This is a genomic window from Planctomonas psychrotolerans (assembly GCF_008642235.1).
GTDB classification, from domain to species: Bacteria; Actinomycetota; Actinomycetes; order Actinomycetales; family Microbacteriaceae; genus Planctomonas; species Planctomonas psychrotolerans.
In genome coordinates this window covers 288,358-519,043 of sequence record NZ_SJEV01000001.1, presented here as the reverse complement: position 1 = coordinate 519,043, position 230,686 = coordinate 288,358, and the positions used below count along the sequence as shown (strand labels likewise).

The following is a 230,686-nucleotide window of genomic DNA, read 5'->3' as shown; positions in this document are numbered from 1 at the left end:
CGCCGGTACCACCGCGATGATCGTGAACGTGGCGCCCATCCTCATCGCCTTCGGTGCGGGCCTGGTGCTGGGGGAGGGCCTGCCGAAGTGGCTTCTCATCGGCGCCGTCGTGGCGTTCGCCGGCGTACTGCTCATCGGCATCGCCACCGGCGGAGCGACGCTCGGGAACATCTCCGGCGTGCTGTGGTGCCTCGCCGCCGCGCTCAGCTACGCGGTCGGTGTGCTCGCGCAGAAGCCCACGCTGCGTCGGATGTCATCCGTGCAGGTGACCTGGCTCGGGTGCGTGATCGGGCTCGTCGCCTGCCTGCCCTTCGCGGGTGACCTCCTGCGCGACGTGCAGAGCTCGACGCCGCTCAGCATCCTCGGAGTCGTCTACCTCGGTGCGGTGCCCACCGCGCTGGCCTTCACCACGTGGGGATACGCGCTGTCCCGGATGCCCGCGGGGCGGCTCGGCGTGTCCACCTACATCGTTCCCCCGCTCGCGATCGGCATGGGCTTCCTGGCGTTCGGCGAGGTGCCGACGCTCGTCGCGGTGCTCGGCGGCGCGATCTGTCTCGTCGGCGTCGCCCTCTCGCGCCGCCGCGTCCGCGCCGGCGTCTGACACTCCGCGGAGAACGCCCTTTCCGGCCGATCGCGGAGGCGCGCGCCGCCCGACGGGAGGAGCTCGGCGGTCCGGGCGAGTCGGCGGTGCGTGTGCCGTACGGTGCGATTACCCGAACCCTGCGGAAATCTGTCACAATGGTCTGTCGAGTCTGACGGTGCCGACCCTCTACATCGTTCCGCAGATTCCCCTTCGAGCTCGTGCCGAGTGTGCCCCCACGCTCACGGCCATCAGTTCAACCACACACGAAAAAATTCAGGAGAATTGTGGCTGTAAAGATCCGTCTCAAGCGCATGGGCAAGATTCGCGCGCCCTACTACCGCATCGTCGTCGCCGACTCGCGCACCAAGCGCGATGGTCGCGTCATCGAGGAGATCGGCAAGTACCACCCCACCGAGGAGCCGTCGCTCATCACGGTCGACTCCGCTCGCGCGCAGTACTGGCTCGGCGTCGGCGCTCAGCCGACCGAGCAGGTCGCCGCGCTGCTCAAGCTCACCGGTGACTGGGGACAGTTCAAGGGTGACAAGGACGCCGTCAGCACCGTCAAGACGAAGGAGCCCAAGGAGGCGTTCGTCGCCGACGAGAAGAAGAAGCCGGTCCTGAAGCCCAAGACCGAGAAGCCCGCCGAGGCTCCCGCCGCCAAGACCGAGGCTCCCGCCGAGGACGAGGCTGCAGCTTCCGACAGCGAGCAGGCGTAACCCATGCTCGCTCCCGCGCTCGAACACCTCGTCAAGGGCATCGTCGAACAGCCGGATGAGGTCCGCGTCGTGTCGAAGTCGTCCCCTCGCGGGAACGTGCTCGAAGTGCGGGTGCACCCCGACGATCTCGGTCGGGTGATCGGTCGCGCCGGCCGCACCGCGAAGGCGCTCCGCACGCTCATCACCGCGCTGGCCGACGGCAAGCGCGTTCGCGTGGACGTGGTGGACACCGATTCCTAGCAAGCAGACCGAGCTCCGGGTCGGTCGCCTCACGAAGGCCCACGGCCTGAAGGGCGCCCTCAAGCTGGAGTTGTACACCGACGACCCGGCACGACGATTCGTGCCGGGCGCGGTGTTCACCCTGCAGGTTCCCACCGGATCCAGATGGCGGGGCAAGACTCTCGAGGTCGTCGAGCTGCGCTGGTACAACAGCCAGCCCGTCGTCTTCTTCAAGGGGATCACCGATCGCACCGAGGCGGAAACGCTCGTGAAGGCGATCCTCTGGATCAGCCAGGACGAGACCGAGCAGTCGGACGAGGAAGACGCCTGGTACGACCACCAGCTCGTGGGGCTCTCCGTCGTGCGCGACGGGATCGAGGTCGGAACGGTGACGCGGGTCGAACACTTCCCCGCTCAGGACATCCTTCTGGTCGCCACTCCGTCGGGCGAGGTCATGGTCCCGTTCGTGAAGGCGATCGTGCCCTCCGTCGACATGGCGCGCCGCACCGTGACGGTCACGCCGCCCGCCGGACTCTTCGAGGAGATCCCCGAGACCGAGGACGCCGCTCCCGAGGACGTTGATGCTTCGACTCCGGATGCCGACGTCTCGACGACGACGGACGCTGCTCCGGACGTCGAAGCCGATGACGCAGTTCTCGAGGCCGACGGGGATGAGGCAGCTCCCGACGCCGCTCCGGATTCGGCTCCGCGCACGCCCGGCGACTGACCACCCGTGCGCGTCGACATCGTTTCGATCTTCCCCGAGTACTTCGACGTGCTCGACATCTCCCTGCTCGGCAAGGCCCGCGCATCCGGTCTCCTCGAACTCGTCACGCACGACCTCCGCGACTTCACGCACGACCGCCATCGGACCGTGGACGACACGCCTTACGGTGGCGGCGCGGGCATGGTCATGAAGCCGGAGCCGTGGGGTGAGGCGCTCGACAGCATCATTCCCGCGATGGACGGGGACGCCGCTCCGGTGGTGATCTTCCCGTCACCGGCGGGCGAGCTGTTCACGCAGTCGATGGCCGAGGAGCTCGCTCGCGAGCCGCATCTCGTGTTCGGCTGCGGTCGCTACGAGGGCATCGACTCCCGCGTTTTCGACTCCACGGCCGAGCGCGCCCGCGTGCGGCTCGTGAGCCTCGGCGACTACGTGCTCAACGGTGGCGAGGTCGCGGTGCTCGCCATGATGGAGGCCATTGGCCGCCTGCTGCCCGGCGTGGTCGGCAACCCGCAGAGCCTCATCGAGGAGAGCCACTCGGATGGGTTGCTCGAGTACCCGAGCTACACCAAGCCGGCCAGTTGGCGCGGCCTCGATGTGCCGCCGGTGCTGCTGAGCGGCAATCACGGTGCCATCGCCGCGTGGCGTCGCGAGCAGCAGCTGGAGCGTACCCGGCGCGTACGCCCCGACCTCCTCCCGCCCCTCGACGCCTGACCCCGCGGCCTACTACGGTCCCTGCCGGTCATTACGGTCCCCGAGCTTGTCGAAGGGACGTCGCGTAGCGTCCCTTCGACGGGCTCAGGGACCGCCCTTCGACGAGCTCAGGGACCGCCCTTCGACGGGCTCAGGGACCGCCCTTCGACGGGCTCAGGACCGCCCTTCGACAGGCTCAGTCGCGGGCGGTGAGCACGACCGGACCGTCGGCCGTGATAGCGATGGTGTGCTCCATGTGCGCGCCGCGCGAGCCATCCTCGCTGCGGAGGGTCCATCCGTCGGGATCGGTGAAGATGCGATTCGTCGTCTGCAGGAACCACGGCTCGATCGCGATCACCAGGCCCGGGCGCAGGGGCACCCCGCGCCCGGCCCGCCCGCTGTTCGCGATGTGCGGGTCGCCGTGCATCGTGCGTCCCACCCCGTGTCCGCCGAAGTCGGTGTTGACGGTGTAGCCGGCATCCGCGGCCACCGCGCCGATCGCGGCGGAGATGTCGCCCACCCGGCCGCCCGGTTGCGCCGCGGCGATACCGGCCTCGAGCGCGGCGGTGGTCACCTGCACCAGGCGCGTGTCTTCGGGTCGGGGAGTGCCCACGATCACCGTGAGGGCCGAATCCGCCACCCAGCCGTCCACCGCCACGGCGAAGTCGAGGCTCACCACGTCGCCGTCGCGCAGCACGTAGTCGAAGGGGAGACCGTGCAGCACCGCGTCGTTCACCGAGGTGCAGAGCACCTTGCCGAAGGGGCTCGCGCCGAACGACGGGTGGTAGTCGATGTAGCAGGATTCCGCGCCGCGCTTGCGGATGAGGTCGTGCGCCATCGCATCCAGCTGCAGCAGGTTCACTCCCACGTCGGCCGCGTCGGCCAGACGGGTGAGTGTATCGGCGACGAACCGTCCAGCGGGTCGCATGGCGTCGAGTTCGGCCGGTGTCCTCAGTTCAATCACGGGAACACTTTAGTTGGCGCACCGGAACTCCGGTTGATCGGCGGTTCCGTACGCGGGCGGCCCGGTCACACGCGGACCGATGGAACGGTCAGTTCGGATGGACCTGCACGCCGTATCCTGAATGCCATGATCGCCCGTCGCGCCTTCTTCTACTGGCAGTTCGTCGCGGCACTCCTGCTTCCGCTGTGGGTGCTCGTGGGCCGGGGACTGTTCGGCGCGACCGTGGGCTGGCAGTTCGTGCTGCTGGTCATCCTGGCCCCGATCCTCGCCATCTCGATGCTCATGGTGGCCGGCATGATCTCGGCTCGCAAGGACGTGCGCAGTACCCGCGCGGTGAGTTGGCTCGACGTGGCCGCCGTGGGTGTGTGGCACCTCTGCATTCTCGCGCTGGGCTTCTTCGTGGTCGATGTCGGCGCATCCGGGGAGGGCGGCACGTCGGCGTTCACCCAGGTCGCGGGCAGCGACTCGGAGGGTCTTTCCACCGTGCTGGCGAACCTGTTCGGCGCACTCACGGTGATCGTGGGCGTGGCGGCGTTCTGGATCGCGGTGTGGCAATTCCTGCGGGAAACCCGCAAGCGCGTGCGCACGGTCATGGAGACGTTGGAGCGTGACGCCAGCGGGGCGGCACCCGGAAGCGGTCCCGCCCTGTGGAAGGGGCCGGACGGACGCGGCACCGCACGCGTCATCCGCCTCGACCCGACCGACTCGCCGAAGCGCGACGAACGCTGAGGCGCGACGAGCGCTGAACACCCGGGCCGCCACGCCCGGATCGAGCCGCACGCCTTTTGTCTTATCCTGCCGCACGTGTCAGAATGAATCTTTGTGCTCGCGGCTGACCCTGCCACAGGGGAGTCGGCGTATCGGCGGGCCGATTCCCATTCTTGTATTTCCTGATTCGCAGTCGACCTGTGGCGGTTGCAGAGAGCGAACACCATGCACATTCTTGACTCCGTCGACAAGGCATCGCTGCGGTCGGACATCCCCGAGTTCCGCGCCGGTGACACCGTCAAGGTCCACGTCAACATCGTCGAGGGCACGCGTTCGCGCATCCAGGTGTTCCAGGGCGTCGTCATCGGCCGTCAGGGCGAGGGCGTTCGCGAGACCTTCTGCGTTCGCAAGGTCTCCTTCCAGGTGGGCGTCGAGCGCACCTTCCCGGTGCACTCCCCGGTGATCGATCACATCGAGGTCGTCACCCGCGGTGACGTGCGTCGCGCCAAGCTCTACTTCCTCCGCGAACTCCGCGGCAAGAAGGCCAAGATCAAGGAGAAGCGCTTCAACTAGGCTTCCCGCGTGAAACCGCCGAGCTCCCCAGCGACTACTATTGCTGGGGAGCTCAGGCGGTTAAATGACGGATAGTACGGTGCCCACGGATATGAAGACAGTGGGCAAGAACGGCAAACCCCGACTGACGGGCTGGAAATTGTTCGTCCGCGACATCCTCGTGATTTTCGTGGTCGCCCTGCTCGTGTCGGTACTCATCAAGACGTTCCTCATCCGGTCGTTCTACATCCCCTCGGAGTCGATGTCCGACACGCTCGTCGAGAACGACCGCATCATCGTCAACCAGCTCGCGCCCGATCTGATGGCGCTCGAGCACGGCGACATCGTGGTCTTCCGCGATCCGGGCAACTGGCTCGCACCGGTCGCCGCGCCGCAGCAGAACCCGCTCGCCGCCGGTGTGGACTGGGTGCTGGCGCTCGTGGGCCTCTCGGCGCCGGACAGCAACGACCACCTCATCAAGCGCGTGATCGGCATGCCCGGCGACCACGTGGTGTGCTGCAACGAGTTCGGACAGCTCTCGGTGAACGACGTGCCGCTCAAGGAGCCGTACGTGGTGCTGCCGCCCGGGGAGACCGCGGTGTCGCAGGACAGCTTCGATGTCACCGTGCCCGCGGACTCGCTCTGGGTGATGGGTGACAACCGCTACAACTCCAAGGACTCGCGCTACCAGCGGGAGACGCCGAGCGAGGGGTTCGTGCCGCTCGACGATGTCGTCGGCCGGGCGCTGCTGATCAGCTGGCCGATCGCGCGCTGGGAGTGGCTCGACAACTACGAGATCACCTTCCGCGGCGTGGAGACCGAGGGACGCTAGATGACGCCGGTGGCCGACCCCACGATGCGGGTGGAGCGGAAGATGTTCGCATCCGGCGCCCGTTACGTGATCGGGCTCGACGAGGTCGGCAGGGGCGCCATCGCCGGACCCGTCGCCGTAGGTGCGGCACTCATCGCCCCCACCCGCCGTCGCATCCCCGCGGGGCTCCGCGACTCCAAGATGCTGAGCGAGAAACGACGCGAGGAACTCGCGCCCCTCGCCGCTTCCTGGTCGCTGCATTCCGCCGTGGGCCTCGCCACCTGCGACGAGGTGGATGCCATCGGCCTCACCGCGTGCCTCGGGCTCGCGGCTCGGCGCGCCCTCGAGGCGCTGGCCGAACTGGGTGCGCCGGTGAGCGAGGCCGTGGTGCTGCTCGACGGCAACTGGGACTACGTGAACCGGGCGCTGCCCGCGCCGGTGCCCGTGCAGACCCGCATCAAGGCCGACCGGGACTGCGCCTCCGTCGCCGCCGCCTCGGTGATCGCCAAGGTGCACCGCGACCGCCTCATGATCGACCGGCACGCGGTCGAACCGCGCTACGGCTGGGCCGGCAACAAGGGGTACGGGAGCACCGAGCACATGGCCGCGATCGCGGAGCACGGACCGTCGGACTTCCACCGTCGCACCTGGCTGCGCACCGCCGAGGGCGAACCGCTGCTGGCGAGGTCGTAGGATTGGCTCACCATGGATGACGACGAATTCGAGGACTACGACCGCGAAGTCGAACTGGCGCTGTACCGGGAATACCGTGACGTGGTGGGCCAATTCAAGTTCGTGGTCGAGACGGAGCGCAGGTTCTACCTGGCCAACGAGGTCGAACTCGTGCGTCGCGATACCGAGCACGACTTCTATTTCGAACTGACGATGACCGACGTCTGGGTGTGGGACGTCTACCGCTCCGACCGCTTCGTCAAGAGCGTGCGCGTGCTCACGTTCAAGGACGTGAACGTGGAGGAGCTGTCCTCCAAGGAGTTCGAGCTGCCCAAGGAACTCGCGCTCGACGAGTAGTTCGCCCGCTCGCCCTTTCCTCGGACTGAGACCCGCAACGTACCGACACTGCCTATTCGGACGTGCTCTCCTCGTCGACCGGGTCCGTTTCGCGCTGTCGCATCTGCTCATGCGCGATGCGGCTTGCACGGACGAGCACATCGAGCTGCGCGGGGTTGTAGAGGGCAGCGACCGACTGTGCAACCGTCTCCTGCGTCGCCTCGGGGCTCTTGGAGACGTGGCCGGTCTGATCACTCAGCCAGGGGTAGTCCGTCAAGGTTCTCGCGATGACGGGCGCGTACTGCTCGGCCACCTGCTGACGCGTGCGCTCATCCGCGTCGGGGGCCAGGGAGGCGAACGCCCCGCCGACATCGTCCGGCTCGGACTCGATCATCTCGCGGACATCAGCCATCGCCTCCTCGTCGTACAGCTGGGAGTAGATGAGAACGAGCGAGCGCTCGGGCGTAGACAGCTTCGACGCGACACCCTCGAAACCCGGGGGCAGGTCCGTTACGGACGAGCCGAGGAGGATCGCCTTGATCTCGGCGCGAGCACGCTGCAGCCGCTCAATGCTCTTCGCGAGATCCGCATCGATCGCCGTCAGCGCCGCCATGGGGGTTTGGCCGCTGAACCCCACCTGTTCGATCCGGTCGACGGGCACCCCCAGGTCGCGCAGTCGGCGGATCTGCAGAAGGCGGACCAGATGCCGAACCTCGTACTGCTTGTACCCGTTGGACATGCGATCGGGTTCCTCGAGCACGCCCACGCGGTGGTAGTGGCGCACGGCGTTCACGGTCGTCCCCGCGAGATCCGCGATCTCCCGTGTGCTCCACGCCATGTCTGTGGTCCCTCTCTCGTGCCCTTCATCTAAGACCCTGTTCCGAGCACATGGTCAAGCGGCTTCCCGCGGTCGTTTCGTCGTCGACGGCAGATGCGCCTGAGGCGCCCAGCAGCACCGTGCAGAACGGCTCGCGCGGAGCCTCCCGACCCCGAGCGGACGACGAGGTCGGGAACTACTTGACCCTGTTCCGAGAACACGGTTTCTACTGAGGTCGGAAGCGAAAACCCGCTCCCTTTTCGCCCGCACAATGAAGGATCTTCTAGAATCGTGAATCCTGTTCAGGACCTCATCCGCAACTTCCAAGACCTCGTGGACCATGTGCCCGAGATCCTCCAGCCCGTCATCGTGATGCTCGCTGGAACCGTCCCGTTCATCGAGGGCGAGCTCGCCTCGATGATCGGCATCGTCGGTGGCCTCAACCCCATCGCCGCCGCCCTCGCCGCCGCTGTCGGCAACTTCGCCTCCGTGATGCTGGTGGTATCCCTCACGTCCCGGGCTCGCACGGCTGCGGTGAACCGTCGCACGACCCGCGTCAGCGCTACGGCGGGCGCCGGAGGAACCCCGGAGTCCTGGGGGGACGAGCGGATCGCTGCGGACCAGGATGCGGTGCCGGCCGAGCCGGAGTCGAAGGGTCGGCGGCGCGTCAAGGGGTGGCTCGTTCGTTTCGGCGTCCCCGGCGCGAGCATCCTCGGTCCCCTTGCGATCCCGACGCAGATCACGTCGTCCATCCTGATCGCCAGCGGAACTCCCCGGGGATGGGTGCTGCTCTGGCAGGCCGTGGCGATCGTCCTCTGGACTACCGTGACCGCGGTCTCCGTCTGGGCCGCTCTCACCTACGTCGTCGGAGTCTGAGCGAGCGGGAGGAGTGCCCGAAGGCTCAGCAGCGCGAAAAAGGCACGAGTGGTGCGCAATGAGACCGTGAAGCCCGGTCGCCGACCGCCCCCGGGGACGCGCGTCGCCCCGGGGGCGGTGCTTCTCCCCACACCGTCCCGACGGGGCGGTGTGCACAGATCACACATCGCCGGTTCATTCGATCTCCCAGGCTTGCCACTCTGGTGCCGGAGGTCGACATGGCGGCGAAGGACGAACTCGGTAGGTGGGGTGAGCAGCTCGTCGCCGAGCGACTGACCGAGCAGGGCTATGCGGTGCTCGACCGCAATTGGCGGTGCGAGCAGGGCGAGATCGACCTCGTCGTGCAACGCGGTGATGACACGGTCTTCGTGGAGGTGAAGACCCGGTCGGGAACCGCGTTCGGGCACCCCTTCGAGGCGATCACGGTGGCGAAGCTGGCTCGCCTGCGCCGACTGGCGGGCGAGTGGTGCGAGCAGCACGGCGCCACCCGTCGCCGCATTCGCATCGACGCGGTCGCCGTTCTCGCCCCACCCGGGGCCGCTCCGACGATCGAGCACCTCGAGGGCGTGTTCTGATGGGCGTGGGGCGCACCCTGTCCGTGGCGCTCCTCGGACTGACGGGCGCAGTGGTGGAGGTGGAGAGCGACATCTCCGCCGGCCTGCCGGGCTTCGTGCTCATCGGGCTCCCCGACACCGCTCTGGGAGAGGCGAAAGACCGCGTGCGGTCGGCGGCATCGAACTCCGGTTGCGCCCTGCCGAGCCACAAGCTCACGGTGAATCTCTCGCCGGCGGCGCTGCCGAAGCACGGGTCGGGTTTCGACCTCGCGATCGCGGTCTCCATCCTCGCGGCGGCGGGCAGTGTGCATGCGGAATCGGTGGAGCGGGTCGTGCACGTGGGCGAGCTCGGACTGGATGGGCGACTCCGCCCGGTCAACGGGGTACTGCCCGCTGTGCTCGCGGCATCCCGCGCCGGCCACCGCGTGGTGATGGTGCCCACCGGCAATGCCGATGAGGCCTCCCTCGTGCCGGACGTGCGCGTGGTCCCGGTGGCGTCGCTGCGGGATGCCGCGATCTGGCACGGTGGCGAGTACCAACCGGTCCCGGTGGAGCCCATCGAACGGGTGGGCACACCGGAGGGGCATGAGGCAGCGGCCGAGCACCTCGACCTCACCGACATCGTCGGCAATGAGGAGGCGATCGGAGCACTGCTCGCCGCCGCTGCTGGCGCTCATCACGTGTTCCTCCTGGGGCCACCGGGCGCGGGGAAGACCATGCTCGCGAGCCGGTTGCCCGGGCTTCTTCCGGATCTGGAGCCCGCCGAGGCGTTAGAGGTGAGCTCCATCCGGTCCCTCGCGGGATTGGCCGTGGGCAGCAGCCTCGTGACCCGACCGCCGCTCGAGAGTCCGCACCACACCGCCACTGCGGCCGCGATGGTGGGTGGGGGAAGCGGGCAGATCAGGCCGGGCGCGGCGGTGCGTGCGACGCACGGCGTGCTCTTCCTCGACGAGGCGCCCGAGTTCTCGATGGCGGTGCTCGACTGCCTGCGGCAGCCCCTCGAGTCCGGCCGCATCAGCATCCATCGTGCGAGTGCGGTGGCGCACTTCCCTGGGCGGTTCCAACTCGTCATGGCCGCGAATCCCTGCCCCTGCGGGCAGTACGGAGCGCAGGATGCGTCGTGCATGTGCCCTCCGAACGCGAGGCGGCGGTACCTGGCGCGCATCTCCGGTCCGTTGCTCGATCGCATCGACATCCAGCTCGGGGTGCGCCAGGTCACCGCCGCACAACTCGCGCTGTCCACCGATGGACCGCGCATGTCGACGGCCGACGGGCGTGCCCGTGTCACCGCGGCCCGGGCGGCTGCGCGCGAGCGCCTTCGTGCGACACCGTGGACGCTCAACTCCCAGGTACCGGGCTCGTGGCTCCGCAATGGCACGGCGGCGCTCGGCGGGCGAGCGACAGCGGCGCTCGATCGCGCTCTCGAACGCGGCGGCATCACCATGCGGGGCTACGACCGGGTGCTCCGCCTCAGCTGGACCCTCGCCGACCTCGACGGCGAGGGTCGACCGTCGCCCGACCATGTGGGCAGGGCACTGTTCCTTCGACGGGCGATGTCGTGACCGGCGTCCTCTTCGGTCTCGACGCGTCGATGGTCGACGCACTGGTGGCGGCAGTGGCGCCCGGGGCGGCGGAGGCTCCCGGGCGTGGGGAGGCTGCCGGGCGTGGGGAGGCTGCCGGGCGTGGGGAGTCTTCTGGGCGTGGGGAGTCGGAGTCGAGCCGGCCGAGCGCGGCCGAGATCTTCGCCCGGTCCGCTCTCACGGGCATCGCCGAGCCGGGTGACCGTGCCGCCGGTGCACTGACCGCCGCGCTCGGCGCGCCCCTCCTGCTCGACGCGCTTCTGGAGCAGTGGCCGGTGGGACGCATCCTGTCCAGCGCGCGGACCGCCGGTGAAACGGCCGAGGCGATGCTCGGAGCCGGGGATGTCGGACAGGCCCTCGATCGGTGGCGGCCCCGCGTCGACATCGACACCGCCGTTCGAGCCCTCCGGCAGGCAGCTCGCATCGGCACGCGCATTCTGGTGCCGGGCGGGCCGCACTGGCCGGACGGCGTGGACGACCTCGGCGAGCACGCGCCGCTGGCGCTGTGGCTGCGCGGCCGGGAGGCGGTGCTGCCGGCACTCGGCCGTTCCGTCGCGTTGGTGGGCGCCCGCGCCGCCACCGGGTACGGCGAGCATGTGGCGATGGAGGCGTCGGCGGGACTCGTCGACCGCGGACTCGCCATCGTGTCGGGTGCCGCGTACGGGATCGACGGCATGGCCCATCGGGCGGCTCTCGCGAGCGGGGGAGTCACGGTGGCGTTCCTGGCCGGCGGGGTGGACCGCTTCTACCCCAGCGGCCACGATGCCCTACTCGGCCGGATGGTGGAGGAAGGAGCGGTGATCTCGGAGTTGCCCTGCGGATCAGCACCGACCAAATGGCGCTTCCTGCAGCGCAACCGACTCATCGCGGCGACCAGTCAGGCGACCGTGGTGCTCGAGGCGGGCTGGCGATCGGGATCGCTGAACACCGCCGGGCATGCCGCAGCGCTGGGGCGTCCGCTCGGCGCCGTGCCCGGACCGGTGACGTCTCCCGCATCCGCTGGGTGCCACCGCCTCATCCGGGACTACGACGCCGTGTGCGTCACCAATGCCGAGGAGATGGCGGAGCTGATGCCCGAGGCAGCATTCGTTCCGCCGTCACCGCATCCGTCATCGGAATGGGAGGGAGCAGGGGTTGGCCGCACCCGTGACGATGTGCGGGTGCTGGACGCGATGAGTGCCCGCTCTGCTCGTATCGTGCTCGACATCGCGCGGCGCTCCGGACTCTCGGTCGCCGCCGTGCAGGGCTGCCTCGGGCGGCTGGAACTGGAGGATGCGGTCGTGGAGAAGTCGACGGGATGGGTGAGGCGGCGTTGACCCGGTCGGTGATGGGGACGAGAACGTTCGCGTACTGGGTGCTCGTCACCTCGGCACGAGTCAGGCCGGAGCTGGGTGCTCGAGCGTGCTGAGGTAGTGCGGGCTGTACATCACGCCGAGGATGTTGCCGAATGGGTCGACCACCGACGCGGTGACGAAGCCCTCGCCCCGTTCCGTCGCGGGCTCGTGGACGGTCGCGCCCAGGCCGATCAAACCCTCCATCGTCGCTGCCACATCGTCGACGTGCCAGCGGACGATGGCACCGGTTGGTTCCGCGGTGCTCGCCGGTGGCAGGTATCTGCGGTCGATGATCCCCAACTCGTGCTGGTAGTCGCCCAGTCGGAACTCGACGTACGCGGGACTCTCGGCATCCGGCTGCTGGAAGTACGGCTGTACGCCGAGGAAGCGCGAGTACCAGTCGCGCGCTTCGGCCACGTTCTCCGCCGAGAGGTTGACCTGCGCGAGGCCGCGAAGCGGTGAGGTGTCGGACATGTCTTTCTCCTTTCGCATGCTGCTCGTCCCCGTTCGACGCGCCGATCACCCGAGCGGTCCCGCGAGCGCCGAACGGACGACTATCAGCGTGGCGGCGCTGCTCGACGGGAGTCAAGGCCTCCGCGGGCCATCCGTGCCGGGCCGACACGACGGAGGCGGGTTCGTCGAGCGTGGCCTCGGCTGCACTGGCGAAGAGACGTGGGATGACAGACGGCGCGGCCGTTCCTTACCGGACGTTCCCGCCGCGCGCCGTTCCGTCCCCGGCCCCGTATGCGGGACGCTAGAGACATGGAACTCGAGCGAGCGGTGGAGCGGTACGCGCAGTTCCTGTCGGCCGAGCGCGGGTACTCGGCCCACACCGTGCGGTCCTATCGATCGGATCTCGCCGACCTGCTGAAGTTCGCCGGCGAGCAGTCGGTGACCGACGCGGCCGAGCTCGATCTGGAGGTGCTGCGCGACTGGTTGTGGAACGGCTCGCAGGCGGGGCTCGCCAAGGCGACCCTCGCGCGCCGGGCGGCGGCGGCCAAGGGGCTCTCGGCCTGGTTGAAGCGGGAGGGCGCGACGACCGCCGACACGGCGACGCGCCTGCGCGCCCCGAAACCGGGCCGCACGTTGCCGCGAGTGCTCGGCACGGAGCAACTCGATTCCCTGCTGAGCGGCCTGCAGGCGAGAGCGGCCGACGGTGATCCGGTGGCGGTGCGGGATGTGGCGATCATCGAGGTGCTGTACGCGTCGGCGCTCCGCGTCTCCGAGCTCACCGGACTCGACCTCGCCGATCTCGACCACGAGCGGTTGACGCTCCGGGTGACGGGTAAGGGGTCGAAGGAACGCGTCGTGCCGTTCGGCGTCCCGGCGCAGCGAGCGGTGGTCGACTACCTGCACCGCGGAAGGCCCGAGCTGGCGGCGCCCACGTCGGGTGCTGCGCTCTTCCTGGGCAGCCGGGGCGGGCGACTCGGGCCCCGCACGGTGTACCGCCTCGTGGCGGAGCTGCTCGCCGACGTGCAGGGGAGCGGCCCGTCGGGTCCGCACGCCCTCCGTCACACGGCGGCAACCCACCTCCTCGACGGTGGCGCGGACCTGCGTGCGGTGCAGGAAATGCTCGGGCACGCGAGCCTCGGCACGACGCAGATCTACACGCACGTCTCCACCGACCGCTTGCGGCAGAGTTACCTCAACGCGCATCCCCGGGCGTAGCGTCCATACGGGCGCTGAGCTTGTCGAAGCGTCGTGGGTTGCGGGCATCCCGCTGACGGAACCATACGGACGCTGAGCTTGTCGAAGCGTCGTGGGTTGCCGTGCGTCCCTTCGACAGGCTCCGTGGGGTCGTCCCTTCGACAGGCTCAGGGACCGTGGAGGTGGGGACCATATGGACGCTGAGCTTGTCGAAGCGTCGTGGGTTGCCGTGCGTCCCTTCGACGGGCTCAGGGACCGTGGGGTCGTCCCTTCGACGGGCTCAGGGACCGTGGGGCGGGAGCATGCGGACGCTGTGCTTGTCGAAGCGTCGTGGGTTGCGTGATGTCCCTTCGACAGGCTCAGGGACCGTGGGCGACAGGCTCATGGACCGTGGAGGTGGGCGGGTCAGGCGACAGCCGGGGCCGGGGTCGAAACGGCCGCGAGGCGCTCGGCGGCGAGGTGCCGGGCCGCATCGGCGGGGGTGATGCCGCGCGCATCCGCCGCTTCGTACAGCGCGCGGAGGGTATCCCCGATGCGTTCGACGCGCTCCATCACCTCGCTGAGTCCCGCACCCGGCTCGTTCATGAAGTGCAGGTAGATCACTCCGCCCGCATTCACGACGAAGTCCGGCGCCCAGAGGATGCCGCGACCGGCAAGCCGGTCGGCGCCCGATTCTTCGGCCAGCTGGTTGTTGGCCGGGCCCACCACGGCGCGGCAGCGGAGCGAGTCGATGACCTCGGCGGTGAGGATGCCGCCCACGCCGGCGGGCACGAAGACGTCCGTCTCCACGAGGTGGGCGCTCTGCGGCTCCACCCAGTCCGCATGGAGCTCGTCGGCGAGCGCCCGCTTGCCCGGGTACACGTCGGTGACCGTCAGGCGCGCACCCTCGGAGGTCAGACGCCGGGCCAGCCGGGATCCCACCTGACCGAGACCCACGATCGTGAACCGCAGACCCGCCACGTTCCGGGACCCGGTGAGTCGCTCGACCGTGGCCGAGATGGCGGCGTAGACGCCGATCGCCGTGGGCTCCGACGGTTCGCCGACGCCGCCGGTCGCGGGCGGAAGGCCCACGACGTGGGCGGTGCGCTCACGCACGACGGCCATGTCTTCGGACGTGGTGCCCACGTCCTCGGCGGTGTTGTAACTTCCACCGAGGGACTCGATGGCATCGCCGAGGTCGAGGAGAGCGTCGCGTCGCTGCACCGCGTCGAGCGGCCGGTTGGCGGGAACGCGGATGACCGACTTGCCGCCGCCCGCGGGGAGTCCGGCCGTGGCGTTCTTCAGCGTCATCGCGGCGGACAGGCGGAGCGCATCCGCCAACGCCTCGTCACCCGACTCGTAGTGCCACATGCGGCACCCGCCGAGCGCCGGGCCGAGCCGGGTGGAGTGGACGGCGACGGTGATGTGAAGTCCGGAACGCGGTCCGCGGATCAGCAGGACCCGCTCGTGCTCGAGTTCGTCGAGGATGGTGAGAACGGGCATGATCGAGTCCTTCTGCGCATCGTGTGCGGGCCGGGCGCCGCGTGAGGATGGCGCAATGCCCGGGTTCTGCTACTCATCAAACACCGAATCCGTGCCGAGTGGCAGGAGCACGGAGTGCGGTATCTCGCCGAGGAAGAGCAGCGGGGACACGTACTCCCCGCTTACGCGGACGCCGAGGTGCAGGCACGGTCCGGCGCGGCAGTGCGCCCCTTCGTCGGTCAGCGTGCCGATCACCGCCCCCTCGGCCACGTCCTCCCCGCGGGCCACGAGCGCGGCGACGGGCTCGACGCTCGAGATCACGCCGTCCGGGTGAGTGATCGAGATCACCGGTCGATCCACGACCCGTCCGGCGAAGGAGACGACTCCCGCAGCGGGGGCCCGCACCTCCGAGCCGACGGACGCGCCCACATCAATGCCCCGATGCCCGGCGGCGTACCGGGTGGGAGGCGCCTCGTAGGGACGCAGGATCCCATGCGGCGGACCGACCGGCCACGACCACCGGGGCGGATCGAGCGCCGCGACCACCGACCCGCCCCCGAGCGGTACCGCACCGAGCGGCACGGCACCGAGCGGCGCGGCACCGAAAAGGACGCCGAAGAGCACGACGAGAACCGCGGACAGCGATCGCCAGCGGTGCCGAGGCACGCCCGACTCTCGACTGCGCCCCGGCCGGCCTGCCGCCCGCCGGCCACCCCGGCCACCCCGGCCGCCCTCTGGCCCTCGCCGACCGCCCGTCCGATCGCGCGGCTCCTCACCCTCCCCGCCGACCTCCCCGTGCTCCCGCATGGGGAGAGGATGCCGCATCGACGGGGACCGCCGGTCGACGCGGCCCGCATCGGGGGAAGGTTCGTGCCAGAGTTCCCTGTTGGGGATCGGAGACAGCTGCGTCCCCCCGGGGACAGGAGCTCGACATGGCCACAGCACGATCCGCACGCGACGCCGCAGACGCAGACGCAGACGCAGACGCACGCCCGGGCACCCACGACGACGCGCGCACCAGCGCCGCCGACCGCAAGCTGAACCGCAAGGTGATCGGCCTCGCCGTCTCGGCCGCCGTGGGCGGCTTCCTGTTCGGCTTCGACTCCTCGGTCGTCAACGGAGCGGTCGACGCCATCCAGGGCGACTTCGGGCTCTCGGCGTTCCTCACCGGCTTCGCCGTCGCCTCCGCCTTGCTGGGCTGCGCGGCGGGCGCCTACCTCGCCGGTCGCATCGCCGACCGGTACGGGCGCATCCCCACCATGCTCGTCGGCGCGGTGCTGTTCTTCGTCTCCGCCGTCGGCGCGGGCGCCGCCTTCGGCGTTGTGGACCTCATCATCTGGCGGGTGATCGGCGGACTCGGCATCGGCATCGCCTCGGTCGTCGCCCCGGCCTACATCGCCGAGATCTCGCCCAAGATGATCCGCGGCCGTCTCGCGTCCCTGCAGCAGCTCGCCATCACGCTCGGCATCTTCGCGGCGCTGCTCTCCGACGCCGTGCTCGCGAACTCCGCCGGTGGCGCATCCGAGCCCCTGTGGTTCGGGGTTGACGCGTGGCGCTGGATGTTCATCGCCTGCGCCGTTCCGGCCGTGGTCTACGGCGTACTCGCCCTCCGCCTCCCGGAGTCGCCCCGTTTCCTCGCCCAGAGGGGCGAGACCGACAAGGCACGGAGCATCCTCGCCACCGTCTGGAAGAGCGAGGACGTGGACAAGGCGATGCGGGACATCGCGTCGCAGATCCGCGAGGAGGACAAGGCCAAGAACGCCACCGTGCGGGGCAACCGCTTCGGCCTCATGCCGATCGTCTGGATCGGCATCCTGCTCTCGATGTTCCAGCAGTTCGTGGGCATCAACGTGATCTTCTACTACTCCACCACGTTGTGGCAGGCCGTCGGGTTCGAGGAATCGGACTCTCTCACCATCTCGGTCATCACCGCCGTCACCAACGTGGCCGTCACCTTCATCGCCATCGCCTTCGTCGACCGGATCGGGCGTCGACCGATCCTGCTCACCGGGTCCATCGGCATGGCCGCGTCGCTCGGCACCATGGCGCTCGCGTTCAGCCAGGCCGTCATGGTCGACGGCGAGCCGCAGCTGCAAGGAGCGTGGGGCCCTATCGCGCTCGTCGCCGCCAACGTGTTCGTCGTCGCGTTCGGCGCGTCCTGGGGGCCGCTCGTCTGGGTGCTGCTCGGCGAGATCTTCCCGAACCGCATCCGCGCGAAGGCCCTCGGCGTCGCCGCCATGGCGCAGTGGATCGCCAACTTCCTCATCACGGTGTCGTTCCCGTGGATGTCGGACCTCTCGCTACCCATCACCTACGGGATGTACGCGCTCTTCGCGGCGCTCTCCTTCGTCTTCGTGCTGGTGAAGATCCCCGAGACGAACGGGATCTCGCTCGAGGAGGCCGAGACGCTGTTCGTGACGAAGCCGAAGACGGCGAAGGGGAGCGCACGGCGCTGACCAGCGGCGAGGAGGTCCGCACGGCGCAGGCCCGGGGCATGGCTGGCGGTGACCCGCTCCCGGTGGGCGCCGAGACGCCTCCTCCGGGCCGGATGCCCGCTCGATGCTACAATTCTTGACAGCAGCGCGAATAGCGCTGACTACGCGTGCCCATTCGGCCACCGCATCCACTCGGTCTCCCTCACACTGCCGCCTCCTCGGAATCGGCACGGGAGCGGATGCGCGCCGGGCACCAGGATGAGCCGCCGCCCGGCGGCCCAGAACAACCGACATGCGCACACACCCCGCCGAGCGCGGACGTGCGCGAGAAAAGGAGCACGGCCATGGCCGTCGTCACCATTCGCCAGCTGCTCGACAGCGGCGTTCACTTCGGGCACCAGACCCGTCGCTGGAACCCCAAGATGAAGCGCTTCATCTTCACCGAGCGTTCCGGCATCTACATCATCGACCTGCAGCAGTCGCTCGGGTACATCGACAAGGCCTACGACTTCGTCAAGGAGACGGTCGCCCACGGCGGCACCATTCTCTTCGTCGGTACGAAGAAGCAGGCGCAGGAGGCCATCGCCGAGCAGGCGCAGCGCGTGGGCCAGCCCTACGTCAACCAGCGCTGGCTCGGTGGACTGCTCACCAACTTCCAGACCGTGCACAAGCGTCTGAACCGTCTCAAGGAGCTCGACCTCGTCGACTTCGACGACACCACGCGCGGCTACACCAAGAAGGAGCTCCTCATCCAGCGTCGCGAGCGCGACAAGCTGGAGAAGACCCTGGGTGGTATCCGCAACCTGTCGAAGACGCCGTCGGCTCTCTGGGTCGTCGACACCAAGAAGGAGCACCTCGCGATCGACGAGGCCAAGAAGCTGGGCATCCCGGTCATCGGCATCCTCGACACGAACTGCGACCCCGACGAGGTGCAGTACCCCATCCCGGGTAACGACGACGCGATCCGCTCCGTTGCACTGCTGACGCGCATCGTCGCCGACGCTGCAGCCGAGGGCCTCATCCAGCGCCACCAGAAGCCCGAGGAGGGCACCGACGCGCCCGAGCCCATGGCCGACTGGGAGCGCGAGCTCCTCGAGGCCGGCAACACGGCCGCTCCCGCAGCGGATGCCGCACCGGCCGCCAACGCCGCCCCCGCGACCGAGGCAGCGCCGCTGCCCGTCGAGGAGAACGACGTTGACGCCGACGTGTCCGCCAAGAACGAGGCGAAGTCGGACGACGAGCTCGTCCCCGCGCCCGTGGTCGAGGCTCCGGCCGAGGCCGAGGCGCGCATCGAGTCCGAGGCGACCGAGGCCGAGAAGTCGCCCGTCGCATCGACGACCGAAGACAACTAGCAACGACTACCGAAGACAAGGAGTTCGACGAATATGGCAAACTTCACTGCCGCTGATGTCAAGGTGCTCCGCGACCGATTGGGCGCGGGCATGATGGACAGCAAGAACGCCCTGGTCGAAGCAGACGGCGACCTCGAGAAGGCCGTCGAGATCCTGCGCCTCAAGGGAGCCAAGGGCAACGCGAAGCGCGCCGACCGCTCCACGAGCGAGGGCCTCGTCGCCGCAAAGGTGAACGAGGGCAACGCCACGCTCATCGAGCTGGCCTGCGAGACCGACTTCGTGGCCAAGGGCGACCGTTTCGTGTCGCTCTCCGAGCGCGTGCTCGACGCTGTCGCCGCCGCGGGCGTCGACTCGGCCGAGGCCGGCAACGCCGTCCCGGTCGGAGACTCCACGGTGGAGCAGATCATCGGCGACGAGGCTGCGGTCATCGGCGAGAAGATCGAGTTGCGCCGTGTCGCTCTCATCCCCGGGGACGAGTTCGCCGTGTACCTGCACAAGACGAGCAAGGACCTGCCTCCGCAGGTCGGTGTCGTCGTGGGCTACTCCGGAAACGACGCGGAGACGGCGCGCAGCATCGCGCAGCACATCGCCTTCGCCAACCCGGAGTACCTCACGCGTGAGGACGTTCCCGCCGACAAGGTCGACGCGGAGCGCAAGATCGTCGAAGAGATCTCGCGCGGCGAGGGCAAGCCCGAAGCCGCCCTGCCGAAGATCATCGAGGGTCGCCTCACCGCGTTCTTCAAGCAGGTCGCGCTCCTCGAGCAGGACTACGCGAAGGACAACAAGCTCACGGTGGCGAAGGTTGTCGCCGACGCGGGCCTGACCGTCTCGGGCTTCGCCCGGTACAAGGTCGGCGCGTAACACGATTGAACGAAAGGCCCGGATCGCATTCCCGCGATCCGGGCCTTTTCTCCGCCGGGCCGCCCCGGCGGAAACACAGCAAGTACATTGAAGCAGTCGCACAGTGAGGGACGGGGCACGCATGACAGAGCACGCAGGCAGACGACGGGTTCTTCTCAAGCTTTCCGGTGAGTCGTTCGGCGGCGGGTCGATGGGCGTCGATCCCGACGTCGTGGGCCAGCTCGCCCGGGAGATCGCGGAGGCGGCCCAGGAGGTCGAGGTCGCGATCGTCACCGGTGGAGGTAACTTCTTCCGGGGCGCGCAGCTGTCGCAGCGGGGAATGGACCGCGGCCGGGCCGACTACATGGGCATGCTCGGCACCGTGATGAACTCCCTCGCGTTGCAGGACTTCCTCGAGCAGGCGGGCGCGGAGACGCGCGTGCAGTCGGCTATCGCCATGACCCAGGTCGCCGAGCCGTACATCCCGCGCCGTGCCGAGCGTCACCTGGAAAAGGGACGCGTCGTCATCTTCGGCGCCGGTGCAGGCCTGCCCTACTTCTCCACCGACACGGTGGCGGCGCAGCGCGCGCTCGAGATCAAGGCGGATGTGGTGCTCGTCGCGAAGAACGGCGTGGACGGCGTGTACACGGCCGATCCCCGCACCGACCCGACGGCCACGAAGATCGACGAGCTCACCTACTCGGAGGCCCTCCGCACCGGACTGAAAGTGGTGGACTCCACCGCCTTCAGCCTGTGCATGGACAACGGGATGCCGATGGTCGTCTTCGGCATGAGCCCGGCCGGCAGCGTTGCCGCGGCCATCCGGGGAGACCGCATCGGTACCCGCGTCTCCAACTAGCGTCTACCGCTGCAACTAAGCTGGGTCGGGGGAAAGCCCGTCCCGACCAACCGAAGGAGTTCTCCGTGATCGCCGATGTTCTGTCCGAAACCAAAGACAAGATGAACAAGGCGGTCGACGCGGTCAAGGACGACTTCGGCACCGTTCGCACGGGGCGTGCCAACCCCGCGCTGTTCCAGAAGGTGCTGGTGGAGTACTACGGCAGCCCCACCCCTCTCGCCCAGCTCGCGTCGATGCAGAACCCCGAGGCGCGCACGCTGCTCGTCACGCCGTACGACAAGACGGCGCTCAAGGAGATCGAGCGCGCTCTGGTCAACATGCCGAACCTCGGCGCCAACGTGGGCAACGACGGTGAGATCGTGCGGGTCACCCTGCCGGAGCTCACCGAGGACCGTCGGCGCGAGTTCGTGAAGATCGTGCGCGGCAAGGCCGAGGAGGCACGCGTCTCGGTGCGCAACATCCGCCGCCGCGCGAAGGACGACCTCGACGCTCTGAAGAGCGAGGTCGGCGACGACGAGGTGGCCCGCGCCGAGAAGGAACTCGAACTGGTCACCAAGAGCCACGTCGAAGCGATCGACGACGCGCTGAAGCGCAAAGAGACCGAACTCCTCGAGGTCTAGGGCTTCCCCGTCATGGCGGACGATCGGTCGCGAGAGGCGACGAACGGAGCGCGGGAGCGCAACCGCATCGGTCGTCGGCACTCCGGGCGAGTCACCCGCGCCGACATCGAAGCGCAGATGCAGTCGGCGCGGGCCGACCTCACCGCACAGGTGCGTGCGACCCGCGCGACGATCGATGCGACCAACGAGCGCATCAACGCCCGCACCGGGCGCAACCTCGCTTTCGCGGTACTGATCGGGCTGATCCTCGGCGTCACGATGATCGTGAGCCTGGTGCTCGTGAAGGAACTCTTCCTGATCGTCGCCGGGCTCCTGATCGCCTTCACCTCGCTCGAGCTGGCCACGGCGATGCGCGCCGCCGGCCGCGACGTACCGCGCATCCCCACCGTGGCGGTAGCCGTCGCCGTCGTGCCCATCACCTACGTCTACGGGCCGCAGGGTCAGTGGTTCGCGATCCTCGGCGCCATCGCGGTGGTGACGCTGTGGCGGCTCGCCGAACTCCTCTCCTCTCGGCACCGCGCCCCGGCCGCGAGTGTTGCAGCCGACCTCGGGGCCGGCGCCTTCATCCAGGTCTACGTGTCACTTCTCGGCAGCTTCGCCGTGCTGCTCACGCAGCAGGAGAACGGCCAGTTCTGGACCATGGCCTTCCTTCTGCTCGTCGTGGTCTGCGACATCGGGGCGTACGCGAGCGGTCTCTCCTTCGGCAAGCATCCGATGGCGCCCACCATCAGCCCGAAGAAGACCTGGGAGGGCTTCGCGGGCGCGGTCGTCGCCGCGCTCGTCTCCGGAGTGCTGCTCGCCGTGCTGCTGCTCGACCAGTCCTGGTACTTCGGTCTCCTCTTCGGTGCGGTCATCGTCGTCACGGCCACGCTCGGCGATCTCGCCGAGTCGCTCCTGAAGCGCGACCTCGGGATCAAGGACATCAGTTCCTGGCTGCCCGGGCACGGCGGTCTCCTCGACCGGCTCGACTCGATCCTGCCGTCCGCCGTGGCCGCGTACGTGCTGTTCCTGATCTTCGCGTGACGCACATCCCTAGGATGGACGCCGTGACGAGACCGTTCCCCCTGAGCGAGGGGAGGGAACCCGGGTACGACCCGCGCGAGGTGGACGCCTACCTCGCCGAGGCGCGACGTCAGTACGCCGGGAACGGCGCGGCCGCACTACTCCTCTCCTCCACCGCGATCCGCCACGCGTCGTTCGCCATGCAGCGGCACGGCTACGCCCCGGGCCCGGTCGACGCCGCCCTGGAGCGCCTCGAGGATGCGTTCGCGCTCCGGGAACGTGAACGCGCCGTGGAGCAGCGGGGCGAGGATGCCTGGCGGGCGGAGGCTCTCGCGACGTCGGAGGTCATCCAGAACAGGCTGGGCCGGCCCGACGGTGAACGGTTCGAGCGCACCGGGCTGCTGACCCGCGGTTACTCGACGGATGAGGTCGACCGGTACGCCCGACGCCTCACCCGGTACCTCCGCGACGAGCGGTGCGGCGAGGTGAACGAGGTGCGATCGATCGCCTTCCGCACCCGTCGCAACGGCTATTCCGAGGCCCAGGTGGACATGCTTCTCGACGCCTCGATCGACGTCCTTCTCGCCCTTCGCTGACACATTTCTCCGGCGCACCGACGCCGGGGAATACGCGCAAGTACTCCGGGGTCGCGGTTTCATAACTTTTTGGTAAACTCGACGAGCTTATGAGAGAACACACGATCGACATCGCGCACACATCTCCCTCGCCGTCTACCCCGGGGGAGGCCCGCGAACCCGCGATGCGGAAGGGCGTGGCACGCCCGGTCCTCGCGTTCGCGGCCGCAGCCCTCTTCGTCGCCGTCTCGGTGGTCGACCCCATCTCGAACTCCGTGGCTCTGCCGCTCGATGACGCAAGCCTCGGTCAATTGACCCAGAGTCACGCGCAGACCCTGACGCTCGACGGACCGTCGGTGGCCACGACGGCCGTCGCCCACGCCACCTTCAGCGTGATCGCGCCTCCGCCTCCGCCCCCGCCGCCGCCCGCACCGGTGGCGGTGCCCGCCGCACCCGTGGCGAAGGCTGCCGCTGCTTCTCCCGCAGCATCCGCTCCCGCCGCCCCCGCTCCTCAAGCGGCTGCTCCCGCTCCTGCACCCGCCGCGCCCGCTGCCGCCGTACCCAATCCCGGATCCGCTCAGGCCATCGCTCACGACATGGTGCTGGCGCGCGGGTGGGGCGAGGACCAGTTCAACTGCCTCGTCTCCCTCTGGAAGAAGGAGTCGGGCTGGCGCGTCAACGCCATGAACCCGTCGAGCGGCGCATACGGCATCCCGCAGTCGCTCCCCGGAAGCAAGATGGCCTCGGCCGGCGCGGACTGGGCGACCAACCCCGCCACGCAGATCTCCTGGGGTCTCGGTTACATCACCTCGCGCTACGGCACGCCGTGCGGAGCCTGGTCGACGAGCCAGGCCAAGGGCTGGTACTGACCCTCGCCGCCCGGCTCCCGAGTCGCATCCTCATCCGCCGCTTCCGTCGACCCGAAAGGTCGGCGGGGGCGGCGGATTAGTATTGTCCCCATGCCCCGCAGCAACCGACCCCGCAGTCGCCGCGCGGCAGCGGAGGATCCGGGCGAGCAGGGCGACTTGTCCGCGCTCCTCGCGGGGTGGAAGCGCACGGAGAGCCGCAGGGGCGGCACGTGGAACGTGCAACCCGTCGCGGCCGCCCGGTCCGGCAAGGCCTACGTATGCCCGGGGTGCGGGGGCAGCATCGAGCCGCGCACGGCGCATCTCGTCACCTGGCGGGCCGACGGACTGATGGGTGACGCGAGCGACCTCGCCGCGCGGCGCCACTGGCACACGCACTGTTGGAGGGTGTCATGACCGCCGAGCCGATCCAGATCCGATCGAGCACCGAGCTGCCCGCCGTGCGGGAGCCGATCGAGCTCGTCACGTCCGACGGCCTGGCGCTCGTCGGGGAACTCGCCGTACCGGTGGATCGGGAGCCCGTCGCCACGCTGGTGACGCTGCACCCGCTGCCCACCGCCGGCGGATTCATGGACTCGCACGTGCTGCGCAAGGCCGCCGCCCGGCTCCCCGCTCAGGCCGATCTCGCCGTGCTGCGCTTCAATACCCGCGGCACCGAGTCACCCCACGGACGCAGCGAGGGAGAGTTCGACGGCGGGAATGACGAGCGCGCGGACCTCGCCGCGGCGATGCGCTTCGTCACCGAGCGCGGACTGCCGTCGCCGTGGCTGGTGGGCTGGTCGTTCGGCACCGAGCTGGCTTTGAAGTACGGCCGAGAGCATCCGATCGTCGGTGCGATCCTGCTGTCCCCGCCTCTGCACCGCACCTCGGCGGACGAGGTGGCGGCCTGGTCGGGGGATCCTCGGCGACTGGTCGCCCTGATCCCGGAGCTCGACGACTACCTGCGGCCCGCCGAGGCGGCGGACCGGTTCGCGGCCGTTCCCGACATCGAGCTCGTGACGGTGGAGGACGGCAAGCACCTGTGGGTGGGCGAGAAGCAGGTGCACCGGGTGCTGAGCGAGATCGTCGCGCGCGCCAATCCGGCCGCCCTGCCCCTCGAGGGCACGTTCACGCCCGCGGGCTGAGGATCCGCCCGCTCGACGCCCGGTGGCCCGCCCGGTCGACGGAAGGAATCCGGTCGACGCGGCAGTACCGGTCGATCGCCGTCCGGTATCCCGGTCAGAGCTCGTTCTGGCGGGGGATGACGACCTGCTTGATGATCAGCAGGATCGACGCGGCCACCGGAATCGCGATCAGTGCGCCGAGCACGCCGAGCAGGGTGCCGCCCACGAGAGCGGCGATGACGACCACGGCGCCCGGGATCTTCACCGCGCGGTTCATGATGTTGGGGCTCAGCAGGTAGGCCTCCACCTGCATGTAGATCAGGTAGTAGATCCCGGCGGCGAACCAGGTGGCCTGGGAGTCGGGCAGCAGCAGCACCTGAGCGAGCACGATGATGACCGACCCCGAGATCGTTCCGACCAGCGGCACGAGCGAGAACAGGAAGGCGATGAACGCGAAGACGGCCGGCAGTTCTGCGCCGATGATCGAGAGGTAGATGAAGCTCAGGATGCCGTTGCACAGGGCGAGGGTGACCTGACCCACCACGAAGCGACCGACCGACTGGCTGATCTGCTCGGTGAGGTCGGCGAACTTCGCGCGCTTCGACGCGGGAACGAGCTGGTACAGCCCGCGCTTCAGACTGTTCAGCGACGAGGTGAAGTACAGCGTGAGGATGAGCACGATGATCGCGCCGAAGATGCCGTTGCCGATCGCCACCGCCGCCTGCAGCACGCCACCCGTGATGGCCGTGATGTTGCCGGGATCGGTGATGAACGCGATGCCGTCATCCACCGCGACCTGCACGTCGAAGACGTCGACGGGAACCAGCGTCTGCACGTTGGCCACGAACTGTCCGAAACTCACGCTCTGCAGGTAGTCGGTGATCTGCGCGATCAACCGCGACGCTTGGGCCACGATGGTGGGTACCACGGCGAAGACGACCCCCACGAATGCGCCGATCACCACCACGAGCGTGGTGAGCAGTGCCGCCCAGCGGGGGAGCCCGCGCTTCTCCAGGTAGGTGACGAGCGGGTCGAGGCCGAGCGAGAGGAACAGCGCCGCGCCCACGTAGGTGATGATGGACGTGAGCGACGCCACCGCACCGCCCAGCAGCAGCGCGACGAGCACGCCGAGACCGGCCAGCAGGCCCAGTCGGAACGGGTTCTGGATCTTCATACTGCGTTCCTCTGCGGGCGGGCGGCGCGGTCACGAGGACGCGCTAGCCGGGAGCGTTCACCTTCTCGGCCTGCAGAAGCATTCCCCGGAGGTTCTCGAAGTAGTCGGCGACCTCTTCTCGCTCGATCCTAATCCTCGCCAGCCGGTCCTCCGCGTCGGATATCAGTGCGCGCGTGCGCTCCTCCGCCGTCGCGACGATGCCATCCGCCCGTTCGTGTGCGTCACGGACGATGTCCGCCGCACTGTCATTCGCCGCGTCGCGGAGCGACCGGGCTTCGGCGCGCACGGACAGTTCGATCGCGTCGAGTTCGGCTCGGCGCTCGACCACCCGTGCCGTCACCGCAGCCAGTTCGGTCCGTGCCTCCTCGATCGCGGCGGCCGTCGATGCGGTCGCTGTGCGATGTGCCGCCAGGTGCTCGCGCTCGGCGTCGTTCCGACGGCCCGCCAGTTCGACGGTGAGCTCGTTGCGAGCGCGCTCCGCTTCGGCCGTCACCTCGGCTCGCGTTGTGGCAGCTTCGGCGGCGAGTGCGGCACGCGCGAGTTCGGTGTCGCGGGCGAGCGCGTCGGCGTCCCGCTGTGCCCGGCTCACCGCGTCCTCGGCGGCACGCCGCCGCTCGGCGATGTCACGATCCGCTTCGGCGCGGGCGGCGGCGACTTCACGCTCGGCGGTGCTGCGCAGCTCGGTGATCTCCGCGGCGAGTGCTCCTCGGGCGGCGTCGGCGTCCCGGGTTGCGTCGGCGGAGATCGCCGCAGCCTCGGTGGAGGCGAGAGCGAGGAGATCCTCAGCGTCGGTCTTCGCGGCGGCGACGATCGAGCCGGCGCGCTCCCGAGCATCCGACAGCAGGCGCTTGGCATCGGCGATCGCGGAACTCCGCAGGGCGTCGACCTCGGTCTGAGCTCCGGTACGGAGCCGCTCGGCATCGATGTCGGCCTGCGCGATGAGACGATTCGACTGTTCCTCGGCCAGTACAAGGGTGGCTTCGAGCTTCGGTCCGAGACCCGCGAAGGTGGGGCGGGGGGTTCCGCTGGTATGGACGGCGGGGTGATCGAGCCGGGCGCTCAGGCGCGAGATCTCCTCCGTCTGCTCGGCGTTCCGCGCCTGCGAGGCCGCGAGGTCGTGGCGCAGGTCCTGCAGCGCTCGATCCACCTCGTCACGGTTGTAGCCCCGCATCGCGGGCGTGAATTGCGCTTCCTCTACTGCCACGATCAACCCCCCGGTCATTCCCTCGATCAGCTTCCGGTCGAGGTATTCCTGAACTGTACCGCGCCCCCGTCGAGGTGCCCCATCGTTCCATCCCCCCAGTCCGGGCGGCATTTCGGTTACTCCCTGAGAGAACGGGTTATGCGCCGCTCAGGCCATTCCGCTATCTTCTAATGTCTTTGTTTGTTGTCATCCGGGCCGAAACCGCGGCCTCGAATCGGTGCACCCGACACCGGAACGGGTGCCAGCCGTCGCTCGGCATTCGGCGTTCCGTTCCACGCCGCCCGAGGACAGCACGAGAGGAGAATGCCCGTGCGATTCGTTTTCGCGATCGTTGCCTTTGTGGTCGCGGCCCTCATGATCGGTCTGGGCATCGCTCAGAACACGATCTGGGCGCCACCCGACCGTCTCGAGGCCAACACCACCATCGAGGGCGAACCTCGATTCGCGATGATCGACGGGAAGGTCCTCAACAGCAACCCGGGCCTCCAGAGCCTGGAGGTGAGCGGTCCGGGCACCGTCTTCGTGGCGTACGGACGCACCGGAGACGTCACCGCGTGGCTCGGCGACGAGGAGTACGCCCGCGTGACGTTCTCCCGGGAGACCGGCGAACTCGAAAGCACGCTCGTCAGCGGTTCCGGCGACCAGCCGGCGGCAACCCCCACGCCTGCTCCCGCCGAGGGCGACGGCGGGGAAGAGCCGCAGCGTGCCCCCGACCCGTCGGGATCCGACCTGTGGCTGTCCGAGACCGCGGCGCAGGAGACGCTCAGCATGAATACGCGTCTCCCGGAGAACGTGTCCGTGCTCGTGGCATCCGACGGCACCGAGGCCGCGCCGAACGAGATCTCGATCACGTGGCCGGTGCAGGCGACGACGCCATGGGTGGGACCGCTCATCGTGGGCGGCAGCATCCTCGCCGCCGTGGGCGTGGCCCTCTACCTCGCAGCGCTCTCCCACATGCGGAAGACCCGCGGTCCGCGCCGCACGTCCGGCACGGCGTCCCCGGTCGGCGCCCGCCGCACCAGGGGCCGTGGAATCGAGTCCGGCGGACGACGGTCTGGCGGACGACGTAACCGCATGGCGGTCACGGTGCCCGTGCTGCTGGTCCCGGGCCTGATGCTCACCGGCTGTACGGCCGAGGCGTGGCCCGAGTTCCTCGGCGGTGCCAGCGCCCCCTCGCCCTCGGCGACTCCGGAGTCGACCCTCGAGGCGGCCATCGAGAACGAGGATGCCGCTCCTCCCGCTGTAGCGGAGACCCAGCTCGAGGCCATCGTCGCCGACATCGCCGAGACTGCGGCGCAGGCCGATTCGGCGATGGACGAGGAGCTGCTGCGCACCCGGTTCTCCGGTCCCGCCCTCGAGCAGCGCCTGGCGAACTATCAGATCCGCGCCAAGAAGACCGATGAGCCCGTCCCCGCCGCCATCCCGGGCGACAACATCATCCTCGCCCTGCCGCAGGCCACCGACACCTGGCCGCGCACGATCTACACGATCGTGCAGAACCCCGACGACGAGGCGGCGCCCACGCTCGCCCTGTTCCTGGTGCAGCAGACGCCCAGGGAGAACTACACCGCGCAGTACACCATGCGCATCGTGACGACGGAGCCGTTGCCCGAGGTCGCACCGGCCGGCATCGGAGCCACCCGCCTCGAGAACGACGTCAAGCTGCTCGCCATGCGCCCGGATGCCGTGGCCACGGCCTACGCCGACATCCTCAGCACGGGGGAGGCGAGCGAGTACTACGACCAGTTCCGCGTCGAGGGCGACACCGTACGCGAACTGTTCGGTCCGGCGGCGCAGGAGAAGGCGAAGGCGGACCTCGGTCCGACCGGGAGCATCGAGTTCCTGAAGGAGCCCGGGGGCACCGACCCCATCGCGCTCGCCACGATCGACTCGGGCGCGATCGTCGCCACGTCGATCCGCGAGGTGGAGACCACGAAGCCCGCCGATCCGCGTGCCACTCTCAAGGTCAATGGCGGCGCGACCGAGGCTCTGCTCGGTCTCAACGAAACGTCGAAGGGCGTGGAACTCGTCTACACCGACCAGCTGCTCTTCTACGTGCCTCCCGTGAACTCCGGCGAGGAAATCACCCTCCTCGGCTTCGATCAGCAACTCGTCTCGGCAAAGGAACTTCCATGAGCTCGATTCCCCCGTCCATCGCCAACCTCCGCGGCGCGGTGGACCTCTCCTCCCTCGTGAACCGCCCGGCGCCGTCCGCCGGTGCGCCCGCCGCCGGGGGAGCGCCCGGCCCGGGTAGTGCCGGTGGCGGCGTCGGAGGTGCCGGTGCGGCGATCGAGGTGCCGAGCCTCGTCCTCGACGGATCCGACGCCAACTTCAGCCAGGTTCTCGATCTCTCCTCCACGCTGCCGCTCATCGTGGTGCTGTGGTCCGACCGTGCTCCCGCGAGCACGCAGCTCTCCGCCGAGCTCGCGATGATCGTGATCGCCTATGCGGGACGACTCCTGCTCGTGCGGGTGAACGTCGACGACAGCCCGCAGCTGGCGGCGGCATTCCAGGCTCAGGCGGTGCCGACCGTCGCCGCGATCGTGGGTGGTCGTCCCGTGCCGCTGTTCACCGGAACCCTGCCGGAGGTCGAGGTGCGCGACGTGCTCGACCAGGTGCTCGAGCTCTCTGCGCAGAACGGCATCTCGGGGACCGCAGTCGTGACCGGTGCGCCGGAAGGTGCGGACGCCGAGCCCGTCGAGGAGCCGATGCCCCCGCTGCACGCCGAGGCCTACGACGCCATCGAGCGCGGCGACTTCGAGGCGGCCGCTCGGGCGTACCGCACGGCGATCGCGCAGGATCCTCGCGACAGCATGGCGGTCGCCGGGCTCGCGCAGGTCAGCCTGCTCTCGCGGCTCGACGGCGCGAGTGCCGACGACATCCGTGCCGCTGCCGCCGCGGATCCCACCGACGTGGACGCGCAGCTGCTCGTCGCCGATCTGGACGTCTCCGGCGGACACGTGGACGACGCGTTCGACCGTCTCCTCAGCCTGTTCGCCACGCTCGATGCGGCGGGCAAGAACACGGTGCGCACGCGCATCGTGGAGCTGTTCGAGGTGGTCGGGTCGACGGATGAGCGCGTGGTTGCCGCTCGCCGTCGCCTCGCCGCCCTCCTCTACTAGCCCGTACGGTTCCTGACCCCGTCGAGGGGACGTGGGGCGGCCTGCGTCGCCGACGCCGCGGAGAATGCGGTGGGTGACGCTGCTGATTCGGTCAGGCGCGATCCTCCCGAGCCGACGCGCCCGCGCTTTCGTCAATCGCCAGTGATGATACGCGGGCGATCGAGGGAAACGGCGGCGCGACCGTACCGCACCGGCCCGCCCGCCCTGCGCCCCACGGTCCCTGAGCTTGTCGAAGGGACGTGAGGCGACGTTCTGTCGCTTCGACAGGCTCAGCGACCGTACTCACGCGAGCGGAGTTCCGTGCGGTCCCTGAGCCCGTCACAGGGACGCGACGCGCCGGGCAGCCGGGACGGCGCGGGTGCTGTGGCTTCGCGCGGTCGGTGTTCCGTGCGCGCGTGTCCGTATCGCCCGCGCGTCCGGACAGGGACGGCGCGTCGAGCCGGGTTGCGCTGCCGTTTCGGTCGGGCGCTGCCGTTCCGGCACTCGGCGCCCACCTTTCCGTCAATCGCCGCTGCTGATTCGTGGGCGATGGACCGAAACGATGGCGCCAGGATGCGCACCGGCGTGAACTACGGTCCCTGAGCCTGTCGAAGGAACGTGAGGCGACGTTGCGTCGCTTCGACAGGCTCGGCGACCGTATTGGTGAAGGCGACCCGCCGTTGCGTCGCTTCGACAGGCTCAGCGACCGTGGCGAGGGACGCCAGGCGGCGGGCATCGCTCTTCGACAGGCTCAGCGACCGTGTGCGTCGCGGCGTCGCGACCGCAGCTCGGCGGACGCGAACGGCGCGCCCCCGAGGGACGCGCCGTTCCGTGAGAGCCGCGGCTCAGTCGCGCAGGCGCAGCCACAGCCCGGCGAGGGGCGGCAGCGTCAGCTCGGCGGATGCGGGGCGACCCCCGTACTCGCCGGCGACGGCCTCCACCGAACCGAGGTTGCCCACTCCGGAACCGCCGTAGGCACTGGCGTCGGTGTTCACGATCTCGTCCCACGTGCCGGCAGCCGGGAGACCCACGCGGTAGTTGTCGATCGGTCGGCCGCTGAAGTTCTGCAGCACGGCGACCGTCCCGCCGTTCTTGTCCTTGCGGAGGAACGACACGACGTTGTTGGTCGCGTCACCGCCGTCGATCCACTCGAAGCCCGCGCCGTCGTTGTCGAGCTCCCACAGTGCCGGAGTGTCGACGTACGTGCGGTTGAGGTGCGCGACGAGGTCGAACAGGCCGCGGTGCACGGGCTGGTCGAGGATCCACCAGTCGAGTCCGCGCTCCTCGCTCCACTCAGACGGCTGGGCGAACTCCTGACCCATGAAGAGCAGGTTCTTGCCCGGGTGCGCCCAGAGGAACGACAGGTACGCGCGCACATTGGCGAGCTTCTGCCAGTGGTCGCCCGGCATCTTGCCGAACAGCGATCCCTTACCGTGAACGACCTCGTCGTGGCTGATCGGCAGCAGGAAGTTCTCGCTGTTCGCGTATACGAAGCTGAACGTGATCTCGCCGTGGTGATGCGTGCGGTACATCGGGTCGGTCTGCATGTAGATGAGGCTGTCGTGCATCCAGCCCATGTTCCACTTCAGGCCGAAGCCGAGACCGCCCGCACTGGTGGGCCTGGTCACGCCGGGCCAGCTGGTGGATTCCTCGGCGATCATGACCACACCGGGATGCGTCTTGTAGACGGTGGCGTTGACCTCCTGCAGCAGGCCGATCGCTTCGAGGTTCTCGCGACCACCCAGGTGGTTCGGGAGCCACTGGCCCTCTTCGCGCGAGTAGTCGAGGTAGAGCATCGAGGCCACGGCGTCGACGCGGAGACCGTCGACGTGGAACTCCTCCAGCCAGAAGAGCGCATTCGCCACCAGGAAGTTGCGCACCTGCGAGTGACCGAAGTCGAAGACCAGGGTTCCCCAGTCCATTTGCTCGCCGCGGCGCGGATCGGTGTGCTCGTACAGCGGCTGGCCGTCGAACTTGGCCAACGCCCACTCGTCCTTGGGGAAGTGGGCGGGAACCCAGTCCACCAGCACGCCGATGCCGGCTCGGTGCAGCTGGTCGATCAGGTACTTGAGGTCGTCCGGATGTCCGAAGCGCGAGGTCGGGGCGAAGTACGAGGTGACCTGGTAGCCCCACGATCCGCCGAAGGGGTGCTCGGCGAGCGGGAGGAACTCCACGTGCGTGTAGTTCAGCTCCTGAAGGTACGGGACGAGCTGATCGGCGATCTCCCGGTAGCTCAGGCCCGGGCGCCAGGAACCGGCGTGCATCTCGTAGACGCTCATCGGGGAGTTGTGCGGGTCGCGCTCGGCGCGGGCGGTCATCCAGTCGCCGTCGGTCCACTCGTAGCCGGACTCGCCGATCACCGACGCGGTACGCGGCGGAATCTCGGTGAAGCGGGCCATCGGGTCGGCCTTGCGGATCCAGTCGCCGTTCTGGGTGAGGATGTCGAACTTGTACGCGCCGGAGTCGAGCCCGGGCAGGAACAACTCCCAGACGCCGTTGCCGTCGAGGCGACGCATGGCGTGCTGCGTTCCATCCCAGCCGTTGAAGTCACCGACCACCCGCACGGCGCGGGCGTGCGGTGCCCAGACGCCGAAGGCGGTGCCGCGGGTGGGGGAGTTGACGCCCCAGTGCTCGCGCACGTGGGCTCCGAGCACATCCCAGAGTCGCTCGTGGCGACCCTCGCCGAAGAGGTACAGGTCTAGCTCGCCGATGCTCGGGAGGTAGCGGTAGGGGTCGTCGGCGTTCCACGACGGTCCGTCGACGTACGACGCCTCGATCGTGTAATCCTGCAGACCGGCGAGGTGGGTGCCCTGCCAGACTCCGTGACCGATGTGCTCGAGGTCGACGCGCGCTCCGGTCTCGAGGACGGCCGCGACGCCGCTGGCGAGCGGGCGCAGGGCGCGCACGACCGTGGCTCCCTGCTCTCCGTCGAGTTCCAGCGGGTGCTGACCGAGTACGGAGTGCGGGCCGGTGTGAACGCCCGCGCCGATGGCCTGCAGCACGTCGTCGGAGATGTGCGGGAGGGCGTGGGCGATGTCCGTCGGTGCCCCGTTCGTCGGTGCACCGTCCGCCGGCACCGTGGAGGCCGGCACCGTGGAGGTCGGCGCGTCTGAGGTCGGCGCGTCTGACGTCGGCGCGTCGGGCGCGACTGCATCCGAGGCGGATGCTGGGGCGGCGGTCTTCGCCTTGGGCGCTGCCTTCGGTGCCCGGCGGGCACGTGGCGCCTTCGGCGCTGCGGGCGGGGTCGTTTCTGCGGCGGCAGCGGCCGACGCTTCGGCGGGAGCAGCGTCGACGACGGATTCCGGCGTCGATTCGGGTGCTGCTTTGGGCTTGCGGGTGCGAGGCGTCTTGGGCGCGGCTGACGCGCCCGTCGGGGTCTTGTCCGTCATATTCTCGGTCACTCCTTCGTCTCGTGCGTGGGGGGAAGCACCTTCAGGATGTGAACCGGCTCGGTGAAGGCGTCGAGCCTCACGAAGTTGGCCGTAGACCAGTTCCACACGTTGCCGGTGATCAGGTCTTCTACATCGAAAGTAGCACCGGCGTCCCGACCGAACCGGGTCGGGTCGAGGTACACCGTGGTCTGGCGCGTGGAATGCGGGTCCAAGTTCGCGATCACCAGGATCGCGTCGTCCGCGCCGTTCGGCGAGAACGCCGCCGGCAGGTACTTGCTGAAGACGAGGATCTCCTCGTCGTCGCTCCAGTGCACGTCGAGGTTGCGCAGCTGGCGCAGTGCGGGGTGTGCTGCACGGATCTCGTTGAGCCGCGTGATGTACGGGGCGAGAGACACCGACTCCTGAGCGTCCCAGTCCCGCGGACGGTACTCGTACTTCTCGTTGTCGATGTTCTCTTCGGCACCCGGCCGCGCCACGTTCTCGACCAGTTCGTAACCGGAGTAGATGCCCCAGCTCGGTGATCCGGTCGCCGCGATCGCCGCACGCACCTTGTAGGCGGCACGCCCGCCGAACTGCAGGTAGGGCGTGAGGATGTCGTGCGTGTTCGCGAAGAAGTTCGGGTGCAGGTAGTCGCTCGTCTCGTGCGACACCTCGGTGAGGTAGTCCTCCAGCTCCTGCTTCGTGTTGCGCCAGGTGTAGTAGGTGTACGACTGCTGGAATCCCACCTTGGCGAGCGTGCGCATCATCGCCGGGCGGGTGAACGCCTCGCTCAGGAAGATCACGTCGGGGTCGTCGGCGAGAATCTGGTGGATCAGACGCTCCCAGAACGACAGCGGCTTGGTGTGCGGGTTGTCCACCCGGAAGATCTTCACGCCGAGGCCGATCCAGTGCCGCATCACACGCAGCATCTCCCGGTAGCTGCCCTCCGGGTCGTTGTCGAAGTTCAGCGGGTAGATGTCCTGGTACTTCTTGGGCGGGTTCTCGGCGTAGGCGATCGACCCGTCGGGGAGCCGGGTGAAGAACTCCGGATGAGTGGTCACCCAGGGGTGGTCGGGCGACGCCTGTAAAGCGATGTCGAGCGCGAGCTCCATCCCGTGGTCCCGTACCGCGGCCACGAAATCGCGGAAGTCATCCTCGGTGCCGAGTTCCGGGTGGATCGCATCGTGGCCGCCGTCGGCGGATCCGATGCCGTAGGGCGATCCCGGGTCGTGCGGGCCGGCGGTGAGGGAGTTGTTGGGGCCCTTGCGGTTCGTGCTGCCGATGGGGTGGATCGGCGGGATGTACACGACGTCGAAGCCCATGTCTCTGATGGCGGGCAACCGGGATGCGGCGGTGCGGAAGGTGCCGCTGGTCCATGATCCGTCGGTGTTCTGCACGGCGCCCTCGGAACGCGGGAAGAACTCGTACCAGCTGCCCACGGCGCTGCGTTCCCGTTCGACCACGATGGTGCGTTCGGGGGACCGGGTGGTGAGGCTGCGGACCGGGTTCTTCAGCATCTCGTCGTGTACGCGGGAGTCGGTGGCGGCGGCGAGGCGCTCGTGGGCGTCCAGTGCCGTGTCGGTGATGCGCTGGCGTGCAGCAGTGAACAGCGTGATGGACGATTCGGAGCGATCGACCTCGCCGCTCGCGCGCTCGAGGAGCTCTGCGCCGAGGGCGAGCATGACCTCCACGTCGAGTCCTGCGGGAACCTTGATCTCCGCGTTGTGCAGCCAGGTCGCGTAGTCGTCCGACCAGGCCTCGACGCGGTAGGTCCACCGGCCCTGCAGGTTCAGCTGCACCCGGGCGGTGTAGCGGTCCTCGCCGGGCCGCGTCTCATCGACCCGCATCCGGTGCCGGGTGACGGCCCCGCTCGGGTCGGTGAGCGCAAGGTCGACCCCGATGAGGTCGTGTCCCTCACGGAACACGGTCGCACCGAACGGCACGACGTCGGAGACGAAGGAGGTGACCGGCCAGAGGTTGTCTTCGATCTGCGGGGAGAGCGAGAGGATCGGTATGCGACCGATCACGGGCTCGTATTCCTCGAACGAGGGGGTCTTCGGGGTTCCCGCCCGGGTCTTCTTTCGCGGTGCGACCGTGCGCTCGGGTGCCTGGTTCTTCGGTGTTTGTGCCACGGTTTGACCGTAGCGAGAAAAGCAGGGCTTGTCGCGTTGCTGCCGAGTCACCCGGGTCGTCTAGGCTGACCGAACCGTGCCCCCATGCCGATCGGGGCACCTGGCGAAGGAGACATCCGGTGAAGGCCATTCGCAGATTCACGGTTCGCTCGGTACTACCCGAGTCCCTGTCCGCGCTGGAAGAGCTCGCGGCGAATCTGCGGTGGTCGTGGCACGAGCCGACCCGCCAGTTGTTCTCCTCGGTGTCGCCCGAGATCTGGGCGGAGTCGGGGCAGGACCCGATCGCGCTGCTCGGCGCCGTCGACCCGGAACGCCTCGCCCAGTTGGCCACCGACGAGGACTTCGTGCGCCGTGCCAACGAGCAGCGCCAGGAACTGCGCCGGTACGTCAGCGAGCCGCGGTGGTACCAGGGGCTCTCCGCCGACGCGCCGGAGTCGATCGCCTACTTCTCGCCGGAGTTCGGCATCGCCGACGCCCTGCCGCAGTACTCGGGCGGACTCGGCATCCTCGCCGGTGATCACCTGAAGAGCGCCTCGGACCTCGGGGTGCCCCTCGTGGGCGTCGGCCTCTTCTACCGGTCGGGATACTTCACCCAGTCGATCTCGCCCGACGGCTGGCAGCAGGAGTCCTACCCCGTGTTCGATCCGGACGGACTGCCCCTCGCCGTGCTGCGCAACGAGAACGAGACGCCGGTGCTCATCCGCCTCGCCATCACCGGCGAGCGCGTTCTCAGCGCCCGGATCTGGCAGGCGCGGGTGGGTCGGATCCGTCTGCTGCTGCTCGACACCGACATCCCGGAGAACGACGAGACGCTCCGTTCGGTCACCGACCGGCTCTACGGCGGAGGCGGCGAGCACCGGCTGCTGCAGGAACTCCTTCTCGGAATCGGCGGTGTGCGCGCGATCAAGGAGTGGTCGCGGCTCACCGGCACGCCCCTGCCGCTCATCTATCACACCAACGAGGGCCACGCCGGGTTCCTCGGCCTCGAGCGCATCTCCGATCTGATCGCCACGGGACTCACGTTCGATGAGGCGCTGCAGGTGGTGCGGGCGGGAACGGTCTTCACCACGCACACGCCGGTGCCCGCGGGCATCGACCGCTTCGAACGCTCACTCGTGCGGCACTACCTGTACACCGACCTCCTCCCGGGCGTTCGCCCCGACGACGTGCTGGCCCTCGGTGCGGAGACCTACCCCGACGGGTCACCGGACGTGTTCAACATGGCCCTCATGGGCCTGCGTCTCAGCCAGCACGCGAACGGCGTCTCGAAGCTTCACGGCGAGGTGAGCCGCTCCATGTTCTCCGGCCTCTGGCCCGGATTCGACGCGGGGGACGTTCCGATCAGCTCGGTGACGAACGGCGTGCACGCTCCCACCTGGACCGACCCGATGCTCCTCGCGCTCGCCGAGGAGAAGCTCGGCACGTCGGATCCGGCCACCGCCGACTGGTCGTCGGAGCGGGTGACCGACGAGGACATCTGGGCGGTGCGGAATGCCATGCGCGAGCAGCTCGTGGGCGACGCCCGGCGTCGGGTGCGCGCCGCGTACAGCGCGCAGAACCCGGGCCTGTTGCCGCCCGCCTGGTTCGACTCCCTGCTCGACCCCGACGTGCTCACCATCGGCTTCGCGCGTCGCGTGCCCACCTACAAGCGGCTCACGCTCATGCTGCACGATCAGGACCGGCTGCGGGAGATTCTCACCAACCCGAAGCGACCGGTGCAGATCGTGATCGCCGGCAAGTCGCATCCCGCCGACGACGGCGGCAAGCGGCTCATCCAGCAGCTGGTGCAGTTCGCCCAGGAGCACGACGTGCGGGAGCGCATCGTGTTCCTGCCCGACTACGACATCGGGATGGCGCAGCTGCTCTACCCGGGCACGGACGTGTGGCTCAACAATCCGCTGCGTCCGCTCGAGGCGTGCGGCACGTCGGGCATGAAGGCGGCGCTGAACGGAGCCCTCAACCTGTCGATCCTCGACGGCTGGTGGAACGAGTACTACGACGGCGAGAACGGGTGGGCGATTCCGTCCGCGGACGCGGCGGGCGACGGCGCCGAGCGCGATGCCCTCGAGGCGGAGGCGCTGTACGACCTCATCGAGTACCAGGTCGCCCCGCGGTTCTACGAGCGGTCGAAGAGCGGGGTGCCCGCGCGATGGGTGCAGTCGATCCGGCACACCCTCGGGCTGTCACCGGAGCTGAGCGCCGACCGCATGGTCAAGGACTACGTGGAGCGCCGGTACATGCGGGCCGCCGCGTCGGAACGCGTGATGGTGGCGGACGACTTCGCCGCGGCGCGGGAGCTCGCGAGCTGGAAGAACACCGTGGCCGAGGCGTGGCCGAGCGTGGCGGTCACGCACGTGGAGACGGGCGGGCTGGACGACACCCCGGAGGTCGGCGACCGACTGAGCGTGCGGGCGTTCGTGCAGCTCGGTTCCCTCACACCCGAGGACGTGTCCGTCGAGGTCGTCTACGGGCGCAGCCACGAGGGCGACGAACTCAGCGACACCCGCGTGACCACCCTCGATTTCGAGGCGGATGCCTCGACCGCGGACGGTTCGTCCGAGCCGTTCTCCGGCACGGTTCACCTGGAGCGCGCCGGATCATTCGGGTACAACGTGCGGGTGGTTCCGCGGAACGCACTTCTCGCGAGTCCCGCCGAGCTCGGTCTGATCGCGGTCGCCTCGTAGGGCTGCGTTCCGCCGGCCCTGGTCGTACGCTCCCTGAGTTCGTCGAAGGGACGCGACGTCGGCTGTGCATCGCTTCGACAGGCTCAGCCATGCGGTCCCTGAGCTTGTCGAAGGGGCGTGACATCGGGTCGCTTCGACAGGCCCAGCGACCGTGGTCCGGCCGGCCATACGGTCCCTGAGCTTGTCGAAGGGGCGTGACATCGGCTGTGCGTCGCTTCGACGGGCTCAGCGACCGTGGTCCGGCCGGCCATGCGGTCCCTGAGCTTGTCGAAGGGACGTGACGAACGCAGCGGCCGCGACGATCAGTCGGCGCGGTAGAGGCGGAGCGACGGTCCCGTGATGGTCACGGTGTCGCCCGGAGCGACATCCTCGGGCCCCTGCAACGACATGCGCACTCCGCTGTCCCAGAGCAGCGTGTACGACACCACACCGGGATGCACCGGGAGGCGCACGTCCACGGTCGACTCAAGTCCGTGCACCATGAGCAGGATGCGATTGTAGGGCTCCCGTTCCGGCGTGGATGCGGCGAGGTACTGCAGCGTGCGGTGGTCGGGGGAGTTCCAGTACTCGGCGTGCATCTCGTCGCCCTGGGCGCTGAACCAGAGCATCTCGCTCGCGCCCGGCGTGCTGGCATCGGGGACGCCGAAACGGGTGGGACGGAGTGCGGGATTCTCCCGCCGCAGCTCGAGCAGTCGGCGCGTGGTGGCGAGAAGGTCCTTCTGCCAGCCCGCGAGGTCCCACGACATCCACGTCAGTTCGCTGTCGTGGCAGTACGGATTGTTGTTGCCGTGCTGGCTGCGGCCGAACTCGTCGCCCGCGGTGATCATCGGAACACCGGCTGAGAACAGCAGCGTGCCGAGCATGTTGCGCATGGATCGCAGCCGGTTGCGCAGCACGTCGCGGTCGGTCGACCAGCCCTCCACGCCGTGATTGAACGAGTGGTTGTTGTCCGTTCCGTCACGGTTCGATTCGCCGTTGCCCACATTGTGCTTGTGGTTGTGCACGGTGAGGTCGGCGAGGGTGAATCCGTCGTGCGCCGTCACGAAGTTCAGCGACGCGAGCGGGCCGTCCCGGTCACGGCCGAAGGTCTCGGCCGATCCCGCGAGACGCCCGGCGAACGAGCCGATGCCGTTCTGCGCCGACCCGTTCTCGCGCTTGCTGCGGATGTCGGAGAGCCAGAAGTCGCGCACGCGGTCGCGGTATCCGTCGTTCCACTCCAGGAAGCCGGGCGGGAAGTTGCCCGTCTGCCAGCCTCCGTAACCGATGTCCCACGGCTCCGCGATCATCTTCGCTCCCGACAGTGCGGGATCGGAGACGATGGCGGTGAGGAGAGGATGCCGCGGGTCGTACTCGCCGTTCCCGTTGCGTCCCAACGTGGCGGCGAGGTCGAAGCGGAACCCGTCGACCTGCATGTCGTTGGTCCAGTACGAGAGCGAGTCGAGAACGAGTTGCACAGCCTCGGGGGAGGAGAAGTCGATCGAGTTGCCGCACCCCGTCACGTCGATGTATCTGCCGTCGTCGTCGCTGCGGTAGTAGGTGGCGTTGTCGAGCCCGCGCAGGCTGAAGCGTGGTCCGTCCCTGCCCTCCTCCGCGGTGTGGTTGTACACCACGTCGAGGAGGACCTCGAGGCCGGCAGCGTGCAGGTTCTTGACCATGGTCTTGAACTCGCGGGCGATGGCATCCGGCCCTTCGGCGCGCGCCTCGGGCGAGGCGTACGCCGCGTGGGGGGCGAAGAAGTTCAGGGTGTTGTAGCCCCAGTAGTTGCGGAGTCCCTGACGGATGAGCCGCTGTTCGCTGACGAACTGCTGCACGGGCAGCAGCTCGACGGCCGTCACCCCGAGTTCGTTGAGGTAGTCGGTGGTGCTCTCCGCGCCGAGCCCGGCATAGGTGCCGCGGATGTTCTCCGGCAGGTTCGGGTTGAGGCGCGAGATGCCCTTGACGTGCGCCTCGTACACCACGGTCCGGTCGAGCGGGGTGGCGGGCTTCCGCACCGCTCCCCAGTCGAACCGGTCGGGTGTCGGGACGACCGCCCGCCACGAGTCGGCGCTCACCCGGCGCACGCCCCTGGCGTAAGGGTCGAGCAGATGCGCGGCAGGGTCGAACGCGTGCCGGGGACCGCGGGGGCCGTCAGCGCGCACCGTGTACGAGGTCCCCGGTCGAAGCGCAGGGCTGTGCACGGTCCACACGCCGGCGTCGTCCCGATCCATGGGCAGAGTGTCGACCACCCAGTGCGGGTCGGTGTCGTCGAAGATGCAGACCTGCATCGAACTGGCGTGCGCGGAGAAGACGCGGAGGGTGCCACCGGTGGGATCGGAGCGCACGCCCAAATCGGGCAGGCGGGCACTCGGTTCCATGAGACTTAGAGTAATGAGTATGGCGGTCTACCTTGACCACGCGGCGACCACGCCGATGCTCCCCGAAGCGATCTCGGCCTTCACGGAGGCGATGAGCGTGGTGGGAAATCCGTCGTCGATCCATTCGCAGGGCCAGCAGGCCCGCCGGATGCTGGAGGACGCGCGCGACGCGGTCGCCGAGGCGCTGGACTGCGAGCCCATCGAGGTCGTTTTCACGTCGGGGGGCACCGAGGCGGTGAACCTCGGCATCAAAGGGCTCTACTGGGAGCGCGGGCGGTCGAGCGAGCAGCGCCGGCGCATCCTGCTGCCCGGTGGCGAACACCATGCCACGGTGGATACGGCGGCCTGGCTCGAGGACCAGGGCGCCGAGCTCGACGTACTGCCCCTGGATTCGGACGGCGCGGTCATCGAGGATGCGGCGCGCGAGGCGCTCGCGCGGGACCCCGGGAACATCGCCCTCCTCACCATGCTGACCGCGAACAACGAGGTCGGCACCGTTCTCCCGGTGTCGCGGGTCGCGACGCTCGCCGCGGCGCGAGGCGTGCCCGTCCATGTTGACGCGATCGCCTCGTTCGGGCACCACCGACTCTCCTTCCGATCGCTTCGCGCCGACGGGGTGTCCGCCCTCAGCGTGTCGGCGCACAAGATCGGCGGGCCGGTGGGCATCGGCGCGCTCGTGCTGTCCCGGGCCACCAGCGTCACCCCGCTGCTGCACGGCGGTGGGCAGCAGCGGCAGGTGCGGTCGGGAACGCAGGACGTGGCGGCGGCCGTGGCGTTCGCCACGGCGGCGCGTGCCGTCACCGCGGACCTCGATCGGTCGCTCGAGCGGACCGCCGCCCTTCGCGACCGGCTCATCGCCGGCGTGCTCGACCGCGTTCCGCAGGCCCGCCTACGGGGGGCCGCCCCCGGACCCGGTCGGCTGCCGAACAACGCCCACTTCACCTTCCCGGGGTGCCAGGGCGACTCCCTCCTCTTCCTGCTCGATGTGGCCGGGGTGTCGGTATCCACCGGCTCCGCCTGCCAGGCCGGCATCCCCGAGGTGTCCCACGTGCTCCGCGCGATGGGCGTGCCCGATGACGAGGCGCGCGGCGCGCTGCGCTTCACGCTGGGACACGACTCGACGGTTGCCGACGTCGACGCCCTCCTCACCGCACTTCCCGAGGCGGTGGCGCGTGCCAGTCGCGCCGGTCTCTCCGCCCGCTCCGTCCTCGGCGCCTGAGCCCGTACCGGTCGCGGGCCGTGGCGCCCATACGGTCCCTGAGCCCATACGGTCCCTGAGCCCATACGGCCCCTGAGCCCATACGGCCCCTGAGCCTGTCGAAGGGTCGGAACGTTCCTGCTGGTTCGTGTCCCTTCGACGGGCTCAGGAACCGGGGAGCTGGGTGGTGTCCCTTCGACAGGCTCAGGGACCGTGGGGCTGGGTGGTGTCCCTTCGACGGGCTCAGGGACCGTGGAGCTGGGCCGTGTCCCTTCGACGGGCTCGGCACCGTGGGGCTGGCTGGTGTCCCTTCGACGGGCTCAGGGACCGTGGAGCTGGCTAGCGTCCCTTCGACGGGCTCATCAGGAAGCGGCACGTAGACTTTCCGGGTGAAAGTTCTGGCGGCGATGAGTGGTGGGGTCGACTCCGCGGTTGCCGCAGCGCGCGCCGTCGACGCCGGACACGATGTCGTGGGCGTGCATCTCGCACTCAGTCGGATGCCCGGGACCCTCCGTACCGGAAGCCGCGGCTGCTGCACCATCGAGGACTCGATGGACGCTCAGCGCGCGGCGAACATCCTCGGCATCCCGTATTACGTGTGGGACTTCTCCGAGCGGTTCAAGCTCGACGTGGTCGACGACTTCGTCGCGGAGTACACGGCGGGACGCACCCCGAACCCCTGCATGCGCTGCAACGAGCGGATCAAGTTCGCGGCGCTCCTCGAGAAGGCGCTCGACCTCGGATTCGACGCCGTGTGCACCGGTCACTACGCCATCCTCACCACCGACGCCGAGGGCAACCGCGAACTCCACCGCGCCTCCGCTGAAGCGAAGGACCAGTCCTACGTGCTGGGCGTGCTCACCGCGGAGCAGCTCGCGCATTCGATGTTCCCGCTCGGCGAGACTCCGTCGAAGGCCTTAGTGCGCCAGGAGGCCGCCGAGCGCGGATTCTCCGTGGCCAATAAGCCCGACTCGCATGACATCTGCTTCATCCCCGACGGGGACACCCGCGGCTGGCTCGCGGACCGGGTGGGCGCATCGCAGGGGGACATCCTCGATCGCGAGGGCAACAAGCTCGGTGAGCACGAGGGCGCGCACGCCTACACGGTCGGCCAGCGCCGGGGCCTCCAAATCGGAACCCCGGCTCCGGACGGCAAGCCGCGCTTCGTGCTCGAGGTGCGCCCGGTGGACAACACCGTGGTGGTGGGCCCGAAAGACGCCCTCGCCATCGCCGAAATCGCCGGCCGGAAGTTCACGTGGGCGGGCGTGGCACCCGTGGACCCGGAGACGCCGTTCGACTGTTTCGTGCAGATCCGTGCGCACTCCGACCTCGAACCGGCCACGGCACGCGTGTCGAAGGAATCCGGTACAACTGAACTCGTGATCACCCCGCGCGAACCCCTGACCGGCGTTGCCCCCGGGCAGACCGCCGTCGTGTACCTCGGCACCCGTGTGCTCGGCCAGACCACCATCGACAGGACGGTCAGCGCCTCACCGGTCGACGCATGAGCACCGACGGCGACCTCGCCCCGGCCGCAGAGCGCGTGCAGTACCTGCGCACGGAGATCGAACGGCTGAGAGACGAGTACTACGGACGCAACGCGTCGACCGTCTCCGACAGCGAATACGACGCCCTGGTGCGCGAGCTGGAGCGACTCGAACAGGAGCACCCCCAGCTGCGCAGCCAGGACAGCCCCACCCAGACGGTCGGCGGGCGCGCCGAGAGCACCCTCTTCGCACCGGTCGAGCACGCCGAGCGCATGCTGAGCCTCGACAACGTCTTCAGCGAGGACGAGCTCCGCGAGTGGGCGAGCAAGGTGGAACGCGACGCGGGCACCCGGGTGCGGTACCTCAGCGAGCTGAAGATCGACGGGCTCGCCATCAACCTGCGTTACGAGAACGGATCGCTCGTCACCGCGGCCACCCGCGGTGACGGGGTGGTCGGTGAGGACGTCACGAGGAACGTGCTCACCATGGGCTCCATCCCCGAGCGGCTCTCCGGATCCGGTCATCCGGCGATCGTGGAGGTGCGCGGCGAGATCTTCTTCCCCGTGACCGAGTTCGACGAACTGAACGCCGGGCAGCTGGCCGCAGGCGAGCGGGTCTTCGCGAATCCCCGGAACGCGGCCGCCGGATCCCTTCGGCAGAAGGAGGAGGGGAAGAGCGCGGATCGGCTCGAACTGATGCGTGCGCGCATCCGTCGGTTGCGCATGCTGGTGCACGGCATCGGCGCGTGGCCGGTGCGCGAGCTCGAACGGGACACCCGCATCACCGCCCAGTCGGAGGTGTACGGTCTGCTCGAAAGCTGGGGCCTGCCCATCTCGCGCCACTTCCGGGTCTTCGACGACCTCGATGACGTGGTCGAGTTCGTGCGCACGCACGGCTCCAACCGATCGGCGGTGGAGCACCAGATCGACGGCATCGTCGTGAAGGTCGACGACCTCGGACTGCACGAAGAGCTGGGCGCCACGAGCCGGGCCCCGCGCTGGGCCACCGCCTACAAGTACCCTCCCGAGGAGGTCAACACCACGCTCCTCGACATCGTCGTCAGCGTGGGCCGCACCGGGCGGGCCACCCCGTTCGCCGTGATGACCAAGGTCGAGGTCGCGGGATCGGAGGTGCGCCAAGCCACTCTGCACAATCAGCAGGTGGTGAAGGCGAAGGGCGTGCTGATCGGCGACACGGTCGTGCTCCGCAAGGCCGGAGACGTCATCCCCGAGGTGCTCGGACCGGTGGTCGAGTTGCGCGACGGCACGGAACGAGAGTTCGTGATGCCCACCGAGTGCCCGGAGTGCGGCACTGCCCTGCGCCCGGCCAAGGAGGGGGACATCGACCTGCGGTGCCCGAACGCCCGCAGTTGCCCCGCGCAGGTGCGCGGACGGGTGGAGCATGTCGGATCGCGCGGTGCCCTCGACGTCGAGGGGCTCGGTGAAGTCGCCGCCGCCGCACTCACCCAACCGGTCGAACCCGAAGAGCCGCCGCTGTCCACCGAAGCCGGCCTCTTCGAGTTGACGCTCGCCGACCTGTTCCCCATCACGGTGCTCGTGCGCGACTCGGAGACCGGGATGGTGAAGCTGACGGACGACGGGGAGCCGAAGCGGGTCACTCCGTTCCGGCGGCGCCGGGGCAAGGCGGACGGACCATTCGATCCCACCGCCGACGGCTTCGCGGGGAACGAGCACTTCGTGCCGTCCAAGTCCGCACTGGTGCTGCTCGAGAATCTCGAGGCGGCGAAGACCAAGCCGCTCTGGCGCATGCTCGTGGGGCTCAGCATCCGCCATGTCGGCCCGGTCGCGGCACGGGCGCTCGCCGACTACTTCGGCTCGCTCGACGCCATTCGCGCCGCATCGCGGGAGGAGCTCGCCGCCGTGGACGGTGTCGGTGGCATCATCGCCGACGCCCTGCTCGAGTGGTTCGAGGTCGACTGGCACCGGGAGATTCTCGATCGATGGGCGGCCGCCGGGGTGCGTTTCTCCACGCCGGGTCATCCAGGGCCGGGCGCTGCAGCGGCCGCGGGTGGTGTGCTCAGCGGAATCACGGTGGTCGCCACGGGATCCCTCGACGGCTACACCCGGGAGGGCGCGCTCGAAGCCATCGTCGCGGCCGGGGGCAAGGCGGGGTCGAGCGTGAGCAAGAAGACGGACTTCGTGGCGGCGGGCCCGGGAGCCGGATCGAAGCTCGCGAAAGCGGAGGCCCTCGGAGTGCGCATCCTCGATGCGGCGGAGTTCACGCGGTTGCTCGAAGGCGGACCAGACGCCCTAGCATGAGGCCAGCGAACGGTCGTGTCGGCGAGACGCCCCGCGCGCAGCACCCGCTGTGCTGTGGCCTTCCGAAAAATTTCGCCCTGAGCGGCCCTTCGATAACGCTAAAGTGGGGTCTCGCAGTTCGCACGACCCATACCCGGAGGTCGTGGTCTCGGGGGGGAACGTAACCGAATTGTTGTTATCCGTTATGGCGTGGATTTTCGCCTCGGCGACCGTGTCGGTCACCGAAATTTTCAGCGAACCGATGCGCGCGGTGTCGAGCGCGACGGTCCTCGTGTTCGAGCCCGCCGCGGTGCACGGGAGCGCTCTGATCACCGACGCGACCGCATCGCGCATCGCGCGCGGCGAGCTGATCGCCTTCGGAGCCGTCCCGGCCCGAACCATCCTTCCAGCGTCGGCCAACGCCTCCCCGTCGTCGTTGACACTGGCGCCGTCGATCGCCTCGGCGTCGGCGAACGCCGTGGGGAGTGCCTCTCCGACGTCGTACGTCCCGGCGCGCCCCGCCGATCCGGCCGCCGGTGTCCTCACCGATTCGGCGCAGCAACTGTGCTATCCCTCGGCATTCGTCTTCGACCCGGCGCGCGGCGCGGACGTGTTCCAGCCCGCCCTGCTGGCCGAGATGAGGGGGATGACCCTGCTGAGCAACGCGGCCGTTGTTCCCCCGGCGCAACTCCGGGAGTTCGTGGCGGAGAACCCGAAGGTCATCGCCGACCTGATCTACTCGCCGCCGTCGGCGGTGCGGGCGGGCTCGTGGTGGAGTTCGCTGTCCGAGGCGCAGCAGACCAGCCTCGTCTCCGCCGCCCCCGAGGTCATCGGCAACCTCGAGGGCGTCCCCATGTCGGTGCGGGACAGGGCGAACCGTACCTACCTCACCGAATCGATGGATGCACTCGTCGATCGGCTGGAGCGGGGAGTCGGGCGCGGCGTGCAGCGGGACCTGCTTCGCACCCTGCGCATGCTGCGCGCCGTGGAGGACGCGCTCGGTACGGAGAAGTCGGTGCCGGAACGCCACCTGCTCACTCTCGACACCGTCTACCCGGGCCGGGCGGCGATCGCTCTCGGTGACCTCTCGTCGGCGGACTACGTGAGCTACATCGTCCCGGGCATGTTCATCACCATCGACGAGCAGATCGGCGACTGGACCGACGCGGCGGCGCGACTCTACGCAGAACAGGCCAGCTTCGAGGCCGTGTTCGAGGAGGAGGCCACGGTCGCCACCGTTGCCTGGATCGGCTACCACACCCCGCACGTGATGAACGTGGGCGGTCGAGAACTCGCCGAGCAGGGAGCGAACTACCTCGCGAACTCGCTGGACGGCATCCGAGCAATCCGCGCCTCCGATGAACCGCATGTCTCGGTCATCGCCCATTCCTACGGTTCCACCGCCGCGCTGATGGCATTGACGGACGGCGCGAAGGCCGACGCGCTCGCGCTCGTCGGGTCGCCCGGGAGCGCGGCCCAGCACGTGTCCGAGCTGGCCGTGCCGGCGGACGACGTCTACGTCGGAGAGGCGGGCTGGGACCCGATCGTCGACAGCGCGTTCTTCGGGAGCGACCCTGGCGCCGCCTCCTTCGGAGCGAAGAAGCTCAGCGTGGCCGGATCGATCGACCGGCTCACCGGCAAGGCGCTCTCGGGGTCGACGGGGCACAACGAATACTTCTCGCCGGGCACCGAGGCGATGCGCAACATGGCGCTCATCGGCATCGACAAGGGGCAGTGGGTGACCGAGGGGACAGCCCTCGACGCGCAGAAGACACTGGCGCTCGCCGGATGATAGTTTGACGCATCCGACGTCGGGAAGTTGCGCATGACACATCGACGGCTTCTCCCCGCCGCACTCCTCATCACCCTGTGTTCCGTCACCGGTTGCGCCGGCGCGGGAGAGACGTCCGAGGAGTCCCGGACCCGTTTCTACACCGCGCTCGACACCACCCAGGAGGCGTTGGGCGGTCGGTGGGACAACCGTGACGACCCCACTCCGCGCGGGTGCCCGCTGCCCCTGTGGGTGCGGGGGGAGACTTACCCGGCACTCCGGGTGGGCCCCATCCCCGACGACGTGACCGTCACGCTCGACGCCGCCCACGCCGCCCTCGAGGAGCTCGGCTACGAGGTGGACGGCGGCGAGGTGGGCGACGTGCTGGAACTGCAGGGGAAACGCGGCAGCGAGATCGTCATCTTCCGCATCACGGACGACGGGATGACCCTGCAGGGCGAGAGTTCCTGCCGGCCGCGGTGATCCCGTCCCGAATCGGCGCCCTGGAAGGAGCGGGCGGTTCGCGCAGGGCGGCCCGCGTGAGTGGGGCAGGCTGCTCCGACAGGGCAGGCTGCTCCGACAGGGCAGAGTGCTCCGACAGGGCAGAATGGGGCGATGCCTGCAGACGCACCCACGATCCTTGCGACCTCCGGCGGCTACTTCGCCGGAGGACGCATCCGCCGCACGTTCGCGCCGCTCGTCACGGCGGCGATCGAACTCAGCGGGGTCAGTTCCCGCGCGCCGCGCATCACGCACCTCGGCACCGCGATGGGTGATCAGCGTCATCTGAACGCCGAACTGACGGAGGCCGCCGATGTCGCCGGCTTCGACCTCACCCACCTCAACCTCTATCCCATGCCGTCCGTCGACGACATGGAGGGGCTGCTGATGGCGAGCGACGTCGTCTGGGTGAACGGGGGCTCGGTGGCGAACCTCCTCGCCGTGTGGCGCGTGCACGGCCTCGACAGCATCTTCGAGCGGGTATGGCGTTCGGGCGTCGTGCTCGCCGGGGTCTCGGCCGGATCCATCTGCTGGCACATGGGGGGAACGACAGACTCCTTCCGCCCGGAGCTCGATCCCGTGACCAACGGTCTGGGGCTGCTCCCGTACGCCAACGGCGTGCACTACGACAACGAGGAACGCCGCCGCCCGCTCGTGCACGAGCTCGTGGCGAACGGCACTCTCCCCGACACCTACTGCACGGATGACGGTGTGGGTCTCGTCTACCGCGACACCCAGCTCGTGGAAGCGATCACCGAGATCCGCGGCAAGGGGGCCTACCTCGTCACGCGCGACGGCGATCGGGCGATCGAGGAGCGCATCGACCCTCGCGTGCTGCCGGGCGCCCGCGGCTGACCCGATCCGATCCTTCGGTCCCCGCCCTCCACCGTTACTGAGCCCCGCGGTCCCTGAGCCCCGCGGTTCCTGAGCCCCGCGGTCTCTGAGCCTGTCGAAGGGACGGATCGGTGCGATCTTCCCTGGCGTCCCTTCGACAGGCTCAGGGACCTGTGGTGGCGTCCCTTCGACAAACTCAGGGACCTGTGGTGGCGTCCCTTCGACAGGCTCAGGGTCCGTGTGGTGGCGTCCCTTCGACAGGCTCAGGGACCGCAAGTCCACACGCTCGAGGATCGGGACCGCGGCACGGCGACGGCACCTCTCGCCCCGCCCGTACAATTGACGGCAACCCCCAGAACCGACGTGGACGGAGTCGCATGTCCGAAATCAGTGCCGAGCAGGTGGCCCACCTGGCCATGCTCGCTCGCATCGAGCTCAGCCCGGAGGAGATCGCCAGCCTCACCGTCGAACTCGGATCCATCGTCGACAACGTGGCGAAGGTGAGCGCGGTCGCGACGCCCGACCTGCCCGCCACCAGTCACCCGATTCCGCTCGTCAACGTGTTCCGGCCCGACGTCGTGGGGGAGACCCTCACCCAGGAGCAGGCCCTCAGCGGTGCGCCCGAGGCGCACGACGGCCGATTCCGCGTGTCCGCGATCCTCGGCGAAGAGCAGTAGGGGCCGCGCGTGACCTCCACCGATCTCATCCGCCTGACCGCCGCCGAACTCGCCGATTCGCTGGCCGCCGGGGACGTCTCGTCCGTCGACGCGACCCGCGCGCACCTCGATCGCATCGACGGCGTCGACGGGGACATTCACGCCTTCCTGCACGTGGCCCGGGATGCCGCGCTCGCCCGCGCCGGGGAGATCGACCGGATCCGCGCATCGGAGGACGGCTCGTCGCTCGGCCCGCTCGCCGGAGTCCCGCTCGCGATCAAGGACGTGCTCTGCACGCTCGACATGCCCTCGACCGCCGGGTCCCGCATTCTCGAGGGCTGGATCCCGCCGTACGACGCGACCGTCGTACGGAAGATCCGCGACGCGCACCTCGTCCCCCTGGGCAAGACGAACATGGACGAGTTCGCCATGGGCTCGTCGACCGAGCACTCGGCGTACGGACCCACCCGCAACCCGTGGGACCTCGACCGCATCCCCGGCGGATCCGGTGGCGGTTCCGCCGCCGCCGTGAGCGCGTTCGAGGCGCCCCTGGCCCTCGGCTCCGACACCGGCGGATCGATCCGCCAGCCTGCGGCGGTCACCGGCAGCGTGGGCATGAAGCCCACCTACGGCGGCGTGAGCCGCTACGGCGCCATCGCGCTCGCCTCGTCGCTCGACCAGGTGGGCCCCGTGTCCCGCACGGTGCTCGACTCCGCACTGCTGCACGACGTGATCGGCGGCCACGACCCGCGCGACTCCACGAGCATCCCCGACACGTGGCCCTCGATGGCGGATGCCGCCCGCGCCGGCCAGCGGGAGGGCGCGTTGAAGGGCATGCGCGTCGGTGTGGTCAAACAGCTCACCGGCGACGGCTTCCAGTCGGGAGTCACGCAGCGGTTCACGGAGGCGCTCGCGGTGCTCGAGTCCGCCGGCGCCGAAGTAGTCGAGATCAGCGCTCCGAACTTCGAGTACGCGATCGCCGCCTACTACCTCATCCTCCCGGCGGAGGCCTCGAGCAACCTCGCGAAGTTCGACTCGGTGCGCTTCGGCCTCCGGGTCAACCCGCCCGGCGGTGGCACCGTCGAGCAGGTCATGTCGGCCACCCGCGACGCGGGTTTCGGTCCCGAGGTGAAGCGCCGCATCATCCTCGGCACCTACGCCCTCAGCGCGGGATACTACGACGCCTACTACGGCAGCGCCCAGAAGGTGCGCACACTCATCCAGCGGGACTTCGACAACGCCTTCGGCAGGGTCGACGTGCTGGCCACCCCGTCGGCGCCCACCACGGCGTTCCGCCTGGGCGAGAAGCTCGACGACCCGCTCGCCATGTACCTGAACGACCTCACCACCATCCCGGCCAACCTGGCGGGGGTGCCCGGGATCGGGCTGCCCATCGGACTCGCTCCCGAAGACGGACTGCCGGTCGGCATCCAGTTCATGGCCCCCGCCCGCTCCGACGCGCGCCTGTACACCGTGGGTGCCGCCCTCGAGCAGTTGCTCGAGGAGAGCTGGGGCGGCTCACTTCTCTCGCGGGCCCCCGAGCTCGCGACCGCGACTGTTGGAGGACGCTGATGGCAGCCCCGAAGCTCATGGATTTCGACCGCGCCCTCGAACTCTTCGAGCCCGTGCTCGGCTTCGAGGTGCACGTCGAGCTGAACACCAAGACCAAGATGTTCTCCGACGCGCCGAACTTCTTCGGCGGTGAGCCGAACACGAACGTGACTCCGGTGGACCTCGGCCTGCCGGGCTCCCTGCCCGTGGTGAACGAGCAGGCGGTGCGGTACTCGATCAGCCTCGGTCTGGCCCTCGGCTGCTCGATCGCCGAATCGAGTCGCTTCGCGCGGAAGAACTACTTCTACCCCGACCTGGCGAAGAACTACCAGATCAGCCAGCACGACGAGCCCATCGCCTATCGCGGTTCGGTCGACGTGGAGCTGCCCGACGGTCGCACGGTCACCGTGCCGATCGAGCGCGCGCACATGGAGGAGGACGCGGGCAAGCTGACCCACGTCGGTGGGTCCACCGGTCGCATCCAGGGTGCCGAGTACTCCCTCGTCGACTACAACCGCGCCGGCGTCCCGCTGGTCGAGATCGTCACCGACATCATCTACGGTGCCGAGAAGGATGCGCCGGAGCTGGCCAAGGCCTACGTCTCGACCATTCGCGACATCGTCATCGCCCTCGGCATCTCGGACGCGAAGATGGAGCGCGGCAACCTGCGCTGCGACGCCAACATCTCGCTCAGCCCGCGCGGGTCCGGCATCCTGGGCACGCGCACCGAGACCAAGAACGTGAACTCGCTGCGCTCGGTGGAACGGGCCATCCGGTACGAGATCCAGCGACAGGCCGCCATCCTCGACGCCGGCGGCACCATCACGCAGGAGACCCGGCACTGGCATGAGGACACCGGCCGCACCTCCGCCGGGCGACCGAAGAGCGACGCGGACGACTACCGATACTTCCCCGAGCCCGACCTGCTCCCCGTGCAGCCGAGCACGGAGCTGATCGAGGAGCTGCGCCAGGCCCTGCCCGAGGCGCCCGCCCTCCGTCGGCGACGCCTCCGCGAGGCGTGGGGCTTCACCGAACTGGAGTTCCGCGATGTGGTGAACTCGGGACTCCTCAACGAGCTGGATGCGACCGTTGCGGCGGGTGCCTCTCCGCAGGCCGCCCGCAAATGGTGGACCGGCGAGATCGCACGTCTGGCGAACGTGGCGGGCGTCGACTCCGCCTCGCTCGTGTCCGCCGAGCAGGTGGCCCAGCTCATCGAACTGATCGAAGCGGGCACGCTCACGGACCGCCTCGCCCGCCAGGTGCTCGAGGGCGTCATCGCCGGTGAAGGCTCTCCCGCCGAGGTGGTCGACTCCCGCGGGCTCGCCGTGGTCTCCGACGACGGGGCACTGATCGCCGCCATCGACGAGGCCCTGGCCGCGCAACCCGACGTGCTCGCGAAGATCCGCGACGGCAAGGTGCAGGCTGCCGGCGCCGTCATCGGAGCGGTGATGAAGGCCATGCGCGGGTCCGCCGACGCGGCCCGCGTGCGCGAGCTCGTGCTCGAGAGGGCGAATTCCGCGCCGGAGTAGTCGGGCCCTCCGCTCCTCACCGGCCAACGCGGGGTGACCAGCGGACGACGAGCGTGCGACGGTTCGTTCAGCCGTTGTTCGCCCGGAGTCCCTACAGTGTGCATGATCGAGGAGCGAGCATGACATTCTGGGACCGGCTCATAGGACGGGAAGAGACGCATCCCGGTAGGGCGCAGGGTGCGGACGTCCGCAGCGCGGATGAGATCGCGGTCGAGCGCTACCGCTATCTGCTCCGCACCGCTCCTCCCGAGACGATCGAACAGGTGCATTCCGAGGCGTTCGGGCGGCTGACACCGGAGCAGCGTTCGCTGCTGTTCGAGCAGCTGACGGCCGTCGCGAGGGAGGGCGACCGACCGTCGGGAGCGGAGCCGGCGATGCTCGCCCGCTCGGCGATCCGCTCGGAGCTCCGCTCGCCCGGCATCCTGGAGCGCTCCTTCGGCTCGCGCGGCAGCGGAGGCATCGGCGTGGGGAGCGTTGTCGCGGGATCGCTGTTCGGCACCATCGCCGGAGTGGTGGTCGGCTCCGCACTGGCACAGGCGTTCCTGCCCGACGTCGGCAGCGCGGACGCGGTGGCAGACCCGGGGGCATCGGACGCCGACCCCGGGGATACGGAGGGAGACGCCAGCGGGGGATTCGGCGACTTCGGCGGTGGCGACTTCGGCGGTGGCGACTTTGGCGGAGGCGACTTCGGCGGTGGCGACTTCGGGTTCTGACGCGACCGGTGGGCGGTGCTGCCCGCCCGCAACCGTTGCGATTCTGCCCGCACGCGGCCACCATCGAGCCATGACGAAATATCTCATCAGCTTCCCGAGCGATGCGATGGTGCTCACCGCCGAGGAGTTTCCCGCCGTGGTCGCCGAATCGCACGCCGTGATTGCGGAGGCGAAAGCCGCGGGTGTCTACGTGTTCGGCGGCGGGATCGACGAGGAGGTCCCTCCCGTGCTGGTAGCCGCCGACGGTTCGGTGAGCAGCGAGACCTATGCGGGGTCGGTTCTCACGGGCGGGTTCACCGTGCTGGAGCTTCCGACGCGCGAGGACGCCGTCGAGTGGGCGAGGAGGATTGCGGTGGCCTGCCGGTGCCCCCAGGAGCTCCGCGAGTTCGGGTACGATCCGGACAGCTAGCCGACGCTACGGACCGTCTCCGCGGACACCTCGGCCCCGCGCACAGAAAAGGCGCCCTCCCGGAGAAGAGGGCGCCTTCCCCGTCGGGGGGTGCGGGGGTCAGTTCTCGAGGAACTCGTGGGCTGCGACCTTGCGCAGATGCGCCATGGTCTTCAGCTCCACCTGGCGAATGCGTTCGCGGGTGACGCCGTGAAGCTGCCCGATCTGCTCGTAGGTCTTCGTCTGACCGTCGACGAGGCCGAAGCGCATCGAGATGATCTCGCGCTCGCGGGACGGCAGCGACTGCACGAGGGCCTTGACGTGCTCATTCATCATGGTGGTGCTCACCGCGTCGAGGGGCTGCTCGGTGTCGGTGTCCTCGATGATGTCCCCGAACTCTCCGTCGCCCTCGTCGCCGAGGGCGGAGTGCAGGGAGAGCGGATCGCGTCCGCGGTCACGGAGGTCGCGCACCTTCTCCACGGGAAGGTCCACCTCCTTGGCGACCTCTTCGATGGTGGCGTCGCGACCGAGTTCCATGCGCAGTTCACGCTCCATGCGGGCGATCTTGTTGATCAGCTCGACGGTGTGCACCGGGATGCGGATCGTGCGGGACTGGTCGGCGAGCGCACGGGCGATCGCCTGGCGGATCCACCATGATCCATAGGTCGAGAACTTGAAGCCGGTGGTGAAGTCGAACTTCTCGACAGCACGCACGAGGCCCATGTTGCCCTCCTGGATCAGATCCATGAAGAGCATCCCGCGACCGGTGTAGCGCTTGGCGATGCTGACCACCAGTCGCAGGTTCGCGCTGACGAGGTTCTCTTTGGCCGCTTCGCCATCGTGAGCGAGCCAGGTGAGTTCGCGCACGAGTTCCGGGTCGAGATCCGGCTGCGTGTCGAGCTTCTCGCGGGCGAACACGCCGACCTCGATGCGCTTGGCGAGCGAGACTTCCTCGTCCGCGGTAAGCAGGGCGACCTTGGACAGCTGGCGGAGGTAATCCTTCACCGGATCGGTGGAAGCCCCGAGGATGGCGGTTCCTCGCGCTTCGATCTCGTCGTCATCATTGACCGCCAGGGTGAGGACGGCCTCGTCTTCGGTGGACTTGGTAGTGGTTCGTTCTTCCATCATGGTCATGTTGTTGCTCATACTCCCCGCGCCGGGTGATGCGAGTGTGACCCGTTCACGCCCTCCCGAATGAGAACGTGCGTAAATCCCCTGAGGAGATTCCGGAGTCACCCGCAAGGGGCACAGCAGCAGCCTAGCGCCAGCCATAACGATCGTGATTATTATTCGAGGGGCTTGTGCAGACCCGGAGTGTGTGTTACTAGCTCTACCGGAAGGGAAAGACGACGACCTGAGCGGTGGTTTCCCTACGGGAGCTGAGTACTAGATCATCATACGAATCTGAACGAGGGGTGAACGAGTGCTTGCGCGTGAGCACGTTTCGTGCAATACGGGTCGGCGGGACGGCGTTCCGACGGCGCCGGATGGTGCCGCTGGCCTCACGTCGGCACCGTGCGTCCATGTCGTCGCTGCGGCGCTTACGTCGATGTCGCGTCGTCGGCGAGGATGCCGTCCCGCACCTGGCGGCGGAGCACCTTGCCGATGAGTGAGCGGGGCAGTTCGTCCACGAAAACGACGCGGCGCGGCACCTTGTACGGCGTCAGGTGGGCGCGGACGTGAGCACGGAGCGCCTCGGCGTTCCCCTCTGCGCCGGGCGACAGCACGACCGCCGCCACGACATCCTCGTCGCCGCCGTTTCGCGGGATGCCGACCACCGCGGCGTCCTCGACCCCGTCGTATCCCCGCAGCGCCTCCTCGACCTCCGAGGGGGACACATTGAAACCGCCCGTGATGATCAGCTCCTTGATGCGGTCGACCACACGCACGAAGCCGTCGTCATCGAGCGTGACGATGTCGCCCGTGCGGAACCAGTCGCCGTCCACGAAGACGGCAGCGGTCTCTTCCGGCTTCCCGTGGTAGCGCGAGAACACCTGCGGGCCGCGCACGATGAGCTCGCCCTCCTCCCCGGGGGCCCGGTCCTCGGTCGGATTCTCCGGGTCGACCACGCGCACCTCGGTGCTCGGGAGCGGTAGTCCCACCGTGCCCGCCCGACGTGTGGGTCCCACGGGGTTCGCCATCAGCACGGGGGAGCATTCGGAGAGGCCGTAGCCCTCCACCAGGTACCCGCCCGACTTCTCCTCCCACGGAATCACCACGCTCTCCGGCAGGGTCATCGCCCCGGAGATCGCGATGTCGATTCCGGCGAGCGACACGTTCCGCGCCGTCGCGGCCTCCTGCAGCTTCGCGTAGATCGGCGGCACAGCGGGGAGGAAGGTCGGCGGGTGCTGGGGGATCACCTTCAGCACGAGGTCGACATCGAACTTCGGGAAGAGCACGAGCCGCGACCCCATGCTCATGGCGAAGGTGAGGCAGAGCGTGAGGCCGTACGCGTGGAACATCGGCAGCACCGCGTACACCACCGACGTTCCGCGCTCGATCGTGGGCACCCAGGCGCGCGCCTGCGCGGCGTTGGCGCTCAGGTTGAGGTGACTCAGTTCGGCGCCCTTCGGGCTTCCGGTCGTGCCGCTGGTGTACTGGATCACCGCGAGATCGGTGCCGCCGGGCCGAGGATGCTCCGGGTCGAGCCGGCCGCTCCCGACGATTCCCCGCCAGTCGACGGTGCCTTTCGCCGGGCCCGTGAGGGCGGCACGCGATTCCCGTGCCTTGCGGATCGGGAGGCGGAGGGCCACGCGGGTACTCAATGGCATGGCGCGGGTGATGTTCACGGAGATTATCGTGTCGACGCGCACGTCGTCCGGGAAGTCGCGAATGGTGTCGCAGACCCGGTCCCAGGCGATGACCACGCGGGCCCCGTGATCCTCGAACTGATGGCGCAGCTCGCGCGGGGTGTACAGAGGGTTGTGCTCGACGACTACTGCTCCGAGGCGCAGCACCGCGTAGAACGCCACCACATGCTGCGGGCAGTTCGGCAGCACGATGGCGACCGGGTCTCCCGCCCGCACTCCGGCGGCGCGCAGGCCCTCCGCGGCGCGCGCGATCTGGTCGCGGAGCGACGAGTACGTCGTGGTCGAGCCGAAGAACTCCAGCGCGACGTCGGAGGGAAACCGCTCCGCCGACTCATCGACGATGTCGACGAGCGATCCCTCGGGGAGATCGATATGGGTGGGGACGTTGGGCGCGTAGCTGTTCAGCCAGGGCCGCGAAGTCGAAGGATTCACCCGATCACTCTATGGTTGCGCCTCGCCCTTCGTGGTCGATCCGCTGGCGGGTGGCAGGATGGGGTCATGCAGCCAGCGTCGCCATCCGGTCATGTGATCGCGGTTGCCCGCGACTCCGAGCACTCCTTCAGCAAGCCCGAGGTGGCGAGCATCGTTCTCGTCGAGGGTCGCGGTATCGAGGGCGACGCGCACTTCGGTGCGACGGTGCAGCACCGGTCCCATAAGTCTCGTACGCCGGATGCGCCGAACCTCCGCCAGGTCCACCTCATCCATACCGAACTGCTGCAGGAACTGCGGACGGGCGGCTTCGATGTGGTGCCCGGTGCGCTCGGTGAGAACGTGGTGACCGGCGGCATCGACCTGTTGGCCCTGCCGCGGGACACGGAGCTCGTCTTTCCCGACGGCGCCCGGCTGCGCGTCACCGGACTGCGGAATCCGTGCGTGCAACTGAACGGCCTCCAGCCCGGACTCATGAAGGCGGTGCTGGACCGCGACGCGGATGGCGCACTGGTGCGGAAGTCCGGAGTGATGGCCGTCGTGCTCGAGGGCGGCACGGTGCGCGCCGGAGACTCCATCGACGTCGTCCTCCCGGCGGGTCCGCCGGTCGCCCTCCAGCCGGTCTGATCCACGGTCCCCAAGCCCGAAGGGACCCGCCACGGTCCGGTCTGGTGTCCCTTCGACAGGCTCAGGGACCGTATGGCACCGACCGACGCGCCCCTGGGTCCCGGTCTGGTGTCCCTTCGACGGGCTTAGGGAGCGTATGGCACCGACCGACGCCACCCCACGGTCCCTGAGCCTGTCGAAGGGGCGCACCGTGCGCGAGCGCGCGGGCATCCTGATCGACGCCGCGATTTCGATCACCCGCGGCCGATTCGGTGGATGACGCCACCGTTTCCGTCGATCGCCGTAGTAGATACGGCGGCCATTGACGGAAGCGGGCGCGCGTCCGAAAACGCACCCCTCCGACGGGCCACGGACCGTACGGGAACCACCCCACGCGGATGACCCCATCGTCTAGCCTGAGATCACCCGACGAAAGGCAGACCCATGGCAGTTCTCAGCAGGCCCCGTTCCGGTCGCATCATCGCGGGGGTGTGCGCGGGCATCGCCCGACGCGTCGGCTGGAGCCCGTTCGTCGTGCGCCTATTGTTCGTGCTCAGCTGCATCCTGCCCGGACCGCAGGTGCTGCTCTACATCGCGCTGTGGATCTTCGTGCCGGCCGACGAGCGGCCGCGCTACTAGCCCGCTCGACGCCGAGACCGGCGCCCCGGAACCCGGCGACGCCGTCCGTCGGTCAGGCCCCGGCGGACTCGGCGGACTCGGCGAGGAGCTGATCGCGCACCTCGCGGCGCAGCACCTTGCCGATGAGCGACGTGGGCAGGGCATCCAGCGTCGTGATGCGGCGCGGCACCTTGTATGCGGCAAGGATGCCGCGGCAGTGCGCGCGCACGGCGGCCTCATCGAGGGTCGTGCCGGGCTCCAGCACCACAGCGGCCACGACGTCCTCACCGCCGCCGGTGCGGGCGATGCCCACCACCGCGGCGTCGCGGATGCCGGGGAACTGGCGCAGCGCGTCCTCCACCTCCGAGGGGGCGACGTTGAAGCCACCCGTGATGATCAGTTCCTTGATGCGGTCCACGATGGTGACGAAGCCGCCCGCATCCATGCGCACGATGTCGCCCGTGCGGAACCAGCCGCCCGGGAGCAGCACGGCGGCGGTCTCGTCCGGCTTGCGCCAGTACCCGGAGAACACCTGCGGACCGCGGATGAGCAGTTCGCCCTCCTCGCCGACGGCACGTTCCGTCGACGGGTCCTCGGGATCGACGACCCGCACGTCGGTGCTCGGGAACGGAACGCCCACCGTGCCGGGCTTGCGGCTCGGTCCGATCGGGTTCCCCAGCGCGACCGGCGATGTCTCCGTGAGTCCGTAGCCCTCCACCAGATAGCCCCCGGTGGCCTTCTCCCACAGTTCGACGGTGGCGACGGGGAGGTTCATCGCTCCGGAGATGGCGAAGCGCACGCTCGACAGGTCGACGCCGCGTTCCGCTGCGGCGGAAGCGAGGCGCTCGTAGATCGGCGGTACGGCGGGGAGGAAGGTCGGCGGGTGGCGGCGCGCGGCGGTGAGGACGAGGTCGACGTCGAAGCGGGGGAAGAGCACGAGCCGTGCACCGATGCTCATGGCGAACGTGAGGCAGAGGGTGAGCCCGTAGGCGTGAAACATCGGCAGGACGCCGTAGACCACCTCGGACCCCTCCCGGAGGCCCTGCACCCAAGCCCGTCCCTGCAGCGCGTTGGCGTGCAGGTTCAGGTGAGTGAGCATGGCGCCCTTGGCGAGCCCCGTGGTGCCACTCGTGTACTGCAGCAGCGCGATGTCGTTCACCCCGGGGCGCGGCCAGGATGCCCGCAGCCTGCGGTTGCCCACGAGGGAGGCCCAGCTCGTGGCGCCGCTCACCTTCGCGGTGACGGCCTTCCGGGCGGCACGGGCCTTCGGGATCGGCAACCGCAACGCGAGGCGTTTGCCGAGAGGCATCGCGGCGACGAGGTTCACCGACACGATGGTGTCGAAAGCGATGTCCTCGGGCAGCTTCTGCAGCGAGTCCACCACCTTGTCCCACGCGATCACCACCCGGGCACCGTGATCCTCGAACTGGTGCCGCATCTCCCGCGGCGTGTACAGCGGGTTGTGCTCGATGACGATCGCTCCGAGGCGCAGCACCGCGTAGAACGCGATGACGTGCTGGGGGCAGTTGGGCAGCACGAGCGCCACCCGGTCGCCTTCCCCGACACCGGCGCGGCGAAGTCCCTCGGCCACCCGATCGATCGCGTCACCGAGCTGCGCGTAGGTCGTCTCGGCACCGAAGAACTCGAGCGCCACGTGCGAACCGAACCGGGAGACGGAGTCCTCGATCATGTCGACGAGCGAACCGGTCGGCAGGTCGATGTTCTCGGGCACTCCGGCCGCGTAGCTCGTGCGCCATGGCCGTGTGCCCTCAGTCGTCATGCCGCAAGCCTAGATCGAAGTGGCGGGACGAGCGGCTAGCTGAATTGCAGGCCGACGAGTCGCTCCGACTCCGACCAGAGCCGCTTGGCCACATCCTCGTTCCGGGAGAGGCGGCTCGACCTGGCCCGTCGCGGCGCCCCGGTCAGCTCGAAGGCGTTGCCGGGGCCGAAGTAGTCGCCCGGCTTCACGTCGGAGCCGGTGGCGGCGCGCAGCGTGGGCCGTGCACCCGCTGCGGCGTCCTGCAGCACCCGCGCAGTCATCAGGATGCGGTTGCGAACGCTCGGGCTCGTCGATCCGGACTTCGGAGCGTGCCCGCCGGATGGCGCCTGACCGTACTCCTTGCCCGCGCGTTGCAGGTTGGTGGAGCTCAGTCCGGGATGGGCCGCCGTGCTGAGGATGCCCCAGCCCGCGCACCGGCTGCGACGCGCCAGCTCGCGCGCGAAGACGAGGTTGGCGAGTTTCGAGGTGGCGTACGCCCCCCAGGGGCTGTACGTCCGTTCCGAGTGCAGGTCGTCGAAGTCGAACCGGCCACCGCGATGCGCAAGGCTCGACAGCGTGATCACCCGGGGCGCACGCGCGATGAGCAGGGCGGGCAGCAGTCGCGCCGTGAGAGCGAAGTGGCCGAGGTGATTGGTGCCGAACTGCACCTCGAAGCCGTCGACCGTGGTGTGCCGGTGCGGAACCGCCATGACGCCGGCGTTGTTGATGAGCAGGTCGAGGGGGGCGTTGTCGGCCGACGTCCGCGCGGAGAACTCGGCCACCGACTCAAGGTCGGCGAGCTCCAGGATGGAGTGCTCGACGCGGGCTCCCGGCGTGGTGGAGCGGATGTCGTCCACCGCCGTCCGCCCCTTCTCGTCCGTGCGTGCGGTGAGGACCACCTCAGCACCGGCGGCGGCGAGACGGCGCGCGGTTTCGAGTCCCAGCCCGCTCGTGCCTCCGGTGACCACGGCGCGCCGTCCGGTGAGGTCGGGCAGGGGGGTTGTCGAACGCGGTGACATGGGCACACTCCTTGGGGGTCACCCGCCACGCTAGCCGTCCCGCCTGCGAGGTGCGGCGGGCTCCGGTGGCAGGATCGGGGGATGACTCTCGACCCCGACGCACCCCCTCGCCCGGTCGCCCCGGCCACCGATCCGCTCGACGTCGTCGCGCTCGCGTCCCGCCTCATCGGAATCGATTCGGTCAATCCCGACCTGGTGCCGGGCGGCGCGGGCGAGGCGGCGATCGCCGATTTCTGCGCCGACTGGCTGAGCGCACGCGGGTTCGAGGTGACCCGGCTGGAGCGCCAGCCCGGCCGACCGTCGATCCTCGCCACGGTCCGCGGCACGGGTGGCGGGTCGTCGTTGATGCTCAACGGTCATCTCGACACGGTGGGGGTGGAGGGCTACGCGGGGGACCCGTTCGGCGGCTCCGTCGTGGACGACGAGTTGCAGGGTCGGGGCGCCTTCGATATGAAGGGCGGCCTCGCGGCGATGCTCGTGGCGGCCGCACGGGCGACGGCGGGCACGGCGTTGCGAGGGGACGTGCACCTCGCGCTGGTGGCCGACGAGGAGTTCGGCAGCGCCGGCACGGTGGAGGTGCTCGAGCGGGTGACGCCGGATGCGGCGGTGGTGTGCGAGCCCAGCGGGCTGGAGCTCACGCTCGCCCACCGGGGATTCGCCTGGTTCGACGTGGCATTCATCGGTCGTGCCGCGCACGGGTCGATGCCGGCCGACGGAGTGGATGCCATCGAGCACGCCGGTCGTCTCCTCGTCGCGCTCCGCGAACTGGCGGGGCGACTCGAGAGCGCCGAGCCGCACCCGATCCTCGGCCACGGCAGCGTGCGGGTGTCGAGCATCCACGGTGGAGCGGATGCTGCGACCGTCGCGGCGTCCTGCCGCCTCACCATCGAGCGGCGCATGCTCCCGGGCGAGACGCCGGACGACGTCGAGGCCGAACTCCGGGGAATGCTGACCACGCTCACCGAGGAGGACCCTCAGGTCGACGTACGACTGTCCCGCATGGTCGCGCGCGGAGCGTTCGAGACTCCGCCCGATGCGCCACTGGTGCGGACAATACTCGCGGCGACGGAGAGCGTGCTCGGTCAACCGGCGACGACGCGGGGCGAGCCGTTCTGGACCGACGCCGGGCTCTTCGCCGACGCGGGCATACCCTGCCTGCTTCTCGGTGTCGACGGCGGCGGTGCGCACGCCGCGACGGAATGGGCCACCGTGGCGTCGATCCGATCGCTCGCGGACATCCTCGAGGCGACCCTGGGGGAGTGGTGCGCCTGACCGCCGGGAACGGAATTCGCTGACGGGGCATGCGGACGGCACCCACCGAAAGCACCGTCGGAGTCAGCGTGCTCGGACGGGAGGCGGAAGCCGGTGCAGCGTGACGTCGGTCAGCTCGCCGTCCCGCGCGTCGGCGGTGAGGTAGGTGCAGTGCGGCTGGCGGCGACGGTCGGTGGGGGACCCGGGATTGAGCAGCCGCATGCCGCGCGGTGTGCGGGTGTCCCACGGGATATGGCTGTGTCCGAAGACCAGCACGTCCACATCGTCGAAGGCGTCATCCATCCGGCGCTCCCGGCCCGTCGCCGCTCCCGTCTCGTGCACCACCGCGAACCGGATCCCATCGATGTCGGCTCTCGCCACCTCGGGCAGGCGCCCGCGAAGGTCCGGTCCGTCGTTGTTGCCGTAACAAGCGATCAGACGCGCTGATCGCTGCTCGAGGAGGTCCAGCGTGGCGACGTCCACCCAGTCACCGGCATGCAGCACGACGTCGGCGGTGTCCAGCGCCGCCAGCACCTCGTCGGGGAGGCGCTTCGCCCGCCGCGGAAGGTGGGTGTCGGCGAGCATCAGCAGGGAGGTCACAGGCGCACCGTACTCCGCGGCTTCTCAGGAGCCGGAGTCGGGCGCCTCGTCGGACGACGTCGCGTCGGCGGGATTCGCGTCGGGGGATTCCTCGCCGCCGACCGGGGAGGTCTCGGGTCGGGGATGGTCACGGGTGTTGCGCTCATGCTCGACGCCGAAGCGGTCCTCACCGGTCGCGTGCACCGACCGGATCACGTCGCCGAGCGACGGGTCTTCGTTCTGGGTCATGGTCCTACCCTACGGTCGCGCGCCCGCTCCGGCTCGGGTCCACCTGCCCGGCGGCTCCCGGCACCCGACGCGTTCCGACGTGCTTTCGCTCTAGCCGCGCCCCGAGCGTTGCGGCACAATCGAATTCCGCCTGCTCGACGCGGGCGAGGATGCACCATGGGAGGCCACCGATGGCGAAGTACATAGCCCTGCTCCGCGGCATCAACGTCGGAAGCGCGAAAGGCATCGCCATGGCCGATCTCCGCAGCGCCTTCGAGGAACTGGGCTACACGAACGTCGAGACGGTGCTGCGCAGCGGCAATGTGGTGTTCGAGAGTGCGGGCACCCTCAAGGCCAGTGCCGGAACACTCATCGAGGACGCCGTGCTGATGAGAACGGGAGTGCAGTCGTCGGTGCTGATCTTCGACGCCGACACCTTTCGTCGCGTCGTCGCGGAAAATCCCCTCACCGAGTCGAGCGATGACGACTCGCGTCTGCTCGTCACGTTCCTCGACCGCGACCTCGACGACGACCAGGTCGACGCGGCGGGTGTGTCACGCCCGGGGGAATCGGTGCTCGCACCGGAGGAGCTCGCCATCGGCAGTCGAGCGGTGTACCAGTGGTGCCCCGACGGGGTGCTGCACTCGAAGGTCCCCCGCCGGTTCTGGAAGCAGTTCCCGCACAACGCCACCGCGCGCAACTGGCGCACCGTCACGAAACTGCTCGCCCGCCTCGATGCCTGACGCCTCCGCGCGCCGCCGCCCTGATGCGTAGGCGGTCCAAGACCTGGCGGGTGGCAGAGGATGCTCCGACCGACCTGCTGATCGCGCTGTACCTGCGCGACGCCGCCGGCCTCGCGCCCGCGGGATCCCTGCCGGCGATCGAGCCGTCCGTTGCGCCGCCGTTCAGCGACCGCTACGAGCCCGCACCGGGGCGGATCGACGCGTTGCATGCGGAGTGGACCGCCTGGTGGCAACGCCTCCTCGCCCCCGCGGACCGGCCGAAGTTCTGGAATCTCGAGCCGCCGACCTTCGACGAGTTCGAGCACGAACCGGAACTGCGGCAGCTCCTCATGGCACGGTTTCAGGTCGCCCGCCGGTGGGCGGGCACGCAGCACGAGGCTTTCGGGGACGCGTCGGTACTTCGGATCCAGCAGGGCGAGTATGACATCAACGGAGTGGTGGTGGCCTGCGAACGGTCGCTCGGACGGAAGGCCGAGGCGTTCGCGCTCGACCTGGCCGTGCTGCCGCTCGCCGAACGCGGCATCTGGATCGTCGGACCGAACCGGCTCGTCGTCACCACGAGCCTCCGTGCCGACTCCGGCGCGTTCCGCGAGGCGATGGCCCCGATCATCGCGGCGGTCGCCTGACCCCTCCGATACCCGAGTCGCCGCCCGTGTCGCCGGCGGAGCCGGAGCATCCGCTTCACAGATGGGACGAATAGATTCGACCGGTGAGTGGATTCGCCGACAGTTGGAGATCGCACCTCCTGCAGACCTTTTCCGGCAATCCCGACGGGCGGCCCGAGTGGGTCGGCGCGATCGAGCGGGGCACCGATGAGGGGTACTTCGGCCCCGGATCGGCGGCGTGGGCGGTGCACGGCGGGATGCCCACGCTCGTCGCCGGCATCCGCGCTCTGCTCATGCAGACTCTGCACCCGGGGGCCATGGCGGGAGTGCATGACTGGTCCCGTTATCGCGAGGACCCGCTCGGACGGCTCGCCGGCACCATTCAGTGGCTCATCACGGTGACCTTCGCCGACACCGCCACCGCCATCGAGCAGAGCGAGCGAGTGAAGAAGTACCACGGCAGGGTCACCGGAACCTACACCGACGCGCGCGGTGCGGAGCGGAACTACCGGGCCGACGACCCGGAGCTGCTGTCCTGGGTGCACATCGTCTTCACGGATGCGTTCCTCAGCAGCCACCTGCTGTGGGGACCGCCGATCCCCGGTGGCGCCGACCGGTACGTGAGCGAATGGGCGAAGGCCGGTGAGCTGATGGGGGTACCCCGCCCACCGACGTCAGCGGCGGAGTTGGCCGGCCAGCTCGACGCCTTCCGCACGGCCGGAACGCTGAAGAGCGACGAGCGGGTGGCCGAGACCCTGCGTTTCCTCCGCAACCCTCCGCTTCGGAGGGAGATGATGCCGGCCTACCGGGTGCTCTTCGCCGGTGCCGTGGCATCGCTGGAGCCGGAGTACCGCCGCATGCTGGGTCTGCACCGGTCCGCGATCGGACCGGTACCGCTCCCGGCGATCGGCGCGACCCGTGTGGCGCTCGCCACCGTCGGTCGCGTGCTCGGGCCGCGCTCCACGAGCGAGGATGCGGCGCTCGCTCGCATCGAACGGATCCGCCGCACCTGATCCGCCCTGCGGAGCACTCGTCGTCGGTGTCGGGGGTGTCGGTTATCGTGGCCGGGAGGTGAGCGGGCGAGCATGAGCAAGAACGACGGCAGTGGGCGGCAGGTGTCCGCGACCTCGGTCGACGACACGACCGCCACAATTCTGCACATCGACATGGACGCGTTCTTCGCGTCGGTGGAGCTGCTCGAGCACCCGGAGCTGCGTGGCACGCCGGTGATCGTCGGTGGCACAGCGGGCCGGGGGGTGGTGACCTCGGCCACCTACGAGGCCCGTCGATTCGGTGTGCGGTCGGCGATGCCGATGTCGCAGGCGCTTCGACTCTGCCCGAAGGCCACGGTGCTGCCCTCGCACTACGAGCGCTACTCGCACTTCTCCCGGCGGGTGATGGACATCTTCCGCGACATGACGCCCCTCGTGGAGCCGCTGAGCATCGACGAGGCGTTCCTCGACGTGGCCGGTGCGCGACGGTTGTTCGGCTCGCCGGCCACGATCGCGGAGACGATCCGGGCGCGCGTGCTGTCCGATACCGGGCTGACCTGTTCGGTGGGCGCCGCGTCGGCCAAGTTCGTCGCCAAGATGGCGTCGACCCGGGCGAAACCCGACGGCCTGCTCGTCGTTCCGGCCGAGGCCACATTGGACTTCCTGCACCCCCTCCCGGTCGGCGCGCTCTGGGGCGTCGGGCGCACGACGCAGGAGGCGCTCGAGCGGAGGGGCCTCCGTCTCATCGGCGACCTCGCCGCCACACCGCCCGAGGTTCTGAGCAAGGTGCTCGGCGACGCGGCCGGGGCGAAGCTGCATGCGCTCGCGTGGGGGATCGATGCGCGGCGGGTGTCGACGCATCGCCCCGAGAAGAGCATGGGGCACGAGAACACTTTCGGTGCGGACGTCACCGACCCGGAGCGGGTGCGTCGGGAACTGCTCGGGCAGGCCGATCGGGTGGCGGTGCGGCTCCGCAAGGCGGGCTACACCGCCCGCACGGTGTCCCTGAAGCTGCGTTACGCCGACTTCACCACCATCACGCGATCGCGCACCCTCGGCGAACCGACCGACCTGGCCCGACGCATCTACGAGGAGGTGCGGGACATCTACGACGGAGTGCGTCGGCCATCAGACCGTATCCGCCTCGTGGGCGTGCGCGCCGAGCACCTCGTCGACGCGTCGGGCAACCAGCTCAGCCTGTGGGACCCCGACGAGGACTGGCGCGAGGCCGAGCGGGCGGTGGACGCCGCATCGATGCGATTCGGGCGGGGAGTGGTCAAACCCGCCTCACTGATGTCCCGACCGAAGCCGGTCGGCACCGACGAGGTCGATACCGGCCCGCGCCGCTAGCCCGAGGAGCGTCGGACGGTCGGTGCTCAGTGCTCAGTGCTCAGTGCTCGGTGCTCGGTGCTCGGTGCTCGGTGCTCAGTGCTCCGCTCCGCCGCTCAGCACCAGGTCGGTATCGGTGTCGAGGCAGGTGCGGATGAGAATGTCGAGGGCCCGCGCCACGACGTCGGACGCGATCGTGGGCACCGGGGCGGAATCGCCCGGGGCGGCGCGCGCTGATTCCAGTGACGCCGGCACGTGCACGAATCCGCCGCGTGCCGCGCTGCCCGCGAGCGCGTGCTGCAGCCGGTAGAACACCGCGTTGCACACGAAGGTGCCCGCCGTCTGCGACACCGCCGCGGGCACACCCGCGGCATGCAGCGCGGCGACCGCGGCCTTGACCGGCAACGACGAGAAGTATGCGGCGGGCCCACCGGGCACGACGGGCGCGTCGATGGGACTCGCCCCGGCGTTGTCGGGAATGCGCGCGTCCGCGAGATTGATGGCCACGCGCTCCGGCGTGATGTCGCTCCTGCCCTCGGCGAGCCCGGTCGCGATCACCAGATCGGGCCGGAGTCGGTCGAGCAGGGCGTCGAGCTCGATACCCGCACGCTCGAACTCCACGGGCAGACGGGCCACCTCGAGGGTCTCCGGGTGCAGCCAGCCATCCCGGACGAGCCGGACCGCGTCCCACGACGGGTTCGAGTCCGCACCGGCGAAGGGGTCGAACCCGGTCAGAAGGACGACGGTCACGGCGTCAGGCTGCGTCCGGCCCGAGGATCGCGGCGGAGAAGCCGGGCAGGGACAACTCGTCAGCCGTCAGCGACACGGCATCCTGGGTCTTCAGCAGCACGAGCGGCGGCTCGCCCACGACCGGTAGCGTGGCGGACTGCTCGCCGAGGTTCAGCAGGATCGACACGTCCCCCCGGTTGAGCACGAACACGCGGGACTCCCCGTCGAACTCGATCGACACCTCGCCGAAGCGCGGGTCGGTCAGGGCCGAGTGCGTCCGCCGTAGCGCGAGCAGATCGCGATACAGGGCGAAGAGCCGAGCGTGCTGCGACGATGCACCGTCGCCGACCGCGCCATCCGGGCCGGCGTAGAGCTCGGACCAGTTCAGCTTGGAGTCGGTGAAGGTGGACAGGTCCTGCGGGTTCGGGACGACGGACTCGTCCCACCCCATTCGCGAGAACTCCGCGATCCGGCCCTTCGCCGTGGCCTCGCCGAGCTCCGGTTCCGGGTGCGACGTGAAGAACTGCCACGGGGTCGTGGCGCCCCACTCCTCGCCCATGAACAGCATCGGCGTGAACGGCGAGGTGAGCGTGAGCACCGCGGCGAGGGCGAGCTGATGCTCGTTCAGCGTCGCCGACAACCGGTCGCCGATCGCACGATTGCCGATCTGGTCGTGGTTCTGGTTGCACACGACGAGGCGCCAGGTCGGTGTCTTCGCGGTGTCGATCGGCCGACCGTGCACCCGCCCGCGGAAGCTGGAGTACGTCCCGTTGTGGAAGAAGCCCTCGGTGAGTACCTTGGCGAGGGCGTCGAGCGAATCGAAGTCCTCGTAGTACCCCGTGGTCTCGCCGGTAACCGCGACGTGCACGGCGTGGTGGAAGTCGTCGCTCCACTGACCGGTGAGCCCGTACCCGTTCGCCTCGCGGGAGGTGATCAGCGTGGGGTCGTTCATGTCCGCTTCGGCGATCAGGCTGAGCGGGCGTCCGACGTGCGCCGAGAGCACGTCGACCTCGGCAGCCATCTCCTCGAGCAGATGCACGGCCGTGGAATCCTCGAGGGCGTGCACGGCGTCGAGCCGGAGCGCGTCCACGTGGTACTCGCCGAGCCACATCAGCACGTTGTCGAGGATGTAGTCCCGCACGTGGCCGCTCTGGTCGCCGTCGATGTTGATCGATGAGCCCCACGTGTTCGAGCTGGCCTCGTGCAGGTACGGGCCGAACATGGGCAGGTAGTTGCCCGACGGGCCCAGGTGGTTGTAGACGACGTCCTGAATGACGGCCAATCCGCGCGCGTGGCAGGCATCCACGAAGCGCTGATACGCCTCGGGTCCGCCGTAGCCCTCGTGCACGGTGTACCACAGCACTCCGTCGTATCCCCAGTTGTGCGTACCGTTGAACCCGTTGACCGGGAGGATCTCGACGAAGTCGATACCCAGCTCGACGAGGTGATCGAGGCGCTCGATCGCCGAGTCGAGGGTGCCCTCCGGGGTGAACGTGCCGATGTGCAGTTCGTAGATCGATCCGCCCGCGAGCTGACGACCGGTCCAGGCCGAGTCGGTCCACGCGAAGGTGGCCGGATCGAAGGTCTGGGACAGGCCGTGGACGCCGTCGGGCTGGCGACGTGAGCGCGGGTCGGGCACGGGCGTTTCCGCACCGTCGATGAGGTAGCCGTAGCGGGCGACGGCGGGGGCGTCCACCGGGTCGGCCGGCGTCCACCAGCCCTCCGCGGCGGGGGTCATCGGCACGGTCGCGTCGTCGAGCACCAGGGAGAGGGTCTTGGCGTTGGGCGCCCACACATCGAAGCGGTCGTCGTCGAAGCGGTCGTCGGTCATGAGAAGGATCCTCCATCGTTTCGAGCAAGAAGGGCGACGGGATAGTGCGCGAGGAGTGCGCCGAGGCCGATTCGGCCGCCGTTCACGGTGCGCCCGCTGATGAAGTCCACATAGCTGCCGTCCGGCACGGTGATGGCGGTGTCGCCCCAGCCGCCGCCGTCCGCGAGACCTACCGGCAGTCGGGTCGCCACGGTGATCGCGCCGCCCCGGTCGAACGCGAGCACGTGCCCGGCCGCTGCGCCCGTGGCGATCACGGGCTCGTACCCGCTGAACAGGTCGTTACGGTCACGACGGAGCCGCAGCGCGCGGGCGGTGACGAGCAGCTTGGCGCCGCCCGTCTCGTCGATCGAGGGCTGCGCACCGGCGCGGATCGCGCTGAGGGCAGCGCGGCGGGCACCGAAGTCGACGGGCCTGCGGTTGTCGGGGTCGACGAGGCTCATCTCCCACAGCTCGCTGCCCTGGTAGACGTCCGGAACGCCGGGAGCCGTCAGCTGCACGAGCTTGGCCGACAGTGCGTTCGACCACCCGAACGGGCTAACCCGGTCGTAGACGACGTTCAGGATGCTGCTCACGCGCGGGTCGTCGAAGGCCGCGTCGACCAGCGCGTGCATGCGCTGCTCGAACTTCTCGTCGGGGGCCGTCCAGGTGGTGGAGTTGCCCGCCTCCCGAGCCGCCTTCTCGACGTAGGCGTGCAACCGGTCCCGCGACGCCGGCCAGGCGCCGACGATCGTCTGCCACATCAGGTTCTCGAACGGTCCATCACCGAGGGGGGCCGCGTCGCGCAGGGACTCGAGCCAACCGGCCCAGGAGTCCGGAAGCTCCGACAGCACGTTCACCCGCGCACGCACATCCTCGCCCCGCTTGGTGTCGTGGGTCGAGAGGGTGGTCATCGAATGCGGGTACTCGCGCTGGCGCAGGGCCTGACGCTCGTGGAACTCGGTGACGGGGATGGAGAACTCGGCGGGATCCGCCCCGACCTCGGTGAGCGAGACCAGACGGGTGTACCGGTAGAACGCCGTGTCCTCGACGCCCTTCGCCATCACCATGCCACTGGTCTGCTGGAACCTACGTGCCGCCAGATGCTCGGGGTCGGCCAGGAACGGTACTAGCGCGTCGATCGTGTCAACGAGATCCGGACGATGCGTGCGCGCGAGCTCGGCAGCCTCGTCGAGGTGCTCCCGACCGAAGGGCAGGTACGACCGGTAGACCGGGAAGCAGGTGAGCAGCTCGGCGACCGCATCCGCCACGTCGTCGAACCCCTTGCCGGTGCCCTCCGGAATGAGCCGGGCGATGCGCAGCACCTCGGAGCGGAGGATGCCGTCGGCGATCGCCCGCTTGGTTCCGTGCACCATCTCGGCGAACGAAACGGGGGAGGAGTCGTCGCGACCACGGAGTCGCGAATCGAGCACGTCGAGCACGTCCTGCCCGTCGGGGTCGATGAAGACCCGGTCGATGGCGGCGAGCGCGTCGTACCCGGTGGTTCCTGCCGTGGCCCACTCGGCCGGCATGCGTTCGGGGCCCTCGAGGATCTTCTCCACGAGCACGTATGCTCCGCCCGTCGCGCGGGCGAGGGCATCAAGGTATTCGCCCGGATCCTGCAACCCGTCCGGGTGGTCGACGCGGAGACCGTCGGCGATGCCGTCGGTGAACCAGCGCGCGATCTCCACGTGCGACTCGTCGAACACCCACGGCACCTCGACGCGGATGCCGGCGAGCGTGTTGACCGCGAAGAACCTGCGGTAGTTGAGCTCGGCGTCGGCGCGACGCCAGTTGATGAGCTCGTAGTTCTGGCGGGCGTGCACCGTCACCGGATCGGCGCCGTCGTCCGCGGTGCCGGGCGCGATGGGGAACCGGTTGTCGTAGTAGTGCAGCTCGGCATCCGAGCCGTCCTCCGCCGGGACGATGGTGAGGGCGCTCAGGTCCTCATCGCCATCACCGAGCACCGGCAGGCGCACCTTGCCGTTGCCGAACGGCCAGTCGATGTCGAACGCCTCCGCGTAGCGCGACTTCGTGCCGTGGGTGAGCAGATCCCACCACCACACGCTCTGCACCGGCGTCGCGACGCCGACGTGGTTCGGGACGATGTCGATGAGCACACCGAGCCCGAGCCTGTGCGCGGCGTCCGATGCGAGCCTGAGACTCTCGCTGCCGCCCCGGGCGGGGTCGACGAGCGAGTGGTCGGTCACGTCGTAGCCGTGATCCGACCCCTCCTCCGCCTTCAGCAGGGGTGAGAAGTACACCCAGTCGGCACCGAGTTCGTGCACGTACTCGAGTTCACCGGCCGCGGCGGCCAGATCGAAGGACTCGCGGATCTGGAAGCGGTAGGTGGAGATCGGTACACGCATCAGTTCTCGTCCTGCTCGCTCTCGTCCTGCTCGTTCTCGTTCGCCTCGGTTGCGGGCGTGCCGCCCGCTGCTGCGGCCCGCTCGACGATCAGGGCCTCGGCGGCGGCGGTGACCTCGGCCGCAGCCGTGGCCTCGTCCACTTCCGCCGCGGACGCGGCGGCGGACGCCTGCGTCGTGGCGTTCATCGCGAGCGAGGCCGCCACGGAGTGATCCGGCTCGACCTCGGGCGAGAGGTGCGCGCGGAGCACGATGAGCGACTTCGCCAGCACGTCGAGCTGGGTGCCCGCGGCGCGCGGAGCCGAGTTCGCTGCCTCTCCCGCCGTGTCGACGACGACCTCCCACGCCGCGGAGTACTCCTCGGTGGGCAGGGTGAACGGAATGGTCTCGTCGTGCGCGTTGAAGTAGAGCACGAAGTTGTCGTCGGTGATGCGCTCACCACGAGCGTCGCGCCCGCGGATGCCGTGGCCGTTGAGGAACACGCCGATCGCCCGGCCGATGCCGGTGTCCCAGTCCTCGGGCACCATCTCGGACCCGTCGGTGTTCAGCCACACGATGTCGGGCAGGGGCTCGCCCTCGCCGCGCCGCACGGGACGACCGTCGAAGAACCGCTTGCGCCGGAACGTCGGGTGCTGCTGACGCAGGTGGGACAGCGCGGCCGTGAACTCGATCAGCGGGTGATCGGCCATGTCCCAGTGCACCCAGCTGATCTCGGAGTCCTGGGCGTAGGTGTTGTTGTTGCCGAGCTGGGTGCGGCCGAGCTCGTCGCCGTGCAGCACCATCGGCACACCCTGGGACAGCATGAGGGTGGCGAGGAAGTTGCGCTGCTGACGGGCGCGGAGCGTGTTGATCGTCGCGTCGTCGGTCGGTCCTTCGGCACCCATGTTGTACGAGCGGTTGTGCGATTCCCCGTCGTTGTTGTTCTCGCCGTTGGCGTCGTTGTGCTTCTCGTTGTAGCTGACGAGGTCGCGGATGGTGAAACCGTCGTGTGCGGTCACGAAGTTGATCGACGCCACCGGACGGCGTCCGTCCTGTTCGTACAGGTCGGCGGAGCCGGTGAGGCGGGCGGCGAACTCACCGAGGGTGGACGGCTCTCCGCGCCAGAAGTCGCGGACGGTGTCGCGGTACTTGCCGTTCCACTCCGTCCACTGGGGCGGGAAGTTGCCGACCTGGTAGCCGCCCGGACCCACGTCCCAGGGCTCGGCGATCAGCTTGACCTGGGACACCACCGGGTCCTGCTGCACGAGCTCGAAGAACGTCGACAGCTTGTCCACGTCGTAGAACTCGCGGGCGAGGGTCGACGCGAGGTCGAAACGGAATCCGTCGACGTGCATCTCGGTGACCCAGTACCGCAGGCTGTCCATGATGAGCTGCAGGGAGTGCGGGTGGCGCACGTTCAGCGTGTTGCCGGTCCCCGTGTAGTCCATGTAGTGCTGTGCGTCGTCGTCCATCAGGCGGTAGTAGGCCTGGTTGTCGATGCCCTTGAACGAGAGCATGGGGCCGAGGTGGTTGCCCTCGGCGGTGTGGTTGTACACCACGTCGAGGATGACCTCGATGCCCGCCTCGTGCAGCGACTTGACCATGCCCTTGAACTCCTGGACCTGCTGTCCGAGCTCGCCGGTCGAGGAGTAGCTGTTGTGCGGGGCGAAGAACCCGATCGTGTTGTAGCCCCAGTAGTTGCGGAGCCCCTTCTCGAGCAGGGTATTGTCCTGCACGAATTGGTGGACGGGCATGAGCTCGATGGCAGTCGCGCCGATCTTGCGGAGGTGCTCGATCACCGACGGGTGCGCAATAGCGGAGTACGTGCCGCGCTGCTCCTCCGGCACGTCGGGGTGCAGCTGGGTGAGCCCCTTGACGTGGGCCTCGTAGATGACGGTCTCGTTGTAGGGGGTGCGCGGGTAGCGGTCACCGGTCCAGTCGAAGAACGGGTTGACGACCACGCCGAGCATCATGTGCGGGGCGGAGTCGTCGTCGTTGCGGGACGTGGGGTCGCCGAAGTTGTACGGGAAGAGCGCCTGCTCCCAGTCGATCTCGCCGCAGGTGGCCTTGGCGTAGGGGTCGAGCAGCAGCTTGTTCGGGTTGGCGCGCTGTCCGTTCGACGGGTCGTACGCGCCGTGCACGCGGTAGCCGTATCGCTGGCCCGGCTGCACGTGGGGCAGGTAGCAGTGCCAGACGAACGCGTCGACCTCTTTGAGTTCGACTCGCGTCTCGGTGCCGTCTTCGTCGAAGAGGCAAAGTTCGACTTTGTCGGCCGCCTCGCTGAACAGGGCGAAATTGGTGCCGCTACCGTCGAAGGTAGCGCCGAGGGGGTAAGCCGATCCGGGCCAGGTTTGCATTCATCCTCCAGATGAGTCGAGTCAACCGTACTCAACGGATGCCCCCCGTGCGGGCTACACGGACGGGGCCCGCGGCCGCGCGTGCGCCCTGCACGCGCCGCCGCACCGGGGAAGCGTTTGTTATCCCCGTGACACCATCATTCGGCGCCGGTGGGGTGCCTGCATCGGTACCTGAACATCAGGTGGAAAATCGCGTTCCACCCCGTCGCCCGGGAGAAGCCCGGCGTAGCGTTTCGTCGTCAGCCATTCGCTATACGAATAACCGCTACACGAATTCGAGGTACCCATGAGCTCTGTCAAGTCAGACGTCGACGTCAACGTCCCCATCAGCGTCGCCTACAACCAGTGGACGCAGTTCGAGTCGTTCCCGCAGTTCCTCAGCGGGATCGAATCGATCACGCAGATCGACGACACGCACCTGCACTGGAAGGTGTCGATCGCCGGCATCAAGCGCGAATTCGACGCGGTCGTCACCGAGCAGATCCCCGACGACCGGATCGCCTGGAACAGCACCTCCGGTGAAGACCACGCGGGAGTCGTGACGTTCCACCGCCTCTCCGACGACCAGACCCGCATCTCGGTGCAGCTCGATTGGAAGCCCGAGGGAATCGTGGAGAAGATCGGGTCGCTCCTGCAGGTCGACGACATCCAGATCGACCACGACCTCCGCAAGTTCAAGGACCTGATCGAGTCCAACGGTTTCGAGACCGGTGCATGGCGCGGAACCGTGGACCGCGAGCCCGACGCGACCGGACGCTGAGTCCCCGCGTTCGCTTGATGGCCCGGCCGATTGGCCGGGCCATCTCCCGTCAACGGGAGGGAGCCGGGGGATCAGGCTGTCGAGTACGGATCACCGATTCCCACGTAGACGGTCTCGAGGTACTCCTCAATGCCCTCGAAGCCGCCCTCGCGGCCGACGCCCGACTGCTTCACCCCGCCGAACGGTGCGGCCGGGTTCGAAACGAGACCCGTGTTGATGCCGAGCATGCCCACCTCCAGCTCTTCGCCCAGACGGAGTGCTCGGTTGAGGTCGCGCGTGAACGCGTAGGCGACGAGTCCGAACTCGGTGTCGTTGGCGAGGGCGACCGCCTCATCCTCGGACGCGAAGGTCACGATCGGTGCCACCGGCCCGAAGACCTCCTCGCGGAGAATGCGCGCGTCCGCTGTCACGCCGGTGAGCACCGTGGCCGGATAGAAGTAGCCGTCCCCGTCGATCGGCGCACCACCGAGGGCGAGTTCCGCTCCCCGGTCCACCGCGTCCCTCACCAGCTCGTGCACCTTGGTCCTCGTCGACTCGTCGATGAGGGGACCGAGGGTCGTGCTGTCGTCCGTTCCACGACCGGGAACCACCGACCGCATCCGCTCCACCAGGCGGGATCCGAACTCGTCGGCGACCGACTCGTGAACGAGCATGCGATTGGCGGCCGTGCACGCCTCGCCGCCGTTGCGCAGTTTCGCGGTCATCGCGCCGTCGACCGCGACGTCGAGGTCGGCATCATCGAATACGAGGAGGGGCGCGTTACCGCCGAGCTCCATGGACACCCGAAGCACCGTCTCGGCCGCGTCGGCGATGAGTCGCCGCCCGACACCGGTCGACCCGGTGAAGGAGAGCTTGCGGAGCCGCGGGTCGGTGATCAGCGGTCCGGTCACCTCGCCGGCGCGCGTGGTCGGCAGCACGTTGAGCACACCATCGGGCAGCCCCGCCTCGGTGAGCACCCGGGCGAACAGCATCGACGTCAGCGGGGTGAGCGCCGCCGGCTTCAGCACCATGGTGCAGCCGGCCGCGATCGCCGGGGCGATCTTGCGGGTGGCCATCGCGAGCGGGAAGTTCCACGGCGTGATGAAGAGGCACGGCCCCACGGGGCGTTTCAGCACGACCAGCCGATTCTTGCCGTCGGGTGCGGTCGCGAAGCGTCCACCGATGCGGGTCGTCTCCTCGGAGAACCAGCGCAGGAACTCGGCGCCATAGGCGACCTCCCCGCGGGCCTCGGCGAGGGGCTTGCCCATCTCCAGCGTCATGAGGAGGGCGAAGTCGTCGGCGCGGGCGGTCACGGCATCGAATGCGGATCGGAGGATGTCGGCGCGCACGCGCGGGGACGTGCGACCCCACGCGTGCTGTGCGGCGACCGCGGCATCCAGTGCCGCCGCCCCGTCCAGGGCCGTGGCGTCGGCGACGCGCAGCAGCGCCCTGCCGGTCGACGGATCGAGCACCTCGAACGTGCCGCCGTCGCTCGCGTCGCGCTCCTCGCCGCCGAGGAGCAGCCGGGTGGGGATGCGGTCCAGGAGGTCGCGTTCGTCCTGCGGTCGAATGGTCATGATCTGCTCCTCGGCGGGCGGTCGAATGCCCCGACGCTACTCGCTCGGCGCGGCGACCATCGGCAGAAGAGTCATTGCCGTTGCTCACCCCGCCGCGGCCGGGAGAGCAACGGCAGGATCAGCCAGGCGAGGACGATGACGATCAGGGTCACCACGGCGGCGACGATACCCGCCGTGCGACTCGTCACCACGTCGAAGACCAGCATCGCGACTCCCGAGATCACGAGCGCGACACCGACGAGACCCGAGCGGAGGAGGATGTTCGCGATGTCGACGATCTGCTTCTTGGCCCGCTTGCGGAACAGCATGCGGTGCAGGCTCACGGGGGCCAGGCCCACCGCGGTGGTGATCACCGCGAGGAGGACCAGCACGAGGTAGAGGTTCACCTGGAACTCGTTGAGGTCCTCGAAGCGCGCGGAGAACGCGACGGTGAGCAGGAAGCCGGTGAGGATCTGGGTGCCCGTCTGCAGCACCCTGAGCTCCTGCAGGATCTCGTCCCAGTTGCGATCGAGGCGCTGGGCCACGGTCTCGTGCCGACCGTCGTTCCGGCCGTCGGCGCCGTACGCGTCGGTGCTGTTCGGATCCGCGCCGTACGCGTCCGCGCTGTTCGCATCGGCGCCGTACGGATCTGCACCGCCCGAATTCGGGCCGTACGCGTCGTCGCGGGAGCTCACGTCCCCGATGCTACCCGCGCACCCGCGGTGATCGCCCGCCACAGGTGCAGCGTCGCATACGAGCGCCACGGAGCCCACGCTCCGGCGTGCGCCTCGAGAGCACGGATCCCGTCCGGCAGTCCGAGGCGTGCGGCGCCCTGCCGCACGATGAGGTCGGAACTGAGGAGCACATCCGGACTGCCGAGAATGCGCATGCTGGCGTAGCCGGCTGTCCACGGCCCGATGCCCGGAAGCGCCACCAGCGACCGGTGCAGTGCGTCGGCCGCGACGCCGGTGTCGACGCGGAGTGCGCCCGAGGCCAGCTGCTCGGCCAGGTGCAGCATCGTCTCGATGCGGCGCTTCGGTCCGCGCAGCACCTCATGACCGTGCTCGGCGATCCGCTCGGCGGTGGGGAAGACGTGCGTGACCGTGCCGGCCAGCCCTGGGGGCAGCGGGTCGCCCAACTCCTGGACGAGGCGCCCGTGCGTGGTGACCGCCGCGGCGACCGAGATCTGCTGTCCCACCACCGTGCGGAACAGCGTGGCGTGCGGATCGATGCTGCCCGGGATGCGGATGCCGGGGGTGCGTCGCACGGAGGCGGCGAGTGCCGGGTCGGCGGCGAGAACGGCGTCGATCGCCTCCGCGTCGGCATCCAGGTCGAACAACCGCCGCACCCGGGCCACCAGGGGAGCGAGGTCGTCGACGTGCTCGAGTCGGGCCTCGCATTCGATGGCCGGTTCGGTGCCCAGCCGCCGCAGGGTCGCGGTCGCGAAGCCGTGCGGGAGCCGGAGCGCCTGCGTGAATTCGTCGGCAGTGCCCGACTCCATGCCGAGCGCGGCGTGGGACGCGAGGAAGCCGAAGATGCCCTCCGCGTCGAAGGGCGCCCGCGCCGGGAGGCGCAGCGTGATGGTGGTCGGCGCGGATCCCGCCTCCACCGCCGCCGTCGCCGAGGGCGCACTGCCCCGCCCGCCCGTGGCGGCGGGCACGGGTCGGAGCGCCCGCAACTCCGAGGGGGAGCGCTCGTACACCGCGGAGATCGTCTCGTTGAAGGACCGGACGCTGGCGAACCCCGACGCGAAGGCCACTTCCGTGATCGGAAGCGCCGTGTTCAGCAGGAGGAGTCGCGCGGTGGACGCCCGGTGCGCTCGGGCGAGGGCCTGTGGTCCGGCGCCGAGTTCCGCCACCAGCACGCGGGTCAGGTGACGCGGCGTATACCCCAGTTGCCGGGCAAGACCCGGCACGCCCTCGCGCTCCACGGTGCCGTCGAGGATCAACCGCATCGCGCGACCTGCGAGGTCGTTCCGCATGTTCCACTCCGGTGACCCGGGTACGGCGTCCGGTAGGCAGCGCTTGCAGGCACGGAGACCCGCTCTCTGCGCGGCGGCAGCGGTCGAATAGAAGGACACGTTGCTGGCACGGGGCGTGGTGGCGGGGCAACTCGGCCGGCAATAGATGCCCGTCGAATGGACGCCGGTGATGAACTGGCCGTCGAACCGCGCGTCGCGCGAGGACATGGCCCGGTAACGTTCGGCGAAGAGCGACTCGCCCGTGCTGGTCATGCACCCACCGTGACACATCCGGCTGTGCGGGAGTAGCGGGAATCGGACACGGCAGCGGCGTCGCGGCCCGCCCCGCTCCCGCCCCGCTCCGCTCCCGCCGGTACCCTCGACGCATGACCCGCACATCTCCCGGACCGACCACCGCCGAACCGTCCGCCGCCGCGTCGTCCGCCGCGGTTCTCGCGGCGCTGCGCGAGGAGCTCGGCGCGGCCGTGAGCACGGATCCGGCGGACCTCGATGCCGCCCGCACCGACAAGTCCGGATGGCGGAGCGCGGGTGCGCCGCTCGCGCTGGTGAACGCGACGACCGTGTCGGAGGTGCAGACCACCCTGCGCATCGCCGCCCGAACGGGCACCCCGGTCATCCCGCGGGGCGCCGGCACCGGTCTCGCCGCCGGCGGCGTCGGGAGCACGGGGGAGATCGTGCTGTCGACGCTCGGGATGAATCGCATCCTCGAGGTGTCGGAGGCCGATGAGCTGGCGGTGGTGGAACCCGGCCTCATCAACGACGCGTTGAACGAGGCGCTCGCCCCGCGCGGTCTCTGGTACTCGCCCGATCCGGCCTCGAAAGCCATCTCGTCGATCGGCGGCAACATCGCGACGAACGCCGGCGGATTGCTCTGCGCGAAGTACGGCGTCACCCGCGAGTCCGTACTGGGACTCACGGTCGCGCTCGCCGACGGCACACTGCTGAAGACCGGGCACCGCACGGTGAAGGGGGTCACCGGCTACGACCTCACCGCGCTGATGATCGGATCGGAAGGCACGCTCGGTGTCATCGTGGAGGCGACGCTGCGGCTGCGCCCCCTCCCGACCGCCCCACCGGTCACGATCGGCGCGTTCTTCCCCGACGTGCGCAGGGCGGCGGCCGCATCCGCGGCGATCACCGCTGCCCGGTTGCGCCCGGCGGCCATGGAACTCATGGACGCGGTGTCGGTGCGGATGGTCGACTCCTACCTGGGTGCCGACATCGGTGGGGTCGGGCGCGCCTTCCTGCTCATCCGCTTCGACGACGGAGCCGCCGCCGATGACGCCCGCATCGCCGCCGACATCGTGCGCGCGCAGGGCGGGACCCCCGAGGTGTCGACCGACGTCGCGACCGGGGAGCGACTGCTCGACTACCGCCGCGCGTACCACCCCGCCCTCGCGGCGGTGGGGCGGGTGCTTATCGAGGACGTCGCGGTTCCCCGCTCCGCCCTCGCCGCCATGTTCGACGAGATCGCGCGCATCGAGCGGGAGCACGGGGTGCGCATCCCCACGGTCGCGCACGCGGGAGACGGCAATCTGCACCCGAACTTCCTCCTCGACCCCGGGATCGAGGAGGTGCCGGAGTCGATCTGGCGCGCCGCCGACGAGCTGTTCCGGTCCGCGATCGCGCTCGGGGGAACCCTCACCGGCGAGCACGGCGTCGGCCTGCTGAAGAGCCGGTGGTTGGAGGAGGAACTCGGTCCGCAGTCGGTGGGGCTGCAGCGGGCGATCAAGGCGGTCTTCGATCCGGCGGGCATCCTCAACCCCGGTCGCGTCTTCGATGCGGGTCTGGCGCTGCCGTAGCCGCCGGCCGGCAGCGCATCAGCACGTCGCGCGATCAGTAGGCTGACCCGCATCACCCGAGCCCAAGGAGGTCGCGCCCCATGGCCGGTCCGGACTACTCGCTGAACCAGTCGTCGGCGCACGTGCAGGCGCAGTTCGCGCGTCGGGCGGAGCCCCGCCGTGCGCCGCACCCCGCCGAGTCGGTGTGGAACGAACCGGTCCGCCGTTCCTCCGCGCTCGGAATCGCCCTCGGCATCGTGGGCATCGTGCTCGTCTCCCTCGTCGGTCTGCTGGTGCTCGGATATCTCACCCTCGGGCTCGGCGCGGGCGCCGTGATCCTGTGCGGTCTGCTCGCCCTCGTGCCGCTCGGGGGTGTGCTGCTCGCCGTGCGGTGGATCGACAAGTGGGAGCCGGAGCCCCGGGGAGCTCTCTGGTTCGCCTTCCTCTGGGGAGCGGCCGCGTCGGTCGCAATCGCTCTCCTCTTCGACCTGGCATTCCAGTTCACGCTGCAGGCGACAAACACGGCAGCTCCCTTCGGGGAATTCGGGTCCCTCGCCATCCAGGCGCCCATCATCGAGGAGGTCGCCAAGGGCTTCGGGCTGCTGCTCATCTTCTTCGCCGCGCGTCGCCACTTCGACGGACCGGTGGACGGAATCGTCTACGCCGCGACCATCGCCGCGGGCTTCGCCTTCACTGAGAACATCCTCTACTTCGGTCAGGCACTGACCGAGACCGGCCCGGCCGGCCTCGCGACCGTCTTCTTCCTCCGCGCCATCCTGTCGCCGTTCGCGCACGTGATGTTCACGTGCTGCACCGGTGTCGCGCTCGGCTGGGGCGCGCACCGGATGGGGGCGGGCGGCGCCGTCGGCGCCTGGTTCATCGGGCTCGCTCCGGCGATCTTCCTGCACGCCCTGTGGAACGGGGGCTCGTATCTCATCCCCGACTTCCTGGCCTTCTACGTGACCCTCCAGGTGCCCCTCTTCCTCGTCGCCATCGCCATCACGGTGCTGCTGCGACGTCGGGAGATGCAGATCACGAGGCAGCGCCTCACCGAATATGCCGAGGCGGGATGGTTCTCCGCCGCCGAGGTGGAGATGCTCGCCACACCCGCCGGTCGTCGGCGCGCCCGTGCCTGGGCCGCGACGCAGGGGGAGACGACGTCGCGGGCGATGCGGCGATTCACCGTGGACGCCACCCGGCTCGCGCACGCGCGTCAGCGCATCCTCACCGACCGGGACTCCATCGGTAAGCAACGGGACGAGCGCCAGCTGCTCGAGGCGGTGGCCGCCGATCGCTTCGCCCTGCTGCACCGGGGCGCCGTCCGGGGATCCTGAGCACCCGGCCGCGCCCGCGCCATGCACCCATCAAGGCGGCGGAACAGGCAGCGCTCGGGCACCCGCACGCGAGGCGCAACCGGAATACTCTGGCGGAGACCCCAGCGCACCCCGGTGGATCTCTTCCCCGGCGAGTCCGCCCACGTCCACTACCGGGAGAAGCAACCGTGACCCACGACGAGAACAGCCAGAACAGCGACGCCGACACCTCGACCGAGGCGTCGCAGGACTCCGCGTCCGGAGAGATGCTCGGCGCGTCGTCGCCCGAGCCGCTGGGCTCCGCAGAGAAGGACCCGAGCGACTGGGTGACCGGTGACGAGCCCATGACCGGAGCTCAGCGCAGCTACCTCGACTCGCTCGCTCGTTCCGCCGGAGAAGAGATTCCAGCCGACCTCAACAAGGCCGAGGCGTCGGAGCACATCGACCGTCTGCAGCAGGAAACGGGCAGGGGAACCGAAGCATCCTCCTGATCCGGGTCGCACGGCAACCCCTCCCGCGTTCGAGCGCGGAGTGCTTGACTCGTAGCACCTGCTAACACTTCGATGCGCACCGAATCGCGTATCGGAGACCCGAGGGAGGACATGTCATGGGCGCCATTGTCTGGAAAAGGACCGAACTCGATTCATGGAGCGGCGACGAGGGAAGCACGCACCTCGGAGTCATCGAGTCCTCGACCGATACCTACCACCTGACCAACGCGGTCGGCACCGAGCTGGGTGACTTCCCCACGATGGGAGAGGCGCAACGGCAACTCGTCGCCGACCGTCTCGTGCCGGATCGGGTTACCGAGGCCCCCGCCGCCACCCCGCTGCCGCCGGACGACGAGGTAGTGGACATCGACACCATCGCGCCCGACATGGCGCGCGTGCAGGCCGACCGGCAGACGGTGGGCTTCGTTCGACGGGTGGGCTCCATCTTCGTCGCGCTCGCGGGCCCGACCCTCCACCTCGCGGTGGAGGTGGGGCAGTTCCGCTCCATCGGCGACGCGGTGCGGTGCGTCCGCACGAGCTCTCGCGCCTGACGACACGCTTTGCGACCTCGCCTCGACACGCGCACGTGCGTGGGACTCGGGTGCGGGTTCGCCGAACAGACTCATCGCCCGGCTGCGGGGCGTTGCCTCCGACAGGTCCGGGCGATGAGTTCTGCTCCAAGGATGCACCGTGGTGCGCCCCGGTGCAAGGGTCGCGCGCGAATAGGTCGCGCTGTGCGCCGCCGGACCGAACCTGCGCCATAATTCGGGCATGATTTCACCCGACCCCGGACCCGCGGGCATGGCATCGGGCACCCCCGCCCGGCCGCGAAGCTTCGCGCAGGTCACGCGTCCTCCGGTCCGCGTCTACGTGCTCGGGGGAGCGCTTCTGGCACTGGCCGTCACGCTGCTCGCGCTGGCCGTCCCGATCACGACGCCGGCGTCCGCCGCATGGGTCGGTCTGGCATTGCTGTTTCTCGCGGCCGGTGGCGTGCTCGTGCTGTCCCGCATCCGGTTCGGATTCGATGACGCGGCGGTGCACATCGCCCTGGTGCCCGTGTATCGGACGAGCATCCCGCTCGATGCCGTGGCCGCCGTCGACGTGGTGGAGTATCTGACGGTGGGTGACGCCCGCGGCCGCGGCGTCCGCCGCCGCACCGATCGGGGCCGCACACTGCTGTACGACGCCGGTCCGGCGATCCGACTCACCACCACCGACGGTCGTCGGTTCGTCGTGCGGAGCCGCTACCCGGGTGAGGCCGCCCGCGCGCTGAGCGAGGCGCTGCGCTGATCCGTTCCGGGCGGGCCCGCCTCGATCGCGATGCGGCGGACCGCCGCGGCATCCAGAACGAAGAGTTCCTCGCCGTCGCGGGGCGAGCCCACCGCCAGTGCGACCGTGCGCACCGAGCCGTCGGTGCCCAGGTCGACCACGGCCGCTCCGGCGCCGAACACCGCGCGCTCCGTGCCCGCCTCGGCGAGCACGTCGGCGCGATTGGCCACGGCCGGGGCCACGAGCACGGGAATGCCCGAGACCGCGGTGGCGAGCGCGTGATGGTAGTGACCGGCCAGAATGGCGCGCACGTCGCTGCCGACCACTGCGGCCATCAAGTCCGACGGATTCTGCAGCGCCAAGGCCTGCAGCAGTTCGGTCGCCGCGGGCACGGGCGGATGGTGGAGCACCACGAGGGACCCTGACGGGGCAGGCGTCCGCAGTTCGTTCCGCACCCAGTCGAGTTGTTCGGGACGGAGCAGCCCGTATCCGGCACCCGGCACGGTCGAGTCGAGGACGAGCACGCGGGTGCCCGCGATGACGGTCGAGGAGTCGAGCGGGCTCTCCGGGTTTCCCCCGAGCACGGAGGCGAACGAGGCCCTCGTGTCGTGATTGCCCATCGCGTACACGACCGCTGCTCCGCGGTCCCGGGCCCACGGTTCGATCCGGTCCCGCAGCACCTCGTACGACTCGACGCTGCCGTCGTCCGAGAGGTCACCCGACGCGACCACGAGGTCGATCACCGTGTCGGGGGTCACCGACGCGAGGACGCGGTCGAGCGACTCCAGGGTGTCGACGATGCCGTGGTGCAGGGCGCCGCCGGCGGCGAGATGCGTGTCGGTGAGGTGCAGGATGCGCATGCCCGTCACCCTATTCCCCACCCCCGACGCCGCCCCCGGCGAGGCTGCGTCGCCGTCCGGTGCACGCGCCTCCGACGTCCGGGCGACGCGGCTCACAGAAGGCCCGCACCGGGGGCCGGGTAGACTAACTCGCCGGAATTTCGACGCCGGAACCGGAACAGAAGGAGTGCCATTCGTGGGAAACGCCGAGCTGGCCAGCGAGCGCGAGTACGTCGCCACGCTGTACGCACGCCTCGACGCCCTGCGGGCCGAAGCGCAACACCAGCTCGACCGGGTGCGTGCGAGCAATGCGGGGGGCACCCACCAGAACCGGTCGGAACGGGACGCCTTCGCCCGCATCTACGAGGACCGGATCCGCGCCCTGCACGAGGTCGACGAGCGACTGGCGTTCGGTCGCCTTGAATTCGCTCCCGGCCACTTTCCGGACGAGGACTCCGCCGGATCCACGCTCCGGTACATCGGCCGGATCGGGTTGCGCGACGAAGACCTGCAGCCCCTCCTGCTCGACTGGCGCGTGCCGCAGGCGAGCGCCTTCTACCAGGCGACGGCCGCCACGCCTCTCGGTGCCCGCGCCCGCCGGCACCTCACCAGCAAGGGCAGGCAGGTGGTGCGCATCGAGGACGAGATCTTCGACGCCACCCTGCTCGACTCGTCCGAATCGGCCCTGCAGGGCGAGGGGGCGCTCCTCGCGGCTCTCACAACCGAGCGCACCGGGCGCATGCACGACATCGTGGCCACCATCCAGGCCGAGCAGGACCGCATCATCCGTGCCGACCTCTCGGGCGTGCTCGTGGTGCAGGGCGGACCCGGCACCGGAAAGACCGCCGTGGCGTTGCACCGCGCCGCCTACCTGCTCTACTCGTACCGGGATCGGCTGCGCTCCTCCGGTGTTCTCGTCGTGGGCCCGAGTCGTTCCTTCCTGCAGTACATCGAGGCGGTCCTGCCGAGCCTCGGGGAGACCGGCGTCGTGCTGTCGAGCGTCGGGGGGCTGTTCCCCGGCGTCGATGCGACAGCGGATGACGAACAGCGCACCGCGGCGGTGAAGGGAGCGGCGCGGATGGCCGGGCTCATCGCCCGGGCGGTGAAGTCGCGTCAGCGCGTGCCCGCCGAGCCGCAGACTCTCGACATCAACGGCGAGCGCCTCGTCGTCGACCCGCAGCTCATCGCCACCGCCCTGTATCGGGCGAGGGACTCGCGCAAGCCGCACAACGAGGCCCGCGTCACGTTCGTGAAGAACGCCCTGAACGCACTCACCCGGCAGTTGGCCGCCCAGCTCCGGTCGAACGGCGCCACCATCGACGAGTCGGACACCGGGATGCTCCGGGAGGACCTGCGGAGCGCGTACGACGTGCGCGTCGCGCTGAACACGGCGTGGATGCCGCTCACCCCCGAGAAGCTCCTGCAGGATCTTTACGCCCGGCCGAGCTGGCTCGCGTCGCTCACGCCCGACTGGACCGGCGAGGAGCGCGCGCTCCTCGCCCGTGACCGGTCTGCCCCGTTCACGGTGTCCGACGTGCCGCTCCTCGACGAGGCGGCGGAACTGCTCGGGGAGTTCAGCGAGCGCAACGACGCGGAGCGACGGGAGCGCAAGCAGCAGCGCAAGCGAGACGTGGAGAACGCGGAGAACGCCATCCGGAACATGGGTGTCGAAGGGCTCGTGCACGCCGAAGACCTCGCCGCCGGATTCGCCGAGGTGGCTGAGCGCGGCACCACGGCGGAGCGCGCGGCGAACGACCGCACGTGGACGTACGGACACATCGTGGTGGACGAGGCGCAGGAGCTTTCTCCGATGCAGTGGCGCCTGCTGCTGCGTCGTTGCCCGCTCCGGTCGTTCACGATCGTCGGCGACGTCGCCCAGGCCAGCGCGGCGGCCGGTGCCACCAGCTGGGACGCCGCGCTCACGCCCGTCTTCCGGTCGGGCTGGCGTCTCGAGGAGCTCACGGTGAACTACCGCACTCCGGCCGAGATCGCCGGTGCCGCGGAGGACATGGCGCTGGCGCACGGTCTGCCCATCACCCGATCCCAGGCGGTGCGGTCGAGTGACTGGCCGCTCACCGCGGTGCGGGTGGATGCCGAGGACCTCCTCGCTGCCGTCGTCGACGTGGTGGACGAGGATCGCGAGACGTCGTCGTCCGGCACGCTCGCGGTGGTCGCGCCCGAGCGCCTCCTCGAGCCGCTGTTCGGAGAACTGTCCCGCGCGTTCGGGGGCGAGGTCGGCGCCGGAGCCGACGGCCTGTCCCGGACCGTCGCAGTGCTGAGCGCCCAGGACGCCAAGGGACTCGAGTTCGACGCGGTGGTCGTGGTAGAACCGGCGGGAATAGTCGACGAGTCGCCCCGAGGGGCCGGCGGTCTCTACGTGGCGATGACGCGTCCTACTCAGCGCCTCCACCTCGTCACCACCGCGGACCTCCCCGTGGGCCTCGCCGGATTCGAACCGGCCGGTGCGCACGCCACCGGAGGGGGCGACGTTCGCGCCGGGGAGTGACGGCGAAAAAGAAATCTCGTTTTTTTCATGCAGGTGCATCCAATTGGCCCCGAGCGGCAGAACTACTGGATAACGGCGGAGATCGCCGGCCCACCCGGGCACTTATCTAGGAGGTAGTTGTGCACTCTCGTATCCTCGCCGGCGTCACCGTCGGCGCGATCGCCCTTGTCGGCGCCGCACTTCCCGCGAACGCAGCGGAGGAATCGAGCGCGAAGCTCTCGGTTCTGCACGGTGTCCCGGACCTGCCCGTCGACGTCTACGTCAACAACGAACTGACACTCGACAACTTCGCCCCGAGCGACCTCGCCGGGCCGCTCGAGCTCCCGGCCGGTACCTACTCGGTGGCCATCACCGCTGCCGACGCCGCGGACGCGAGCGCGCCCGCCATCGGTCCGGTCGATCTGACGCTGGCCGCCGGTGGCAACTACACCGCCGTAGCGCACCTGAACGCCGCCGGAGAGCCCACCGCGACGCTGTTCCTCAACGACACGACCGCCACGGCGGCCGGTGAGGGCCGCTTGACGGTGCGTCACACCGCGGCCGCACCCGCCGTGGACGTGCTCGCCGGGGGATCCGCAGTGATCAGCGGCCTCACCAACCCGAACGAGCAGGTGCTGAACCTTCCGGCCGGCACCGTGTCCGCTTCGGTGGCCGCCGCGGGAACGACCGACCCGGTCATCGGCCCGGCGGACGTGACCATCGCCGACGGTGTCAACACGATCGTCTACGCCTGGGGCAGCCTCGAGGCCGGCAATCTCGCCCTCGCGGTGCAGACCATCGACGGTCTGTCGTCCGCCCCGCACGGTATTCCCGCCGGATCCGTCGGCCTCGCCGCCGACTCCGACACCGGGTCGCTCGTGTGGCTCGGTTCAGCAGCGCTGCTTATGCTGATCGCAGCCGCTGGCGTGACCGTGTCCACGCGTCGCCGCGAGGCCGCGCAGTCGAAGTGATCGAGCTCGGTCGGTCGCGCACCGCTTCCGGTCGATGAAAGGGAAGGGCCATGAGAGTTCGATTCGGTATCGGCCTCATGGCCCTTCTCGTTCTGTCCGGCTGCTCGGGCACACCGGCCGTGCCTCAGGGCGTGCCGAGTGCGCCCGCTCCACTGACGACCACCCCCGCACCGGGGGCCGGGCTCGGCGAGCAGCCGCCCGCCTCGCCCGCGCCGGAAACCGCGATCGTCGTGCCCGACGTTCCGAGACAGAACTCGAGCATCGACGCCCAGGTGACCCGGGAGGTGGTGCCCCCGGTCAACATCTCCGTCGCAGATCTCGAGCTCGACATGCCGGTGCTCGGAATGGGCGTCGACGGCGACGGGGCGATGGACCTGCCGCAGAACACGGGCGAGGCCGGATGGTACCGGTTCGGACCCGCGCCGGGCGACCCCGCCGGAACGACCGTCATCGCGGCGCACGTCGACTCGGCCATCTACGGCCTCGGGGCGTTCGCCCGGCTGCGGGAAGTGACCATCGGGGTACCGGTCACCGTGCGCACCGCCGACGGAGCCGAACACCGCTACACCGTTTCGGAGGTGGTGCGGACGCCCAAGTCCGACGTTCCATTGGGCGATCTGTTCGACCGCGAGGGGGCAGCTCGGCTCGTGCTGGTGACCTGCGGCGGCGAGTTCGACCGGAGTACCGGGCACTATCTCGACAACGTCATCGTCACCGCGGTGCCCGAATAGCCGCGCACAGGGACCGGCTACCATGGTGCGAACAGCCTCCCCTTACCGAGAGTCCCGCACCCCCGTGACCCCAGCTCCACTCGAAAGCGATGACGCTGCGCGCGAGCAGGATCTCGAGCGCGCACTGGAGGAGTCGTTCCTCGCCGGGGACGAGCGGGCTCTGGCCGAGGTCTACGGTCGGTGGTCCGCCCTCGTGCACACGCTCGCCGTCCGGGCCCTCGGAAACGTCGCGGAGGCGGAAGACGTCACGCAGCGCGTGTTCGTGTCGGCGTGGCAGGGACGGCACACGTTCGACCCGGGCCGGGCGCGGCTCCCTTCCTGGCTCGTCGGCATCACCCGCAACAAGATCTCCGACGCGCACACCACCCGAACCCGACAAATCGGTGTGGAAGAGCGACTGAGAGCAACCGCTCCCGACGTCCGCACCGAAGAACCTGAAGAACTGGCGACACGGCTTCTCGTCGCCGAGGAGATGAGCCGCCTGGACAGCGTGCCGCAGGAAATACTGCGACTCGCCTTCTTCGACGATCTGACCCACTCGCAGATCGCCGATCGGCTCCGCATGCCGCTCGGCACGGTGAAAAGCCACATTCGCCGAAGCCTCGACAGATTACGAACCCGATTGGAGGTGGACCTCGATGCACACGGATCCTGACCTGCTCGCCCTGCTCGCTCTCGGCGAGGACGTGGCGACCGCGGAGGAACTCGACCACCTCGCTGACTGTGCGGAGTGCGCCACCCGCCGGGCCTCGCTGACCGCAGCCGCCAATGCCGGCCGTTCCGCATCGGTCGCCCTCGTCCGGCCGAGCGACCGGGTATGGCAGAGCATCTCCGCGGAGCTCGGGCTGCGCCTGCCCGTCGCGGCTCCGTCGTCCGTCGCGTCGCCCGCCCCACCGGTGTCGGCCGCACCGATATCCGCGTCCGTGTCGGCCTCTGCGCTGCCGGCTTCCGGTGGCGACACCGCTCCGCCGGTCGACCTTGCGAGCCACCGATCGGACCGGCGCGACGTCCTCCGCGCGGGCTCCACCCCGGTGAGGCGCTGGATGCCGTGGCTCGCCGCCGCGGCGGTCGCCGTGGTCGGAGGAAGCCTCGTGGCGTCCATCGCGATCACGCTCCAGAGCACCGACCCCGCGCCGACCGCGCCCCCGGCAGAGCAACTCGCCGAAGCGGCCCTCGACCCTCTGCCGGACTGGCCGGGCGCCAGCGGGGGAGCCGTCGTGCGAGAGAGCGCGGGTATTCGTACCATCGACATCACCGTCAGTTCGGAGATCCCCGAGAACGCCATCCGCGAGGTGTGGTTGATCAGCTCCGACCTCACCAGGCTGGTGAGCATCGGGATGCTGTCGGGTGACGCGGGCAGCTTCGACATTCCCCCGGAGATCGACCTCGTGGAATACGCGGTCGTGGACGTGTCCGCCGAGCCGCTCGACGGCGACCCGGGCCACTCCTCCGACTCCATCGTCCGCGGCGTGCTCGGCTCGTGACCGGCGAGAAGATTCTGACCGTCGCGACGCGCGTGATGGTCGCGATATGCGGGTACGGCCGCACGGCGTACGCCGGTCGGAGCACGGCGGGCACCCGGGCGGCGCGTCGCCCCGGCCGGGCTGATTGACTGGGTCGGTGCCGCTACTTCCCCACAGCCGAGAGCTGCTCCCCGACCTCATCGATCTTCGTCGGCGGCTGCATCGCGTGCCCGAGCTCGGCCTGCACCTTCCCGAGACCCAGGCGCTGGTGCTCGAGGCGCTCGACGGGCTCGACCTCGAGATCACCCTCGGCACGGCCACCACGTCGGTCACCGCGGTGCTCCGCGGCGGCAAGCCCGGGCCCACCGTCCTCCTTCGCGGCGACATGGATGCGTTGCCGATCGTGGAGCAGACGGGCCTCGACTTCGCCGCCGACAACGGCAACATGCACTCCTGCGGACACGATCTGCATGTGGCCGGTCTCGTCGGTGCCGTCCGCCTGCTGCACGAGCGCCGCTCCGAACTCGCCGGCGATGTGGTCTTCCTGTTCCAGCCCGGCGAAGAGGGCTTCGCGGGGGCGCGCGTGATGATCGAGGAGGGCGCCCTGGAGGCCTCCGGGTCGCTGCCGATCGCGGCCTACGGGATCCACGTCACCACCGGGACGCGCGGAGTGTTCGCGACCCGCCCCGGCACGATCATGGCGGGCGCCAACCACGTGACGATCACGGTGAACGGGGCCGGCGGCCACGGTTCGTTGCCGAGTCGCGCCCATGACCCGGTTCCGGCCGTCGCCGAGATCGTGACCGCGTTGAACGTGATGGTCACCCGACGATTCAGCGTCTTCGACCCGGTGGTGGTCACCGTCACCAAGCTGTCCGCGGGTGCCGCGTTCAACGTGATCCCCGATTCGGCTTCGCTCGGCGCCACCGTGCGGAACCTGTCGCTCGAGTCGCTCGCCGTGCTGCAGGAGGAGATCGCGCGGCTGGCGAACTCCATCGCGGAGGCGCACGGGTGCACCGCCCACGTGGACTTCGAGGTGGTGTACCCCGTCACGGTGAACGACGCCGACCGCACCGCAACCACGGTCGACGTGCTGCGAACGCTGTTCGGCGACGACCGGGTGGAGCACATGGAGTTCCCGCTCATGGGATCGGAGGACTTCTCCTTCGTGCTGGAACGCGTGCCCGGAACCTTCGTCTTCCTGCATGCCAGCCCCGACGGCGTCGACGCCGAGACGGCGCCGGGCAACCACTCGCCCCGTGTGCTGTTCGACGACGACGTGCTCGCCGACGCGGCCGCCGCGCTCGCCTCCCTCGCGCTCGCCGCCCTCGGTACCGAGCCGGATGCGGGCGGCGCATCGGGGAGGAACGCGCAGGTCGCAAGCGATTCCGCGAGCGGCGACCGCCCGTGATCGACGGGGCGGCGGCGGCCTTCGCCGCGGTCGGTGCCGCGACCCTCGGCGCAGCGCTGCTGCCGCGTCTGCTGGGCCGAGTGCCGGTGTCGATACCGATGGTGTTCGTCGCGGCGGGCATGATCGCCTTTGCGCTGATCCCCGACCTGCCCAACCCGGATCCGCTGAAGTACGGCGAACTCACCCTGCACGTCACCGAGATCTGCGTGATCATCTCGCTGATGGGCGCGGGGCTCGCCCTCAATCGACGCATCGGATGGCGTCGCTGGTCGACCACCTGGCGCCTCCTCGCCATCACCATGCCGCTGTCCATGCTGGCGGTCGCGCTGATCGGCTGGAGCATGCTCGGGCTCGGGGTGGCGGCGGCGGTGCTCCTCGCGGCGGCGTTGGCCCCCACCGACCCCGTGCTCGCCACGGAGGTGCAGGTCGGCGAACCCACCGACGATGGCGAGGCCGACGATGACGAGGTGCGGTTCGCACTCACGTCGGAGGCGGGACTCAACGATGGTCTCGCCTTCCCCTTCGTCTACGCGGCCATCGCCATGAGCATGGTCGGCGTCGCGCCGGCCGCGTGGCTCACCGACTGGATCCTGCTCGACGTGCTCTGGCGCCTCACGGCGGGGGTTCTCGTCGGACTCGCCGCAGGATGGATGCTCGGCAAGCTGTTCTTCTCCGCCCCCTCCGAACGGTTCAGGCTCTCCGAGCACGCCGAGGGCTTCGTGGCACTGGCGGCGACGTTCCTCGCCTACGGGTTCGCCGAACTCGTGGAGGGGTACGGCTTCGTGGCCGTGTTCGTCTGCGCGTGGGCCATCCGCGCCTCCGAGCGCACGCACGGCTACCACCGCGTGCTCCACCAGTTCGTCGAACAGATCGAGCGCCTCATCACGGCACTCGTCCTCATCCTGCTGGGCGGGGCCGTCGTGCGCGGCCTGTTCGACGCGCTGGTGTGGACCGACGTCCTCCTCGTCGCCGCGATCCTGTTCGTCATCCGCCCGCTCACCGGTTGGCTGGGACTCCTCCGCGGCAAGACCGGCCCGCGGGAGCGATTCGTCATCGCGTTCTTCGGCGTGCGCGGCATCGGGTCGCTCTTCTACGTGGCGTACGCGCTCGCGAACGGCGACTTCGAGGGCGGGGAACGGCTGTGGGGCATCGTCGGTCTCACCGTGGTCGCGTCGATCGCCGTGCACGGGGTGACTGCGACCCCCGTGATGGCCGTGATCGACCGGATGCGCGCCCGCGAGGCGAAAGCGACCAAGGGAACCGAGAGCGCGGCTCCGTCGACTCCCGTCTGACCTCCGTACGATCCCTGTCCGACCCCTGAGGACGGCCCCACCGTCGCTCGATCGGCCTACGCTCGACACGACACCGTCACGACGACGAAGGAGAACCGGTACATGGCAACGACCGAACTGCTGCTCATCCGCCACGGGGAGAGCGAGGGCAACGTCGCGGCGACGACCGCCTCGCGCGACGGCCTCGAGGTCGTGCCGGTCACGGCACGCGACGCCGACGTTCCCCTCTCGGCGGCGGGTGTCGAACAGGCGGACGCGCTCGGCACCTGGCTCCGCGGGTCCGGCGTCGACGTGTGGCCCGACCAGGTCTGGTCGTCCCCGTACCTGCGCGCTCAGCAGACCGCGGAGTACGCGTTCGGCCTCGAGGAGAACAGCGTGCGCGCATCGTGGCGTCCACTCGTCGACGAGCGCCTGCGCGACCGTGAACTGGGCATCCTCGACGCCCTCACCGGCAGTGGAGTCGAAGCACGGTTCCCGGGTGAGGCGGCACGCCGACGCTGGCTCGGCAAGTTCTACTACCGGCCGCCGGGCGGCGAGTCGTGGGCCGACCTCGCGCTGCGCGTGCGGTTCTTCCTGACCGAGCTCGACCGGGCGGACAGCCCGCGCCGGGTGGCCGTGGTGTGCCACGACGCCGTCGTCCTGGTGTTCCGGTACGTGTGCGAGGGGCTGACCGAGGACGAGGTCCTCGGCATCGGGCGCAGCACTCCCGTGGTGAACACGGGCCTGTCCCTGCTCGCGCGGGACGCGGGAAGCAGGCGCTGGCAGCCGCGCCTGTTCAACTCGGTCGCCCACCTCGAGCAGCAGAACGCGCCGCTCACCGAGCACGGGGGAGACCGCGATGTCTTCGCCCGCTGAGATCATCACGCCCGCGTCGCTCCGACAGTGGCCGCTGCCCGCACCGGGCTCCTCGAAGTACGACAGGGGGGACGTCCTGGTGCTGGGCGGGGCTCGGAAGACCCCCGGTGCCGCCCTGCTCGCCGGCACCGCGGCGCTGCGCGTCGGCGCGGGTCGGCTCACCATCGCCGTCGCGGAGTCCGTGGCACCGGCGCTCGCCGTGGCCATGCCCGAGGCCGGCGTGGTCGGGCTCGCCGAATCGTCGGCGGGGTCGGTTCTCGGGTCGTCGGTGGAGGCCCTCGCCGACCAGCTGGACCCCGACGTGCTGCTCGTCGGCGCCGGCCTCGACGATCCCGATGAGGCGGAGGACCTGCTCCGGCGGCTCATCCCCCTGATCGGCGCCGACACGTCCGTGCACCTCGACGCCCTCGCCCTCGGCGTGCTGCCCCGGCTCGGCGATCAGCGGGACGCGTTCGCCGGCCGGCTGGTCCTCACTCCCAACGAGAACGAAGCCGGACGACTCCTCGAGCGCGACGTGGACGACCTCGACCGCGACGTCTCGGAGATCGCGGAGAAGTTCGGCGCGGTGGTCACCTGCATGAACTCCATCGCGCATCCGGATGGCCGGGTGTGGCAGTCGTCGAGCGGATTCGGCGGACTCGCCACGTCGGGCAGCGGAGACGTGCTCGCGGGTGCGATCGCCGGAGTGCGCGCCCGCGGCGCATCCCTCGAGCAGGCCGCGTGCTGGGGTACCTACCTGCACGCCGCGGCCGGCGACCGGCTTGCGGCCCGCGTGGGCCCGCTCGGATTCCTCGCCCGCGAGCTGGCGACCGAACTGCCCGCTCTTCTCGTCGAACTGAGCACATGACCGACGGTGCCGGGCGAGGGTTCGCCGACGGGCCGCGGGATCGCACGGATGCGCCGCGGCAACGCGCCGTCGACGTCCTCCTGCTCGGCGCCACGGGCATCACCGGACGCATCGCCCTCGCCTACCTCACCGAACGGACGCGCTCGACGGGGCAGTCGTTCGCCGTGGGCGCGCGCAATCGCGACCGCGTGACGCGGCTCTGCCGCGAGGCGGGCCTTCCCGTGCCCGACGTGGTCGAGGTGGACGTGAGCGACCCCGCATCGCTTGCTGCGTTCGCTCCGCGGGGCAGGGTTCTCGTGAACCTCGTCGGCCCGTACACGCCGCACGGCCCGACGGTCATCGCCGCCTGCGTCACCGCGGGCACGTCGTACGTCGATCTGACGGGCGAGACCCCGTTCATCCGGCGCACCGACGCGCGGTGGCACGAGGCCGCGATCGATGGCGGGGTGGCCATCGTGCAGACCGCCGGTTTCGAGTCGCTCCCGGTGGACCTCGCCGTCGATCTCGCGCGTGCCACCCTCCAGCGGAGCGGACACCGCCTCGCGGCCGCCGAGGTGTCGATAGCGGTGCACCCCGCCCCCGGCGCCGGGCCCTCCGACATGGTCTCGGGCGGAACCATGCAGAGCATCCTTCAGGTGCTCGCCGATTCCGATGCGCCTCGCCTGTCCGACGTCGCCTTCCGGGTGACCGAGGCCGGCGATGCCGCCACGGTGCGATCCTCGTCGCCCCTTCGACTGTGGCCGCGGGTGGCTCGCGGAACCGTGCTCGCGCCGATGTCGCCCGCCGCATTCATCAACCCGCCCGTGCTGCACCGCACGGCTTGGCTCGCCGCCGCGGGGGAGGCCCGACCGTTCCGGCCGCTCCACTACCGGGAGGGCATCCCGCTCGGTCCCTTTCGGGGCGCTCGGGGTGCCGCAGCCCTCGCCGGCGCGTATGCCGCCGCCCTGTCCCAGGGGGCGATGCTCGTCGCCGCTCGGTGTCCCCGCCGTGTGCGCGGTGCGCTTGCCGCACTCCTCGGCCGGATGCTGCCCGCCGGAGGCACCGGGCCGCAGGGCCCCGCCCTCGACGACTGGCGGTGGGAGCTCACGGCACGCGGCGTCTCGGACGCGCGCACCGCGGTCGAGGTGCATCTCGAGGCGGACGGTCACCCCGGATACTCCACCACCGCCCGCATGATCTCGGAGCTGGCTCTGCTGATCGCCGACGGCAGCGGCACCGGGCGGACCGGCTGCATCACCCCGGCGCTCGCGGTCGGCGCCGACGCCATCCCGCGCTTCGCCGCGGCAGGCATGCGCTTCTCGGTCGGCCCGCGGGCATAGCCCCGCACGCGAACCCGGACTCGGGACGGGCGGCGAGGCTAGGGTCGGACCATGCGCACACTCGTCATCGGAGCCACCGGCCACATCGGCAGTTACCTCGTCCCCCGCCTCGTGGCCGCCGGCCACGACGTGATCGCGGTGAGTCGCGGAACCCGGGAGCCCTACGTCCCGTCGACGGCGTGGGAGAGCGTGGAACGGGTGGTCGCCGATCGCGATGCCGAGGACGCCGCCGGCACCTTCGCGGCCCGCATGGCTGACCTGAACGCGGATGCCGTGATCGACCTCGTGTGCTTCACCCCCGCATCCGCGGAACAGCTCGTCGAGGCGCTCCGCGGCCGCACCGCGCACCACCTGCACTGCGGCACCATCTGGACCCACGGGCTGAGCGCCATCTCGCCGCTTCTCGAGGACGACGAGAAGAAGCCGTTCGGGGAGTACGGCACGCAGAAGGCCGAGATCGAACGCATGCTGCTCGATGAGACGCGGGCCGGCGGTCTCGCGTCCACCGTGATCCACCCCGGACACATCAGCGGACCCGGCTGGCACGTCATCAACCCGCAGGGCAACCTCGATCCGACCGTGTGGCACGCGCTCGCCACCGGGGGAGAGGTGCTCATCCCGGGCCTCGGTGCCGAGACCATGCACCACGTGCACGCCGACGACGTAGCGCAGGTGTTCGAGCGGGCGCTCGAGCGCCCGGACGCGTCGATAGGTGCGAGCTTCCACGCCGTGTCGGATCGCGCGCTCACGGTGCGGGGTTTCGCGGATGCCGCCGCGGCCTGGTTCGGCCGGGAGGCGAATCTGCGCCACGTGTCCTGGGACGAGTTCCGCGTGTCGGTGCCGGAGGAGCACGCGGGGGCGAGCTGGGAGCACATCTGCCGCAGCCACTCCGCCTCGATCGATGCCGCTCGGAGCGCCCTGGGATACGAGCCGACCTTCACCTCCCTCGACGCCACCCGCGAGGCCCTCGCCTGGCTCGGTGCCGCGGGCGAGGTCGACCTCGCCGGTCAGACCCCGGCCGCCTGACCGCCCGCGCCCGCAGTTCCCCTGAAGGTCGTGACGAGCACGGTCCCTGAGCTCGTCGAAGGGGTGTCCCTTCGACAGGCTCAGGGACCGGGGGGGGTTGCGTCCCGTAGGCACGCTCTAGGGACCGTGGCGTTGCGCCCTGCGGGCACGTTCCGGCGCAGCAACCGCGGACGGCAGGGATCGGAGCCGCCGCGTAGGTTTTCCCTGCCGCGCACGAACACGACGAAGGAGTCCCTGTGGAGTATCGGATGATCGGACCATTCGAGGTCAGCGCTCTCGGGCTCGGTGGCATACCCATGTCGGTCGAGGGGCGAAAAGACCGCGAGACGTCGATGGCGACCATTCATGCGGCGCTCGACCTGGGCCTGACGCTCATCGACACCGCCAATGCGTATCACCTCGACGCCGACGGCATCGGCCACAACGAGATCCTCATCGCCGAGGCTCTCGCCGCCTACGGCGGAAGCACCTCGGATGTCGTAATCGCGACCAAGGGCGGCAGCATCCACTCGGATGACGGCAACTGGGGCGTCGACGGATCACCCGCCGCGCTGCACGCCGCCGCCCGTGACTCCGCGAAGCGCCTCCGGGTCGAGACGATCGACCTCTACCAGCACCACCGTCCGGACCCGAGCGTGTCCTACGAGGACACGATGGGCGCGCTCGTCGAACTCGTCGAACAGGGCGTCATCCGCTTCGCCGGGATCTCGAATGCCGATCCGGTGCAGATCCGCACCGCCCACCGCATCCTGGGGGACAAGCTCATCTCGGTGCAGAACCAGTTCTCGCCGAAGTTCCGGTCGAGCCTTCCGGAACTCGCGCTCTGCGAGGAACTTGGTCTTGCCTTCATCCCGTGGAGTCCGCTCGGCGGCCTCGACGACGCGCCACGGCTCGGCGACGACCATCCCGAGTTCCAGGCGGTCGCCGACGCGCATGGCGTCAGCCCGCAAAGGGTCGCTCTCGCCTGGGAGCTCGCGCTCTCCGACCGCATGATCCCCATCCCCGGGGCGAGCAGACCGGAGACCATCTCCGACTCGGCCGGGGCGATCTCCCTGCGCCTCACCGACGACGAGATCAGCCGCCTCAGCACGCACTGACCCCTGCACGGGCCAGGACCGCCGCGTAGGGTCTTCCCAACCGTGCACGAAACGACGAAGGAGTCCCCTGTGAAGTATCGGTCGATCGGTTCGCTCGAGGTCAGCGCTCTCGGACTCGGCGGCATGCCGATGTCCGTGCAGGGCCGGAAGGATCGCGAGACCTCGTTCGCCACCATCCACGCGGCCCTCGACCTCGGCATCACCCTCATCGACACGGCGAATTCCTATCACCTCGACGCGGACGGCATCGGTCACAACGAGACCCTGATCGCCGAGGCGATCGCCGCGTACGGCGGCGACTCGTCGAACGTGGTCATCGCGACCAAGGGCGGCACCATCCACGCCGACGAGGGACCGTGGGGTCTCGAGGGATCGCCCGCCGCCCTGCACTCCGCCGCGCGCGACTCCGCGAAGCGTCTCGGCGTGGAGGCGATCGACCTGTACCAGCACCACCGCCCCGACCCTGAGGTGCCCTACGAGGAGACGATGGGCGGCCTCCTGGAACTCGTCGAGCAGGGAATCATCCGGTTCGCCGGAATCTCGAACGCCGACCCGGAGCAGATCCGGATCGCGCACCGCGTGCTCGGGAGCAACCTCGTCTCGGTGCAGAACCAGTTCTCGCCGAAGTTCCGGTCGAGCCTCCCCGAACTCGAGTTGTGCGATGAACTCGGGATCGCCTTCCTGCCGTGGAGCCCGCTCGGCGGCATCACCGGCGCGGCCGACCTCGGGAATGCGCACTCCGAGTTCCAGACCATCGCCGAAGCGCACGGCGTGAGCCCGCAGAAGATCGCCCTCGCCTGGGAGCTGGCGCTGTCCGACCGCGTGATCCCCATCCCGGGCGCGAGCCGGCCCGAAAGCATCACCGACTCCGCCGACGCGGTGTCCGTCACGCTGACCGAGGACGAGGTCCGCCGCCTCAGCGGCAACTGACCGAGACTCGCTTTCCGCTTTCCGCTTTCCGCTTCGTCAAGGAGAATCATGTCCGCACTCACCGCGCTCTTCATCGGCGGCACCGGAATCATCAGTTCGGCCTGCGGCGCCCTCGCCGTGGAGCGGGGCGTCGAACTGACCGTGCTCAACCGGGGAAAGACCGGCACCCGACCGTCACCGACCGGCGCCGAGGTGCTCACCGCCGACGTCTCCGACCCGGAGGCGGTGCGCGAGGCGATCGGCGACCGCGAGTTCGACGTGGTGGTCGACTTCGTCTCCTTCCTCCCCGACCACGCCCGGCGCGACATCGACCTGTTCGCCGGCCGCACCGGGCAGTACGTGTACATCAGTTCCGCATCCGCGTACCAGAAGCCGCCGGCCCGACTCCCCATCCTCGAGTCGACGCCGTTGCGCAATCCGTTCTGGCAGTACTCCCGCGACAAGATCGCCAGCGAGGACGTGCTCGTCGCGGCCTACCGCGACAACGACTTCCCGGTGACGATCGTGCGGCCGTCGCACACCTACGACCGCACCGCGATACCGCTGAGCGGGGGCTGGACGCTGATCGACCGGATGCGCCGCGGCAAGCCCGTCGTGCTGCACGGCGACGGAAGCTCGCTGTGGACGCTCACCCACAACACCGACTTCGCGAAGGCGTTCGTCGGGCTGCTCGGCAACCCTCAGGCGGTGGGCGACAGCTTCACCATCACGTCGGACGAGGTGCTCACCTGGAACCAGATCGCCCGGATGCTCGGCACGGCGGCGGGCGCGGACCCGACCCTGGTGCACGTGCCCTCCTCCGCGCTGGCCCGGGCGATCCCCGAGATCGGCGACGGCATCCTCGGCGACAAGGCGCACTCGGTCATCTTCGACAACACCAAGGTGAAGACGCTCGTGCCCGATTTCGTGGCAACGGTGCCTTTATCGACCGGTGCGCGCGAGATCGTGGAGTGGCACGACGCCGACGCCTCCCGGAGGACCGTCGACCCCGACCTCGACGCTGCGTTCGACGCGCTCGCCGAACGCTACGGCTAGGCCCGCAGCACGGCGGTACGTCCACCGGTGGCGGGCGAGCGGGGACGCATCGCCCGCTCTGCTAAACTCATTCGGTTGCCGTCCAACGGCCGCGGATAAAGAGAGCTCGCACGTCGTGTGCCGGGCGCCGCGCAACGAGAGAAGAGGGGTCCATCTATGCCACTTGCACCCGATGCCAAGAAAGCGATCATCGACGAGTACGCCACCCACCCGGGCGACACCGGATCCCCTGAAGTGCAGGTCGCAATGCTGACCCAGCGCATCAAGGACCTCACGGAGCACCTGAAGGAGCACAAGCACGACCACCACTCGCGTCGTGGACTGCTTCTGCTGGTGGGTCAGCGCCGCCGCCTGCTCGGCTACCTGTCGGACATCGACATCGACCGGTACCGCGCCCTGATCGGACGCCTCGGCCTCCGTCGCTAAGACCGCATTTCTTGTGCCGATGTGGCCGCTTCCCGCGAGGGAGGCGGCCACATCCGCGTTAACGGCCGCGCACCGGTCGGGGTGGCGGTTTCCCAAACGCCATGCCGCGCTCGATCATGGGTACATGAGAATTCCCTTCGGCAAGAGCGCGGAGAACCCCGACGTCCCCCGCACGGATGCGGGCAGCGGGTCGCTTCGCGACTACACCTACACGCTCGTTCCCAAGCGGGAGAAGACCGTGATCCGTCTCGCCCAGAGCGACCCCGCGCAGGAGGAGTTGGCGGGCATCCTCGACAGGGGCGTGGAGGAGCCCGAGGCCTTCATCGCCCGTCGCACGCAGGAGGACGAACGCACTGACGCGCCCATGCCCGTGCGACTGTTCGTCGACGGTCGCCCGTCCGGAGTCGTCGGCTGGATCCCGCGGGGACTCGAGGGAGCCGTCGAGGGAGCGCTCGCGCGGTGGTTCGAACGGGAGGGGAAGGTGCGGCTGCCCTCCCGCATCGTGAAGACCCGGCACGGTCTGCGCGTCGAACTGCAGATCGGCCTCACCCGCTAGGGCACGCCGGCCCGGCCGACACCCCGGCGCACTCGGGCAGGAACCCTCCGCGGAGCATGGTCCGGTCGAAACGCGATGCTCGCGCTCCGACCGGGTTCGCGCAAGGATGAACCATGCAGAAGACGTCGCTCACCGCCCTCGCCCGTCACGAACTGGAGCATGCGGTGGCGGCGTCCAGCGGACGCAGCGCGAAGACCGTCTACGGGGGCCACGAACACCGGCTTCGGCAGACCGTGATCGCCATGCGTGCCGGTGAGTCGACGGGAGATCACGAGAGCCCCGGTGAGGCGACGGTGCACGTGCTCGCCGGCCGGGTTCGGCTCACCTGCGGTGCCGACGAGTGGTCCGCCTGGGTCGGCGACCTCGTCATCGTGCCCGACGCGCGGCACAGCGTCGAGGCCCTCGAGGATGCGGTCATCCTGCTCACCGTGGTCAAGCACCGCTGACGCGGCGCCCCCGCGCGCCGTCCGGTGCCCGGAAAAGGCGGGGTGATAGGATCTTCACCGTTGCCTGAACGGCAGCAGCAACGGAGCAGGCTGGCAGGAAGCTGGTCGTTGGTGGTGGTTTTCCGAAACGGTTCGGAGGATTTCTACTGATGGCCAGACATGCGCCACCGTGCGGGACCCCCGCACGCACAGCCGCACGTACGCGACCACCTCGCACCTGCGAGCAATTCTCGTGTCGCCTTGTCCGCTCCTGCTCCTTGAGGAAGGTCGTCGCCCACACGGGGCTGCGACACTAAACAAAGGAGAATGCCCCCATATGGAGGGTCCAGAAATCAAGTTCGCCGAAGCCGTCATCGACAACGGCAAGTTCGGCACGCGCACCGTTCGATTCGAAGCGGGTCGCCTCGCGCAGCAGGCACAGGGTGCCGTTGCCGCCTACCTCGACGAAGAGACCATGCTGCTCAGCGCCACCAGCGCCAGCAAGCACCCGAAGGACAACTTCGACTTCTTCCCGCTCACGATCGACGTGGAAGAGCGCATGTACGCCGCGGGTCGCATCCCCGGCAGCTTCTTCCGTCGCGAGGGTCGACCGTCCACCGACGCGATCCTCACCTGCCGCCTGATCGACCGGCCGCTGCGCCCGTCGTTCGTCGAGGGACTCCGCAACGAGGTGCAGGTCGTCATCACCGTGCTCTCGATCGAGCCGGATGAGCTGTACGACGTGCTCGCGATCAACGCGGCGTCGGCATCCACCCAGATCTCGGGTCTGCCGTTCTCGGGTCCCGTGGCCGGCGTGCGCGTCGCGCTCATCGGTGACCAGTGGGTCGCGTTCCCCAAGCACAGCCAGCTCGAGGACGCCGTCTTCAACATGGTCGTCGCCGGTCGAGTCGTCACCGACGCCGAGGGCAACGAGGACGTCGCGATCATGATGGTCGAGGCCGAGGCCACCGACGGCGCCTGGGCGCTCATCCAGGGCGGTGCGACCAAGCCGAACGAGGCTATCGTCGCGCAGGGCCTCGAAGCGGCCAAGCCGTTCCTCAAGGCGCTCGTCGCGGCTCAGAGCGACCTCGCCCGCCAGGCCGCGAAGCCCACCGCCGACTACCCGGTGTTCCCGCCCTACAGTCAGGCCGCCTACGACGCCGTCGCCGAGCTCGCCTACGACGAACTGGTGAACATCTACCAGATCGCCGACAAGCTCGAGCGCCAGAACGCCGACGACGCCCTCAAGGAGCGCGTCAAGGCCGCGATCCAGGAGAAGGTCACCAACGGCGAGCTCGACGGCACCGTTCCGCCGCAGGTCTCCGGTGCGTACAAGTCGGTCACGAAGACCGTCGTCCGCGGACGCATCCTCTCCGAGGGCGTGCGCATCGACGGTCGTGGCCTCGCCGACATCCGTCCGCTCGACGCCGAGGTCGCGGTCATCCCCCGCGTGCACGGCTCGGCGATCTTCCAACGCGGCGAGACCCAGATCCTGGGCGTCACCACGCTGAACATGCTGAAGCTCGAGCAGTCGATCGACTCGCTGAGCCCGGTGACGAAGAAGCGCTACATGCACAACTACAACTTCCCGCCCTACTCCACCGGTGAGACCGGTCGGGTCGGAACGCCGAAGCGCCGCGAGATCGGGCACGGCGCACTCGCCGAGCGCGCCCTCGTGCCGGTGCTGCCGTCGCGCGAGGAGTTCCCCTACGCGATCCGCCAGGTGTCCGAGGCCCTCGGCTCCAACGGGTCCACCTCCATGGGTTCCGTGTGCGCGTCGACCCTGTCGCTGCTGAACGCCGGTGTGCCGCTGCGCGCCCCGGTCGCCGGCATCGCCATGGGCCTCGTCTCCGACACCGTCGACGGCCAGACGCGCTACGCCGCGCTGACCGACATCCTCGGTGCCGAAGACGCGCTCGGCGACATGGACTTCAAGGTCGCCGGCACGAGCGAGTTCATCACCGCGATCCAGCTCGACACCAAGCTCGACGGCCTGCCGTCGCAGGTGCTGGATGGCGCGCTCAAGCAGGCGAAGGAGGCTCGCACCGCGATCCTCAACGTCATCAACGCCGCGATCGACGCGCCCGACGAGATGGCCCCGACCGCGCCCCGCGTGATCTCGGTGCAGATCCCCGTCGACAAGATCGGCGAGCTGATCGGCCCGAAGGGCAAGACGATCAACTCCATTCAGGACGAGACCGGCGCCGACATCTCGATCGAGGAAGACGGCACCGTGTACATCGGCGCCGTCGACGGGCCGTCGGCCGAGGCGGCTCGCGCCCAGGTCAACGCGATCGCGAACCCGCTGAATCCCGAGGTCGGTGAGCGGTTCCTCGGAACCGTCGTCAAGCTCGCGTCGTTCGGTGCGTTCATCTCGCTCACCCCCGGCAAGGACGGACTGCTGCACATCAGCGAGGTCCGCAAGCTGGCCGGCGGCAAGCGCGTCGAGAACGTCGAAGACGTGCTCGCGGTGGGCCAGAAGATCCAGGTCGAGATCACCAAGACCGACGACCGCGGAAAGCTGTCGCTCGCCCCGGTGATCGACGAGGCCGCGGCCGAGTCGACCCCGGTCGAGGAGCCCGTCGAGGCCTGATCCTCGGCTCTCCAGCCTGTTCGAACAGCGGATGCCCGCCCCCACTTCGGTGGAGGCGGGCATCCGTCGTTCGGGCCTGATGCGTCAGCGCGCCAGGAACTCCAGCACGTGCCGGTTCCACTCGTCGCGGTGGGTGACCGTGAGGCCGTGCGGCGCCTTCTCGATCAGCACGAGCTCGCTCGACGGCACGGCCTCGTGCGTGCGCTTGCCGCTCACCTCGAACGGCACGATGCCGTCGGAGTCGCCATGGATGACGAGGGTCGGCACATCGATCTTCGCCAGGTCGGCCCGGAAGTCGGTCGTCGCGAACGCGACCGTGCAGTCGAGGGTCGCCTTCGGCGACGCACCGACCGCGAGCAGCCAGTTGTAGTCGAGCTGCGCGTCGCTCACGAGATTCGTCTTCCGCCCGACTCCGAAGAACCCCTTCAGGAACTCCCGCAGAAACGCCGGTCGGTCCCCGGTGACGCCCTCCGCGAACCACGACGCGAGCTCGTCGTCCACCCCGCCGTCCGGATTGTTCTCGGACTTCCACAGGTACGGAGTGACCGCGCTCGCGAACACCAGCTTCGCGATGCGGGCCGTGCCGTAGGTGCCGACGTACCGGGCCAGCTCGCCGCCACCCATCGAGAACCCGACCAGCGTCACGTCGGCGAGATCGAGGGTCTCGATCAGCGTGTGCAGGTCGGCGGCGAAGGTGTCGTAGTCGTACCCGCCCCACGGCTGGCTCGACTTCCCGAAGCCGCGGCGGTCGTAGGTGATCACACGGTGCCCGGCCGCGACGAACGCCGACACCTGACCCTCCCATGAGCGCCCGCTGAGCGGCCAGCCGTGCACGAGCACCACCGGGCTGCCCGATCCCTGATCCTCGTAGTAGAGGTGGATGTCCGAGCCGTTCTCGGAGCCAACGTTAAGAAATGCCATCGCAGAGTTCTCCTTCTCGTGTTGCGGCGTCCGGTGTCGGAAACGACACGCAGGAAGCCCGACTGCCAGTCCACACCGCGCTCGTCGGCGTGTCCACAGCGGGTACAGGAACGGATTCGGTGCCGGAGCCGAATCGGATGGCTGGCGCTCAGTCCCGGGGAGGGGCCGGGTGCGGAACGATGCTGGGTTCGCGGTCGTTGCCGGGAATGAGATCCGTCGGCAGCGGGGTCGGCGTGGGGGCCGGGGGTTCGGGCGTCCCGGTTCCGGGTGCCTGCGGCGCCGTCGGCTCCGGTGTCGGCGCCCCGGACGTCGGCGTTCCCGTCGGCGTCGGCGATGCGGCCGGGGCGCTCGCCGGGGGAGTGGGCGCCCCGGTCTCGGTGCCTGCGCCATCACCTCCGCGGCCGGCGTTCACCGCCGCCAGAACGAGCACGACCACGAGCGCAGCCGTGGCGGCGATCACGAGGGCGAGGAGCCACGGTCGTCCATGCGGCGTCGTCGTCTCCGTCATTCAGGCCCCCTCGGTCGTCGTCGTCGTCGTCGCGGGTCGGTGAACGATGCCACCGTCTCACGCTTCCGTGCGTTCATGCTCTCCGGCTTCTACAGTCTCATGGACTCGCGTTCTCACGCACCCGGGGAAACTGTTTGACTTGACGCGGCCGCCCGGTCGGCGGCATTCCCACCATCCAGGAGCACAGATGTTCACTGACATGTCCGAAACAGACCTTTGGAACTACCGCAGTTCGGTGCCGAATCCCGACGACTTCGACACATTCTGGGATTCCACCCTCGCCGAGGCCGCCGAGCACGACCTCGACGTGCAGGTGGAGCCGTACGAGTCGGGTCTCGCGACGGTGACCGTCTGGGACGTGACCTTCTCCGGTTTCGGTGGCGACCGCATCAAGGCGTGGCTGCTCCTGCCCGCCGCCGCCAGCGGTCCGTTGCCGGTCGTGGTCGAATACGTGGGCTACGGCGGTGGCCGCGGCAACCCGCTCGAGAGCCTGCTCTGGTCGTCCGCCGGATACGCGCACCTCTTGATGGACTCCCGGGGGCAGGGAGCGGCGCACCACCGCGGTTCCACCCCGGACACCGGTGCAACGGGACCCGCCTTTCCCGGCGTGATGACCCGCGGGATCGAGCGCCCCGAGGACTACTACTACCGCCGGCTGTTCACCGACGCGGTTCGCGCGGTCGATGCCGCCAAGGCCCTGCCGCAGGTCGATCCCGAGCGCGTGGCCATCGTGGGAGGAAGCCAGGGGGGAGCGATGGTGCTCGCCGTTGCCGGTCTCCGTTCCGATCTCTCGGCCGCCGTCGCGTACGTGCCGTTCCTCAGCGACATCCGACGGGCGACCGAGATCACCGACAACATGCCGTACCGCGAGATCGCGTCCTACCTCGCCGTGCAGCGCGACCGGGTGGAGCAGGTATTCACCACCCTCGCCTACTTCGACGGCGTCAACTTCGCCCGCCGTGCCACCGTGCCGGTCTGGTACTCCGCCGCCCTCATGGACCCCGTGTGCCCGCCCTCGACCGTGTTCGCGTCGTTCTCGGAGTACGCCGGACCGAAGCAGATCACAGTGTGGCCGTACAACGCCCACGAGGGGGGAGCGATCGAGGATGCGGTCATCGCCATGGAGGCCATCGGTGGAGTGTTCGCCTCCTCCGGTGAAGACACGAAAGTTTCCTAGCACGAGCACGCGACTTGCCCCCGAAGAGGGGTCTATGGCGAATCTCGTCCGTTCGTTAGGTTTCTATCAGAAGGAGATCACGGGGGTGATCTTCGAGAGAAAGACCACGGGGGTGGTCTTTGGGACGTGGTCACGGGGGTGACCACATCCAGGGACGATCGATTTCGGGGGGAATCGATCACGGAGTACGCCGCGGGCCGGGGGGCCCGCGGCGCTCCTGGTTAAGCCGCCTTCCGCGCCGGCCGGTCGCCGAGAAGACCATGCTCCGCTTCCTCTCCGAGCCACCGAATCGCCGCTTCCTGATTCATGCCCCCGAACGAGGGCGCGACGCGCGCCCGTCGACGGGGTGACGAGTGTTTGAGCCGATCGATGGCGCATTCTTTGTACCCCGCACTGGGGGCGACGGGGGGACACACCGATCTGTCTGTCCCCCCTAGAGTGGACCTACGAGCATGGCGCTCCCGACAGGCCAGGGGGCCTGGCGCCCGCTCGTCGCAGTCCGGCTCTTCCGGACGGGGGACTTCCTCTGACGCGGCTTCGTCGCGCCACTCGCCAGTCCGATCCATTCGGCGCGCCCATTTCGACGCGCATTACCCGACGTCCCGCCACCGGGATGCGAAAGGAACGACTCATGAACAAGCTTCTCAAGGGCGCGATCGCCGGCACCGCCGGTGTGGTGCTCCTCCTCGGCGGAGGCGGCACCTTCGCGCTGTGGAACGCCGAGCAATCCGTGAACCTCGGCACCATCGAATCCGGCATGCTCTCCCTCGACGCCGTACCCACCGGCACCTGGAAGGACATCTCCTCCGATGCCGCCGCCGGCGGAGAACCGATCGCCGACATCACCGCGTTCCGCATGGTGCCGGGCGACACGTTGGAGTTGACCCAGGTGGTGCACATCACCGCGGTGGGTGACAATCTCCGGGCGACGCTGCAACTGGATCCGGCGCAACTGATGACGGGACAGAGCCCCGAGGACTGGGATCTCATGTCCCGCCTCGTCTACTCCAGCCGCGTCGACACGGTCGTGGGCGGAACGGTGACCAAGCTGTCCGACTTCTCGTACGCCGTGCTGCCCTCGACGACGGCGGATGGTGCGACCACCCTCACGATCAAGGCGACAGTCGCCCTGCCCGCGAACGCCGTCTCGGGAAGCCAGGGCTCGAACGGCACGGTCGACCTGTCGAAGCTCGCCATCACTGTGACGCAGGACCCGCGCTAACGGCATCACTGGCACGGACGAGAGAACGGGGGCACGGGGGTGCGGGGAGCAATGCAGGGTGACGAGCGCGGCGCCGTCATGAAGCCGCTCCGCCGACCCCGCGCCCTCCCTGGCACCGCGACTCCGCGTCCGCGGCACCGTGCCGATCGACGGCCGCGATCGACGCTCCGCACCATCCTCGCGCTCGCGGCGGGCGGCGTGGTCGCAACGGGGGTGGCGCTCCTCGCTTCAGGCGGGACCTACGCCCTGTGGAGCGACACCGCCGATCTCGCCCCTGCCACGATCACGGCAGGATCCTCCACCCTCACCGTCGCGGGCGTCGCGGAACATGCCGTCGAGGAGCTCGACCTCACGCTGCTCGCCCCCGGCCGGTCGGTGACCACGCCCCGGCCCGTGGCCGTGGCGAACACCGGCACGACGCCGCTCGCGGTCACCGTGTCGACCATCGCGATCCCGGACGGGAACGCGCAGCTGGCGGAATTTCTCCGCTTCGAGACGGCGGTCGACACCGGTGGTGGGGAAACCTGCGACCTCGCCCCGTTCGCGGTCGCTGCCCTCACCGGCGAGTCCGCGTCTCAGCCCCCGGTGACCATACTTCCCGGTGAAGAGGCGCAGCTCTGTCTGCGCATCGGACTGACCGCGGACGCTCCGGCATCCGTGCAGGCCACGTCCGCCGTGTTCTCGATGATCGTGACGGGTGACCAGGTGAGAGTGCCATGATCAAACGGATGTCGGGAACGCTGGCCCTCGTGCTGGTGCTGGTGCTCTCCGGAGCGGGAATCGGCCACGCCTACTGGAGCGCGCACGGCGAGCTCACGGGCAGGGTGGCCGTGGGAACCCTCTCGATGACGCAGACGGGGGTCGACGGGCTGGCCGCAGCGTTCACGACCGACGTCACCGAAGTGACGGCACCGGTCGTCGTCACGAACGACGGCACCGTATCGGCGCCGTTCGCTCTGTCCTTCACCGGGGCACCTGCCGCGGCCGAGGGAACCGGTCAGAGCTCCGGTGACCTCGGTGCGGCGACGCTCGTATCGGTCTGGCCCGCGGCCGACGCCGCTTCGTGCGCTTCCGTCCCCGCCGGAGACGCCCCGGACGGGAGCACGTCGTCGACCGGCTGGAACGCGATCCCCCCGCTGCTCGGCACGCTCGAACCGGGCGGCTCGGCGGTGCACTGCGTGCGTGCGGTCATCGATCCGGCACGCGCCGCCCCGGGCGACACCGTCGTCGTGACCTCGTCGCTGACCTCGGGCATCGGTTCCTGGTCGAGCACCTCAACCGCGGACTTCGGGCAGTCGTTCTCCGACGACGCCATCGTTTCCCCGCACAGCTTCTGAAAGGGAGGGACCACCATGACCCGTCTCGTCGAGACACCCCGGGCCGACTCCGCGCCGAACACGGACGCGACCGCGGATGCGGCACCGTTCCCCCGCACCGGTGCGAGGATGCGCGACATCCGGCACTCCATCGCGCTGGGGCTGAGCGGGGCGGTACTCCTCGTCGTGATCGCCCTGGCCGCGTTCGTCATCGTGCTGCCCAAGGCGGCAGGCGCCACACCCCTCACGGTGCTGAGCGGATCGATGGCGCCGGCGCTCCCCATCGGGAGCTTGATCATCGTGCGCCCCGTGCCCCTCGACGAGCTCGCCGTCGGCGACGTGATCACCTATCAGCTCCGCTCGGGCGAACCCGAGGTGGTGACGCACCGCATCATCGCCGTCAGCATGGCATCCGACGGCACGCGCGCGTTCTCGCTGCAGGGGGACAACAACCCGGCACCCGACCCCGATCCGGTCGTGGCGGACCAGGTGCGCGGACGCGTGTGGTACTCGGTGCCCTACCTCGGGTACGTCAGCAATGCCGTCACCGGGGAGAGCCGTGCGTGGATCGTGCCCGCGGTCGCCGTGGCGCTCCTCGGGTACGCAGCCTACGCGCTGACCGGGGGAGTGACCGCCGCGGTGGCCGCGGGAGCGAAGCGCGGGCGGCACGCGGCGCCACGTGCGCGGCGCCACGTGCGCGGCGCCACGGGCGCTGATCCGCTGAGCCGCTGAGCCGCTGAGCCGCTGAGCCGCGGAGCGCGAGGGCTCGCGGCGAGCGCGCGACGGGACTCAGGCGCGGGGCGTGGCCTCGGCCAGCACGCGCTCGACGGCGCGGAGGAACCCGGTGTAGGCGGCGATCGAATCACCGGCATACGCGCCGGTCATCACGCCGTCCATCAACAGGAGAAGCTCGTCGGCGCCGTCACCGGCGCGGCGGTGGCCCAACCGCTTCAACTGGTCGGTGAGGAACTCCTGGAACCACTCGCGGTGCTCGAAGATCACCACGCGCACCGGGTGCGCGGAGTCGGGGAACTCGGCGGCGGCGTGGATGAATGCCGAGCCGCGGAATCCCGTCCGGCTCGTCTCGTCGACGATTCCCGTCACGATGGTACGGAGGACGTCGTCCGCGGATCGACCATCCGACGCGAGCTCGGTCACCCGCTGCTGCATGTCCACCGTGCGCGCCACGATGTAATCGAGGATCAGGCCGTCCTTCGAACCGAACTGCTTGTAGAAGGTCGCCTTCGTGACGCCGGCCGCCGCGATGATCCGGTCGATGCCCACGGTGTGAATGCCCTCGCGGTAGAACAGGTCGTCGGCCACCTCGAGGAGTCGCGCCTTGGCCGGAGACGCCGGCCGTTCGGTCGTCGGGGTTGCGGGAAGCACGGGATGATCTCCTTCGGGTTGTCCGCACCTGGGCGGGCGCGGGCACGGATCTCCCGGGGGAGATCGCCGTGGAGAGCCCCCGGAGGAACGCACCGGAAGGCGGAGGACGGGCCGGGTGTGCCCTCCATCCCCACCCGCAAAACGGTAGCAGGAGGACAGACAGACTGGTCGGTTCCGGGGCAGGCCACCCACCCCCAGAGCGGGTGCCACGCCGACCCTCCCACGTCCGGTGCCGTAGTCTGACGAGGATGAACGGCGCAGTGAACCTTCCCCTGGACGAGTCCGAGCTCAGTTTCACCGCATCGGGGAACTCGCTCGTGCGCCGGAGCATCCTGCCGAGCGGCGTGCGCATCCTCACCGAAAGCGTGCCGGGCAGTCGCAGCGCGACCGTCGGCTACTGGGTGGCGGTCGGGTCGCGGGACGAGTTGCCGGCGAACTACGGTTCCACCCACTTCCTCGAGCACCTGCTCTTCAAGGGAACGGCAACACGCACGGCGCTCGACATCGCGGTGTCCTTCGACTCGGTCGGCGGCGAGCACAACGCGATGACCGCGAAGGAATACACCTGCTACTACGCCAAGGTGCAGGACCGCGACGTGCCCATGGCGGTGGACGTGCTCACCGACATGCTGACATCGTCGCTGCTCGACCCGGACGAGTTCGAGACCGAGCGCGGCGTCATCCTCGAAGAGCTCGCCATGGCCGACGACGACCCCGCGGACGTGGCGGGGGAGCGGTTCTTCGAGGCCGTGCTGGGCGACCATCCGCTCGGCCGACCGATCGGCGGTAGCCCGGACACCATTCTCAGCGCGACGCGGGATGCCGTGATCGCGCATTACCGGCTCAACTACCGCCCGCAAGACCTGGTGATCACCGTGGCGGGCGCCATCGACCACGACGCACTCGTTCGCCGGGTCACCGCCGCGCTCGAGGGCGCCGGGTGGGACCTCGAACGCCCGGGAACGCCGGTGGACCGTCGGTCCGGTTCGGGCGCCGAGATCGTGCGCGGAAGCGCGCTCCGCACCGTGTCCCGCCCGATCGAGCAGGCCAACATCATGCTGGGCGTGCCCGGAATCGTCGCCACCGATGACCGGCGCTCCCACCTCAGCGTGCTGAACTCCATCCTCGGAGGCGGGATGTCGTCCCGGCTCTTCCAGGAGGTGCGGGAGCGGCGCGGCCTCGCCTACTCGGTCTACTCCTTCGGGTCGTCCTACTCCGACGCCGGGCTCTTCGGCCTCTACGCCGGATGCTCGCCCGCCAAGTCGGCTCAGGTCGCCGAACTGATGCATGCGGAGTTCCACCGGCTCGCGAACGGTGGCGTCAGCGATGACGAGGTGCGACGTGCCGTCGGCCAACTGTCGGGCGCGTCCGCCCTCGCCCTCGAGGACTCCGACACCCGCATGTCCCGGCTCGGGAAGTCCGAGATCACCATGGGCGAGTTCGTCGACCTCGACGAGACGCTCCGTCGCCTCGCCCGGGTGACGCCCGACCACGTTCGCAGCCTCGCCGCGGACCTCGTCGCGCGCCCGCTGTCGATCGCCGCAGTGGGTACCGTGGACGAGTCGGCGTTCGCTTCGATCGTCTAGGAGGGTCGATCCTTGTCCCATTACCTGTACATGGTCCGGCACGGCGAGCAGCAGGACGCCGAGCACGGCCTGCCCGACGGTCCGCTATCGGCTCGTGGCAAGCGCCAGGCGAAGCTTCTCTCCGACCGGCTGAGTGGCGTGCCATTCGCCGGCGCCTGGCACTCGCCGCTCAAGCGGGCCAGCGAGACGGCCGACATCATCTCGGAGCGCATGCCGTCGCTGCAATCGGTGCCGTCGTCACTGCTGATCGACTGCATCCCCTCCGGGCCGTCGCCGGACATGCCCTCGGCGTTCGAGTCGTTCTTCGGCGGCATCCGCCCCGAGGAGATCGACGCGGGTGCGGCGCAGATGGCCGACGCCGTGAGCGAGTTCATGTCGCCCAGCAGGGAGGATCGGCACGACCTGCTGATCACCCACAACTTCGTCATCGCCTGGTTCGTGCGGCACGTGTTCAACGCCCCGGACTGGCGGTGGATGGGGCTGAACCAGGCGAACTGCGGTCTCACGATCATCCGCGTCCGCTCGGCCAAGCCGCCGGTGCTGGTGGTGCACAACGACCTCGGTCACCTCCCGGTCGAGCTCCGCACCGGCCTGCCCGACCCCCAGACCGTCTAGCCCCTTCCCGACGCGCCTGCGCAACGTCCCTTCGACAAGCTCAGGGACCGTGCCTTCGGTCCCGAAGGGACGCGACCGCTTGCGGTTCACCCCTTCGACTGACCCCCGGTCCCTGAGCCGCACCCCACGGTCCCTGAGCCTGTCGAAGGGACGCAACCGTCTGCGCAACCGTCCCTTCGACGAGCTCAGGGACCGTATGGGACGAGCTCGGGGACCGCACTGGCGACGTCCACGGTCCCTGAGCCTGTCGAAGGGACGCAACCCTCCGCACACCGTCCCTTCGACGAGCTCGAGGACCGTATGGGATGACCTCGGGGACCGCGCGCCTACGGCGCCAACCGCTTGGCGTACCAGTTCGTCGCGTTCGGGTTGTCGTTGAACGGCGGAACGTCGACATAGCCGCTCGACCGGTAGAGCCCGCCCGCCGCCTCAAGGCTCGCGTTGGTGTCGAGCACGACGACGGATGCGCCGAAGTCGGCGGCCCGGCGTTCGAGTTCGGCGAGGAGGAGCCGGCCGATGCCACGCCCGCGGGCGGCGGGACGGAGATACAGGTGCTTCACCTCGAACCGCACGCTCCCGTCCTCGTCGTCGGCGATGCGACGGATGCCGCCGCAGCCGATCGCCACCGACGGATCGGGCGCGTTCACATCGCCCGCGTCACCATCATCCGCGACCACCAGGAACACACCCGCGGGTGGCACGAACTGCGCCGGGTCGGGGAACGTGGTGCGGTAGGTGCCCTGCGCCGACGGGAACGATCGTTCCCTGCCCTCGAAGTACTCGGTGAGCAGGGTCCGGGCGGGCTCCGAAGCAACAGGGGAGGGGACGAATCGCACCCGGCCAGCATAGGCGCGCGTCGGGGACGAGCCGTCCGACCGTCGGCGCCATCGTGTTCGGGGAACCTGCCGGGGCGCCTCGCTAGCATGGGCGGATGACAACTAAGGTCGCCGTGATCGGCGCGACGGGCAAGATGGGTCAGCTCGTGAGCCAGATCGTGCGGGCGAGCGATGAGTTCGAGCTGGTCGCCGAGGTCGATTCCAAGGGCGAGCTGAGCGAGATGCTCGGCGCGGACATCGCGGTCGACGTCACCCTCCCCGCAGTGAGCCAGGGGGTCGTGGAGTTCGCCGTGGCGCACGGCATCAACGTGCTCGTCGGCACGAGCGGATGGTCGGGCGAGCGCATCACGGAGCTGGAACGCCGCATCACCGGCACCCTCGCCGTGGGCGTGATCATCGTCCCCAATTTCTCCGTGGGGTCGGTGCTCGCCACCTCCTTCGCCACCATGGCGGCGCGCTTCTTCGACTCGATCGAGATCGTCGAGGCGCACTCCGCCTCGAAGGTGGATTCCCCGTCGGGCACGGCGGTGCGCACCGCGGAGCTCATCGGCTCGGCGCGGTCCTCCCTCGGACCCGTCACGGCCCCGCACGTCGATCAGCGCGCGCGAGGGCAGCAGGTTGCCAGCGTGCCGATCCACAGCCTCCGGATGCAGGGCGTCGTGGCGAAACAGGACGTGGTCTTCGGCGGCAACGGCGAGGTGCTCACCGTCAGCCACGAGACCCTCGCACCGAGCGCGTACGAGGCCGGGATCCTGATCGCCCTTCGCGCGGTGCGGACGGCGCGGGGCGTGCTGGTCGGGCTCGACAAGCTGATCGATCTCACACCCGACGCGTCGCCCGTTCCCCCCGTGCGCCCGGGGTCGTCGGCACCCCCGGCGCCCGCGTCGTGACCACTCGCCTCGGAGTCGCCTTCATGGCGATGCTCCTCGGGCTCTACCTGCTGCTGCTCGGCCAGCGCGCGGTGATCCTTCTCCTGTCCGGCGAACCCGTGGGGGTCTCGATGGGAGTCGCGCTTCTCGTCCTGCCGCTCATCGGGGTGTGGGCGCTGGTGCGCGAGCTGCTGTTCGGCATCCGTACCGAGCGCATGGCGGGGATCCTGTCGGCGGAGGGTGGGCTCCCGGTCGACGATCTGCCCAAGCTCGCGAGCGGCCGACCCGTCCGAGCGGCCGCCGACGCGATCTTCCCGCGCTATCGGGCCGAGGTCGACGCCGCACCCGACGACTGGCGGGCCTGGTTCCGCCTCGGTCTGGCGTACGACGCCAGCGGCGACCGCCGGCGCGCGCGGGCGACGCTGCGCCGGTCCATCAGCCTCTGGCGCGGCTCGCGGTCCTAGCTTCCGTTGGCGCGGGCAAGTGCCTCGTCCACGGCCCCGGTCATGTCGGGGTGGGCGAACGAGAAACCATCGTCGAGCAGCACCGTCGGCGATATGCGCCGGTCGGCCAGCAGCAGGTCCTGCGCGGCGTCGCCCAGGGCGAGGCGGAGCGCGAAGGCGGGAGCAGGAACGAGGTAGGGGCGGTGCATCTCCGCCGCCAGGCGCCGCATGATGTCATCGGCCGTCGCGGGCTCGGGTCCCACCAGATTGACGGGGCCGCTCACTGACGAGGTGAGCAGGTGGACGATGGCCCCGACCTCGTCCCGCATGCTGATCCAGGGCCAGTGCTGGGTGCCGCCGCCGAGCGGTCCGGACACGCCCAGCGTGGTGAGCAGTCGGATGGGACCCAGAGCGCCTCCCGCGTCGAGCACGATGCCCGTGCGGAGCAGCACCACACGGGTGGCCGACGGGGCCCGCAGCGCCTCGGATTCCCACTGCTGCACGAGACCGGACAGGAACCCGGTTCCCGCCGCGGACTCCTCGGTGAGGAGCTCGTCGGGTCGGTCGCCGTAGAACCCCTCGGCCGAACCGCTCAGGAAGACGGCGGGCGGAGTCTTCGCCCGACGCATCCCCTCCACCAGCGTGCGGGTCGCGCTGATCCGCGACGCGAGGAGTTCCCGCTTGTACGCCGGGGTCCACGGCAGTCGGCTGATGGATGCGCCCGACAGGTTGATCACCGCATCCACGCGGTCGAAGAGGCCGGTGTCCACGAAACCGTCCTCGGGAGTCCACCCGAACTGGTTCTCCTCGCGGGGAACATGGCGCACGAGCTGCAGCACCGTGTGCCCGCCATCCGTGAGCGCCCGCATCACCTCGGAGCCGATCATGCCGGATGCGCCGGCCATCAGCACGCGCATCAGGCGGTCCCGTCCGTGGTGTTCTCGGGTCGTGCGCTTCGCCGTGCAGTCATCGGTCGCCCCTTCGTCGGGGCCAGCCTATGCTTCTGCGCCGGGCGAAGCCGAGTGGGTCGGCATGGCGGCGGCGTGCGCCGACGGTGGCGGCCTCGCGTATCGTGAACGCGTGCCGAACACAATTGAATTCCGTTCCGATGTGACCGTGGAACTCGTGCGGTCGAGCGCCCATGACTCCGACGTGCTCTTCGCCGCCCGCGTGTCCACGCAGGGCGAGCAGACCCTCGATGCCGCGCAGCACGAGGACGTCGACGTGCAGACGAAGCGTGATCGTGGGCTGATCAACTACCTGATGCGGGATCGTCACGGGTCGCCCTTCGAGCACAACTCGATGACCTTCTACGTGCAGGCGCCCATTTTCGTCTTCCGTGAGTTCATGCGGCACCGCATCGCCTCCTACAACGAGGAGTCGGGTCGGTACCGCGAGCTCAACCCCGTCTTCTACGTGCCCGGCCCCGATCGCAACCTGATCCAGGTGGGCAAGCCCGGGGCGTACGAGTTCCTGCCCGGCACCGACGAGCAGACGGCGCTCGTCGGAGAGCTGACGAGAGCATCCGCCGAGCAGGCGTTCCAGTCCTATCAGGCGATGCTCGACGCCGGGGTGGCGCGCGAGGTGGCGCGCATCGTCCTGCCGCTCAACATCTACTCGTCGATGTACGTCACCCTCAACGCCCGGTCGCTGATGAACTTCCTCTCCCTGCGCACCAAGCGCGAGGGCACCCAGTTCCCGTCGTTCCCGCAGCGCGAGATAGAGATGTGCGCCGAGAAGATGGAAGAGTTCTTCGCGGAGCTCATGCCCCTCACGTACGCCGCCTTCAACGGCAACGGACGCGTCGCGCCCTGATCCGCTCCGGCTTCGGCTGCCGCGTGGGGGAGGTCAGTAGCGGTCGGGCTCCGGGAGCCGTTCGAAGCGCCGACCGGTGATGGAGGCGGGCGAGATCCGCACGAACTCGTACTTCAGCGTCGGGATCCAGGGCGTGAGCGGGTGGCGTTCCGCTTCGTCGATGTCCGCGGCGGAGTCGAGGTGCTCGGCCGTGCCCTTCACTACGACACTCCAGGCGTGCATGTCATCGAATCCATCCGCCTCGAAGGCGACCCGGGAGTTGACGGTGAGTTCGAGGAGCTTCGTGCCGGGTGCCGTGCGGAACAGCACCGACGTTCCGTCGCAGTGGTAGTTGACCGGGAAGATGTCGATCTCGCTCCCCACCGCGAGGGCGATCCGCCCGAGGTTCTTGCCCCGGAGCAACCGCCAGCAGTCGTCCTCGGCGAGACGTTCGACGATCCCCTCGTCCTGCCACATGCGTGCCTCCTTCGTGTCGTGTTCCCACCGAACGCCGGATCGGCGTCGTGGTCAAGGTCGATGGTCCTGCGGTGCGATGACGACGGTCGTCAGGGCGCGGCTTCGGGAGCCGGTCGGTCGGCGTGCACCACAGCCACCGGTCCGGCGAGGTTGAGCAGCACATCGTGCGTGACGGAGCCGAGGGTCGTGGGGCTGGCGTCCCGCCGGGAACTCCCGAGCACGAGGAGTTCCGCCGTCGCGGTCACATCGATCAGTACCTCCGAGGTGTCCCGACGCACCCGACGGGTGCGCACGGGTGTCCCCGCCCGGTGCTGCTCCACGATGGCCGCGGCCTCCGAGAAGACGGCATCGAGTTCCGGTTGCACGAGTTCGTTCTCGAGTTCGTCGCTGTCGTACTCCGTGCGGAGGAACGACCGGGTCGACCACGCCCGTACGAGAGTGAGCTCGGACCCGGCGCGGGCCGCCTCGTCGGCGGCGAACCGGAGGGCGGCGCGTCCGGCGCTCGACCGGTCAACGCCCACCACGATGCCCGAGCGTGCTCGGTTCCACGACTCCGGCACGACGACGACGGGCACCGGAGAGGCACCGGCCAGGGCGAGGCTTCGTGAGCCGATCACCCGCCCGCGCACGAAACCGGTCTTGTGCGTGCCGACCGCGACGAGGGACGCCTCAGCGGACTCCTCCACCAGCCGCCACATCGGGCTGCCCTCGAGCAGCACCGTGTGCGCGGACACGACGGGATTCAGCGTGCGCACGTAGGTGAGTTCGCGGGCGAGCAGTGCCTGAGCATCGGCGCGCAACTCCTGCAGCAGTCGCGCACTCACCATTCCCCACTCATCATCGAGCACGTGGGCGAGGGTGAGCTCCTCGCGCGTCCGGGCTGCCCGGTCCACGCTCCACCGCAACGCCACCCGCCCCGGCGCCGATCCGTCCACACCGACCAGGATCATCGGGGCCGCCCGTATCCCGCTCGGTCGACAGTGCGCGCTCCGGGCGCCGACCGTCCGGCCGGGCGAATCTCGGCAAGGACGCAGGCCCGCAGTGGCATCTCGACTCCCGTGCTCGAACGGCGGCAATGCGACTCGGCGACGCCCGCCCTGGCCTCCGATGCTCGTCCCGGCGTCCGCGCGACGGCAGGGGCTTTGGTCCCATCGCGATGCATCCGCCTCGCTAGGCTGAAGTCAGGTCGGCCTCCGGAGCACTGCCGGGGTCCGGACACGTCGGAGGCAATGATGCGTCGGAACGCCCAAGCGGAGTCATGGTCGTTGCGCACGCCCGCCGACCGCGGGGGAGCGCGGGCATGAGTCCCGACGACCACCTCACCTTCCCCGACGTGCCGAGGGTGGAACTCGATCGCCTGCTCACCGAACTGGTGCACCGGGCGGAAGAGGTGCAGACGACTCAGGGCCGACTGCGGGCTCTCCTCCGGGCGAACCATGCCGTCGTCGAGCGCCTCGAACTGCCCGTCGTGCTGCGCCGGATCGTCGAGGTCGCGGTGGATCTCGTCGGTGCCGAGTACGGAGCACTCGGCGTGATCTCGCCGGCGGGCGGGCTCGAGGAATTCGTGCACGTGGGCATGACTCCGGAGCAGGTGGCCGCGATCGGGCATCTCCCCGAGGGCCACGGGTTACTCGGTGCCCTCATAGACGACCCCAGGCCGATCCGCCTGCCGACCATCGCCGTCGACCCGCGATCCACCGGACTACCGCCCGGTCACCCGCCCATGCGCAGCTTCCTCGGCGTTCCGGTGCGGGTGCGCAGCGAGGTGTTCGGCAACCTCTATCTTGCGAACGCCCGCTCCGGCGAATTCGGCGCCGACGACGAGCAGCTCGTGACCTCGCTCGCCGCCTCGGCAGGTTTCGCGATCGACAATGCACGACTCTTCCGGGATGCCCGGCGCCGACAGGCGTGGTCGGACGCCTCCGCCGAGATCACGGCCACGCTCCTGGGGGACGAGGGGGTCGATGCCATCCCGGTACTCCTCGACCGGGTGCTGCAGTTGGCCGACGCCGACACGGCGTGCCTGGTGCAGCAGACCGAAGACGCGGGCGTCCTGCGGGTCGAGGCTGCGCGCGGCGCGTCGGAAACGGAACTGCTCGGGCGCACGCTGTCCGCCGAGAGTTCGATTGCCGGGCGGGTGCTCAGCAGCGGGCAGCCGCTCCTCACGGGGCCGACGGAGCAGGGGAGCGAGGTGCAGCGCGCCCTGGGGATCGGTGCCGTCATGGCGGTGCCGATGGTGTCGGGCAGTCGGTCGAACGGGGTGCTGGTCGTCGCTCGCTCGCTCGGTCGCCCGCGGTTCACCGCGGCCGATCTCGACATGGCGGCCGACTTCGCCGGTCAGGCCAGCGTGGTGCTCGAACTCGCGCGGGGGCGCATGGACCGGCAGCGGATGATGCTGCTCGAGGAGCGGGGCCGCATCGCTCGAGACCTGCACGATCACGTCATCCAGCAACTGTTCGCGACCGGGCTGTCGCTGCAGAGCGTCGCTGGGTCGCTTCCGGCCGGGCCGGCAGCCGAACGGGTCGCCCGCGGTGTCGCCGACCTCGACACGGCGATCGCTCAGATCCGCACTGCCATCTTCGCGCTGTCGTCGCCGGCGGAGGGCGCACAGACCCTGCGTCACCGCGTCATCGACGTGGTCAACGAGTTGTCCGGAGCTTTCGCCCGCACGCCCACCCTCACGTTCTCCGGGGCGGTGGACCTCCGGGTGGGCGGTGCGCTCGCCGATGACGTCGTGGCCGTGGTGCGCGAACTGCTCACCAATGTGGTGAAGCACGCGATGGCGCGTTCGACGTCGGTGGTCATCGCCGCGGACGACTCGGGGGTCGCGGTGACGGTGTGCGATGACGGATGCGGTGCCGTCGTCGCGTCCACTGCAGACGGGTCGCGGAGGGAACGGGGGTCAGCCGGGTCTGTCGGGGCGTCCCCGTCGCCGGGGTCGCCGGGATCGCACGGCTCGATCGGCTCCATCGGCTCGATCGGCTCGATCGGCTCGATCGGCTCCCCAGGGTCCCACGCGTCGCCGGGGGCGCACGCGTCGCCGGGGTCCGACGGCTCGAGCGCTTCGCCGGGGTCGCGCGCGTCGCACGAGGGCAGCGGACTTCGGAACCTCGAGGGGCGCGCTCTCCGACGCGGCGGCACCTTCCACTTCGCTTCGGCGCCCGGCCGCACCCGTGCCGAGTGGCGGGTGCCTTTCGCCAGCGGGAAAGGACAGGGGTGACCGGATGACCACCGTGTTCCTGGTCGACGACCACGAGATCGTGCGCAGGGGGGTGGCCGATCTTCTCGACGCCGAGCACGACCTGCGGGTGGTGGGCGAGGCCGGATCGGTGGGGGAGGCGCGAGCCCGCATCCCCGCCACCCTGCCCGACGTGGCGCTGCTCGACGTGCGCCTGCCCGACGGGAGCGGCATCGACCTGTGCCGGCACCTGCGCGCGGCCGTGCCGTCGGTGGCGTGCCTCATCCTGACCGGCTACGACGACGATCAGGCTGTGCTGTCGTCGGTGATCGCCGGCGCCGCCGGGTACGTGTTGAAGGACATCCGGGGATCGTCGCTGGTCGATTCCGTGCGCGCGGTCGCGGCCGGCCGGTCGCTCCTGCATCCCGATGTCGTCCGGCGGGTCACCGAGCGCATGCGGGAGACCACGCAGGAGGACCCGGCACTGGCCTCCCTCACCCTGCGCGAGCGGCAGATCCTGTCTCTCATCGCCGATGGGCTCACCAACCGGCAGATCGGCGAACGGCTCGCGCTCGCCGAGAAGACGGTGAAGAACTACGTCTCCGGTCTCCTGGCGAAGCTCGGCCTCGAGCGGCGAACGCAGGCGGCTGCGTACCAGCTGGGCGTGCGCGCCGAGCGACGGTAACCGTCCGGTCCGGTTCTTCGCCCCGCGTGCAGTATGGTCTGCTCGCCGATCCGCTTCGTCCGTGCGCTCGCCGGTCGGCTCCGCCCGTACGCTCGCCGGTCGGCTCCGCCCGTACGCTCGCCGGTCCCGTTCACCCGTCCACTCGCTGGTCCGCTTCGCCCGTCCACTCGTCGGTCCGCTTCGCTTGTCTGCTCGCCGATCCGCTTCGCCCGTGTGCTCGCCGGTCGGATCCGCCCATACGCTCGCCGGTCGGCTCCGCCCGTACGCTTCGCCCGTCCACTCGCCGGTCCGCTTCGCCCGTACGCTCGTCGATCCGCTTCGCTTGTCCGCTCGCCCATCCGCTTCGGCCCGTCCGCTCGCCCGTGCTGGCCAGCGTGCCGACCCATGTGTTGGCCCGCCCGGGACCTTCGGCCCTTCCCGCGCCGATTCGCGACCGGGAGACTGATGCCCGATTCGGATTTTCGACCGGGATCGACCGTCGACCGGGAGACCGAGGTCGCCGCCAAGCCGAGGGGAGGCCGCATGGCCGACAACGCCGTCAGTGCCGAGAGAGTCGTCGTCGCCGTCAATGGCGGACCGGAGAGCGACGCAGCGCTGGAGTGGGTGATCGACCGGGCCCGCACGCGCTCGCTCGAGGTCGACGTGACCACCGTCGTGGAACTGGGCTGGTCGCCCGCGGCAGGGACGGTGCAGGAGATGCTGCCCGCCTACGAGAGCGTGCTGACGAAGGCGGTGAAACGGGTGCAGAAGGAGGCGCCGACCGCGGTGACTACCGGTTTCGTGCGCCGCGGTGTGCCGCGATTCGAGCTCCTCAACGCCGCGTCCCGTGCGGATCTCCTCGTCGTCGGCACGCACGAACCCACGGGGGTGTTCCACGGATTCCTCCCGCACCAACTGGCTTCCGCAGCCCGGTGCACGATCGTGGTCGTCGCCGCGAAGTGGACGCCTCCGAACGGTCCCGTCGTCGTCGGCGCTCACGACGACGAGACGTCGCAGGTCGCCCTGGACTTTGCCGCTCGAGAGGCGATGCACCGGGGAAGCGAGCTGGTCGTCATGCACGCGTGGCGAGTGCCCGCGGTACTGGCGCTCGGCCGGTTGGGCGGCCGCGACCCGCACGTCCGCGTGCAGACGGCGCACCAGGACATCCTCGATCGCTGTGTCACCAGGATCCAGACCGAGTATCCGGACCTCCGCATCCGTCCCGTGCTCGAGGAGGGGCCGCCGGCCCAGTGTCTCGTCGACATCGCCGAGCAGGCCGATCTCGTCGTGGTCGGCACGCACCGGCACGGTGCCGTTCCCGGTCTGCTGCTCGGGTCGGTCGCTCACGACGTTCTCGTCAACATGCCGTGCCCGGTGGCGGTCGTGCCGCATCCGGACGCTCCCGAGCACGACTGACCGGCCCGCGCCTCAGTCCGATTCCCGAGAGAGACGGGACACCCGCCCGCTCGACACGGGCCGTCGCCTGGCCGCGACACGGCGGGGAGCGCGGCGCACGGCGCGCGATACCCTGTTCTACGTGTCCACTCCAGAGAACCCCTTCGGCCAGGTACTGGTAGCGCTCGTCACGCCGCTCACCGCTGACGGCGAGGTGGATTGGGCCGGCGTCGAGAAGCACATGGACGACGTGATCCGTGCGGGCGCCGACGGCATCGTCGTCACCGGCACCACCGGCGAGACGAGCACCCTCACCGACCCCGAGAAGATCCGCCTGGTGGAGGTCGGCAAGGACGTCGCGGCCGGTCGCGCCAAGATCATCACCGGTGGCGGATCCAACGAAACCGCTCACGCCATGCAACTCGCCCGGCAGAGCGAGAAAGCCGGCGCCGACGGCAACATGATCGTCACCCCGTACTACAACAAGCCCACGCAGGCCGGTGTGCTCACCCACTTCCGCATGATTGCCGACGCCACCGACCTCCCCGTCATCCTGTACGACATCCCGGGCCGGACCGGCATCCCCATCCAGTACGAGACGATCCTCCGCGCGGCGAAGCACCCCAACATCCTGGCTGTGAAAGACGCCAAGGGTGACCTCAGCGAGGTGAGCCGTGTGCTCAACCGCACCGAACTGCTGTACTTCGCGGGCGACGACGCCAACGCGCTGCCCACGCTCGCGATCGGCGGAACCGGACTCATCGGCGTGACCGCGAACATCGCGGCCACGCCGTACCGCACCATGGTGAACGCGGTGAACTCCGGCGACCTGCACGCCGCCACGGCCGCGCACCAGCAGCTCGAACCCCTCGTCCGTGCCACGATGACCCACGTTCCGGGCACCGTCGCGGTGAAGTACATCCTGCACGGCCTCGGCCGCATCGGCAGCCCGCGGGTGCGCCTTCCCCTCGTGGGGCCGGAGGAGTGGGAAGCTGCCCAGATCGAAGACGAGATCGATCTCGTGAAGAACGTGCCCGGAGTCGACTTCCGCAACTTCCGGCCGGACCGGAATGCGGCGGCGGGCGGAGCTCTGCCGAAGGTGGCGGGCACCACCCGCTGACCTACTCCTCGCCCCCGTGACACATGCACTCCCCGCCGCAACGAGTGGCGGAACCCCAGACGATACGCACGACCCCGAAGGAACGAGAACCCAATGCCGAACGTCGTAGTAGATCCGCCCGCACTCACACCGGGCACCCTCCGTGTCGTGCCGATCGGCGGCCTCGGCGAGATCGGTCGCAACATGACCACCTTCGAGATCGACGGCAAGATCCTCATCGTCGACTGCGGAGTGCTCTTCCCCGAGGAGCACCAGCCCGGAGTCGACCTGATCCTCCCCGACTTCACGCCCATCCGTGATCGCCTGAAGGATGTCGTCGGTGTGGTGCTCACGCACGGCCACGAGGACCACATCGGTGCCGTGCCGTACCTCCTCCGACTGAAGCAGGACATCCCGCTGATCGGTTCGGGCCTCACGCTCGCGCTCATCGAGGCGAAGCTCAAGGAGCACCGCATCAAGCCGTACACGCTCGAGGTGAAGGAGGGCCAGCACGAGCAGCTCGGCCCGTTCTCCCTCGAGTTCGTGGCGGTCAACCACTCCATCCCCGATGCCCTCGCCGTGGCCATCAAGACCACCGCCGGGACCGTGCTGCACACGGGCGACTTCAAGATGGACCAGCTGCCGCTCGATGACCGGATCACCGATCTGCGCGCGTTCGCCCGTCTCGGCGAGGCGGGTGTCGACCTGTTCCTCGTCGACTCGACCAACGCCGATGTGCCCGGCTTCACGCCCACCGAGCGGTCCATCGGCCCGGTGCTCGATGCCGTCATCGCCAAGGCGCCGCGGCGGGTCATCGTCGCCAGCTTCTCCAGCCACGTGCATCGAGTGCAGCAGGTGCTGGATGCCGCGCACGAGCACGGCCGCCGTGTCGCGTTCATCGGTCGCTCGATGGTGCGCAACATGGGTATCGCCGCCGATCTGGGCTACCTGAAGGTACCCGAGGGCGTGCTGATCGACAGCAAGCAGGCGGCGAACCTGCCGGACAACCGCATCGTCTACATGAGCACCGGTTCGCAGGGCGAGCCCATGGCCGTGCTCAGTCGCATGGCCAACCTGGAGCACCAGATCGAGGTCGGCCAGGGCGACACTGTCATCCTCGCCTCCAGCCTCATCCCCGGTAATGAGAATGCCGTGTACCGGGTCATCAACGGTCTGACCAAGCTGGGCGCGAACGTCGTGCACAAGGGCAACGCCAAGGTGCACGTGTCCGGCCACGCCGCCGCCGGTGAGCTCATCTACTGCTACAACATCCTGCGGCCGAAGAATGTGCTGCCGGTGCACGGCGAGTACCGTCACCTTGTCGCGAACCAGCAGCTCGCCATCCAGACCGGCATACCGGAGCGCAACACCGTCATCGCCGAGGACGGCACCGTGCTCGACCTCGTCGACGGTCGCGTCTCGGTGGTCGGCCAGCTCGATCTCGGCTACGTCTACGTGGACGGTTCCACGGTGGGCGGCATCACGGATGCCGACCTCAAGGATCGCCGCATCCTCGCCGAGGAGGGCTTCATCTCGATCTTCGCGGTCGTTGACCCGCTCACCGGCAAGGTCATCGTCGGGCCGGAGATCCACGCCCGCGGTTTCGCGGAGGACGAGAAGGTCTTCGATGCCGTCAAGCCGCAGATCATCAAGGCTCTCATCGACGCGGCGGACAACGGCACCCGCGACACGCACACGTTCTCGCAGGTCATCCGGCGCACCGTCGGACGCTGGGTGAACTCGTCGCACCGCCGCCGCCCGATGATCATTCCGGTGGTCATCGAAGCCTGATCCACACACACCAGGGGGGACACGAACTATGGGGAAGCACACGCGGAATCGTTCCGGGGGCAGAAGAGCATCCCGGGCGAGCGCACTGATCGGATTCGTGGCCGCCGCCACGCTCGTGCTGGGGGGATGCGCCAGCGCCGAACCGGAGGGGGATCCGACGCCGACGCCGTCATCGACGCGCACGGCTCGCCCCACGCCTACTCCGACGCCGACACCGACGCCGGTGACCACGGAGGATCCCGTGCCGACCGCGGCACCCACCGTCGCTCCGACCGTGGCGCCGCCGCCGGCGCCGGAGGCCGCCCTGCCGCGGAAGCCCGCGCTCGACAGCCTCGTCGTGACAACGGCCGGTCTCGGGTCGCTGCGCGTCGGTCGACCCGTGACCGAGACGGACATGGTGGCGTACGATCCTGACTTCTGCGCCGAGGGCGGGTCGGCGCCCGCCGGAGATGCGCGCTTCGGTCGGTGGGCGCACACCTACACCGAGTTCACCGCCGGTCGCCCCTTCGGTGTGCGTGTCACGAACGACTCCGTGGAGCGCGTGGACATCCTCGAGGCGCCGTTGCTGACGTCGGCGGGTATCGGCCGAGGCTCGACCGTAGAGCAGCTCCAGGACGCGTATCCGGGTATCACCCGCGGAACGAGCACTCCGCTGGTCGACGTTTTCTTCGTTCGGGATGCGGCTGGATCCATCGTGTTCGAGGTGGCGAACGGCTCGACCACGGACTACTTCCTTCCGGACGAGATCGGCACCGTCATCTCCATGCGAGTGGTGGCTCCGAGCGTCAATCCCGACCAAAGCGTGGCCGGTGGTGGCGACATCGCGGGAGGGTGCTGAGTCGTAGCACCGCTGTCGAGGACCTCCTCGGTCGGGGCCACGGTGATCGTGCGCCCATCGGGGAGGTCGGTTCGATCCGCACCAACGTGTCGCCTGTGCTCCTCCCGTTGCGCCCGTGCCAAGGTGCCTCACGGACGTGGTGATGCGGTCATTCCCCGTCAGCACCCCGGTCGTCATGTGCGTTGCCGTGCTTGTTGATGTTGGGTTTGGATGGTGTGGATGTCGGGGTTTCGGCTGGGCATCGGGATGAGTGCCTGTGTCGGGTCGATGGTTCGGGGTGGTCTGAGCCAGTAGCCGCCGTCGTGGCGGAGGATCTTCCAGTGGTTGTCGTGGAGGAGGAGGTGGTGTCTTCGGCAGAGGAGGACCCCGTCGGCGATGTCGGTTCTGCCGTGTTCTTTCTTCCACGGGTTGATGTGGTGGGCTTCGCACCAGGATGGTGGCCGGTCGCAGGACGGGAACCGGCATCCGCCGTCCCGAACGGCCATTCCGACGCGTTGTCTCGGGGTGAAGAACCGGCGGGCCCGTCCGACGTTGACGCACTGTCCGGTGTCGTCGAATCCGACGGCTATTGCTCCGGTGTCGCAGAGGTGCCGTTCCACCGTGCGGAACGACACGGGGTTGGGGTGACCTTCGATCCGCCCGTGACCTGCACGGTTGTGGAGGTGCGCGTCTGTGATGATGATGCGGACGGCGGGGCGGTGGGTTCCGAAGATGGTGCCGGGGTCTGCGTCGATGGCGAGGCGGATCATGTCGACCAACGCATCGGCCGCGATCTGCTCGGTGGACCGTTCGTCGTTCAGGAGCGCGTCAGCGGCGGCCTTTTCTTCCGGGTCGACCATCCTCGGGCCACCCCGGCGAGGCGAGAGGATGCGGTCGATGGCGCCGGCGACGATGGTGCCTTCTTCGGGTGCGAGCCGGAACTTCCCGCAATACATGCCTGCACCGTCCCACCAGGTGCGCAACGTCCGGTCGTCCCGGCGTTGCTTCTCCCGCCGTTCGATGCCGTCACTGTCGAGCTCATCGCGGAGATTCCGTGCCTTCCGGAACAACTGATCCGGACTCAACCCCGCCGCGGACTCGAGGAGTTGCTCGCACTCGGCGGTGAGTCCCGCAGCCGAGACTCCGGGGCCGACGTCGCCGAGCGCCCGCTGGATTGCGTGGAAGCAGTCCGACGACAGTGTCCCGTCCGCGAGTGCGGCGACGAGGGGTGCCCGCCACGGCGGTGGCATCTGGGCGTTGGAGGTGCCGGCTTCAGCCGATGTGTCGTCCCCACCGGCACAACCCGGATCCACCTCCACTGATCTCGCGGTGAGGCTCTCGGCTGCTTCGGTTTCGGCGATGATCGTGCCTAACTGCACGAGTTTGACGGCTTCGGGACGGGACAGCTTGCCGATCGATTGGATCATCGCCTCCGGCGACACGAACCCGGCGCTTTGCGCCATCCCGCCATGTCCCGCTTCGGGCCGGGACCGGTGCGCGATCTCGCCGGCGATGAGGGCCGCGTACCGGTCCACGCACTGGCGCAACACGGTCACCCGGTCCTGCGCACCCCGCAACTCACCATCCAGTAGCACCGCGACATCGGCCGCGCAGTCACCGAGAACGGCGACCGCGTCCGCTGCGTTGCGGAGTCGGGTGGAGAGGAGTTCCATACCATCTATTGTCCCACTATCGAACGTGTGTTTCAAGAGCGAGGCGCGAATGGGGATAAGTTCTTGTCCACAGGTTGGTCCCGAACGGGGTGCGTCCCTTCGACGGGCTCAGGGACCGTGCGGGGTGCGTCCCTTCGACGGGCTCAGGGACCGTGAGGGGTGCGTCCCTTCCGGCGGGCACAGCCACCGTAGGCGTGCGTCGCCTCGACCGGCGCAGAACCGCCGGGAGCGTCGCGACGCGGCACGGGGCAGTCACAGCGGAGCTAGGCCGGGTCCGCGGGCAACTCGGTGTGGCGGGCCGCCGCGATCTGCCGGATGATCGACACGTGACCTCCATCACGTTACGACCGGCCCGGCAGGACGACATGCGCGTCCTAACCGACATGCTGGTGGAGGCCGCGAACTGGAACCCCGACCGCATCCGCCCCCGCGTAACCCTTCTCGCGGAGCCGGCCGTGGCGCACTACGTACGCGACTGGCAGCGACCCGGTGACTTCGGAACCGTAGCCGAGGACGACACGGGCACCCCGGTCGGGGCGTGCTGGTTCCGATTGTTCACCGTCACGGATCCCGGCTACGGCTTCATCGCGCCGGGAGTGCCGGAACTGACCCTCGGGGTGGCGGCGCAGTGGCGCGGCCAGGGGATCGGCCGCGCACTCCTGCGCGCCGCGGTCGGCCAGGCACGGCAGGCCGGGTATGCCCGCGTCAGTCTCAGCTGTGAACGGGCGAATTTCGCCACCCACCTGTACCGCAGCGAGGGATTCGTGCCGGTCGAGTCAGGCCCCGATTCTGACACCATGGTGCGCATCCTCAACTGACCGCCCAGCGACGTACCGCGCACGGGAACTCGTTGGGATGCCCGCGACGCACCACACTCGATGAAGTACTCAGCCCGCTGACGCGCTGCGATACCGCGCCACGCACCGTCGCCCGTCCACTCGCCCGTCCACTCGACCGTGCGCCGACTGCACCGCTTCCACCCCGCACACCCTCGGAGCCCCGCACCGCGACCGCACCGACGCACCCAGCAACCACCGGCACCTTCCAAACGCCCCAACCCCGGCCGAAATCATCCTTTCGGCCTATGCGGATTTCACCGACCGCTGGATATGGTGATCGCAGAAGTCGCTCCGAGCGGGACGACCAGAAAGGGCGGCTCGGTCGTGGGCGTAACGCGCAAGTGGGTTTTTCCGATCCTGAGGCTGGTGATCTTCGCGGCGATCGCCGCGTCACTCGTCAAGCTGGCGTTCTTCGGGGCGGTGAATGACACCACCGACCCCACGATGCCGACAGGGGCGGTCACCGAGTCGCACGTGGACGCCACCCTCGGCACGGTCGTCAACGACATCGTGGTCGCGGGCACCATCGAGGCGGATGCGACGGTTCCGGTCCGCGCCACGCTCGCCGGTGCCGTGTCAGAGCTCCTGGTCGCCCAGGGATCGGCAGTGGACGCCGGCGCCCCGATCCTGCGGATCCGCTCGGAGACCCCGGTCGATCCGGTCATCGCCGCCGACGGCACGGTCACCCAGCCGAAGCCGAAGGTGCGGGTGGAGACCGTGACCGCCCCGATCACCGGCGTCCTCGGCGGTCTCGCCGTCCTGAAGGACCAGCTCGTGTCGGTGGGCGACACCGTCGGATCCGTGTCCCCGTCCACCTTCTCCGCGACCGGCACGCTCAGCGCCGAGCAGCAGTTCCGCCTGGTCAGCCAGCCGGAAGATGCCACCGTCACGATCTCCGGCGGCCCCGCACCCTTCACCTGCCCCGGACTCCGCGTGTCGACGGGCCCGGCGTCCGGAGCGGGCACCGGTGGAGACGCGGGCGCAGGAGCGGACCCGGGCGGTGACCCGCTGGCGCCGGCCCCGGGCGGGGGAACCGCCGTCTCCTGCTCCATCCCCGCCGAGGTGCGCGTATTCAACGGGCTCGCCGCCGAGATCACCATCGCCGCGGGCACGGCGGAGAACGTCCTGCTCCTGCCGACCACGGCCGTCGAGGGGCTGTCGGACAACGGAAACGTCTGGCTGGTGTCCGACGACGGCGCGGAACCCACGAAGCACCCGGTGCGCATCGGGCTGAACGACGGCGTCATGGTGCAGATCGTCGACGGGCTGGCCGAGGGCGAAACCGTGCTGGAGTTCGTCCCGGGTGCTCCTGCACCCGTTGAGGAACCGGGCATGATGTTCGGCTCCGGCGGATGAGTCTCATCCGACTCGAGGGCGTGACCCGATCGGTGCCACTCCCGGATGCTCCCGCCCTCACCATCCTGAACGGTGTCGACCTCACCGTCGACGTCGGCGACCACGTGTCCATCGTGGGCCGGTCCGGATCGGGCAAGTCGACGCTTCTCAACATGCTCGGCCTGCTGGACTCGCCGACCACCGGCGAGATGTACTTCGACGATGCTCCGGTGGCGAGCCTGTCCTCCGCCGTGCGCGACCGCACCCGGGGACGGGACGTCGGCTTCATCTTCCAGCAGTTCAATCTGCTCGCCGGGCGAACGGCGCTCGAGAACGTGACCACCCCGCTGCTGTACTCGACGGGACGCGAGTTCTGGAAGCGGAGCACGATCGCGGCCGAGATGCTCGACCGGGTCGGCCTCGGATCCCGGATGACCACCATGCCGGAGAAGCTGTCCGGCGGCGAACAGCAGCGCGTCGCCATCGCCCGGGCGCTCGTGCGCCGGCCCCGCCTCATCCTCGCCGACGAGCCGACGGGCGCACTCGACGTGGAGACGGGGGAGACGGTCATGGCCCTGCTCGACGACGTCGCGCGCAACTCCGGCGCCGCCCTCGTCACCATCACGCACGATCCGAACGTGGCGGCGCTCGCCGATCGGCACTACCGCCTGGAGCGCGGCACTCTCACGCTGGTGACCGAGGAGCTGGTTCGATGAACCGCGTGCTGCCGGCCCTGGTCGGCGCCATCGCCGAGGCGTGGGCGGAACTCCGCATCCACAGGACCCGGGTGCTGCTCTCGCTCATCGGTGTGGCCGTGGCGGTCTGCGCCCTGACCACTGTCGTCGGGCTCGGCGCGGTGGCCGAGCAGTCGCAGCGGGAGACCACCGAGCGGAACAGTGGTCGCCCCGCCACGCTCTCCCTGAACGCCTACGACCCCGTCTCCGGTGCGACCCCCACGGTCGCGCAACTGCGGGACGCCTACTCGACCGCCCTCGAGCGATACGACATCCAGTACTCGTCCTTCACCGCGTACACGAACCTGAGGGTGCAGTTCGCCGGCGGGGTGCGCGACGTGCAGAGCATCGCCACCGACGTCGACTACGGCACGATGCGCCGCGTGCAGATGCTCGAGGGGCGCTGGTTCGGCGAGGACGACCGGAACCGGCTGGCACCGGCGATGATCGTCAACTCGTCCTTCCTCCGCGAACTGGGACTGCCGGGACTCACCGGCAACCCCACGGTGCTGCTGCCCGCGGCCCAGGACACGACCGCCGTGCTCATCGGGGTCACCCCCGACCAGTACGACGGCGAGCCGCCCGCCGCCTACATCCTGATCGATGCCTACGAGAGGGTGCTCGGCCCGGGCTCGTTGGATCAGTCGTTCCCGTCGTTCGAGACGTGGGTGCCGCCGGAGATCGCCGATCAGCTCACCGAACGCCTGCGCGGGGACCTCGCGGCCGCCCTGCCCGGCGACATGCAGGTCGACGTCAATCGGCAGGACTACGCCCAGTTCGGTGAGGATCCGTTCCTGCCGCTCAAGCTTCTCGTCGGCGGAGTCGCGGCGCTCGTGCTGCTGCTGGGAGCGCTGGGGCTCGTCAACATTTCACTCGTGACCGTGCGCCAGCGCATCCGCGAGATCGGGGTGCGACGGAGTTTCGGAGCGACCGCGGGCCGCGTGTTCTTCGCGGTGATGATGGAGAGCATCGTCGCCACTTTCGCCGCGGGAGTCATCGGGGTGCTCGCGGCAGTGGCCATCGTGAAGAGCCCGTGGGTCACCGACTTCCTCGGACAGGGTGTCACCGAGTTGCCGCCTTTCCCCGTGAGCGCGGCCATCCTCGGCCTCGGGGCCTCCCTCGCCGTCGGTGCGCTCGCCGGGCTGCTGCCCGCCCTCGTGGCGGTGCGGGTGAAGGTTATCGATGCCATCCGGTACTGATCGGATGCGCGACCTTCCGCCACTCGGGCAAGCGCCCGGCCCCTCGGCGTTCCCCCACGCGAATGACCGACCCCGCCCTGTTCGGGGGAGCGGGAGGGAACACCCGACCCCCGGCTACCCGGTAACGCCGGTTCCGCCGGGTACCGTGGAGTAATGGCCACCCGCACCAAGTCGACCGACCGAGCCCGCACGCCCGCCTCGGGCCGTGGGGGCTCGCAGTCGTCCTCCGGCGGCAAGGCGCCCGCTCGCAAGGCGTCGGCATCTCCGGTGCGGAAGTCGGCACCGAAGTCGGACGCGAAGACGGTGGCGTACCCCGTCGCCCGCGACGAGGACGAGCCCGGCCTGCTCGCCGCCGGCTGGATGGGCGCCGCCCACCTCGTCGGCGGGGCCGCCCGTGCACTCGGCCCGGAGAAGGTCAGCAAGGAGGACCGCCGCGACGGCATCCCGTTCCTGCTGGTCCTGCTCGCGATCGCGGGTGCCGTGGTGGAGTGGTTCAACCCCACCGACCCCGTCGCACTCGCGTTCGACGCCTACACCTTCGGCGGGCTCTTCGGACGCGTGGCCTTCGCGCTGCCGGTCATCATGCTCCTGTTCGCGCTCTGGCTCTTCCGGCACCCGTCGTCCACCGACGACAACGGGCGCATCGGCATCGGGCTCGGCCTGTCGCTCGTGAGCATCTCGGGGCTCTGCCACCTGTTCACCGGGCAGCCGAACCCGAGCGACGGCGTGATGGCGCTCGCCGCGGCCGGCGGTGTGCTGGGCTGGATCCTCGCGGCGCCGCTCACCGCCGTGATCACCCAGTGGGGCGCCGGGGCGATCCTCGTCATCCTGCTCGTTCTCTCCCTCTTCATCCTCACCAAGACGCCGCCGAACCGCGTCGGCCCGCGCCTGCGTCAGCTCTACTCCTACCTGTTCGGCGAGACGCTCGACGACTCCGACGAGAAGTCCGGCTCCGCCGAGGATTCGTCGTCCGGCTCCGGATCGGATGACGACGGAAACGGCGATGCGCTGCCGTGGTGGCGTCGCAACAAGGGCCAGCGCGAGGAGGATCCGGCTTACGACAGCCCCGTCCTGTCGCCGGCCCGTCCGGTGGGCGCATCGGACACCGAGATCCTCGACCGCACGCCCGACCCCGAGCGCTCGGCGAAGCCGATGCCCGGCCAGTTCGACACCGAGGTGCTCAGCGCGGTCCCGACGGGTGACACCGCTCCGGATGCTGCGCGCACTGCGCCGCAGAAGACCCGTCCGCTCAGCCCCACGGGAATCCGCGATGACGACGGCGGCCCCACGACCACCGAGCAGCTGCCCGGATTCGTGGGCGACGCCGACGACTTCGACGAGGACGACATCCCGCCGATCAGCGGCGCGGAGCCCGCCGCTCCCTACCACCTGCCGTCGGCCGCGTCGCTGTCCGAGGGGTCGCCGGCCAAGGCCCGATCCGCGGTCAACGACGAGGTCGTGCGCGCCATCACGGAGGTGCTCACCAACTTCTCGGTCGATGCCACCGTGACCGGCTTCTCCCGCGGCCCCACCGTCACCCGGTACGAGCTCGAGGTGGGGCCGGGCACCAAGGTCGAGCGGGTCACCGCGCTCGCCAAGAACATCAGCTACGCCGTGGCGAGCAACGAGGTGCGCATCCTCTCGCCCATCCCCGGGCGCAGCGCCATCGGCATCGAGATCCCCAACACCGACCGGGAGATCGTCTCGCTCGGTGACGTGCTGCGGTCGTCCGTCGCGATGAAGAGCGCGCACCCGATGACCATCGGCGTGGGCAAGGACGTCGAGGGCGGCTTCGTGGTCGCGAACCTTGCGAAGATGCCCCACCTCCTCGTGGCCGGGTCCACCGGGTCGGGCAAGTCGAGCTTCGTGAACTCCATGATCACCAGCCTGCTGATGCGCGCCAAGCCGTCCGAGGTGCGCATGGTGCTGATCGACCCCAAGCGGGTGGAGCTCACCATCTACGCCGGCGTTCCGCACCTCATCACGCCGATCATCACCAACCCGAAGAAGGCGGCGGAAGCGTTGCAGTGGGTGGTGAAGGAGATGGACATGAGGTACGACGACCTCGCCAGCTTCGGGTTCCGCCACATCGACGACTTCAACAAGGCCGTCATCAACGACGAGATCACGCTGCCCTCCGGAAGCCAGCGCACGCTGAAGCCGTACCCGTACCTGCTCGTGGTGGTCGACGAGCTCGCCGACCTCATGATGGTCGCCCCGCGCGACGTGGAGGACTCCATCGTCCGCATCACCCAGCTCGCGCGGGCATCCGGCATCCACCTCGTGCTGGCGACCCAGCGACCGAGCGTCGACGTCGTCACCGGACTGATCAAGGCGAACGTGCCGAGCCGGCTCGCCTTCGCGGTGAGCAGCATGACGGACTCCCGGGTGATCCTCGACCAGCCCGGCGCCGACAAGCTCATCGGCCAGGGCGACGCGCTCTTCCTCCCCATGGGCGCCTCGAAGGCCATCCGCGTGCAAGGCGCCTGGGTGAACGAGGCCGAGGTCGTGAAGGTCGTCGAGCACGTCACGAACCAGGCCCGGCCGGAGTACCGCAGCGATGTCGCGGTCACGGCCGAGCGCAAGGAGATCGACGCCGACATCGGCGACGATCTCGACGTGCTGCTCGCCGCGGCGGAGCTCGTGGTGAGCACCCAGTTCGGCTCGACATCCATGCTGCAGCGCAAGCTCCGGGTCGGCTTCGCCAAGGCAGGACGCCTGATGGACCTGCTCGAGTCGCGGGAGATCGTCGGCCCGTCCGAGGGGTCCAAGGCCCGCGACGTGCTCGTCACCACCGAGCAGCTGCCCGGCGTCCTCGCCCGCCTGCGCGGCGAGGAACCCGCCGATCGTGGCGGCGCATCGGGTGGCTCGGCGGACGCTGCACCGGGCGGCGTGGCGGTCGCCACGGCCTCGCCGATCGACGCCTCCGACGGCGACGATCGCTATAGCTCCGACCCTCTCGAGAAGGACTACTCCGGTTACGATGAAGTCGAGGCGTCGTCGGATGAAGACGCCTGGGGGTTGACCGACAGGGAGTGACCGCGTGTCGAAGAGCACCTTTCCCGGCGGCGTGACAGCACCGCCCCCGCGGGGGTACTCGCTGCGGGGCAGGGTCATCAGCAAGGGGGACACCCCGGCCAGCGACGGCAACATCGCCAACCTCATCACCGTCGCCCGCATCCTGCTCGCCCCGGTCTTCATCGCTCTGCTCCTGGCCGACGACGGCGCGAACGGACCGCTCCGTTACGTCGCCGCCGCGCTCTTCATCGTCGCCATCGCGACGGACGGTGTGGACGGGATGATTGCGCGACGTCAGAACCTCGTCACCGACTCCGGCAAGCTCCTCGACCCGATCGCCGACAAGGTGCTCACCGGCAGCGCCCTGATCCTCCTGTCGGTGCTCGGTGAACTGCCATGGTGGGTGACGGCGCTCATCCTGGTGCGCGAGCTCGGCATCACGGTGTACCGCTTCGTCGTGCTAAGCGATCGCGTCGTCCCCGCATCCCGCGGCGGCAAGCTGAAGACGATCGCGCAGTCCGTCGCGATCTCGGTCGCGCTCGTGCCGCTCTGGGAGGTGTTCGGCGACGGGATCCACATCGTCAACACGGTCCTCATGTCGATCGCCGTCGTGCTCACCGTCGCGACCGGCATCGATTACCTGGTCCAGGCCGCGCGGCACAACCGGGGATCGAAGTGACCGGCGAGGAGAACGTCGTCGACTCACCCGACGAGGATGCGGGCTCCGCGACCATCGACGGCCTCGCCATCGAGCTGATCCTCGAGCTCCGTTTCCGCGGCCTGACCGTTGCGGTCGCGGAGTCGCTGACCGGCGGCCTGCTCGCCGCCAAGCTGATCGATCCTCCCGGAGCATCCGCCGTCGTAATGGGGGGAGTCGTCGCGTACAACAGCGCTCTGAAGCACAGCCTCCTCGGCGTCGAGAGTTCCGTCCTCGCGATCCACGGCGCGGTGTCGCCCGACGTCGCCTCCCGGATGGCGCTGGGCGTCCGGGAGCGTTGCGCCGTCGACGGGCGTCCGACCGACATCGGCATCGCCACCACCGGAGCAGCCGGCCCCGACCCCCAGGACGGTCAGCCGCCCGGCACGGTCTACCTCGGAATCTCGACCAGCCGGGGCACCCGGGTGGTGCCTCTCGTGCTCGACGGCGACCGCCCCACCATCCGCAACACCACGGTCTACCAGGCCCTTCTGCTGATGAAGCGGACGATGGCGGAGTTCGGGAACAAATGACATTCCGGTCGCGTTACATCTGATGTGTTCACAAGGAAAGCCCAGTGTGAATGGTTAGATTGGCGGCAGTTGTTGGATGTAGTGTTGTCCATCCGTAAGACACCCGATTCGTTCGAAACAACAGGCATAAGGAGGGTCCAGTGGTACTAGTACGTCAGGAAATTGGCGATGTTCTCCGGGACTTCCGCCTGCAGAAGGGCCGCACGCTTCGCCAGGTGGCGAGCAAGGCGAGCGTCGCGCTCGGATATCTCAGCGAGGTCGAGCGGGGCCAGAAAGAGGCCTCTTCCGAGATCCTCGCGTCGGTCGCGGAAGCGCTCGACACCCCCATCTCGGTCATCATGCGCGAGGTCGGCGACCGCCTCGCAGTCATCGAAGGACTGAACCCGATCCCCGACACCGTCCCCGACGAGTTCGTCACCGGACTCGACGCCGACCTGGTGGCTCGGTAGCACTTCCCCAGGATCGCCCCGTTTCGACGGGGCGTTCCTTCGTTAAGGGAGGGGTTAGCGTTGAGGCATGCGTCTCAGTGAGTTCCGGAATGCCGTCGCCGACGAGTTCGGTCCGGCATACGGTCGTGTGCTGTTGCAGGACCTCGTGCTCACCGATCTCGGCAGCCGCACTGCGGAGGTCGCTCTGGCCGAAGGCGTGCGGGTGAACGAGGTGTGGATGGCGCTCTGCCGTGCCACCGACGTGCCCGAGTCGCGCCGGCACGGCGTCGGGCGTCCCGAGCCCCGGCACTAGACGTCCCGCTCCCGACACGCCCGCAACTCCCGAATAGCCCGCGACACGCCCCTGGCCTCTCGAAGATGAGTTCGAGCGTTGGTACGCTTTCCTCACGGTTCAGTCGAAGACGAGTTGTGCACAGGTACGGTCGCGGTCCGAGAAATGTCGGACGTTCCGCCTAGCGTTTCTCCTACCAGGCGTTGAGCCAGCAACAGCCTTGTCGAACGGTTCGTCTCCGCCCCGCGATGCATTCGTGCGAAGCGGTGCGGGACGGATTTTGAGGGTCGACAGCCTATAGGCGCATCACAGAACCACCGAAGGAGAATCGCATGCCATCACCAGCTGACCGCGAGAAGTCACTCGAGACCGCTCTCGCCCAAATCGATCGACAGTTCGGCAAGGGCTCGGTGATGCGACTGGGCAGCGACGAGCGCGCACCCGTCGCCGTCATCCCCACGGGGTCCGTCGCTCTCGACGTCGCTCTCGGCATCGGGGGCCTGCCCCGCGGCCGCATCGTGGAGATCTACGGACCGGAATCCTCCGGTAAGACCACGCTCACCCTGCACGCCATCGCGAACGCGCAGCGCGCCGGCGGCATCGCGGCCTTCATCGACGCAGAGCATGCGCTCGACCCCGAGTACGCCAAGAAGTTGGGCGTCGACATCGACGCGCTCCTCGTATCGCAGCCCGACACGGGCGAGCAGGCGCTCGAGATCGCGGACATGCTGGTCCGGTCCGGGTCCATCGACCTGATCGTGATCGACTCGGTCGCCGCACTCGTGCCGCGCGCCGAGATCGAGGGCGAGATGGGTGACTCGCACGTCGGTCTGCAGGCTCGGCTCATGTCGCAGGCCCTCCGCAAGCTCACCGGTGGTCTCAACCAGACGCAGACGACGATGATCTTCATCAACCAGCTGCGCGAGAAGATCGGTGTCTTCTTCGGCAGCCCCGAGACGACCGCCGGAGGTAAGGCTCTCAAGTTCTACGCGTCCGTTCGCCTCGACATCCGTCGCATCGAGACGCTGAAGGATGGCACCGACGCGGTGGGCAACCGCACACGCGTCAAGGTCGTGAAGAACAAGATGGCTCCGCCGTTCAAGCAGGCCGAGTTCGACATCCTCTACGGCATCGGCATCTCCCGCGAGGGAAGCCTGATCGACTTCGGTGTCGAGCACGAGATCGTGCGCAAGTCGGGCGCCTGGTACACCTACGACGGTGACCAGCTGGGTCAGGGCAAGGAGAACTCGCGCAACTTCCTGATCCGCAACCCCGACATCGCCGCCGAGATCGAGCAGAAGATCAAGATCAAGCTCGGCCTGATCGTCGATCCGAACGCACCGGCGGAGGTGGCTGCTCCCGCGGACACCAACGTCGATTCCATCCAGAAGAAGCTGGCCGCCCGCAAGGGCGCCTAGCTCCGAGAGTCAGATAGGTCACGGGACGATGGTGAGTTTTCCGCCCGAAAGCGACCGGAACGAGGACTCCCTCGCTCCCGTGACCTATCTCCCCGGCGTGTTCCACGAGTCCGGCGCCGGTTCGGCAGCCGAGGACGTGGAATCGCCCGAGGAGCGCGCCCATGCCGCGTCGGCAGCGGCGACGCGTGCGTTGGCGCGGCGCGGCATGTCCCGCTCGGAGGTGCACAGCTTCCTCGCGGAGCGGGACTTCGAGGACGACGAGATCGAGGCCGAGCTCGACCGGCTCGAGCGTGCGGGCTTCCTCGACGACGCGGACCTCGCCGAAGCGCTCGTGCGAACGCATCACGAGCGCAAAGGACTGGGGCGCAACGCGGTGTCCCAGGAGCTCGCGCGTCGGAAGATCGATCCCCGCATCATCGCCGAGGCCGTGTCGGGGATCGATGACGACGACGAACTCGCCCGTGCCACCGAAGTGGCTATCAAGCGCGCCGGGCAGCTGACCGGGCTCGACGCGGCCACTGCCGAGCGCAGGCTGAACGCCTACATGATGCGCCGCGGCTACTCGTCCTCGATCGTGCGCGAGGTCACCAAGGCGGCGTTGGCCGATCTTCCGGGCAAAACCGGTCGATCGGGTCGACCGTCCGGTTCCTCGTCGGTCCGCTTCCGCTGACCCGAGCGCCGTGCCGACCGGGACCCACCGGAGCGCGACCTACACTGGATCCACCATGAGCACGCTCACTCCGTCGTCCGCTTCCCCGCTGCCGGTCTCCGCGGCCCCGTCGTCCACGGCGTCGCTGCACACGCCTCCGCTATCCGCTCCCGCCGTATCCGCATCGGTCGCCGCAATCGACCCGGATGGACGGCAGCGCACGTACGAGGTACGCACCTTCGGCTGCCAGATGAACGTGCACGACTCGGAGCGACTGAGCGGCTCCCTCGAGGCGGCGGGATACGTGCCCGCCGACGGCGCCGAGGCGGACGTCGTGGTCATCAACACGTGCGCCGTGCGCGAGAACGCGGACAACAAGCTGTACGGCAATCTCGGACACCTCGCGTCGGTCAAGAAGCGGCATGACGGCATGCAGATCGCCGTCGGCGGCTGCCTCGCGCAGAAGGACAAGAACGTCATCCTCGACCGGGCGCCGTGGGTCGACGTGGTCTTCGGCACGCACAACATGGGATCGCTGCCGAGCCTCCTCGAGCGAGCGCGGCACAACGACGAGGCGCAGCTCGAGATTCTGGAATCGCTCGACGTCTTCCCGTCCACGCTGCCCACCAAGCGGGACTCCACCTACAGCGGCTGGGTGTCCATCTCCGTCGGCTGCAACAACACCTGCACCTTCTGCATCGTGCCCGCGCTGCGGGGCAAGGAGAAGGACCGGCGCCCGGGGGAGATCCTCGCGGAGGTCCAGGCGCTCGTCGACGACGGGGCTCTCGAGGTCACCCTGCTGGGCCAGAACGTCAACTCCTACGGTGTCGAATTCGGTGACCGGCAGGCGTTCGGCAAGCTGCTCCGTGCCGCGGGCACCATCGACGGACTCGAACGCATCCGTTTCACCAGCCCCCATCCCGCCGCGTTCACCGACGACGTGATCGACGCCATGGCGGAGACGCCCTCGGTGATGCCGCAACTGCACATGCCGTTGCAGTCCGGCTCGGACCGCATCCTCAAGTCGATGCGCCGGTCCTATCGGTCGGAGAAGTTCCTCGGAATTCTCGACCGGGTGCGGGCGCGCATCCCCGACGCCGCCATCAGCACGGACATCATCGTCGGATTCCCGGGGGAGACCGAGGAGGACTTCGAGGACACGCTCCGCGTGGTCGAACTGGCCCGCTTCGCGTCGGCGTTCACGTTCCAGTACTCCATCCGGCCCGGGACGCCCGCGGCGACCATGGCCGACCAGGTCCCGAAGGCGGTCGTGCAGGAGCGCTACGAGCGACTCGTCGCCGTGCAGGACCGCATCTCCGGAGAGGGGAACGCCAAGCTCGTGGGCCGCAGGGTGAACGTGCTCGTCACCACGGAGGGTCGGAAGGATTCCGAGACCCACCGCCTCACCGGTCGCGCGGAGGACTCCCGGCTCGTGCACTTCGACGTGCCGCCCGGATCTGCCGAGCCCCGCCCCGGGGACGTGGTCACGGTCGACATCACCCGAGCGGCACCCTTCCACCTCCTGGCCGACTCCGCCGACGGCGCCCCGCTCCGCGTGCGCCGCACCCGCGCCGGGGATGCGTGGGATCGCGCGCAGGCGGAGTCCTGCGGAGTTCCGTCCCCGGGCGCCGGCTCGGCGTCGGCAGGCGACGGCACCGGTGGACCGGTCCGGGTGAGTCTCGGGCTGCCCACCCTCCGCGTCGGCGGCCCGTCGTCGAACGGTTCGACGCCCGGCGCATCGACATCCGTCGCCACCGTGCCGATCTACGACTCGCAGGACGGTCAGCGCTGAGTTCCGGCACCACCCCCATCCTCGCGATCGTCGGGGCGACCGGCACCGGCAAGAGCGGACTTTCGCTCGACCTCGCCGAGCGGCTGGCGCACCGGGGACGGGCGGTGGAGATCGTCAATGCCGATGCCATGCAGCAGTACCGCGGCATGGATATTGGAACGGCGAAGCTGCCCGTCGGCGAGCGGCGCGGCGTGCCGCACCATCTTCTCGACGTGCTCGACGTCACCGACGAGGCCACCGTGGCTCGGTACCAGGTGGACGCGAGAGCCGTGATCGACGACATCCAGCGGCGCGGTGCCGTGCCGATCCTCGTCGGCGGCTCCGGTCTGTACGTCTCGTCGGTCATCTTCGACTTCCAGTTCCCCGGCACCGACCCGGACGTGCGCCGTGCGCTCGAAGAGCGGTTGGAGCGGGAGGGTCCCGGGATGCTGCACCGCACCCTGCGCTCCCTCGATCCCGCCGCGGCCGCGGCCATCGGTCCGTCGAACGCGAGGCGGTTGGTGCGTGCGCTCGAGGTTATCGAGCTCACCGGACAGCCGTACGGCGCGGCGCTCCCGGAGGCGCCCGTGTACTGGCGGGCCACCCGCATCGTCGCGCTGCGCACGCCGCGCGACGAGCTGGTGGTCCGGCTCGACGCCCGCGTGACCGACATGTGGCGGAACGGAATCGTCGCGGAAGCGCAGTCCCTCCTGCCCCTCGGACTCGACCGCGGCGTGACGGCCAGTCGCGCCATCGGCTACTCCCAGGCCGTGCGCCAGTTGCGCGGGGAGGTGACCGAGGCGGAGGCCATAGCGGAGAGCGCCGCACTCACCCGCCGGTACGCCAGACGTCAGGTCAGCTGGTTCCGGCGCTATGCCGACGCCGACTGGCTCGACAGCAGCGACCCCGACCTCGTCGACCACGCGGAGGCCGTCGCCGCTCCCTGACCCGGCCTCCGCGTTCGGTCTAGCATGGGCGGATGGCCATCGACCTCCAGTTCACCAAGGGACAGGGCACGGGCAACGACTTCGTGCTGTTCGCCGATCCCGCCGGGGAGATCGACCTCTCGCCGTCGCAGATCGCCGCGATCTGCGACCGGCACTTCGGGGTGGGCGCCAATGGCACCATCCGAGCGGTCCGGTCCGAGCACGTCCCCGAGGGGCGAGCGGCACTCCGCGGGGAGCCGTCGGCGGAGTGGTTCATGGACTACTGGAACGCCGACGGCTCACCGGCCGAGATGTGCGGCAATGGCATCCGCGTGTTCACCCGGTTCCTGCTGGAGAACGACCTCGTCTCCCTCCGCAGCGGCGACTCGCTCCCCATCGGCACGCGCGCGGGCGTGCGCGACGTGCAGCTCAGCGGATCGGGGTTCTCCGTCGACCTCGGACGCTGGCGTCTGGATGGCGGCGAACCGCTCGTCCGCGCCAAGAACCTCCAGGTCGCCCGCCCAGGACTCGGCATCGACGTGGGCAACCCCCACGTGGTCGTCGCCCTGTCGAGCGATGAGGAACTCGAGAGTGCAGATCTCAGCTTCATCCCGGTGCTCGAGCCGGAGGTGGTGGGCGGAGTCAATGTGGAGTTCGTCGTGCCGGCCGATCCGCTGGTGACGGACGGCGTCGGCTCGATCGCGATGCGCGTGCACGAGCGCGGCAGCGGCGAGACTCTGTCCTGCGGCACGGGAGCAGCGGCTGCGGCCCTGGCCACGCGGCACTGGGCCGGAGCCGGTGCGCCGAACTCGTGGCGGGTCCAGGTCCCCGGGGGAGTGCTCGGGGTGCGAATGTTCGCCGCGGAGGACGGCGAGCACGTCGCGCTGTCCGGGCCAGCAGAGCTCGTCTACGACGGAGTCCTCGCCCTCCCCTGACGCTGCACCGCCTCGTCCCCCTCCCGCCCGCCGCCCGCCTACCTACCGCGTGACGCCACCCGCCCGCCCACTCTTTTGGTCGCGGCACGCATCCGGCACCCGCGGCAAGCGCCATCGCGGGTGCCGCGAGTGAGTAAGGCGTGCCGCGAGCATTAAGGACGCGCGGGGGCAGGGCAGGCAGGCAGGCGTAGGGAGGTGCGGGCGTCAGACGGCGGGGGTACGAGGGGTGCGGCGGGCGCGCAGCACCCGGTAGCCCTTGCTCGTGGCGGCGCGCTCCACCGTGAGCACCTCCCCGTGGGTTTCGGACAGCCAGCGATGCAGTGAATCGGACCCGAGGTTCCGCTGCACCACGAGCCAGGCGTCGGCGTCGTCCTCGAGCCGCGGCAGCCACCGCTCGAGCATCGAGTGCAGCTCGGCCTTGCCCACGCGGATCGGGGGATTCGACCAGATCGTCGCGAACCGCACCTCGGCGGGAACATTATCCGGCGTCACGGCGTTGACATTGCGAAGGCCCAACTTCTGCGCGTTGAGCCGCACGAGCTGGAGCGCCCGCTCGTTGACATCCACCGCCCAGACGGTGGCCCCCGGAGATTCGAGGGCGAGCGTCAGGCTGATGGGTCCCCATCCGCAACCCAGATCGAGAAGGTGACCGCCCGAGGGCGGGGCAGGAGTCGAGTGTAGGAGCACAGCGGTCCCCGCATCGATGCGTTCGGGACTGAACACGCCATTCGCGGTGGTGAGCTCGTACGTCGATCCGGAGAGCCGCACCGTGACGGAACGGAGCTTCGACTCGCTTTCCGGCGCAGCCGTGAAGTAATGGTCGGCTCCCATAGACCGAAGATACCGAAAGACGAAGGGCTAGAGTTAACCCACATGACTGATCAGACACCGAACCACGTCGAAGATGATGTGATCGAGCGCGTGCTTGCTCGCGCGCAGACCAGATCGTCTGGCTATGCACTATTCGGACCCGGCACCGCCCAGGCGCTGCAGGCCGACACCGACGAGCGCTTCGGCGAGGGCACCGACGGCGACCAGTTCGACCGGGAGGATCGCCAGGCCCTGCGCCGCGTCGGCGGACTCTCCACCGAACTGGAAGACGTCACCGAGGTCGAGTACCGACAGCTCCGGCTGGAGAACGTGGTGCTCATCGGCATCTACGCGCAGCACACCCTCGTCGACGCCGAGAACTCGCTGCGGGAGCTCGCGGCACTGGCCGAGACGGCGGGGGCGAAGGTCCTCGACGGGCTCTTGCAGAAGCGCGCGAACCCCGACCCGAGCACCTTCCTCGGGAGCGGCAAGGCGCAGGAGTTGCGCGACCTCGTATCGGCGCTCGGCGCCGACACGGTGATCGCCGACACCGAGCTCGCCCCGAGCCAGCGGCGCGCCCTGGAGGATGTGGTGAAGGTGAAGGTCATCGACCGCACCGCCGTCATCCTCGACATCTTCAGCCAGCACGCGAAGAGCCGGGAGGGTAAGGCGCAGGTCGAACTCGCCCAGCTCGAGTACCTCCTCCCGCGCCTGCGCGGGTGGGGTGAGTCGATGTCCCGCCAGGCCGGTGGCCAGGTCGGTGGGGCCGGCGCCGGAATGGGATCGCGCGGACCGGGTGAGACGAAGATCGAGCTCGACCGTCGCCGCATCCACACCCGCATGGCGAAGCTGCGCAAGCAGATCAAGGGGATGAAGCCGGCCCGGGAGGCGAAGCGCGCCAACCGCGACCGCAACTCCGTGCCCTCCGTCGCCATCGCCGGGTACACCAACGCCGGCAAGTCCTCGCTGCTCAACCGCATCACCCGGGCGGGCGTGCTCGTGGAGAACTCGCTTTTCGCCACACTGGACGCGACGGTGCGCAAGACCGAGACCACAGAGGGGCAGCTGTACACGCTCGCCGACACGGTGGGCTTCGTCCGCAATCTCCCGCACCAGTTGGTGGAGGCGTTCCGGTCCACGCTCGAGGAGGTCGCGGACGCCGACCTCATCCTGCACGTGGTCGACGCGTCGCACCCCGACCCGGCGAGCCAGCTCGCCACGGTGCGCGACGTGATCGGCGAGGTGAACGCCCGGCACATCCCGGAGATCGTCGTCTTCAACAAGAGCGACCTCGCCACCGGGGACGATCTCGTGGCGTTGCGCGGGCTCGAGCCGACCGCGGTCTTCGTGTCGGCACGGACCGGTGCGGGCATCGATGAGCTGCTGGCCCACATCGCGGAGCAGCTGCCGAAGCCGTCGATCGAGGTGGAAGTGCTGCTTCCCTTCGACCGCGGCGACCTGGTGACGCTGTTGCACGACCGCAATCGCGTGCTCCGCACCGACTACGAGGAGAACGGCACCCGCATCCACGCCCTCGTGACCGAGGAGTTCGCGGCGCAACTGGACGAGTACCGGGCCTCCGTGGCCTGACCACCCCACCGTTCGCTCTCCTCGCCTCCGGGCGCGGCAGAAGGTGGGGATGACCGAAGGGCCGCCCGCGCTACTCGCGTGGGCGGCCCTTCGTCGTGGGAGTGTGCGGTCGAGCGTCCTCAGACCGAGCGCATCACGGCGACGACCTTGCCGAGCACCTCGGCGTAGTCGCCGAGGATGGGCTCGAAGGTCGAGTTGCGGGGCAGGAGCCAGGTGTGACCATCCCGCTGCCGGAACACCTTCACCGTCGCCTCGTTGTCGAGCATGGCCGCGACGATGTCGCCGTTCTCCGCCGTCTTCTGCTGGCGGACGACCACCCAGTCCCCGTCGCAGATGGCCGCGTCGATCATCGAGTCTCCCGACACGCGCAGGATGAAGAGATCGCCCTTGCCCACGAGCTGGCGGGGGAGCGGGAATACCTCCTCGACCTGCTGGTCGGCGGTGATGGGGATGCCCGCGGCGATGCGGCCGACCAGCGGCACCATCGCGGCATCTCCGACGGGCGTGACGTTGTCGACGTCCACATCGGGGCCGGTCGCCGGCAGATCGATGAGGATCTCGAGGGCACGAGGACGCTTGGGGTCGCGCCGCAGGTAGCCGCTCAGCTCGAGCTGGTTGAGCTGGTGCGTCACGCTCGAGAGCGACGCGAGACCGACCGCGTCGCCGATCTCCCGCATGCTCGGCGGATAACCGCGGGACCGCACGGACTTGGAGATGACCTCCATGATGGCGACCTGCTTGTCGCTGAGGCTCTTCCGTCGGCGCGTCCCACGTTCGCCGGTCGATTTCTCCGTGGTCACGAAGTCCCCTGTCTAGTGTCCGTCCGTGCCGATCCGGCAGGAATGTCGGTGGTCGCTGATTGAGTACCAATCAGACACTCGAACTGTATCCGCAGGGGTACATGCTCACAAACATCTATTCGAGTGTTTCGCGATTTAGATCCACGAATTAGTGCTCGAGGTTGAACCTACGTTCGATCGAAGGTATGTTCGGAACATATCTTCGCATCCGGCACTCCCGGCCGAGTGCCGGATGCGTGGATTACCTTTCACAGGAAGGCACGACACATGAGCGCAGTACTCGTTCCCGACGTTTTCGGCTCGTCACGCTTCACCCCCCGCACGCGCATCGCCGCGTCCGCACGACCGGTTCCCCGCGCCGCACGCACGTCCGCATCCCCGCGCCCGGTTCGGAGCGCCACCTCAACCGCGGCGACGTCCCGGTCCGTCTCGACGATCGCCCGCGCCTCTATCGCCGCGCCCGCCGACGTCGTCGCGCAGCCCCGGTTGCGGATCACCCGCCGTGGCCGTGCGCTGCTCACCACCCTGGCCAGTGTCCCGCTCGTCGCCAGTGGCCTGGTGATCGCCCTCAATGGCGGTCCCGCCGTTGCCACGGGGGAGTCGGTCACCATTCCGCTGCAGACCGTCACCGTCGAGTCGGGCCAGATGCTGTGGGGAATCGCCGAAGCGGTCGCGCCGACCGCCGATCCCCGAGACGTCATCGCCTCGATCATGGAACTGAACCGGCTGTCGTCCGCGAACGTGTTCCCGGGTCAGGAGCTGTCGCTGCCGCGCAGCCTCGGCTGAGCCGGCCGGCCCTAAACTCACTGGGTGACCTCACTCGACGACCTCCCCATTCGCGCCGATCTGCGCGGCCGCACACCCTACGGCGCGCCGCAGGCCCACGTGCGGGTGGCTCTGAACGTCAACGAGAATACGCACCCGGTTCCGGAGAGCGTGGCCCACGACATCGTGGCGTCGCTCGCCGCGGCGATCCTCACGATCAATCGGTATCCGGACCGCGAGTTCGGCGAGCTGCGCGACGGTCTCGCCACCTACCTCGGTCACGGGCTCACCCGGGACAACGTGTGGGCGGCGAACGGTTCGAACGAGGTGCTTCAGCAGATCCTGCAGGCATTCGGCGGGCCGGGTCGCTCGGTTCTGGGCTTCCCGCCCACCTATTCGATGCACTCCATCATCGCCTCGGCGACGGGCACGCAGTGGGTGGAGGGCGCACGCGACGAGGGGTACGAGATCTCCCCGGAAACCGCGGTTCGCGAGATCGACCGCACCGCGCCCGATGTGGTCTTCTTCTGCTCGCCGAACAATCCGACCGGCACCCCCGTGAGTCTTTCGACCATCGAGGCTGCCTATGACGCCACGGACGGCATCGTGGTGGTGGACGAGGCGTACGCCGAATTCCTGCCGCAGGGCAACGCCACGGCGCTGACCCTCCTCGAGGGCCGGGACCGACTCCTCGTCTCCCGCACCATGAGCAAGGCCTTCGCCTTCGCCGGTGCGCGCGTGGGCTATCTCGCCGCCGCACCCGTGATCACCGATGCGCTCCGACTGGTGCGGCTGCCATACCACCTGTCCGCGTTGACCCAGGCCGCGGCGACCGCGGCCTTGCGGCACTCCGACCAGATGCTCGCCATGGTCGACGACATCAAGGCGCAGCGGGACCGCATCCTCACGGAGTTGCCCGCGCTCGGCTACGCACCACTGCCGAGCTGGTCGAACTTCGTGCTGTTCGGCGGGGTCGCCGACCCTGCCGCGACGTTCGAGGCGCTGCTCGCCCGTGGCGTGCTCATCCGCGATGTCGGCATCCCGAACACCCTCCGGGTGAGCGCGGGAACGGAGGCCGAGACCACCGCATTCCTCGAGGCGCTCGCCGCTCTCGGCGATCCGACGTCGGGCCCCTCGACTAAACTGGACCGATGACCACGGCCGAGCGCACCGCGCGCGTGCAGCGCGAGACGAGCGAATCGAGCATCGATCTGTCGCTCGATCTGAACGGCACCGGCGCAGCCGACATCTCCACCTCCGTTCCGTTCTTCGACCACCTGCTCACCGCCTTCGCCAAGCACTCGCTCACCGACCTTCGCGTACGCGCCACGGGTGACATCGAGATCGACGTGCATCACACGGTCGAGGACGTGGGCATCGTCCTCGGCACGGCGATCCGTCAGGCCCTCGGCGACAAGTCGGGTATCGCCCGCTTCGGCGACGCGCTCGTCCCGCTCGACGAGGCCCTCGTGCAGTCCGTGGTCGACATCTCCGGTCGGCCGTACCTCGTGCACTCCGGTGAACCGGCCGGGTTCGAGTTCCACCTGATCGGCGGTCACTTCACGGGGTCGATGCTGCGGCACGTCTTCGAGGCGATCACCTTCGCGGCAGGGCTCACCGTTCATATCACCGTGCTCGGCGGTCGGGATCCGCACCACATCGCCGAAGCCGAGTTCAAGTCGTTCGCGCGCGCCTTCCGTGCGGCCAAGGCCCTCGACCCCCTCGTCTCCGGTATCCCCTCGACGAAGGGCGCGCTGTGAGCGCTCCCTCCGTCGTGGTGCTGGACTACGGCAGCGGCAACGTGCACTCCGCGGTCAAGGCTCTCGAACTCGCCGGGGCGAACGTCTCCCTCACCCGCAACGCGGGCGAGGCGCAGGAGGCCGATGGGTTGCTGCTCCCCGGCGTCGGCTCCTTCGCGGCGGTCATGGCCGCACTCGTCGAATCCCGAGGCAACCAGATCGTCGACCGTCGACTCGCCGGCGGACGTCCGGTGCTCGGCATCTGCGTCGGCATGCAGGTGCTGTTCGAGCGCGGGGTCGAACGCGGCGTCGACACGGAGGGCATGGGGGAATGGCCCGGCACGGTCGACCGCCTGCGGTCGCCGATCCTGCCGCACATGGGCTGGAACACGGTGACCGCCCCCGAGGGAACCGCCCTGTTCAACGGTATCGAGGACGAGCGCTTCTACTTCGTGCACTCCTACGGCGCCCAGGACTGGTCCCTCACCGGCACCGCGCCGATCGCCGAACCGCTCGTGACCTGGGCCGACCACGGCGGCCGCTTCGTCGCCGCGGTGGAGAACGGACCCCTCACCGCCACGCAGTTCCACCCGGAGAAATCGGGCGAGGCGGGCATCCGGCTTCTCGCCAATTGGCTCCGCACGCTGCGCTAGGGCTAATATCGCACGCGGCCGTCCCCACCGAACAAAGGCGATCATGAGCGAGTTCAACAAGACCCCGTCACTCACGCTGCTTCCCGCAGTGGATGTGGCGGGCGGCAGGGCTGTTCGCCTCACCCAGGGCGCGGCGGGAACCGAGACGAACTACGGCGACCCGGTCGACGCCGCGAGCGACTGGGCCCGCCAGGGCGCCGAGTGGATCCACCTCGTCGACCTCGACGCGGCGTTCGGCCGCGGCAACAACCTGGGCGTGATCAAGAAAGTGATCCGCGCGACGCGGGGGATCAACATCGAGCTCTCCGGCGGTATCCGCGACGACCGCTCCCTCGATACCGCGCTCGAGTCGGGCGCCAAGCGCATCAACCTCGGCACCGCGGCGCTCGAGAACCCCGAGTGGGCCGCGAACGTGATCGCCCAGTACGGCGAGGCGATCGCCGTCGGACTCGACGTTCGCGGCACCACGCTGGCCGCTCGCGGCTGGACGCAGGAGGGCGGTGACCTCTGGCAGGTCATGGACCGCCTCGAAGAGGCCGGTTGCGCCCGCTACGTGGTCACCGACGTGACGAAGGACGGCACTCTGCAGGGCCCGAACGTCGAGCTTCTGCGGCAGGTGCTCGACCGCACTCGCCGACCGGTGATCGCGTCCGGTGGTGTCTCGAGCCTCGACGACCTCGTGACCCTTCGTGATCTGGTTCCGCTCGGACTGGAAGGCGCCATCGTGGGCAAGGCGCTCTACGCCGGCGCGTTCACTCTCGCCGAGGCCCTCGACATCGCGTCGGACTGATGGAGGTCGCCGCCGACTCCGCGGGCCGGCCGTGGGCGGGACGATCGTTCGAGCCCACCGCCCATGCGGATGACGACGGGTCCGCGCCGCCTCTCCTGATCCGCGCGCTCGAGTCCTTCCGTGCCGGGAACGGCAGTGAGAGCGACGTCGTCGACGTGCTCCGCTCTACGCGGTTGCTCATCCCGTTGGTCGCCGCGCTCGGCGACGGGGGCGTGGGGGAGACCGGGCTCCGGGTGGACAAGAGCGCCGACCTGTCCATCGTCACGGTCTCCGGCCCCGACGGCCGCACCGTTCTCCCGGTGTTCAGTTCGGTCGACGCCATGCGCGCGTGGAACCCGCGAGCACGGCCGATCCCGGCGGACGGGATCCGCGTGGCGCTCGCCGCCGCCAGCGAGGGGACGGATCTCGTGGTGCTCGACGCCACCTCTCCCGGCGAGTTCGTGCTGCGCCGTCCCGCACTGTGGGCGATCGCCCAGAGCGAGGTGTGGACTCCGAGCTATCAGGATCCCGCGGTGGAGCAGGAGTTCCTCGCGGCGTGCGCGGACGAGCCGGCCGTGCGCGGGGTGGCGCTCGCCGCCGGAGACCCCGATGCTCGACTCGCCGGTCCCGAGGTCGTGGTGACCCTCCAACTCGAACCCGGCCTCGACCGAGACGCTCTCGCCGCGCTTCTCGGGCGACTTCAGCAGCGCTGGTCGGAGAGCGAGCTCATCGCGGCGCGGGTCGATTCCCTGCGGGTGACCCTCGCCGCCGCCGACGACACCCGGATCAGCTGACCGGTCCGGTCCACTTCTCGCCCGGGCCCTGCCCGAGCGGGTCGGGGATGACCGACGCCTCGCGGAACGCGAGCTGCAACGAGCGGAGGCCGTCGCGCAGGCTCCGCGCGTGCTGGTCACCGATCTCGGCCGACGCGGCGGTCACCAGCCCGGCGAGAGCGGTGATCAGCTTGCGCGCCTCGTCGAGGTCGGTCTGGTTCTCGGGGTCGTCCGCCAACCCGCACTTGACCGCGCTCGCGCTCATCAGGTGCACGGCGGTCGTGGTGATGACCTCGACGGCCGACACGTCGGCGATGTCCCGCGCGTAGTCGTCGCTCGGGTCGTGGCTGTGCGCACTGTCGTGGTCGCTCATGGGATCCTTTTCTGCGGGAGTCGACCGTCGCATGCCGACGAAGGCGAGGTCTGGTATGCTCGTCGTGGCTTCCGGAGCATGTGCTCCGGTACGAAAGTGGAAATTTTCCCACCCGCGCTTGACCGCTACACAAGGTTACCGGGTAGATGCCGCTCCCTTCGCGGGAGGAAAACACGGGCTCGACCGAGCGTGTGCCGTACCCGCGCGAAGAGACAGGGCGGCGAGCCGGTGATGGCGCTCGTGCGCAGCCGGTGTGAATTTTCTCTCTCGGCCCCGAGTCGACATCCGTCGGCGGGGGAGCTGCACAGTGCAGACATAGAGGAGTCATTCATCAGCGATCCCCGTACCAACGATCGAATCCGAGTTCCCGAGGTTCGCCTCGTTGGCCCAGCAGGCGAGCAGGTCGGTGTCGTTTCCATCGACGTCGCCCTTCGACTCGCGCAGGAAGCAGACCTCGACCTCGTCGAGGTCGCCCCCAATTCCAAGCCACCCGTGGCGAAGATCATGGACTACGGCAAGTTCAAGTACGAGGCCGCGCAGAAGGCCAAGGAAGCGCGCCGCAACCAGGCGAACACCATCCTCAAGGAGGTGCGGTTCCGCCTGAAGATCGACACCCACGACTACGAGACCAAGCGCAAGCGTGCAGAGGGCTTCCTGCAGGACGGCGACAAGGTCAAGGCCATGATCCTGTTCCGAGGCCGCGAGCAGTCGCGCCCCGACCAGGGTGTTCGTCTGCTGCAGCGGTTCGCCGAGGACGTCGCCGAGTACGGGTCCGTTGAATCCACGCCGACCATCGACGGTCGCAACATGGTCATGATCATCGGCCCGCTGAAGAACAAGGCGGAGGCGAAAGCCGAAGCCAACGCCAAACGCGACGCCACCAAGGCGAGTGCACGAGAAGCGAAAGAAGAAAACAATGCCTAAGCAGAAGACCCACTCCGGAACCAAGAAGCGATTCAAGGTCACCGGCTCCGGCAAGATCATGAAGCAGCAGGCCGGCATGCGCCACAACCTGGAGGTCAAGTCGGGTCAGCGCAAGCGCCGCCTGAACGAGGACCAGGTCCTCGCCCCCGCCGACGCCAAGGTCATCAAGAAGTTGCTCGGCAAGTAGCCCGCTCGGGGCTCGTCCCCGACCGAGCCCGCATGCGTCCACGAACTGACCGGAATACGAGGAAGAAAAGAAAATGGCAAGAGTAAAGAGGGCCGTCAACGCCCACAAGAAGCGTCGCATCATTCTCGAGCGCGCGGCCGGTTACCGCGGCCAGCGCTCGCGTCTCTACCGCAAGGCCAAGGAGCAGGTCACCCACTCCCTCGTCTACTCCTACCGCGACCGCCGCGCCCGCAAGGGTGACTTCCGTCGCCTGTGGATTCAGCGCATCAACGCCGCATCGCGCGCGAACGGCCTCACCTACAACCGCCTCATCCAGGGTCTGAACCTGGCCGGCGTGCAGGTGGACCGTCGCATGCTCGCCGACCTCGCGGTCACCGAGCCGACCACGTTCGCCGCGCTGGTCGAGACCGCCCGCCAGGCCCTCCCCGCCGACACGTCGGCTCCGAAGGCGCCCGCCGCGGCCTGATCCACCCCGCACCACCGAAGAGCGCGTCGCACGAGCGGCGCGCTCTTCGTCGTATCCGGACCCGCCGTTATGCCGCGGACCGCTGCCGCACCCGCCCATGGTCCGCGTACCGGGGCCGGACTTCCCCCGCCGATAGGATGGGCGCATGCTCGACAACCCGCGCTCACCCCGCGTGCGCGCGGTCGCCAAACTCGCTCGGAAGGACGCCCGATCGGAGACCGGGCTGTTCCTGCTCGAGGGACCGCAGGCCGTGACCGAGGCGCTCTCGTTCCGCCCCGAGGTGCTCGACGACCTCTTCGCCACCCCCACCGCGCTCGACCGGTATCCCGAGATCGCGCGGGCCGCGGAGGACGCGGACCTCGACGTCGAGTTCGTGACCGAACAGGTGCTCGACGCCATGGCCGACACCGTCACGCCCCAGGGCATCCTCGCCGTCTGCCGCCAGTTCCCCACCTCCATCCGGTCGATCTTCGCCAGTCGGCCATCCCTCGTGGTGGTTCTCGAGGAGGTGCGCGACCCCGGTAACGCGGGGACCATCATCCGCGCCGCCGACGCCGCCGGTGCGGATGCCGTCATCCTCACCGGACGCTCCGTGGACCTGTACAACCCGAAGGTCGTGCGCGCCACGACCGGGTCGCTGTTCCACGTGCCCGTCGCGCTGGCGACGGAGCTCGGCCCGGCCCTCGACCGCGCTCGCGAAGCAGGCCTCACGGTGCTGGCGGCCGACGTGAAGGGGGACGACCTGCCGGGCGTACGCCGGTCGGGTGCGCTCGACGGTCCCACGGCCTGGCTGTTCGGCAACGAGGCGCGCGGCCTCACGGACGCCGACCTTGCGCTCGCCGACCGCGCCGTGCGGGTGCCGATCTACGGTCGCGCGGAATCGATGAATCTCGCGACCGCCGCTTCGGTGTGCCTCTACGAGAGCGCGTTCGCGCAGCGATCCACCGCATCCTGATCCCGTTCCGCACGGCATCCGGTGTCGGATTCCCCGCCCCGACGAGCGATACATTCCTGTAACACACCGTGCAATAGGGTGAAGCCATGAGTCCTAGCCACATGGCGGACCGAGCCCCCGGCACCGGAGTCGCTGTCGGAGAGCCGCTGGTCGTCGTCTCGAACGTGAACAAGCACTACGGGGAACTCCACGTCCTCAAGAACATCACCACGACCATCAACCGCGGCGAGGTCGTCGTGGTGATCGGGCCGAGCGGTTCGGGCAAGTCCACGTTCTGTCGGGCCCTCAACCGGCTGGAGACGATCGACGACGGCACCATCGTGATCGACGGCAAGGAACTGCCCAAGGAGGGCAAGGGGCTCGCCAAGCTGCGCGCCGATGTCGGCATGGTGTTCCAGTCGTTCAACCTCTTCGCGCACAAGTCGATCCTCGAGAACGTCACCCTCGGGCCGATGAAGGTGCGCAAGGTCCCCGCAGCGGAGGCGAAGAAGCGTGCCATGGAGCTCCTCGACCGCGTGGGCGTGGGCAATCAGGCCAGCAAGTCACCTGCGCAGCTCTCCGGCGGTCAGCAGCAGCGAGTCGCGATCGCCCGCGCGCTCGCCATGGACCCGAAGGTCATGCTGCTCGACGAGCCCACCTCGGCGCTCGACCCCGAGATGATCAACGAGGTTCTCGACGTCATGATCCAGCTCGCCAAGGACGGCATGACCATGGTGGTCGTCACGCACGAGATGGGCTTCGCCCGCAAGGCGGCCGACCGGGTGCTCTTCATGTCCGACGGGGAGATCCTCGAGGACACCACGCCCGCCGAGTTCTTCGACAACCCGCGAAGCGAGCGCGCGAAGGACTTCCTTTCGAAGATCCTGTCCCACTAGCTCCCGCAGCCGTTCCCCGCAGTACCGTCACAGCAGCAGCACCCCAGAGATAAGGAAGCACCATGAAGAAGAGATTCCTCACCGTGGGCGCGGCGGCACTCGCCGTCACCTTCGGCCTCACCGGATGCGGTGCCCCCGGCAGCGCAACGAACCCCGACGCGGCGGAGGAGGAGGTCCCCGCCGAGGGCGAGGGTCCCTACTCGCTCGTCGTCGAGGAGAACCCCGAGTTCGAGGAGGGCACCACGATGGCCGAGCTCTCCGAGGCGGGCAGCATGACCATCGGCACCAAGTTCGACCAGCCGCTGTTCGGACTGCGCGCACCCGACGGCGTGCCCGAGGGCTTCGACGTCGCCATCGGGGCGCTCATCGCGGCGAAGATGGGCATCCCCTTCGACGGCATCGAGTGGACCGAGACGGTCTCCGCGAACCGCGAGCCGTTCATCCAGAACGGCTCCGTCGACGCCGTGGTCGCGACCTACACGATCAACGACAAGCGCAAAGAGGTCGTCGACTTCGCCGGCCCGTACTACGTGGCCGGGCAGGCGCTGATGGTGCTCGAGGGCGATGACACGATCACCGGACCCGAGGACGTGGAGGGCCAGCAGGTCTGCTCCGTGGCCGGCTCGACCCCCGCCGCGACCATCGAGCAGGAGTACGGCGCCGTGGTCGTCCCGACCGACGTCTACAGCAAGTGCCTCGACCCGCTGCGCAACGGTCAGGTGGTGGCGGTGACCACGGACAACGTGATCCTCGCCGGCTTCGTCGACCAGAACGAGGGCGAGTTCAAGCTCGTCGACGGCGGCGCGACCTTCACCGAGGAGCCCTACGGCATCGGCATCGAGAAGGGCGACCAGGCGTTCCGCGACTTCATCAACGACACGCTCGAGGAAGCGTACGACGACGGCACCTGGCAGCGTCTGTTCGAGGCCACGGCCGGTCAGGTGATCGAGAACACGCCGGAGCCCCCGGCGGTCGACCGCTACTAGCAGCACACCCGGAAGAGGTGCGGATCCGCACGGCGGGTCCGCACCTCTCCTTCGAACCGGCCGGATCCAGCCCTGGGTACGCCCGTCCCACGGGCTTCGCCCACTCCCGGGGACCGCTCGGTCCCTGTGTCCCCTGACTTCCCGAAGGAGGTGCCATGAACGTCATCTTCGACAACCTCGATATCTTCCTCCGCGGATTCGGCGGGACCCTCACGCTTCTCGGCCTCACGACCCTCTTCGCGCTGCCGTTCGGGCTCCTGCTCGCAGCGATGCGCGTCTCGCCCGTCGCGAGCCTGCGCGCGACGTCGACCGTGTACGTCGAGGTGCTGCGGAACACCCCGCTGCTGCTCGTCTTCACGTTCTTCAGCGTGATCATCACGTACATCTCCGGTGCCCTGCCGTTCCAGGTGGCCGCCGTGCTGGCGCTGACGATCTATACGGCGCCGTTCTTCGCCGAGGCCATCCGATCCGGCATCAACGGCGTACCGGTCGGTCAGGCCGAGGCGGCCCGCAGCATCGGTATGACGTTCGGTCAGACGCTCGGGCTCGTGATCCTGCCGCAGGCCGTGCGCAGCGTCGTGCCGCCCCTGATCAACGTGATCATCGCGCTCACGAAGAACACGTCCGTCGCCGGAGCCTTCTTCATCTTCGAGCTCTTCAACGTCGGTCGCGAGGTCGCGAACGCGAACGGCAATGCTGTGATCGCCGTCTTCCTCGGCGTCGCATTCTTCTACCTGATCATCACCGTGCCCCTCGGCCAGCTGGCCGATCACATCGAGCGACGAGTGGTGGTGCGCCGATGACGAGCGTCCTCTACGACGTCCCGGGCCCCCGCGCCCGGCGGCGTTCGCGCATCCTCTCCGTGGTCACCGGACTCGTGGTCGCCGGCGTGCTGGTGTTCGCGATTCTGCAGCTCGCCCAGGCGGGCCAGCTCGAGGCGGAGCGCTGGCTCATCTTCAACGACCCGCTCATCTGGCAGGCGCTGCTGCGCGGGCTGTGGATCGTCGTGCAGTCGGCCATCACCGCCGCGGTGCTGGCCATCCTGCTCGGCGTCGTGTTCGCGCTGCTGCGGCAGTCGGAGCTGCGCGTCGTACGGATCCCGACGACCATCGTGCTCGAGTTCTTCCGCGGCATGCCCGTGCTGCTCATGATGCTATTCATCTACTTGATCTTCCCGATCGGGGCGTACTGGTCCGTCGTCGCGGCGCTCACCGTCTACAACGGCGCGATCATCGGCGAGGCCCTGCGGTCCGGCATGCTCGCGCTGCCGAAGGGCCAGCGCGAGGCGGGGCTCGCGATCGGCCTCCGCCCGTTGCAGAACCGGCTCCTCATCGAATTCCCGCAGGCGTTCCGCAACATGCTGCCGATCATCGTCGCCCAGCTCGTGGTGCTGATCAAGGACACGGCGCTCGGCACCGTCGTCGGTCAGGTCGGTCTCGTGAAGGAGGGCGAGCTCCTCGCCGAGTACCTGGGCCGCTCGCAGCACTACTTCCCGCTGTTCGTGGTCATGGTCGCGATGTACCTGTTGCTGAACTTCGCCGTTTCGGCGCTCGCTCGGTTCCTGGCCAGGCGGCGCAATCAGCCCGCCCCCGCCCTCGCCATGGCGAAGGACGCCGGGATGGGCGGCGGCGCAGCGTAACCCGCGACGCGGCGCGTGACCGAAAGACATCGGGTTCGACGGGCGCCAGGTTCGACGGGTGCCGTTTTCCTGTGTGCCGGTTCCCGTCGGCGTTCCGCGGCACGGCGCCCGCACCGGCCGAAGGCGGCCGGTAAACTCCCTAGTTGTGTCTGATACCACTGTGATCTCCGGATCCGATGTCGCATCGGCGGTGGATGCCGCACTCACGGCGATCTCGTCGGTCACCGATTCCACCGCCCTCCGCGCCGCACGAGCCGCGCACGTCGGGGAGGGCTCGGCCCTCGCCCGGCTGAACGCCGGCCTCCGCGACCTGCCGAAGGACCAGAAGGCCGCCGCGGGCAAGCTCGTCGGCCAGGCTCGCGCGCGCGTCGCCCAGGCTCTCGCGGCCCGGGAGACCGACATCGCCGAGGCCGAGGCCACGGCGCAGCTCGCCGCCGAGACCGTGGACGTGACGGCGCTGCCCTCCCGCTGGACACCGGGCGCGCGCCATCCGCTGCTGATGCTCGAGGAGCGCATCGTCGACATCTTCGTCGGCATGGGCTGGGAGCAGGGCGAAGGGCCCGAGCTCGAGAGCGAGTGGTTCAACTTCGACGCTCTCAACTTCGACGCGGACCACCCCGCGCGGGCCATGCAGGACACCTTCTTCGTCGAGCCGCCGGAGAGCCATCTCGTGCTGCGCACGCACACCTCCCCGGTGCAGATCCGGTCGCTGCTCGACAGCGACCTGCCCGTGTACCGCATCTCGCCCGGCCGGGTGTACCGCACCGACGAGCTCGACGCCACCCACACGCCCGTGTTCCGCCAGGTGGAGGGCATCGCCGTCGACCGAGGCCTCACCATGGCGCACCTCCGCGGCACCCTCGAGCACTTCGCCCGCGCCATGTTCGGCGCCGACGCGCGAATCCGCCTGCGTCCCAACTACTTCCCATTCACGGAGCCGAGCGCCGAGATGGACGTGTGGCACCCCGCGGCCAAGGGCGGCCCGCGCTGGATCGAGTGGGGCGGGTGCGGCATGGTCAACCCGAACGTGCTCCGATCGGCCGGCATCGACCCCGACGAGTACACCGGCTTCGCCTTCGGTATGGGCACGGAACGCACGCTCATGTTCCGCAACGACCTGAGTGACATGCGCGACATGGTCGAGGGCGACATCCGCTTCTCGCAGCAGTTCGGAATGGTGGTCTAAGCATGCGTATTCCGATCAGCTGGCTCGGCGAGTTCGTCGACCTCCCCGAGAACGCCTCCGTCGAGCACATCCACGCCGCACTCGTGCGAGTGGGCCTCGAGGAGGAGGGTTCGCACGCGTTCGAGGTGACCGGACCCGTCGTCGTCGGTCAGGTGCTCGAGGCGGTGGCCGAGCCGCAGAGCAACGGCAAGACGATCAACTGGTGCCAGGTCCGAGTGGCGCCCGAGGGACACGAGGCCGCCGATGGCGGCGCAGACGTGCGCGGAATCGTCTGCGGCGCGCACAACTTCGAGGTGGGGGACAAGGTGGTTGTGAGCCTGCCCGGCTCCGTGCTGCCCGGTCCCTTCGCGATCTCCGCGCGGAAGACCTACGGTCACGTGTCCGACGGCATGGTCGCGTCCGTCCGCGAGCTCGGCCTCGGCGAGGAGCATGCCGGCATCCTCGTGCTCTCGACCCTCGGGCTCGACCCCGAGGTGGGCACGGATGCGATCGCCCTGCTGCATCTCGACGACCAGGCGGTCGAGGTCAACGTGACGCCCGACCGCGGGTACGCGTTCTCGCTCCGCGGCATCGCCCGCGAATACTCGCACTCCACCGGAGCGGCGTTCACCGACCCCGTGAACCGCGTCGCCGACGACCTGGCGGGAACCAGCCCCGCGGGCTTCCCGGTGACGGTCGCCGACGACGCGCCGATCCGGAGTCGCTCGGGGTGCAGCGTGTTCATCACCCGCACCGTCCGCGGCGTGGATGCGACGCGCGCGACCCCACCCTGGATGGTCGCCCGCCTCAAGCTCGCCGGCGTGCGCTCGATCTCCCTGCTCGTCGACATCACGAACTACGTGATGTTCGAACTGGGCCAGCCGATCCACGGCTACGACCTCGACCGACTCACCGGGGGCATCACCGTACGGCGCGCTCGCGCCGGCGAGACTCTCGTGACGCTCGACGACGCGACCCGCACCCTAGACCCCGAGGACCTGCTCATCACCGACGAGTCCGGACCGATCGGCCTCGCCGGTGTCATGGGCGGCGCGGCTACCGAGATCACGTCGACCACCACCGCCGTGCTCATCGAGGCGGCGAACTTCGATCCCGTGTCGATCGCCCGCACCGCGCGCCGGCACAAGCTGCCGAGCGAGGCGTCCAAGCGGTTCGAGCGCGGCGTCGATCCGGCCGTCGCCCGAGCAGCTGCGGCTCGCGTCGTGCACCTCCTGGTCGACCTCGCCGGGGGTACACCCGACCCCCTCGGTTCCGAGTTCGACGAGTCGTCGGACCCCGCCCCCGTCGAGCTGCCCGTCGACTACGTGACCCGGCTGATCGGGGTGGAGTTCTCCGCCGACGAGGTGCGCTCGACACTCGAGGCGATCGGCGCCCGCGTCGACGGCTCCGACGGTGCGTTCCGGGTCGCACCGCCCACCTGGCGACCCGACCTCACCACCGCCGCCGACCTGGCGGAAGAGGTCGCCCGCATCGTCGGCTACGACCGCATCCCGTCCGTGCTGCCGGTCGCGCCGCCCGGACGCGGGCTCAGCCGCGAGCAGCGCCTGCGCCGCGCGGCGGCCGACGCGCTTGCCGCCGCGGGATCCACCGAGGTGCTGAGCTACCCCTTCGTCTCGGCCGAGGCCAATGACACCTTCGGCGCGGCCTCCCGCGACGACCTGGCGAATGTGAGTGCCGTTGCACTTGCGAACCCGCTCGACGTCGCCGCACGATACCTCCGCACCTCCATGCTGCCCGGACTGCTCGACGTGGCCCGACGCAACATCTCCCGCGGCCTCACCGACCTGTCGATCTTCGAGGTGGGACTCGTCTTCCGTGCCGGTCCCGCTTCATCGTCCGGGTCGATCGAGCTCCCGCCCGGTGGATCGCTGCCGAGCGATGCGGAGCTGGCCGCGCTGAACGCCGGCATCCCCGCCCAGCCGCGCCACGTGGGCGTCGTCGTCACCGGGAACGCCGTCGGAAAGCAGCCCGGCCAGCCCGCCGAACCCGCCGGGCTCGCGGATGCGGTGACCGCCGTGCGACAGCTGGCCGCGGCGCTCGCCGTCGACCTGCGTGTCGCTCAGGGCGAGCACCAGGCTCTGCACCCTGGGCGCACCGCCGAACTCTTCATCGACACTCCCGCGGGACGCATCCCCGTCGGATTCGCCGGGGAGCTCCTGCCGACGCTGGCCCAGGACCTCGACCTCCCGCGGGGGGTGGCGGTCGCCGAGGTGGACCTCGACGCCCTCCTCGAGCACGGTCGACGCGATGTCGTCGTGACACCGATCGTCTCGATGCCCGCCGCGACGCAGGACCTGAGTCTCGTGGTGCCCATCGTCATCGCCGCCGGGGACGTGCTCGACACGATCGTGGAGGGAGCCGGAGAGCTCCTCGAGCACGCCAGGCTCGTCGACGACTACCGCGGCGCGGGAGTGGAGGAGGGCGAGAAGTCCCTCACCTTCGCCCTGCGCTTCCGGGCGCCCGACCGCACCCTGACCGCCGCCGAGGCCACCGCGTCGAAGTCCGCCGCGGTGGCGCTCGCGGCGGAACGCTTCGAAGCCGAGCTGCGCGAGTAACGCCGAGGACGCCCGCCGGGGACTCCGGACGGACGCTCCGGCGCGCGCTCCGGACGGGCGCTCCGGGGCGGACATCCGCGCCGGAGCGCCCGATCGTCGCTCCCGCCGCGTCAGTCAGGCGGGCGGCGGGCCGAAGACGTGCAGACCGAGGTCGTCGGAGAGACGTTCGCACACCAGCACGCCGCGCACGCTGTTGCCCACCTCGTCGAGGGGCGGACTGTAGACACCGAGGCCGAGCTGCCACGGCACCGACGCGACCAGACCTCCCGCGACGCCCGACTTCGCGGGCAGGCCCACGCGGCGCATCCACCCGCCCGACCCGTCGTACATGCCGCAGGTGGCCATCACACTCAGCACGGTCGTCACCACGGAGCCCGGAACCACCTGCTCACCGGTGACGGGATTCCGGCCCCCGAACGCGAGAGTCGCGCCCATCACCGCGAGCACCTCGGCGCTGACGACGAGCGAGCAGGCGCGGGCGTACACGGAGATCGCGTCGTCCACCGGCACACCCAGCGTGCCGCGCGACCGCATGAGATAACCCAGTGCGCGATTGCGGTCGCCCAGCAGCTGCTCCGACTCGCTCACGTCCGCATCCACGCGGAGCTCGTGGCCGGCGAACGCCGAGATGCCGGCGAGGATGCGCTCGAACCGCTCGTCGGGCGTGCTGCCGGAAACCAGGTTGGCCGTGAGCAGAGCGCCGGCGTTGACCATGGGGTTCGGCGGCCGACCGGTCTCGCTCTCGAGAATCACCGCGTCGAACGCCTCACCGGTCGGCTCCGTGCCGACCGCCTCGAGCACCGCTTGCCCGTCGTCGCCCGCATCCGCGAGGGCGAGCGCGTAGACGAAGGGCTTCACCGCGGACTGGATGGAGAACTCCCGGTCGGCGTCCTCGGTGTCGCGCACGTCGCCGTCGCGGTCGACGATCGCGATGCCGCACACATCGGGATCCGCCGCGGCCAGCTCGGGGATGCTGTCGTCGACCTCCCCACCTCGTTCCGAGAGCATCGCGCTCCGCAGGGCATCGAGGTCGTAGCGGTCGGAGGTGTGCTGCGCATCGCGGGTCATGGATCAAGTGAACCCGGGATGGCGCCGTGCTGCCGCGTCCATGCCGGCACTGGGAGGCGCGAGCGGCAGAGGGCGTGCACGGCAGTAGGTTTGATGCATGTCTTTTTCGGTTGCCGTCGCGGGCGCGAGCGGCTATGCGGGCGGGGAGCTGCTCCGGTTGCTCGCCGACCACCCGCTCTTCGACGTCCGAACGGTCACCGGGCACTCCTCGACCGGTGAGCCGCTCCTCAGCGTGCACCCGCACCTTCGCAGCTACGGCGACCTCGCGTTCGCGCCGACCACGGCGGAAGCGCTCGCCGGTCACGACATCGTCTTCCTCGCCCTGCCGCACGGCAAGTCGGGTGCGTTGACCGCCGAGCTCGACGCCGACACCCTCGTCGTGGACTGCGGGGCGGATCACCGGCTCACCAGCGAGGAGGATTGGGCCGAGTTCTACGGCGGCGAATTCTTCGGCGCGTGGACGTACGGACTGCCCGAACTCGTGCACCGGGACGACCCGCACGGCCAGCGCAACTCGCTCGCCGGAGTGAAGCGCATCGCCGTGCCCGGATGCAACGTCACGGCCATCACCCTCGGCCTCGCACCGGGGCTGAAAGCGGGCGTCATCCGCGGAGACGACCTCGTGGCGGTCCTCGCCGTCGGGCCGTCGGGGGCCGGCCGTGCTCTCCGCACGAACCTGCTCGCCAGCGAGATCCTCGGATCTGCCAGCGCCTACGGGGTCGGCGGTGTGCACCGGCACACCCCGGAGATTCGCCAGAACCTCGAGCTCGCCGGTGGTGCGCCGGTGAGCGTGTCGTTCACCCCGGTGCTGGTGCCGATGGCGCGCGGCATCCTCGCCACCTCCACGGCGCGCCTCGAACCCGGGTTCGGAGCGGCCGACGTGCGTGCCGCGTGGGAATTCGCGTATCGCGACGAACCCTTCGTGCACCTCACCCCGGAGGGCGTCTTCCCGAGCACCTCCGACGTCGTGGGCGCGAACACGGCGCTCGTCGGACTCGCCGTCGATGAGGCCGCGCAGCGCGTGGTCACCGTCACGGTGCTCGACAACCTCGTCAAGGGCACCGCGGGTGCCGCCATCCAGTCGGCGAACATCGCGCTCGGCCTACCCGAGACCACCGGTCTCCCCGTGAATGGAGTAGCGCCGTGAGCGTGACAGCAGCGCAGGGGTTCGTCGCCGCGGGAACCGTGGCCGGACTCAAGTCCACCGGCGCGAAGGACCTCGCCCTCGTGCAGAACCTGGGACCCGCCTCGGCCGCCACCGCGGTCTTCACCAGCAACCGGTGCAAGGCGAACCCCATCCTCTGGTCGCAGCAGGTGATCGCCGACGGTCGCGTCTCGGCCATCGTGCTCAACTCGGGCGGCGCCAACTGCTACACCGGCTCGCAGGGCTTTCAGGTGACTCACGCCACCGCGGAGGCCGTGGCCGACCGTCTCGGCGTCTCCGCCGGAGACGTGCTCGTCTGCTCGACCGGCCTCATCGGCGAACAGCTCCCGCTCGACCGCCTGCTCGCCGGTGTGGAGTCGGCCGCCGGAGCGCTCGACCCGACCGGAGGACACGACTCCGCGGAGGCCATCATGACCACCGACTCGCGGCCGAAGGAGGCCGTGGTCACCTCGGACGACGGGTGGACGATCGGCGGCATGGCGAAGGGTGCGGGCATGCTCGCGCCCGGTCTCGCCACGATGCTCGTCGTTCTCACCACCGACGCGGACCTGCCCGCCGACATCCTCGACGCCGCACTCCGCGCCGCCACCCGGGTGTCGTTCGACCGCCTCGACAGCGACGGGTGCATGTCGACGAACGATCAGGTCACCCTGCTGGCGTCCGGCGCATCCGGCGTTTCCCCCGCCATCGACGACTTCACCGTCGCCCTGACCGGGCTGTGCCGCGACCTCGCCCTGCAACTGCAGGCGGACGCGGAGGGGTCGAGCCACGACATCGCCATCGAGGTCGTGAACGCCGCGTCGGAGCGCGACGCCGAGGTGGCCGGGCGATCGGTCGCCCGCAGCAACCTGTTCAAGGCGGCCGTATTCGGCAACGATCCCAACTGGGGCCGCGTTCTCGCCGCCGTCGGCACGACCGACGCCGTGTTCGACCCCTACGCCATCGACGTGTCCATCAACGGCGTGCAGGTGTGCCGCGCGGGCGAGCCGCACGAGAGCAGGGACCTCGTCGACCTCACTCCCCGGGCCGTGCACGTGCTCATCGACCTGCATGCGGGCGACACCACGGCGACGATCCTCACCAATGACCTCACGCACGACTACGTGCATGAGAACAGCGCCTACGCGAGCTGACCGTGACGACGCAGCAGGACGACGACGGCGCCGAGAACCGCGCCGAGGCGGGGGAGAAGGCCGCAACGCTCATCGAGGCGCTGCCCTGGCTCAAGCGGTTCCACGACGAGATCATCGTGGTCAAGTTCGGTGGGAACGCCATGGTGAGCGAGGAACTCACCCGCGCCTTCGCCGAGGACATCGTCTACCTGCGTTACGCGGGCATCCGTCCCGTCGTCGTGCACGGCGGTGGGCCGCAGATCTCGGCCATGCTCGATCGCCTCGCCATCCCGAGCGAGTTCCGCGGCGGTTACCGCGTCACCACGCCCGAAGCCATGGACGTGGTGCGGATGGTGCTCACCGGCCAGGTGAGCCGAACGATCGTCAGCCGGATCAACGAGCACGGTCCGCTCGCGGCGGGCATCTCGGGCGAAGACGCGGGCCTGTTCCGCGGGCGGCGCCGCGGCACCGTCGTGGACGGTGAGCAGGTCGACCTCGGGCTCGTCGGCGACGTGGTCGAGGTGGATCCCGCCTCGGTGCTCGCCCAACTCGCGGCGGGACGCATCCCCGTCGTCTCCTCGATCGCTCCCGACATCGACGACCCGGCGGTGTCCCTGAACGTCAACGCCGACTCGGCCGCGGCGTCGCTCGCCGTCGCCCTCGGCGCGGCCAAGCTCGTGATCCTCACCGACGTGGCCGGCCTCTACCGGAACTGGCCCGACCGCGGCTCGCTCGTGTCCGAGATCGACGCCACGGAACTACGGGCACTGCTGCCCCGGCTCGAGTCGGGCATGATCCCCAAGATGACCGCGTGCCTCGAGGCCGTGGACGGCGGGGTGCCGAAGGCGGCCATCATCGACGGTCGGGTGCCGCACTCGATCCTGCTCGAGATCTTCACCGGCAGCGGCATAGGAACGGAGGTCGTATCCGGTGACTGACACCACGGTTCACGAACAGGTCGAGGCGCACGCCGAGGTCACCCCCTGGCCGGACCGCTTCAGCGCCGCCATGATGCGCTCGGCCCCGCCGCCCCTCGCGATGCTGGTGCGCGGAAATGGATGCTGGGTGGAGGACAGCACGGGCAAGCGATACCTCGACTTCCTCGCGGGCATCGCCGTCAACTCGCTCGGGCACGCGCACCCGGCCCTCGTGGCCGCGGTGAGCCGGCAGATCGCCACGCTCGCGCACGTGTCGAACTACTTCGCCACCCCGCACCAGATCGAGTTGGCGGAACGGCTCCGTCGGCTCACCGGGGCGGGGGAGAAAGGCCGGGTGTACTTCGGCAACTCCGGCGCCGAGGCGAACGAGGCGGCTTTCAAACTCGCCCGGCGCAACAACGCGTCGGGGAAGCGCACCCGCATCCTCACCCTCTCCGGGTCGTTCCACGGCCGCACCATGGCCGCGATGGCATTGACCGGCCAGCCCGAGATGAAGGCGCCGTTCGAGCCGGTGCCGTCGGGCGTCGAACACCTCGAGAGCACCATCGAGGCGCTCGAGGAGGCGATGGACGACACCGTCGCCGCCGTGCTGCTCGAACCGATCAAGGGCGAGGCCGGTGTGGTCGAGCTGCCCGAGGGATACCTCGCCCGCGCCCGCGAGCTGACCGAGCGGTTCGGCGCTCTGCTCATCCTCGACGAGATCCAGACCGGCATCGGCCGCACCGGCCGGTGGTTCGCCTACGAGCACTACGGCATCGTGCCCGACGCCATCACCATCGCCAAGGGCCTGGCCGGCGGTGTGCCCATCGGTGCCCTCGTGACCTTCGAGGCCGCGTCCGACCTGCTCCAGAAGGGCCAGCACGGCAGCACCTTCGGCGGCAACCCGCTCGCGACCGCCTCCGCGAACGCCGTGCTCGACGAAATCGAGACCGCCGGGCTGGTCGCGAACGCCGAGCGCCGCGGGGCGGAGCTGCGCGGCATCCTCAGCGCCTTCGATTCGCCGCTGATCCGCGAGGTGCGCGGTCGTGGTCTCCTCATCGGGGTCGGCCTCGCCGAGCCCGCAGCGGCACGGATCGCCGCGGCGGCCATGCACGAGGGGCTCATTCTCAACGCCCCCAACGCTACGAGCCTCCGCATCGCGCCACCGCTGATCGTGGGCGACGCCGAGCTGTCGGAGTTCCGGGAGCGATTCGGACGCGCCCTCGAGCACCTGCACTGACGGCCGCGGTGGGCAGTGCCGGCGATCAGTCGCCGTGCGCGGCGTCGGGATCCGCGGGCGACTTCCGACGCCGATCCTCGACCAGCTCCTTGGTGCGCACCAGACGCAGTGTGGTGACCAGCAGGATGCCGCCGAGCATGTTGAACAGCAGGGTGTAACCGAACCAGCCAAGCCATTCGCCGTACGTGATCGTCGCACCGGCATGGATCGCGCCGAAGATGAGCAGCGAGTCGAGCACGGAGTGGAACAGCTGCAACCCGGCCAGCAGGAAACCGCCGGCCACCGCGGCGACGATCTTGGCCACGTCGGATTCGGTGCCCTGCTGCATCCGCGTCATCAGCGTGATGGTGCTGCCGCCGAGCACCGCCAGCACCACGCTCTGCAGCGAGAAGGGCGCGTCCACGAAGTGTTCGGCGGCCTCGGTGATGGTGGCCGTCCACTCGGGGAAGGCGGTCATCACCAGCCACATGAAGACCCAACCGCCGATGAGGTTCGCCAACAGGGTGCCACCCCACAGCTTGACCAGCTGCAGCACGCTCGCCTCGCGCGACACGACCGCGGCGATGGGCATGAGGAAGTCCTCGGTGAACAGCTCGCTGTGGGCGAGGTACAGGGCGATGAAGCCGATGCTGAAGGCGAGGCCGGCGAGCAGGTGATTGTCGGTGGCGTCGAGCACGGCGAGGAACGCCATGACGCCCACGCCCACCTCGAAGCCGCCGAACAGTCCGGTGATGAGCATCGCGCGGAAGGTGCGGTGCAGGCGTTCCGCGCCTTCGGTGACGGTGTTGTCGAACGACTTCTCGAGCGCCTCCTCGACCGGCGCGTCGTTGTCCCCGAGTTCCTTGCGGCGTTCCTCGCTCACGAGCGGCCTCCGTGTCGGTGTTCCTTCTGGGCTCTGCGCCTCTGTCGGCTGTGCACACTGTACTGACGCGGCCCCCGCGCTGCGGCGGCCTTCGGCTCGTGAGGGCCGACCGTGGTAAGCCTGAAGGGTGCCGGAATCGGGCACGCCCCCATCGAACCCGGGAGAAGTATGACTAGAGAACAGAATGTGAAGGCCCAGGAGCGGCTCGGCGAGCTGCTCACCAACCGTGACATCGAACACCTCGACGAGGTGTTCGACACCAACGTCGTCGACCACGACCCGGCGCCCGGGCAGGCCGCGGGAGTCGAGGGCATCAAGCAGTTCTGGACCGAGTTCCTCACGGCATTCCCGGATGCGGCGCTGTCGCCCGAGACCCTCGTGGCGGACGACGACAACGTGGTGGTGGCCCTCACCATCACCGGCACCCACGACGGCCCGTTGATGGGCATCGAGCCCACCGGCAAGTCGATCTCGGTGCGCGGCATCCAGATCGGCCGCTTCGAGAACGGCAAGCTCGTCGAGCGCTGGGGCGCTACCGACCAGCTCGGCATCCTGCAGCAGATCGGAGCCGTGCAGGTCTAGCACCTGCCGTCACCCGGATCATCGAAGGCCGTCGCACCCGTCGGGGCGGCGGCCTTCGCCGCGCGCGCTCGCTGCTACGCCGGCACGCCCTCGCGCACCTCGGCGGGTTCGATGCGCACCAGGATCGACTTCGACACCGGGGTGTTGCTGTGCTCAGATGCGCTGTCGAGCGGCACGAGCACGTTCGCCTCGGGGAAGTATGCGGCGGCGCATCCTCGGGCGGTGGGGTACGACACCGCCCGGAACTTGCGCAGCACCCGGTCGGGTTGGCCCGGCCACTCACTGAAGATGTCCACCGACTGCCCGTCCGACAGTCCGAGTTCCGCCAGGTCGTCGGGCGAGATGAACACCACGTTGCGGCCCTGCTTGATTCCCCGATACCGGTCGTTCTGGCTGTAGATCGTGGTGTTGAACTGGTCGTGCGCGCGGAGGGTCTGCAGCAGCAGCCGGCCCTTCGGCCGCTCGATGTGCTCCAGTTCGTTGACCGTGAGGCGAGCCTTGCCGGTCGCCGTGTCGAAGCGACGCGAATCGCGTGGGCCGTTCGGCAGCGTGAACCCGCCGGGCCGACGGACGCGCTCGTTGTAGTCCGCGCACCCCGGCACCACGCGGGAGATGTGATCGCGGATGGTGTCGTAGTTCCGCTCGAAGCCCGCCCAGTCCACGGGTACCCGGTCACCGAGCACGGCGCGCGCGAGACGGGTGACGATCGAGATCTCCGACAGCAGACCCGGTGCCACAGGGTCGATCTTGCCGTGCGACGCGTGCACGTCGCACACCGTGTCCTCCACCGAGACGAACTGCGGGCCGGATGCCTGCACGTCGATCTCGGTGCGGCCCATGGTCGGCAGGATGAGGGCCTCGGTTCCGATGACCGCGTGCGACCGATTCAGCTTGGTCGACACCTGCACCGTCATCTCCGTACCGCGCATGGCCGCCTCGGCGGCGCCGGTGTCGGAGATCGCCGCGACGAGGTTGCCTCCGAGGGCGAACCAGACCTTGATCTCGCCGCGCTGCATCGCGCGAATGCCCTGGATGCTGTCCACGCCGTCCTTGGCGGGCACATCGAACCCGAACTCGTTCTGCAGGGCCTCCATGAACGAGCGGGGCATCTTCTCCCAGATGCCCATCGTTCGGTCGCCCTGCACGTTGCTGTGTCCGCGCATGGGCGACGCTCCGGCGCCCGGCTTGCCGATGTTGCCGCGGAGGAGCAGCAGATTGACGACCTCCTTGATGGTCGCGACGGCTTTTTTGTGTTGCGTGAGACCCATGGCCCAGCTGATGATCACCCGGTCCGCCGCGAGGTAGCGCTCGGCCAGCTCGTCGATCTCGGCGACGGTCAGTCCGGTCGCGTCGAGCACGGCCTGCTCGTCGAGCGACGAGAGGTGCTCCCGCAGGTCGTCGAGACCCTCGCAGTACCGGTCGAGGAATTCGGCGTCGAGCACGGTGCCCGGTGCCGCGTCCTCCGCGTCGAGCACCCGCTTCGACACCGCCTGCATCAGCGCCATGTCACCGCCCAGCCGGATCTGGAGGTACTGGTCGGCCAGCTCGGTTCCCCGGCCGAGGATGCCCCGCACCGTCTGCGGATTCTTGTACCGCTTGAGGCCCGCCTCCGGCATCGGGTTGACGGAGACGATGCTGGCACCGTTGCGCTTGGCCTCCTCGAGCGCGGTGAGCATGCGCGGGTGATTCGTGCCGGGGTTCTGACCCATGATGATGATGAGATCGGACTTCTCGAAGTCGTCGTAGGAGATCGTCGACTTGCCGACACCCAGCGTCTCGCCCATGGCAGCACCCGTGGACTCGTGGCACATGTTCGAGCAATCCGGCAGGTTGTTGGTGCCGAACGCCCGCACGAACAGCTGGTAGGCGAACGCCGTCTCGTTGGCGGTGCGTCCGCTGGTGTAGAACGCGGCCTGGTCGGGGGAATCGAGGCCGTTGAGCTTGCCGGCGAGAATCTCGAAGGCGCGTTCCCAGCTGATCGGCTCGTAGTGGTTCGTGTCCGCCGGCTTGTAAACGGGCTCCACGAGCCGGCCCTGCATGCCGAGCCAGTACTCCGACTTCTCGAGCAGGTCATCGATCGAGTGCTCCGACCAGAAGCTCGTGGGCACCGTGAGCTGCGTCGCCTCCCAGGCCACGGCTTTCGCGCCGTTCTCGCAGAACTCGGCGACCTTGCGGTGGTCCGGATCGGGCCAGGCGCAGCTCATGCAGTCGAAGCCGTCCTTCTGGTTGAGCGAGGTGAGCAGCGTGAGCGACCGCGGCACGCCCATCGAGCTGAACGCGTACTCGAGCGACTTGGCCACCCCGGGCACCCCCGCGGCCCAGTCCTTCGGCTTGCCGACCGTGATGTTGTCGTCGGTCACGTCGCCGATCGGGGCCTTCTCCGTCATGCTGTTCCTCTTCCTCGTCCCGCACCTGCGGACAGCGCGTCCCGCTCTTCGTCGTGCTTCTCCGTGATCCGATCGGCCCGCGTGTAGATCACCATCGAGTCCCCGCGGAGGAACCCGACGATCGTCATCCCGATCTCGTCCGCCAGTTCCACCGCGAGGGACGAGGGCGCCGAGACGGCGGCGAGGAGGGGGATGCCCGCCATCGACGCCTTCTGCGTCAGCTCGAAGCTCGCGCGTCCCGACACCATCAGCACGGTGCCCCGTAGCGGCAACCGGTCCTCCTTCACGGCCCAGCCGATCACCTTGTCCACCGCGTTATGCCGACCCACGTCCTCGCGCAGCACGAGCAGTTCGCCCGTTCCCCCGTCGAACAGCGCGGCGGCGTGCAGTCCGCCGGTCTTCTCGAACACGTCCTGACCGGCCCGCAGCCGGCCGGGGAGGGTCGCGAGGAGCGCGGCATCCACGTCGAGGGCGTCCGTCGCAACCTCGTACGCGGTGGTGGTGCGTACGGCGTCGATGCTCGCCTTGCCGCACAGGCCGCAGGAGCTCGTCGTGAAGAAGGCGCGTTCGAGGCTGGGATCGGGCGGCGCTACCCCCGGGGCGAGCGTGACATCGAGAACGTTGTAGGTGTTGAGACCCTCGTCGGTCGCCCCCGCGCAGTACCGTGCCGCTGCGAATTGATGCCCCGAGCGGATGACCCCCTCGGAGACGAGGAATCCCGCCGCGAGGTCGAAGTCGTGACCCGGCGTGCGCATCGTGATCGCCAGCGAGGTTCCGCCGACCCGGATCTCGAGCGGTTCCTCCACGGCGAGCACATCGTCCCGCACGCTCGGCCGTGAGCCCACCGTCAGGCGGGTGACCCGACGTCGAACGGTGATTCTGCCCATCCTGTATGACTAACACCTCAGCCGAAGGCGGGCAAGGAGGGCGCGCTGCGCCCGACGAGGCGGCCGGGCAGACTGGAGCCACGCGACCGAACGACGACGACCGGGGAACACGATGACCACCGATTCCGCACGCTCCACCGAATTCGCGAGCTGGTTCTCCGAGGCTCGACTCGGGCTGTTCCTGCACTGGGGCCTGTACGCGCTTCCGGCGCGGCACGAGTGGGTGGCCAGTTTCGAGCGCATCGACGGCGAGACCTACGCCAGGTACACGGACTACTTCGACCCCGACCTGTACGACCCCGTGGCGTGGGCGCGCGCCGCGAAGGATGCCGGCATGAAGTACGTGGTGATCACGACGAAGCACCACGAGGGATTCTGCCTGTGGGACTCCGCACTCACCGACTACACGGCGCGCAACACCCCGTACGGCCGCGACCTGATCGCGCCGTTCGTGGAGGCGGTGCGAGCCGCGGGGCTGAAGGTGGGGTTCTACCACTCGCTGCTCGACTGGCACCACCCGGACTTCCCGATCGACGGCCACCATCCCGAGCGGGACGCGCCCGACGTGGCCGAGCGCAACGCGGGGCGGGACATCGCCCGCTATCGCGAGTACCTGCACGGTCAGGTACGGGAGCTGCTCACGAACTACGGCCGCATCGACTACTTCTTCTACGACTTCTCCTACGCCGATGACCCGCACTCGTCGATCGAGGGCGGCAAGGGGCCCGACGACTGGGGGTCGTCCGACCTGCTCGCGCTCACCCGGGAGCTGCAGCCCGGAATCCTGGTGAACGACCGGCTCGGCATCCCCGGAGACTTCGTCACCCCGGAGCAGTACCAGCCGTCCGGCCCGATGACGGTCGACGGCTCGGAGGTGCTGTGGGAGGCATGCCAGACGCTCAATGGCAGCTGGGGCTACTTCCGTGACAATGCGAACATCAAGTCTCCCGACCTCCTGGTGCGGATGCTCGTCGACGGCGTGTCGAAGAACGGCAACCTGCTGCTCAACGTGGGGCCGACGGCCCGCGGCACGTTCGACCCCGTGGCGACCGCGTCCCTCGCCGCCATCGGGGAGTGGATGCGCCTGCACTCCCGTTCCATCTACGGTGCCGGTGCCGCCGCGTTCGCACCGCCGCCGGACGCCAGGTACACGCAACGCGGGGATCGGCTCTACCTGCACCTCTTCGCGTGGCCGTTCGAGCACGTGCACCTGCCCGGACTCGCCGGGCGCGTGGCGTACGCACAACTGCTGGGCGATGCGTCGGAGATCGGCATGCGGGAGATCGATCCGTCGACACCGGCGCAGAATACGGGCATGGGCGGACAGCCCGAGGGCACCCTCACACTCACCCTGCCCGTGCGTCGCCCGGACGTCGCCGTGCCCGTCATCGAGCTGTTCCTCCGCTGATCGGGTCCGGCGCACCGGCACGGAGCGGACGCGCGCGTGCGGTGCCGACGCGGTCGGGTTCTCCGTGCACCGGCCGGGGCAGAGAGCCGTGAATTGATCTAACCTTTTCGAGCGGCGGTGTCGTTTTCCGGTGTCGGCGCGCAACGAAGGGACGTCATGCACACTCGCACAACGGCACGCGGCGTGGAGGTGACCGAGCTCGGGCTCGGAACCGCCCAGCTCGGCAACCTGTTCCGCAGCATCACCGACGAGGAGGCCACCGCGGTCGTCGATGCGGCCTGGGACGGCGGCATCCGCTACTTCGACACCGCGCCGCACTACGGCGTCGGGCTCTCCGAGCGGCGACTCGGCGACGCGCTGCGCGACAGGCCCCGCGACGAGTACGTGCTGTCCACGAAGGTGGGGCGGCTGCTGGTGCCGTCCCCCGAAACCGCGTCGCAGACCGACCCTGAGAACTTCGCGGTACCGGCCGACCCCCGCCGGGAGTGGGACCTCACGGCCGACGGCGTGCGCCGATCGATCGAGGAGAGCCTCGAGCGGCTCGACCTCGACCGCATCGATATCGCCTACCTGCACGATCCCGACGACTTCGGCGACCAGGCGGTGGCGGAGGCGCTGCCGGCACTCATCGCCCTGCGGGACGAGGGCGTGGTGCGGGCGGTCGGCGCGGGCATGAACCAGACCGCGATGCTGGCACGATTCATCCGCGAGGTCGACATCGACGTCGTGCTGTGCGCGGGTCGCCTCACCCTCGTGAACTCCGAGGCGCTGGACGAGCTGCTGCCCCTCGCCACCGAGCGGGGCGTGCGCATCGTGGCCGGCGGTGCGTACAACAGCGGCCTGCTCGGCTCGGAGCGGCCCTCCGCCGAGGCCAGGTACAACTACGCACCCGCGCCCGCCGAGCTCCTCGAGCGAGCCAACCAGATCGCGGACATCTGCGAGATCCACGGCGCGACGCTGCCCGAGGCGGCTCTCGATTACCCGCTGAACTCGCCGACCGTCATCTCCGTGCTGGTCGGCGCGCACTCGGCTGCCGAAGTGGAGAGCAATCTGGCCCGCTTCGGCGCACGCGTGCCCGTCGGGGTGTGGACGGACCTCGCCGCGGCGGGCCTGATCCCCGAGGGCTTCCCGCGCATCGACGACGGCGACGGGCAGGTGGCGCGATGACCGTCATCACCGCCGTCACGGTCAGCGATGTGCGCTTTCCCACGTCGCTGACGATGGACGGCTCCGACGCGATGAACGCGGACGCCGACTACTCGGCCGCCTACGTCCGGATCACGACCGACGACCCGGAGCTGTCGGGTTACGGCTTCACCTTCACGATCGGGCGCGGCAACGACCTGTGCGCCGAGGCTGCACGGCTGCGGGCGCTTCCGCTGGTCGGGCGCGACGTCGAGACCCTGGTGAGCGACCTCGGCGGCATCTACCGCGAACTCCAGAGCGACTCGCAGCTGCGCTGGGTGGGTCCCGACAAAGGGGTGATCCACCTCGCCCTCGCGGCCGTGATGAACGCGGTGTGGGACCTCGCGGCACGGCGCGCCGGAGTGCCGCTCTGGCGTTTGCTCACCGACATGACCCCCGAGCAGCTGGCGGATGCCGCCGACCTGCGTTACCTCTCCGATGCGCTCACCCGGGAGGAGGCCGTCGACCTCCTCACCGAGCTCGAGCCGACCCGCGCGGACCGGATCGCGGAGCTGGAGTCGAGCGGGTACCCCTGTTACACCACGAGTGCTGGTTGGCTCGGCTACTCCGACGACAAGCTGCGCCGCCTCTGCCAGGAGGCGGTCGACGCGGGATACAGCCACATCAAGCTCAAAGTCGGCGCGGACCTCGAGAGCGACATCCGCCGGCTGACCATCGCCCGCGAGGTCATCGGGGACGATCTGAAGCTCATGATCGACGCCAATCAGGTGTGGGACGTGCCCGAGGCCATCGAATGGGTGAGTGAGCTCGCGCGCTTCGAACCGCTGTGGATCGAGGAGCCGACGAGCCCCGACGACGTGCTCGGTCACGCCGCCATTCGTCGGGCCGTCGCGCCGATCGGTGTCGCATCCGGCGAGCACGGCATGAACCGGGTGCTGTTCAAGCAGATGTTCCAGGCCGAGGCGCTCGACTTCTGCCAACTGGACGCGGCCCGGCTCGGCAGCGTGAACGAGGTGCTCTCCGTGTATCTGCTGGCGAAGAAGTTCGGCGTGCCGGTCTGCCCGCACGCCGGCGGTGTGGGGCTCTGCGAGCTGGTGCAGCACCTGTCGGTGTTCGACTACGTGGCGGTGTCGGGGACGCTCGAGAATCGCGTCACCGAGTACGTCGACCACCTGCACGAGCACTTCGTCGACCCGGTGGTCGTGCGGAACGGCGCCTATGTGCTGCCGACGGCACCCGGCTACAGCGCGGAGATGTTCGAGTCGTCGATCGACACATACGCGTTCCCCGAGGGGTCCTACTGGTCGGGATCGAGGCCGATCTCCGGCGCGTGATGCACGGAATCCTCGATGGCGAGGAGGTGTGCGCCCATCAGCAGGCGGGCGCGGTCGGGGTCCCGCGCCTGCAGCGCGCGGAGGATGGTCACGTGCTCGCGATACGCCGTGCGCACCTGCGCTTCGCGCTGCATTGCGAGCCACATGCGGGCGCGCACGGTGCGGCTCCCGAGCGCGTCGATGAGGGCGGCGAGGGCGGAGTTGCCCGAGGCGTGACCGATGATGCGGTGGAACGCCAGGTCGGCGTCCATCACCGCCTCGTGATCGATGGTGCCCTCCGTGAGCACGAGCGGTTCGACCCGGTCGAGGATGCGGGCGGCCTCGTCGAGGTCCTCCTCGCTGATCGTGAGCGCAGCGCGTGCCGCAGCCTCCGACTCGAGAACACGGCGCACCGCGTGCAGGTGGTGCTGCTCGCCGGGCGCCTGCAGGTCGACCATGAAACTCATCGGCGCGAGGAGGAGGTCGGAGTCGAGCGAGGTGACGTACGTGCCGTCGCCCTGGCGCGTCTCCAGAACGCCCATGATGCAGAGCGCCCGGACGCCCTCGCGGAGCGATCCGCGGGACACGCCGAACTCGATCGCGAGGTCCTTCTCGATGGGGAGACGGGCGCCCGGCCCGAGCTGTCCACCGGTAATCATCCGCTTGATACCGCGCAGCACCACGTCGGTTTGCGACCCGCCGCCGGCTGTGCTGGAACGGGACATCGTGCGCGGCGTCTGCGTCGACGCCGGTTCCGGTGCGTCGGGGTTCGACCGAGGGGTTGGGGGGTCGCGCCGGTCGGTCATGCAGCAAGTGTACGGACGGGGGTCGATGCATGTGCCGGTCATCGGATCATTGCATTGACACGCCCGGGGGATGCCAGCACAGTAGAAGCCGTGCCGACGCGCACTCGGAGGTACCGCGTGCGCCCGAGCGGATCGCGCCGCGCCTCGAGCCGTTCCGCAGGGTAGATGCGGCCGTCCCGTCCCACCGATCCACCCCACCTCTAAGGAGACCCATGACGTTCACGTTCGTTCGACTCGGAAGCATCGGCGAAGAGATCCCCTGTGTGGAGGTGGACGGGCGCACCTACGACCTCCGGTCGGTAACATCCGACATCTCCGGGGAGTTCTTCGCCGGCGGGGGAGTTACGGCGGCGCGATCGGCGGTGGACAACGGCACCCTGCCCGACCTGGACACGTCCGGTGTGCGCGTCGGACCGCCGATCGCACGCCCGGGCAAGGTGGTCTGCATCGGTCTGAACTATCGGGACCACGCCGAGGAGACCGGCGCGGAGCCGCCCTCGGAGCCCGTGATCTTCATGAAGGACCCGTCCACCATCGTCGGCGCGAACGACCGGGTGCTCATCCCGCGCCAGTCCACGAAGACCGACTGGGAGGTGGAGCTCGGTGTCGTGATCGGCGAGACCGCCCGTTACCTCGAGTCGCCCGAGGACGCCGACGCCTGCATCGCGGGCTACGTGCTGTCGCATGACGTATCGGAGCGCGAGTTCCAGCTCGAGCGTGGCGGCACCTGGGACAAGGGCAAGAGCTGCGAGACGTTCAACCCGCTCGGACCGGTGTTCGTGCCCGCGTCCGAGGTCGCCGATCCGCAGGCGCTGGGTCTTCGGCTGTGGGTGAACGGCACGCTGCGCCAGGACGGCACCACCGCGAACATGATCTTCGGGATCCGCCATGTGGTCTGGTACCTCAGCCAGTTCATGGTGCTGAACCCCGGCGACCTCATCAACACGGGAACTCCCGCGGGAGTCGCGATGGGTCTGCCTGACAAGCCCTACCTCCGGGCTGGTGACGTGGTCGAGCTCGAGATCGACGGTCTCGGCCGCGCGCGTCAGGAGTTCGAGCAGGCCTAGCGGCACTGACCTGGTCGCCCCGGGCGCGCCCGGATCTTGTACGTCAATGAGCCGATGAACACACGATTCGTGCGCCTCACCGAAACTCCGTTGGTGGGGCCGGGATGTCGGTGGTACGTGGTGTACTGACGGCATGAACAGCTCGGCGATGAGCGTGATCCGTCCGACGACAGTAGGCGCGGAAGCCGTCGGCGCGCCGATGCAGACGGCGACGGTGACGGCCCTCGAGGCGCTCGGTGCGATCGTCGACGGAGTGGTCGAGTTCGACCGGCTCATCGCCTGGGCGACCGCATGCAGGGCCGACCTGATCGACGCCGCCGTGCAGTGGAGCGAGGCGACCCGGCTCGCGCCCGAGGCGCATCCGTCGGGGCCTCGGTGGGACCCGAGCGTCGTGGCGTTCCGCACGGTGGTGAGCGAGCTCGCCGTAGCGCTGCGGCTTCCCGATCGAACGGCCGAGAACCTGGTGGGTGAGAGCACCACCCTGGTGCGGCACCTCCCCGGCACGCGGACCGCCCTGCGCGAGGGGCGCATCACCTACCGGCACGCGCAGGCGATGATCGACCACGCGCTGTCGATGCCCGGGGAGGCGCGGGCTGACTTCGAGGCGGCGGTGCTCCCGTCGGCGGAGGTGTCCACCGTGGCCGCGTTCGACCGCCGGGCACGGCGGGTGCGCGAGCGCGCTCACCCCGAGTCCATTCGCGAGCGACACCGCGCATCGGTGGCCGATCGGCGCATCGAGGTCACTCCCGAACGCGATGGCATGGCCTGGTTGGGTGCACGGCTGCCGGCGCCGGACGCGCTGGGCATTCACGAGCGCGTCACCGATATCGCGCTTGGTCTGCAGGGCCCCGACGAGGTGCGGACTCTCGCTCAGCTTCGTGCCGACGTCTTCACCGACCTTCTGCTCGACGGCACGACTCGCGATTGCGATCCCGCCTCGCTCGACGCCGATGTGCCCCCTGCGTGCTCCGATCAGGACGTCGCGGGTGCGGGTGCGGGTGTAGGTGCGGGTCTCCATGATGGCTCCGGCGCCGCTACCGACGGAGATCGCGGCGTGCGGGTGCACTCTCGCCGCATCTCCACCGGTGTGGGGAGCGGCGTGCGGGCGCGGGTCTTCGTCACGGTTCCGGTGCTCACACTTCTCGGCTCCTCCGATGAACCCGGGGATCTCGAGGGCTATGGACCCATCGACGCCGACACGGCGAGGCGACTGGCGGCGGGTGCTCCCGGTTTCACCCGGCTGCTCACCCACCCCGAAACCGGAGTGGTGCTGTCGGTGGGGCGCGACCGGTACGCCGTTCCGAACGAACTGCGCACCTGGCTTCGGCTTCGCGACGAGACGTGCCGATTCCCCGGATGCGGTCGCAGCGCGAGGCGCAGCGACATCGATCACACGCTCGACTGGCAACTGTCGGGGCACACCACCCATGACAATCTCGCCCATCTCTGTCGGGCCCACCATTCGCTCAAGCACCAGACGGCGTGGACGCTCCGGCACACTGGTGGTGGCGCGCTGCAGTGGACATCGCCGACCCGGCGCTCGTACTCCACCGCGCCCGCAACGGGGATGCGTGTGCCGGACCCAAAAGCCCCGGCGCATCCCGATGTCGGATCATCTCCCGCGGCCTCGCTCGGTACCGCGGTCGTCGGCGAAGATCCACCCCCGTTCTAGGTGTGCTGCCCGGGCAGGCACTGCTGGCAGTTCGCCTTCGCCCCCGTTATCGCCACCCCACCACGATCTCGTGAGGGCCGTTGCGCCCGTCCAAGGTCACCCTCGCCCGAGTACGAACAGCACCGAGCTCCGGGCTCGCACCGGGCGGCTACCTCGTCGAGGCCGTCACCGTGAACTTGGCGTTCCGACCGACCTGCCGGGTGGGGCCGACGGAGCGGGTGAGCGCGGCCCGGTACGACAGGTGCGAGTTGAAGACGGTCCACAACTCACCGCCGGGCTTCAGCACGCGCGCCGCCTCGTCGAACAGCTTGAGCGCGATGCCCGGCTCCACGGCGGACCCGATATGGAACGGGGGATTGAGCAGCACGAGATCGGCGCACGCAGCGGGTTGTGCCGATAGGCCATCGTCCCGCAGTACGGTGATGGCGACATCGTTGGCGTCGGCGGTGGCGCGGGCGGATGCGACGGCGGCGGCCGACTCGTCCGTGGCGAGGATGGCGAGCCCGGGACGCGCCCGCGCGAGAGCGGTGGCCAGGATGCCGGTACCGCAGCCGAGATCCACCGCCGTCACGGCATCCGGCTTCATCTGCGGCAGGAAACCGAGCAGGTATCGCGTGCCGATGTCCACCTTGGTGCCCGCGAACGCCGCGCCGTAGGCGCAGACCCATAGCCCCAGATCGCGGTGGTACTCGCGCCGAGCCGAACCGGCATCCGCGGGGTGCGGGATGCGCGACACGATCACCCGCGACTTCTGGCGCCCGAGCGTGGCACGCACATCGGTGAAGTGCCGACCGAGCACCTCGTTCATGGCGACGGACATGTGCTTCTGGCGACCGCCCGCCACCACGGTGACATCGGGTGCGGCGTACCGCGCGATCGCGGCGGAGATGTCGTCGAGAGCGGCGAGGCTTCGCGGGAGCTGCATGAGCACCACCCGCGCACCGGTGAGCAGTGACTCGTCGAGGTCGTGATTCGTGTGCGAGCCGTCGAGTCCCGTGGCCGTGGCATTGTGCGCGAGCGCGAGTTCGCCCGACAGCGGATCCTGATGGACTCGCACGTCGGTGGCGCCGTGCAGCGCGATGGCACCGAGGGTGAGTGCGCCGTAGTGGTCGCCGATCACCACGACTTCGCCGGTGCCCGCGGACGCCAGGTCATCGGCCGCCTCGTCGAGGATCAGGCGGTCGCTTGCATCCACCGCGTAGAGGTTGTCGGCCTCCACATCGGGATAGCGCCGGAGGGCGTCGAAGGGAAACTCGGGCACCCTCCCACCCTAGGGTCCCGGCGCTGAGCCGCCCTCCGCTCGAATCGCGATTCGCCCCGGGACGCCGACCACGGATTGTGCGCCCACGATCTGCGGCCCGCCACCGATCGCTCGCTCGGGCCACAATGGTTGGATGACTTACCTTCCCGCAGAATCGCGCTACGAGTCCATCCCCTACCGACGAACCGGCCGCAGCGGTCTGCAGCTCCCCGCGATCTCGCTCGGACTGTGGCAGAACTTCGGTGAGGACAAGCCGCTCGACACCCAGCGCGCCATCCTCCGCCGGGCATTCGACCTTGGCATCACGCACTTCGACCTCGCCAACAACTACGGACCGCCGGCCGGCAGCGCCGAGACCAACTTCGGCCGACTGCTGCACGAAGACTTCTCCGCGCACCGCGACGAGCTCGTCATCTCGTCGAAGGCCGGATACGGCATGTGGCCGGGACCCTACGGCGACTTCGGATCGCGGAAGTACCTGCTGTCGAGCCTCGACCAGTCCCTCGACCGCATGGGCCTCGACTACGTCGACATCTTCTACTCGCACCGCGCCGACCCGGATACGCCCCTCGAGGAGACCATGGGGGCCCTGCACACCGCCGTGACCAGCGGACGCGCTCTGTACGCCGGCATCTCGTCGTACTCGCCGGAGCGCACCCGCGAGGCGGCCGCGATCCTCGCCGACCTGGGAACCCCTCTGCTCATCCATCAGCCCTCTTACTCGATGTTCAACCGGTGGATCGAGGACGACCTGCTCGGCACGCTGGAGGAGATCGGCGTGGGGTGCATCGCCTTCTCGCCCCTTGCTCAGGGTCTGCTCACCGACCGCTACGTCGGCGGTATCCCCGCCGATTCGCGAGTGGCCCGCGAGGGGTCGGCGCGCAAGGAGATGGTGAACGACGAGACGCTGGCCGGTATCCGTGCCCTGACGGCAATCGCGGAGTCGCGAGGTCAGTCGTTGGCTCAGCTCGCTCTCGCCTGGGTGCTGCGCACGACCTCGGTGACGTCGGCTCTCATCGGCGCATCGTCAGTGCAGCAGCTCGAGACGAACGTCGCCGCGCTCGACAACCTCGCGTTCACCGACGACGAGCTCACCGCGATCGACGAGCACGCCACGGATAAGGACATCAACATCTGGGCCGCGTCGAGCGCCGTCGGGGCCACGAGCCGCTGAGAACCTGAGCCGGTCCGGTCGGACCGAGTAGAACAGAGCCGCCTCCCAGTCCGAAGGGCCTGGGGGGCGGCTCTACTCGAATCGCGTCAGCATCGCTACCTCTTGCCGTCGACCGCTCCGGAGAGAAACGTAGGACGGAGCCGCGCCCGCGGTCCCGTTTCGAGGAGGTCGCCATGTCGAAGAAGCCCGTAGTCGTCATCACCGGTGCATCGAGTGGTATCGGGCGGGCGACCGCGTATCGATTCGCCAAGAAGGGCGCCACACTGGTGCTCGCGAGCCGTTCCGATGGGGCGCTCGCCGACGTGGCGGCGGAATGCGAGCGGCTCGGTGCTTCCGGCGTGCTGGACGTGCCTACCGATGTGACCGACGCCAGTGCCGTGCACGCTCTCGCCGACGCCACCGTGCTCGAATTCGGCCGCATCGACGTGTGGGTGAACGATGCCGCCGTGTCGGTGTTCGCGCCGTTCCTCGCGACTCCGCTCGAGGACTTCCGCCGCGTTCTCGACGTCAACATCATGGGCTACGTGCACGGTGCCCGCGCGGCGCTCGAGGTCATGACCCGGCAACGCCAGGGCGTGCTCATCAACGTGGCCTCCATCGTCGGTGAGGTTCCGCAGCCGTACACCGCCGCCTACGGGATGTCGAAGGCCGCCGTGCGTGCCCTCGGGGTGAGTCTGCGGTCCGAGCTGATGCTGGCGAAGCTGAAAAAGGTCCACGTGGCCACGGTCCTCCCCGCCGCCATCGACACGCCGTTCTTCCGCCACTCCGCGAACTACACCGGGCGTCAGGTGGTGGCGATGCCGCCCGTCTACAGCCCTGACCGGGTCGCAAAGGCGATCGTCGGACTCGCCGAGGCTCCGCGACCCGAGCTGGTGGTGGGCGCGATCGGCAAGGCGCTGGTCAAGCAGCACCGCCGCACACCCGTTCCGGTCGAGGCACAGATGGCGCTGCAGACCGATAAGACCCATCTGTCCCGGGACACCGGCGCCGAACCGACCCAGGGCATCCTGTATGCGCCGGCCACCTCGAACGAGGCGTCCGTCACCGGCGGGTGGGCGGACAAGAAGCGCACGGCGGGTCGTGAGGTCATCGGGTGGGCGGTACTCACCGGCGGAGCATTCGCGTTGAAGAGCGCGCTCGGCGCACCCGACGGTCGGAAGCGTTCGGGAGCACGGAAGAAGAAGCGCAAGCACTAGGGGCTAGCTCCGCCGCAGGATACGTCGCGGCGGAGCGGTGATGCGTTCCGCGGTGGCTATTCGGCGGGAGCGGCGAACCAGGGCGGATGAACCGCCACCCGCGGCGAGAACTCCGACGACGCGAGGATGGTCTTCACGGTGTCGCGCGTGCGCTCATTGATCACACCGATGAGCGAGATAGCGGAAAACGGGACCGTGTCCTTGACGAGTAGTTCAGCGTGCCGCACCGCGTCGACGTCCTCGTTGGTGATGAGCTGACGGAGCATCCGCTCGTAGGCGTCGCGGGCGGTGGTGCAGCGGGTGCCCGAGTCGGCGGCGTCACCATCGGCGACCACGATCGGCACCGAACCGGGTCCGGCATCCGTGGAGCGCGCTCCGGCGACCGACGTGACCGTGGTCACGAGCACCACGAACTCCGACGCGGCGATGCCACGGATGTCGGGGGAGAGCCGGTGATCGTCGTCTCCCGCGCGGATGGTCGACCACAGGCTGGCGTCGGGAGACAGGAAGAAGGGCACGTAGTCGGCCACACGCACGCCGCTGGATCCGTCGATCACGGTGGCGCGACGGGCGGCCCGGTTGTGCTCGGAGGAGATGTCGACGGCGGGCCGGGAGTCCCACGCATCGCTCGCGTCGGCGTGCAGTGCTCCCGAGGCCAGAATCGCTGCGAGATTGCTCGAATGGGTGACGTGGTAGATGCGCTGCTCACCCACGTTGATGGAGGGTTTCTTCGCCAGCGGCACCGAACGGAGGGGCGCACTGCGGGCCGAGCTGCGCGGGCTGCGCGGGGGACGGGTGGACCCTGACTTCAGTGGCGCGGATGCGTCGGGCTTGGGGGAAACCTTGGGGCTGCACACATCACAGCGCGCGAGATCAAGGCCATGAATGCATTCGTCGGTCACAGTTGAACCCTACGCGCGGAAGCCCGCGTGCCTCTACCGCGGCCTCCTCCCTCGCGGTGCAGGAGGTCTTCGGCGATGTCGACGAGCGGGGTCATTCCATGAGTCCGGACCGGAAGGTCTGCTCAGCGTCGCTGGCCAATGACTCGACCGACGACAGGAGCTGCTCCATCGAGACGGACCCGAGAAGCGAGAGCTGGTCGAGCTCGTTGAGGGGCGTGATGGCCGCGAGTTGCCATGCCGCGGCGACCGGCTCGTCGGAGAGCTCCACCACCGCCGACCACACCTGATCGGTGTACTCGCTGGCCACCGCGAGGGTGCGGCGCACTGCGAGTTCCGCCCGCCGGCGCAGGGGCTCGAGGTCGTCGTCCCACTCGAGATCGGGCAGCTCCCGCACCTTCGCGCGCGGATACGGCTGATCGTCGAGCCACTCCGTGACCTCGAATCGACGATCGCCCTGCACGGTCATGCCGACGAACCCCTCGAGCCCCTCCAGCTCCACGATCTGCGCGACGGTGCCGTGACCGAAGGTGTGCTCACCGCCACCCACCTCGGATCCGCGTTCGATGAGAGGGATGCCGAACTCCGAGGGCTCATCGGACAGGATGTCGGCGAGGAGCATGAGATACCGCGGCTCGAACACCCGGAGCTGCATCGGCATGTACGGGAACAGTACGGCGCCCAGCGGGAACATCGGCAAAGTGGTCATGCTCGAGGCAATCACATCGGTGTGGGAGAGCGGTGGGGATGCGCCGGGCGACCCGCCTCACCGTGTCGACTCGGCTCACCGTGCCGACCCGCCTCACCGTGTCGACTCATCGACCCGCCCGCGCGCCCTCCATGATCGTGTCCTGATGGGCGGATGCGGACGGTTCTGCCTCAGCGCCGCCGCGCTTCCAGCCGATCGCCGGTGCGACGTGCAGGGCGATCGACTCCAGCAGGTGGGCGTTGTACTCGACGCCGAGCTGGTTGGGCACGGTGATCAGCAGGGTGTCCGCCTCCTGCACCGCCGCATCCGCCGCGAGTTCGGCGGCGATCACGTCGGGCTCGCCGATGTAGCTGCGCCCGAAACGGGCGAGTCCACCGTCGAGGTGTCCCACCTGGTCCTTGGAGTCGGCCTGGGCGCGGACACCGAAGTAGTACCGGTCGGTGTCATTCACCAGCGGCATAATGCTCCGGCTGACCGAGACCCGCGGCGAACCGGAGTGGCCGGTGGACGTCCACGCGTCGCGGTAGATCGCGATCTGCTCGGCCTGCAGCTCGTCGAACGGCACACCGGTGTCTTCGGTCAGCAGCGTGGAACTCATGAGGTTCATGCCCTGCTCGCCCGTCCACCGTGCGGTCGCCCGAGTTCCCGAGCCCCACCAGATGCGCTCGCCGAGTCCGGGCGACTGCGGCTGGATCGCGAGGAGGCCGGTCTGCCCGGTGGTCTGCGGATTCGCGGATGCGATGCCGGCTCCGGTGATCGCGGCACGGAACACGGCGGTGCGCTGGCGCGCGTCATCCGCGTCGGTGCTGCCCTCGGCCGGCACGTATCCGAATGCCTCGGACCCGCGGAGCGCCGTCTCGGGCGATCCCCGGCTGATACCGAGCTGCAACCTGCCGTTGCTGATGAGGTCGACGGCCGCCGCCTCCTCCGCCATGTACAGCGGGTTCTCGTAACGCATGTCGAGCACACCGGTGCCGATCTCGACGCGGCTGGTGCGCGCGGCCATCGCGGCGAGCAGCGGGAACGGTGAGGCGAGCTGGGGGGCGAAATGGTGCACCCGCACGTAGGCGCCGTCGATGCCGATCTCTTCCGCGGCCACCGCCAGCTCGATGCTCTGCACCAGCGCGTCCTTCGCCGTGCGCACGAGCGACCCGGGTACGGGCTGATAGTGACCGAAGGAGAGGAATCCGATGCGCTTCATGCTGTGTTCAGCTATCGGTACCGTCGCAGTATTCCCCGCGCCATCCAGCGTCACTCCCGAGGCTGCTCCTCCACCGGTCGTTGCCGCGTTACCGCAGCCTCCACGAGCGCCCGGTACTTCGCGGTCTCCGCCTCCGCGCGCGCCCGACGAGCGGCTCGCCGCTTGTCCCGCGCCGCCCGGTTCAGCTCCCACAGCACATCATCGAGGGCGTCGCGGATGTCTCGCAGAACGTCGGATCGACCGTCGGCAGACACAAGTCGGTCCCCCACGAGCACCCCGACCAGCGTGTCGACGCACTGCGCCAGCATCCGTCGGAGTAGCGGGTCGACGAGGGGCGCCCGCTGCCGCACGAAGAAGGGCAGTGCGACGAAAAGTTCATCGGCGCCCATGATGCGGCAGAACGCACCGTCGGGTTCCCACTGGCGTTCGCCGGAGAGAAGCGTTCGGTTGCACGGGCAGAGCGTTGCCTCGCCCACGGTGTCGAGATACTCGCGGAGGAGTCGTTCCACCTGCTGGATGCGCCGGAACTTCACGCCTCGCGCGGGTTCCAGAAGGGCGTCGAAGACGGAACGAAGAATGGTGTCGATGGTGGACTCGAGGTCGTTCATGCGCACAGGATGGTGCACACCACCGACATTCGCGCCGGGGGCGATCACACTGGGGGAACGCCGCCCGCGGTCATCGGGACGCGTCGTTCTCGATCTCCTCGGCGAGGTCGTCGATCTCCTCAGGGCGCATGTCGATTCCCGCCTTCTTCAGGCGTTCCTCGAGCACGTCCACGACATCCGCATCCACGTGACCCATCTGAATGTCGATCCGCAACTGCTCGACCACATCGTCCGTGGTGACGTCGGATGCTCCACCGGACGTATCGCCCGCGAGGGCCTCCACCAGCTCGGGTCCGACTCCTGCTTCGTCGGCGTTCGTCATGTGTCATGCATACAAGACTCGGATCGACGCGGGGGAGGGGTGGCCTGCCGGGCGAAGGTGTGCAGTGCGAGCGCAGTGCTGCCGGAAAGCGCGCGCTGAGTGCTCAGGTGAGGGCGAGCACCGCGCTGACGGCGAGTCCGACGGTGGCGAGAATGCCGACTCCGAGGGTTGCCAGTGTCCGCCACCGGAAACGCAGCACGATGGGAGCAGGGCCATGCGGGGTGGAAGGGACGGAACCCGATGAGTGCGCTTCATAGGCGAGGAACGCATCGAGCAAAGTCGTGGCGGTCGGATCGGCGCTTGGCCCCTCACCCCAGGTTTCCTGGACCACCGCGGCGGCGGCGATGCGGAACACCTGCTCGGAGCTGAAAACGGGCCGACCCGTGAGCAGTGCGAGAAGGGAGTCCTCACGCACGACCTGTACCGCGGTGTCGTCGAAGACGGGCGGTGCAGCGACGGTCAGATCCCGAACGCCGACGAGAGCGACCACCGGCGTGACGGGGATGGTGAGGCCGGTCCGCGTCGAGAGCTCGTGCTCTGCGCGTCGGGCTTCGTGCACCGCGTTCCGCAGATGGGACACCTTGGCGCCGCCGATCATCATTCCGTGGCCGGCAACCCACACGGGCTGTCCCGGGTGATTCTTCGTGGTGATGGTGAACACGCCGGCCGGACTGATGACGATGTGGTCGATGTCGCTCGACTTCGAGCCGACCGGCACCGAGTGCAGCACCGTCGCATCCGTACCCAACCGCGCGAGGATGCGGGCGACTCGGCGCTCGCCGAGGAGGCCGGTGTACCAGGAGTGCGCCTCGGGACCCACGTGCACGAAGCCGTGTTCCAGATCGACCGCGAACTCGCCCTTCGCGTGCAGGCGAGCGAGTTCGCTGAACAGCGACTGCCCGGCGACGCGGTCCCGTAGATCGTCGTACTTCTGCGATGGCGCTGAGACGGCGCTGCGTTCGGCTAGTGACACTGAGACCCCCCGATCCGTGTTCATGCTCGCACCGTCGTGGTTCGTTCCACAGTTCCCACTTCGGGGGGAACCGCGCACATCCCACTTCGGGGGGAACCGCGCACAAAACGCAGTCGAGGACGTGGGTGCCGCCGCCCGAAGTGGGGCTGCCCACGCGGCCAACCCGTCGGTAAACAGAAGTCCCCGTGACGAGGAGCTCAGCTATGCCCACAGCACCGATGCGCAGCCGCGCTGCTGGCCAACTCGTGATCGAGAAATTGCTGGAGGTGCAGAACGGAGTACCGCCGCGTTCGTCACTGTCGCGGGTGTTCGGCCGGTCTCCCCTGTCGGATGAGAGTTGGCCTTGGTATCAGGGTGCTCTTGGCGAGATCGCGGTGGGACGCATCATGAGCAAGCTGCCTGAGGGGTGGGTGGTGTTCCACGCTGTTCCGGTCGGAGCGAAAGACGCGGATCTCGATCACCTGCTCGTGGGGCCGGGCGGGATATTCACCATCAACACGAAACATCACAGCGGCAAGCCGATTTGGGTTGCGGACCGCACGTTTCTCGTGGCTGGACAAAAGGGACCGCATCTGCGCAACGCGGAGCACGACGCCGATCGGGTGGCCCGGATGCTCGGCGACCACACGTCCGCAGTGGTCACCCCCATGCTTGTGCTCGTCGACCCGAAGTCCCTCACCGTGCGCAAGGCCCCCGCACGAGTCGTGGTACTCGATGCCCGCAGCCTCGTTCGCTGGTTGACGCGTCGTCCAACCGTTCTCGAGGTGAAGGACGTTCTCGCCATCGTGTCGGTCCTCGATGATCCATCCGAGTGGCGGAGCGTGCCGACGGCGACTACCGATCTCATGCCCCGTTTCGAGCGACTAGATCGTGACGTGCGGGTGGCGCGAGCTCGACGACGTCTGTGGTCGCTCGGAGCGGTGATCGCCGGAATGGCGACACTCGTCCCACTGATGCAGTGGGTACCGCAACTGCTGCTCGAATCGCTTACGCGCCTCGTGGCCTGACACGGCCAGACGTTACCGCGGACACAGCGCGGCTCCTATCTCCCCGCCGCACAGACCTTGCCCGAAGTGTATTCGGGCACGAGGGCGCCGAACCGCGGCTATGCGGCGCAGTCTCCCGCAGCGTCGTGCAGGCCGCGCCCGGCGTCCACCGCCTCGGCCTCGGCATCCTGGACCACCGACAGGTAGCGGTCGTTGCCGCCGAACACGACCGCCTCGCCCAGACCGGCACGGGCGATCTCGGCGTTGACGAGGGTGCCGTCGTCGAGGAACACCGCCGCGAGGATCCGTCCGTACCGGTCCTCGCGTTCGTCGTCGTACCCGAGCCGCACGGCGGTGCCGTCGGGCAGCAGCTCGGCCAGGAACGCCGACGCCTCGACGCCCAGGCACTCGACCGGCCGATGGGGGTCGACCGACTCCGGGGTGTCGATGTTGAGCAGCCGGATGCGGGTGCGCTCGCCGCCGAGGTCGACGATGACGGTGTCTCCATCGACGACCCGGTCGACGATCGCGGAGTCCGAGGCGTCGTCGGCGCCGGATGAGCCGTCACCGGAGGGGCCGACCCCGGAAGAACCCGCGAAACGATCGAGGAGCGATCCGCCCTCGACGGAGAGGATCACCGCGCCGACCAGCGCAGCGACGAGAACCAGCATCACGCCACGCATCCGTGCACTCGTGCGCCGTGGAGACGGTCGACGTCCGCTCGAGCGGGTCACGAACTCCCACGATCCTTCGGCATGAGCGGCCACTCTTCCTCTCGGGCGCCGAAAACCGAACACCTGTTAACACTCCGGAAACATTTCACGGGGATGCGTGGCGTAGAATCGCGAAAAGGGGTAACGACTGCCCGCACCGTCTTTACACCCTTTGGAGCGTAATCCTGCCCAGTTCCGCCGCCCGGCCTATCCCGAGCCTCGACGCGTACGAGGCCATTCTGTTCGATCTCGACGGTGTGCTCACACCGACCGCCGAGATCCACATGCATGCCTGGCGCACGATGTTCACCGAGGTGTTCGCGGAGAAGGGCGTCGTCGCGCCCTACACGGACGAGGACTACTACCTGCACCTGGACGGGAAGCAGCGCATGGAGGGTGTGGCGAGCATGCTCGCCTCTCGCGGCATCGAGCTTCCGTTCGGCACCGTCACCGACAGCCCCGACGCGGACACGGTGTGCGGCATCGGTAATCGCAAGAACGTGGTCTTCCAGCGGGTGCTCGAAGAGGAGGGCATCTCGCCCTACCCGGGCTCTCTCGCCCTGGTGCAGGAGCTGCACTCGATGGGTATGCCGATGAGTGTGGTTTCCAGCTCGAAGAATGCGGTGTGGGTGCTCAAAGCTGCGCACCTCACCGACTTCTTCCCTGTGGTCGTCGACGGCGTCGTCGCGGGCACGGAGGGGCTCGGCAGTAAGCCGGCGCCCGATATGTTCCTGCACGCCGCCCGCCTCATGGATGTCGATCCGGCTCGTTCGGTCGTGTTCGAGGACGCCATCTCGGGCGTCGCGGCGGCGCATGCAGGTGCTTTCGGGCTCGTCATAGGCGTGGATCGCGGCGTGGGGGAGCAAACGCTTCTCGACGCCGGTGCGAACCTCGTTACAGACGACCTCGCCGTCTTCCTGGGAGTCACCGAATGAACAACCGCACAGAACAAGAGCACGGCGCGATGCTCGACCGGGACCGCTTCCCCGTCGACCCATGGCGCCTCGTCGAGGCGCAGTACGACCCCGAAGACCTCGGCGTGGCCGAGACCGTCTTCGCCGTGGGCAACGGGTTCCTCGGGATGCGCGGGAACAACTCCGAGGGCCGCAAGGCGCACCAGCACGGCACCTTCATCAACGGGCTGCACGAGACGTGGAAGATCAACCACGCCGAGCAGGCTTACGGGTTCGCCGAGGTGGGCCAGACCATCGTCAACGCGCCCGACAGCAAGATCATGCGCCTGTACGTCGATGACGAGCCGCTGGCGCTCGACGAGGCCGACATGCTCGAGTACGAGCGCTCCCTCGACTTCCGCGACGGCGTGCTCCGCCGCGACGTGCTGTGGCTGACTCCGGCCGGCAAGCGCGTGCGCGTCACGTCCAGCCGCATGGTGTCGTTCCCCGAACGCCACCTCGCCGTCATGACCATGGACGTCACCATGATCGACGCGGATGCCCCGCTCACCATCTCCTGCCAGGTGCTCAACCGCCAGGACGGCCAGGACGAGTACGCGGGCACCGCCGGACCCGAGCAGGACAAGGGGAAGAACGACCCCCGCAAGGCTCAGCGCATCGCCGACCGGGTCTTCCTCCCGGGCGAGTACTGGCAGCAGGATGACCGCAGTGCTCTCAGCTACAAGGTCGCCAACTCGAACATGCGGGTCGCGGTGGTCGCCGATCACCACATCGAGACCGAGAACGAGTGGCGTTCCCGGAACTTCGTCGACGCGGATATCGCGAAGAACGTGTATTCGGTGGCCGCGAAACAGGGCGTGCCCGTGCGCATCACGAAGGTCGTGAGCTACCACAGCTCCCGCACCACCCCCACCCGTGAGCTCATCGACCGGTGCCAGCGCACGCTCGACCGCGTTCTCGACGACGGCGTCGAACTGCAGTACACCCGGCAGCGCGAGTGGCTCGACGAGTACTGGCGCCGGTCCGACGTGGAGGTCGAGGGCCACGACGATCTGCAGCAGGCGATCCGATGGAACATCTTCCAGCTCGCCCAGGCATCCGCTCGTGCCGATGGCCTCGGTATCGCCGCCAAGGGCGTGACCGGCAGCGGGTACGGCGGACACTACTTCTGGGACACCGAGATCTACCTCGTGCCGTTCCTCGCCTACACGAGCCCGCTGTGGGCGCGCAACGCGCTCCGCATGCGCCAGGAGATGCTGCCGTCGGCACGCAAGCGCGCGCGAAAGCTGAACGAGGCCGGTGCGCTCTTCCCGTGGCGCACGATCAACGGTGAAGAGGCGTCCGCGTACTACGCCGCCGGCACCGCGCAGTACCACATCAACGCCGACGTCACCTATGCGCTCGCGAAGTTCATGCACGCCACCGATGACGTCGACTTCCTCGCCAACGGTGCCGTCGACATCGCCGTGGAGACCGCGCGACTGTGGATCTCGCTGGGCTTCTGGCGCCGCAACGGCGTCGAGACGTTCGAGATCCACGGCGTCACCGGGCCCGACGAGTACACCACCGTGGTCAACAACAACCTGTTCACCAACGTGATGGCGCGCTTCAACCTCACCTACGCCGCCCGCACCGTTCGCGCTCTGGCCATCACCCGCCCCGAGGCGTACGAGCGCATGGTGAGCCGACTGGGCCTCACCATGGCGGAACTCGCCGAGTGGGATCGCGCGGCCGCGGCCATGCACATCCCGTTCTCCGAGGCGCTGCAGATCCACCCGCAGGACTCCCACTTCCTGGAGCGCGAGGTGTGGGACCTCGCGAACACGCCGCAGGAGCAGAAGCCGCTCATGCTGCACTTCCACCCGCTCGTGATCTACCGCTTCCAGGTGCTCAAGCAGGCGGACGTGGTGCTTGCGCTCTTCCTGCAGGGCGACCAGTTCACGCTGGAGGAGAAGCTCGCGGACTTCGACTACTACGACCCGCTGACCACCAGCGACTCGACGCTCTCCAACGTGGTGCAGTCGATCATCGCGGTGGAGATCGGGTACCAGGACCTTGCGCTCGAGTACTTCCACGACTCGCTGTTCGTCGACCTCGCCGACCTGCACAACAACACCTCGGACGGCGTGCACGTCGCGTCGGCTGGTGGCGTGTGGAGCGCGCTCGCGTCGGGCTTCGGCGGGATGCGCGACCACGACGGCGTGCTGACTTTCGACCCGCGACTGCCCGTGAGCTGGCCAGAACTGCGCTACCGCATGATCTGGCACGGCACGCGCGTTCTCGTCACCCTGACCGCCGACGCCATGCGCGTATCGGTGATCGAGGGGGAGAACCCCGTCTCCTTCGAGGTGCGCGGGGAGGCGTTCGAGGTATCGCCCGGTCACGACGTGGTGGTGAAGCTCGACGGTCAGGGCCCGGTGCGCCTCGGCGCGCCGACGCAGCGGAGCGACGGGGGCATCCGACGCGACGACGGAACGTTCATGCGTCCCGCCGTGCCCACGGTGACCGACACGATCCCCACCATTCCCTACGAGGGGTCGCGCCAGGCCAGCTAGCGCGCTACGGTCCCTGAGCTTGCCGAAGGGACGCACCCGTACGGTCCCTGAGCCCGTCGAAGGGACGCATCCGTACGGTCCCTGAGCCCGTACGGTCCCTGAGCCTGTCGAAGGGACGCACCGTGTTGCCCGGCGCGAGCCTCAGGCGTCGAGCAGGCCGCGGATGTCGTCGGCGGTGAGCGCCGAGCTGAAGACGGCATCGTCATCCATCATCGAGCTGAACAGGCGCGCCTTCTTCTCCTTGAGCGCCATCACCTTCTCCTCGATCGTGCCGGTCGCGACCATCCGGTAGACCATGACGTTCTTCGTCTGGCCGATGCGGTGGGTGCGGTCCACGGCCTGCTCCTCGGTGGCCGGGTTCCACCACGGGTCGAGCAGGAAGACGTAGTCCGCCTCGGTGAGATTGAGGCCGAAGCCTCCGGCCTTCAGGCTGATCAGGAACACGGGCGCCGTGCCGCCCTTGAACGCATCGATCACCTCGGCCCGACGCGTGGTCGACCCGTCCAGATAGCTGTACGGGATGCCGCGACGCTCGAGACCCGCGGCGGCCCTGCCGAGGAACGTCGTGAACTGACTGAAGATCAGCGCGCGGTGGCCCTCCGCCACCACGTCGTCGAGCTGCTCGAACAACGCGTCGAGCTTGGTCGACGGCACCGCGGAGTACTTCTCGTCCACCAGTGACGCGTCGAGGCTCAGCATCCGCAGCAGGGTGAGCGACCGGAACACGATGAACCGGTTGCGGTCCATGTCCTCCAGCAGCCCGAGCAGCTTCTGCCGCTCGCGCTGCAGGAACGTGTCGTAGAGCTTCCGGTGCGCGGGCGCCAGGTCGATGCGCAGCACCTGTTCCTGCTTCGCGGGCAGGTCCTTCGCCACGAGCTCCTTGGTACGTCGCAGCATGAGCGGTCGGATGCGTCGGCGCAGGCGGGCGAGCATTTTCGCGCCGTGCTCCGCCGCCTCCCGATCGGTGACGCCGCGACCCGGCGGCGCCACCGTGGCCTCTGCGGATCCCTGTGCGGGACTCGCCGCACCGCGCTCAATCGGCCGCGAGTAGTCCTCCGTGAACTTCCGGGCCGACGGGAAGAGGCCGGGAGCGACGACGGCGAAGAGCGCCCACAGCTCCATCAGGTTGTTCTCCATTGGAGTTCCGGTCACCGCCAGCTTGAACGGCGCAGCCAGGTCGCGCGCGCAGGCGTGCACCGCCGATGCCCGGTTCTTCACGAACTGCGCCTCATCGAGGATGAGACCGCCCCAGTCGACTGCGCGGTAGGCCTCGAAGTCGAGCCGGAAGAGGGCGTAGGACGTGACGACGACGTCCGCGCCGGCCACAGCATCCGCCAGGGGCGTCCCGCTCTTCTTCTGCGTGCTGGACACGCCGACCACGTTCAGCGTCGGAGCGAAACGCTCCGCCTCGGAGAGCCAGTTCGGCGCCACCGAGGTCGGCGCGACGATGAGGAACGGGCGTCGGGGCGCGGCTGACTCCGGGAACTGCTCCTTCACGTGCAGGAGAAGCGCGAGCGCCTGCACCGTCTTGCCGAGTCCCATGTCGTCGCCGAGGATGCCGCCCAGACCGTGCTGCCAGAGGAAGGCCAGCCACCGGAATCCGTCCAGTTGGTACGGCCGCAGTGTGGCCTGCAGGCTCGTGGGCGCCGGGATCTCGGCCACGGTGCTGCTGTCGAGCAGCCCCGCCGCGGCGACACGCCACGCCTCGGCCTGTTCGGTGTCTTCGGCGAGGTCCTCGAATTCCGACCACAGGCTGGCCTGGTAGCGGCTGATGCGCAGTCCGGTCTCCCACTCGGTCAGCGCCTGCGCCTCCCGGATGAGGTCGTGCAGCTGCTCGAACGCCGGTTGGTCCAGGGAGAGATAGGTTCCGTCCTGCATCAGAAGTCGGGTCTTGCCGCGGGACAGCGCGGTGAAGATCGGTCCGAACGGCACCTCCCGACCCTCCACGTGCACGAGTACGCCCAGGTCGAACCAGTCGCGGCGATCGGTCTCCGCCGTCGTGAAGGTGAAGACGGGCGGCTCGGTCAGTTCTCTGTAGTCGGGTTGCGTGCCCACCACGTCGACCCGCACACCGTCGAGCTCCGCCAGGACGGGCAGCACCTTTTCGGTGAACTCGGCGGCGTCGATGTCCCGCAGCGTCGCGCCAGCCGCGAGGTGGGCCGTCCCAGAGTCCCAGCCCGACACCACCTCGCGCGCCCGGTCGAGCACGGCGTGTTCCGCACGGGCGTCCCGATGGGCGACCGGTGGTACGGACGGCCGCGCTTCGCCATGGCGAGCGCCCGCGTCGGTGGGTGCATCAGTGGCGGCATGAGCATCAGCGGCAACTTCCCCAGCGGCATCGGCGTCCGCACCCGCATCCGCATCCGCCGTCGGGCGTGACACCGGAATGCGGGCGACGGCGGCGCCGCGCCGGTACTCCCAGTCCCAGTCGAGCCGGAGCGCGTGCTTCGCTCCGAACGTCGCGGTCAACACCAGGATCGGCGGCGCGATCTCCGGCAGCCGCACCGACCCATCCGAACTGCCGACCTCGATGTTCTGCCGCAGCGCCGGATAGAAGTCGGTGAGGAACTCGTCGGCGTCCGTGGCGGGAATGACGGTCTCGGCAGCCCGCCCCAGCAGGGCCGCCTGCTCGTCGGACAGCGGACCGGTCGTGGGCGCGAGCACGACGGATGCCGGCGCGGGCAGGGAGTGGCTGTACACGCCGTGGGTGCCGATGCGTCCGGCGGTGGCGGCGCCGTGCGGTTGGCCGTCGACCGACAGCACGGGCGTCAGGTGGAGGTCGCCCTCCGCATCCCGGGTCGCATCGAGGGTGACCTCGGCGGCGCGCCCGAGAACGACCGTGTCCTCCTTGCGCACGCCGACGAGCGGGATACCGAGTCGCTGCGCATCCGTCAGCAGGTGCCAGAGAAGGGGACTGGCGAAGTCGTCGAGGTACAGCCAGTCCGGGTCCTGGCCGTAGTACACCTGCGCACCGGCCCGGTGCAGTGCCGGGAATTGCGAGAACCATCGGTGCTGGTCCGGGTCGAGATTCAGCCGATTCGCCGAGTAGGCGATGGTGTTCCAGGTCACCGTGGTGCGCACCCAGTTGCCGCTGCGGCTGCGCACCACCGGGCGGACGCCGAGCCGATAGTCCGGCGCTTCCGCCTGATCACGGCCGGAGTTTCGCTCGTGAGCGGCGGTCCTCGCCGCGGACCCTCGCCAGCGCTGCGGCGTGCGCGGGGTCTGTTCCCGCAGCTCGAACAGCAGCCCGAGCGGGGTGTGCGCCGGCGTTCCTGCCCACCCGGTCCCGTTCTGTCTCCGGTCGACGCCGGTGCCGGGGGTGACCGTGCCGCTCGGCAGCAGGGCGCCCACGGCGGACTTCCATGCAGCGACCGCCGGCTCCGCCGTCGATGCCGCGTCAATGGCGTTCGTTCCGCCGAGGGAACGCACGTGGGCGGCGTTGCCCGCCAGCAGCGCTGCCGCCACGTGCTTGCAGTCGAAGCTCATCGGGCACGAGCAGGAACTGTAGGTCGGTCGGCTGCCGCCGTGCCCGTCCGGAACGAGGTCGACGGTGCATCGGTAGGGCTGCGGGGTCGTCCCGCGCACGATGCCGGTGAGCAGTCGAGCATCGGCGTCCCACTCCACGTGCTCGACCGCCCCCGTCTTGGCGTACGCCTGACCACGAGAGAATGACGACCGGCCGACCAGGTGCACGATGTGGCTCACATCGACCAGCGGGGGAGCGACCGACGACATCCGTAAATCGTACGTCCGCCCCGCCTTTCCTCCGCGCCCATCTCCCTCGCACATCGGGAGCCGCCGATAGCCTGAAGAGATGACTCGTGACAACCAGCACCTGCCCATCGACGCGGACTCCGCGAAGCGCCTCGGAACCGAGGGCCTGCGCCTCGGGCTCGTCGACACGGCGGATGCCGACGCCTTCACCGCCTGGCTCCGGGCGGTCGCGCGAGGATTCCACGGCGCGAGCCCGTCGACCGAGCACCTGAAGTCCCAGCTCGACGGGATCGCCTTCCGGCGCACGACCGGCGTCTGGGATCCCACCGCCGCCGATCCCGTATCCCCGGTAGCGACCCTCGCCTCCACGACCTCGCAGCTGACCGTGCCCGGGAACACGAGCGTCACGGGGTGGGCGATCTGCGACGTCACCGTGGCTCCCACTCACCGCCGCAAGGGGATCGCCCGCGCGCTGCTCGAGGGGGAGTTGCGCACCGCGCACTCGGCCGGCACGCCGCTCGCGATGCTCACCGTGTCGGAAGCCACCATTTACGCCCGGTTCGGTTTCGCGCCCGCGGCGATGGCGTCGACCTGGAGCATCAACACCCGGCGTGCCAGGTGGACGGGGCCCACGGCATCCGGTCGGATCCACACCGTGTCGTTGGAGGACCTCCGCGACGTCGGCGCCGACCTCATCGAGCGCGTGCGGCTGAACACCCCGGGTCAGATCCAGCCGTGGACCGACCTGTGGGAGAACATCGCGTGTCTCACCGGCGAGAGCACGCAGCACGCGAAGCACATGACCGCGGTCCGCTACGACGACGAGTCGGGCACGCCTCAGGGTTTCGCCATCTACCGCTTCGTGAACCAGGACAAGGACTTCGCGGCGCACACTCTCGATCTGCGTTACGCCGTGGCGGCGACCGACGACGCCTACGCGGGCATCTGGCGCTACCTGCTCGAGATGGACCTCATCACCGAGGTCACGGCGTCGCTGCGGTCGGTCGAGGAACCGGTCTACTGGCAGATCGCCGATCAGCGCGCCGCTCGCAAGTCGCAGGAGGGCGACCACCTCTGGGTGCGGATTCTCGACCCGAAGGCGTCGCTCGAGGCGCGCCGGTACTCCGCCGTGAACCGCATCGCGCTCGACGTGACCGACCCCCTCGGCTTCGCTTCCGGCGTCGTGCTCATGGACATCGCCGACGACGGCACCGCGTCGGTCACGCGACTCGGGGAGGGCGACAGCGTGCCCGACGGCGTCGCGTCCCTCGCCCTCACCGTGAACGAGCTCGGCGCGCTGTATCTCGGAGGAGTGTCGGCCCGAACGCTCGTCCGTGCGGGGCGCATCACCGAACTGCGCTCCGGTTCGGCGGATGCGGTGGACGCGTCGTTCCGCTCGCCGGTCGCTCCGTGGCTGAGCCTCTGGTTCTGAGTCCTCGGTTGTGAGTCGGCGCGAACACTGAGCCCTCCCCAGGGCGGCGGTGCGGCCCGGCCTGCACAAGCCGGGTACGCCGACCCCACCGCGGATCGGCGTACCCGACGCTGGGCGGATGAAACCGCTCCGATACGACGAATCCTTGCTTCCCCTCACCACCGATGCGCGTGTGGAAGACCGCGTCGGGGCACTGATCGGGCGGGCCTCCCGTCGGCAGATCTGGTACCTCTTCGTGGCCGAATCCGGTGTGCAACTGCCGCTGCTGATGCCGATCCGGGATCATCCCGCATCCCCTTCGCCGGACGACCCGGCCCGGTTCGCCGCGGTACTCGCCCACGTCGCCGAGGCCACGGACGCCCGGCAGGTGATCGTGGTGCTGGAACGGTACGGCGGACGCGATCTCACGCCGTCCGATCTCGCCTGGGCGAGTACCCTGCACCGGGCTGCTGATCTGTCGCCGCTGTCCCTCCGGGCAGTTCTGCTCAGCCATGCGCACGGGGTGCGCTGGGTAGCACAGGACGACTACGGCTTTCCCGCGGGGTCCTGAGCCGCACCGGCCGTGGTCCCTGCGCCTGTTGAGGGACGCACCGGCGCGCCCGCCGGGCCTGTCGAAGGGATGGTCCGCCTCGGTCTCTGAGCTTGTCGAAGGGATGGTTCGCCTCGGTCCCTGAGCCTGTCGAAGGGAGGGTCCGCCTCGGTCCCTGAGCTTGTCGAAGGGACGCACCGGCACGCCCGCCGGGCCTGTCGAAGGGAGGGTCCGCCTCGGTCCCTGAGCCTGTTGAAAGAATGGTCCGCCTCTGTCCCTGAGCTTGTCGAAGGGACGCGCCTGCTGGCGGTGCCCGAAAGCGACTCAGCGGGACGACTGAACGGTTGTGTCGGGGGTCGCGGCTAACGTAATCGCATGAGGATCCTGCACACCTCCGACTGGCACATCGGGCGCACCTTCCACGGGCACTCGACGCTGGTGCACCTCCGCCGTGTGCTCGATGCCCTTGTCGACCAGGTGCGGAGTCGCGGCATCGATGTGGTCGTCGTGGCGGGGGACATCTTCGATTCCGCTACGCCGTCGGCCGAGTGCTACTCGGTGCTCAGCTCCGCGCTTCGCGGCCTCCGCGACGCCGGAGTGGTCGTCATCCTCACGAGCGGCAATCACGACTCCGCGACCCGCCTGGGTTTCCAGGCGGAGTTCGCCGGCCTCGCCGGAATTCACGTGCTCACCCGACCCGATCAGCATGATCAGCCCGTTGTGCTGACCGACGAGCACGGACCCGTCGCCTTCTACGGCATCGCCTACCTCGAACCGGCACTCGTTCGGCACCTGTACCCCGAGGCCGAGCTTCGCAGCCACGCCAGGGTGATCGACTTCGCCATGGACCGTGTCCGCGCGGACATCCGCGTGCGCGGTGCCCGGTCGGTGGTGCTGTCGCACTGCTTCGCCGCCAACATTCCCGCATCCGACCCCACCGTCGACGCCGATGCGGGAGCGTCCGGCCGAGTGCCGGCCGACGACGTCGCCGTTATGGCGGCGAGCGATGTCGAGCGGGACATCACGTCGGGCGGGCTCGACCTCGTGCCGGTGGGCGCGTTCGACGGTCCCGACTACGTCGCACTCGGTCACATCCACGGCCGCGCCACGCTGTCCGACCGGGTGCGGTACTCCGGTGCCCCGCTGCATTACTCCTTCGGTGAGGCGAACAAGCCCAGGGGCAGCTGGATCGTCGACCTCGACGCCAGCGGACTCGCCGCCGTCGAGTGGCTGGACCTCCCCGTCCCGCGCCGGCTCAGCGTCCTGACCGGCACGCTCGACGAGTTGCTCATGGACCCCGCGCACGACGACCGTCGGGACGATTGGGTGTTCGCCGTACTGACCGATCGGGTGCGCCCCCTCGATGGCATGCGCCGGCTTCAGGAGCGATTCCCGTGGTGCGCCGCGCTCGAACATCGGCCGAGTGTCACCGCCGAGTCGAACGACACCACCTATCGTGAGCGCGTTCGGGCCAAGAGCGACACAGAGATCGTCGCCGGGTTCCTCGAGCACGTGCGCAACGGCGTCGGTCCGTCCGAGTACGAGCGCGACCTCATCGCCGACGTGCTGGCCGAGCAGGTCGCGAAGGAGAACGCCGCATGAAGATCCTCCGCCTCGATCTCGCGGGCTTCGGGCCCTACAAGAACGAACAGCACGTCGACTTCGAGCGATTCGATGAGGACGGAATCTTCCTCATCATGGGCAGGACCGGCGCCGGCAAATCGAGCATCCTCGACGCCATCTGTTACGCGCTCTACGGTCGGGTTCCGCGATACGACGGCACGGCGCAGTCGCTCCGCAGCGACCACTGCGCCCTCGACGACCCCACGTTCGTGCAGCTCGAGTTCCGGGTGAACGGAACGGACTACCGTGTGCGCCGCTCACCCGAGTACGACCGCCCCAAGCGTCGCGGGTCGGGCACCACCAAGGAAGCCGCCACCGTCGAGTTGTTCGTGCTAGAGGGCGCCGGATGGCGCGGGGTCGCCGCCCGTGAGGTTGATGTCGCCCATCACCTGGACGACATCGTGGGACTGACGAAAGACCAGTTCCTGCAGGTCATCCTGCTCGCCCAGAACCGATTCCAGAAATTCCTGCGGTCGAACAACGACGAGCGGCAAGCGGTGCTGCGCACCCTGTTCGGCACCCGCCGCTTCGAACAGGTCGAGACGGCTCTGGCGGACCGCCGCAAGACGCTCGAGGCGGAGCTCGCCGAGTCCCGCGCGCAGGCGACATCCCTCGCCAGTCGAGCGGCGGAGATCCTGCGACTCGAGACCGAACCGCCCTCCGCCGATGTCGAGTGGTTCGAGACCGCCCTCTCCGACCTGGATGACGCGCTGGCCGACGCCACGCGGAAGACGGCGGGCGCCGAAGAGCGCGTGGCCACCGCCGACGCGGCTCACCGTGCGCGAAGTGATGCCCGCACGCTGCAGGTCCGTCGAGACGCCGCCGTGCAGCGGCTGTCGGCGCTCGAGGAGGAGCGCCCGAGCATCGAGCGCGACCGGGTGACCGTCGCGGAGGCCTCCCGCGCGGCGTCGGTGTGGCCCCACGTCGTTCGGGCCCGCATCGCGGCCGAGGCGGTCGAGCATGCGCTCCACGCCGAAACGCGGGCACGGGAGGCATACAGCGCGTTCGATGAAGCCACCGCACCGGCCGACACGCTCGGGGACACCGTCGACCGTCTCACCCGGGAACTCGGCGGTCTCGAGTCCGCCATCGAGGACGAGAGGCAGCTGTCGCTCCTGGAGCACGACATCGCGGAGGCGAAGACCGCGCTCGCCGAGGCGACATCGACGCTGGACGACGCCTCCTCGCGGGTCGACGACCTCCCGCGACGGATCGACGCCGAGACCACCGCCTTCCTCGACGCTCAGCTTCGGGCGTCGGCCGAGACGTCGTCGGCCGAACGGGTCGAGCGCGTCGCCGCCGCCCTGTCGGCAGCAACCAAGGCTGTCACGGTCGACCGGGCGCACAACGACGCACTCCTCGCCGAGAAGCGGGCGAGCACCGCACTCAGCGCTGCCGCGACCCGGCTCGACGGGCTTCTGGAGAGGCGCCTGGGCGGATACGCCGCCGAGCTCGCGCAGCAACTGGTGGACGGCGAGCCCTGCGCGGTCTGCGGGTCGGTCGCTCACCCGAGCCCATCGGCGCACGACGGCGCTCCCGTCACCGAAGCGGACATCGACGACGCCCGCGACGCCGCCACCGACCGCAGGTCCGACATGGACGCCGCTCACGATGCCGCTCGACGACTCGCGACCGAGCTCGCCGACCTCCGGGCGAGATCCGGTGGTAAGACCGTCGCACAGCTCGAGAGCGACCTGATGGCCGCCCAGTCGGCTCTCGCGAACGCCGAGTCCGCTCGCACCGAGGTCGCGGCCCGAAACGCCGAACTCGTCCGACTGAAGCGGAACCTCGAGCGGGCGATCGCCGAGCTCGACCGCCAGCGGGAGGAGAAGGAAGCCGCAGCGCGACGAGTGGCGGAGCGAAAGAGCGCCCGTAAAGCGGTGCGAGCGCGGCTCGCGAGGGCGCGCGGAACGTTCGAGAGCGTGAGCGCTCGAATCGACTTCCTGACCGGTCACCTGAGCGCGGCCGTCGCGGTGGTGGAGGCGAGCACCGAGGTCAGAACCCGCCGACTCGCCGCGTCCGAGGCGGATGCGGCGCTCACGGAGCACAGGACCGAGCATCAGTTCGCCGATAACGACTCGGTCGCATCCGCCCGCCGCGACAAGAGTGGGATCGCCTCGCTCGAAGTCCGCATCCGCGACCATGACCGGGCCGTGTCTACGGCATCGGCCACGCTTGTCGAGGAAGGCATGGCAGAGCTGCCCTCCGAGCCGATCGACACCCACGCGACGCTCGCCGCCCTGCACGCGGCTCGAAGAGATCGCGACGCCGCTCGCGACACGCGCACCGCGCTAGCCGAGCGCGCCACCTCGTTCCGCGCACTCGTCGACTCCGTCCGTGCTCTGCACGCCCGATCGGCCGGACGCCACCAGGAGTACACGCAGCTGCGCGAGCTCGCGGCCGCGGTGCAGGGACTCGAGCCGAACACGAAGCGGATGCGGCTCGAGACCTACGTGCTCGCCGCGCAACTCGAGGAGATCGTCGCTGCGGCGAATGCCCGACTGGGCACGATGACGCACGGACGCTTCGCGCTGGAGCATGACGACGGGGTGCAGTACCGCAACTCCCGCTCCGGACTCGGCCTCAGCATCCTCGACCAGCACACGGGGCGGTCCCGCGCGACCCATTCGCTGTCCGGCGGGGAGACCTTTCTGGCGTCGCTCGCCCTCGCCCTGGGCCTCGCCGAGGTGGTGCAGAATCAGGCGGGCGGCATCACGCTCGACACCCTGTTCATCGACGAGGGATTCGGCTCGCTCGACAGCGAGACGCTCGAAACGGCGATGAGCACGCTCGACGGGCTCCGCACGGGCGGTCGCACCATCGGGCTGATCAGTCACGTGGACACGATGAAGGAACAGATCGCGGCGAAGCTGCGGGTCACGGTGAGCGACGCCGGACACAGCGAGATCTCGACCACCTACGACCTCCCCGAGGTCGGCTATGTGTCGGGGTCCGGTGGTCGAGCGTCCCACGGGTCACTCGACCGCCCGGCCGCGAGCGGAACCGACAGCGTCGACGACGACGCAGAACGCCTCGTGGGCGCCCGGTCGGGCTCGTAACCTTTCGGCCGTAACGGCCATAGCGCGCTCGGTCGTTCCGGCCGTCGCGCTGACGTGTACCCGACCCCCGACTGTTACACCGGTCGCCCTCGCCCTCGCATTCGCATTCGCATTCGCATTCGCATTCGCATTCGCATTCGCATTCGCATTCGCACTCCTCCTCCACACCCGCGGCCGCATCGCCCCAGCAGCGGCACACGGGCCGGCGTCGGGGGTGCGCGCTAGCCTCAGTTCCGACCACCTCCCCGAAAGGCGCCCGTGTTTCTGCTCTCCGACGACGTCATCTACAGCGCCACCGACCTCACCGCCGCGGCGAAGTGCGAGTGGGCCCTCATGCGCAAGCTGGACTCCAAGCTCGGTCGAGTTGAGGCGGCGGAGGAAGAGGCCGACCCCATGCTGGAGCGTGCCGCCGAACTGGGTGACCTGCACGAGCGGCGCACGCTCGAGGAACTACGGCGCACCCGAGCGGTCGTGGAGTTCGAGCGTCCCGAGATCACCGGTCTCGTCGAGGCCGCGCGGGAGAGTGAGCGTGCGCTGCGGAACGGGGCGGACGCGCTGTTCCAGGCCACATTCTTCGACGGCCGATTCCTCGGCTACGCCGACTTCATCCTGCGCGATGATGCGGGTCGGTACGAGGTGTACGACACGAAGCTCGCCCGCAGCGCCAAGGTCACCGCGCTCCTCCAACTCGCGGCCTACAGCGACCAACTCGACGGGTTGCACATCCCTATGGGCGACGCTGTGCACCTGCTGCTCGGAGACGGGCGCACGAGCACCCATCGCATCCGGGACATCCTCCCGGTGTACCGCAAGCGCCGAGCACGGCTCCAGCAGCAGCTCGACGAACGACTCACCGAGACGGAAGCGACCGCGTGGGGCGACCCCCGCTACTCGGTGTGCGGGCGGTGCGCGGAGTGCAAGCAGCAGGTGGAACTGCACCGCGACCTGCTGATGGTGGCCGGGATGCGCCTCACGCAGCGCAAGCGGCTGAACGACGCGGGCATCGTCACCATCGACGACCTTGCGGGGAGCTCCGGGCCCGTGCCGGGCATCGCCGACACCACACTCGCCGGGCATCGCGCTCAGGCACGACTCCAGAGGATCGACGGAGTGCCCTTCGAGGTCTTCCACCCGCGCGCCCTCGGCGCGCTACCGGAGCCCGACGAGGGAGACATCTTCTTCGACTTCGAGGGCGATCCGCTCTACAGCGAACAGGCCGGTCCGGAGTGGGGCATCGACTACCTGTGGGGCCTCGTCGAGTCCGATGGCACCTTCCGCGCCTTCTGGGCGCACGACTACGCGGAGGAGCGTCAGGCGCTCCTGGACTTCCTCGCCTACGTGACGGAGCGTCGCCGCCGGTATCCGCGCATGCACATCTACCACTACGCCGCCTACGAGCGCGTACACCTTCTCGCTATCTCCGCACGGCATGGCGTGGCGGAGGAGCAGGTGGACGAGCTGCTGCGCGCCCACGTGCTCGTGGACCTGTACCCCATGGTCAAGAAGAGCGTCCGGGTCGGATCGCACAGCTACTCGCTCAAGAAGCTCGAGCCGCTCTACATGGGCGACGAGCACCGGGAGGGCGTCGACAACGCCGCCGACTCGATCACCGAATACGCGGAGTCCCGGCGAATGTTCCGCAACGGCGACACGGCGGCGGCACAGGCGAAGCTCGATGACATCGAGGACTACAACCGCTACGACTGCGTGTCCACCCTGCGACTCCGCGACTGGCTGCTCGCCCGTGCGGCCGAGAACGGGGTGGCGCCGGCATCCGTGCCGGACCTCGACGTCGACATGCCGGCGTTGCGGGAACCCAGCCCGGTGTACCTCGCGTTGGCGGGCAGGGTCGCGGGAGTGCCGCATCGGGACCGGACCACCGACGACACCGCCGTCGCACTGGCGTCCGCGGCCATCGATTATCACCGCCGCGAGGGCAAGAAGTTCTGGCAGGAGCACTTCGATCGGCTCCGCGCCCCGGTGGACGAATGGGCGGACACCCGGGACGTGCTCGTCATCGAGGAGGTGACGGTCGAACGCGACTGGTCGCAGGATGGCGCCGACCGCAACGCCTCCCGCACTCTGCGCGTTGCAGGCACCGTCGCCCCGGGCAGCTCGCTCAAAGTCGACGGCGAACCGTATCTCCTGTACGACGAGCCGTACCCCCCGGGCGATGAGGATCGGGAGCCGGGAACGCGATACGCGCACTCCCGCACTCGGATCGTCGACGTGGGGATCGGGGATTACCTGATCAAGGAGAAGCTGCCGAACAAGGGTGAACCGTACGACTCCCTCCCGATGGCGCTGGCTCCGGCGTCGCCGCCGTCGCCCGGCACCCAGGTCGACGCCATCGCCGAATGGGGACAGCGGGTGCACGACGCCCTTCCCGACATGCTGCCCGACCCCGCACTCGACATCCTGCGTCGCGTGCCACCGCGCGGGTCGGCCGGTGCCGTGCTGCCCCTTCCCGTGGGGAGCGGTGACCACCGAGCGGCATCCGGTCAGGAGATCGTCGAGGCGATCCGCGACACCCTTCTCGCCACCGACCGCTCGTACCTGGCCGTGCAGGGGCCTCCCGGAACGGGCAAGACCTACACCGGATCACGGGTGATCGCCGATCTGGTCGCCAACCACGGGTGGCGGGTGGGCGTCGTGGCCCAGTCTCACGAGACGGTGAAGAACATGCTGAAAGCGATCGTGGCCGCCGGGCTTGATCCCGCACGAATCGGCAAGCGCCCCAAGTCGGGTGATGACGAGCAGGTCGCATGGATGACGCTCGATCCCGGTTCGGTGACCACCTTCCTCGCGGAACCGGGAGGCCGCGTCCTCGGCGGAACCGCGTGGAACTTCAGCAACGCCAACCAGGTGCCCCGAGGCGCACTCGATCTGCTCGTCATCGATGAAGCAGGGCAGTTCTCCCTCGCCAGTACGATCGCCGCCGCCGCGGGCGCGCAACGACTGCTCCTCCTGGGCGATCCGCAGCAGCTCCCTCAGGTCAGCCAGGCCACGCACCCGGAACCGGTGGACGAGTCGGCGCTCGGCTGGTTGAGCGACGGGCACGACGTGCTGCCGCCGGAGTTCGGGTACTTCCTGGCCAAGAGCTGGCGCATGCATCCGGCGGTGTGCGCTCCCGTGTCCCGGTTGTCCTACGAGGGCAAGCTCGAATCCGCGGCGGGGGAGCGCCACCTCGACGGAGTCGAACCTGGACTCCACGCCGTGCCCGTGGAGCACACGCTCAACGCCACGTCGTCGGAGGAGGAGGCCGACCGTGTGCTCGACATCGTGCGCAACCACCTCGGTCGGCCGTGGACGATCGATGGTCGAACGGCGCCACTCGACCAGGACGACATCATCGTGGTGGCGCCGTACAACGCTCAGGTCGACCTGATCTCGTCCACGCTTCGCGCCGCGGGCCTCGGCGATGTGGCCGTGGGCACGGTGGATCGCTTCCAGGGGCGGGAGGCCGCCGTCGCGATCGTCTCGCTGTCGGCATCGTCCGCTGCGGAGGTGCCACGCGGGCTCGAGTTCCTGCTGATGGCGAACCGCCTGAATGTCGCCATCTCCCGTGCGCAGTGGGCGGCGTACCTCCTCTACTCCCCGGCGCTCACGGAGTACCTGCCGACGAACGCGATGGCACTTGCACAGCTCAGTGCCTTCATCGAACTGGTCGAGGGAAGGGACGGGGCGTAGCGGCGCTCGCTTCTTGCGCTTTCCTCCACGCGCGGAGGTGGCGGCGACCAGTCCACGATCGTCCTTCTCACCGGCCAACGGTGGTGTGGGTCGGATTAGTTTCCGGACATGACCCCTCAACCCCACCCCCTCGTCGAGGGCGAGCCGGCCGAGCTGATCTTCGAAGCCATACGCGGCATCGACTTCTCGGGGGAACCGGTCGACGGTCTGCTGCGCATCCGCGTCTTCTTTCGTGGCGAGTCCGGGGCCGCACTTCTTCGAGCGCTGCACCGGATCGACGAGGAGTTCCTCGCCCATGACATTCAGGCCGGCCATGGTCGACCGCGCTCGATCCGCACCGATGGTCAACGGCGACACGACGCGTTCGTCGAACTCGCGGAGCGCACATTGCAGGCGCTCGGGATAGCTCCGTGATGCCGACTTACTGCGTGCCGGCCTCCCGCGATCTGGCCCGCCGGGTGAGCCCGAGCGCCTCGCCCGCGGCTGACGACCGTGAGTGGACCGACCGTCAGCCGATCGCGCTCGCCACCGCCCGGGCGAGGCGCTTCCGCACGAGATGGTCGCTCGCCTCCACTCGACGCACGTTCACGTGGCGCATCTGCTCGACGATGCGCATCCCGCCGGGGGCGACGAAGGGATCTAGCGCCCCGTAGACGACCTCCACAGGCACCTTTACCGACGCGATGTCGCTGATCGCGGTCTGCGACTCGATGAGGTTCTCGAGCGAGAGCACGAAGGCGTTCCAGTTGCGCTCGCTGACCTCGAGCACGTTCTTGATCGGGGAAATGCGCGCCAGCATCGCCGCATTGCGCATGGTGAACACCTTGTTCGTGCGCAGGAACTCGTACGCCCTCAGATACAGCCCCATGGCTTTTCGTTCGCGCGGATCACCGAGCGCGCTGGGGGAGAGGTAGACGGGAGGGCTCACCAGCACGAGCTTCGACACCCGGTCGGGGAGCGTGGCGGCCAGCCTGCTGACGATGAGGCTGCCCATCGAATGGCCGACCAGCACTACCGGATCCCGCAAGCGGAAGGTGTCGAGAGTCTCGCGGAGGGCATCCACGTGCTCCTCGATCGTGAAACGCGCATCCGGCGGCGCATCGGACTGTCCGAACCCCATCAGGTCGATCGCGATCACCCGGTGCCGTTCGACGAGCAGCGGAACGAGATTGTCGAAGGTGACGTAGGACGAGGCGATCCCGTGCACGAGCACGACGACCGGACCGGTGCCCTCATCGATCGCCACGTGCAGCGGGGGAGTCCGCGCGCGCCGCCAGCGATCGAACCAACCCATGCATCGAGTATGCCGGTGCTCCCTCCCAGCCGGGTTGGAGCGTGCTGCAGGGGAAGGCCCCGGGAAAGGAGCCGCACGCGCGAGGCACTCTCCTCTGTCAAGACCCGCCCTTCACAATCGGTAACACCGATTCGACCGCGTCCTCCCGCCCTGCTTGACTTGATCCACCGTGATCACGATCTCCTCCCTCACCAAGTCCTTCGGCAGCGGCGGCCCCGCCGTGCGCGCGCTCGATGACGTGAGCCTCGAAGTCGCGGATGGCACGATCTTCGGCGTAATCGGCCAGAGCGGCGCGGGCAAGAGCACGCTCATCCGCATGGTGAACCAGCTGGAGCGTCCCGACTCCGGCAGCGTGACCGTGGCCGGACGCAACATCACCGAGCTGAGCGGACGCGAGTTGCGCCTCGCGCGCCAGCAGATCGGCATGATCTTCCAGCACTTCAACCTGCTCAATCACCGCACCGTGCAGGGCAACGTGGAACTCGGTCTCGAGATCATCGGCACCGACCCCGCCGAGCGCCGCCGTCGTACCGCCGACATCCTCGAGCTCGTCGGACTGGGCGCCAAGGCCCGCTCCTATCCCGCGGAACTGTCGGGCGGCCAGAAGCAACGCGTCGGCATCGCCCGCGCGCTCGCCGGCAACCCGCGGGTGCTGCTCTCCGACGAGGCCACGAGCGCCCTCGATCCCGAAACCACCCGGTCGATCCTCGACCTGATCAAGACGATCAACCGCGAACTGAACCTGACGGTTCTGCTGATCACGCACGAGATGGAGGTCGTCAAGCGCATCTGCGATTCGGCGGCACTCCTCGAGCGCGGGCGCGTGGTGGAGCAGGGATCGATCGTCGAACTGATCTCCCGGCCCGGATCCCGGCTCGCCGGCGAACTGTTCCCTCTCGGCCCGGTCCCGGACTCGAACGCGAACACGATCGTCGACATCACCTTCAGTGGCGGCACCGCCGATTCGCCGGTCATCTCCCAACTCGCCCGCCGACACGGAATCGACGTCAGCATCCTCGGTGCGGTGATCGAACACATCGGCGGCAATCAGGCGGGTCGCACGCGACTCGAACTGCCCGGGCCGGCCCATTTGCACGCGCTGCCCATCGCCGAACTGCGCGCACAGGGACTCCTCGTCGAAGTCATGCGGGGGCAGGCCGCATGATCGACGTCAACGCGCCCACCTTCTGGAGCGACCTCGTCGACGTGCTCCTCGTGGCCACCGGCCAGACGCTGTACATGGTCACGCTCTCGCTGCTCATCACCATCGTCGTCGGGCTCCCGCTCGGCGTGGTGCTCGTCGGAACCGAACCCGGCGGGCTATTCGAGCGTCCGTTCGGCAGCCGTGCGCTCGGCATTGCGCTGAATCGCACGCTCGAGTTCATCGTCAACCTCGGCCGCGCCGTGCCGTTCATCATCCTGATGATCGCGCTGATCCCCGTCACCCGACTCATCCTCGGCACGTTCATCGGTACGGGAGCCGCGGTCGTTCCCCTGTCGGCGGTGGCCATCCCGTTCTTCGCGCGCATGGTGGAGATCGCCCTCAAGGAGGTCGACCACGGTCTCGTCGAGGCCGCCGACTCGCTCGGCGCATCCTCGTGGCAGATCGTCGCGAAGGTGCTGGTGCCGGAAGCCCTGCCGAGCATCGTGCTCGGCGTGTCGACCACGATCACCTCGATCATCAACTACTCCGCAATGGCCGGCGTGATCGCGGCGGGTGGCCTCGGCGACGTTGCCATCCGCTACGGCTACCAGCGATACAGCGGCATCCACATGGTCGCGGTCATCATCATCCTGTTCGTGCTGGTGATGATCCTGCAGGGGGTGGGTTCCGCCGTCGCCCGCAAGCTGTCGCACCGCAGTTCCACCCCCGCCGAGAGTCCGGTGTTCCGGCGGCTCCTGGCGCGTGAACCGCGGGGCGGCTGACACTTCGTCCGTCCCGCCCGTCGTTCTCCCACGGTCGCCGCACCCCCACCGGCGCCTGCCCGTTCTCGAATCAGCCTCAACCGAAGGAAACCCATGCTCCCCTCACGCACCACGCGCATCGCGGCCCTCTCCGCTGCCGCCGCCCTGACCCTCGGACTCACCGCCTGCGCGTCGGAGGCCGAGCCCGACGAGGCCGCCGCCCCGGCCGCCGAAGGCGAAACGTCGGAGATCACCGTGGGCGCCCTCGCGACGCCGGCGGGCGACATCCTGAAGTTCGTGCAGGACAACCTCGCCGAGGAGGCGGGCCTCGAGATCGACTTCCAGGAGTTCACCGACTACAACACCCCGAACACCGCCCTCACCGATGGTGTGGTCGACGCGAACCTGTTCCAGAACTCCACGTTCCTCGAGACCTACAACGAGCAGGGCGGGGGAGACCTGATCAGCGTCGGCGAGATCTACCTGCCGAGCGCCGCGTTCTACAGCGACACCGTCGACAGCCTCGAGGACCTCGAGGACGGCGCATCCATCGCCATCCCGAACGACCCGACGAACGAGGGCCGCGCCCTCAAGCTCCTTGCCGCCGAGGGTCTCATCGAGACCACCGACGAGCCCACGACTCTCGCCGACGTGACCGACAACCCGAGCGACTTCGAGTTCATCGAGATCGAGAATGCGAGCCTGCCGCAGGCCGTGGCCGACACGGATGCCGCGTTCGTCACGATCTCGTTCGCGCTGCCGGCCGGCCTGAGCGCCGACCAGGCCATCCTGCTCGAAGGCGAGGACAGCGAGTACTACAACGTTCTTGCCACCCGTCCCGAGCTGGAAGACGACCCGCGCATCGCGACGCTGAAGGAACTCCTCCTGTCGGAGGAGACCAAGCAGTACATGCAGGACACCTGGGGCGGCCTCGTCGTTCCCGCCGCCGAGTAGCACCGCAGCAGCACCGGGATGCCCCGCGACGCGACCGTCGCGGGGCCCACCCCCTAGGCTGGTTTCTTCCTTCCTCCCAGCCCACGAAAGCGATGCGATGACTCGGCACCTCCTGCGCGACGATGACCTGTCTCCGGCCGAACAGGCCGAGATCCTCGATCTTGCGGTGGAGCTGAAGCGCGACCGATACGCCGAGCGGCCGCTCGCCGGTCCGCAGACCGTCGCCGTGATCTTCGACAAGTCGTCCACCCGCACCCGGGTGTCGTTCGCCGTGGGCATCGCCGACCTGGGCGGCAATCCGCTCATCATCTCCACGGCGAGCAGCCAGCTCGGCGGCAAGGAGACCGCCGCCGACACCGCCCGCGTGCTCGAGCGCCAGGTCGCCGCCATCGTGTGGCGCACCTACGCGCAGGCGGGCCTCGACGAGATGGCCGCGGGTACCACCGTTCCCGTGGTCAACGCGCTGTCCGACGACTTCCACCCCTGCCAGCTGCTCGCCGACCTGCTCACGATCCGCGAACACCGCGGCGCGCTCGCCGGTCAGACGGTCACGTTCCTCGGTGATGGGGCGAGCAACATGGCGCAGTCCTACCTGCTCGCCGGCGCGACCGCCGGCATGCACGTGCGCATCGCCGCTCCCACCGGGTACACGCCGGCCGACCATGTCGTGGCGGATGCGGAGCGCATCGCCGCCAGCACCGGCGGCTCGGTGCGCGTGCTCGACGACCCCGACGAGGCGGTGCGCGGCGCCGACGTGGTCGTCACCGACACGTGGGTGTCCATGGGCCGTGAGGAGGAGAAGGCGCAGCGCCTCTCCGAGCTGAGCGCCTACCAGGTCACACCCGCCACGATGGCGACCGCCAACGCCGACGCCATCTTCCTGCACTGCCTCCCCGCCGACCGCGAGTACGAGGTGTCGACCGAGGTGATCGACGGGCCGCAGTCCGTGATCTGGGACGAGGCCGAGAACCGGCTGCACGCGCAGAAGGCGCTGCTCGTCTGGCTCCTGCGCCAGTCCGCCCCAGGCGAAGGCAGTCAGGCATGACCACGGAACAACCGCACGACGACGATCGGGGAGACGACATGCGTGCAGCCGAGGATCTTTCCGGTGGCGACGCTCCGACCGGTGACGGCAACCGGGCCGGTGCTGCCGGTGCCCTGTGGGGCGGCCGGTTCGCCGGTGGTCCAGCCCCGGAACTCGTCGAACTGAGCCGATCCACACACTTCGACTGGCAACTCGCGCCCTACGACATCGCCGGATCGAAGGCGCACGCCCGGGCCCTCGCCGGTGCCGGATACCTGACGCCCGACGAACTCGACCGCATGCTCGGTGCACTCGACGCGCTGCGCGCGGCGGTCGAGCAAGGAACGGTCGTCGCCGAGCCCGACGACGAGGACGTGCACTCCGCGCTGGAGCGCGGGCTGATGACGTTCGCCGGCCCGGAGCTCGGCGGCAAGCTCCGCGCCGGCCGCAGCCGCAACGACCAGATCGCCACGCTCGTGCGTCTCTACCTGCGCGATCACGCCGCGGTCATCGCGGGCCACGTGCTGCAGCTCATCGACGCCATCGCGTCGCAGGCCGACGCGAACGAGGGCGCCATCCTGCCCGGACGAACGCATTTGCAGCACGCGCAGCCCGTGCTGCTCGCCCACCACCTGCTCGCGCACTGCTGGCCGTTGGTGCGCGACCTCGAACGCCTGGCCGACTGGGACGCCCGGGCCAACGTGTCGCCCTACGGATCCGGCGCGCTCGCCGGGTCCACGCTCGGTCTCGACGCGACCGCCGTGGCCACCGACCTCGGCTTCGCGCGCAGCGTGGAGAACTCGATCGACGGCACCGCGAGCCGCGATGTGGTAGCGGAGTTCGCGTTCATCGCCGCGCAGCTCGGTATCGACCTGTCCCGCTTCGCCGAGGAGATCATCCTCTGGAACACCCGCGAGTTCGGCTTCGTGCGATTGAGCGACTCGTACTCGACGGGGTCGTCGATCATGCCGCAGAAGAAGAATCCCGACATCGCGGAACTGGCCCGTGGAAAGTCCGGCCGCCTGATCGGTAACCTGGCGGGGCTGCTCGCGACCCTCAAGGGTCTGCCGCTCGCGTACAACCGCGACCTGCAGGAGGACAAGGAGCCGGTCTTCGACTCGGTCACCACACTCGAGGTGCTCCTGCCCGCCTTCACCGGCATGGTCGCCACGCTGGAGTTCAATCGCGAGCGGATGGCGGAACTCGCGCCGCAGGGCTTCTCCCTCGCCACCGATGTGGCCGAGTGGCTGGTGAAGCAGCACGTGCCTTTCCGCGACGCGCACGAGATCACCGGCGCGCTGGTGTCATTCGCCGAGGAGCGGGGGATCGGCCTCGACGAGGTGGGCGACAACGACCTCTCGGCCATTTCTCCGCACCTCGTGCCGGAGGTGCGGAGCGTGCTCACCGTCGAGGGTTCCGTGAACAGCCGCGACGGCGTCGGGGGCACCGCAGCCGTGCGCGTGACCGAACAGCTGGCGGAACTCACCGAGCGGGTGCGTGCGCTGACGTCCCGGCTCGCGTTCGGCGTCGGCTCGATCGAGCTCCGCGGATGAGCGGCACGGTCGGTCGCGGACCGGTCGGTGGCGGGCCAGGTGGCGCCGGTTCCGGAGGCGGCGGTCCCCAGCGCAACTGGCTGGTGATCGGCGCGGTCGTCGTCGCCGTCGCCGTGCTGCTCTACGTCGTGGTGGTCGCCACCGGTAACGGCCAGTTCTTCTAGACCGACGTGAACCCCGCCGCCGATCTTCCCGTCCTGCTCGAGCGCCCCGCCGTCGATGTCGCGCCGCTGGTGCTGGGTGGCATCCTCACCCATGACACCCCGGACGGGTCGGTGTCGCTGCGGATCACCGAGCTCGAGGCGTACCTCGGTGCTCACGACCCCGGCTCTCACGCGTTCCGGGGCAAGGGCAAGCGCAACGCGGTGATGTTCGGGCCGCCCGCGCATCTGTACACCTACTTCACCTACGGGATGCACGTGTGCGCGAACATCGTGTGCTCGCCGGAGGGCACCGCGTCGGGTCTGCTGGTGCGTGCCGGAGAGGTGGTGGAGGGCGTGGAGCTGGCGCGACAGCGCCGGGGCGCGCACGTTCCCGATCGCGATCTCGCCCGCGGGCCCGCTCGTCTGACGGTCGCGCTCGGGATCGCCCTCGCCGACGGCGGCAGTTCCCTCACCGTGCCGCCCTACACGCTGACGTTGCCCGAGCATCCGGTGCCGCACGAGACCGGTCCGCGTGTGGGCGTATCGGGCGCGGGCGGATCGACCGAGTACTCGTGGCGCTTCTGGGTGCCGGGCGATCGCACGGTGTCGCCCTACCGCCGCCACAAGCTCGCCGCCCCCTGACCCCGGTCCGTGAACCCGCGCCCCGGCTCCGCCCACCCGCACTGCACGCGCTCGTCACCCCGGTGCCCGAAACGAAGGACCCAGCCATGATGGATCGACTTCCTCCCCTCGACGCGTCGAGCCTTCCCGACCGCGTCGACGTGTCCGACAACACTGCGGCGCTCGCCCGCGTCCGCGCCGTCATCGACGATGGCCCGTTCTCCGACGACTGGGATTCCCTGCAGTCGTACGAGCCGCCCCGCTGGTACGAAGATGCCAAGTTCGGCATCTTTCTGCACTGGGGCGTCTACTCGGTGCCCGCATTCAACAACGAGTGGTACTCGCGCAACATGTACCTCGAGGGCAGCCCGGAGTTCGACCACCATGTCGCCACCCACGGGTCGCAGTCGGAGTTCGGCTACAAGGACTTCATCCCGTCCTTCACCATGGACCGTTTCGATGCCGACGAGTGGGCGGCACTGTTCCGCCGCGCCGGCGCGCAGTTCGTCGTGCCGGTCGCGGAGCACCACGACGGCTTCGCGATGTACGACACCCAGCGCTCCCGCTGGAGCGCCGCCAGGATGGGCCCACGACGCGATGTGTTCGGTGAACTCTCGGCCGCAACGGACCGGGCCTGGATGGTTCGGGGCGCGTCATCCCACCGGGCTGAACACTGGTTCTTCATGAACGGCGGAGCCCGATTCGCTTCGGACGTGCTGGATCCCGAATTCGTGGACTTCTATGGGCCGGCCCAGCGGGAAGAAACGGCCCCGAACGAGCGATTCCTCGAGGACTGGCTCCTCCGGACGGTCGAGATCATCGACACCTATCGCCCCCAGGTGCTCTGGTTCGACTGGTGGATCGAGCAGCCGGCCTTCGCGCCCTATGTGCTGCAGCTCGCGGCGTACTACTACAACCGAGCGCAGCAATGGGGCCGAGGGGTCGTCATCAACTACAAGTGGGATGCGTTCGCCGACGGATCGGCCGTCTACGACGTCGAGCGCGGCACGTTGGGCGGCATCCGGCCGACCGTCTGGCAGAACGACACCTCGGTGTCGAAGACCGCCTGGTGTTGGGTCGACAATCACGATTACAAGACGGTCGACGAATTGATCGCTGAATTGGCCGACGTGGTGTCGAAGAACGGCGTGCTGCTGCTCAACGTCGGACCCCGGCCCGACGGCACCATCCCGGCCGCGGAGCAGGCCATTCTGGAGGGCATCGGCCACTGGCTGACGACGAACGGAGAGTCGATCTACGGAACCCGGCCCTGGCTGATCGCCTCGGAGGGACCGACGGAGATCGCGGTCGGTTCCTTCGTCGACGGCGACGCCCCCGCGTACACCGCCGCAGATTTTCGTTTCACCTCCCGCGCCGACGTCACGGGCGACTACGTGTACGCGATTCCGCTCGCCGCACCCACCGAGCCCAGCGTTACCATTCGTGCATTCGGTCGAGGGTCCGGCCTTCTGCACCGCAAGATCAAGGACGTCACGATCCTCGGTGCGGCCGGGCCCGTGCCCTGGACGCAGACGTCAGAAGCCCTCCACGTCGATCCGCCGACTGTGCCCGCAGGGAACCCGAGCCCGGTCGTGAGAGTTCTCCTCGAGCCGGAGAGCACCCCACCCCGCACCGACTTCCTGCACGGCTAGTCGTGCGCGTCGCCGTCCCCGTCGCCGTCGCCGTGCCCGTCGTCGTCGCCGTCAGCGCAGCAGCAGCACCACGCCGGCGCAGCTCGCGGCCCACAGCCAACTGGTGAGCGTGCCGATGATGAAGCGCTCGCGGGCCTCCGCTGCCTCCCCGAGTTCGGTGAACCGGCCGACGCCCTTGATGGCGATGATCACGGCGAGACCCTCCGGATAGCCGGCGAGGATCACCGCCGCCACCGACAGGCGCTCGAGTACTCCGATGGTGGCGCCACCCCGCATGATCTCCCGACGTTGCGGTGCCGCGGTGGGGGAGTCGCCGGGATGCCCGCGCGCCGCCACGAGGATGCCGCCGTGGAACCCTCGCGTCACACTTCCGCCGGTGGCGATGTCGAGCACCGTGCTGGCCATCGTGCCGCCACCGATCACCGCGAGGGTCACCATGATGAGCGTGACCACCGTCTCGATCGGGCCCGGCGTGGGAACGGTGAGGAGCGCGGCGCAGACCAGTGCGGTGACGAGCGTTCCGGCGGCGGCGTAGACGATGGGGCGGCGAGGGCGACGGATCGCGACCGACGCGAGGGTCAGCGACGCCACGGCCAGCAGCAGGATGGCCGCCCACAGCACCACGTCGAGCACGGTGATCGGCACGGTGGGAAGGATCATGCGGTTGTTCCTCTCACGACGGTGCCGGCTCTGCCGATGCTGCTGTGGCCGAGTCGAGGCTCGCGAGCAGCTTCACGAGGCCGGGCAGTGCGGCCTTCTCGGTGCGCCATCCGCTCGTGCGCACGCGGGTGCTCACCGCCTGAGGACTCACGCCGAGCGCCGTGGCGACGTGCTTCTGCGAGTCGATGGTCTGCAGGAGGTCGGCGACCTCCCACCCCTGCGGCGTGCGCCGGTCCCGTGCGGCGAGCAACAGCGTGACGAGCGCCTCCACCTCTTCGCCGGTGACGGCTGTCAGTGCTGCAGACGACCGGGCTCCCAACTCGGAATCGGATCCGGACTCCTCGGATGCGCCATCGCCGTCGCCGTAGCCGTCGCCGTCATCGGCTGAGGGCGGCGCCACCACCAGCGCGAAGCGGGTGGGCGACCTCTTCGCCGCCTCCACGGCATCCCGCGCGGCGATGAAAGCAGACCCGGTCGCCTCCCGCGTCGCGGAGGGCAGGGGAGTCCGCACGTCACCGATCCCGAGTCCGACGCTCCAGCGCTCCCGCCGGGTGAGGTCGAGCACCAGGGTGAGCGCGTCGGCCGCGTCGGAGACGAGCGCCTGGATCTCGTCTCCGGCGGTGCGATCCACGGGAAGCGCGAGTGCATTCGCGAAATCCCGATTCAGATCATCGAGCACCGTTCCGGCGCGGTCGACGTCGCTCCGACTGTCTTTCTGGTCTGCCGTGATGACGAACAACGCGCCTCCGATCAATTCGATACGGTCAAGTCCGCAGACTTGAGTTCACGAAGTCAAGCCTAGAGCATTGACCGACTGTGATCAATTATGCAGAGTTGATCGGGACGCACGCTGGCGTGGACATCCGCTCACAGCGATCCCGGTATCGCTGCAACGACCTGCGTGAACACGACAGCCGCGGCGAACAGAGCGGCGAGGGCGAACACCACCGCGGTGATCCGAAGTCCTGGCGATGTCGCGGTCGGTGCCGCAGTGGACGACGCAGCCAGGCGACGGAGGCGGAGAGCAACCACCGCGGCGAAGACGAAGAAGGCGATGAACAGCATCCCGAGCGACGCGGTGAGGTACGTGTGCGGACCAACTTCGGCTCGGTCGGCACCGAGATACCCGGCGATCAGGCGACCACCCAGATAGCCGAGGACCACGACGGCCAGGCAGACGACGATGCCCGTGACGATGTTCCGCTGACTGATGGTGCCGGTGGACCGGATCTGGCTGCTCATGGCGCCAGCGTATAACCCACCACCGTCACCGCATCCGGCCCCGTGGAGGAGGTGCGAGGACGTGGGCAGCACGACAGCGGGAGAGGGGGGCGGTCGGGACCCGCTGGTAGTCTCGACTCTCGTGTCAGCTCCCGCATCCGATGCCCTCCGCACGCAGCAGAACGACGACTCGTTCGCCGATATCTGGGACGAGATCGTGTGGCGCGGGTATGTGCACGTCTCGACCGATGCGGATGCCCTGCGCGCGCTGCTCGCCGGCCCGCCGATCACCTACTACTGCGGGTTCGACCCGACAGCGCCGAGCCTCCACCTCGGCAATCTCGTGCAGCTGCTCCTCTTGCGCCGCCTCCAGCTCGCCGGTCACCGGCCGCTCGGTCTCGTCGGCGGTTCGACGGGTCTCATCGGCGACCCCAAGCCCACCGCTGAGCGCACGCTGAACACCCCGGAGATCGTGGCCGAGTGGGTGAGCTACCTGCAGGGCCAGGTGTCCAAGTTCCTGAGCTTCGAGGGCGACAATGCGGCCCGGCTCGTGAACAACCTGGACTGGACCGCGCCGATGTCGGCCATCGACTTCCTGCGCGACATCGGCAAGCACTACCGCGTGGGCACCATGCTCAAGAAGGACGCCGTGAGCGCGCGCCTCAACTCCGACGCGGGCATCAGCTACACCGAGTTCAGCTACCAGATCCTGCAGGGCATGGACTACCTCGAACTGTTCCGCCACTACGACTGCGTGCTGCAGACTGGTGGCAGCGACCAGTGGGGCAACCTCACGAGCGGCACCGACCTCATCCACCGGGCCGAGGGCACGAGTGTGCACGCCATCGGCACCCCGCTCATCACCAACTCCGACGGCACCAAGTTCGGCAAGAGCGAGGGCAACGCCGTGTGGCTCGACCCCGCCATGACGAGCCCCTACGCCATGTACCAGTTCTGGCTGAACACCGACGACGCCGACGTGATTGACCGGCTCAAGGTCTTCACCTTCGTGCCGCGCGCCGAGATCGAGCGTCTCGCGGGTGTGGTGGAGAGCGAGCCGTTCCGTCGAGAGGCGCAGCGCACGCTCGCCTGGGAGGTCACGTCGCTCGTCCACGGTGCGGAGGCCACCGAGTCCGCCATCGCCGCGTCGTCCGCGCTGTTCGGCCAGGGCGAGCTCGCCGCGCTCGACGTGGCGACGCTCGAGGCGGCGCTCCGCGAGCTTCCGCACGTGACGGCGCCCGCCGCATCCGCGGTGCTCGACCTGCTGGTGTCGACGGGCCTCACCCCGAGCCTGAGCGCAGCACGCCGGGCCGTCGCCGAGGGCGGCGTCTACCTCAACAACGCCAAGGTGGCGTCGGCCGAGGCCACGCTCGACGGTGCACTGCTCGGCGGACGCTTCGCCGTGCTGCGTCGCGGCAAGAAGACGCTCGCCGGCGTCTTCGTCGAGTAGCCGTCCCGACGGACAGGACGGCCATGCGCGCGCTCTTCCTCAACGGCACGGTGGGCGTCGGCAAGACGAGCGTCGCGGATGCGGTGGGGGACCTGCTCAGCGACCGGAGCGTGCCGAATGCGGTCATCGACCTCGACTGGCTGCGCAACACGTGGCCGGCCCCGGACGACGACCCGTTCAACAACCGGGTCGAGCTCGCCAACCTGCGGCTGATGCTCGGGACCTACCGTGATGCGGGCGTCACGCACGTGGTGCTCGCGGGTGTGATGGAGACGGCCGAGGGTCGCGCCCAGTACGAGCAGGCGACAGGCGACCTCACCGTGTGCCGCATCGATGTGGATCTCGACGTGGTGCGGGAGCGCCTCGGCGGGCGGCACGCCGCCCACGACGCGCACCTCGCGTGGCACCTGGAGCGTGCGGGGGAACTGCAGGGCGTCCTCGATGAGGCGTCGCTCGAGGACGCCGTGGTGGATGCCACGCACCTCACCGTCGCCGAGGCGGCCGCCGCCGTGCTCGAGGCGGCGCACTGGCCGTAGCGGTCACCCGTGGCGTCGTATCGGCGCGCCTACGCGTCGAGGAAGAGGCAGAACGGATGCCCCGCGGGGTCGAGGTGCACGCGCACGTCATCCTGGGGCTGGAACTCGGCCACCGTGGCGCCGGCTGTGACCGCGTGGGCGCTCGCCGCATCCAGGTCGTCCACGGCGATGTCGAGGTGCATCGACATCTGCGGGTCACCCGGTCCCGCCGGCCAGACCGGCCGCACGTAGGCGTCCTCGGTCTGGAACGAGAGTCCGGCACCTCCACCGGGTGCGGCCAGCGTGACCCAGCCGGGCTCGTCCGTGCGCGTCTCCCAGCCGAGCAGTCGGCGGTAGAAGGCGGCGAGCTCGTTGGCGTCCGGTGCGTCGAGCACGGTGGAGTGGAAGCGGAGGGCGGGCCTCTGCCCGGTGTCGTCATTGCTCACCCGTCCACTCTGCACCGCCCGCTGCACCGCCGCTCGCATCCGGCTGCGCCGCCGCTCGGCTCGCCGGTCCCGCGTCCTGTGAAGCTGGGATAGGATCGAAGCCCGTGGCGGATACTCAGAGCGCGGACAGGTCGAGCAAGACGACGAAGCACATTTTTGTTACAGGTGGTGTCGTCTCCTCCCTGGGCAAGGGTCTCACCGCGGCCAGCCTCGGCAACCTCCTCACCGCGCGCGGCCTCCGCGTGGTGATGCAGAAGCTCGATCCGTACCTCAACGTCGATCCGGGCACCATGAACCCGTTCCAGCACGGCGAGGTCTTCGTGACGGACGACGGCGCTGAGACCGACCTCGACATCGGACACTACGAGCGGTTCCTCGACATCAACCTGAACCAGGCCGCCAACGTGACCACCGGCCAGATCTACTCGACGGTCATCGCGCAGGAGCGTCGCGGCGAATACCTGGGCGACACCGTTCAGGTCATCCCGCACATCACCGACGAGATCAAGCGCCGCATGCGCCTGCAGGCCACCGACGACCCGCAGCCCGACGTGATCATCACCGAGGTCGGCGGCACGGTCGGCGACATCGAGAGCCAGCCGTTCATCGAGGCCGCCCGCCAGGTGCGCCACGAGCTCGGCCGCGGCAACGCCTTCTTCGTGCACGTGTCGCTCGTGCCGTTCATGAACGCGTCGGGCGAGCAGAAGACCAAGCCCACCCAGCACTCCGTCGCAGCCCTGCGCTCGATCGGCATTCAGCCGGATGCGCTGGTGCTGCGCAGCGACAGGCCCGTCTCCGAGTCCAACAAGCGCAAGATCGCGCTCATGTGCGACGTGGACGAGGCCGCCGTCGTCAACGCGGTCGACGTGCCGAGCATCTACGACATCCCCACGATGCTGCACGACCAGGGCCTCGACGCCTACATCATGGACCAGCTGCACCTCACCGCCGACAACGTGAACTGGGCAGGCTGGAGCGACCTCCTCGACGCGGTCCACGAGCCGAAGCACGAGGTGACGATCGGCCTCGTCGGCAAGTACATCGACCTTCCTGACGCCTACCTCTCCGTCACCGAGGCGCTCCGCGCCGGCGGATTCGCCCACTCCGCGAAGGTCAACCTGCGCTGGGTCGCCTCCGACGAGTGCGAGACTCCGGAGGGCGCCATCAAGCAGCTCGCCGACCTCGACGCGATCTGCGTTCCCGGCGGATTCGGCGTGCGCGGCATCGAGGGCAAGCTCGGCGCGCTGCGCCTGGCCCGCGAGAACGGCATCCCCGCGCTCGGCCTGTGCCTGGGACTGCAGTGCATGGTGGTCGAGTACGCCCGCAACGTGGTCGGGCTGGAGGGCGCGTCGTCGTCGGAGTTCGACCCTGCCACCCCGTACCCGGTGATCGCCACCATGGCGGAGCAGGTCGACATCCTCGCCGGGGGAGACCTCGGCGGCACCATGCGTCTCGGGCTCTACACGGCGGATCTCGCGGACGGTTCGCTCGCCGCCGAGCTGTACGGCGCGCCCACCTCGGCGGAGCGTCACCGCCACCGCTACGAGGTCAACAACCACTTCCGCGACCAGATCGCGGATGCCGGACTCTGGTTCTCGGGCCTCTCGCCCGACGGTCGCCTGGTGGAGTACGTGGAACTGCCGAAGGACAAGCACCCCTTCTACATCGGCACGCAGGCGCACCCCGAGCTGCGGTCGCGGCCGAACCGCGCGCATCCGCTCTTCAGCGGCCTCGTGGAGGCTGCGCTGGAGCGCCAGAACGCCAGCCGCCTCTTCGAGGAGTAGCGCCGCCGACGGCGCGGTCCCTGAGCCTGTCATCACGGTCCCTGAGCCTGTCGAAGGGGCTTCAGGCAGCGTCCCTTCGACAAGCTCAGGGACCGTGTGGTCGCCGAGCCCGGTAACGCTAACCGCGGTCCCTGAGCCTGTCGAAGGGGCTTGAGGTAACGTCCCTTCGACAAGCTCCCGCGCCGTGTGGTCACCGTCATCGAGAACGCTCACCACGGTCCCTGAGCCTGTCGAAGGGACTTGAGGTAACGTCCCTTCGACAAGCTTCCGCGCCGTGTGGTCACCGTCATCGAGAACGCTCACCACGGTCCCTGAGCCTGTCGAAGGGACGCGAGGTGATGCCCCGCGCAAGCTCCTGGGAACGGTGCGCCGCGACCACAGCGGCAGCGCGCGGCACCGGCGTGACTAGGCTCGGGAACCGCAGGGAAACGACCGAACGGAGACGACCGTGATCCAGGACGAGGCATCGACGCCGAAGGTGGTGTCCAGCGAGCTCGTCTACGAGGGCGTCGTCTGGAACATCCGCCGCGACGTGTTCGAGTACAACGACGCCGAGATCACCCGCGAGTATGTGGACCACACTGGTGCCGTGGCGATCCTCGCCATGGACGACGAGGGTCGCGTCCTGCTCATCCAGCAGTACCGGCACCCGGTGCGCCACCGCGAGTGGGAGATCCCAGCGGGGCTGCTCGATGAAGCCGGCGAGAACCCGCTCGACGCCGCGAAGCGCGAGCTGGCCGAGGAGGCCGATCTCGAGGCCGCCGACTGGAGCCTGTTGAGCGAGTTCTACACGTCGCCCGGCGGAAGCGACGAGGTCATCCGCATCTACCTGGCGCGGGGCCTCACCGCCACCGCCGAGGCGTTCGACCGCACGGAGGAGGAGGCGGACATCGAGACGCGGTGGGTGTCGCTCGATGAGGCGCTGGATGCCGTGCTCGCCCGACGCCTGCACAACCCGTCCACCACCATCGCGGTGCTGGCCGCCACCGCTGCCCGCTCCCGCAACTGGGAGTCCCTCGGCGAGGCGGATTCCCCGTGGCCGCGCCACCCGAAGCTCGGCATCCAGGGCCGGTGACTTCGCCGCCCGACGCGGCGGACGCGGGCCCCGGGGCGCCCGCCGATAAGCAGTCCGCGCCCGTGCGCACGCCGCTCACGATCGCCATAGAGCGGTACCTGCGGCATGTGACCGTGGAGCGCGGTCTCTCCGCGAACACGGTGGCGGCGTACCGACGCGACCTCGACCGGTATGCGAGCTTCCTGGCGACCGAGGGCGTCGACGCGCCTTCCGCGATCACCACACAGCACGTGTCGGGGTTCGCCGCGCACCTGCGCTCAGCCGGGGATGCGCCACTCACCGCATCCTCGACCGCGCGCATGCTGTCGTCGGTGCGCACGTTCTCCCGATACCTGCAGGAGGAGGGTGTGGTGACCGAGGACGTCTCCGCGGATGTGCGACCGCCCAAGCTGCCGAGCCGTCTCCCGAAGGCCATCACGATCGAGCAGATGGAGCGCGTGCTGTCGGCCACCGCGGGAGACGAGCCGCTCGCCCTCCGGGATCGCGCGCTGCTCGAACTGCTCTACGCCACCGGGGCGCGCATCTCCGAGGTCGTCGGACTCAACGTGGACGACGTGCTTACCGGGGGAGAGGCGCATGCGGTCCCTGAGCGTGTCGAAGGGACGTTCCGCAACGTCCCTTCGACAGGCTCAGGGACCGTGGGGTCGACAGCATCGGGGACCGTCCCTTCGACAGGCTCAGGGACCGTGGGGTCGACAGGATCGGGGACCGTCCCTTCGACAGGCTCAGGGACCGTGGGGTCGACAGGATCGGGGACCGTCCCTTCGACGGGCTCAGGGACCGTGGGGTCGACAGGCTCAGCGTCCGTCGTGGGGGACATGATCCGCGTCGTCGGGAAGGGCGACAAGCAACGGATCGTGCCGGTGGGGAGCTTCGCCCGCGAGGCGCTCGACGCCTACCTCGTGCGCGTGCGACCGACACTGTCGGCGAAGGGCCGCGCCACGCCCGCGCTGTTCCTCGGTCAGCGCGGGCAGCGGATGTCGCGACAGAACGCCTGGCTCATCATCCGGGCGGCGGCGGAACGCGCCCACCTCGGCATCGAGATCTCGCCGCACACCTTCCGGCACTCGTTCGCGACGCACCTGCTCGCCGGCGGTGCCGATGTACGCGTCGTGCAGGAACTGCTCGGGCACTCCTCGGTCGCGACAACGCAGATCTACACCCTCGTCACCGCGGACACCCTGCGCGACATGTACACCACGGCGCATCCGCGCGCCCGCTGAACGCACGCATGCGCACCGCGCACCACACGCACGTACAGTGCCCATGCGCAGGCACACCTACAGCGCTCATGTGCACGCACTCCGGCATGGCAGAGGGGCGCACGCATACGAGCGCACATGCTCGGCGTGCACCTGCCCATACGGTCCGGATGTAGGCAAAGCATCTGGCATTCACACCCCGCCATTCGTGACCGAAACGGCCAGACGTTCGAGAGAGGCCTAGGTTTAGGTTAGCCTTACCTTATGTTCTCCGAGGCGCCACCCCGACGCGAGCCGCAGGGCTTGTCCGCCACCGCGCTCACCCTGTCCTACGACTCGGTCGACGTCGTGCACGGGGCCGATCTCCTGCTGGAGCCGCATCGCGTCACCGCACTCATCGGCCCCAACGGTAGCGGCAAATCCACGCTCCTCCGTTCGCTCGCGCGACTCCACCCGCCGAAGTCCGGCGCGGTCACGCTCGACGACGGCACGGATGCGCTGTTGCTGGCCCGGTGCGACTTCGCCCGCCGCGTGACGATGCTCGCGCAGAGCCGGCCGGTGCCGAGCGGCGTGTGCGTGCGGGACGTCGTCGAGTTCGGTCGGCACCCGCACCGCGGCCGCTGGCGCCGCGGAGACGAGGGCGGCGCCGCCGTCGTGGCGCACGCGATGAGCGTCACCGGGGTCGACGACCTCGCCGACCGCAGCGTCGACCAGCTCTCCGGGGGCCAGCTTCAGAGAGTCTGGCTCGCGAGCTGCCTCGCCCAAGACACGGGCGTGCTCCTGCTCGACGAGCCGACCACCTACCTGGACCTCCGCTACCAGGTCGAGATCCTCGACCTCATCCGCGACCTCGTCGACGAGCACGGGATCACCGTGGGTGTCGTGCTGCACGATCTCGATCAGGCGGCCGCGGTCGCCGACTCCGTGGTCCTTCTGGGCGAGGGGCGCGTCATCGCCTCCGGAACCGCGAGCGAGGTCTTCACCAGCGAGCGGCTCAGCGCCACGTACGGCATCCGCGTGGATGTCGACACCGACTTCTCCACCGGCCAGTTGCGCACCCGCGCCGTCGGCCGTCACTCCACACGATCCGAAAGGCTGCTCCAGTCTCGATGAACGCTCGACTTCTCCCTCTCACCGCCCTCGCCTCGGCGGCCCTGCTCGCCCTCACCGGGTGCGGCACCACCGAACCCGCCTCGGGCACCGCGGCATCCGCGTCAGGCGACGCGATCACCCTCACCGACGCCCGCGGCACCGAGGTCGAGCTCGACGGTCCCGCCACGCGAGTGGTCGGGACCGAGTGGAACGTGGTCGAGCATCTCGTCTCGCTCGGCGTCATGCCGGTGGGAGCCGCCGACACGGAGGGCTACTCGGCCTGGGTGGCAGCGGAACCGCTGTCCGACGACGTGACCGACATCGGCACGCGCGGCGAGCCGAGCATCGACGCCGTGGCGGCCCTGGAGCCCGACCTGGTGGTCGCGACCACCGACCTCCCCGAGGCAGCCATCGCGCAACTCGAGGAGTTCGTGCCCGTGCTCGTCGTGCGCTCCGCGGATGCGGACGGCCAGATCGAGCAGATGTACGAGAACCTGGAGCTGATCGCCGAGGCGACGGCCACCGAGGATGCCGCCGACGAGGTGCTCGCCGGCTACGAGACGGCGGTCGCCGACGGGAAGGCCGCCCTCGCCGACGCCGGGCTCGAGGGGGCACCCGTCGCGTTCGCCGATGGGTGGATCGCGTCGAACCAGGTCTCCATCCGTCCGTTCGTGAGCGGATCCCTGCTCGCCTCGGTGAACGAGCAGCTCGGTGTCGTCACGCCCTGGGAGCTCGAGGGCGACCCCGACTACGGCCTCGCGAGTGCCGATGTGGAGGGCCTGACGGCGCTCGGCGACGTGCACTTCGTCTACATTACTAACGGCGCCGAGGCCGACGATCCCTTCGCCACCGGTCTAGCCGGGAACGCGATTTGGGAATCGCTGCCGTTCGTCACCGGAGACAAGGTGCATCGCCTGCCCGACGGCATCTGGATGTTCGGCGGACCGAGCTCCATGGAGCTGTACATCGACGGTCTCGTCTCCACGCTCACGGCGTAGCGGTGGTGGTGCCGACGCCGCCCGCCACCCGGAAACCGGTGTCGGCACACCCTGCAGTGGCACCTCCGACGCCGACGCCGTCCGCACCGGTGGGGTCCGCCCCGGCGGGGCGCGCATCCGTCGGGCTCGCGACCCTCGTGATCGGCATCCTTGCGGCCATCGTCGCGCTGTCGGCGGTGCATCTCACCCAGGGCACGGCCGCGGTCGGCGTGGGCGACCTGCTCGCCCTGCTCCTCGGACGGGGCACCGACGACGCGGCGGCCGTCGTCGTCGCGTCGAGGATCCCGCGGCTCGCGGCGGGACTCCTCGTCGGTGTGGCCCTCGGGGCGGCCGGTGCCGCGCTTCAGTCGGTGTCGCGCAACATCCTCGCGTCCCCCGACACGCTCGCGGTGAACGCGGGCGCGCACCTGGCGATCGTGGCCTCGGCCGCGTTCGGGCTAGCGCTCCCCGTGGTGCCCGCCGGTCTCGTCGCCTTCCTCGGTGGTCTCGCGGCGGCGGCCGTGGTGCTCGGCCTGTCCTCGGGCGGGGGCGGCACGTCGATTCGCCTGGTGCTCGCCGGGTCGGCCATCGCGCTCGGCCTGTCGTCGGTCACCAGCATGCTGCTCATCCTCTTCGCCGAGGAGACGACCGGCCTCTTCGCGTGGGGGAGCGGCAGCCTCGCCCAGATCGGCATTTCCGCCGCTGCACAGATGGCACCGGTCGTGCTGCTGGCCCTCGCGGGGCTGATGCTGCTCGGGCGCCGGCTCGACATCACGGCGCTGGGCGACGACACGGCGCGCGTGCTCGGCGTGAACCCACGTGCCACCCGTTCCGTCGCGGTGGTGCTCGCGGTGCTGCTCTCGGCGGCCACCGTCACGGTCGCCGGACCGATCGGGTTCGTCGGCCTCTGCGCCCCGGCCATCGTCCGTCTGCTCGTGCCGCACATCCGCGGCCTGCACCGGCACCGCATCCTCCTCCCGCTCAGCGGACTCGTCGGGGTGGTCGTCGTGGTGGGCGCCGACGTGCTGCTGCGCACGATCCTCGGTGCTCAGGCCGGCGTCGAGGTGCCCACCGGGGTGGTGACGACCGTGCTCGGGGCGATCTTCCTCGTGGCGCTCGCCTACCGGGTGACAGACTCGAGCGGCACCACCGGCGGTGCTGCCCTCGCCCGGGTGCGGTCGCACCGTCGGTTCGTGCTCACCATGCTCCTCCTCTCGGTCACGACGGTGGGCATCGTCATCGCCGCCGTCCTCCTCGGCGATGCCAAGCTCCTCCTCGGCGACGTGGCGAACTGGGTCAGCGGGCAGGCCGGCAGCACGGTCACCTACATCCTCAACGCGCGCATCCCGCGGGTGCTCGCCGCGCTGCTCGCCGGGGCCGCGCTCGCGCTGGCCGGCCTCGTGGTGCAGACCGTGTCGCGCAACGCCCTGGCCGAGCCGGGCATCCTCGGCGTCTCCGGCGGGGCCGGGCTGGCCGCGATCGCCGTGATCACCGCGGTCCCGCTCGCGAGCGCCTGGCTGGTGACCGGATCGGCGCTCGTCGGTGCCACGCTGGCCGCGCTGCTCGTCTTCGGGCTCGCCGCGCGCGGGGGACTCGCGCAGAACCGGCTCGTGCTGATCGGCGTGGGGGTGTCGGCCGGAACGCTCGCGATCATCACGCTGCTCATCGTGCTCACCGACCCCTACAACCAGACGAAGGCCCTCACCTGGCTGTCCGGATCGACGTACGGGCGGTCGATGGATTCGATCCTGCCCGTGCTCCTCGCGGTGGCGATCGCGGTGCCGCTTCTCGTCTGGCAGCGCCGTCCGCTCGACCTGCTGGCACTGGATGACGACACACCCCGGCTGCTGGGACTCGATCTCGGGCGCACCCGGCTGGGACTCCTGGCCATCGCCGTCGCGCTCACGGCGACGGCCGTGGCATCCGTCGGCGTGATCGCCTTCGTGGGTCTGATCGCACCGCACGCGGCCCGCGCGCTCGTGGGCAGTCGCCACTCCCGCGTGATCCCCGTGGCGGTGCTGCTCGGAGCGGCCCTCGTGTGCGCCGCGGATGCCATCGGCCGCACGGCGATCGCACCCGGGCAACTCCCCGCCGGACTCGTCACCGCCCTCATCGGTGCGCCCTACTTCGTCTGGCTGCTCTGGCGATCCCGCGGCGCCCGCGTCTGACGCGCCACTTCCGTCCCGCATCGCCGGACTCGTTCCGCGTCGCCGCTCCCGTTGCCCGTCGCCACACACCTCTCGCCGCTTCCATTGCGCGTCCCAGCTCCCGATTCATCTCGCCGCTAGCCCAATATGTGTGGCGGGGAGGGCGGTCGGGAGCGGCGAGCACCCCAAACCGGAAGAGCCCGTCCGACCAGGCATGCCCGCGACCGTCCACCATTCCGCTCCCGTCGCCGCGCACCTCTCGCCGCTTCCGGTCTGCGTCGCCGCTCCGGATGCATCTCGCCTCTAGCCCGATAGGTGTGGCGGGGAGGTTCATCGGGTGCGAGGACGGCTGGCGCGGCACGTACGTGGAGCGGGGGAGTGCCCGACGCGTGTTACGTTTCCCTGTCCCAGAAACGAGAATCCCATGACAGTGATCCTGCTCGCCGGGGCGACCGGTGACTTCGGTCACCGCATCGCCCGTGAACTCCTCGCCCGCAATGCCACCGTGCGCGCTTTGACACGACCCGGCACCGACTCGCACGCGGTCGAGCGCCTGCGGGCATTCGGCGTCGCCGTGGTGGAGACGGACTACGCCGACGGAAACGGTCTGCGTGAGGCGATGCGCGACGTCGACTGCGTGGTCTCCGCCGTGAACGGCCTCGAGCCGGTGATCCTCACGGCCCAGACGCAGCTGCTCGACGCCGCCGTGGCCGCCGGCGTGCCGCGTTTCATCCCGTCCGACTACTCGATCGACTACACGACGATCCAGGACGGCTCGAACCGCAACCTGCAGCTCCGGCGCGACTTCCGCATCCGGCTCGACGCCGCCCCGATCCGCGCGACGTCGGTGCTCATCGGCGCATTCGCGGACATGCTGACCGGTGTCGCTCCCATCATCCTCTTCGGCCGTCGCCGGGTGCTCTACTGGCGGAGCGCGACGCAGGGCATGGACTTCACCACGAAGGACGACGCCGCCTCGTTCATCGCCGAGGCCGCCCTCGACGTCGAGGCTCCCCGCTTCCTCCGCATCGCCGGGGACACCGTCTCGGCGCGGGACCTCACCGCCCTCATGACCGATGTATCCGGCACGCGCTTCCGCGCCACCTTCGCGGGCGGCATCCGGCTCCTGCGGCTGATGGCTCGCATCGGCAGGGGGCTGTCGAAGGAGAAGGGCGACGCGTTCCCCGCGTGGCAGGGCATGCAGTACCTGGCGAACATGTACAGCGGGGACGGCAAGTTCCACGCCCTCGACAACGACAGGTACGGCATCCGGCGCTGGGCCTCGGCTCGGGACGTGCTCACCGCCCGGTGATCCTCGCGGCGTCCCTGCCGCTCGGTTCCGAAGGCGGAGGCGTTCCGACGCCCGTCCCTGCGTCCCGTCCCTCTCCCATCCCGCCCCTGCGCGGCCGGACCCGATCGTGACGGCCCCGGCGAGGCAGTTCGGGCCCGCGTCGTGCCCGTTCTACACTGGAACGACCGGCCTACTCGAGAGCCGGGCGAGGTAGTGAAGGCGTCGGTGTGACTCGGAACGGTATGTCTCGAAACGGAAAAGGTGTGGCCGAACTCCCCGGACTGGAGGCCCCCGTACTCGGCCCGACCGGTAGACCCCGCAGAGAGTTCCCGCAGCCGCCCCCGCTGAACTCCCACGGACCCGCGCGCATCATCTCCCTCTGCAACCAGAAGGGCGGCGTGGGCAAGACCACGACCACCATCAACCTCGGCGCATCGTTCGCCGAGGTGGGCCGCAAGGTGCTCGTGGTCGACTTCGATCCGCAGGGCGCGCTCTCCGCCGGCCTCGCGATGCAGACCCACGATGCGCCCACGGTGTACGACCTGCTGCTCGGCTCCATTAAGGACCCGCGCGACGTCATCCAGCGCACCGACATCGAGAACCTCGACATCATCCCGGCCAACATCGACCTGTCGGCCGCCGAGGTGCACCTCGTCAACGAGGTCGCCCGCGAGCAGATCCTCGCCAGCGTGCTCCGCAAGGTGAGCAACGACTACGACGTGATCCTCATCGACTGCCAGCCGTCGCTCGGTCTGCTCACCGTGAACGCGCTCACCGCCAGCCACGGCGTGCTCATCCCGCTCGAGTGCGAGTTCTTCGCGCTGCGCGGCGTCGCCCTGCTCGTCGAGACCATCGACAAGGTGCGCGACCGGCTCAACCCGGCGCTCGAGCTCGACGCGATCCTCGCCACCATGTACGACTCTCGCACACTGCACTCCCGCGAGGTGCTGCAGCGCGTCGTCGAGGCGTTCGGCGACCGCGTGCTCGAGACCGTGATCGGCCGCACCGTCAAGTTCCCCGACGCAAGCGTGGCGGGCAAGCCGATCGGCGAGTTCGCCCCCGAGCACCCCGCGGCGCACGCCTACCGTGGTGTTGCCCGCGAACTGATTTCGCGTGGCGCCGTCGCCTGATCCGGGAGGCGAGGATGCGGCGGGCCGGCTCCCCGGAGCGCCCGCGCGTCGACTGACCGCGGTGGAGACCGTGCCGGACGCGGGCGCCGAGGCGCCTGCCGCTCCGGGCGCGGTGCGCGCGCCGTTCTCGGTGTCGCTCGGCAACTTCGAGGGCCCGTTCGACCTCCTGCTCTCGCTCATCGCCAAGCACGAACTCGACATCACCGAGGTGAGCCTCAGCCTCGTCACGAACGAGTTCATCTCCTTCATCCGCGGCATCGACACCGAGAAGGAACTCGACCAGGCCAGCGAGTTCCTCGTCGTGGCGGCCACCCTGCTCGACCTCAAGGTGGTCGGGCTGCTGCCGCAGGGCGAGCTCGTCGACGCCGAGGACGTGGCGCTGCTCGAGGCACGCGACCTGCTCTTCGCGCGCCTGCTGCAGTACCGCGCCTTCAAGAAGGCGGCCGAGTGGTTCTCCGCGCGTCTCGACGAGGAGGGCGGTCGGCACGCCCGAAACGTGCGGATGGAGGAGAAGTACCGCCGGTCGGTGCCCGAGCTGGTCTGGACCGTCACGCTCGACGACTTCGCCGCGATCGCCACCCTTGCGTTCACGCCCAAGGAGATCCCGACGGTGGGGCTCGACCACCTGCACGCGCCGCTCGTGAGCATCCGCGAACAGGCCGCGTTCGTGGTGTCGCGGCTGCGGGCGGGGGAGCAGCTGACGTTCCGCGAGCTCATCGCGGGCGCCGAGCAGAAGGGCGTGATCGTGGCGCGATTCCTCGCCGTGCTCGAGCTCTACCGCGCGGCGGCGCTCTCCTTCGAGCAGCTCGAGCCGCTCGGCGAGCTCACCCTGCGCTGGACGGCGGCGGTCTGGTCCGACGAGAGTCTCGCTAATCTGGGAGCGGACTATGACAACTGACACCGACACGAACGCGTCGGCCGCGGGCACTCCCGCGCCGGCCGAGTCGGCGACCTCGGTGACGGATGCGCGCCCGCCGCACGCGGCCGCTCACCTCGATGTCGATCGCGCCCTCGAGGCCGTGCTGATGGTGGCCGACGAGCCCCAGAGCCTCGTGCACCTCGCCACCGCCGTAGACCGCCCCGTATCCGTGGTGCGCCAGGCCATCGAGCGGCTCGTCGCCGACTACGACGGTGTCGCGCCGTATGGCGGGGGTGCGGGCGCGGGTGACGGAGCCGGCGCTGGGGTCGGCGACGCTGCCGGGGACGCGGTCGCGCCCGGCAGCACCACCGCATCCGCCCCCGCCAGCGGTAGGAGGGTGCGTCGCGGCTTCGAGTTGCGCGAGGTGGGCGGCGGCTGGCGCATCTACGTGCGCGGCGAGTACGACGACGTCG

At 69.3% G+C, this 230,686-nt stretch carries 213 protein-coding genes (2 of these 213 running past the window's edge); 159 read left to right on the top strand and 54 right to left on the bottom strand.

Annotated elements, in window-relative coordinates; all coding sequences use genetic code 11:
• From EY822_RS02270 to trmD, 5 genes are all read left to right on the top strand, one after another.
• Positions 1–601 carry the 3' portion of a DMT family transporter gene (locus EY822_RS02270; protein WP_150306788.1) on the top strand. It extends 317 nt beyond the left edge of the window, so 601 of the gene's 918 nt are visible here — the last part of the coding sequence; its start codon lies off the left edge, out of view; the stop codon is at positions 599–601.
• 266 nt (positions 602–867) lie between these two features.
• Complete coding sequence (gene rpsP / locus EY822_RS02265) at positions 868–1,299, top strand: 30S ribosomal protein S16 (protein ID WP_150306787.1); 432 nt, start codon at positions 868–870, stop codon at positions 1,297–1,299.
• A gap of 3 nt (positions 1,300–1,302) precedes the next feature.
• The gene (locus tag EY822_RS02260) at positions 1,303–1,539 is read left to right on the top strand and encodes an RNA-binding protein (protein WP_150306786.1); all 237 of its coding nucleotides are present in this window, start codon (positions 1,303–1,305) and stop codon (positions 1,537–1,539) included.
• Positions 1,532–2,245: a ribosome maturation factor RimM gene (gene rimM, locus EY822_RS02255; RefSeq protein WP_150306785.1), complete on the top strand. Its 714-nt coding sequence runs from the start codon at positions 1,532–1,534 to the stop codon at positions 2,243–2,245. Before EY822_RS02260 ends, rimM begins: the two co-directional genes overlap by 8 nt.
• Positions 2,246–2,251: 6 nt before the next feature.
• Positions 2,252–2,956, top strand: a complete 705-nt coding sequence (gene trmD, locus EY822_RS02250; protein WP_150306784.1) for a tRNA (guanosine(37)-N1)-methyltransferase TrmD — start codon at positions 2,252–2,254, stop codon at positions 2,954–2,956.
• 175 nt (positions 2,957–3,131) lie between these two features.
• Here the strand turns inward: trmD and map are convergent, their stop codons facing one another.
• Complete coding sequence (gene map / locus EY822_RS02245; protein ID WP_150306783.1) at positions 3,132–3,899, bottom strand: type I methionyl aminopeptidase; 768 nt, start codon at positions 3,897–3,899, stop codon at positions 3,132–3,134.
• Positions 3,900–4,025: 126 nt separating this feature from the next.
• On the opposite strand from map, the gene EY822_RS02240 reads away from it, so the two are divergent.
• The 5 genes from EY822_RS02240 to EY822_RS02225 all read left to right on the top strand — a co-directional run bounded on the left by EY822_RS02240 (position 4,026) and on the right by EY822_RS02225 (position 6,999).
• On the top strand, positions 4,026–4,628 hold the full coding sequence (locus EY822_RS02240) for an MFS transporter (protein ID WP_150306782.1): 603 nt from the start codon (positions 4,026–4,028) through the stop codon (positions 4,626–4,628).
• 204 nt (positions 4,629–4,832) lie between these two features.
• Positions 4,833–5,180, top strand: coding sequence for a 50S ribosomal protein L19 (rplS, locus tag EY822_RS02235; protein WP_150306781.1), 348 nt, complete (start codon positions 4,833–4,835; stop codon positions 5,178–5,180).
• Between the two features lie 64 nt (positions 5,181–5,244).
• The gene (gene lepB, locus EY822_RS15255; RefSeq protein ID WP_227496958.1) at positions 5,245–5,991 is read left to right on the top strand and encodes a signal peptidase I; all 747 of its coding nucleotides are present in this window, start codon (positions 5,245–5,247) and stop codon (positions 5,989–5,991) included.
• Entirely contained in the window at positions 5,992–6,663 is a 672-nt protein-coding gene (locus tag EY822_RS15250; RefSeq protein WP_227496957.1) for a ribonuclease HII, read from the top strand.
• Positions 6,664–6,675: 12 nt separating this feature from the next.
• A complete protein-coding gene (locus EY822_RS02225; protein ID WP_150306780.1) occupies positions 6,676–6,999 on the top strand; it encodes a DUF2469 domain-containing protein in 324 nt (107 codons plus the stop codon).
• 52 nt (positions 7,000–7,051) lie between these two features.
• Here EY822_RS02225 and EY822_RS02220 read toward each other — a convergent pair whose 3' ends face one another.
• Positions 7,052–7,816 carry a MerR family transcriptional regulator gene (locus EY822_RS02220; RefSeq protein WP_150306779.1) on the bottom strand — a complete coding sequence of 255 codons (765 nt, stop codon included), beginning with the start codon at positions 7,814–7,816 and terminating at the stop codon, positions 7,052–7,054.
• Between the two features lie 270 nt (positions 7,817–8,086).
• Between EY822_RS02220 and EY822_RS02215 the strand changes: the two genes are divergently transcribed.
• The 4 genes from EY822_RS02215 (at position 8,087) to dprA (ending at position 12,121) form a co-directional block, all read left to right on the top strand.
• Positions 8,087–8,671, top strand: a complete 585-nt coding sequence (locus tag EY822_RS02215) for a small multidrug efflux protein (protein ID WP_319803458.1) — start codon at positions 8,087–8,089, stop codon at positions 8,669–8,671.
• A gap of 218 nt (positions 8,672–8,889) precedes the next feature.
• On the top strand, positions 8,890–9,246 hold the full coding sequence (locus tag EY822_RS02210) for a YraN family protein (RefSeq protein WP_150306777.1): 357 nt from the start codon (positions 8,890–8,892) through the stop codon (positions 9,244–9,246).
• On the top strand, positions 9,246–10,787 hold the full coding sequence (locus EY822_RS02205; RefSeq protein WP_150306776.1) for a YifB family Mg chelatase-like AAA ATPase: 1,542 nt from the start codon (positions 9,246–9,248) through the stop codon (positions 10,785–10,787). The genes EY822_RS02210 and EY822_RS02205 overlap by 1 nt, the downstream gene beginning before the upstream one ends.
• The gene (gene dprA, locus EY822_RS02200; protein ID WP_227496956.1) at positions 10,784–12,121 is read left to right on the top strand and encodes a DNA-processing protein DprA; all 1,338 of its coding nucleotides are present in this window, start codon (positions 10,784–10,786) and stop codon (positions 12,119–12,121) included. The genes EY822_RS02205 and dprA overlap by 4 nt, the downstream gene beginning before the upstream one ends.
• A 60-nt stretch (positions 12,122–12,181) precedes the next feature.
• Here the strand turns inward: dprA and EY822_RS02195 are convergent, their stop codons facing one another.
• Positions 12,182–12,613 carry a VOC family protein gene (locus EY822_RS02195; protein WP_150306775.1) on the bottom strand — a complete coding sequence of 144 codons (432 nt, stop codon included), beginning with the start codon at positions 12,611–12,613 and terminating at the stop codon, positions 12,182–12,184.
• Positions 12,614–12,901: 288 nt separating this feature from the next.
• Between EY822_RS02195 and EY822_RS02190 the strand changes: the two genes are divergently transcribed.
• Positions 12,902–13,807 carry a tyrosine recombinase XerC gene (locus tag EY822_RS02190; RefSeq protein WP_150306774.1) on the top strand — a complete coding sequence of 302 codons (906 nt, stop codon included), beginning with the start codon at positions 12,902–12,904 and terminating at the stop codon, positions 13,805–13,807.
• Between the two features lie 384 nt (positions 13,808–14,191).
• On the opposite strand, the gene EY822_RS02185 is transcribed toward EY822_RS02190, so the two are convergent.
• Together EY822_RS02185 and EY822_RS02180 are read right to left on the bottom strand one after the other, a co-directional pair.
• Positions 14,192–15,268 (bottom strand): Glu/Leu/Phe/Val dehydrogenase family protein, encoded by a 1,077-nt coding sequence (locus EY822_RS02185; RefSeq protein ID WP_150306773.1) that lies wholly within the window; start codon positions 15,266–15,268, stop codon positions 14,192–14,194.
• Positions 15,269–15,337: 69 nt separating this feature from the next.
• Complete coding sequence (locus EY822_RS02180) at positions 15,338–15,913, bottom strand: murein hydrolase activator EnvC family protein (RefSeq protein WP_227496955.1); 576 nt, start codon at positions 15,911–15,913, stop codon at positions 15,338–15,340.
• A 266-nt stretch (positions 15,914–16,179) separates the two neighbouring features.
• Between EY822_RS02180 and EY822_RS02175 the strand changes: the two genes are divergently transcribed.
• The 10 genes from EY822_RS02175 to EY822_RS02130 all read left to right on the top strand — a co-directional run bounded on the left by EY822_RS02175 (position 16,180) and on the right by EY822_RS02130 (position 24,920).
• Positions 16,180–17,703 (top strand): sugar porter family MFS transporter, encoded by a 1,524-nt coding sequence (locus EY822_RS02175; RefSeq protein ID WP_150306771.1) that lies wholly within the window; start codon positions 16,180–16,182, stop codon positions 17,701–17,703.
• A 323-nt stretch (positions 17,704–18,026) separates the two neighbouring features.
• Positions 18,027–19,034, top strand: a complete 1,008-nt coding sequence (gene rpsB, locus EY822_RS02170; RefSeq protein WP_150306770.1) for a 30S ribosomal protein S2 — start codon at positions 18,027–18,029, stop codon at positions 19,032–19,034.
• A gap of 33 nt (positions 19,035–19,067) precedes the next feature.
• On the top strand, positions 19,068–19,895 hold the full coding sequence (tsf, locus tag EY822_RS02165) for a translation elongation factor Ts (RefSeq protein WP_150306769.1): 828 nt from the start codon (positions 19,068–19,070) through the stop codon (positions 19,893–19,895).
• Between the two features lie 121 nt (positions 19,896–20,016).
• Complete coding sequence (pyrH, locus tag EY822_RS02160) at positions 20,017–20,733, top strand: UMP kinase (protein ID WP_150306768.1); 717 nt, start codon at positions 20,017–20,019, stop codon at positions 20,731–20,733.
• A gap of 65 nt (positions 20,734–20,798) precedes the next feature.
• Entirely contained in the window at positions 20,799–21,353 is a 555-nt protein-coding gene (gene frr / locus EY822_RS02155) for a ribosome recycling factor (protein ID WP_150306767.1), read from the top strand.
• A gap of 12 nt (positions 21,354–21,365) precedes the next feature.
• The gene (locus EY822_RS02150) at positions 21,366–22,376 is read left to right on the top strand and encodes a phosphatidate cytidylyltransferase (protein ID WP_150306766.1); all 1,011 of its coding nucleotides are present in this window, start codon (positions 21,366–21,368) and stop codon (positions 22,374–22,376) included.
• A gap of 14 nt (positions 22,377–22,390) precedes the next feature.
• Entirely contained in the window at positions 22,391–22,951 is a 561-nt protein-coding gene (locus EY822_RS02145) for a DivIVA domain-containing protein (protein ID WP_150308719.1), read from the top strand.
• A gap of 176 nt (positions 22,952–23,127) precedes the next feature.
• A complete protein-coding gene (locus tag EY822_RS15245) occupies positions 23,128–23,799 on the top strand; it encodes an aggregation-promoting factor C-terminal-like domain-containing protein (RefSeq protein WP_227496954.1) in 672 nt (223 codons plus the stop codon).
• A gap of 90 nt (positions 23,800–23,889) precedes the next feature.
• Positions 23,890–24,192: a hypothetical protein gene (locus EY822_RS02135; RefSeq protein ID WP_227496953.1), complete on the top strand. Its 303-nt coding sequence runs from the start codon at positions 23,890–23,892 to the stop codon at positions 24,190–24,192.
• Positions 24,189–24,920 (top strand): alpha/beta hydrolase, encoded by a 732-nt coding sequence (locus EY822_RS02130; RefSeq protein WP_150306765.1) that lies wholly within the window; start codon positions 24,189–24,191, stop codon positions 24,918–24,920. Before EY822_RS02135 ends, EY822_RS02130 begins: the two co-directional genes overlap by 4 nt.
• Before the next feature lie 94 nt (positions 24,921–25,014).
• Here the strand turns inward: EY822_RS02130 and EY822_RS02125 are convergent, their stop codons facing one another.
• On the bottom strand, positions 25,015–26,073 hold the full coding sequence (locus tag EY822_RS02125) for an AI-2E family transporter (protein WP_150306764.1): 1,059 nt from the start codon (positions 26,071–26,073) through the stop codon (positions 25,015–25,017).
• 43 nt (positions 26,074–26,116) lie between these two features.
• Positions 26,117–27,277 carry a DivIVA domain-containing protein gene (locus EY822_RS02120; protein ID WP_227496952.1) on the bottom strand — a complete coding sequence of 387 codons (1,161 nt, stop codon included), beginning with the start codon at positions 27,275–27,277 and terminating at the stop codon, positions 26,117–26,119.
• A 309-nt stretch (positions 27,278–27,586) separates the two neighbouring features.
• Here EY822_RS02120 and EY822_RS02115 point away from each other — a divergent pair, with 309 nt between their 5' ends.
• Together EY822_RS02115 and EY822_RS02110 are read left to right on the top strand one after the other, a co-directional pair.
• Positions 27,587–29,413, top strand: coding sequence for a hypothetical protein (locus tag EY822_RS02115; RefSeq protein WP_150306762.1), 1,827 nt, complete (start codon positions 27,587–27,589; stop codon positions 29,411–29,413).
• Positions 29,410–30,399 carry a tetratricopeptide repeat protein gene (locus EY822_RS02110; protein WP_150306761.1) on the top strand — a complete coding sequence of 330 codons (990 nt, stop codon included), beginning with the start codon at positions 29,410–29,412 and terminating at the stop codon, positions 30,397–30,399. Before EY822_RS02115 ends, EY822_RS02110 begins: the two co-directional genes overlap by 4 nt.
• An 824-nt stretch (positions 30,400–31,223) precedes the next feature.
• Here the strand turns inward: EY822_RS02110 and glgB are convergent.
• On the bottom strand, positions 31,224–33,767 hold the full coding sequence (gene glgB / locus EY822_RS02105) for a 1,4-alpha-glucan branching protein GlgB (protein WP_150306760.1): 2,544 nt from the start codon (positions 33,765–33,767) through the stop codon (positions 31,224–31,226).
• A gap of 8 nt (positions 33,768–33,775) precedes the next feature.
• On the bottom strand, positions 33,776–35,737 hold the full coding sequence (locus EY822_RS02100) for an alpha-1,4-glucan--maltose-1-phosphate maltosyltransferase (protein ID WP_264674007.1): 1,962 nt from the start codon (positions 35,735–35,737) through the stop codon (positions 33,776–33,778).
• 263 nt (positions 35,738–36,000) lie between these two features.
• Here EY822_RS02100 and glgP point away from each other — a divergent pair, with 263 nt between their 5' ends.
• Positions 36,001–38,565 carry an alpha-glucan family phosphorylase gene (glgP, locus tag EY822_RS02095; protein WP_150306759.1) on the top strand — a complete coding sequence of 855 codons (2,565 nt, stop codon included), beginning with the start codon at positions 36,001–36,003 and terminating at the stop codon, positions 38,563–38,565.
• A gap of 302 nt (positions 38,566–38,867) precedes the next feature.
• Here the strand turns inward: glgP and glgX (EY822_RS02090) are convergent, their stop codons facing one another.
• A complete protein-coding gene (gene glgX, locus EY822_RS02090; RefSeq protein WP_150306758.1) occupies positions 38,868–40,919 on the bottom strand; it encodes a glycogen debranching protein GlgX in 2,052 nt (683 codons plus the stop codon).
• Positions 40,920–40,938: 19 nt separating this feature from the next.
• Here glgX (EY822_RS02090) and EY822_RS02085 point away from each other — a divergent pair, with 19 nt between their 5' ends.
• The 11 genes from EY822_RS02085 (at position 40,939) to EY822_RS02035 (ending at position 53,826) form a co-directional block, all read left to right on the top strand.
• Positions 40,939–42,138 carry a cysteine desulfurase family protein gene (locus tag EY822_RS02085; protein WP_150306757.1) on the top strand — a complete coding sequence of 400 codons (1,200 nt, stop codon included), beginning with the start codon at positions 40,939–40,941 and terminating at the stop codon, positions 42,136–42,138.
• A gap of 368 nt (positions 42,139–42,506) precedes the next feature.
• Positions 42,507–43,625 carry a tRNA 2-thiouridine(34) synthase MnmA gene (mnmA, locus tag EY822_RS02080; protein WP_227496951.1) on the top strand — a complete coding sequence of 373 codons (1,119 nt, stop codon included), beginning with the start codon at positions 42,507–42,509 and terminating at the stop codon, positions 43,623–43,625.
• Positions 43,622–45,883 (top strand): NAD-dependent DNA ligase LigA, encoded by a 2,262-nt coding sequence (gene ligA / locus EY822_RS02075; RefSeq protein ID WP_150306756.1) that lies wholly within the window; start codon positions 43,622–43,624, stop codon positions 45,881–45,883. The genes mnmA and ligA overlap by 4 nt, the downstream gene beginning before the upstream one ends.
• A gap of 169 nt (positions 45,884–46,052) precedes the next feature.
• A complete protein-coding gene (locus tag EY822_RS02070) occupies positions 46,053–47,654 on the top strand; it encodes an alpha/beta hydrolase (RefSeq protein ID WP_227496950.1) in 1,602 nt (533 codons plus the stop codon).
• Positions 47,655–47,687: 33 nt separating this feature from the next.
• Positions 47,688–48,116 carry a hypothetical protein gene (locus tag EY822_RS02065; RefSeq protein ID WP_150306754.1) on the top strand — a complete coding sequence of 143 codons (429 nt, stop codon included), beginning with the start codon at positions 47,688–47,690 and terminating at the stop codon, positions 48,114–48,116.
• Between the two features lie 132 nt (positions 48,117–48,248).
• Positions 48,249–48,989: a Type 1 glutamine amidotransferase-like domain-containing protein gene (locus EY822_RS02060; protein WP_150306753.1), complete on the top strand. Its 741-nt coding sequence runs from the start codon at positions 48,249–48,251 to the stop codon at positions 48,987–48,989.
• A 356-nt stretch (positions 48,990–49,345) separates the two neighbouring features.
• Entirely contained in the window at positions 49,346–49,645 is a 300-nt protein-coding gene (gene gatC / locus EY822_RS02055) for an Asp-tRNA(Asn)/Glu-tRNA(Gln) amidotransferase subunit GatC (protein ID WP_150306752.1), read from the top strand.
• Positions 49,646–49,654: 9 nt separating this feature from the next.
• The gene (gene gatA, locus EY822_RS02050) at positions 49,655–51,196 is read left to right on the top strand and encodes an Asp-tRNA(Asn)/Glu-tRNA(Gln) amidotransferase subunit GatA (RefSeq protein WP_150306751.1); all 1,542 of its coding nucleotides are present in this window, start codon (positions 49,655–49,657) and stop codon (positions 51,194–51,196) included.
• Positions 51,196–52,704, top strand: a complete 1,509-nt coding sequence (gene gatB / locus EY822_RS02045) for an Asp-tRNA(Asn)/Glu-tRNA(Gln) amidotransferase subunit GatB (protein WP_150306750.1) — start codon at positions 51,196–51,198, stop codon at positions 52,702–52,704. Before gatA ends, gatB begins: the two co-directional genes overlap by 1 nt.
• Before the next feature lie 119 nt (positions 52,705–52,823).
• Positions 52,824–53,417 carry a hypothetical protein gene (locus EY822_RS02040; protein WP_150306749.1) on the top strand — a complete coding sequence of 198 codons (594 nt, stop codon included), beginning with the start codon at positions 52,824–52,826 and terminating at the stop codon, positions 53,415–53,417.
• 70 nt (positions 53,418–53,487) lie between these two features.
• Positions 53,488–53,826, top strand: a complete 339-nt coding sequence (locus EY822_RS02035; protein WP_150306748.1) for a YciI family protein — start codon at positions 53,488–53,490, stop codon at positions 53,824–53,826.
• Positions 53,827–53,925: 99 nt separating this feature from the next.
• On the opposite strand, the gene EY822_RS02030 is transcribed toward EY822_RS02035, so the two are convergent.
• A complete protein-coding gene (locus EY822_RS02030; protein ID WP_319803457.1) occupies positions 53,926–54,939 on the bottom strand; it encodes an RNA polymerase sigma factor in 1,014 nt (337 codons plus the stop codon).
• 407 nt (positions 54,940–55,346) lie between these two features.
• Positions 55,347–57,047: a long-chain-fatty-acid--CoA ligase gene (locus tag EY822_RS02025; protein ID WP_150306746.1), complete on the bottom strand. Its 1,701-nt coding sequence runs from the start codon at positions 57,045–57,047 to the stop codon at positions 55,347–55,349.
• Between the two features lie 66 nt (positions 57,048–57,113).
• Here EY822_RS02025 and EY822_RS02020 point away from each other — a divergent pair, with 66 nt between their 5' ends.
• The 3 genes from EY822_RS02020 to EY822_RS02015 all read left to right on the top strand — a co-directional run bounded on the left by EY822_RS02020 (position 57,114) and on the right by EY822_RS02015 (position 58,289).
• Positions 57,114–57,671, top strand: a complete 558-nt coding sequence (locus EY822_RS02020) for an MOSC domain-containing protein (protein WP_150306745.1) — start codon at positions 57,114–57,116, stop codon at positions 57,669–57,671.
• Between the two features lie 136 nt (positions 57,672–57,807).
• Complete coding sequence (locus tag EY822_RS15540) at positions 57,808–57,930, top strand: hypothetical protein (protein ID WP_264673999.1); 123 nt, start codon at positions 57,808–57,810, stop codon at positions 57,928–57,930.
• Between the two features lie 164 nt (positions 57,931–58,094).
• Positions 58,095–58,289 (top strand): PspC domain-containing protein, encoded by a 195-nt coding sequence (locus EY822_RS02015; RefSeq protein ID WP_150306744.1) that lies wholly within the window; start codon positions 58,095–58,097, stop codon positions 58,287–58,289.
• Between the two features lie 52 nt (positions 58,290–58,341).
• Here EY822_RS02015 and EY822_RS02010 read toward each other — a convergent pair whose 3' ends face one another.
• Both EY822_RS02010 and EY822_RS02005 read right to left on the bottom strand, forming a co-directional pair.
• Positions 58,342–60,048: a long-chain-fatty-acid--CoA ligase gene (locus EY822_RS02010; RefSeq protein ID WP_150306743.1), complete on the bottom strand. Its 1,707-nt coding sequence runs from the start codon at positions 60,046–60,048 to the stop codon at positions 58,342–58,344.
• Positions 60,049–60,083: 35 nt separating this feature from the next.
• Positions 60,084–61,046, bottom strand: coding sequence for an SDR family oxidoreductase (locus EY822_RS02005; RefSeq protein WP_150306742.1), 963 nt, complete (start codon positions 61,044–61,046; stop codon positions 60,084–60,086).
• A gap of 81 nt (positions 61,047–61,127) precedes the next feature.
• On the opposite strand from EY822_RS02005, the gene EY822_RS02000 reads away from it, so the two are divergent.
• Positions 61,128–62,318, top strand: coding sequence for an ArgE/DapE family deacylase (locus EY822_RS02000; RefSeq protein ID WP_150306741.1), 1,191 nt, complete (start codon positions 61,128–61,130; stop codon positions 62,316–62,318).
• A 63-nt stretch (positions 62,319–62,381) separates the two neighbouring features.
• Here the strand turns inward: EY822_RS02000 and EY822_RS01995 are convergent, their stop codons facing one another.
• On the bottom strand, positions 62,382–62,882 hold the full coding sequence (locus EY822_RS01995) for a metallophosphoesterase family protein (protein WP_150308715.1): 501 nt from the start codon (positions 62,880–62,882) through the stop codon (positions 62,382–62,384).
• Between the two features lie 39 nt (positions 62,883–62,921).
• Positions 62,922–63,125, bottom strand: a complete 204-nt coding sequence (locus tag EY822_RS01990) for a hypothetical protein (protein WP_150306740.1) — start codon at positions 63,123–63,125, stop codon at positions 62,922–62,924.
• A gap of 170 nt (positions 63,126–63,295) precedes the next feature.
• Here EY822_RS01990 and EY822_RS01985 point away from each other — a divergent pair, with 170 nt between their 5' ends.
• From EY822_RS01985 to EY822_RS01970, 4 genes are all read left to right on the top strand, one after another.
• Positions 63,296–63,847, top strand: a complete 552-nt coding sequence (locus tag EY822_RS01985) for a DUF1697 domain-containing protein (protein WP_227496949.1) — start codon at positions 63,296–63,298, stop codon at positions 63,845–63,847.
• A 50-nt stretch (positions 63,848–63,897) separates the two neighbouring features.
• Positions 63,898–64,473, top strand: a complete 576-nt coding sequence (locus EY822_RS01980) for a hypothetical protein (protein ID WP_150306738.1) — start codon at positions 63,898–63,900, stop codon at positions 64,471–64,473.
• 83 nt (positions 64,474–64,556) lie between these two features.
• Positions 64,557–65,465 carry an oxygenase MpaB family protein gene (locus tag EY822_RS01975; protein ID WP_150306737.1) on the top strand — a complete coding sequence of 303 codons (909 nt, stop codon included), beginning with the start codon at positions 64,557–64,559 and terminating at the stop codon, positions 65,463–65,465.
• Between the two features lie 6 nt (positions 65,466–65,471).
• Positions 65,472–66,794 (top strand): DNA polymerase IV, encoded by a 1,323-nt coding sequence (locus EY822_RS01970; protein WP_150306736.1) that lies wholly within the window; start codon positions 65,472–65,474, stop codon positions 66,792–66,794.
• A 75-nt stretch (positions 66,795–66,869) separates the two neighbouring features.
• On the opposite strand, the gene pcp is transcribed toward EY822_RS01970, so the two are convergent.
• From pcp to glgX (EY822_RS01950), 4 genes are read right to left on the bottom strand one after another with little or no spacing between them, the layout of a single operon-like run.
• Positions 66,870–67,523: a pyroglutamyl-peptidase I gene (gene pcp, locus EY822_RS01965; RefSeq protein ID WP_150306735.1), complete on the bottom strand. Its 654-nt coding sequence runs from the start codon at positions 67,521–67,523 to the stop codon at positions 66,870–66,872.
• 4 nt (positions 67,524–67,527) lie between these two features.
• Positions 67,528–69,333 (bottom strand): malto-oligosyltrehalose trehalohydrolase, encoded by a 1,806-nt coding sequence (treZ, locus tag EY822_RS01960; RefSeq protein WP_150306734.1) that lies wholly within the window; start codon positions 69,331–69,333, stop codon positions 67,528–67,530.
• Entirely contained in the window at positions 69,330–71,678 is a 2,349-nt protein-coding gene (gene treY, locus EY822_RS01955) for a malto-oligosyltrehalose synthase (RefSeq protein ID WP_150306733.1), read from the bottom strand. The genes treZ and treY overlap by 4 nt, the downstream gene beginning before the upstream one ends.
• On the bottom strand, positions 71,678–74,011 hold the full coding sequence (gene glgX / locus EY822_RS01950; RefSeq protein WP_150306732.1) for a glycogen debranching protein GlgX: 2,334 nt from the start codon (positions 74,009–74,011) through the stop codon (positions 71,678–71,680). Before glgX (EY822_RS01950) ends, treY begins: the two co-directional genes overlap by 1 nt.
• 286 nt (positions 74,012–74,297) lie before the next feature.
• Between glgX (EY822_RS01950) and EY822_RS01945 the strand changes: the two genes are divergently transcribed.
• On the top strand, positions 74,298–74,771 hold the full coding sequence (locus tag EY822_RS01945; RefSeq protein WP_150306731.1) for an SRPBCC family protein: 474 nt from the start codon (positions 74,298–74,300) through the stop codon (positions 74,769–74,771).
• 71 nt (positions 74,772–74,842) lie between these two features.
• On the opposite strand, the gene EY822_RS01940 is transcribed toward EY822_RS01945, so the two are convergent.
• From EY822_RS01940 to EY822_RS01930, 3 genes are all read right to left on the bottom strand, one after another.
• A complete protein-coding gene (locus EY822_RS01940) occupies positions 74,843–76,327 on the bottom strand; it encodes an NAD-dependent succinate-semialdehyde dehydrogenase (RefSeq protein ID WP_150306730.1) in 1,485 nt (494 codons plus the stop codon).
• A 71-nt stretch (positions 76,328–76,398) separates the two neighbouring features.
• On the bottom strand, positions 76,399–77,001 hold the full coding sequence (locus EY822_RS01935) for a DUF6328 family protein (protein WP_319803456.1): 603 nt from the start codon (positions 76,999–77,001) through the stop codon (positions 76,399–76,401).
• Positions 76,998–78,539, bottom strand: coding sequence for a DNA-3-methyladenine glycosylase 2 (locus EY822_RS01930; RefSeq protein WP_227496948.1), 1,542 nt, complete (start codon positions 78,537–78,539; stop codon positions 76,998–77,000). Before EY822_RS01930 ends, EY822_RS01935 begins: the two co-directional genes overlap by 4 nt.
• A gap of 113 nt (positions 78,540–78,652) precedes the next feature.
• On the opposite strand from EY822_RS01930, the gene EY822_RS01925 reads away from it, so the two are divergent.
• The 5 genes from EY822_RS01925 to EY822_RS01905 all read left to right on the top strand — a co-directional run bounded on the left by EY822_RS01925 (position 78,653) and on the right by EY822_RS01905 (position 83,162).
• The gene (locus tag EY822_RS01925; RefSeq protein ID WP_150306728.1) at positions 78,653–80,089 is read left to right on the top strand and encodes an FAD-binding oxidoreductase; all 1,437 of its coding nucleotides are present in this window, start codon (positions 78,653–78,655) and stop codon (positions 80,087–80,089) included.
• Positions 80,090–80,169: 80 nt separating this feature from the next.
• Complete coding sequence (locus EY822_RS01920; protein WP_150306727.1) at positions 80,170–81,402, top strand: PrsW family intramembrane metalloprotease; 1,233 nt, start codon at positions 80,170–80,172, stop codon at positions 81,400–81,402.
• Between the two features lie 245 nt (positions 81,403–81,647).
• On the top strand, positions 81,648–81,872 hold the full coding sequence (locus EY822_RS01915) for a DUF3072 domain-containing protein (protein ID WP_150308713.1): 225 nt from the start codon (positions 81,648–81,650) through the stop codon (positions 81,870–81,872).
• Positions 81,873–81,988: 116 nt separating this feature from the next.
• A complete protein-coding gene (locus EY822_RS01910; protein WP_150306726.1) occupies positions 81,989–82,423 on the top strand; it encodes a hypothetical protein in 435 nt (144 codons plus the stop codon).
• 220 nt (positions 82,424–82,643) lie between these two features.
• The gene (locus tag EY822_RS01905) at positions 82,644–83,162 is read left to right on the top strand and encodes a hypothetical protein (protein WP_150306725.1); all 519 of its coding nucleotides are present in this window, start codon (positions 82,644–82,646) and stop codon (positions 83,160–83,162) included.
• On the opposite strand, the gene EY822_RS01900 is transcribed toward EY822_RS01905, so the two are convergent.
• A complete protein-coding gene (locus tag EY822_RS01900) occupies positions 83,117–84,001 on the bottom strand; it encodes a metallophosphoesterase (protein WP_150306724.1) in 885 nt (294 codons plus the stop codon). The genes EY822_RS01905 and EY822_RS01900 overlap by 46 nt on opposite strands.
• A 175-nt stretch (positions 84,002–84,176) precedes the next feature.
• Between EY822_RS01900 and EY822_RS01895 the strand changes: the two genes are divergently transcribed.
• The 18 genes from EY822_RS01895 to EY822_RS01810 all read left to right on the top strand — a co-directional run bounded on the left by EY822_RS01895 (position 84,177) and on the right by EY822_RS01810 (position 103,442).
• The gene (locus tag EY822_RS01895) at positions 84,177–86,486 is read left to right on the top strand and encodes a HelD family protein (protein ID WP_227496947.1); all 2,310 of its coding nucleotides are present in this window, start codon (positions 84,177–84,179) and stop codon (positions 86,484–86,486) included.
• 119 nt (positions 86,487–86,605) lie between these two features.
• A complete protein-coding gene (locus tag EY822_RS01890; RefSeq protein WP_150306722.1) occupies positions 86,606–87,436 on the top strand; it encodes a DUF4397 domain-containing protein in 831 nt (276 codons plus the stop codon).
• A 50-nt stretch (positions 87,437–87,486) separates the two neighbouring features.
• Positions 87,487–88,167, top strand: a complete 681-nt coding sequence (locus EY822_RS01885; protein ID WP_150306721.1) for a class F sortase — start codon at positions 87,487–87,489, stop codon at positions 88,165–88,167.
• A gap of 64 nt (positions 88,168–88,231) precedes the next feature.
• Positions 88,232–88,822 (top strand): RNA polymerase sigma factor, encoded by a 591-nt coding sequence (locus EY822_RS01880; protein ID WP_227496946.1) that lies wholly within the window; start codon positions 88,232–88,234, stop codon positions 88,820–88,822.
• Positions 88,806–89,651, top strand: a complete 846-nt coding sequence (locus EY822_RS01875; RefSeq protein WP_150306719.1) for an anti-sigma factor — start codon at positions 88,806–88,808, stop codon at positions 89,649–89,651. The genes EY822_RS01880 and EY822_RS01875 overlap by 17 nt, the downstream gene beginning before the upstream one ends.
• Positions 89,652–89,787: 136 nt before the next feature.
• On the top strand, positions 89,788–91,041 hold the full coding sequence (locus tag EY822_RS01870) for a M20 metallopeptidase family protein (protein ID WP_150306718.1): 1,254 nt from the start codon (positions 89,788–89,790) through the stop codon (positions 91,039–91,041).
• Positions 91,038–92,333, top strand: coding sequence for a cation:proton antiporter (locus EY822_RS01865; protein WP_150306717.1), 1,296 nt, complete (start codon positions 91,038–91,040; stop codon positions 92,331–92,333). Before EY822_RS01870 ends, EY822_RS01865 begins: the two co-directional genes overlap by 4 nt.
• Before the next feature lie 102 nt (positions 92,334–92,435).
• Positions 92,436–93,188 carry a histidine phosphatase family protein gene (locus EY822_RS01860; protein ID WP_150306716.1) on the top strand — a complete coding sequence of 251 codons (753 nt, stop codon included), beginning with the start codon at positions 92,436–92,438 and terminating at the stop codon, positions 93,186–93,188.
• Positions 93,172–94,035 carry an NAD(P)H-hydrate dehydratase gene (locus EY822_RS01855; RefSeq protein ID WP_227496945.1) on the top strand — a complete coding sequence of 288 codons (864 nt, stop codon included), beginning with the start codon at positions 93,172–93,174 and terminating at the stop codon, positions 94,033–94,035. Before EY822_RS01860 ends, EY822_RS01855 begins: the two co-directional genes overlap by 17 nt.
• Positions 94,032–95,354 (top strand): saccharopine dehydrogenase NADP-binding domain-containing protein, encoded by a 1,323-nt coding sequence (locus EY822_RS01850; protein ID WP_150306715.1) that lies wholly within the window; start codon positions 94,032–94,034, stop codon positions 95,352–95,354. The genes EY822_RS01855 and EY822_RS01850 overlap by 4 nt, the downstream gene beginning before the upstream one ends.
• Positions 95,355–95,405: 51 nt before the next feature.
• Entirely contained in the window at positions 95,406–96,380 is a 975-nt protein-coding gene (locus EY822_RS01845) for an NAD-dependent epimerase/dehydratase family protein (protein ID WP_150306714.1), read from the top strand.
• A 248-nt stretch (positions 96,381–96,628) separates the two neighbouring features.
• Positions 96,629–97,477, top strand: coding sequence for an aldo/keto reductase (locus EY822_RS01840; RefSeq protein ID WP_227496944.1), 849 nt, complete (start codon positions 96,629–96,631; stop codon positions 97,475–97,477).
• A gap of 69 nt (positions 97,478–97,546) precedes the next feature.
• On the top strand, positions 97,547–98,407 hold the full coding sequence (locus EY822_RS01835) for an aldo/keto reductase (protein ID WP_150306712.1): 861 nt from the start codon (positions 97,547–97,549) through the stop codon (positions 98,405–98,407).
• Positions 98,408–98,455: 48 nt separating this feature from the next.
• The gene (locus EY822_RS01830; protein WP_150306711.1) at positions 98,456–99,442 is read left to right on the top strand and encodes an NAD-dependent epimerase/dehydratase family protein; all 987 of its coding nucleotides are present in this window, start codon (positions 98,456–98,458) and stop codon (positions 99,440–99,442) included.
• A gap of 156 nt (positions 99,443–99,598) precedes the next feature.
• The gene (gene rpsO / locus EY822_RS01825; RefSeq protein ID WP_150306710.1) at positions 99,599–99,868 is read left to right on the top strand and encodes a 30S ribosomal protein S15; all 270 of its coding nucleotides are present in this window, start codon (positions 99,599–99,601) and stop codon (positions 99,866–99,868) included.
• A gap of 124 nt (positions 99,869–99,992) precedes the next feature.
• Positions 99,993–100,424 carry a hypothetical protein gene (locus EY822_RS01820; RefSeq protein ID WP_150306709.1) on the top strand — a complete coding sequence of 144 codons (432 nt, stop codon included), beginning with the start codon at positions 99,993–99,995 and terminating at the stop codon, positions 100,422–100,424.
• Positions 100,425–100,537: 113 nt separating this feature from the next.
• Positions 100,538–100,870, top strand: coding sequence for a cupin domain-containing protein (locus EY822_RS01815; RefSeq protein WP_150306708.1), 333 nt, complete (start codon positions 100,538–100,540; stop codon positions 100,868–100,870).
• Between the two features lie 316 nt (positions 100,871–101,186).
• Positions 101,187–103,442 (top strand): polyribonucleotide nucleotidyltransferase, encoded by a 2,256-nt coding sequence (locus tag EY822_RS01810; protein WP_150306707.1) that lies wholly within the window; start codon positions 101,187–101,189, stop codon positions 103,440–103,442.
• 84 nt (positions 103,443–103,526) lie between these two features.
• Here EY822_RS01810 and EY822_RS01805 read toward each other — a convergent pair whose 3' ends face one another.
• On the bottom strand, positions 103,527–104,363 hold the full coding sequence (locus EY822_RS01805; protein WP_150306706.1) for an alpha/beta fold hydrolase: 837 nt from the start codon (positions 104,361–104,363) through the stop codon (positions 103,527–103,529).
• A 148-nt stretch (positions 104,364–104,511) separates the two neighbouring features.
• On the bottom strand, positions 104,512–104,871 hold the full coding sequence (locus EY822_RS01800) for a hypothetical protein (RefSeq protein WP_150306705.1): 360 nt from the start codon (positions 104,869–104,871) through the stop codon (positions 104,512–104,514).
• Positions 104,872–105,058: 187 nt separating this feature from the next.
• Between EY822_RS01800 and EY822_RS01795 the strand changes: the two genes are divergently transcribed.
• From EY822_RS01795 to EY822_RS01775, 5 genes are all read left to right on the top strand, one after another.
• On the top strand, positions 105,059–106,048 hold the full coding sequence (locus EY822_RS01795) for an acetylxylan esterase (RefSeq protein WP_150306704.1): 990 nt from the start codon (positions 105,059–105,061) through the stop codon (positions 106,046–106,048).
• A gap of 631 nt (positions 106,049–106,679) precedes the next feature.
• Positions 106,680–107,270: an alternate-type signal peptide domain-containing protein gene (locus tag EY822_RS01790; protein ID WP_227496943.1), complete on the top strand. Its 591-nt coding sequence runs from the start codon at positions 106,680–106,682 to the stop codon at positions 107,268–107,270.
• Positions 107,271–107,321: 51 nt separating this feature from the next.
• Positions 107,322–107,990, top strand: a complete 669-nt coding sequence (locus EY822_RS01785) for a SipW-dependent-type signal peptide-containing protein (RefSeq protein WP_150306702.1) — start codon at positions 107,322–107,324, stop codon at positions 107,988–107,990.
• Entirely contained in the window at positions 107,987–108,607 is a 621-nt protein-coding gene (locus EY822_RS01780; protein WP_150306701.1) for a hypothetical protein, read from the top strand. The genes EY822_RS01785 and EY822_RS01780 overlap by 4 nt, the downstream gene beginning before the upstream one ends.
• Before the next feature lie 15 nt (positions 108,608–108,622).
• Positions 108,623–109,318, top strand: a complete 696-nt coding sequence (locus tag EY822_RS01775; protein ID WP_150306700.1) for a signal peptidase I — start codon at positions 108,623–108,625, stop codon at positions 109,316–109,318.
• 57 nt (positions 109,319–109,375) lie between these two features.
• Here the strand turns inward: EY822_RS01775 and EY822_RS01770 are convergent, their stop codons facing one another.
• On the bottom strand, positions 109,376–109,972 hold the full coding sequence (locus tag EY822_RS01770; protein ID WP_227496942.1) for a TetR/AcrR family transcriptional regulator: 597 nt from the start codon (positions 109,970–109,972) through the stop codon (positions 109,376–109,378).
• A 248-nt stretch (positions 109,973–110,220) separates the two neighbouring features.
• On the opposite strand from EY822_RS01770, the gene EY822_RS01765 reads away from it, so the two are divergent.
• Together EY822_RS01765 and EY822_RS01760 are read left to right on the top strand one after the other, a co-directional pair.
• Positions 110,221–111,558 (top strand): M16 family metallopeptidase, encoded by a 1,338-nt coding sequence (locus EY822_RS01765; protein WP_150306698.1) that lies wholly within the window; start codon positions 110,221–110,223, stop codon positions 111,556–111,558.
• Positions 111,559–111,570: 12 nt separating this feature from the next.
• Positions 111,571–112,173: a histidine phosphatase family protein gene (locus tag EY822_RS01760; protein ID WP_150306697.1), complete on the top strand. Its 603-nt coding sequence runs from the start codon at positions 111,571–111,573 to the stop codon at positions 112,171–112,173.
• A gap of 326 nt (positions 112,174–112,499) precedes the next feature.
• Here EY822_RS01760 and EY822_RS01755 read toward each other — a convergent pair whose 3' ends face one another.
• A complete protein-coding gene (locus EY822_RS01755) occupies positions 112,500–113,009 on the bottom strand; it encodes a GNAT family N-acetyltransferase (RefSeq protein WP_150306696.1) in 510 nt (169 codons plus the stop codon).
• A 95-nt stretch (positions 113,010–113,104) separates the two neighbouring features.
• On the opposite strand from EY822_RS01755, the gene dapB reads away from it, so the two are divergent.
• Both dapB and EY822_RS01745 read left to right on the top strand, forming a co-directional pair.
• The gene (dapB, locus tag EY822_RS01750; RefSeq protein WP_150306695.1) at positions 113,105–113,899 is read left to right on the top strand and encodes a 4-hydroxy-tetrahydrodipicolinate reductase; all 795 of its coding nucleotides are present in this window, start codon (positions 113,105–113,107) and stop codon (positions 113,897–113,899) included.
• Positions 113,896–114,342, top strand: a complete 447-nt coding sequence (locus tag EY822_RS01745; protein ID WP_150306694.1) for a hypothetical protein — start codon at positions 113,896–113,898, stop codon at positions 114,340–114,342. The genes dapB and EY822_RS01745 overlap by 4 nt, the downstream gene beginning before the upstream one ends.
• Here EY822_RS01745 and EY822_RS01740 read toward each other — a convergent pair.
• Entirely contained in the window at positions 114,339–115,238 is a 900-nt protein-coding gene (locus tag EY822_RS01740; RefSeq protein ID WP_150306693.1) for a TIGR01777 family oxidoreductase, read from the bottom strand. The two genes, EY822_RS01745 and EY822_RS01740, sit on opposite strands and share 4 nt — an antisense overlap.
• Positions 115,239–115,401: 163 nt before the next feature.
• On the opposite strand from EY822_RS01740, the gene thyX reads away from it, so the two are divergent.
• The gene (gene thyX, locus EY822_RS01735; RefSeq protein WP_227496941.1) at positions 115,402–116,136 is read left to right on the top strand and encodes an FAD-dependent thymidylate synthase; all 735 of its coding nucleotides are present in this window, start codon (positions 115,402–115,404) and stop codon (positions 116,134–116,136) included.
• A 33-nt stretch (positions 116,137–116,169) separates the two neighbouring features.
• On the opposite strand, the gene EY822_RS01730 is transcribed toward thyX, so the two are convergent.
• Both EY822_RS01730 and EY822_RS01725 read right to left on the bottom strand, forming a co-directional pair.
• On the bottom strand, positions 116,170–116,592 hold the full coding sequence (locus EY822_RS01730) for a pyridoxamine 5'-phosphate oxidase family protein (RefSeq protein ID WP_150306691.1): 423 nt from the start codon (positions 116,590–116,592) through the stop codon (positions 116,170–116,172).
• 89 nt (positions 116,593–116,681) lie between these two features.
• Entirely contained in the window at positions 116,682–117,542 is an 861-nt protein-coding gene (locus tag EY822_RS01725) for a universal stress protein (protein WP_150306690.1), read from the bottom strand.
• Between the two features lie 350 nt (positions 117,543–117,892).
• Between EY822_RS01725 and EY822_RS01720 the strand changes: the two genes are divergently transcribed.
• The 6 genes from EY822_RS01720 (at position 117,893) to EY822_RS15235 (ending at position 125,557) form a co-directional block, all read left to right on the top strand.
• On the top strand, positions 117,893–119,812 hold the full coding sequence (locus EY822_RS01720; RefSeq protein ID WP_227496940.1) for a sensor histidine kinase: 1,920 nt from the start codon (positions 117,893–117,895) through the stop codon (positions 119,810–119,812).
• A gap of 4 nt (positions 119,813–119,816) precedes the next feature.
• Positions 119,817–120,455 (top strand): response regulator, encoded by a 639-nt coding sequence (locus tag EY822_RS01715; RefSeq protein ID WP_150306688.1) that lies wholly within the window; start codon positions 119,817–119,819, stop codon positions 120,453–120,455.
• A gap of 522 nt (positions 120,456–120,977) precedes the next feature.
• A complete protein-coding gene (locus tag EY822_RS15240; protein ID WP_227496939.1) occupies positions 120,978–121,850 on the top strand; it encodes a universal stress protein in 873 nt (290 codons plus the stop codon).
• 121 nt (positions 121,851–121,971) lie between these two features.
• Positions 121,972–122,949: a 4-hydroxy-tetrahydrodipicolinate synthase gene (dapA, locus tag EY822_RS01705; protein WP_150306686.1), complete on the top strand. Its 978-nt coding sequence runs from the start codon at positions 121,972–121,974 to the stop codon at positions 122,947–122,949.
• A 93-nt stretch (positions 122,950–123,042) separates the two neighbouring features.
• Positions 123,043–124,719: a ribonuclease J gene (locus tag EY822_RS01700; RefSeq protein WP_150306685.1), complete on the top strand. Its 1,677-nt coding sequence runs from the start codon at positions 123,043–123,045 to the stop codon at positions 124,717–124,719.
• Between the two features lie 97 nt (positions 124,720–124,816).
• On the top strand, positions 124,817–125,557 hold the full coding sequence (locus EY822_RS15235; RefSeq protein ID WP_227496938.1) for a hypothetical protein: 741 nt from the start codon (positions 124,817–124,819) through the stop codon (positions 125,555–125,557).
• A gap of 173 nt (positions 125,558–125,730) precedes the next feature.
• Here the strand turns inward: EY822_RS15235 and EY822_RS01690 are convergent, their stop codons facing one another.
• A complete protein-coding gene (locus tag EY822_RS01690) occupies positions 125,731–127,209 on the bottom strand; it encodes an HNH endonuclease signature motif containing protein (protein ID WP_150306684.1) in 1,479 nt (492 codons plus the stop codon).
• Positions 127,210–127,535: 326 nt separating this feature from the next.
• On the opposite strand from EY822_RS01690, the gene EY822_RS01685 reads away from it, so the two are divergent.
• From EY822_RS01685 to dapF, 14 genes are all read left to right on the top strand, one after another.
• On the top strand, positions 127,536–128,027 hold the full coding sequence (locus EY822_RS01685; RefSeq protein ID WP_150306683.1) for a GNAT family N-acetyltransferase: 492 nt from the start codon (positions 127,536–127,538) through the stop codon (positions 128,025–128,027).
• A 387-nt stretch (positions 128,028–128,414) separates the two neighbouring features.
• Positions 128,415–129,404, top strand: coding sequence for an efflux RND transporter periplasmic adaptor subunit (locus EY822_RS15230; RefSeq protein WP_227496937.1), 990 nt, complete (start codon positions 128,415–128,417; stop codon positions 129,402–129,404).
• Entirely contained in the window at positions 129,401–130,099 is a 699-nt protein-coding gene (locus tag EY822_RS01675; protein WP_150306681.1) for an ABC transporter ATP-binding protein, read from the top strand. The genes EY822_RS15230 and EY822_RS01675 overlap by 4 nt, the downstream gene beginning before the upstream one ends.
• Complete coding sequence (locus EY822_RS01670; RefSeq protein WP_150306680.1) at positions 130,096–131,316, top strand: ABC transporter permease; 1,221 nt, start codon at positions 130,096–130,098, stop codon at positions 131,314–131,316. Before EY822_RS01675 ends, EY822_RS01670 begins: the two co-directional genes overlap by 4 nt.
• A gap of 153 nt (positions 131,317–131,469) precedes the next feature.
• Positions 131,470–134,355, top strand: a complete 2,886-nt coding sequence (locus EY822_RS01665; RefSeq protein WP_150306679.1) for an FtsK/SpoIIIE family DNA translocase — start codon at positions 131,470–131,472, stop codon at positions 134,353–134,355.
• A 76-nt stretch (positions 134,356–134,431) separates the two neighbouring features.
• Complete coding sequence (pgsA, locus tag EY822_RS01660) at positions 134,432–135,013, top strand: CDP-diacylglycerol--glycerol-3-phosphate 3-phosphatidyltransferase (protein ID WP_150308711.1); 582 nt, start codon at positions 134,432–134,434, stop codon at positions 135,011–135,013.
• Positions 135,010–135,564 carry a CinA family protein gene (locus EY822_RS01655; protein ID WP_150306678.1) on the top strand — a complete coding sequence of 185 codons (555 nt, stop codon included), beginning with the start codon at positions 135,010–135,012 and terminating at the stop codon, positions 135,562–135,564. The genes pgsA and EY822_RS01655 overlap by 4 nt, the downstream gene beginning before the upstream one ends.
• A gap of 140 nt (positions 135,565–135,704) precedes the next feature.
• Complete coding sequence (locus EY822_RS01650) at positions 135,705–136,013, top strand: helix-turn-helix domain-containing protein (protein ID WP_150306677.1); 309 nt, start codon at positions 135,705–135,707, stop codon at positions 136,011–136,013.
• A 67-nt stretch (positions 136,014–136,080) separates the two neighbouring features.
• Entirely contained in the window at positions 136,081–136,305 is a 225-nt protein-coding gene (locus EY822_RS01645) for a DUF3046 domain-containing protein (RefSeq protein ID WP_150306676.1), read from the top strand.
• A 311-nt stretch (positions 136,306–136,616) separates the two neighbouring features.
• Complete coding sequence (gene recA, locus EY822_RS01640; protein WP_150306675.1) at positions 136,617–137,702, top strand: recombinase RecA; 1,086 nt, start codon at positions 136,617–136,619, stop codon at positions 137,700–137,702.
• Between the two features lie 28 nt (positions 137,703–137,730).
• Positions 137,731–138,372, top strand: coding sequence for a regulatory protein RecX (locus EY822_RS01635; protein WP_150306674.1), 642 nt, complete (start codon positions 137,731–137,733; stop codon positions 138,370–138,372).
• A 55-nt stretch (positions 138,373–138,427) separates the two neighbouring features.
• Positions 138,428–140,143 (top strand): tRNA (N6-isopentenyl adenosine(37)-C2)-methylthiotransferase MiaB, encoded by a 1,716-nt coding sequence (gene miaB, locus EY822_RS01630; protein WP_150306673.1) that lies wholly within the window; start codon positions 138,428–138,430, stop codon positions 140,141–140,143.
• On the top strand, positions 140,140–141,069 hold the full coding sequence (miaA, locus tag EY822_RS01625; RefSeq protein ID WP_227497299.1) for a tRNA (adenosine(37)-N6)-dimethylallyltransferase MiaA: 930 nt from the start codon (positions 140,140–140,142) through the stop codon (positions 141,067–141,069). The genes miaB and miaA overlap by 4 nt, the downstream gene beginning before the upstream one ends.
• Positions 141,070–141,101: 32 nt before the next feature.
• Complete coding sequence (gene dapF / locus EY822_RS01620) at positions 141,102–141,983, top strand: diaminopimelate epimerase (protein WP_150306672.1); 882 nt, start codon at positions 141,102–141,104, stop codon at positions 141,981–141,983.
• Between the two features lie 204 nt (positions 141,984–142,187).
• On the opposite strand, the gene EY822_RS01615 is transcribed toward dapF, so the two are convergent.
• Positions 142,188–142,814 carry a class I SAM-dependent methyltransferase gene (locus tag EY822_RS01615; protein WP_150306671.1) on the bottom strand — a complete coding sequence of 209 codons (627 nt, stop codon included), beginning with the start codon at positions 142,812–142,814 and terminating at the stop codon, positions 142,188–142,190.
• A 42-nt stretch (positions 142,815–142,856) separates the two neighbouring features.
• Between EY822_RS01615 and hflX the strand changes: the two genes are divergently transcribed.
• Positions 142,857–144,383, top strand: a complete 1,527-nt coding sequence (hflX, locus tag EY822_RS01610; protein ID WP_150306670.1) for a GTPase HflX — start codon at positions 142,857–142,859, stop codon at positions 144,381–144,383.
• Between the two features lie 119 nt (positions 144,384–144,502).
• Here the strand turns inward: hflX and lexA are convergent, their stop codons facing one another.
• Positions 144,503–145,183 carry a transcriptional repressor LexA gene (gene lexA / locus EY822_RS01605; protein WP_150306669.1) on the bottom strand — a complete coding sequence of 227 codons (681 nt, stop codon included), beginning with the start codon at positions 145,181–145,183 and terminating at the stop codon, positions 144,503–144,505.
• A 267-nt stretch (positions 145,184–145,450) separates the two neighbouring features.
• Between lexA and EY822_RS01600 the strand changes: the two genes are divergently transcribed.
• Genes EY822_RS01600 through EY822_RS01575 form a run of 6 tightly spaced genes read left to right on the top strand, consistent with a single transcriptional unit; the run spans position 145,451 to position 149,903 of the window.
• Positions 145,451–145,969: a LysM peptidoglycan-binding domain-containing protein gene (locus EY822_RS01600; protein WP_150306668.1), complete on the top strand. Its 519-nt coding sequence runs from the start codon at positions 145,451–145,453 to the stop codon at positions 145,967–145,969.
• Positions 145,970–145,993: 24 nt separating this feature from the next.
• Entirely contained in the window at positions 145,994–147,103 is a 1,110-nt protein-coding gene (locus tag EY822_RS01595) for a histidinol-phosphate transaminase (RefSeq protein WP_150306667.1), read from the top strand.
• Positions 147,100–147,708, top strand: coding sequence for an imidazoleglycerol-phosphate dehydratase HisB (gene hisB, locus EY822_RS01590; protein WP_150306666.1), 609 nt, complete (start codon positions 147,100–147,102; stop codon positions 147,706–147,708). Before EY822_RS01595 ends, hisB begins: the two co-directional genes overlap by 4 nt.
• A complete protein-coding gene (gene hisH, locus EY822_RS01585; RefSeq protein WP_150306665.1) occupies positions 147,705–148,340 on the top strand; it encodes an imidazole glycerol phosphate synthase subunit HisH in 636 nt (211 codons plus the stop codon). Before hisB ends, hisH begins: the two co-directional genes overlap by 4 nt.
• A gap of 43 nt (positions 148,341–148,383) precedes the next feature.
• Entirely contained in the window at positions 148,384–149,130 is a 747-nt protein-coding gene (gene priA, locus EY822_RS01580; RefSeq protein ID WP_150306664.1) for a bifunctional 1-(5-phosphoribosyl)-5-((5-phosphoribosylamino)methylideneamino)imidazole-4-carboxamide isomerase/phosphoribosylanthranilate isomerase PriA, read from the top strand.
• Positions 149,130–149,903 carry an SseB family protein gene (locus EY822_RS01575; protein WP_150306663.1) on the top strand — a complete coding sequence of 258 codons (774 nt, stop codon included), beginning with the start codon at positions 149,130–149,132 and terminating at the stop codon, positions 149,901–149,903. The genes priA and EY822_RS01575 overlap by 1 nt, the downstream gene beginning before the upstream one ends.
• Here EY822_RS01575 and EY822_RS01570 read toward each other — a convergent pair.
• Positions 149,896–150,255, bottom strand: coding sequence for a DUF1844 domain-containing protein (locus EY822_RS01570; protein WP_150306662.1), 360 nt, complete (start codon positions 150,253–150,255; stop codon positions 149,896–149,898). The two genes, EY822_RS01575 and EY822_RS01570, sit on opposite strands and share 8 nt — an antisense overlap.
• A gap of 330 nt (positions 150,256–150,585) precedes the next feature.
• Here EY822_RS01570 and infC point away from each other — a divergent pair, with 330 nt between their 5' ends.
• The 10 genes from infC to pheT all read left to right on the top strand — a co-directional run bounded on the left by infC (position 150,586) and on the right by pheT (position 160,028).
• Positions 150,586–151,179 (top strand): translation initiation factor IF-3, encoded by a 594-nt coding sequence (gene infC, locus EY822_RS01565; protein WP_406610296.1) that lies wholly within the window; start codon positions 150,586–150,588, stop codon positions 151,177–151,179.
• Positions 151,172–151,366, top strand: coding sequence for a 50S ribosomal protein L35 (gene rpmI / locus EY822_RS01560; RefSeq protein WP_150306661.1), 195 nt, complete (start codon positions 151,172–151,174; stop codon positions 151,364–151,366). Before infC ends, rpmI begins: the two co-directional genes overlap by 8 nt.
• Positions 151,367–151,439: 73 nt before the next feature.
• Entirely contained in the window at positions 151,440–151,832 is a 393-nt protein-coding gene (rplT, locus tag EY822_RS01555; protein ID WP_150306660.1) for a 50S ribosomal protein L20, read from the top strand.
• A gap of 145 nt (positions 151,833–151,977) precedes the next feature.
• Positions 151,978–152,787 (top strand): TrmH family RNA methyltransferase, encoded by an 810-nt coding sequence (locus EY822_RS01550; protein WP_150306659.1) that lies wholly within the window; start codon positions 151,978–151,980, stop codon positions 152,785–152,787.
• Positions 152,788–152,888: 101 nt separating this feature from the next.
• Positions 152,889–153,662 carry an amino acid ABC transporter ATP-binding protein gene (locus tag EY822_RS01545; RefSeq protein WP_150308708.1) on the top strand — a complete coding sequence of 258 codons (774 nt, stop codon included), beginning with the start codon at positions 152,889–152,891 and terminating at the stop codon, positions 153,660–153,662.
• 62 nt (positions 153,663–153,724) lie between these two features.
• Positions 153,725–154,648 carry a glutamate ABC transporter substrate-binding protein gene (locus EY822_RS01540; RefSeq protein ID WP_150306658.1) on the top strand — a complete coding sequence of 308 codons (924 nt, stop codon included), beginning with the start codon at positions 153,725–153,727 and terminating at the stop codon, positions 154,646–154,648.
• Positions 154,649–154,803: 155 nt separating this feature from the next.
• The gene (locus EY822_RS01535; RefSeq protein WP_150306657.1) at positions 154,804–155,451 is read left to right on the top strand and encodes an amino acid ABC transporter permease; all 648 of its coding nucleotides are present in this window, start codon (positions 154,804–154,806) and stop codon (positions 155,449–155,451) included.
• Positions 155,448–156,287, top strand: coding sequence for an amino acid ABC transporter permease (locus tag EY822_RS01530; RefSeq protein ID WP_150306656.1), 840 nt, complete (start codon positions 155,448–155,450; stop codon positions 156,285–156,287). The genes EY822_RS01535 and EY822_RS01530 overlap by 4 nt, the downstream gene beginning before the upstream one ends.
• Before the next feature lie 145 nt (positions 156,288–156,432).
• Entirely contained in the window at positions 156,433–157,473 is a 1,041-nt protein-coding gene (gene pheS / locus EY822_RS01525; RefSeq protein WP_150306655.1) for a phenylalanine--tRNA ligase subunit alpha, read from the top strand.
• 2 nt (positions 157,474–157,475) lie between these two features.
• Positions 157,476–160,028, top strand: coding sequence for a phenylalanine--tRNA ligase subunit beta (gene pheT / locus EY822_RS01520; protein ID WP_150306654.1), 2,553 nt, complete (start codon positions 157,476–157,478; stop codon positions 160,026–160,028).
• Between the two features lie 114 nt (positions 160,029–160,142).
• Here the strand turns inward: pheT and glsA are convergent, their stop codons facing one another.
• Entirely contained in the window at positions 160,143–161,096 is a 954-nt protein-coding gene (gene glsA, locus EY822_RS01515) for a glutaminase A (RefSeq protein WP_150306653.1), read from the bottom strand.
• 97 nt (positions 161,097–161,193) lie between these two features.
• Here glsA and argC point away from each other — a divergent pair, with 97 nt between their 5' ends.
• From argC to EY822_RS01495, 4 genes are all read left to right on the top strand, one after another.
• Positions 161,194–162,243 (top strand): N-acetyl-gamma-glutamyl-phosphate reductase, encoded by a 1,050-nt coding sequence (gene argC, locus EY822_RS01510; protein WP_150306652.1) that lies wholly within the window; start codon positions 161,194–161,196, stop codon positions 162,241–162,243.
• Positions 162,240–163,394: a bifunctional glutamate N-acetyltransferase/amino-acid acetyltransferase ArgJ gene (gene argJ / locus EY822_RS01505; RefSeq protein ID WP_150306651.1), complete on the top strand. Its 1,155-nt coding sequence runs from the start codon at positions 162,240–162,242 to the stop codon at positions 163,392–163,394. Before argC ends, argJ begins: the two co-directional genes overlap by 4 nt.
• A gap of 2 nt (positions 163,395–163,396) precedes the next feature.
• Positions 163,397–164,311: an acetylglutamate kinase gene (gene argB / locus EY822_RS01500; RefSeq protein WP_150306650.1), complete on the top strand. Its 915-nt coding sequence runs from the start codon at positions 163,397–163,399 to the stop codon at positions 164,309–164,311.
• Between the two features lie 70 nt (positions 164,312–164,381).
• Positions 164,382–165,530, top strand: coding sequence for an acetylornithine transaminase (locus tag EY822_RS01495; RefSeq protein WP_150308707.1), 1,149 nt, complete (start codon positions 164,382–164,384; stop codon positions 165,528–165,530).
• Between the two features lie 25 nt (positions 165,531–165,555).
• On the opposite strand, the gene EY822_RS01490 is transcribed toward EY822_RS01495, so the two are convergent.
• The gene (locus EY822_RS01490) at positions 165,556–166,392 is read right to left on the bottom strand and encodes a formate/nitrite transporter family protein (RefSeq protein ID WP_150306649.1); all 837 of its coding nucleotides are present in this window, start codon (positions 166,390–166,392) and stop codon (positions 165,556–165,558) included.
• Between the two features lie 168 nt (positions 166,393–166,560).
• Here EY822_RS01490 and EY822_RS01485 point away from each other — a divergent pair, with 168 nt between their 5' ends.
• Complete coding sequence (locus tag EY822_RS01485; RefSeq protein ID WP_150306648.1) at positions 166,561–166,974, top strand: ester cyclase; 414 nt, start codon at positions 166,561–166,563, stop codon at positions 166,972–166,974.
• A gap of 74 nt (positions 166,975–167,048) precedes the next feature.
• Here the strand turns inward: EY822_RS01485 and EY822_RS01480 are convergent, their stop codons facing one another.
• On the bottom strand, positions 167,049–169,361 hold the full coding sequence (locus EY822_RS01480) for an FdhF/YdeP family oxidoreductase (RefSeq protein WP_150306647.1): 2,313 nt from the start codon (positions 169,359–169,361) through the stop codon (positions 167,049–167,051).
• A complete protein-coding gene (gene fdhD, locus EY822_RS01475) occupies positions 169,358–170,248 on the bottom strand; it encodes a formate dehydrogenase accessory sulfurtransferase FdhD (RefSeq protein ID WP_150306646.1) in 891 nt (296 codons plus the stop codon). Before fdhD ends, EY822_RS01480 begins: the two co-directional genes overlap by 4 nt.
• Positions 170,249–170,360: 112 nt before the next feature.
• Here fdhD and EY822_RS01470 point away from each other — a divergent pair, with 112 nt between their 5' ends.
• The 3 genes from EY822_RS01470 (at position 170,361) to EY822_RS01460 (ending at position 174,136) form a co-directional block, all read left to right on the top strand.
• On the top strand, positions 170,361–171,656 hold the full coding sequence (locus EY822_RS01470; protein WP_150306645.1) for an alpha-L-fucosidase: 1,296 nt from the start codon (positions 170,361–170,363) through the stop codon (positions 171,654–171,656).
• 156 nt (positions 171,657–171,812) lie between these two features.
• On the top strand, positions 171,813–172,823 hold the full coding sequence (locus tag EY822_RS01465; protein WP_150306644.1) for an aldo/keto reductase: 1,011 nt from the start codon (positions 171,813–171,815) through the stop codon (positions 172,821–172,823).
• Positions 172,820–174,136, top strand: a complete 1,317-nt coding sequence (locus EY822_RS01460; RefSeq protein WP_150306643.1) for an L-fuconate dehydratase — start codon at positions 172,820–172,822, stop codon at positions 174,134–174,136. The genes EY822_RS01465 and EY822_RS01460 overlap by 4 nt, the downstream gene beginning before the upstream one ends.
• On the opposite strand, the gene EY822_RS01455 is transcribed toward EY822_RS01460, so the two are convergent.
• The gene (locus tag EY822_RS01455) at positions 174,100–174,921 is read right to left on the bottom strand and encodes a FadR/GntR family transcriptional regulator (protein ID WP_227496935.1); all 822 of its coding nucleotides are present in this window, start codon (positions 174,919–174,921) and stop codon (positions 174,100–174,102) included. The two genes, EY822_RS01460 and EY822_RS01455, sit on opposite strands and share 37 nt — an antisense overlap.
• Positions 174,922–175,133: 212 nt before the next feature.
• Between EY822_RS01455 and EY822_RS01450 the strand changes: the two genes are divergently transcribed.
• Both EY822_RS01450 and EY822_RS01445 read left to right on the top strand, forming a co-directional pair.
• Positions 175,134–175,988 carry a fumarylacetoacetate hydrolase family protein gene (locus EY822_RS01450; protein ID WP_150306642.1) on the top strand — a complete coding sequence of 285 codons (855 nt, stop codon included), beginning with the start codon at positions 175,134–175,136 and terminating at the stop codon, positions 175,986–175,988.
• Positions 175,989–176,121: 133 nt separating this feature from the next.
• Entirely contained in the window at positions 176,122–177,660 is a 1,539-nt protein-coding gene (locus EY822_RS01445; RefSeq protein WP_150306641.1) for an HNH endonuclease, read from the top strand.
• A 148-nt stretch (positions 177,661–177,808) separates the two neighbouring features.
• On the opposite strand, the gene EY822_RS01440 is transcribed toward EY822_RS01445, so the two are convergent.
• Positions 177,809–178,921 carry a class I SAM-dependent methyltransferase gene (locus EY822_RS01440; protein ID WP_150306640.1) on the bottom strand — a complete coding sequence of 371 codons (1,113 nt, stop codon included), beginning with the start codon at positions 178,919–178,921 and terminating at the stop codon, positions 177,809–177,811.
• A 133-nt stretch (positions 178,922–179,054) separates the two neighbouring features.
• Between EY822_RS01440 and mgrA the strand changes: the two genes are divergently transcribed.
• Both mgrA and EY822_RS01430 read left to right on the top strand, forming a co-directional pair.
• A complete protein-coding gene (gene mgrA, locus EY822_RS01435; protein ID WP_150306639.1) occupies positions 179,055–180,095 on the top strand; it encodes an L-glyceraldehyde 3-phosphate reductase in 1,041 nt (346 codons plus the stop codon).
• A gap of 173 nt (positions 180,096–180,268) precedes the next feature.
• Entirely contained in the window at positions 180,269–181,291 is a 1,023-nt protein-coding gene (locus tag EY822_RS01430) for an SDR family oxidoreductase (protein ID WP_150306638.1), read from the top strand.
• Positions 181,292–181,347: 56 nt separating this feature from the next.
• Here the strand turns inward: EY822_RS01430 and EY822_RS01425 are convergent, their stop codons facing one another.
• The 6 genes from EY822_RS01425 to EY822_RS01400 form a co-directional block, all read right to left on the bottom strand.
• On the bottom strand, positions 181,348–182,004 hold the full coding sequence (locus EY822_RS01425) for a DarT ssDNA thymidine ADP-ribosyltransferase family protein (RefSeq protein ID WP_227496934.1): 657 nt from the start codon (positions 182,002–182,004) through the stop codon (positions 181,348–181,350).
• Between the two features lie 280 nt (positions 182,005–182,284).
• Positions 182,285–182,899 carry an LON peptidase substrate-binding domain-containing protein gene (locus EY822_RS01420; protein ID WP_150306636.1) on the bottom strand — a complete coding sequence of 205 codons (615 nt, stop codon included), beginning with the start codon at positions 182,897–182,899 and terminating at the stop codon, positions 182,285–182,287.
• A 106-nt stretch (positions 182,900–183,005) separates the two neighbouring features.
• On the bottom strand, positions 183,006–184,100 hold the full coding sequence (locus tag EY822_RS01415) for an LLM class flavin-dependent oxidoreductase (RefSeq protein ID WP_150306635.1): 1,095 nt from the start codon (positions 184,098–184,100) through the stop codon (positions 183,006–183,008).
• 50 nt (positions 184,101–184,150) lie between these two features.
• Complete coding sequence (locus tag EY822_RS01410) at positions 184,151–184,708, bottom strand: hypothetical protein (RefSeq protein ID WP_150306634.1); 558 nt, start codon at positions 184,706–184,708, stop codon at positions 184,151–184,153.
• A gap of 70 nt (positions 184,709–184,778) precedes the next feature.
• Complete coding sequence (locus EY822_RS01405; RefSeq protein ID WP_227496933.1) at positions 184,779–185,030, bottom strand: hypothetical protein; 252 nt, start codon at positions 185,028–185,030, stop codon at positions 184,779–184,781.
• Positions 185,031–185,133: 103 nt separating this feature from the next.
• Entirely contained in the window at positions 185,134–186,003 is an 870-nt protein-coding gene (locus EY822_RS01400) for a nuclease-related domain-containing protein (RefSeq protein WP_227496932.1), read from the bottom strand.
• 203 nt (positions 186,004–186,206) lie between these two features.
• On the opposite strand from EY822_RS01400, the gene EY822_RS01395 reads away from it, so the two are divergent.
• On the top strand, positions 186,207–187,010 hold the full coding sequence (locus tag EY822_RS01395) for a nuclease-related domain-containing protein (protein WP_150306632.1): 804 nt from the start codon (positions 186,207–186,209) through the stop codon (positions 187,008–187,010).
• 98 nt (positions 187,011–187,108) lie between these two features.
• On the opposite strand, the gene EY822_RS01390 is transcribed toward EY822_RS01395, so the two are convergent.
• A complete protein-coding gene (locus tag EY822_RS01390; protein ID WP_227497297.1) occupies positions 187,109–187,660 on the bottom strand; it encodes a thermonuclease family protein in 552 nt (183 codons plus the stop codon).
• 29 nt (positions 187,661–187,689) lie between these two features.
• On the opposite strand from EY822_RS01390, the gene EY822_RS01385 reads away from it, so the two are divergent.
• A complete protein-coding gene (locus EY822_RS01385; protein WP_319803455.1) occupies positions 187,690–188,637 on the top strand; it encodes an HAD family hydrolase in 948 nt (315 codons plus the stop codon).
• A gap of 29 nt (positions 188,638–188,666) precedes the next feature.
• Positions 188,667–191,171, top strand: a complete 2,505-nt coding sequence (locus EY822_RS01380) for a glycoside hydrolase family 65 protein (RefSeq protein ID WP_150308704.1) — start codon at positions 188,667–188,669, stop codon at positions 191,169–191,171.
• Between the two features lie 141 nt (positions 191,172–191,312).
• On the opposite strand, the gene EY822_RS01375 is transcribed toward EY822_RS01380, so the two are convergent.
• Positions 191,313–194,906, bottom strand: a complete 3,594-nt coding sequence (locus tag EY822_RS01375; RefSeq protein ID WP_227496931.1) for a DEAD/DEAH box helicase — start codon at positions 194,904–194,906, stop codon at positions 191,313–191,315.
• 79 nt (positions 194,907–194,985) lie between these two features.
• Between EY822_RS01375 and EY822_RS01370 the strand changes: the two genes are divergently transcribed.
• The 6 genes from EY822_RS01370 (at position 194,986) to EY822_RS01340 (ending at position 205,632) form a co-directional block, all read left to right on the top strand.
• Positions 194,986–196,317 (top strand): GNAT family N-acetyltransferase, encoded by a 1,332-nt coding sequence (locus tag EY822_RS01370; RefSeq protein ID WP_150306628.1) that lies wholly within the window; start codon positions 194,986–194,988, stop codon positions 196,315–196,317.
• A 118-nt stretch (positions 196,318–196,435) separates the two neighbouring features.
• Positions 196,436–196,867, top strand: a complete 432-nt coding sequence (locus tag EY822_RS01365) for a hypothetical protein (RefSeq protein WP_150306627.1) — start codon at positions 196,436–196,438, stop codon at positions 196,865–196,867.
• A gap of 354 nt (positions 196,868–197,221) precedes the next feature.
• Entirely contained in the window at positions 197,222–198,448 is a 1,227-nt protein-coding gene (locus EY822_RS01360; RefSeq protein WP_150306626.1) for an exonuclease SbcCD subunit D, read from the top strand.
• Positions 198,445–201,528, top strand: a complete 3,084-nt coding sequence (locus EY822_RS01355) for an AAA family ATPase (protein WP_150306625.1) — start codon at positions 198,445–198,447, stop codon at positions 201,526–201,528. Before EY822_RS01360 ends, EY822_RS01355 begins: the two co-directional genes overlap by 4 nt.
• Before the next feature lie 258 nt (positions 201,529–201,786).
• Positions 201,787–205,218 carry a TM0106 family RecB-like putative nuclease gene (locus tag EY822_RS01345; protein ID WP_150306624.1) on the top strand — a complete coding sequence of 1,144 codons (3,432 nt, stop codon included), beginning with the start codon at positions 201,787–201,789 and terminating at the stop codon, positions 205,216–205,218.
• Between the two features lie 108 nt (positions 205,219–205,326).
• Positions 205,327–205,632 carry a DUF222 domain-containing protein gene (locus tag EY822_RS01340; protein WP_150306623.1) on the top strand — a complete coding sequence of 102 codons (306 nt, stop codon included), beginning with the start codon at positions 205,327–205,329 and terminating at the stop codon, positions 205,630–205,632.
• A 94-nt stretch (positions 205,633–205,726) separates the two neighbouring features.
• On the opposite strand, the gene EY822_RS01335 is transcribed toward EY822_RS01340, so the two are convergent.
• Positions 205,727–206,512: an alpha/beta fold hydrolase gene (locus tag EY822_RS01335; RefSeq protein ID WP_150306622.1), complete on the bottom strand. Its 786-nt coding sequence runs from the start codon at positions 206,510–206,512 to the stop codon at positions 205,727–205,729.
• Positions 206,513–206,681: 169 nt separating this feature from the next.
• Between EY822_RS01335 and EY822_RS01330 the strand changes: the two genes are divergently transcribed.
• The 8 genes from EY822_RS01330 to EY822_RS01295 all read left to right on the top strand — a co-directional run bounded on the left by EY822_RS01330 (position 206,682) and on the right by EY822_RS01295 (position 214,364).
• A complete protein-coding gene (locus tag EY822_RS01330; protein WP_150306621.1) occupies positions 206,682–207,677 on the top strand; it encodes a methionine ABC transporter ATP-binding protein in 996 nt (331 codons plus the stop codon).
• The gene (locus tag EY822_RS01325) at positions 207,674–208,438 is read left to right on the top strand and encodes a methionine ABC transporter permease (protein WP_150306620.1); all 765 of its coding nucleotides are present in this window, start codon (positions 207,674–207,676) and stop codon (positions 208,436–208,438) included. Before EY822_RS01330 ends, EY822_RS01325 begins: the two co-directional genes overlap by 4 nt.
• Before the next feature lie 93 nt (positions 208,439–208,531).
• The gene (locus tag EY822_RS01320) at positions 208,532–209,371 is read left to right on the top strand and encodes a MetQ/NlpA family ABC transporter substrate-binding protein (RefSeq protein WP_150306619.1); all 840 of its coding nucleotides are present in this window, start codon (positions 208,532–208,534) and stop codon (positions 209,369–209,371) included.
• 97 nt (positions 209,372–209,468) lie between these two features.
• Positions 209,469–210,416 carry an ornithine carbamoyltransferase gene (gene argF, locus EY822_RS01315; protein ID WP_150306618.1) on the top strand — a complete coding sequence of 316 codons (948 nt, stop codon included), beginning with the start codon at positions 209,469–209,471 and terminating at the stop codon, positions 210,414–210,416.
• 38 nt (positions 210,417–210,454) lie between these two features.
• Positions 210,455–211,948: an argininosuccinate lyase gene (gene argH, locus EY822_RS01310; RefSeq protein WP_150308703.1), complete on the top strand. Its 1,494-nt coding sequence runs from the start codon at positions 210,455–210,457 to the stop codon at positions 211,946–211,948.
• Positions 211,945–212,112 carry a hypothetical protein gene (locus tag EY822_RS15225; protein WP_227496930.1) on the top strand — a complete coding sequence of 56 codons (168 nt, stop codon included), beginning with the start codon at positions 211,945–211,947 and terminating at the stop codon, positions 212,110–212,112. Before argH ends, EY822_RS15225 begins: the two co-directional genes overlap by 4 nt.
• A 6-nt stretch (positions 212,113–212,118) precedes the next feature.
• Complete coding sequence (locus EY822_RS01300; RefSeq protein ID WP_227496929.1) at positions 212,119–212,733, top strand: DNA-3-methyladenine glycosylase; 615 nt, start codon at positions 212,119–212,121, stop codon at positions 212,731–212,733.
• 86 nt (positions 212,734–212,819) lie between these two features.
• A complete protein-coding gene (locus tag EY822_RS01295) occupies positions 212,820–214,364 on the top strand; it encodes an alpha-L-fucosidase (RefSeq protein ID WP_150306617.1) in 1,545 nt (514 codons plus the stop codon).
• A gap of 51 nt (positions 214,365–214,415) precedes the next feature.
• On the opposite strand, the gene EY822_RS01290 is transcribed toward EY822_RS01295, so the two are convergent.
• The 3 genes from EY822_RS01290 to EY822_RS01280 form a co-directional block, all read right to left on the bottom strand.
• Positions 214,416–215,024, bottom strand: coding sequence for a hypothetical protein (locus tag EY822_RS01290; RefSeq protein ID WP_150306616.1), 609 nt, complete (start codon positions 215,022–215,024; stop codon positions 214,416–214,418).
• Positions 215,025–215,037: 13 nt separating this feature from the next.
• Positions 215,038–215,778, bottom strand: a complete 741-nt coding sequence (locus tag EY822_RS01285) for a DNA-binding protein (RefSeq protein ID WP_319803454.1) — start codon at positions 215,776–215,778, stop codon at positions 215,038–215,040.
• Between the two features lie 113 nt (positions 215,779–215,891).
• On the bottom strand, positions 215,892–216,266 hold the full coding sequence (locus tag EY822_RS01280) for a hypothetical protein (RefSeq protein ID WP_150306615.1): 375 nt from the start codon (positions 216,264–216,266) through the stop codon (positions 215,892–215,894).
• Between the two features lie 121 nt (positions 216,267–216,387).
• Here EY822_RS01280 and tyrS point away from each other — a divergent pair, with 121 nt between their 5' ends.
• Together tyrS and EY822_RS01270 are read left to right on the top strand one after the other, a co-directional pair.
• Positions 216,388–217,695 carry a tyrosine--tRNA ligase gene (gene tyrS, locus EY822_RS01275; RefSeq protein ID WP_227496928.1) on the top strand — a complete coding sequence of 436 codons (1,308 nt, stop codon included), beginning with the start codon at positions 216,388–216,390 and terminating at the stop codon, positions 217,693–217,695.
• A gap of 23 nt (positions 217,696–217,718) precedes the next feature.
• Positions 217,719–218,231 carry a hypothetical protein gene (locus tag EY822_RS01270; protein WP_150306613.1) on the top strand — a complete coding sequence of 171 codons (513 nt, stop codon included), beginning with the start codon at positions 217,719–217,721 and terminating at the stop codon, positions 218,229–218,231.
• Positions 218,232–218,260: 29 nt separating this feature from the next.
• On the opposite strand, the gene EY822_RS01265 is transcribed toward EY822_RS01270, so the two are convergent.
• Entirely contained in the window at positions 218,261–218,656 is a 396-nt protein-coding gene (locus tag EY822_RS01265; RefSeq protein ID WP_227496927.1) for a VOC family protein, read from the bottom strand.
• Positions 218,657–218,760: 104 nt separating this feature from the next.
• Between EY822_RS01265 and EY822_RS01260 the strand changes: the two genes are divergently transcribed.
• From EY822_RS01260 to scpB, 10 genes are all read left to right on the top strand, one after another.
• The gene (locus tag EY822_RS01260) at positions 218,761–220,440 is read left to right on the top strand and encodes a CTP synthase (protein WP_150306611.1); all 1,680 of its coding nucleotides are present in this window, start codon (positions 218,761–218,763) and stop codon (positions 220,438–220,440) included.
• Positions 220,441–220,888: 448 nt separating this feature from the next.
• The gene (locus tag EY822_RS01255) at positions 220,889–221,515 is read left to right on the top strand and encodes an NUDIX domain-containing protein (protein ID WP_150306610.1); all 627 of its coding nucleotides are present in this window, start codon (positions 220,889–220,891) and stop codon (positions 221,513–221,515) included.
• A complete protein-coding gene (locus EY822_RS15535; RefSeq protein WP_264673998.1) occupies positions 221,512–222,738 on the top strand; it encodes a site-specific tyrosine recombinase XerD in 1,227 nt (408 codons plus the stop codon). Before EY822_RS01255 ends, EY822_RS15535 begins: the two co-directional genes overlap by 4 nt.
• Before the next feature lie 243 nt (positions 222,739–222,981).
• Entirely contained in the window at positions 222,982–223,830 is an 849-nt protein-coding gene (locus EY822_RS01235; protein ID WP_150306609.1) for an ABC transporter ATP-binding protein, read from the top strand.
• A complete protein-coding gene (locus tag EY822_RS01230; RefSeq protein ID WP_150306608.1) occupies positions 223,827–224,807 on the top strand; it encodes an ABC transporter substrate-binding protein in 981 nt (326 codons plus the stop codon). Before EY822_RS01235 ends, EY822_RS01230 begins: the two co-directional genes overlap by 4 nt.
• Before the next feature lie 56 nt (positions 224,808–224,863).
• On the top strand, positions 224,864–226,954 hold the full coding sequence (locus EY822_RS01225) for an iron ABC transporter permease (protein WP_150306607.1): 2,091 nt from the start codon (positions 224,864–224,866) through the stop codon (positions 226,952–226,954).
• A 403-nt stretch (positions 226,955–227,357) separates the two neighbouring features.
• On the top strand, positions 227,358–228,245 hold the full coding sequence (locus EY822_RS01220) for an NmrA family NAD(P)-binding protein (protein WP_150306606.1): 888 nt from the start codon (positions 227,358–227,360) through the stop codon (positions 228,243–228,245).
• A gap of 221 nt (positions 228,246–228,466) precedes the next feature.
• On the top strand, positions 228,467–229,354 hold the full coding sequence (locus EY822_RS01215) for a ParA family protein (RefSeq protein WP_150306605.1): 888 nt from the start codon (positions 228,467–228,469) through the stop codon (positions 229,352–229,354).
• Positions 229,355–229,415: 61 nt separating this feature from the next.
• Positions 229,416–230,252, top strand: a complete 837-nt coding sequence (locus tag EY822_RS01210) for a segregation and condensation protein A (RefSeq protein ID WP_406610292.1) — start codon at positions 229,416–229,418, stop codon at positions 230,250–230,252.
• Positions 230,242–230,686 carry the 5' portion of an SMC-Scp complex subunit ScpB gene (gene scpB, locus EY822_RS01205; protein ID WP_150306604.1) on the top strand. 320 nt of this gene lie beyond the right edge of the window, so 445 of the gene's 765 nt are visible here — the first part of the coding sequence; the start codon lies at positions 230,242–230,244; its stop codon lies beyond the right edge, outside the window. Before EY822_RS01210 ends, scpB begins: the two co-directional genes overlap by 11 nt.

Excerpts from the sequence above, each read along its gene's own strand:
- EY822_RS02260 (WP_150306786.1), top strand. The coding sequence starts at position 1,303 with ATGCTCGCTCCCGCGCTCGAACACCTCGTCAAGGGCATCGTCGAACAG.
- EY822_RS02240 (WP_150306782.1), top strand. The coding sequence starts at position 4,026 with ATGATCGCCCGTCGCGCCTTCTTCTACTGGCAGTTCGTCGCGGCACTC.
- rplS (WP_150306781.1), top strand. The coding sequence starts at position 4,833 with ATGCACATTCTTGACTCCGTCGACAAGGCATCGCTGCGGTCGGACATC.
- lepB (WP_227496958.1), top strand. The coding sequence starts at position 5,245 with ATGACGGATAGTACGGTGCCCACGGATATGAAGACAGTGGGCAAGAAC.
- EY822_RS15250 (WP_227496957.1), top strand. The coding sequence starts at position 5,992 with ATGACGCCGGTGGCCGACCCCACGATGCGGGTGGAGCGGAAGATGTTC.
- EY822_RS02225 (WP_150306780.1), top strand. The coding sequence starts at position 6,676 with ATGGATGACGACGAATTCGAGGACTACGACCGCGAAGTCGAACTGGCG.
- EY822_RS02220 (WP_150306779.1), bottom strand. The coding sequence starts at position 7,816 with ATGGCGTGGAGCACACGGGAGATCGCGGATCTCGCGGGGACGACCGTG.
- EY822_RS02210 (WP_150306777.1), top strand. The coding sequence starts at position 8,890 with ATGGCGGCGAAGGACGAACTCGGTAGGTGGGGTGAGCAGCTCGTCGCC.
- EY822_RS02205 (WP_150306776.1), top strand. The coding sequence starts at position 9,246 with ATGGGCGTGGGGCGCACCCTGTCCGTGGCGCTCCTCGGACTGACGGGC.
- EY822_RS02195 (WP_150306775.1), bottom strand. The coding sequence starts at position 12,613 with ATGTCCGACACCTCACCGCTTCGCGGCCTCGCGCAGGTCAACCTCTCG.
- EY822_RS02190 (WP_150306774.1), top strand. The coding sequence starts at position 12,902 with ATGGAACTCGAGCGAGCGGTGGAGCGGTACGCGCAGTTCCTGTCGGCC.
- EY822_RS02185 (WP_150306773.1), bottom strand. The coding sequence starts at position 15,268 with ATGCCCGTTCTCACCATCCTCGACGAACTCGAGCACGAGCGGGTCCTG.
- EY822_RS02175 (WP_150306771.1), top strand. The coding sequence starts at position 16,180 with ATGGCCACAGCACGATCCGCACGCGACGCCGCAGACGCAGACGCAGAC.
- rpsB (WP_150306770.1), top strand. The coding sequence starts at position 18,027 with ATGGCCGTCGTCACCATTCGCCAGCTGCTCGACAGCGGCGTTCACTTC.
- tsf (WP_150306769.1), top strand. The coding sequence starts at position 19,068 with ATGGCAAACTTCACTGCCGCTGATGTCAAGGTGCTCCGCGACCGATTG.
- pyrH (WP_150306768.1), top strand. The coding sequence starts at position 20,017 with ATGACAGAGCACGCAGGCAGACGACGGGTTCTTCTCAAGCTTTCCGGT.
- EY822_RS02150 (WP_150306766.1), top strand. The coding sequence starts at position 21,366 with ATGGCGGACGATCGGTCGCGAGAGGCGACGAACGGAGCGCGGGAGCGC.
- EY822_RS02145 (WP_150308719.1), top strand. The coding sequence starts at position 22,391 with ATGGACGCCGTGACGAGACCGTTCCCCCTGAGCGAGGGGAGGGAACCC.
- EY822_RS02135 (WP_227496953.1), top strand. The coding sequence starts at position 23,890 with ATGCCCCGCAGCAACCGACCCCGCAGTCGCCGCGCGGCAGCGGAGGAT.
- EY822_RS02130 (WP_150306765.1), top strand. The coding sequence starts at position 24,189 with ATGACCGCCGAGCCGATCCAGATCCGATCGAGCACCGAGCTGCCCGCC.
- EY822_RS02125 (WP_150306764.1), bottom strand. The coding sequence starts at position 26,073 with ATGAAGATCCAGAACCCGTTCCGACTGGGCCTGCTGGCCGGTCTCGGC.
- EY822_RS02110 (WP_150306761.1), top strand. The coding sequence starts at position 29,410 with ATGAGCTCGATTCCCCCGTCCATCGCCAACCTCCGCGGCGCGGTGGAC.
- glgB (WP_150306760.1), bottom strand. The coding sequence starts at position 33,767 with ATGACGGACAAGACCCCGACGGGCGCGTCAGCCGCGCCCAAGACGCCT.
- glgX (WP_150306758.1), bottom strand. The coding sequence starts at position 40,919 with ATGGAACCGAGTGCCCGCCTGCCCGATTTGGGCGTGCGCTCCGATCCC.
- EY822_RS02085 (WP_150306757.1), top strand. The coding sequence starts at position 40,939 with ATGGCGGTCTACCTTGACCACGCGGCGACCACGCCGATGCTCCCCGAA.
- ligA (WP_150306756.1), top strand. The coding sequence starts at position 43,622 with ATGAGCACCGACGGCGACCTCGCCCCGGCCGCAGAGCGCGTGCAGTAC.
- EY822_RS02065 (WP_150306754.1), top strand. The coding sequence starts at position 47,688 with ATGACACATCGACGGCTTCTCCCCGCCGCACTCCTCATCACCCTGTGT.
- EY822_RS02060 (WP_150306753.1), top strand. The coding sequence starts at position 48,249 with ATGCCTGCAGACGCACCCACGATCCTTGCGACCTCCGGCGGCTACTTC.
- gatC (WP_150306752.1), top strand. The coding sequence starts at position 49,346 with ATGTCCGAAATCAGTGCCGAGCAGGTGGCCCACCTGGCCATGCTCGCT.
- gatB (WP_150306750.1), top strand. The coding sequence starts at position 51,196 with ATGGCAGCCCCGAAGCTCATGGATTTCGACCGCGCCCTCGAACTCTTC.
- EY822_RS02040 (WP_150306749.1), top strand. The coding sequence starts at position 52,824 with ATGACATTCTGGGACCGGCTCATAGGACGGGAAGAGACGCATCCCGGT.
- EY822_RS02035 (WP_150306748.1), top strand. The coding sequence starts at position 53,488 with ATGACGAAATATCTCATCAGCTTCCCGAGCGATGCGATGGTGCTCACC.
- EY822_RS02030 (WP_319803457.1), bottom strand. The coding sequence starts at position 54,939 with ATGACCATGATGGAAGAACGAACCACTACCAAGTCCACCGAAGACGAG.
- EY822_RS02020 (WP_150306745.1), top strand. The coding sequence starts at position 57,114 with ATGCAGCCAGCGTCGCCATCCGGTCATGTGATCGCGGTTGCCCGCGAC.
- EY822_RS15540 (WP_264673999.1), top strand. The coding sequence starts at position 57,808 with ATGGCACCGACCGACGCCACCCCACGGTCCCTGAGCCTGTCGAAGGGG.
- EY822_RS02015 (WP_150306744.1), top strand. The coding sequence starts at position 58,095 with ATGGCAGTTCTCAGCAGGCCCCGTTCCGGTCGCATCATCGCGGGGGTG.
- EY822_RS02010 (WP_150306743.1), bottom strand. The coding sequence starts at position 60,048 with ATGACGACTGAGGGCACACGGCCATGGCGCACGAGCTACGCGGCCGGA.
- EY822_RS02005 (WP_150306742.1), bottom strand. The coding sequence starts at position 61,046 with ATGTCACCGCGTTCGACAACCCCCCTGCCCGACCTCACCGGACGGCGC.
- EY822_RS02000 (WP_150306741.1), top strand. The coding sequence starts at position 61,128 with ATGACTCTCGACCCCGACGCACCCCCTCGCCCGGTCGCCCCGGCCACC.
- EY822_RS01995 (WP_150308715.1), bottom strand. The coding sequence starts at position 62,882 with ATGCTCGCCGACACCCACCTTCCGCGGCGGGCGAAGCGCCTCCCCGAC.
- EY822_RS01990 (WP_150306740.1), bottom strand. The coding sequence starts at position 63,125 with ATGACCCAGAACGAAGACCCGTCGCTCGGCGACGTGATCCGGTCGGTG.
- EY822_RS01985 (WP_227496949.1), top strand. The coding sequence starts at position 63,296 with ATGGCGAAGTACATAGCCCTGCTCCGCGGCATCAACGTCGGAAGCGCG.
- treZ (WP_150306734.1), bottom strand. The coding sequence starts at position 69,333 with ATGACCGACGACCGCTTCGACGACGACCGCTTCGATGTGTGGGCGCCC.
- treY (WP_150306733.1), bottom strand. The coding sequence starts at position 71,678 with ATGCGTGTACCGATCTCCACCTACCGCTTCCAGATCCGCGAGTCCTTC.
- glgX (WP_150306732.1), bottom strand. The coding sequence starts at position 74,011 with ATGCAAACCTGGCCCGGATCGGCTTACCCCCTCGGCGCTACCTTCGAC.
- EY822_RS01945 (WP_150306731.1), top strand. The coding sequence starts at position 74,298 with ATGAGCTCTGTCAAGTCAGACGTCGACGTCAACGTCCCCATCAGCGTC.
- EY822_RS01940 (WP_150306730.1), bottom strand. The coding sequence starts at position 76,327 with ATGACCATTCGACCGCAGGACGAACGCGACCTCCTGGACCGCATCCCC.
- EY822_RS01930 (WP_227496948.1), bottom strand. The coding sequence starts at position 78,539 with ATGACCAGCACGGGCGAGTCGCTCTTCGCCGAACGTTACCGGGCCATG.
- EY822_RS01925 (WP_150306728.1), top strand. The coding sequence starts at position 78,653 with ATGACCCGCACATCTCCCGGACCGACCACCGCCGAACCGTCCGCCGCC.
- EY822_RS01920 (WP_150306727.1), top strand. The coding sequence starts at position 80,170 with ATGGCCGGTCCGGACTACTCGCTGAACCAGTCGTCGGCGCACGTGCAG.
- EY822_RS01915 (WP_150308713.1), top strand. The coding sequence starts at position 81,648 with ATGCTCGGCGCGTCGTCGCCCGAGCCGCTGGGCTCCGCAGAGAAGGAC.
- EY822_RS01910 (WP_150306726.1), top strand. The coding sequence starts at position 81,989 with ATGGGCGCCATTGTCTGGAAAAGGACCGAACTCGATTCATGGAGCGGC.
- EY822_RS01905 (WP_150306725.1), top strand. The coding sequence starts at position 82,644 with ATGATTTCACCCGACCCCGGACCCGCGGGCATGGCATCGGGCACCCCC.
- EY822_RS01900 (WP_150306724.1), bottom strand. The coding sequence starts at position 84,001 with ATGCGCATCCTGCACCTCACCGACACGCATCTCGCCGCCGGCGGCGCC.
- EY822_RS01885 (WP_150306721.1), top strand. The coding sequence starts at position 87,487 with ATGAGAGTTCGATTCGGTATCGGCCTCATGGCCCTTCTCGTTCTGTCC.
- EY822_RS01875 (WP_150306719.1), top strand. The coding sequence starts at position 88,806 with ATGCACACGGATCCTGACCTGCTCGCCCTGCTCGCTCTCGGCGAGGAC.
- EY822_RS01860 (WP_150306716.1), top strand. The coding sequence starts at position 92,436 with ATGGCAACGACCGAACTGCTGCTCATCCGCCACGGGGAGAGCGAGGGC.
- EY822_RS01855 (WP_227496945.1), top strand. The coding sequence starts at position 93,172 with ATGTCTTCGCCCGCTGAGATCATCACGCCCGCGTCGCTCCGACAGTGG.
- EY822_RS01850 (WP_150306715.1), top strand. The coding sequence starts at position 94,032 with ATGACCGACGGTGCCGGGCGAGGGTTCGCCGACGGGCCGCGGGATCGC.
- EY822_RS01845 (WP_150306714.1), top strand. The coding sequence starts at position 95,406 with ATGCGCACACTCGTCATCGGAGCCACCGGCCACATCGGCAGTTACCTC.
- EY822_RS01840 (WP_227496944.1), top strand. The coding sequence starts at position 96,629 with ATGATCGGACCATTCGAGGTCAGCGCTCTCGGGCTCGGTGGCATACCC.
- EY822_RS01830 (WP_150306711.1), top strand. The coding sequence starts at position 98,456 with ATGTCCGCACTCACCGCGCTCTTCATCGGCGGCACCGGAATCATCAGT.
- rpsO (WP_150306710.1), top strand. The coding sequence starts at position 99,599 with ATGCCACTTGCACCCGATGCCAAGAAAGCGATCATCGACGAGTACGCC.
- EY822_RS01820 (WP_150306709.1), top strand. The coding sequence starts at position 99,993 with ATGAGAATTCCCTTCGGCAAGAGCGCGGAGAACCCCGACGTCCCCCGC.
- EY822_RS01815 (WP_150306708.1), top strand. The coding sequence starts at position 100,538 with ATGCAGAAGACGTCGCTCACCGCCCTCGCCCGTCACGAACTGGAGCAT.
- EY822_RS01810 (WP_150306707.1), top strand. The coding sequence starts at position 101,187 with ATGGAGGGTCCAGAAATCAAGTTCGCCGAAGCCGTCATCGACAACGGC.
- EY822_RS01805 (WP_150306706.1), bottom strand. The coding sequence starts at position 104,363 with ATGGCATTTCTTAACGTTGGCTCCGAGAACGGCTCGGACATCCACCTC.
- EY822_RS01800 (WP_150306705.1), bottom strand. The coding sequence starts at position 104,871 with ATGACGGAGACGACGACGCCGCATGGACGACCGTGGCTCCTCGCCCTC.
- EY822_RS01795 (WP_150306704.1), top strand. The coding sequence starts at position 105,059 with ATGTTCACTGACATGTCCGAAACAGACCTTTGGAACTACCGCAGTTCG.
- EY822_RS01790 (WP_227496943.1), top strand. The coding sequence starts at position 106,680 with ATGAACAAGCTTCTCAAGGGCGCGATCGCCGGCACCGCCGGTGTGGTG.
- EY822_RS01785 (WP_150306702.1), top strand. The coding sequence starts at position 107,322 with ATGCAGGGTGACGAGCGCGGCGCCGTCATGAAGCCGCTCCGCCGACCC.
- EY822_RS01780 (WP_150306701.1), top strand. The coding sequence starts at position 107,987 with ATGATCAAACGGATGTCGGGAACGCTGGCCCTCGTGCTGGTGCTGGTG.
- EY822_RS01775 (WP_150306700.1), top strand. The coding sequence starts at position 108,623 with ATGACCCGTCTCGTCGAGACACCCCGGGCCGACTCCGCGCCGAACACG.
- EY822_RS01765 (WP_150306698.1), top strand. The coding sequence starts at position 110,221 with ATGAACGGCGCAGTGAACCTTCCCCTGGACGAGTCCGAGCTCAGTTTC.
- dapB (WP_150306695.1), top strand. The coding sequence starts at position 113,105 with ATGACAACTAAGGTCGCCGTGATCGGCGCGACGGGCAAGATGGGTCAG.
- EY822_RS01740 (WP_150306693.1), bottom strand. The coding sequence starts at position 115,238 with ATGCGCGTGCTGATGGCCGGCGCATCCGGCATGATCGGCTCCGAGGTG.
- EY822_RS01730 (WP_150306691.1), bottom strand. The coding sequence starts at position 116,592 with ATGTGGCAGGACGAGGGGATCGTCGAACGTCTCGCCGAGGACGACTGC.
- EY822_RS01725 (WP_150306690.1), bottom strand. The coding sequence starts at position 117,542 with ATGATCCTGGTCGGTGTGGACGGATCGGCGCCGGGGCGGGTGGCGTTG.
- EY822_RS01720 (WP_227496940.1), top strand. The coding sequence starts at position 117,893 with ATGAGTCCCGACGACCACCTCACCTTCCCCGACGTGCCGAGGGTGGAA.
- EY822_RS01715 (WP_150306688.1), top strand. The coding sequence starts at position 119,817 with ATGACCACCGTGTTCCTGGTCGACGACCACGAGATCGTGCGCAGGGGG.
- EY822_RS15240 (WP_227496939.1), top strand. The coding sequence starts at position 120,978 with ATGGCCGACAACGCCGTCAGTGCCGAGAGAGTCGTCGTCGCCGTCAAT.
- EY822_RS01700 (WP_150306685.1), top strand. The coding sequence starts at position 123,043 with ATGCCGAACGTCGTAGTAGATCCGCCCGCACTCACACCGGGCACCCTC.
- EY822_RS01690 (WP_150306684.1), bottom strand. The coding sequence starts at position 127,209 with ATGGAACTCCTCTCCACCCGACTCCGCAACGCAGCGGACGCGGTCGCC.
- EY822_RS01675 (WP_150306681.1), top strand. The coding sequence starts at position 129,401 with ATGAGTCTCATCCGACTCGAGGGCGTGACCCGATCGGTGCCACTCCCG.
- EY822_RS01670 (WP_150306680.1), top strand. The coding sequence starts at position 130,096 with ATGAACCGCGTGCTGCCGGCCCTGGTCGGCGCCATCGCCGAGGCGTGG.
- EY822_RS01665 (WP_150306679.1), top strand. The coding sequence starts at position 131,470 with ATGGCCACCCGCACCAAGTCGACCGACCGAGCCCGCACGCCCGCCTCG.
- EY822_RS01645 (WP_150306676.1), top strand. The coding sequence starts at position 136,081 with ATGCGTCTCAGTGAGTTCCGGAATGCCGTCGCCGACGAGTTCGGTCCG.
- recA (WP_150306675.1), top strand. The coding sequence starts at position 136,617 with ATGCCATCACCAGCTGACCGCGAGAAGTCACTCGAGACCGCTCTCGCC.
- EY822_RS01635 (WP_150306674.1), top strand. The coding sequence starts at position 137,731 with ATGGTGAGTTTTCCGCCCGAAAGCGACCGGAACGAGGACTCCCTCGCT.
- miaB (WP_150306673.1), top strand. The coding sequence starts at position 138,428 with ATGAGCACGCTCACTCCGTCGTCCGCTTCCCCGCTGCCGGTCTCCGCG.
- dapF (WP_150306672.1), top strand. The coding sequence starts at position 141,102 with ATGGCCATCGACCTCCAGTTCACCAAGGGACAGGGCACGGGCAACGAC.
- EY822_RS01615 (WP_150306671.1), bottom strand. The coding sequence starts at position 142,814 with ATGGGAGCCGACCATTACTTCACGGCTGCGCCGGAAAGCGAGTCGAAG.
- hflX (WP_150306670.1), top strand. The coding sequence starts at position 142,857 with ATGACTGATCAGACACCGAACCACGTCGAAGATGATGTGATCGAGCGC.
- EY822_RS01600 (WP_150306668.1), top strand. The coding sequence starts at position 145,451 with ATGAGCGCAGTACTCGTTCCCGACGTTTTCGGCTCGTCACGCTTCACC.
- hisB (WP_150306666.1), top strand. The coding sequence starts at position 147,100 with ATGACCACGGCCGAGCGCACCGCGCGCGTGCAGCGCGAGACGAGCGAA.
- priA (WP_150306664.1), top strand. The coding sequence starts at position 148,384 with ATGAGCGAGTTCAACAAGACCCCGTCACTCACGCTGCTTCCCGCAGTG.
- EY822_RS01575 (WP_150306663.1), top strand. The coding sequence starts at position 149,130 with ATGGAGGTCGCCGCCGACTCCGCGGGCCGGCCGTGGGCGGGACGATCG.
- EY822_RS01570 (WP_150306662.1), bottom strand. The coding sequence starts at position 150,255 with ATGAGCGACCACGACAGTGCGCACAGCCACGACCCGAGCGACGACTAC.
- rpmI (WP_150306661.1), top strand. The coding sequence starts at position 151,172 with ATGCCTAAGCAGAAGACCCACTCCGGAACCAAGAAGCGATTCAAGGTC.
- rplT (WP_150306660.1), top strand. The coding sequence starts at position 151,440 with ATGGCAAGAGTAAAGAGGGCCGTCAACGCCCACAAGAAGCGTCGCATC.
- EY822_RS01550 (WP_150306659.1), top strand. The coding sequence starts at position 151,978 with ATGCTCGACAACCCGCGCTCACCCCGCGTGCGCGCGGTCGCCAAACTC.
- EY822_RS01545 (WP_150308708.1), top strand. The coding sequence starts at position 152,889 with ATGGCGGACCGAGCCCCCGGCACCGGAGTCGCTGTCGGAGAGCCGCTG.
- EY822_RS01540 (WP_150306658.1), top strand. The coding sequence starts at position 153,725 with ATGAAGAAGAGATTCCTCACCGTGGGCGCGGCGGCACTCGCCGTCACC.
- EY822_RS01535 (WP_150306657.1), top strand. The coding sequence starts at position 154,804 with ATGAACGTCATCTTCGACAACCTCGATATCTTCCTCCGCGGATTCGGC.
- EY822_RS01530 (WP_150306656.1), top strand. The coding sequence starts at position 155,448 with ATGACGAGCGTCCTCTACGACGTCCCGGGCCCCCGCGCCCGGCGGCGT.
- pheT (WP_150306654.1), top strand. The coding sequence starts at position 157,476 with ATGCGTATTCCGATCAGCTGGCTCGGCGAGTTCGTCGACCTCCCCGAG.
- glsA (WP_150306653.1), bottom strand. The coding sequence starts at position 161,096 with ATGACCCGCGATGCGCAGCACACCTCCGACCGCTACGACCTCGATGCC.
- argC (WP_150306652.1), top strand. The coding sequence starts at position 161,194 with ATGTCTTTTTCGGTTGCCGTCGCGGGCGCGAGCGGCTATGCGGGCGGG.
- EY822_RS01495 (WP_150308707.1), top strand. The coding sequence starts at position 164,382 with ATGATGCGCTCGGCCCCGCCGCCCCTCGCGATGCTGGTGCGCGGAAAT.
- EY822_RS01485 (WP_150306648.1), top strand. The coding sequence starts at position 166,561 with ATGACTAGAGAACAGAATGTGAAGGCCCAGGAGCGGCTCGGCGAGCTG.
- EY822_RS01480 (WP_150306647.1), bottom strand. The coding sequence starts at position 169,361 with ATGACGGAGAAGGCCCCGATCGGCGACGTGACCGACGACAACATCACG.
- fdhD (WP_150306646.1), bottom strand. The coding sequence starts at position 170,248 with ATGGGCAGAATCACCGTTCGACGTCGGGTCACCCGCCTGACGGTGGGC.
- EY822_RS01470 (WP_150306645.1), top strand. The coding sequence starts at position 170,361 with ATGACCACCGATTCCGCACGCTCCACCGAATTCGCGAGCTGGTTCTCC.
- EY822_RS01465 (WP_150306644.1), top strand. The coding sequence starts at position 171,813 with ATGCACACTCGCACAACGGCACGCGGCGTGGAGGTGACCGAGCTCGGG.
- EY822_RS01460 (WP_150306643.1), top strand. The coding sequence starts at position 172,820 with ATGACCGTCATCACCGCCGTCACGGTCAGCGATGTGCGCTTTCCCACG.
- EY822_RS01455 (WP_227496935.1), bottom strand. The coding sequence starts at position 174,921 with ATGACCGACCGGCGCGACCCCCCAACCCCTCGGTCGAACCCCGACGCA.
- EY822_RS01450 (WP_150306642.1), top strand. The coding sequence starts at position 175,134 with ATGACGTTCACGTTCGTTCGACTCGGAAGCATCGGCGAAGAGATCCCC.
- EY822_RS01445 (WP_150306641.1), top strand. The coding sequence starts at position 176,122 with ATGAACAGCTCGGCGATGAGCGTGATCCGTCCGACGACAGTAGGCGCG.
- mgrA (WP_150306639.1), top strand. The coding sequence starts at position 179,055 with ATGACTTACCTTCCCGCAGAATCGCGCTACGAGTCCATCCCCTACCGA.
- EY822_RS01430 (WP_150306638.1), top strand. The coding sequence starts at position 180,269 with ATGTCGAAGAAGCCCGTAGTCGTCATCACCGGTGCATCGAGTGGTATC.
- EY822_RS01420 (WP_150306636.1), bottom strand. The coding sequence starts at position 182,899 with ATGACCACTTTGCCGATGTTCCCGCTGGGCGCCGTACTGTTCCCGTAC.
- EY822_RS01415 (WP_150306635.1), bottom strand. The coding sequence starts at position 184,100 with ATGAAGCGCATCGGATTCCTCTCCTTCGGTCACTATCAGCCCGTACCC.
- EY822_RS01410 (WP_150306634.1), bottom strand. The coding sequence starts at position 184,708 with ATGAACGACCTCGAGTCCACCATCGACACCATTCTTCGTTCCGTCTTC.
- EY822_RS01405 (WP_227496933.1), bottom strand. The coding sequence starts at position 185,030 with ATGACGAACGCCGACGAAGCAGGAGTCGGACCCGAGCTGGTGGAGGCC.
- EY822_RS01395 (WP_150306632.1), top strand. The coding sequence starts at position 186,207 with ATGCCCACAGCACCGATGCGCAGCCGCGCTGCTGGCCAACTCGTGATC.
- EY822_RS01390 (WP_227497297.1), bottom strand. The coding sequence starts at position 187,660 with ATGCTGGTTCTCGTCGCTGCGCTGGTCGGCGCGGTGATCCTCTCCGTC.
- EY822_RS01380 (WP_150308704.1), top strand. The coding sequence starts at position 188,667 with ATGCTCGACCGGGACCGCTTCCCCGTCGACCCATGGCGCCTCGTCGAG.
- EY822_RS01375 (WP_227496931.1), bottom strand. The coding sequence starts at position 194,906 with ATGTCGTCGGTCGCTCCCCCGCTGGTCGATGTGAGCCACATCGTGCAC.
- EY822_RS01370 (WP_150306628.1), top strand. The coding sequence starts at position 194,986 with ATGACTCGTGACAACCAGCACCTGCCCATCGACGCGGACTCCGCGAAG.
- EY822_RS01365 (WP_150306627.1), top strand. The coding sequence starts at position 196,436 with ATGAAACCGCTCCGATACGACGAATCCTTGCTTCCCCTCACCACCGAT.
- EY822_RS01360 (WP_150306626.1), top strand. The coding sequence starts at position 197,222 with ATGAGGATCCTGCACACCTCCGACTGGCACATCGGGCGCACCTTCCAC.
- EY822_RS01355 (WP_150306625.1), top strand. The coding sequence starts at position 198,445 with ATGAAGATCCTCCGCCTCGATCTCGCGGGCTTCGGGCCCTACAAGAAC.
- EY822_RS01340 (WP_150306623.1), top strand. The coding sequence starts at position 205,327 with ATGACCCCTCAACCCCACCCCCTCGTCGAGGGCGAGCCGGCCGAGCTG.
- EY822_RS01335 (WP_150306622.1), bottom strand. The coding sequence starts at position 206,512 with ATGGGTTGGTTCGATCGCTGGCGGCGCGCGCGGACTCCCCCGCTGCAC.
- EY822_RS01325 (WP_150306620.1), top strand. The coding sequence starts at position 207,674 with ATGATCGACGTCAACGCGCCCACCTTCTGGAGCGACCTCGTCGACGTG.
- EY822_RS01320 (WP_150306619.1), top strand. The coding sequence starts at position 208,532 with ATGCTCCCCTCACGCACCACGCGCATCGCGGCCCTCTCCGCTGCCGCC.
- argF (WP_150306618.1), top strand. The coding sequence starts at position 209,469 with ATGACTCGGCACCTCCTGCGCGACGATGACCTGTCTCCGGCCGAACAG.
- argH (WP_150308703.1), top strand. The coding sequence starts at position 210,455 with ATGCGTGCAGCCGAGGATCTTTCCGGTGGCGACGCTCCGACCGGTGAC.
- EY822_RS15225 (WP_227496930.1), top strand. The coding sequence starts at position 211,945 with ATGAGCGGCACGGTCGGTCGCGGACCGGTCGGTGGCGGGCCAGGTGGC.
- EY822_RS01295 (WP_150306617.1), top strand. The coding sequence starts at position 212,820 with ATGATGGATCGACTTCCTCCCCTCGACGCGTCGAGCCTTCCCGACCGC.
- EY822_RS01290 (WP_150306616.1), bottom strand. The coding sequence starts at position 215,024 with ATGATCCTTCCCACCGTGCCGATCACCGTGCTCGACGTGGTGCTGTGG.
- EY822_RS01280 (WP_150306615.1), bottom strand. The coding sequence starts at position 216,266 with ATGAGCAGCCAGATCCGGTCCACCGGCACCATCAGTCAGCGGAACATC.
- EY822_RS01270 (WP_150306613.1), top strand. The coding sequence starts at position 217,719 with ATGCGCGCGCTCTTCCTCAACGGCACGGTGGGCGTCGGCAAGACGAGC.
- EY822_RS01235 (WP_150306609.1), top strand. The coding sequence starts at position 222,982 with ATGTTCTCCGAGGCGCCACCCCGACGCGAGCCGCAGGGCTTGTCCGCC.
- EY822_RS01230 (WP_150306608.1), top strand. The coding sequence starts at position 223,827 with ATGAACGCTCGACTTCTCCCTCTCACCGCCCTCGCCTCGGCGGCCCTG.
- EY822_RS01220 (WP_150306606.1), top strand. The coding sequence starts at position 227,358 with ATGACAGTGATCCTGCTCGCCGGGGCGACCGGTGACTTCGGTCACCGC.
- EY822_RS01215 (WP_150306605.1), top strand. The coding sequence starts at position 228,467 with ATGTCTCGAAACGGAAAAGGTGTGGCCGAACTCCCCGGACTGGAGGCC.